The following is a 216,749-nucleotide window of genomic DNA, read 5'->3' on the forward strand; positions in this document are numbered from 1 at the left end:
TGCCTCCTGGGCTCGAGGTCTCGCATTTCAAAGACAGGATTTCCCATGACCGATCTTTCCGCCGTCCTCGACCGCGCCGACCAGAACCTTCCCGCAAGCCTCGAGCGCCTGTTCGGCCTCGTCCGCATCAAGTCGATCTCCACCGACCCCGCCTTCAAATCCGATTGCCGCCAGGCTGCCGAGTGGCTGGCGGCCGAACTAAAGGATCTCGGCTTCGAGGCGTCGGTTCGCGATACGCCCGGTCATCCGATGGTCGTTGGCCACCACCCGGGCGCCAGCGCTGATGCGCCACACGTGCTGTTCTACGGTCACTACGACGTCCAGCCGGTCGATCCGATCGATCTCTGGGAGGACGATCCCTTCGATCCCAAGGTCAAGGAACTCGGTGCCGGCCGCAAGGTGGTGACGGGCCGCGGCGTTGCCGACGACAAGGGGCAGCTGATGACTTTCGTCGAAGCCTGCCGGGCTTACAAGGATGTCCATGGCTCGCTGCCGGTGCGCGTCACCATCCTCTTCGAAGGCGAAGAAGAATCCGGCTCGCCGTCGCTCAAGCCCTTCCTCGACGCCAATGCCGCCGAGCTGAAAGCCGATTACGCGCTCGTCTGCGATACCGGCATGTGGGATGCGGATACGCCGGCGATCACGGCGTCGCTGCGCGGCCTGGTCGGCGAAGAAATCATCGTCACCGCCGCCAACCGCGACCTTCATTCCGGCATGTACGGCGGCGCTGCGGCAAACCCGATCCAGATCCTGTCGAAAATCCTCGCCGGACTGCATGACGATACCGGCCGCGTGACGCTCGAAGGCTTTTACGACGGCATCGAGGAGACACCGTCCAACATCAAGGCGGCCTGGGAAAACCTGGTCAGCGGTCGCGACGACTTTCTGGGAGAGGTGGGCTTGTCGGAGCTGGCCGGCGAAAAGGGCCGTTCGCTGCTCGAACTGCTCTGGGCGCGGCCGACCTGCGAATTCAACGGCATCAGCGGCGGTTACGAGGGCCAGGGCTTCAAGACCGTCATCGCGTCGAAGGCGTCGGCCAAAGTGTCCTGCCGTCTCGTCGGAGGCCAGGATCCGGAAAAGATTCGTGAGAGTTTTCGTGCCTATGTGCGCTCGAAGATCCCGGCTGACTGCTCGGTGGAGTTCCTGACGCATGGTGGCTCGCCGGCGATCCAGCTCGGCTACGATTCGCCGGTGCTCACCAAGGCGAAGACGGCGCTTTCCGAGGAGTGGCCGAAGCCGGCCTTGGTTGTCGGCGTCGGAGGATCGATCCCGATCGTCGGCGATTTCCAGAAGACGCTCGGCATGGAATCGCTGCTCGTCGGCTTCGGCCTCAGCGACGACCGCATCCACTCGCCGAATGAAAAATACGACCTGCGCTCCTTCCACAAGGGTATCCGCTCGTGGGCGCGTATCATCGCGGCGCTGGCTGGCTGACCTCTGAAGGCCTGAAACGGAGAAGGGCCTGACGCGTCTCCGCGTCAGGCCCTTAAAAACAAAAAGGCCGGGGCAAGCCCGACCTTTCCACTCCCATTCACTGGTGCCAGTACATCCGTGGTCACTCGAAATGGGACAAGCATTTCCGACGCGGCCGCTCTTCGACCTTTTCAGATCACTGCGGCTCTAGCGGTCATCGTCCCTCGGTTAGGTAAACATCCCGTTAACGCGGATATGAAAACTGCCTCAAGACGGCACGGTCGCCGGTATTTGCCGTAACACACATGCTCGCTCAGGTTTTTGGAGCCCCGACCATGCGGTGCGTCGGAAACGCTATTGAACCCTAGATGGGAGCTAAGGTTTCCGCTTTCAAGGGGCTAACCTTAGAATCGCTCTAAACACCGGGACAGCCCGGTCCAGAAAAGCAGAAAGGCCGGACGAGCCGGCCTTTCGCGAGTTCGACATTGAGGTCTTCAGCAGATCATGCGCCCTGGAGGCGGTCTGCGGAAACCTTGCCAGAACGCTTGTCGCTGACGAGTTCGTAGGAGATCTTCTGACCGTCCTTGAGCTGGCCTAGGCCAGCGCGCTCAACGGCGGAGATGTGAACGAAAACGTCCTGCGAACCGTCGTCAGGCTGGATGAAGCCGTAGCCCTTGGTTGCGTTGAACCACTTTACAGTACCGGTAGCCATAACGATGCCTTTCCCTTGCAAATATGACCGACTATTCCACGCTAAAGCGCTTGGAACGTTGAAGTTTCGTATTTGAAGAGAGATCGTCGCAAACGCCGCGAGGCGCATAGTGCTGGCTATCAAACAAATATCGATGGCGAACCAGATAATGGCTCCGGTCAAAAAGGTCAAGATCGGGAAAATTAAGCCGCGCTTTCAAAGGCGAAATAGCCAGCGATTTCAAGGCGCGTAAAACAGAAAACCCGGCGCGGGAGGAGGTGCGCCGGGTTTCCGAAACTGACCAACAACTGGGAGGAGGAGGTGTTGTCGGTCCCATCTGGGGCGCTGGGAGGAGGAGTGCGCCCGTCGATGAATTAAACATACAGGAGTGGAGCTTAAAAAACAGTCACGATATCGCAGTGCAGCATTGCAATCCTCGCATAGCTCCTTTGTCCTCTTGCGGCCGGCGCCATCCTGCGCCAGTTTGAGTGGCATGAGCCTCGAATCCGTCCGCGCCTTCTTCGCCGCCAACGCCCCCGATGTCCACGTCATCATTACCGAGGAAAGCTCGGCCACCGTGCCGCTTGCAGCCCTCGCCCACGGTGTGGCGCCCGAGCAGATTGCCAAGACGATCTGCGTGCGCGCCGGGGAAATCACCGTGCTCGTGGTGATGTCGGGAACCAGCCGACTGGACAACCGTAAATTCCGGGATCATTTTGGCGCTAAGCCGCGGATGCTCGGCGGTGACGAGACGGCCGATATCACCGGCCATCCCATCGGCGGCGTGTGTCCGTTCGGGTTGCCTTCCCCGATCCCGATCTATTGCGACGTGTCGCTGCGGAAATTCGCGGAAGTCGTGCCTGCGGCGGGCGCCACCAATGCCGCCGTGCGCATCAGCCCCGACCGTGTGGCGGACCTAACCGCAGCGATCTGGATCGATGTCGGTCAGGATCCTGTCTAGAAGCGGCCGCTCAAGTAACGGTCGTACCAGGCGTGCTTGCTTTCCGCCGAAGCGGTTGCAACCACATAGCCGATGGCAAAACCGATTGCGCCGATCAGGGTAAACAGCGTCGTGGTCGCAGCGGGATGTTCGCGGATGGTGCCGGCAACCGAGCTTGCTTCGTTCTGTACATAATGCGCAGCGTTGCCGGCGCGCTCAGTGACCTTGCCATAGGCGGCACCGGTCTTTTCGGCGAGCATTTCGCGCAGGTTGGAAATCTCGGAACGCAGCGTCGCAATCTCGGTCCTGACGTTTTCGCTGGGTTCGTGATCGAAAGAGGGCGTATCCGACTTCGCGGGGGTGTTCAGGTTTCTGATGGGCTCTGCCATGACGGTCTCCTTGGGTTTTTCAAGAGACCGTTCAACTGCCGAAGGACTGATAGGTTCCTCGTTTAAAGCAGGAACCTACCGGCTTTTTGCCAGCGCCTCGGCCAGCGCCGAGAGCTTTTGCTTGTCGTCCGAGCCCTTTTGAAGGGAATTCACCAGGATCAGCGCCAATGCCTCCGCATCGGGACTCGCCTTGTCGATCTGGTGTTCGGCGCAAGCCTGGTCAAAGACCTGCTGCAGCAAGCTGAGCTGGTCCGGATTGACAGGATTTCTAACCATCTGTGTAGGCATATAACCCTCCCGATCATACGGTGCCCGACCGGCGGACCATTCCCCTCGCCCTGCTCAGCAATGGCGGCTGGAGAAAATTACCAGCGGCCTTCTATTGAGACAGACTTGCGCCGGCCTTGTCGGCGCCCGAGGAACAAAAAGGTCTACAAGCCACAGGAGGAAAGATTTTGAGCCTTGGCTAATAAATTGACAATAACAATAATAGACGGGTGCAATATAAGGGTGGACCCGTACGGGTTGCTACCTATACGGGTCCAGCGAGTGTCCGCAGACGAGGCATGAAGGTCCGAGGGCGGCTTATGCCATGCCCGCCGGATCGCCGGTCGGCATCAGAGCGGGATTGAGCGTCGGATCCTGCGGGTTCTTGGTGTCGCCGGGATCCTGCGCAGGCGTCAATGGCGGCTTTTCCTGGGTTCGATCGGGAATTCCGCCTGCCGGTGTCGGTCCACGCGGCTGGGGGCTCGGAGTCGGGATAGGATCTCGATTGGGCATGATGGTCTCCTTTTTCCTGTCAGGAAACCAACGACTGGAGCGCGCCACGGTTCCGCGGGCGGCCGGTATTCCCGAAGAAAACCTCGCTCGCCTTCAGCGATACCAGCGACGGTCGCGGGAGGCGGATGACACGCCGAGCATGTAGCCTATTGCCAAGCCGAGCAGACCGACGGCAGCAATTGCCGAGCCGGTAGCGGCCGGATGGTCGACGGCGTGGGCGGCGACCATGCCCGCCTCGTCCTTGACATGATGAACGGCAGATTTGGTGCGGGCGGCAACGCCTGTCTCTTCGGCGACATCACCGGTAAAGCCGGCAGCGAGAGGTTTTTTGGCCATTGAAGTCTCCTTTTCGGAAACAACACCCAAGCGGAACGTGAGGTTCCGTCTCCAGCTTCCCATCTAACAAGCTGAAGAGAATCAAAACCCGCGCCGACAGGGCCGGCGCGGGCAAAACCATTATTCGGTGACTTTAGCCTGTCCTTCGGACTGCTTCAGCACGGCGGCTTCCTGGCGCGGGTCCACTTTCGGAGGCGCGATGCTTGCCGTAGTGACTTCCTTGTCCACCTTGGCGGAAGCCGTGACGTTGTGGCCGGCGCATTCCGCAAGGGCTGCGGTGGACGACAGGCCGAGCACGGCGGCGATGACGAGAACTGTCTTCATGCCATTCTCCTTTCGCTGTGGTTACAGGTGCCAGGGTAACCCGTAGTGCGATGAACCCGAAATCACGAATTCGCGTTTTCAGGTTGCCTCATATAGCCTGTTTTCATCGCTTGGCGGCGATTACATCAGTTTTGAAAGGGTTTCGCGATTGACGAAAATATCAGTTTTCCCGGCTTCATAAGCGGGGTGGCTGAACTCCAGCATTCCCCTTTCAGGCATTTCAAGTGCCTGCTTGACGCTGACCAGCCCCACAGGGACGCGCTGGTCGCCATTTCGGACGACTGCCTCGACGATTTTCTGCATATCCTCCCCTCCTCCAAGGTGGAATCCGCCATAACGCGGAGCGCGCATCCTTGTTCCACCAGGATTCGGATTTTTTTAGGTCGGACATGTCAGGCCCGCAGCTTTTCTCACGATCCAGCGAGCGGACTTTTGGCTTCTCAATGTAAATCCAGCGGCAGCTGAATTCCTTTGGGAATATTCGGGCGTCGCTGGTTGGCGATCTGTATCTTCTGGAACGTCTCGCGCCGACGCTGCGCTTCAGCCTCGCGCAGAGCCTTCGATGCCGCGACTGCGGCCATTGCACGTTCGATCACCTGTTCGGTTCTGCTCATCAGCACCTCCAAATGTTCTCTATTTGTTCTCATAAATGGAATGGGAAGTCAAGCGGTTCAAGACCCGGCCAAATAAGCGCGTCCTTTACGCCTCCTTAAATCGCCGCATTTAGAGTCCAGCCAAAGGCTTGGGCGATCAGACATTCGAGTAACAGCCTGTTTTGACAGGCGCGTAACGGGGGTATGCCGGCTCACCATGGCAGCCAGAGGCAAATCAGACAAACGCGTTGAACCGTCCTTCGAAGGTTCGCGGCCGAGCGGCGATTTACGTCTCGACGCGGATGAGCGGATCGTGGGCAACGGCCGGCCTGGCAGACGTCCATCGAAAGCCGAAAGCGACGAGCGTTCCGAGCGCCCGGAACGGGGCCGTCCCCCTCGCGACAGGAAAGCCTCCACCCGTCGCCAGGGCGGCGGGCTCTTCTCGCCGCTCAAGCGGCTGGTCTACTGGTGTTTCGTGCTCGGCATCTGGGCCGGCATCGCCGTCGGCGGGCTGGTGCTCTATTACGGCGCGAAAATGCCGGCCGCCAGTACCTGGTCGATCCCGGACCGCCCTGCGAACATGAAGATCACCGCGGTCGATGGCTCGGTCGTCGCCAATCGCGGCTCGACCGGTGGCGAGGCCCTGGCGCTCGAGGAGATGTCGCCCTACCTGCCGCAGGCGGTGATCGCCATCGAGGACCGGCGTTTCTATTCGCATTTCGGCGTTGATCCGCTGGGCCTGGCGCGCGCCCTCGTCAACAACCTGACGGGCCAGCCGATCCAGGGCGGCTCGACGATCACCCAGCAGCTCGCCAAAAACCTGTTCCTGTCGCCGGACCGCACGTTCGAGCGCAAGATCCAGGAGGTGCTCCTGTCCTTCTGGCTGGAGCACAAGTTCACCAAGGACCAGATCCTTGCCATGTACCTGAACCGGGTGTTCTTCGGTTCGAACGCCTATGGCGTGGAGGCCGCCTCGCGGCGCTATTTCAACAAGTCGGCCCGCGACGCGAATCTCGGCGAAGCGGCAACGCTTGCCGGCCTCCTCAAGGCACCTTCCCGCCTGTCGCCGGCCCGCGATCCGAAGGCAGCGGAAGCGCGCGCCCAGGTCGTGCTCGGCACGATGCGCGAGGAAGGTTACATCACAGACAGCGACCTCAAGAGCGCCATGTCGCAACCGCCGGCCAAGGCGAAGCGCTACTGGACCGGCGCCCAGCACTATGCCGCCGACATGGTCGTCGACGAGGTGAAGAGCCTGATCGGCGAGCCGAAAGTCGACGTGACCGTCGAGACGACGCTCGACATGCGCCTCGAAGCCGCCGCCGAAAAGTCGCTGAACGATGTGCTGAAGAAGGAAGGCGGCAAGCTCAACGCCTCGCAGGCAGCCCTCGTCTCGGTCGATGCGACCGGCGCGATCCGGGCGCTGGTGGGCGGCCGCGATTATGCCACGAGCCAGTTCAACCGCGCCGTCAAGGCAAAGCGCCAGCCGGGTTCGGCTTTCAAACCCTTCGTCTATGCCGCAGCACTCGAAGCCGGCGCCCGGCCGGACTCGATGGTCAACGATACGCCGGTCAAGATCGGCAACTGGTCGCCGGAGAATTTCGACGAGAAATACCGCGGCCCGGTGACGCTTGCCTCGGCCTTCGCGCAATCGCTGAATACGGTTGCCGCGCAGCTGGCCATGCAGGTCGGTCCCGACAAGGTGGTGAGCCTCGCCCACCGGCTCGGCATCGATTCCGACATCCAGGCAAATGCTTCGATCGCGCTCGGCACCTCGGAAGTCTCGCTGGTCGAGCTGACGTCTGCCTACGCATCCTTCATGAACGGCGGCTACAAGGCGACGCCGCATATCGTCAAGCGCATCGTCGATCCGGATGGCAAGGTGCTTTACGAGGCCGATTATGCCAACCCGCCGCGCGTGCTCAGCGAACCGGTGGCGGCGACCATGAACGGCATGATGAACCGCGTCATCAACGAGGGCACCGGCAAGGCCGCCAGGATCGACGGCTGGCAGGCAGCCGGCAAGTCGGGCACCACCCAGTCATTCCGCGACGCACTGTTCGTCGGTTATACGAGCATCATGACGACCGGCATCTGGTTCGGCAACGACGACGGCGCCTTCATGAAGAAGGTAACCGGCGGCGGTCTGCCGGCAAAAGCCTGGAAGGAATACATGACGTCCGCGATGAAGGGTTATACGCCGACGCCGCTGTTCGGCGCCGGCCGCGGCCTCGATCTGCCGCCGCCGGCCGCAGTCCAGCCGGACTCGCCGTCGACGACGATCGGCGATATCATTTCCGGCATCCTGCCCGGTGGCCGCCGAACCCAGGACGAACTCCCCGCCGACTATCCGCCGGCGCCGCGCCCTCCCGCCCAGGATTCCGCCTCGATCGAACGGGAACCCGCCCGCATACGGCCCGTCTATGGCGACAACCAGGGATACGACAACAGGGACAACGGACAGATCTACGACAACAGGCCGGTCTATGGCGACCGCGGCCGCCGTGGCGATGTAATACCGCCCGGCGACGTTCCGGTCCGTGATTATCGCCAGTATCGCGGCCCCTATGATTCGTCCGCTCCGGTGCCGCCGGGAGCCATCGGCGGCGGCCCCGTTCCGCCCGGCGACGTAGGCGTTGCGGGCTCCAGAGACCAGCCGCGGCACACAACGCTTTTCGACCTGATCATGGGGCAGTGAAGCGTATTGACAGTATTGCTCGGCAAACTGTTCTTTTTGCTAGGATCCGGGCGATTTCTCGCCTTGCAGTCCTAAAAACCCGTCCTTATATACGCCGCATGACCGCAGCCGATGCTGCGTACCATCCCAGTCGAGGAACTGTCAGTGGAATGCCTTTGAGGGGTTCCGATGGTTCGCTTAAAGGAGAGAGAAGAAAATGGCAAAAGTAATTGGCATCGACCTCGGTACCACCAACTCCTGCGTCGCCATCATGGACGGCAAAGATGCGAAGGTGATCGAGAACGCCGAAGGCGCGCGTACCACGCCCTCCATGGTCGCATTTTCCGATGACGGCGAACGCCTCGTCGGCCAGCCGGCCAAGCGCCAGGCGGTCACCAACCCCACCAATACCCTCTTCGCCGTGAAGCGCCTGATCGGCCGCCGCTACGAAGATCCGACGGTTGAAAAAGACAAGGGCCTCGTCCCCTTCGATATCGTCAAGGGTGACAATGGCGATGCGTGGGTCAAGGCCCAGGGCAAGAACTATTCCCCCGCACAGGTTTCCGCGATGATCCTTCAGAAGATGAAGGAAACCGCTGAATCCTACCTCGGTGAAAAGGTCGAAAAGGCCGTCATCACTGTTCCGGCCTACTTCAACGACGCGCAGCGCCAGGCAACCAAGGATGCCGGCCGCATTGCAGGTCTCGAAGTGCTGCGCATCATCAACGAGCCGACGGCAGCCGCTCTCGCCTATGGCCTCGACAAGAAGGACGGCAAGACGATCGCCGTCTACGACCTTGGCGGCGGCACGTTCGACATCTCGGTCCTCGAAATCGGCGATGGCGTCTTCGAAGTGAAGTCCACAAACGGCGACACCTTCCTCGGCGGTGAAGACTTCGACATGCGTCTCGTCGAATATCTTGCCAACGAGTTCAAGAAGGACCAGGGCATCGACCTGAAGAACGACAAGCTCGCTCTGCAGCGCCTCAAGGAAGCTGCCGAAAAGGCCAAGATCGAACTCTCGGCCTCGCAGCAGACCGAAATCAACCTGCCGTTCATCACGGCCGACGCTTCCGGTCCGAAGCACCTGACCCTGAAGCTGACCCGCGCCAAGTTCGAAAGCCTGGTCGACGATCTCGTCCAGCGCACCATCGCACCGTGCAAGGCAGCCCTCAAGGATGCCGGCGTTACCGCAGCCGAGATCGACGAAGTGGTTCTCGTCGGCGGCATGAGCCGCATGCCGAAGGTCCAGGAAGTCGTCAAGCAGCTGTTCGGCAAGGAGCCTCACAAGGGCGTCAACCCGGATGAAGTCGTCGCCCTCGGCGCCGCCATCCAGGCAGGCGTTCTGCAGGGTGACGTCAAGGACGTTCTGCTGCTCGACGTGACCCCGCTGTCGCTCGGCATCGAAACGCTCGGTGGCGTCTTCACCCGCCTCATCGACCGCAACACGACGATCCCGACCAAGAAGAGCCAGACCTTCTCAACCGCCGAAGACAACCAGCAGGCCGTGACGATCCGCGTGTCCCAGGGCGAGCGCGAAATGGCTGCAGACAACAAGCTGCTCGGCCAGTTCGACCTCGTCGGCCTGCCGCCGTCGCCGCGCGGCATGCCGCAGATCGAAGTCACGTTCGACATCGACGCCAACGGCATCGTCCAGGTTTCGGCCAAGGACAAGGGCACCGGCAAGGAACAGCAGATCCGCATCCAGGCTTCCGGTGGTCTCTCCGACGCCGAGATCGAAAAGATGGTCAAGGACGCCGAGGCCAATGCCGAAGCCGACAAGAAGCGCCGCGCCGGCGTCGAAGCCAAGAACCAGGCCGAAAGCCTCGTTCACTCCAGCGAGAAGTCGCTGAAGGAATATGGCGACAAGGTTTCCGAGACCGACCGCAAGGCGATCGAGGATGCGATCGCTTCGCTGAAGACCGCCATCGAAGCTCCGGAGCCGGATGCCGATGACATCCAGGCGAAGACGCAGGTCCTGATGGAAGTGTCGATGAAGCTTGGTCAGGCCATCTACGAGGCCCAGCAGGCCGAAGGTGGCGAAGGCTCCGAGGGCGGCAAGGACGATATCGTCGATGCCGACTACGAGGAAGTCAAGGACGACAAGAAGTCCGCCTGATCCGCCGGTTGCCTGATGGCCAGACCTCGACCATAGTTGACTAGAGTATCCGGCTGCCTTCGTGCAGCCGGAATCCTTTCCGGAGCCGGTTACCTCCATGGCAAAAGCAGACTTTTACGAAACGCTGGGTGTCGGCAAGACCGCCGACGAGAAGGAGCTGAAAAGCGCCTTCCGCAAGCTCGCGATGAAATATCATCCCGACAAGAATCCGGGCGACGCAGAAGCCGAAAAGAAGTTCAAGGAGCTCGGCGAAGCTTACGAGACCTTGAAGGATCCTCAGAAGCGCGCGGCCTACGACCGCTTCGGCCATGCCGCTTTCGAACAGGGCGGAATGGGCGGTGGCGGCGGCTTCTCGGGCGCGGGCGCCGGCGGTTTCTCCGACATCTTCGAAGACATCTTTGGCGAGATGATGGGCGGCGGTCGTGCCCGGCGCTCTTCCGGCGGTCGCGAGCGCGGCGCCGATCTTCGCTACAATATGGAAATCACGCTGGAAGAAGCCTTTTCCGGCAAAACCGCGCAGATCCGGGTTCCGACCTCGATCACCTGCGATGTCTGTTCCGGTTCGGGCGCCAAGCCCGGCACCCAGCCGAAGACCTGCGGCACCTGCCAGGGCTCCGGCCGCGTGCGCGCATCCCAGGGCTTCTTCTCGGTCGAGCGCACCTGCCCGACCTGCCACGGCCGCGGCCAGACGATCACCGATCCCTGCGGCAAGTGCCACGGCCAGGGCCGCGTCACCGAAGAACGTTCGCTGTCGGTCAACATCCCGGCCGGCATCGAGGACGGCACCCGCATTCGACTTCAGGGCGAAGGCGAAGCCGGCACGCGCGGCGGACCTGCGGGCGATCTCTACATCTTCCTGTCGGTGAAACCGCACCAGTTCTTCCAGCGCGACGGCGCGGACCTTTATTGCGCCGTGCCGATCTCGATGACGACTGCCGCCCTCGGCGGCACGTTCGACGTGGCCACTCTCGATGGAACCAAATCCCGCGTGACGGTGCCGGAAGGCACCCAGCCAGGCAAGCAGTTCCGCCTGAAGGGCAAGGGCATGCCGGTGCTGCGGTCCAGCCAGACGGGCGATCTCTACATCCAGATCCAGATCGAGACGCCGCAGAAGCTCACCAAGCGGCAGCGCGAGCTGCTGCAGGAATTCGAGGAACTGTCCTCGAAGGATAACAATCCGGAATCGACGGGCTTCTTCGCCCGGATGAAGGAATTCTTCGAGAGCTGAATTCTGGAGCCACCCTCTGAAGCCGCTCGCAGCACGTCGTTGCGGGCGGCTTTTTCGTTGGGCTCCTAGAAGGTGTCGCGGACACCGCTGCGCGGATCGCTCACCATATGCGGCTCATAGATGCCGGCGCGCGCCGTTCGCCTCCAGGGGCGGGCGATCTCTCCCGAGTTGTGACCGACATCGACGACCGCGAACGAGGGGTCAGGCCAGCGACTGGATCGATCCGCTGGCGAGGATCGTTGCGAAGAGGACGAGGCAGGCAGCGGCGGCGCGGCGCACGACGATCGGCTTCACCTCGAAACGCTCCGTTCGCCGCATCAGGCTGCCGAAGGCGATCCAGCCACTGGCGGCACAGATTACCAGTCCCGCAAACAGCGCGAGCCAGGGCGCGAGTTCCGGCAGGCCGCCATGCGGCATGACGACGAGCGCGATGATCAGCGCCTTGGGGTTCAGCACCGTCGTGACGAAGACCTGGCGGATGGAAATTTCCGCCGCTTCCTTCGCCCGCTTTTCGGACATCCACAGGCTATAGCCGAGATAAAGAACCCAGATACCCGCCGCGAGCTTCGCCCAGACCAGCGCCTGCGGGTAGGCATCGAAGAAAGGCGCCGCAAGCGTTGCCACCGGCACGATCACCAGCAGATAGCCGCCGAGTTCGCCGGCGATCAGGGGCAGGCCCCTCCGCCAGCCGCGCGCATACCCGCCAAGCGCCATCAGCGTATTGGTCGGTCCCGGCGTGCAGAGAAGCAGGAGGATGGCGAGGGTGAATTCCGGAAGGGTCATGCAACTTCCTGTCGAAGTGGCCGGCACGGTCCGGCTCCTTCCTCTCTATCAGCATTTTCAGCATGCCGATTGACACCCGTCAAACCAGCTTATTTTGTCGGCGAAGGCATTCGGGCCACGAACCAGCGGAGACGGTTCCAGATCGCCGGCGATGCCGTGGTTGGGCAATTTGCGCTTGGGGTCAAGGCGCCTTAGATGTTCCGAACACGCTCCGAACCACCCTCGCTTTCTGAGACAACGCCCTAGATAGTGGCGAGGGCCTCTTCCTCGTCCCGTCGGAACGAGGCGCCCGCAAGGAGCCTGATGACCGAGAGCAACCACGATTGGCTTCGAAAGGACGATGTCCAATCGACCAAGGCGAGCTTTCCGGAGCTTTTCTTCGATCTCGTCTTCGTCTTCGCGCTGATCCAGCTCTCCGAGACGCTCGCCTCCGACTTCAGCATCGGCATCGCCGCCGAGGCAATCCTCTTCATCTTCGCCCTTTGGTGGGTGTGGATCCACACGACCTGGGTCACCAATCTCCTCGATACCGAGATCGAGCCGGTCAGACTGCTGCTTTTCGTGCTGATGTTCTGCGGCATCGTGCTGGCCATCGCGCTGCCGAAGGCCTTCACGGACATGGGCCTCGCCTTCGCGCTCGCCTATTCGGCGATGCAGCTCATCCGCTCGCTGTTTGCGCTTTATGCGTTCCGGGGAAACGATGCCGCCTCCTTCATGACCTTCTTCCGAATCACCGCCTGGCTGGCCGTATCAAGCGCGTTGTGGATCGCCGGTGGGCTTGCCGAGCCGCAGATGCGGGCGACCCTTTGGATCGCCGCCCTTGCCATCGAATATGCCGGTCCGGCGATGCGCTACTGGGTGCCTTCGATCGGCGCCTCGCCGCCCGAAACGCTCGACATCAGCGGCGAGCATCTGGCCGAACGCTGCGCGCTGTTCGTCATTATCGCGCTCGGCGAGACGATCCTCACCACCGGCAAAAATGCCGCGAGCCACATGGACAATGCCGGCACGCCGCTGGTGCTATGCTGCGCGTTTCTCTCGACCATCGTCATGTGGTGGATCTATTTCCATGACGGCCAGGAAAAGGCCGCCGACAAGGCGGAAGAGACGGCCGAGCCGCAGGCGACCGCCCAGTATCTCTTCACCTACGGGCACCTGCCGATCGTCGCCGGCATCATCCTCACCGCCGTCGGTGAGGATTTCAGTCTCTCGCATCCGCAGGAAGAAGGCTCCTACGACCACGCACTGGCGCTGCTCGGCGGGCCGATCCTGTTCCTCGCCGGCACGGCTTGGATGAAGACGGTTTCGTCGCGCTTCATCCCCTATTCGCATGCCGCCGGCGTCATCCTGCTCGCTGCCTGCTTCCTGCTGGTACCCTTCATCGCCAATTTCGCGATGGAAGTCCTCGTCACCGCGATCCTGCTCTTCGTCGCTGTATGGGAATATGTCGCGCTCAAGCGGCGCATGCCCCGCGCCGCCTGAGCGGCAACAGGACGTCAATAATGCGGCGGTCTGGTGACGGCCGGCGCTTCCAGCGAGGTCTCCTCCAGCGACAGGAACCGCTCGGTCAGCCGGTCGAGCTTGGCGCGCGTCTGTTCCATCACCTTCCATTGCTCGGCGAGCTGATCGGACAATTCCTCGATCACCTTGGTTTGGTAGGCGGCAAGTTCCTCCAGCCTGATCAGTCTTTCCTCGTCACTCACCTGTCGTTTCCTTCGCTGCTTTCTGACCGGCTTTCCAGACCCGCACCTCGTCCGGCATGCCGTCATGGTCCCCGAGCGGGCGCCGGGGCGCGTCGTCCCACCAATCCGAACGGATCGCCTTCAGGTCGGGATTCTTCGGATAGAACAGCCGGTTTTCGTCCTTGTTGGCCTCCCCGATCACCAAAAGGCGCACTTCCGCATCCGTGTTGTTGATGAAGGTATGAGCAATCCCCGTACCGGCCGGGAAACCGACCGAGTCGCCCGGTTTCAGCGGATAGACCTCACCATCCAGCCAGACCTCCGGATTGCCTTCGATCACGTAGATGAATTCTTCCTCGAGTTCCTCCGCATGCGGAAAGGAGGTCCGGCGGCCGGGTGGCAGGCGATGATGGTGAATGCCGAGCCGCGTGAGGCCGAACTGCCGGGCAAGCGCGGCGCCGAAGCCCATCAGCTCGTCATCACCGCGATAGTGTTTCTCCTGGGGCTTTTCCACCTCGGTCCAGTGGCGGATATGGGAAGGGCGGTCACGGTCACGGGTCGGATCGGTCATGTCGCGGCTCCTCTGAAAGCCAAGCAACATTAGCCGACCGGAACCGCCCGGTCCATGTTTCAGGTCGAAGATCAGGCGCGCAGACGCGGACGCTCGGTGCGGGTCTCGCGCACGGCCCTTGTCTTGAAGTGACCGAGCAGCGCCGCCAGCCGGCCGCTGATGCCGACGAGGCTCCGGGTCGAGGCGTTGGTCTCCTCCATCAGCGCGGCGTTCTGCTGGGTGATCTGGTCCATGCTGCGGATCGCGGAATTGATCTCCTCGATGCCGGAAGCCTGTTCCTGGGCGGAGCGGGCGATCGACGAGATATGGTCATCGATCGACTTGACGCGATCGCCGATGCCGACCAGCGCCTGTCCCGTCTTGTTGACGAGCTCGACGCCGCGGTGGACGTCGTTCGAAGACTGGTCGATCAGTTCCTTGATCTCCTTGGCGGCCGCCGCGGATCGCTGCGCCAGTTCGCGAACCTCCTGCGCGACCACGGCAAAACCCTTGCCCTGTTCGCCCGCGCGGGCCGCTTCCACGCCTGCATTGAGCGCCAGAAGATTGGTCTGGAATGCGATCTCGTCGATCGCCCCGATGATCTGGGTCATCTTCTGCGAGGACTGCTCGATATCGCCCATCGCCGCAATCGCTTCCTCGACCACCTTGCCGGAGCGGACCGTCTCCGAGGCGGATTCACGGGCAATCACCTGCACTTCGCAGGTCCGTTGCGCGGCCTGGCCGGAGATCGTGGTGATCTCTTCAAGTGCCGCCGCCGTCTGTTCCAGCGCGGAAGCCTGCTGCTCGGCGCGGGCGGCCATGTTTTCGGAAGCCGCCGAAATGCCGCCCGCCTCGGCGCGCACCTGTTCGACGGAGGAGCTGATCTCGCACATCGCCGCGTCGAGCTCGGCAATGGAGGAATTGTAGTTCTGCCGCAGCTTGGCGAAATTCGGTGCCAGTTCCTGCCAGAGTTCGGATGTCAGATCGCCATCGGAAAGGCTCTTCAGGGCGCCATCGAGCGCCGCAAGCGCTGCCTCCTGCTCCGCCTTGGCCTTTTCCTGCCTGGCTTCGACCTCTCTGCGCTCGTCGCCCTGCGCCTCGAGATAGACTGAGATGGCGTAGTCCATGTCCAGCAGGGCGGCCTTGACGACGGAGGAAAGATGTTCGGAAAGTACCTTGGCCTTCTTCTCCTGAAAGAAGCCGCTCATCTCCCGGCTGACCACGGCGCGGATGATGCCATCGAGAACCAGCGCGTAACCGCCGATATACCAGCGCGGTTCGAGACCGAGCCGGGCATGAGTGCGGCCGATCGCGGAAACCGCCTCTACATAATTGTCATCGTATTTGCCGGATGCGATGCCTTCCCAGTGGGCAGCCTGGGGGCTCTTGGCATGGGCGATATGGGCATCGTTGGAGAAGAACTTCGCCGTCTGCGGATTACCCTTGACCTTGCGGTAGAAGGCATCCAGCGCGCCGCCGACTGTCTCCTTGATGACGGGCCGAATCTCGGCCAGAGACCCGCGCTGTTCCTGGCCAAGGCCGATGAATTCAAGGCGTTCGGCGAGATCGGCTTTGTGGTTCTGGTCTTTCATGGAGATCTCCGGAGATTGAAGGGGTCCACACGGCCATCCGGAATGAGATGCGTATGCGTGCATCGGCACTTCTAGGAGTGAAGCTTTAACGCGCTGTTAGCCATGCCTCCTAGTTTTTGAATAATTATAAATTGGAGTGCATTGAAAACGATATTCGGGGGAGGCCTCACCACCTCGCGCCGAAGGAGCGTCATGCGGAGAGACATCGGCCCCCCCAAGCAAGAGCTTGCCATCCAGGCTTCGAGCCCTTAGCTCCTGTTTCACGAAACCTTAAGATTCCCGATGGCACAGAAGACCTTCCTTTCCCGGCTGAAGCTCACCGATTTCCGCAATTATGCGGAAGCGGCGCTGCCGCTCGACGGGCGCCATGTGGTGCTGACCGGCGAGAACGGCGCGGGCAAGACCAATCTCTTGGAAGCAGTTTCCTTCCTGTCGCCCGGCCGCGGACTGCGCCGCGCCGTGCTGTCCGACGTGACGCGTGTCGGCGCCGCCGGCGGATTCACCATCTTTGCCGATGTCGACGGCATGGACGGCGAGGTCTCGATCGGCACGGGTATCGAGCCGGGCGAAGGCGAAAGCGTCGCCCGCAAGCTCAGAATCAACGGCACCCCGGCCAGATCGACCGAGGAGCTTACCGACCACCTGAGCGTCCTGTGGCTGACGCCAGCGATGGACGGGCTGTTCACCGGTGCCTCATCGGACCGCCGCCGTTTCCTAGATCGCCTCGTCCTGTCGCTCGATCCCGCCCATGGCCGGCGGGCGAGCGACTTCGAGCGCACCATGCGCAGCCGCAACAAGCTATTGTCGGAAGGCCGTTTCGACCCTTCCTGGCTATCGGCCATCGAGGCGCAGATGGCCGGGCTCGGCATCGCCATGGCGGCGGCCCGGCAGGAGATGCTCGGGCTTCTGAGGACCCTGTCTGGCAGTTCCGGTGAGACCCCGTTCCCGACGCCGGTGCTGGCACTCGAAGGTTTCATGGATGGCGCGATGGATCGCCCGTCAGCCGATCTCGAGGAAGACTATCTCGGCATGCTGCGCAACGGCCGCGGCCGTGACGCTGCCGCCGGACGCACGCTCGACGGGCCGCACCGGTCCGACCTGCTGGTGCGTCATCGGGAAAAGGACATGGAGGCTGAGCGCTGCTCGACCGGCGAGCAGAAGGCACTGCTGATCGGGCTGGTGCTCGCCCATGCAAGGCTCACCGCCGACATGACCGGATATGCGCCGATCCTGCTGCTCGACGAGATCGCCGCCCATCTCGACGAAGGCCGGCGGGCGGCGCTCTTCGATCTCGTCCACGGTCTCGGCGGCCAGTCCTTCATGACCGGCACGGACCGGGCGATGTTTTCTGCGCTGGCCGACCGGGCACAGTTCTTTACCGTTGCGCATGGCGGCATCAGCGTTTGAAATTCACCTTACGCGGCTCGGGGGCCGGTGATATGATTGCATCATGGAAAGCCTGACCCCGGAAAAATTGAGCCAAGACGAGATCGAGCGGTACCGCCGTCATATCCTGCTGCCGGAAATCGGTGGCGCGGGGCAGCAGAAGATGAAGAATGCCCGCGTGCTGGTGATCGGCGCCGGCGGGCTCGGCGCGCCGATCCTCGAATATCTGGCGGCCGCCGGCATCGGCACGCTCGGGATCATCGACGACGATCGCGTTTCCCTTTCCAACCTGCAGCGGCAAGTCATCCACGATACCGGCACGATCGGCGAGATGAAGACCAGGAGCGCCCGCGAAGCAATCGCCCGGCTCAACCCGCATGTCCGGGTCGTCGATTTCGAGGAGCGTTTTTCCGCCGAATGGGCGACCCGCAAGCTCGCCCTGTTCGACCTGCTGATCGACGGTTCCGACAATTTCGACACCCGTTATGCGGCCGCCGATGCGGCGGAAGCCGCCGGGATTCCGCTGGTGACCGGCGCGGTCGGCCGGTTCGACGGCTCGGTGACGGTGATGAAGCCCTACGAGACGGGACCGGACGGCGTTCTCAATCCCGGCTATCGCGATCTCTTTCCGGAAAAACCGCCGGCGGGACTGATCCCGTCCTGCGCCGAAACCGGCGTCGTCGGTGCACTGACGGGGGTGGTCGGCACGCTGATGGCGATGGAGGCGATCAAGCTCGTGACCGGCATCGGCGAACCGCTGGTCGGGCGGCTGATGCTCTACGATTCACTGTCGGCCCGCTTCGACATGATCAGATACAAGCGCCGCGCGGCCAAGGCTGCCGCCGAGTGAGCGAGCCGATTGAGATTATCCGGATCGGCGAGGATTTTCGCCGCTGGGACGAACTTCTGGCGCTCATCCTCTCCTCCTTCGCCTATATGGACGGCATCATCGACCCACCCTCCTCGGCGCATCGGCTGACGCTCGCCTCGCTCGCTCAGAAAGCCCGTGACGAGATCGCATTTGCAGCGATCGAAAACGGCAGGATTACCGGCTGCGTCTTCTGCAAACCGGAGCCGGGTTTCCTCTATATCGGAAAGCTCGCCGTCGCCCCGGCCAGCCAGGGCAAGGGCATGGGCCGCCGGCTGCTGTCGGTGGCGGAAGCGATTGCCCGGGAACGAGGCCTGCCGGCGCTGCGGCTCGAAACCCGTATCGAACTCACCGGCAACCACGCGGCCTTCGCAAGATGGGGTTTCGCCAGGACGGCGGAAAACTCTCATCCGGGATTTACCCGCACCACCTCGATCGAGATGCAGAAGCGGCTGACTTGAGATCAGTTGCGGCCCGGAAGCACCCGGTTCGGAGGGCGGTGGCCGTCGAAGAAGGCGCGAATGTTGATGATCACCTTGTCACCCATGTCGATCCGGCCCTCGATCGTTGCCGAGCCCATATGCGGCAGCAGCACGACCCGGCCCTGATGGGCGAGCTTGACGAGTTTCGGGTTCACCGCCGGCTCGTTCTGGTAGACGTCGAGACCGGCGCCGGCGATCTTGTTGTCGCGCAGAAGCTGGATCATCGCCGCCTCGTCGATGATGTCGCCTCGGGCGGTGTTGACGATGATCGAGCCCGGCTGCATCAACGCCAGGCGCCGCGCCGACAGGAGATGGAACGTCGCCGGTGTCGAGGGACAATTGACCGAGACGATATCGACGCGGGCGAGCATCTGGTCGAGGCTGTCCCAATAGGTCGCCTCCAGCTCTTCTTCCGTGGCAGGGCTGACGCGCTTGCGGTTATGGTAGTGGATCGACAGGCCGAAAGCCTTGGCGCGGCGGGCGACCGCGGTGCCGATGCGGCCCATGCCGACGATGCCGATACGTTTGCCCCAGATCCGCCGGCCGAGCATCCAGGTGGGGCTCCAGCCCGTCCACTCGCCCGGCTTGTCGGTCAGGATGCGCGCTCCTTCCGCGAGCCGCCGGTTGACCGCGAGGATCAGCGCCACGGTCATGTCTGCCGTGTCCTCGGTCAGCACGTTCGGCGTGTTGGTGACGGTGATGCCTTTCCTCGCGGCGGCATCGACATCGATATGGTCGAAGCCGTTGGAGAAGCTGGCGATCAACTTGAGTTGCGGCCCGGCCTCCTCGATCAGCGCCTCGTCGATACGGTCGGTCACCGTCGGCACCAGCACGTCGGCAGACTTCATGGCGGCCGCCAGCTCGTCGCGCGAACGCGGCGTGTCGTCGATATTGAGTTCGGCCTCGAACAGCTCGCGCATGCGGGTTTCCACCGCATCCGGCAGCTTACGGGTAATGTAGACCTTGGGTTTCTTCTTCGCCGTCATGAAACTCTCTGCCTGACGCCTTGAAGCACGAAACCTGAACGTATCCGGGGTTCGTGCTTCAAGCTCTGTTCGACATATGTCGTTATCCCGAAACCGGTACCCCGCTTTCGGGCGACCTGCTTTAGGAGGTCCTTAACCAAGTCGCGCGATATTCAATTCATCCAGGGCGTTTTCTACCAGACCCGTCAGCGAAGACAAACAAAACCTCGCGAGGTTCCCGAAAGCCCGAGATCGCTCAGCCGGAACCAAACATATGCGTCGCGCCATTCTTTCCTCCTTCATCGCTCTTTCCTTCGGGCTTGTCGCCTCCCTTTCCGCAACCGCCCCGAGCTATGCTCAGGGTGCCGCCAAGGGTCCGAGCGGCCTGCCGCTGCCGCGTTTCGTCAGCCTCAAGTCGAGGAAGGTCAATATCCGCATCGGCCCGAGCACCGACTATGCGGTTTCCTGGATGTATATGAAGTCCGGCACGCCGATGGAAATCATCCAGGAATACGAAAACTGGCGGCGGGTTCGCGACGCCGAGGGCACCGAGGGCTGGGTGAACCAGGCCCTGCTCTCGGGCGACCGGACCGCAGTCGCCGCCCCGTGGATGCGCGGCAAGGGCAAGGATATTTACGTCAACATGCGCCGCGACCCGCAGGCGACAGCCGCCATCCTCGCCAAGCTGGAGCCGGGCGTCGTGTTGCAGATCAAGGAATGCAACGGCGATTGGTGCCGCGCCGAAACCAACGGCGCCGAGGGCTGGATCGCCCAGGCCGAAATCTGGGGCGCCTATCCCGGCGAGGCCTTTAAATAAGCTCTTCCCTGCGAGGCCTCAAAGGAGGCCTTGCTTCTTCGCAGCTTCAATGAGCGACGCCATCGGGCGCGGGCCGATCTGCTGGATGCAGATGGCGGCCGCAAGGCAGCCGAGCTTGCCGCAATCCTCGAGCGAGCGATCCTGGGTATAGCCGAACAGGAAACCGGCAGCGAACAGATCGCCGGCGCCGGTCGTATCGACCAGCTCCCTGATCGGATAGGCGTCGATCTTCACGCGTTCATCGCCGCGAATGATGATCGCGCCTTCCTCGCTGAGTGTCACCGCCGCCAGCTTGCAATCTTGCGAAATCTTCTTCAACGCCAGTTCGAAGTCCTCTGTCTCGTAGAGCGACAGCGCTTCCTGTTTGTTGGCGAACACGATGTCGACCGTGCCGGAACGCATCAGGTCGAGGAATTCGGCACGGTAGCGGCCGACGCAGAAGGGGTCAGACAGCGTCATCGACACTTCGCGACCATGCTCATGGGCGATGCGGGCTGATTCGCGGATCGCTTCCTTGGCGCGCGGCGGATCCCAGAGGTAACCTTCGAAATAGGTGACCTTGGCTTCGGCAACGACATCCTCTTCGACATGTTCCGGGCCGAGATCGACGCAGGCGCCAAGATAGGTGTTCATCGAACGCTCGCCATCCGGCGTCACGAAGATCATCGAACGGGCGGTCGGCGGGTGGGTGCCTTCCGGCCTGGTCTGATAGTGCACGCCCTGGGCACGGATGTCGTGCTGGAAGATGTTGCCGAGCTGGTCTTCCGCAACCTTGCCGAAATAGGCGGCCTTGCCACCGAACCCTGCAATGCCGGCTGCCGTATTGCCGGCCGAACCGCCGGACGCTTCCACTGCTGGGCCCATCTTGGAATAGAGGAGTTCGGCACGCTCGGCATCGATCAGGTTCATCGCGCCCTTGGTGATCGCATTGTCGCTCAGGAAATTGTCGTCACAGCGGGCGAGAATATCCACGATGGCATTGCCGATGGTGAGCACGTCGAACTTGGGCATCCGGTCTTGATCCTCTTGGGAAGCAGTTTGTCGCGAAAACCGGTATTCGGGTTTTGGACCGATTGGAAGGGAAAATAACCGCAATGCCAGCAATCCGGGGCGTTTTGCCCCAACTCTGACTGGGCCGACCCTGGGCTGTCACTCTGCTGTCACGATCACAGGTTATCTATTTGGCGATCCGGTTGTGTTGCCGACCACGGATGAACTGGCGGCCGACCACCGGATGTCCTGGACGAGACCAGGAGGGAAAGCGGGGATTGCCCCGCTTTTTTGTTGGGCGCCGTCGCCGCGCCTTCCAGCCAAACAGCTTCTCTGCACCAAACGCATTTGTCGCAAGCCGCGACATGCGTTAGACGCATAAAAACGTCTCCACAGAAAGCCTGCCCCTTGTCCTCCGTTTTCCTGAATGTCGTGCCCCTCTTCATCCTGATCCTGATTGGCTGGACGACAGCGAAAACCGGGATATTGAAGGAGGAGACCGGCGACGCGCTCGGCGAATTCGTATTCAAGATCGCCGTCCCCATGCTGATCTTCCGGACGCTGGCGGATGCGCATTTCGAAGGGGCCTCGCCGTTCCGGCTATGGACCGTCTATTTCCTCGGGGTCGCCATGACCTGGGGGATCGGTCATATGCTCACCACCCGCGTTTTCGGCCGGGATGCGAAGATCGGCGTGATCGCCGGCATGTCCGGCTCGTTTGCCAACAACGTCTTCATCGGACTGCCGCTGGTCGCCCAAGTCGTCGGCAAGGATGGGCTGGTGGCAATCTCCATCCTGCTTGCGATCCACCTGCCGCTGATGATGGTAGCCGGCACGATCCTGATGGAGAGCGCGGCCGCCAAGGTCGACGGCGGCGAAAAGCGCGGCATCGCAGCGGTCCTCAGGCAGGTAGGCTCCAACCTCGCCCGCAACCCCCTGGTGATCGCGCTTATCGTCGGCGTCGGCTTCAATTTCCTCGGCCTACATCTCCCGTCCGCGTTCGCCATCGTCGTCGACCAGATTTCCGCCGCGGCGAGCCCAGTCGCCCTGATATCGATCGGCATGGCGCTGACCAGATATCCGATCCGGGGCGATATCGGCCTTTCAGGGGCCGCTGCGGTGCTGAAGCTGATGGTGCTGCCGGCGCTCGTCTTCCTGATGAGCTATCTTTTTGCCCTGCCGAAGGACTGGACCGCGGCGCTGGTGCTGACCGCCTCGGTGCCGACCGGCATCAATGCCTGGCTGATCGCCCAGCGTTTCCGCTCCGGCCACAGCCTTGCAGCCTCGGTGATCAGCATGACCACCGCATTCGGCGTCTTCACCGTCGGCTTCTGGGCATGGTTGCTCGGCTAAACCGACCGCATCTCGATCACGAAGTCCCAAAACAAAAATGCCCAGCCGAAGCCGGGCATTTCAATTGGAATTGCTGGAATTGCCGATCAGTTGGTTGCGGGCGCCGGAGCGGCTGCATTCGGGTCCGGAAGCGGAACCGGCGAATCAGCCAGTGTACGCAGGTAGGCAATCAGGTTGGCGCGTTCGGCATCGTTCTTCAGACCGGCGAAACCCATCGCCGTGCCCTTCACGAAAGCCTTCGGAGCGGTCAGGAAATGGTTGAGGTTGTCAAAGGTCCAGTGCTCGGCACCGCCCTTGGAAAACTCCTTCATGCCGGCCGAATAGGAAAAGCCTTCATGTCCGGCGATAGGACGGTCGACAATGCTCCAGAGATCGGGGCCGACCTTGTTCGGTCCGCCCTTCTCCCCGGAATGACAGCTCTGACACTTCTTGAATGCGGCTTCACCGGCCTTGGCGTCCGCCTTCGCCAGCAGCTGCGCGATCGGAACGGCGGCAGCAGCGGGTGCCGCGGCTTCACCGGCGGCGGGCTCTTCGGCGGCGACGATGGCAAAACCTGCCTTCTCGGGTACCTCCGAGTGGAAAATCCCTTCCGAGGCAATGGACACCGACATCAAGACGAAAACAGTAGCAAGCAGGGCGCCTGCCGCCATGTTGACATTGGGGTTCATCCGCAAAAGCTCCTTCGCAACCGCTTGTGGGAAAGCGGACCATCTTGAAATCGCGCGGAACCTATGTCTTTTGCATGGTTGTTGCAACACGATTATCGTCCCGCGCGTGAGACTTTTTGACACTGTTTACGCGGGAATAGAAGGGTCTCTCATGAAGAATTCGGCTTTTGACCGGACGCTGGTGTTGATCCCGGCGCGAATGGCATCGACCCGCCTGCCGGGGAAACCTCTGGCTGATATTGCCGGCCTGCCGATGATCGTGCAGGTAGCAAAACGCGCCGAGGAAGCGCAAGTCGGGCGAATCATCGTCGCCGTCGACCACCAGGACGTCTACGACGCGGTGGCCGCCGCGGGCTTCGACGTGGTGATGACCCGGCAGGACCATCAAAGCGGTTCGGACCGGATTTTCGAGGCCGTCCAGAAGGCCGATCCGGACGCGCAGATGGACTTCGTGATCAACGTTCAAGGCGACCTGCCGACGATCGAGCCGGAAGCGGTGCGCGCCTCGCTGCGCCCGCTCGACAATCCTTCGACCGACATCGCCACCCTCACCGTCGAGATCACCGACGAACACGAAAAGACCAATCCGAACGTGGTGAAAATCGTCGGCTCGCCGATTTCCGCAACGCGGCTGAAGGCGCTCTATTTTACCCGCGCCACCGCGCCTTACGGCAACGGGCCGCTCTACCACCATATCGGGCTCTACGCCTATCGCCGCGCTGCGCTCGAAAAGTTCGTGTCGCTCGGGCCGTCCGTGCTCGAAAAGCGCGAATCGCTCGAACAGCTGAGGGCGCTCGAAGCCGGCATGCGCATCGATGCCGAGATCGTTGACTCGGTTCCGTTAGGCGTCGATACTCCCGCCGACCTTGAAAAGGCCCGTGCGATCCTGTTTGCCCGTGCCTCCTCGTAACGGATAACCCCATGAACGCACTCACCAATCGCATCGCCTTCCAGGGCGATTTCGGCGCCAATTCCGACATGGCCTGCCGCGACATGTTCCCGACCATGGAGCCGCTTCCCTGCCCGACGTTCGAGGACGCCTTCCAGGCGCTCGAAAACGGCGATGCGGACCTGGCGATGATCCCGATCGAGAACACGATCGCCGGACGCGTCGCCGATATCCATCACCTACTGCCGGAATCGCGGCTGCATATCATCGGCGAATATTTCATGCCGATCCGCTTCCAGCTGATGGTGCTGCCGGGCGTGACTCACGGGGAAATCCGCACTGTCCACAGCCATATCCATGCACTCGGCCAGTGCCGAAAGATCATCCGCTCGAACGGCTGGAAGGCCGTCGTCGCAGGCGACACGGCCGGCTCCGCCAAGATGGTGGCGGAAAAGGGCGACCGGACGATGGCGGCCCTCGCGCCGCGGCTTGCGGCCGATCTCTATGGTCTCGAGATCCTGGCGGAGAATGTCGAGGACCGGGACGACAACGTCACCCGCTTCGTCGTACTCTCCCGCGATGAAAAATGGGTGCAGCGGAACGATCCGGACGAGGTGCTGGTCACCACCTTCGTGTTCAACGTCCGCAACATTCCCGCCGCGCTCTACAAGGCGATGGGTGGGTTTGCGACCAACGGCATCAACATGACGAAGCTCGAGAGCTACCAGCTCGGCGGCAAGTTCGTGGCGACCCAGTTCTATGCGGATATCGAAGGCCATCCGGACGACGCCCCCGTGCGCCGGGCACTGGAAGAACTGCGGTTCTTCTCGGAAAAGGTGCGGGTTCTCGGCACGTATAAGGGCCACCCGATGCGCGGAGCGCTGCAGAAGGGGTGAGGGACGACGGCCTGGGAACGGCCGTAGAAAACGGGACACGCTATGCCTTCGTGTTGAACCCGAGGATCGGCCTGGACACGTCGGGTTGCGATCTTCCCGTCAAGGGGAGATGCCCGCTGGGTAGAGCGGATGCCACACCCGCCCAACCCCCACGACTGTTTGCGTTTACTGTGCGCTCATCGCATAGACCCGCAGCCTATGACCATCCGGATCGGTGACGACGAACGTATAACCGAAATCCATCTCTACCGGCGTCTGCAGCACGCGCAGGCCGCGGTTCGTCCAGTCGGCATAGGCCTTGTCCACGCTGGCGGCATCGTTATGCCTGAAGCAGATTTCTGAGCCGCCGCCGCACTCGCCCTTCACCGACGGTTCAGCCGTGTGGCGCGACCACAGGCCGAGCTTCATGCCGGTGTTCAGCACGAAGAGCGCAAAGGTCGGTGACCTTTCCACGGGTTCGACGCCGAAGAGGGACTGGTAGAAATCGGCGCTGGCGAGCGGGTTGTCGACGAAGAGGATGGTGAAATCGGGATGGACCATGTCAGTTCTCCTTGTGACGCAATTCCCTCTGCCGGGAATTGCTCCTGGTTGGGACTGACCGGAGATTATCGCATCCTACTGTCAGATACTGGCAGCAGCGTTCATGGCTGGGCCGGAATTCCTTCAGCCTTTCGCCACTCCTTGAGCAAGACCGGCCGGCGACGCGGATACCGCGTTCCCGTCCAAGCCGCAGAGGAAATGCGGTCGGTGCGGAAATGCCGGAAGTCCTGCCTGAGCTCGCACCAGGCAACCATCACCCTGACGCTGTCGAAGAAGCCGAGGGCGAAGGGCCAGACTTTTCGATGGGTCAGCGCCCCTTTTTCGTCTTCATATGCGAGATCAAGGATATGCTCGACGCGGATCGCCCTTCGGATCAGGCCGAGATCGGCCCTGTCCTCACCTCGCCGCGGTGAAGCGACAAGCAGCGTCGAATTGTCGAGTTCCTGCTTCAGATCCGGCGGCAGGACGGCGGCAATTTTTGCCAGCGCATCGATGGCGCCGGCGGCAAGCCGCGGGTCTGCGGTTTTTGCCACCCAGCGGGAGCCGAGCACCAGCGCCTCGATCTCTTCTTCCGAAAACATCATCGGCGGCAGCATGAAACCGGGCCGCAGCACGTAGCCGAGACCCGCCTCGCCTTCGATGAAGGCCCCTTGAGCCTGGAGGCTGGCAATATCGCGATAGAGCGTTCGCAGGCTGACGCCGGTTTCGGCGGCGAGCTTGGCGCCGCTGACAGGCTGGCGGTAGCGCCGGAGCGTCTGGAGAAGAGCCAGCAGGCGCTCCGACCGCGCGACGGTCATGGTTCTACCTGCTCCACTCGATCCAGTCGCGCAGCAGGCGGTGGGCGATGGCGCCCCTGACCGGCGCGAAAACCGGAGCGTCCGGGCCGGCATCGAGCATGGCGGCGGCCTCGGCCCGCTCAAACCAGCGGACATCCGCCATTTCCTGCGGATCGACCTTGATCTCGGTCGATTTCGCCTCGGCGTAACAGCCGATCATCAGCGAATGCGGCATCGGCCAGGGCTGCGAGGCGTGATAACGAACCCGGCCGGTTTCGATGCCGGATTCCTCGAAGGTTTCGCGGCGGACCGCATCCTCGATCGTTTCACCCGGCTCCACGAAACCGGCGAGGCAGGAATACATGCCCTCCTGAAAATGGTGGCTGCGGCCGAGCAGGCAGCGGTCGCGCTCGATATCGACGGTCAGCATGATCACCACCGGGTCAGTGCGCGGGAAGGTCATGTGCTGGCACTGGGTGCAGACCCGCTTGTAGCCGCCGATCCTGGTTTCGGTCGGCGAGCCGCATTTGCCGCAGAATTTGTTGGCGGCATTCCAGTTAAGCAGTGCAACGGCTTGCGCGACCTCGCCCTGTAGCTCGCCTTCGATGAGCTGGTCGCGAAAGAGCGCCCGCGCCTCGGTCGGCTTATAGTGGCTTGCCAGTTCTTCCGCCGGGATCAGCATCGGCACAGCGATACGCGGCTCGCCGGTCTCGTGGTAACCGAGCAGGACGGCGTTGTCGAAATCCGGCTTCAGTTCCGCAAGCTCGTAGGGCGAGAACAGCGGGTCGAGGATCTGGCTGTCGTGCTTCAGGATCAGCCGGCTGCCGGTGAAGGCGAGGATATGGGCGCCCTCCACGGCAAGCGCCTTCTCGACGCAATCGTCCTCACGGTATTCGGCGCGGCGATCCAGCTTATTGCCGGAAAAAGCCGTCAGCTTGCTCGGTTCGGGATGGGGTGCGTCGGTGTCGAAAAGGTTCGCTGTCATGAAAGGGCTTCAACCAGTTTGTTGAGAAAATCTTGTTTCTGCTGCCCGCCATAGGGCACCGACTGGCCGAAACCCCAGATCGGGCCGGGCCAGTTCGGGTCGCCCTCGAACCGGGCGATGACATGGACATGCAGCTGGCGGACGATATTGCCGAGTGCGCCGACATTGATCTTGGTGGCGCCGGTCACCGTCTTCAGGGCGGCGGCTATCCTGTTGACCTCGACCGAGAGCAGCGCCTGTTCGGCTGGCGAAAGATCGAAGATCTCGGTCATGTCGGCGCGTTGCGGCACCATGACCAGCCACGGCCAGCGGCTGTCGTTCTGGATGCGCAACTGGCAGAGGCCTAGCGCCGTCACAAGATCGGAATCGCGGGCAATCCTGCCATCCAGTTCGAATTCGCTCAAACTTTCCTCCCTTGTTTTTCTGTTCGATAGCAGTTTTTTACAGGGTTGGCTTGCATTTGGAAGCGTTATTGACGATATGGGAAGCGGGAGGTTGGTGGTGGACGAGCCACTCGCCAACCGGGTCAGGTCCGGAAGGAAGCAGCCCTAACGAGCCAGGCACGGGTCGCCGTGCCAGCCTCCCACCCTTTTACTTGTACTACCATCTTGGTCAGCTTCCGGCCCGGTCAAGACCGTGCTCAGGATTGGCCCGCGCAGGCTGGCAGGACTGAATGAGCGATACCGGGCCCACATCTTCAAGCACCTCCGCCGCCAATCCCGCCGCAGGCAGCGGATACCGGGTGCTCGCCCGCAAATACCGTCCCAAGGATTTCTCGGACCTGATGGTCGGCCAGGAGCCGATGGTCCGCACCCTGACCAACGCGTTCGAGACCGGCCGCATCGCCCAGGCCTATATGCTGACCGGCGTTCGCGGGGTCGGCAAGACGACGACCGCCCGCATTCTCGCCCGCGCGCTGAATTACAAGACCTCCGATATCGACAAACCGACGATCGACCTCAGGATTCCCGGCGAACACTGCCAGGCGATCATGGAAGGCCGGCATGTCGACGTGATCGAGATGGACGCCGCCTCGCATACCGGCATCGACGATATAAGAGAGATCATCGAGCAAGTGCGCTACCGTCCGGTCTCGGCGCGTTACAAAGTCTACATCATAGACGAAGTGCACATGCTCTCGACACAGGCCTTCAACGGCCTGCTGAAGACGCTCGAAGAGCCACCGGAGCACGTGAAGTTCATCTTCGCGACGACGGAAATCCGCAAGGTTCCGATCACCGTGCTGTCGCGCTGCCAGCGGTTCGACCTGCGCCGCATCAGCGCCGCGGACCTGGTTCACCTGTTCACCTCGATCCTGGAAAAGGAAGGCATTCCGGCCGAACCGGAAGCGCTTGCCATGGTCGCACGAGCTGCGGAAGGTTCGGCGCGCGACGGCCTGTCGCTGCTCGACCAGGCGATCGCCCACGGCGGCGGCCAAGTGATCACCGAGACCGTGCGCGGCATGCTGGGTCTTGCCGACCGCGCCCGCATCGTCGACCTTTTCGAACATATCGTGCGCGGTGACGTGACGGCGGCGCTTTCGGAATTTACGGAGCAATACGAGGCCGGCGCCAATCCGGTCGTGGTTTTGACCGACCTTGCCGATTTCACCCATCTGACCACCCGTTTCAAATATATCCCGGATGCCGCAAACGATCCTTCGATCAGCGAAGTGGAGCGCGTGCGCGGCCGCGAATTTGCCGAGGGCGTCGCGGTGAGTACGCTGTCGCGGATCTGGCAGATGCTGCTGAAGGGCATTCCGGAAGTCGAGAACTCCTCGCGCCCCGCGGGGGCGGCCGAAATGGTGCTGATCCGGCTGACGCATGCGGCCCATCTTCCCTCGCCGGAAGATGCCGCCCGCAGGCTTGCAGATTTCTCGAATGGCGACGGCCAGCGTGCGCCGGTTCCGAACGGCAATGGCGGCGGGCGTCCCATTTCGCCGCCGCAATCGCCGGTCAATGCACGCGGCACCGAGATGTCGAGCCCACGGATTCCGGCCGGCGGGCCGACCGCGATGCTGCAGGCCGTGCCGAATACCGCACCGCGGGAAATACCCGTCGGCCGTGCGGAAGAACAGCCGGCCGAAAAGCCGGTGCCGAAGGTCCCGGTCAATTCGATCTCGGATATCGCCGATCTCTGCTCCAAGAACCGCGACCCGCGGCTGAAGGCGCTGCTGCGCAATTTCGTGCGGCTGGTGAAGATCGAGCCGGGCCGGCTGGAGATCAATCTTTCCGGCGATGCGCCGAAGACGATTGCCGGCGACCTGAAGGCGCGGCTGGAGGAATGGACCGGGATCACCTGGTGGGTGACGCTCAGCAACGAGGTCGGCGAGCCGACGCTGGTCGAATCCGAAAAGAGCGTGCGGGAGGCGCAGTTCACCGACGCCCGCGCCGATCCGGACGTGGCGGCGATCCTCGCCCAGTTCCCCGGCGCTCGGATCACCGACGTGCGCATCCGCGCCAGCGAAGAGGATGAGACGGAGACCGAGGACCTGCCGGCGCCGGCGACCGCGGAATCCGAAGAGGGCGACATCCTGCCCGGCGACGACATCGAGCTATAAGAGAAGAGGACAGACAGATGCGCGACATCATGGGCATGATGGGCAAGGTCAAGGAAATGCAGGCCAAGATGGAGCAGATGCAGGCGGAAATCGCCGCTCTCGACGTCGAAGGCACATCCGGCGGCGGGCTGGTGACCGTGCGGCTCAACGGCAAGGGCGACATGCTCGGCCTCAAGATCGACCCGTCGCTGTTCAAGGAAGATGATGTCGAGATCCTCGAGGACCTGATCGTCGCCGCCCACAAGGCCGCCAAGGAGCGTGCCGAGGCGATCGCCGCCGAAAAGACCAAGGAACTGACCGCCGGCCTGCCGATCCCGCCCGGCTTCAAGATGCCGTTCTGACCCTGGGTCCGATGGAATAGGGAGGTTCCGATGACGTTGACATCACTTCTGGTTTTCGCGGCGGCACTTTTCGTCGCTGCCGGTTCGCCTGGTCCCAGCATAGCCGCGCTCGTGGCGCGCGTTCTGTCCAAGGGGTACCGCGACGTATTGCCGTTCCTCGCAGCGATGTGGGTCGGCGAGGCCATATGGCTTTCGTTTGCGGTCGCAGGTCTTGCCGCCATCGCCGAGAGCTTCCATGCCGTCTTCGTGGCCATAAAGTGGATGGGCGTCGCGTATCTCCTCTATCTCGCATGGAAGATGTGGTTCACCGAACCCGCCGGCTCCGGCGAAGACCTTCCGGAAAATCGCTCAGCGCTGAAGATGTTTTTCGCCGGCCTCACCGTGACGCTCGGCAACCCGAAGATCATGATGTTCTATGTGGCGCTGCTGCCTTCGATCATCGATCTCGGCGGCGTGACGCTGACCGGCTGGCTGGAACTGGTCGCCGCGATGTTCCTGGTGCTCGTGGTCGTCGATCTCGCATGGGTGCTGCTTGCCGCCAAGGCGCGTCAGTTCCTGAGGAGCCCTCGGGCCGTGAAGATCGCCAACCGGGTTTCGGCAGGCGCCATGGCGAGTGCGGCAGCGGCGATCGCGACCCGCTAGGTCTCGAACGTCGGCCGCCAACGGTGGCCGATGGGTGCGGCCAGGAAGCGGGCTCTTTCGGTTTCCGACAGGTTCCTGCCGACAGCCGCCAGCATTTCCGCGATCATGACGCGATCGCCGGCATAGAGTTCGTGGCGGACGAGATCGCCGGGGGAGACCATGCCAGGCTTGACGACGCGGCAATAGATGCCGGGACGGCCTGCTTTGGTATAGGTCTTCAGGAATTTCGGATCGCCCATCTTCACCGCAAGCGTGTTGCAGGGAGAGCGTGCGCAGGTCGCCTCAAGCACGACTTCGCCTATATGAAAACGGTCGCCGACGGCGACGTCGCGGTTGTCGAGACCTTCGATAGTCAAGTTCTCGCCGAACGTGCCGGGCGAAAAATCACGGCCGAGCGCGACCGCCCACCAGTCCAGCGTCAGCGAGCCTTCGAGCAGGATCGCCTGATCCTCGCCGCCATGGTGTTTCGTGTTGCAGACCGCATCACCGACGAGGCCGAGGCTGTCGATCATGACGGCGGCATTGACGGCCGACTTGTAGATGCCGGTCTTGAAGCTCTTGCCCGGCAGCCTTTCCGGGCGCCCGAGGCAGACGGCGAGAAGTTTCATAAGCGGCCCTTCCGCGATTCCGTTTTTTGAGCATATGGGCTAAAGGGAGAAAATGGCAAAGCGAGTCACCGGCCCCGAAATCGAAAAACTTATCCAGCTTCTGGCAAAGGTCCCCGGTCTCGGACCGCGCTCGGCGCGCCGGGCGGCGCTGCATCTGATCAAGAAGAAGGAACAGCTGCTGGGGCCGCTTTCGAGCGCCATGGGCGAGGCCTATGACAAGGTGAAGATCTGTTCGCGCTGCGGCAATGTCGACACCGTCGATCCCTGCACGGTCTGCACCGACATTCGCCGCGACCAGACGATGCTGATCGTCGTCGAAGACGTCTCCGACCTCTGGGCGCTGGAGCGGACGGGCGCGATGAACACCGCCTATCACGTGCTCGGCGGCACGCTCTCGCCGCTCGACGGCATCGGCCCGGATGACCTCAACATCCGCGGACTGATCGACCGGGTGAACGAGGGCGTCATCCGCGAGATCATCATCGCCGTCAACGCGACGGTCGAGGGGCAGACGACGGCGCACTATATTACCGACCAGTTGTCGGGGATCGACGTGAAGATCACGCGGCTGGCGCATGGCGTGCCGGTCGGCGGAGAGCTCGATTATCTGGACGAGGGCACGCTGACGGCGGCGCTTCGGGCGCGGACGGTGATTTAGAGGAAGGCATTGAGTATGTGGAAGCGTACCCCCCTCTGCCCTGCCGGGCATCTCCCCCTCAAGGGGGGAGATCGGCCAGAGGCGCCGTTCTCCCGTATCGTTAAATGTGTCGAAAGCAGCTTCGGCAAGCTCATACTTTTAATGGAAATGGGGCTTCGCTCCTATTCGATCTCCCCCCTTGAGGGGGAGATGTCCGGCAGGACAGAGGGGGGTATCTCCAGGCGATCGGTAGCATTGGCTTTCGCTATATTCACAACCCTCCTCCCCCTCCCTGCCCTCGCCCAAAACCGTCCCGACGTCGAAAAACAGTTCCAACGGTGGATCACCAGCGATCTGGCTCCGGTGGCCAAAAAGGCCGGTATTTCCGAGAAAACGCTGAAGGCTGCCTTCCAGGGCGTGACGCTCAATTGGGACCTGCCGGACCTGGTGCCACCGGGTTCGGCGCCGCCGAAGCAGCAGGACCAGAGCCAGGCGGAGTTTTCCTCTCCCGGCGCCTATTTTTCCGAAAAGCGGCTGCAGGGGCTGGCCGCCACCGGCCGCGGGCTTGTGGCGACCTATTCGGCGACGCTGAAAAAGATCGAGGCGGCCTATGGCGTGCCGGGGGAGATCGTCGTCGCCATCTGGGGCCGTGAATCCGGCTTCGGCAAGGCGCGGATGCCCTATTCGGCCGTGCAGGTTCTGGCAACCAAGGCCTTCATGTCGACCCGCAAGGACATGTTCCGCGAAGAACTGATCGCAGCGCTGAAGATGATCGAGCGGGGCGATGTGGATGCGGCGACGATGAAGGGGTCCTGGGCGGGCGCGCTCGGCCAGCCGCAGTTCATGCCGTCGAGCTACCTGAAATATGCCGTCGACTTCGACGGCGACGGTCGTCCGGACATCTGGAACTCGGTACCGGACGCGCTTGCCTCGATCGCCCACTACCTGCAGAAGGAAGGCTGGCAACGCGGCCGCGACTGGGGGTTCGAAGTGACGATCCCCGCAAAAGTTTCCTGCGCGCAGGAAGGGCCGGATCTCGCCAAGCCGATCTCGGCCTGGGCGGCAACCGGCATCACCCGCATTTCCGGCAAGGCGTTTCCCGCGGCAGATCTCAAGGCGGACGGCATGATGCTGGTGCCGGCGGGGCGCAGCGGGCCGGAATTCGTCGTCACGCCGAATTTCTACGTGATCAAGGAATACAACAATTCCGACCTCTACGCGCTGTTCATCGGCAATCTCGCCGACCGGATCGCCTCGGGCGCAGGGCCGTTCCAGGCCCCCTGGGGGGATGTCGGCAAGATGCTGCGCTCCGACGTTCTCGCCATGCAGAAGGCGCTGGTCGCCAAGGGTTATGACGTGGGCAATGTCGACGGCCTGCCGGGCTACAAGACCCGCCGTTCGCTCGGCGACTGGCAGGCAAAAAATGGCCTTGCTCCAACGTGTTTTCCCGATCCGTCGCTCAAGGGGAAGATCAGGTAGTCAGTGGTGCAGGTCGGGCGGCGACTTGTGGAAAATGTCGTCGCTCGGCGGGATCGTCTGACGCTCGATCAATCGGTGGACGCGCGGGCCTTCTTCGCCACGATGAAGAGTGCGGATCGCGTCCCAGACCTCCGCATCCGCCTGGGTGCGGCGCTGGTTGTGGCGCACGTAGTCGGCCCAGGTGGCGGTGTGATAGGTCTCCGTCCAGATTTCCGGATGTTCTAGATCGCGCATCAGCGCCCACTGCCGCGCACCATCGCGGATACGAATACGGCGTCGCTGCGACATCAGCGTAAGGAATTCCGGCACGTCCTCGTCGGCGATGGTGTAGTCCACCAGGGAGACGATCGGTCCGCTGCGCGGCTGCAGGTCGAGGCTCAGCATCGGCACGTTGAAGCGGTTGAGCGGATCGAGATTGGCATCGCTGAACTGCGGCAGCGGCAGGCGCATGCCGACCACGGCGCCGAGCAACATGACCAGGCTCGACAGTGTCAGCGCAATCGAGACGCCGAACGTATCGGACAGGATACCCCACACCCAGCTTCCGCCGGCAATGCCCCCGAACGTCGCCGTCTGGTAGAAGGAAAGCGCGCGGGCGACCACCCATCGCGGCGTCGAAAGCTGCACCGTCGTATTGAACAGCGACAAAGCCAGCACCCAGCAGGCGCCGGGCACGAGCAGGACGATCGCGGTCAGCAGCGTGCTTGAACTCATGCCGATGATCGCGGCACTCGCGGCAAAACCCAGAAAGGACAAACGGACGATCGACTCGCTCGACAGCTTTTCGCGCAGCCGCGAATTGCCCATTGCGCCGGCGATCGCGCCGACCCCGAAGGCTCCGAGCATGATGCCGTAGGTCAACGGGCCGCCGGAGACCAGGTCGCGCGCGACGATCGGCAGAAGCGCCAGCACGGCGCTTGCCGAAAGACCGAAAACAAGACCCCGGAACAGCACGTTGAGAATGTTCGGCGACATGACGACATAGCCGAGACCGGCCGAAAGCGCCCGCAGAAGCGTCTCGCGCGGCAGCGCATTGTCGCGGCCTTCCGGCTTCCAGCGGATCAATGCATAGATCAGAGCGAAATAGCTCATGGAATTGGCAGCGAACGCGGCGGCGGCGCCCGCGGCCGCAACGATCGCCCCGCCGATCGCAGGGCCGACGCTGCGGGTGATGTTGAAACCGACGCTGTTGATCGTCACCGCCGCCGGCAGGACCTCGCGGGGGACCATGTCGCCGACCGAGGCCTGCCAGGCGGGGTTGTTGAGCGCCACACCGCAGCCGAGCAGAAAGGTGAATGCCAAGAGCAGCCAGGGCGTCAGGAGGTCGAGATAGGCAAACAGCGTCAGCGTCAACGACACGACCAGCATGAAGAACTGCGCCGTCAGCATCAGGGTGCGGCGGTTGACGTTATCGGCAAGCGCGCCGGCAATCAGCGAAAAGAGCATGATCGGCAGCGCCGTCGAAGCCTGGACAAGCGCGACCATGTCTTCGGAATCGGTGATCGAGGTCATCATCCACGCCGCGCCGACCGCCTGGATCAGGCTGCCGAAATTGGAGGCGAGGCTGGCGATCCAGATCGTTCTGAAGGTTTGGTGCCTGAAGGGAGCCAGGGTCGATATCCGATCGGGCACTTTGTCCTCGTTCTTTCTTGCGTCGTTCCAAACGGTTATAGACCCGACGGAACCAAATTCCAGTCGCCATAACCCCGGAATATGCGACTCTTGCATTCGGGGGGCTGAAAGCGTATATGCACCCCATATTCTTGATCGTCCGATGAAGAGTGGGCCCCACCGGACCCGCTCTTTTTTGTTAGGCGATCACTGTAACCCAGACATTGGGCCCAGCTATGGGGCAATGATTGCCGGAGAGCTTATGCCGCAAACCGAATACGAGCCGCGGCTCATCATCGAGACCGGGCTTGACCTGAGGGTCGCCGAAATCATCGAGCCGGTCCTGACCGCCATGGACTATCGCCTGGTGCGTGTGAGGATGCTGAACCAGAACGGCGCGACGCTGCAGATCATGGCCGAGCGCAACGACGGCACCATGGATGTCGAGGGCTGCGAAGCCGTATCCGTGGCGATTTCGCCGGTCCTGGATGTAGAAGATCCGATCGATCGGGAGTATCATCTGGAAGTGTCCTCGCCGGGCATCGACCGCCCGATGGTCCGCAAGTCGGATTTTACCCGCTGGCTGAACCATCTGGTCAAATGCGAAACGTCGATCATGATCGACAACCGCAAGCGGTTCCGCGGCAGGATCACCGAAAGCGATGCGGACGGTTTCACGATCGAGCGGGATCAGGTCGCCTATGGCGAGGAACCGCGGGTGACGATCCCGTTTTCGGCACTGGCAGAGGCAAAGCTCATTCTGACCGACGATCTGATCCGCGACGCGCTTCGGGCCGACAAGCTCGCCAAGGCGCAGGCCGCGAACCAGAACGAAGAAGCAGAAGACGAATAAACCGAACAGAGACTTGTGCCTTTCCCCAGGAAAGGCCTCATCGTTTGACCTACGGAGACCAACGACAATGGCAGTGAGTGCGAACCGGCTTGAACTTCTGCAGATCGCGGATGCAGTGGCGCGCGAAAAGGTCATCGACCGCGAGATCGTGCTGGCTGCGATGGCCGACGCCATCCAGAAGGCTGCCCGCTCCCGCTACGGCTCGGAAACCAATATCCGTGCCGACATCAATTCCAAGACCGGCGAAATCCGGCTCCAGCGCCTGCTGGAAGTTGTAGATCACGCCGAGGACTACGGCACGCAGATCCCACTGGCTCTGGCGCTCGACCGCAATGTCGATGCCAAGATCGGCGACTTCATCGCCGATCCGCTGCCGCCGATGGATTTCGGCCGCATCGCCGCCCAGTCGGCCAAGCAGGTCATCGTCCAGAAGGTGCGTGAAGCCGAGCGCGACCGCCAGTTCGACGAGTTCAAGGACCGCGTCGGCGAAATCATCAACGGCACCGTCAAGCGCGTCGAATACGGCAACGTCATCGTCGATCTCGGCCGCGGCGAAGGCATCATCCGCCGCGACGAAATGATCCCGCGCGAAAACATGCGCTACGGCGATCGCGTCCGCGCATACGTATATGATGTCCGTCGCGAACAGCGCGGCCCGCAGATCTTCCTGTCGCGTACCCATCCGCAGTTCATGGTGAAGCTGTTCACCATGGAAGTGCCCGAAATCTACGACGGCATCATCCAGATCAAGTCGGTCGCCCGCGATCCGGGCTCGCGCGCCAAGATCGCCGTGATCTCGAACGATAGTTCGATCGATCCGGTCGGCGCCTGCGTCGGTATGCGCGGTTCGCGCGTTCAGGCCGTGGTCGGCGAGTTGCAGGGCGAGAAGATCGACATCATTCCGTGGTCGCAGGATCCGGCGTCGTTCATCGTCAACGCGCTGCAGCCGGCCGAAGTCGCCAAGGTGGTTCTCGACGAGGATGCCGAGCGCATCGAAGTCGTGGTTCCGGACGAGCAGCTGTCGCTTGCCATCGGCCGTCGCGGCCAGAACGTCCGCCTCGCCTCGCAGCTGACCGGCTGGGACATCGACATCATGACGGAAGCCGAAGAGTCGGAGCGCCGCCAGAAGGAATTCAACGAGCGCACCAACCTCTTCATGGACGCCCTCGACGTCGACGAAATGGTCGGCCAGGTGCTGGCTTCGGAAGGTTTTGCCCAGGTCGAGGAACTGGCTTACGTCGATCTCGACGAAATCTCCTCGATCGACGGTTTCGACGAAGACACCGCAACCGAAATCCAGACCCGCGCCCGCGAATACCTGGAGCGGATCGAAGGCGAGATGGACGCCAAGCGCAAGGAACTCGGCGTCGAAGACGAACTGCGCCAGATCAACGGTCTGAACGGCCAGATGCTCGTCGCGCTCGGCGAAGACGGCATCAAGACGATCGAGGACTTTGCCGGCTGCGCCGCCGACGACCTCGTCGGCTGGAGCGAACGCAAGGACGGCGTGACGAAGAAGTTCGAGGGCCTGTTCTCGAAGTTCGACATTTCCCGTGTCGAAGCCGAGAACATGATCGTCCAGGCCCGCCTGTCGGCAGGCTGGATCACCGAAGAAGACCTCGCAAAGGGTGCCCCCGAGCCGGAAGCCGAAGCGGAGGAGGCGGACGCCGTTGAGCAGGAATGATCCCGCTCGGGAATGAGCCGGACGAGAACGAAGACGGACATGTCGATGATGACCTGGGCGAGATCGTCGTGAACGACCGTACCTGCATCGTCACCCGCGAGGCGGGATCGCCGGAGACGCTGATCCGCTTCGTGGCCGGCCCGAACGGCCAGGTCGTGCCCGACCTGAAGCGTCAGCTTCCGGGCCGCGGCTGCTGGATCAAGGCCGAACGGTCGCTCGTCGACCGGGCGGTCCAGAAAAAGCTTTTCGCCCGGGCCCTCAAGGCCGAGGCGAAGGCGGATGCAGATCTCGGCGCGCTGGTGGATCGCCTGCTCGCCGCCGATCTCGTCGGCATGATGAATATGGCCCGCAAGGCGAGCCAATTCGTCACCGGCGCCACGAAGGTGGATGCCGCCGTGCGCTCGGGTGCGGCACTTGCAGTGTTCCATGCGGCCGATGCGGCCGCCGACGGAGTAAGAAAAATAGACCAGGCCCGCAAGGCCTGGAAGCTCGGTTCGAATACCGGGGAAGACATTCCGTCCTTTTCGCTCTTCACGAGCGCTGAATTGGACGAAGTGATGGGCCAGAATGCTTTTATCCATGCCTGCGCGCTTGCGGGGCAGGCGGGTGAGGGTGTAGTGAAGCGCGCAAACCTACTTGAACAGTACCGCATGGGCGGTCTGTCCCAGACAAAAGGTGTCGCTGACATGCCGAAACAATGACGCGGTCACCGGCTTTAGCCGGACGCACATCGATATGTACGGATTAAACGACGGGTTCTGATGGCTTCCATCCGTTCCTGTCCGAAGGAACAGGAACGGAATGACCGACAACAAAGACGATAAGACACTCGGCGTAAAGAAGACCCTTACACTGAAGCCATCTGGGATGAGCCAGGGTACCGTCCGCCAGGACATGGGTCGCGGCCGCACCAAGGCCGTCGTCGTCGAAACAGTCAAGCGGCGGCCGACCCGGCCGCTGGACGAAAAGCCGGTAATCACGCCCGCAGCCCCGGCGCCCGCGCCGCGGGCGGTAGAGGCTGTCGCACAGCCGGCCGCTCCCCAGCGCCCAGCACCGCAGCCGGCCGCTCCGGCGGCGCGCGTCCACCAGCCGGGCTCGCAGAACGCTCGGCCGCAGCAGAACCAGCGTCCGCCGCAATCCAATCAACCGCAGCGTCCGCAGCAGCCCAACCAGCCGCAGCGTCCGCAGCAATCCAGCCAGCCGCAGCGTCCGCAGCAACGTCAGGGCGGCGCCGTCCTGCACGACCTTTCCGCCGGCGAGATGGAAGCCCGTCGCCGCGCTTTGATGGAAGCGCAGGCACGCGAGGTCATCGAAGCCAAGCAACGCGCCGAAGACGAGGCACGTCGCCTGGTCGAGGAAGAACGCCGCAAAATCGAGGAAGCCGCCGAGGCTGCCCGCCGCGCTGCCGAACCCAAGGTCGAACCGGTCGAGGCCCCGGCCGAGACAACTGCACCCGCGGCTGCCGAAAAGCCGGCCGAGCGCGCCGCTGGCGCCCCTGCCGGCCGTCCGGGCGAAACACGTCCCCAGGCTCCCCGGCCTGCAGTTCCCGGCGCCGCACCTGCGGCACTGCCGGTTGCCGGCCGCCGCAAGGGCGCTGACGAAGAAGACGAAGATCGCGGCCCGCCGCGTGGCGCACCCGGCCGTGGCCGAGTCCCCGTCGCTGCTCCCGCCAAGGTTCCGGCCCGCCCGAAGACCGAAGACGAACGCCGCCGCGGCAAGCTGACGGTGACCACGGTCAGCACCGACGACGACGGCAATGCCCGTGGCCGTTCGATGGCCGCGACCCGCCGCCGTCAGGAGAAGTTCCGCCGCAGCCAGATGCAGGAAACGCGCGAAAAGGTGATGCGCGAAGTCATCCTGCCTGAAACCATCACCATTCAGGAACTGTCGCAGCGCATGTCCGAACGCGCCGTCGACGTCATCAAGTACCTGATGAAGGAAGGCCAGATGATGAAGCCGGGCGACGTCATCGACGCCGACCTCGCCGAAATCATCGCCGGCGAATTCGGCCATACCGTCAAGCGCGTCTCGGAATCCGACGTCGAAGAAGGCATCTTCAACGTTGCCGACGACGAAGGCGAAATGGTTTCGCGCCCGCCGGTCGTCACTATCATGGGTCACGTCGACCACGGCAAGACCTCGCTGCTCGACGCCATCCGCCATGCGAACGTGGTCTCCGGCGAAGCCGGCGGCATCACCCAGCATATCGGCGCCTATCAGGTGGAGCATAACGGCCAGAAGATCACCTTCATCGACACCCCCGGCCACGCCGCCTTCACGGCCATGCGTGCCCGTGGTGCCCAGGCGACGGATATCGCCATCCTGGTGGTCGCAGCCGACGACAGCGTGATGCCGCAGACGATCGAATCGATCGCCCATGCCAAGGCAGCGGGTGTTCCGATCATCGTGGCGATCAACAAGATCGACAAGCACGAAGCCAATCCGGACAAGGTTCGCCAGCAGCTTCTGCAGCACGAAGTGTTCGTGGAATCGCTCGGCGGCGAAGTGCTCGACGTCGAAGTGTCGGCCAAGAACAAGGTCAATCTCGACAAGCTGCTCGAAGCCATCCTGCTGCAAGCCGAAATCCTCGACCTCAAGGCCGATCCGAGCCGGACGGCCGAAGGCATCGTCATCGAAGCCCAGCTCGACCGTGGCCGTGGTTCCGTGGCCACCGTTCTTGTCCAGAAGGGCACCCTGAAACCCGGCCAGATCATCGTTGCCGGCGACCAGTGGGGCCGTGTGCGCGCGCTCGTCACCGACAAGGGCGACCATGTGAAGGAAGCCGGCCCGGCCATGCCGGTCGAAGTGCTCGGCCTGTCCGCCACGCCGGCTGCCGGCGACAGGTTCGCCGTGGTCGAAAACGAAAGCCGCGCTCGCGAGATTTCCGAATATCGCCAGCGGCTTGCCCGCGACAAGGCGGCTGCCCGCCAGTCCGGACAGCGCGGTTCGCTCGAACAGATGATGTCGCAGCTCCAAAATACCGGCTTCAAGGAATTCCCGCTGGTCATCAAGGGTGACGTGCAGGGCTCGATCGAAGCGATCATCGGCGCACTGGACAAGCTCGGCACCGACGAAGTCCGTGCCCGCATCGTTCATTCGGGTGCCGGCGGCATCACCGAATCGGATATCTCGCTCGCCGAGGCATCTAACGCGGCGATCATCGGCTTCAACGTCCGCGCCAACCCGCAGGCACGTGCCTCTGCGGAACGCGAAGGCCTCGAGATCCGCTACTACAACATCATCTACGACCTGGTGGATGACGTGAAGCAGGCGATGTCGGGCCTCCTGTCTCCGGAACGCCGCGAAACCTTCATCGGCAATGCCGAGATCCTGGAAGTGTTCAACATCACCAAGGTCGGCAAGGTCGCCGGTTGCCGTGTCGTCGAGGGCAAGGTCGAGCGTGGAGCGGGCGTCCGCCTTATCCGCGACAACGTCGTCGTCCACGAAGGCAAGCTCAAGACGCTCAAGCGCTTCAAGGACGAAGTCAGCGAAGTGCCGATGGGTCAGGAATGCGGCATGGCGTTCGAGAATTACGAAGACATGCGCGCAGGCGACGTCATCGAATGCTTCCGCGTGGAGCATATCACGCGCACGCTGTGACCGGCGAACAGCCCGAACAATTACAGGAGCCGTCCGTGACATTCACGGGCGGCTCCTGGCATTTTGAGTATTCGGTTTCTCGTGAGGAACTGGCCGCGGGGACTGAATCTCTCGTCCGGTACCAGGAGAGCAAACGACCCGGCCGACCGCGCCTCGTCGGGACGCTCCTGATGTCAACCCTTCTTTTCGCGCCGTTCGTCATCTTCATTGCAATGACATATATCGATGACGTTCTCAGATGGCTCTCGGACGAGTGGGAAGGGAGCCTGATCAATGGCAGCATGCCTTCGCTTTCTGCCATCGCGGGGCTCCTCTTTCTGATCTTGCTGATGACAAAACCCCGCGGTGCGGCGCTTTTGGCGCCGACCATCCGGCAAGAGGAGCGCGACGTCTATCATGTCAGCGCCACGACTGACGCCACGGCACTTCGTTCGCATGCCGATGGCATGACCGTGGAACTCGATGCGAGGGGTCTTGAGGAAATCGTCGAGCTTGATGGCTGGCTTTTGCTTCTCCACACCGACGGAGCGGTCCTGCTGCCGCGACGCATCTTTCCCGACGACGAGACTGCAAACAAATTCATATTCTTTGTTCGCGGCTTGATCCGCCGCCCCGTGGCGGATCCGGTGGCGCCCGGCGCGTCCGGATGGACGCACAAAGGCTGGCTCTGACCGTTGAACCTGCGTCCCCACCAGTGCCGGGAGAACATGGCAAAAATTTTCAGCTTCTATCGGAGGGTTCCCGACGGTAAGCATCTACCCATATCCGCATTTTCAGTTTCCGAGGAGGACACCATGCCGATTTCATTCGACCTGACGGGTAAGACGGCGATCGTCACCGGCGCCAATACGGGCCTTGGCCAGGCAATATCCGTGGCGCTGGCGCAGGCCGGCGCGGATGTGGCGCTGGTCGGACGCTCCTCGATGGCCGAGACGGAAGCCGCGGTCAGCGCGGCGGGCGGTCGTAGCCTTGCGATCCAGGCAGACCTTTCGACGCTCGAACCGGTCGATCGGATCATCAGCGAAACGGTCGCATGGACCGGGCGTGCCGACATCCTCGTCAACAATGCCGGGATCATCCGCCGGGCCGACGCGATCGATTTCAGCGAGGCCGACTGGGATGCGGTGATGGACGTGAACCTGAAGACGGTGTTCTTTCTCTCCCAGGCGTTTGCACGCCGGCTGATTACCGAGGGCAAGGGCGGCAAGATCGTCAATATCGCCTCGCTGCTCTCCTTCCAGGGCGGCATCCGCATCCCTTCCTATACGGCCTCGAAGAGCGGTCTTGCCGGCCTGACCAGGCTGCTTGCCTGCGAATGGGCAGGCAAGGGCATCAACGTCAATGCCATTGCGCCCGGCTATTTCTCGACCAACAACACCGAGGCGTTGCGCGACGATCCGGACCGTAACGCGGCGATCCTCAGCCGTATTCCCGCCGGACACTGGGGCCAGCCGGAAGAACTCGGCGGAGCCGCCGTATTCCTCGCCTCGCTGGCATCCGACTATGTGCATGGTGTCGTGCTGCCGGTCGATGGCGGCTGGTTGGCGCGCTAATCGCGTTCGACCGCCCTGTTCTCCGGGTAACGGAACGCTTATCCCATGCGCGAACGGGGCAATTGCCCCGACACGCATAAATTTGATCGGCATCCCGCAGATTTATTAGTTGCCATTTCTACTCATGTTTATTATCCGGTAGCTGCAACATCGCGAACCCGGCGGCAGTCGCCGGCGGCGTTCCGGTGTCCCGTTTCCGTCATTGTCGACCAGCGTCCGCGGGCGCCGTCCGCGATGCCGAACAGTCCGGAGTATCGCCTGCCATGCCTGCTGCCCTGAAGCCCGCCTTTTCGATGCGCCAGCCAATCAGGAGCCGGTTCCCGATCGTTCTCGCGGCCGTGTTGCTGACGGCTTCGACGGTGATGGCACAGACGCCCGCACCGGATGCGTCGACGCAAGCACCGCCCTCGCCGCAGGCGACCTCACCTTCCGGTGCACAGCCGACCCAGGCGCCCCCCACTCCTGCCGCGCAGGCAGCGCCGACAACCTCCCGCACGGTGCCGAACGAGCCGGCAGCCTCGCCGACTGCGGTACCGCCCGCCGCGCAGCCGACCAATCCCGCTGCTCCTCAGCCGGAAGCCTCTGCTCCGCAGCCCGCCGTCCCGACGCAAGCGCCGCCGAGCAACAGCGCCCAGCCCGCGCCTACCAGCCCGGCCCAGGCGCCGACCCAATCACCCACGCAGGCACCGGGGGCACGCCAGCCGATCGACATGTTCACGCAATTCCTGGAACCTGAGCAGCGTTCGGACCTGCCGCACAACCTTTCGCCTTGGGGCATGTTCATGGCGGCCGACTGGGTCGTCAAAGGGGTGATGATCGGGCTTGCGTTTGCTTCGCTGGTTACCTGGACGGTCTGGCTCGCGAAGACGCTGGAGCTTGCCGGCGCCCGCGCCCGCGCCGCGCGAACGTTGAAGATCATTCGCACCTCCCGCACGCTTTCGGAAGCCGTCGGCGCGGCCGGTAGCCGCGGCGGTCCCGCCGCGCTGATGCTGCGGTCCGCGGCAGAAGAAATGCAGCTTTCGGAAGCAGCCCTCGACCATGCCCATGGCGACGGCGTGAAGGAACGGGTCGGATCGGCGCTATCCCGCATCGAGGCCTATGCCGGCCGGCGCATGTCGCGCGGCACCGGCGTGCTTGCGACGATCGGTTCGACGGCTCCGTTCGTCGGCCTGTTCGGCACGGTCTGGGGCATCATGAACGCCTTCATCGGCATTTCGGAATCACAGACCACCAACCTCGCCGTGGTCGCGCCCGGCATCGCCGAAGCGCTGCTGGCGACCGCGATCGGCCTCGTTGCGGCCATTCCGGCGGTCGTCATCTACAACGTCTTCGCCCGTTCGATCACCGGTTACCGGCAGCTGCTGGCGGATGCCGCGGCGGGGGTGGAACGACTGGTGAGCCGCGACCTCGATTTCCGCAAGGTTCCCCCGGGCAGCCGCAAGGCGCCGGTCTCGCTGGTGGCAGGAGGCTGACATGGCCGGCGGCATCCGCGAACAGCACGGCGACGAGCTTTCCGAAAACCACGAGATCAACGTGACGCCGTTCATCGACGTCATGCTGGTGCTGCTGATCATCTTCATGGTGGCGGCGCCGCTGGCGACCGTGGACGTCAATGTCGATCTTCCCGCCTCGACCGCAAAGCCCACGGAGCGACCGGACGAGCCGCTCTACCTGACGGTCAAGGAAGACCTGAGCCTCAATATCGGCAATGACGCGGTGGGGCGCGAGCAGCTCGCGGCGACCCTCGACCGGGTCACGGGGGGCAAGAAGGACACCCGCGTGTTCCTGCGCGCCGACAAGGCAGTCGATTACGGCCAGTTCATGGAGGTCATGAATCTGCTGCGCGATTCCGGCTACCTCAAGATCGCGCTTGTCGGACTAGAAACATTGCCGGCACCGGCCGCGCCAGCCGCTGGAAACGCTCCTGCGGCCGCACCCGCCGTTCCGGCGACCGGAGGCAATCCATGAGCCTCGTCGTCTCGCAGACAGGTCCGGGCGGACGCGTCGGCGAGCTGGCGCTGTGGGGCGCTGCCGGACTGCTGATGCTGACGGTGCATTTCGGCGCTGCGGCCTATCTGATGCGCGAACAACCGGAGGTGCTTGCCGAAAACGCACCACCGGCGGCGATCATGATCGAGCTCGCGCCGGAGCCGGAAGCCGCCAATACCGAGGAAGAGCAGATTTCTCCTGACATGCAGGAGCAGGAACAGGTGGTGAGCGATCAGACCCAGCCGGTCGAGGAACCGCAGCCGGAGCCCGTTGCCGAACCCGTCGAGCAGCCGGTCGAGCCGCCGCCGCAGGAAGTCGCCGAGCCGGTCGAGCCTGAACCGGTGCAGCCGCCCGTGGTGGAACCGCCACCGGAGCCGGAGCCCCAGGTTACCGAAACCATCCCCGAACTGCCGCCGGAACCGATCGAGGAGATCAAGCCGATCGACGAACAGATGACGGCGGCGCTGGAAAATGTCGAAGTGCCGTTGCCGGCGATGCGGCCTCTGCCGCCGCCTGTCGCGGAAAAGCCGCCGGAACAGCCGAAAAAGCCGGAGCCCAGAAAGGAGCCGGTGAAGAAGGTCCAGAAGCCGAAGCAACAGCAGCAGGCCCGTCCGGACATGGCCGAGGCGAAGATCCAGGCCAGGCAATCGGACCGCACCGCCGCCAGCCAGAATTCCACGAGCCTCTTCTCTTCGTCGGTCTCCCCGCAGCAGTGGATGACGCGTGTGCGGACAAAGATTGCTCGATATGCCCGCAAATGCCCCGGCAACGGAACTGGCGTCGTGACGGTCCGTTTCAGCTTCGACGGCGGTGGCAACATCAGCAACGTGGCGGTCGCGGGATCGTCGGGCAACTCGTCTATCGATGACTATGTCGCATCGGCAGTCCGGCGTGCTTCGCCCATCCCTGCGCCGCCTTCGGGTGTTGCAAGTTCACTCAGCCAGCCGGTAAAGTGCGAATAACCGCTTGATTTCCTCGCGGTGTTCGACACTGAACTCACCTGGATCTCCTGCATGCATATTACTCTGAATGAAGCCGAAACGCTGGTACAGAGCGTTTTTGAAGCCAATGGCGTTCTTGCCGAGACCGCCCGATCCGTCGCCCATGCGCTCGTGCATGCGGAAGCTGCCGGGCAGTACGGTCATGGCCTGCGCCGCGTTCCCGCCTATATCGGCCAGGCACGCACCGGCAAGGTCGACGGGCAGGCGAGACCCATCGCTACCCGGCCGCGCCCGGCCGTGCTTGTCGTCGATGCGGCGCTCGGTTACGCCTACCCGGCCTTCGATATCGCAGTCGCCGAGCTTCCGAAAATCGCCCGGGAACAGGGCATTGCGCTTGGCGCCATCCATCGCTCCCACCATGCGGGCGTCATGGCGCTGACCGTGGAACGGTTTGCCGAGCAGGGGCTCGTGGCGCTGATGTTTGCCAATGCGCCGGCCTCCATGGCAGCCTGGGGCGGCAGGAAGCGACTGTTCGGCACCAATCCGATCGCCTTTGCGACACCGGTCGCCGGCGAAGAGCCGCTGGTCATCGATCTCGCGCTTTCGACCGTCGCCGCCGGCAAGATCATGGCGGCGCGCCAGAAGGGCGAGAGCATTCCGGAAGGCTGGGCCTTCGACGCCGACGGCAAGCCGACCACCGATCCGCACGCGGCCCACAAGGGCCTGATGGCGCCCTCAGGCGGTGCCAAGGGTGCGGCGCTGGCGCTGATGGTGGAAATTCTCTCGGCTGGCCTCACCGGATCGAACTTCTCCTACGAGGCAAGCTCGTTCATGGACGAGAAAGGTCCGCCGCCCTCGGTCGGTCAGACGCTTATTGTCATCGATCCTTCCGCAAGCACGGCTTCGGCTGCGGAGCGGATCGCCGAACTCGCCCACGAGATGGCTTCCGAAGAAGGTGTGCGCCTGCCCGGACGGCGCGGCCAGAACGCGCGTCGGAGGGCGATCGAGCAGGGGCTCGATGTCGAGGACGAGGTGATTTCGGCGATCAAGGCGCTGGTCTAGGCCCGGAACCCGCTGCCGGCGTCTGGCCGGTCAGAAAGCCGAGGCCGCGCGCCACCAGTAGGAAGAACTCGGCGGCCGCGCAAAAAGCAATGTTTTGAAGGAGAAAGCCTGCTCCAGAAACGGGAAAAGCCTGGCGCGGGAGGAGGGTGCGCCAGGCTTTAAACTTGATCGACAACTGGGAGGAGGAGGATGTCGTCGATCCGTATCGAGCAACACTGGGAGGAGGAGTGCGTCGCTCGATGACCAAAGATATAGGCTAATCGTTTAATCACGCCAACCCATCCTGCCGCAATGCAGCAATGCGCTGAGTGCAGAGCTGAGCAAATGCCCGAGGCCGGTCCGATCGCTCAGCGAAACTTTTGGCCCCCTGCAGCGCAGCCCCCTTAAGATCACCATATCGCTCGGGAAAAACGTGGTTTATAGCGAATTCGCGGCAGACAGACGATGGAGACGGACATGGCAGAGATCAGGTATCACGAAGGCGATATTCCGGCGGCGGATGCGGCGCGTTATACGGGGGCGATCGCCATCGATACGGAAACCCTAGGCCTCGTGCCCCGCCGCGACCGGCTTTGCGTCGTGCAGCTTTCGCCCGGGGACGGTTCCGCCGACGTGATCCGCATCGCCGCCGGGCAGAACGAGGCTCCAAACCTCGTCGCCATGCTTGCTGATCCGACGCGCCAGAAGATCTTCCACTACGGCCGCTTCGATATCGCCGTTCTCTTCCATACGTTCGGTGTGACCACGACGCCAGTGTTCTGCACCAAGATCGCCTCGCGGCTGACCCGCACCTACACGGACCGGCACGGACTGAAGGACAATCTGAAGGAAATGCTGGATGTCGACGTTTCCAAGGCGCAGCAGCAATCCGACTGGGCAGCCGAGGTCCTTTCGCCGGCGCAGCTGGAGTATGCGGCCTCCGACGTGCTGCACCTGCATGCGCTCCGCGACAAGCTGACCTACCGCCTGGTGCGCGACAGGCGCGCCGAACTCGCCCAGGCCTGTTTCGAATTCCTGCCGACGCGGGCGAAGCTGGACCTGCTGGGCTGGGAAGAGGCCGATATCTTCGCCCATAGCTGACGGGCTGACGGCGGATGGATCAAGGCTATCGCGAACGTCCGGCGGCCCACGAGACGGGGCCTTATCTCGAGCCGCTGCGAATTCTTATTCGTGGGGCACTGGCGCCGCTTCCATGGTGGCTTTCAGAATTCCTCCTGTTCGGGCTGAAACAGGCCTGGGCCTGCCTGTTCGCAGCGACCATGCTAGCGCTGCTGCTCGTCACCAAAGTCATCTGGCAACCGGGCTGGCCGGTCCATCGCTACGATTTCCTCTTCCTCGCTGCCCTGACAATCCAGATCTTATTCCTGCGCTTCAGGATGGAAAGCTGGGACGAAGCCAGAGTTATTCTCGTCTACCACGTCACAGGAACCGTGATGGAAATATTCAAGGTCCGTATGGGGTCATGGGCCTATCCGGAAACATCACTTCTTCAGATCGGTGGCGTGCCGTTGTTTTCCGGCTTCATGTATGCCGCGGTCGGCTCCTTCATGGCCCGCACGATCCGCATCTTCGACATGCGCTTCAGCCACTATCCGCCAATGTGGCAGACCGGCTTTCTGGCAATCGCCATTTACGCCAATTTCTTCAGCCATCATTTTCTGCCGGACATCCGGTATCTTCTGTTTGCGGCGACCGTGATCGTGTTCTGGCGGGTGAACATCCATTTCACCACCGACAAGACAACTTTGCGGATGCCGCTAGTGCTTGCAGCGTTTCTCTCCTCGACCTTCCTGTGGCTTGCCGAGAATATCGGAACGCTGACGGGCACTTGGATCTATCCGACACAGAAGACTTGGCACGTCGTATCGTTCGGCAAGCTCGGGTCTTGGTATCTGCTTCTCTATGTGAGCTTTGTGCTGGTGACGCTGGTGGTGAAGCCGCGGCCGCCCGAATCTGAGAAAGAGCGGCATGACCTCTAGTTGTCCAGTAACCTTCCGTTAACTGTTCGAATCTAATTTTGCCCGCGGTATACCTCTCGACGAGACCGGATTTCGGGCCATGTTGCTTCCTACCCAGCAGACTTATGGGCTTGCCGCGACCAATATGATGCAGTCGATGCTCGACAGCATCGAGGAGCAACGCAAGAAGGACGAAGAGCAGCGGACCGGCAAGAAGAGCGACCCGGTTACCGAAGCCCGTATCAGCGCCAGCGAAGACGCCCGGCGCGCCCGTGACAAGATCACCTCCGCCCTTTTCGGCGTCACCAAGACAGACCCCAATGAACTGAAGATCGAACTCGTCGACCGCCTGGCTGTCAAGCTCGGCATCGATACCGACGAAGCGCGCTCGTCCTACAAGCTCGGAAGAGCGCTGGAAGACGCGCTGAAAGAGATGATGCCGGACGAGATCGGCGAACTCGTCGAAGATCTCGGCCTCGAAGACATCGGCATCTCGATGGACACGCTGCTCTCGGCGATCAAGAACCCTTACGGCGACGACAACCAGCGCCTGATGGACGGCCTCAACCGGAAGGCCAATGGCGGCAAGCTCGACACGGAAGTCCAGCGCGTCGTGCAGCGGCTCGAGGATGTCGCCGATCCGAAGACGCTCGAAGAGCTGAAGCTCGGTCCGCAGGGCTACGATCCGACCCGTGTCGAAGATGCCGAAACGCGCGCCGAGCGCCAGGCCGACATCGAGGCGGCCGAAGCCGGTAAGAAACTCGAAGACATCCAGAAAATCCAGGATGTCATCGAAAAGAAGAACGACAAGGCGAATGCCGAACCGGCTGCCGATGGCGCGACCGACACGGCATCCGTGGACGATACAGCGCTACTGGCCCTGTTTGCCGCAGCCGCTGAACAGGCCGCCGGTTCCGATACCGGCGACGCTGCCGACAGCCTCGTTTCCGACGATAGCTCCAGCAAGGACGAAGCCTCCGACGCCGTGCTGGCGGAAAACGAAGCGCCGACCAATGAAATGGCGGCGAAAGCGATCGAAGAGCTCGCAGCCGAGAACGCCGACCAATCCTATGCCGACATTGTGCCGGTGCATATGGACGAGATCGGCATCTATGAATTGTTGAAGAAGAAGTTGGCTGCGTGACAGTGCAATAACCCCCAGCCCCACCCCCATCTGCATCGGAATGGATCATTTTCGCTGAGCTGCCAGCGGAAGGCGGAGCCCGTTAGCGAGTTGTTAACCTTTTTGCCCCACAGTCATATCTGTGTATCGGCACTGGCGACGCCATGAGGCGTTCCGGTCGCAACGCCGCTCGTTGCGAAAAGACAAGAACCCGTTCAGCCGAGCTGTCCTATCGTCTCTATCAGACATTGGAGCGGACGATGCTGCCCCCGGTTCGTACCAGTTCATTCGTCGACTATCAGACACCGTCGCAACAACCGATGCTGCGCCAGCGGATCGACATGGCCAATACCGCGGCGAATAGCGGGTTGATCGGTTCCTCGCCGATGTCGGCAGGCCGGCTGGATATCCTTTCGCTTTCGGCGCAGCTCCAGCTCGCCCAGGGTTTTTCCATCTTCGCCGAAACCATCGGCAGGCTGATCAAGGTCCCACGCCGCGAAGGCGAGGCATTGTCGGATTATGCCCAACGCCTTTCCGAGGCGGTCAAGGCGATGAACCCGGCCGAAAAGGTGGCCCTCGAGCGCACGCTCAACCAGCTCGTCAAAGGCATTTCGCTGCGCCTGCTCACTGAAATCCTCAACAATCCGGCAGGTCCCGAAGCCGCCCGCGTCGCCATACAGCTGGAGACCGCGCAGCTGCTCGAGCGCGACCTCGTGGCAAAGGCCGTCGTCAGCTCCTACCGGCAGAATGCCGGGGCGGAACAGGTGCCGAGCACCTTGCCGCAGCCGGCAAATGCTGCGCCATCAGCACCCGGCCAGGCTTCGGTGCCCGCGCCCACGCCAGAGGCCAAGGGCCAAGCCGCGCAACCCGGCGCCGAAACTGCGATCGACGGAGCGTCGCCTGAGGTTATGGCCTCGAATGCGGATACCCAGGACCCGGATGTACCGCGTGTTTCGACGGCAACGTCCAGCACCACTCCAGATCCGACCATGCTTTCGGCGGAAGCCGAGGCCCTGCCGACGCCAACCGACAACAATGCATCTCAGATGAGCGTCGAGAACGATCTCGACGCGGCATCCGTGTCGGTATCCGCGCAGGGAGCGGTCGAGCTCCCGGAGAGCGAGATGCCGGAAATTGCAGCCGCTCGTGCCGACGAGACAACGGAGAACCCATCCCCGGCGCGCCCGGACGACGGCCGGCAAACCGCAAGCGCCGCCGCCGGCGATCGGCGCATGTCTCAACCCGTGTTTTACGATGGTCCGGCCCTGGCCCGGCTTTCCCAGCGCGGCCTCGAACAGCAAAACGGCGTTCGCGGGCCGAACGCTGAGAAGATGGCGAATGGGGCGACGACCGTATGGCTCGCGGAAGTGCTTGCCGAGGCCACCAGCGAACTTCTCGAGGGCCTGCCGGTTGCGGCAAGGCAATTGCCGGAACAGCAGGCGCTGCAGCAACTGACCGACAAGGAGCTTTTCGGAAAATCCGCCATGCAGGCGAACGAGGCAGCGAGTGCCGCCGCGGCGAAATCCGTGCCGCCGGCCACCGATGAGCCGGCCAGCACCGGGTTAACGGGCAGCACGACCGGTCCTTCCGCGAACGCAAGCAGCCAGGCCACGGCCGCGACGGAACTCGCCGAACAGCTCGCTCTCCCGATCGCCATGCCGCATGCCTTTCGCGAAGGTGTTGCCCTGCCCTACGTCGCCTATCCGCCGGAAGAGCGCGAGCGGGACCCCGAGGAGCGCAAGACCAAGGCGATTTCGGAGACCGACGAAGACGGCGAACAGCAGCATTCGGCCGGCGAGCAGGCGTTCGGCGAAGAACACCCGGACGACGACCCCGCCCAGGACGACGAGAGCGACGGCGCTTCGAAGGAAGCCGTCGAAGATGCAGACCGGGCCAACGACCTCTACTGGCGCATGGCCGGCTGGACGTAAATTCAATCCATAAACTGCGCATGAAAAAACCGCCGGACTTGCATCCGGCGGTTTTTGATTCTCAGAGAAGCTTCGATTACTCGTTGCTGCCGCGATTCTTCAGAGCGGCACCGAGGATGTCGCCGAGCGAAGCGCCGCTGTCGGACGAACCGAACTGAGCAACTGCTTCCTTCTCTTCTGCGATCTCGAGAGCCTTGATCGACAGCATGACCTTGCGGTCCTTCTTGGAGAAGTTGACGACGCGGGCATCGAAGACCTGGCCAACCGAGAAACGCTCCGGACGCTGATCGTCACGATCGCGTGCCAGGTCGTTGCGGCGGATGAACGAGGTGATGTCTTCGTGGTTGACGAGACGAACCTCTACACCACCGTCGTTGACGGCGATGACTTCGCACGAGACGACGGCATTCTTGCGAAGTTCGCCGGAAGCGGCGGCTTCACCGACCGAGTCCTTGCCGAGCTGCTTGATGCCGAGCGAGATGCGCTCCTTGTCGACGTCCACATCGAGAACGACAGCCTTGACGACGTCGCCCTTGTTGAACTCCTCGATGACCTGTTCGCCCGGACGGTTCCAGTCGAGGTCGGAGAGGTGGACCATGCCGTCAACATCGCCTTCGAGGCCGATGAACAGGCCGAATTCGGTCTTGTTCTTGACTTCGCCTTCGACTTCAGTGCCGGCCGGATGTGAGTAGGCAAATGCCTGCCACGGATTTTCGAGCGTCTGCTTCAGGCCAAGCGAGATACGGCGCTTGGACGGATCGACTTCGAGAACGACCACGTCAACATCCTGCGTCGTGGACAGGATCTTGCCGGGATGAACGTTCTTCTTTGTCCAGGACATTTCAGAAATGTGGATGAGGCCTTCGATGCCCGGCTCCAGCTCGACGAATGCACCGTAGTCGGTGATGTTCGTGACCGTACCGGAAATCTTCTTGCCGACCGGATACTTGGCGGCAATGCCATCCCACGGATCCGACTCGAGCTGCTTCATGCCGAGCGAGATGCGGTGGGTTTCCTGGTTGATGCGGATGATCTGTACCTTGACCTGCTGGCCGATGGACAGGATTTCCGACGGATGGTTCACACGGCGCCATGCCATGTCGGTGACGTGCAGGAGGCCGTCGATGCCGCCGAGGTCAACGAACGCACCGTAATCGGTGATGTTCTTGACGACGCCGTCAACAACCTGGCCTTCTTCGAGGTTCTGAACGATTTCAGAACGCTGCTCGGCGCGGGACTCTTCGAGAACCGTGCGGCGCGAAACAACGATGTTGCCGCGGCGCTTGTCCATCTTGAGGATTTCGAAGGGCTGCGGGTTGTGCATGAGCGGGGTGACGTCGCGGATCGGACGGATGTCGACCTGGCTGCGCGGCAGGAAGGCAACGGCGCCGTCGAGATCGACGGTGAAGCCACCCTTGACCTGGTTGAAGATGACGCCTTCAACGCGCTCGCCAGCTTCGAACTTGAGTTCGAGCTTGACCCAGCTCTCTTCGCGGCGAGCCTTCTCGCGCGACAGAACTGCTTCGCCCAGCGCGTTTTCGATGCGCTCGACGTAAACTTCGACTTCGTCGCCGACCTTCAGCGAACCGTCCTTGCCCTTGGCGCCGAATTCCTTGAGCGCGATGCGGCCTTCGACCTTGAGGCCGACGTCAACGACTGCCATGTCCTTTTCGATCGCGGTGACGCGACCCTTGGTGACGTAGCCTTCAGCCAGATCGTTGGTAGCGAAGGATTCTTCGAGGAGGGCTGCGAAGTCCTCCCGCGTGGGGTTAGATACTGCCATGAAATCTCCTGAGGTACCCGATACGGGCCCATACAGCGCCGGTGGTTCGTGTTGCACATGCCCAATGTTCAGGTCCGCCTCCCTCATCGGAATGATCCGGGGGAGGCAATCCGGCGCGGGGACCGAACCTCGGGCTATTCTATTCTAATTCGATTGTCTCTTCAGGGCGGCGTCGATGATGGTCTTCGCTGCCCGAAACGCGGCCTCTATACTCATTTCCGAGGTATCAAGCAAGTGCGCATCGTCGGCGGGCTTCAGAGGACTGTCGGACCGGCCCATGTCGCGTTCATCGCGTTTCTCCACGTCGGCGAAGATCGCACCGTAATCCGCCTCGCCGCCCTTGCCGACGATCTCGTCGTAACGGCGCCTTGCCCTCACATCCGCCGACGCGGTGACATAGAGCTTCACCGGCGCATCGGGACAGACGACTGTGCCGATATCACGGCCGTCGAGCACCGTTCCGGGCCGCCTCAGGGAAAAGGCACGCTGCGCCTCGACCAGAGCCCGGCGGACCGACGGCATGACCGCGATTTTCGAGGCCGCCTCGCCGATCGCATGGGCGGACAGTATATCGCGATCGAGCCCGGCAAGTTCGACCTCACCCGCCATCTTCCCGGCGACCTCCTCATCATCGAGCGGCAGGCCGGCATCGAGAAGCGCCTTGGCGGTGGCGCGATAGGTCAGCCCGGTGTCGAGGTGGTGAAAACCGTAGGCGTCGGCAATTTGCCGCGAGAGCGTGCCCTTGCCGGCGGCTGCGGGACCGTCGATGGCGATGACGATTGCTGGCTTGGACGTCAAACTCATGCTTCCCGAATCGCCCCGGATGTGACCAGCAGACCGAGCGGATGGGCACGGATCAGCGCATGCTGAGTTCCGAAATCCTCTTCGCGAAAATGCGGCGGCTGGTACATGTTTTTCAACCTCTTGTCATTCCCGACCGGAGAGACGGCGAGGCCGGCCCTTTGCGGCGGGAATTTCTCGTCGTGACTAACATAAAGCCTTCGACCGGTCACCGCTTTCGCTCTTATGCGGTCCATGAAAAGTTTGTCTTTGACATCAAAGAGCGCAGGCCTTATGGGGACCGGCTTAGATTTTCACCCTATAAAGCCGCGATACAAGCGGCGCGCCGAACTATTCGGCCATCCCATGAGGCTCTGACTGTGGCAAAAGCGGAACTCGGAACCAAGCGAACCGACCCCGATACCGGCAAGAAATTCTACGACCTGAACCGCGATCCGGTCGTTTCTCCCTATTCCGGCAAATCCTGGCCGCTGTCCTTCTTCGAGGAGCACAGCGCCGCCAAGAAGATGGAACAGGCCGAGGAAGAAGACGTCCAGGAAGTCGATACCGAAAATCCGGAAGTCGAACTCGTCTCGCTCGAAGAGGGCGACGAGGCAGCCAGCGGCGACGATATCCCGGATATCGGCGATGACGACGATGTCGATATCGGCGATGACGACGACGATACCTTCCTGGAAGCCGACGAAGATGAAGACGACGACGACATGTCCGGCATCATCGGCGTGACCGGCGACGACGACGAAGTCTGATCCGATACCCAAGTTAACGCCCGGCAATTCAATAAAAATTGCCGGGCGCACAAAATACGGCTTGCACTCTCCGTAAACCGGAAGTAATAAGCCGCCACTCCAACGGGGCAGCGCTCAACAAGCGTCCTGCGGGAGTTCCCAGGACCGGAAAATACCGGACCACCCTGATGGGGCTATAGCTCAGCTGGGAGAGCGCTTGCATGGCATGCAAGAGGTCAGCGGTTCGATCCCGCTTAGCTCCACCAAATCTTTTCGCAACTAAATTGCGTTTAGTTCTACGCTGGAAGCGGTCCGGTTCCCTACTCATTCGGTTTTGGTGAAATAGTGATTCACTATAGCTCAAGCTTCTGATCCACTTTAGAATACGATTCCTTGAAGATTCAGCAGCTTGCGTATATATCTTAAAATGCGCTCGGGAGCCTGACATTTATGGCGTCGAGACTACGGTCTCGCCCGGCGTCTACTTTCTTTCCAGATTCGGCCTAAAGCGCTCTCGCGGGTGATGAACAATACCGTGACCCGCCACGGATCCGTCAGACTTGGCCCGAATACGTGGCCGGATGATCTTCGCTAACTCGCTATCTTTTGTCGAGTAAGCTCGATGGATAGCGCCGGCCGCGAAGTCAGCTAGCTGGATGCCAATCGAATGGCACGAGTCCTGAAGAAAAAGACCCTCAATGAGCCGGCTATATCCAGAGACCGTGTTCCCCGGTTTTGCAATCAGCGTATCGTGGTGTGCCCGAAACAGCCTATCATCATCTCTCCCCCGGTGATCTGCGATGATAATACCCACACTCTTGTGGTCCTGAAGGAAGTATTGAAAGCGCTCAGTCAGCGGCTTGTAGGCGAAATGATAGAGTTCTCGCTGGTTGCTTACGGAAGCATACTCAAAGGCGGCACCGATGTCTGTCACGCAGGCGATAATGGTGAGCGGGCTCTTGGAGACAATATCCGCGAGCTCAAGACTCAAAGCCTTCCTCTCCTCTGCGCTTTTCCGAGCATCGGGTTTTCTGCTGAGGAGTTGTGAGGCGAGAAGTACCGCCATTTCAGTTCACCACGAAGCCTGTGCCGTGTTGAAAAGCCCCGAATTACCTTTGCGATGTTTTGCCAATCCTCGTCTCGAATGACTACCGCGCCTAGAGTAAAATACGGCTGGTTAGGATTTGGCTTGGATGGCGGAGTCCCACTTTCATCGATAAAGCAAAGGTGCATATGAGACTCTTCGCGATTTGAATCGCTATATCTTGGAGCCTCGGAAGATTCGAGTCCAGACTATTCGGTTTCATGAGAATCCCCAGTTCGCTCCAACACATCTCATCCAAACCATAGAGCTTGGCTCCCACGATTGCTCAGAATGAACATCAGAGCGACCATGAGCACCTCCTGTTCCTGCGAGACAGGCGGAAGCGGATAAAGTTCGGCAATCATAGTCCGATGACGTTCACATCGCATCACATCCCTTTGCCCGGCAGGCCTCCGCTCAAGGAGGCCTTCGCTCAGGCAGCCTTACTCAGCGCCTGGCTGCGGCGGCGGTCGAGCCAGGCTGCGCCTTGCAGCGCGGCCAGGATGATGATCACGCCGATCACCACCCTCACCTCCGGCACCTCGCCAAAGAAGACGTAGCCGGTGACGGTGACGAAAACGATCGAGAGGTAACCGACGGGCGCGAGCACGCTGGCATCGGCGATCCGATAGGCGCGCAGGAAACAATATTGCCCGAGCTGGGCGAGGAAGCCGATGCCGAGCAGCGGGATCCAGTCGAAGGGCATGACCGGCTTCCAGGTGAAGACGGCCGGCACGGCGGTGATGACCGCGAGGCCGACCGTGTAGAAGACCATCATCACGGTAGTGTTCTCGTCCTTCAACGCCCGGGTCTGGATGATCGCCAGCGAACCAAAGACGACCGAAACCAGGACCACAAGCACCTCGATATCGAAGTTCGACGTGCCGGGCGCCATGACGATCAGCACGCCGATGAAGGCAAGGCCGGCGCCGAGCCAGCGGATGCGGCTCACCGTCTCGCCGAGCATCGCGACCGCCATGGCCATGGTGATCAGCGGCCGGGAAAAACCGACCGCATTGACCATCGCGAGCGGCAGCATCGTGATGGCGAGAAAATTGCTGGTCAGCGCCACCGCATTGCAGGAAATGCGAAAAATGTTGCGCCACGGATGCTTGACCCGACGCATCTCGGCGCGATGTCGCCAGATCAGCGGCAGGATGAACAGGAGCCCGATCATCGCCCGGATGAAGACGAGCTGGAAGGCCGGATAGGTCGACCCTTGCGCCTTCACCAGCGCCGTCATGCCGCCGGAGACCAGCGTCATGTCGAGAAGCAGCCAGCCGATGCCTATGCGGGCGTTCGAAGCCCGCTCCCGGTCCGTTTCGGGGACTGCCTCCGTGCTCACGCCGGCTGTACGAGGTTCGCCATCAGCCGGAAGGCGCCGGGCACGAGCTTGTCGAGCTGGTGATGCAGCACGAGGCTGGTATGGGTGTGTCGTCCCTTGCCGATGGCAGCGGAGATCAGCGCGCCCTTGAGCGGCTGTTCGTTGGCATCGTGCATGGCGAGCAGCGGCTCATAGGCATCATCCCAGCGGGAGACGAAATAGAGGCCGCGTTCCTTGTCCCATCCCAGCCAGTCTTCCGGGCCGATGATGTTCGGTTCCTTGAGCAGAACATGGTCCGGCGCAAGCACGGTGACTTCGGCCCTCGGATCGGTCACCCGCCAGCGCAGCGACGGCGAGCCGATCTCGATGCGGCGGACCGGGGTCTCGTTCGGATCCCAGCCATCGCTCGGCCGGTGATACAGGGTCACGAGGTGGCCGCCCTCTTCGACGAAGCGGTGCAGGCGCTCGGTCGCAGCGGCGAGGTCCTTGCGGGTGCCGAAGGCGAAGATACCGACGACGATCGTGGTGAAGCGCGACAGATCATCCGACAACGCCTGGGCGTCGAGTTCGGCGACATCGAGGCCCATGCGGGAGAGCCACATGCCGACGCGGTCGGCACCGCCGCCGGCATAACCGATACGGGCGCCTTCCGGCAGTTTCAGATCGACCGACAGGATTTTTAGCGCGGCCGGGGCACGGAAACTGGTGCCGCCGATATGCCGGTAGGCGATCGACGTGACCTGGAAGGCCGGATCACCGTCGATCTGAGGCTCGAGCTCGACGAGGCCGGGTTTGACCGCATCGGTCGGAGAGGCGATCCAGCCACCATCGGTCTTCTTCATTGCCCAGCCGGCGGGCGTCTTGAAGGAGACCGGCGCATTGGGGCCGGAGAGATTGGCCTTGATCGGCCATTCCGTCTGCTTGGTACCGAGCGGCACGAGCAACGCATCCGGAAGCAGGGGCAGCGACTGGGCAGGCGTTACCGCAAAAGGCTCTTCGAGATCGAAAGCGGCGGTGGCAATCCGCCCGCCGATCTCGGCCGAAACCTCCATATGCGCATGGCCGTTGCCGCCGAGCGCCGACCATGCAGGCAGATAAAGGCTCGAAAGCGGTGCATCCGCTGCCGCGGTCAACGACAGCACGCCGTCGCCTGCAAGCGACTGAACGGAAGACGAGACACCCGCCGGCAGGACGGAGCGGATACCCACCCAATGATCCGACGCGCCTTCACCGAGCTCCACGGTGAGGGTGGCGGAACCACCGGGTGAGATGACCGAGGGATCGGCATAGGCGCGTTCGAAGATCGCAGCCGCCTCGATGATCGCGGCATCGATTTCCCGCTGCTTGCGGGCGATCCGATGACCATGCAGTTCCTGGAAACGCGGGGTCGCGGTGGTCGCAACCGTATCCAGCCAGCCGGCGACTTCGGTGAGCGCCTCGATGATCGCATCGCGGTCCGGGAAGGCTGCGACGGCCGCGGAAATGGCGGCGTCGGCGGACCGCAGAGCTTCCGCAATATTGGCGGTCAGGTCAGGCATATCGGCAAGCACTGCGAGCGATGCGGGCAGATTTTCCAGAACGGATCGCTCGGCATGTAAGCCCGTGGCGGAGAGCTTCAGGTGCAGCTGCCAGTCCTTCTCCGGACGTTTCGGCCAATGACCCATGCCCTGGGAGGCATGGTAATAACGCGACCATTCGCCGATCCGGTCATAGTCCGCGCCGGTGGCCGGATCGCGGCCCTCGGCCACAACCGTCACCGTGGTGTCCGGCGGCGGCACTTCGTCGTCATAGGTGTCGCCGCCGCCGGACCAGGCCGGCAGGTAATATTTGGCGACCTTCCAGGGTTTCAGGCCCTCGGTGAAATGTTCCGGATAGGCATTGGGGTCGGCTGCGAGCGTGATCGCCGTCTCGGCGGCGCGGGTCATGGCGCGGTGGTGGCCGTGCTGGCCGGGGACGTCGAGGAAGGTCGGGATGACGATATCCGGGCGTTCCATGCGGTAGGCGCGTACCAGGCGCTCGACCGTGCGGGCCTCGCCCCAGCGGGTGAAGGTCGCGTCGCCATCCTTGGAGAAGCCGAAATCGTGGACCGGGTCGGTGGGGCCGTGGCCGAGCCAGGAGACGTCGCCGTCGATTACGCGGGCCGCCTCTTCCAGCTCGCGGGAGCGTATCACGCCGAGCGGGCCGAGACGTTCGGGGCCGAGCGCGTTCTGGCCCCCCTCGCCGCGTGTCGAGCAGGCGATGATGACGCGCATGCCGAGGCCGAGGCGAAACCAGGCGAGCATACCGTTCTGCTCGTCGTCGGGATGGGCTCCGGTGTTCATCATCGTGACCGTCGACTTCAGCCGCGAAAGCTTCCGATGGAGCCGGACGAGCGAGGGATCGGCCATTTGCCGTTCGATGCGTTCGCGGGCGGTCAGCATGAAAACTCTCCTCAATATGTCATGCGGGAATATCGGCAAGCGCGGCAAGCGAGGTTTCAAGCTTGGGCGTCACCATGTCGAAAAGCGGAAGGGCGGCTGCGCCGAGCGCCGCCGTCAATTGCCCCGTCTGGCCGCGCAGCACGCGGGGCAGATCGCGCTGTCTGCGGCTCGCGACCGAGGTCGGCAGGTTGCCCATGCGGGCGACGATGTCCTCGATAATGGCATCCGGCAGCGCGCCGCCGAGAATGACGGTCTGCGGATCGAGGATGTTTTCCAGCATGGCGACCATTGGGCCGAGATAGGTCGCCGCCTCGTCGATCCATTCCTCGACGACCGGGTGGCGATCCGCGTGCAGCGTCTCGAGATCGGAAAACTCGGTGTCGGAAATACCGACGCAGCTCAGCTTTTCCTTCAGCACATAGGCCGACACATAACCTTCCAGGCAGCCGAGCTGGCCGCAGGAGGGGCAGGGCCTGCCCTTCGGCACGACGGTGACGTGGCCTATTTCGCCGGCATTGCCGAAGGCGCCGCGATAGGGCGCGCCGTCCTGGATGATGCCGAGGCCGATGCCGACGCCGAAATAGATCATGCAGAAATTGGAGATAGCGAGGCCCGCGCCGAACAGCCGCTCGCCAACGGCCGCCGCCGTCGCGTCGTTTTCGACGATCACCGCATGGCCGCAGGCCTCGCTGAGCGCCTGGGCGGCATCGAGTCCCGCCCAGCCCGGCAGCGTCGTCGGGCCGACCGAGGTCATGCCGTCGATCTCGAACGGACCGGGCATGACGACGCCGGTGCCGAGCAGCTTTGCGCCGACCAGTTCCGTGACCGCGGCAAGCTCGGCTGCGAAAGCGGGCAGGATATGCCCCGGAGTAGTGTCCTTCAGCGGCGTGATGCGCTTTGCCCTGAGCCCGCCGGACAGATCGAGCGCCACCGTCACCATATGGTCGGCGGCGATCTCGACGCCGATGGTGGCGCCGCCTTCGGGATTGACCGCAAACTGGATGGGCGGCTGGCCGCGGCCGGATTTCAGCCGGCCCATTTCCATCAGCAGCCCCTCGCCTGCCAGGTCGTCGACGATGTTGGCGACGGCCTGGGGCGTCAGATGGGTGAGCTTGGCGATATGGGCGCGGCCGAGCGAACCGTGGCGGCGCACCACATCCAGCACGACGCGGCGGTTGTGTTCACGGCTGCGTTCAGGGTTCTTGCCGATAGCCACCGGGTGTGTGCCGATCGTGTGTATGGTCATCTTGCCCACCTTCGGTTGGCAGAATTCATAACGCCGGGAAACCGCATCCGGCAATAGAATAATTCAAGTAAATTATCTTATTGACAAAAGACCGCACTCAGGAAACCGTAAGGGCAGGGCTGGGGCAAAGCGCCGCAGCACGTCAAAGGGAGGCTCGCCTCCCGAAAACCAATAAACGCGTCGGGCTGCGGTCGCATCCGAATGCAGGGAACAATCAGTCCCCAAGACCGGAGCACCCGGCGGGGCAAATGGAGGCTCACATGCGCAAGGCAACTTTGTTCGCCGGTCTCGTCGCCGGTTTCAGCACATTCGCATTCAATGCCGCGCAGGCGGTCGAAATCGAATACTGGCAGTATGTCTTCGAGACGCGTGTGAAGGCGATGGACCAGCTGATCACCGAGTTCCAGAAGGCCAATCCGGGCATCACGGTCAAGCAGGTCACCTTTCCCTATGCCGACTACCAGACGCGTGTGATCGCCGCCAACATGGCCGGCAACGGTCCCGACGTGATGCAGCTGTTCTACGGCTGGCTCGACAAGTTCGTCGCCGGCGGCCTCCTCGCCCCGCTGCCGAAGGATGCCTTCCCGCATGCCAAGATCGAAAGCGACTTCTTCCCGATCGTCAAGGCCATGAAGCGTGGCGACGATTATTACGGCCTGCCGACCGCCGTGCGCTCGCTCGCCCTGTTCTACAACAAGAAGCTCTTCACCGAGGCCGGCCTCGACCCGAACAGCCCGCCGAAGACGCTCGACGAATATGTCGCCGCCGCGCAGAAGATCGCCAAGCGCGACGCTTCGGGAAACCTCCTCGTCGAAGGTTCGACGCTCGACATGGGCGGCCAGGACCACCAGTGGTGGCGTGAGGTGCTGATCCGCCAGTTCGGCGGCGTTCCCTATACCGACAACGACCAGAAGGTCGCCTATAACAGCGAAGCGGGCGTCAAGGCCCTGAAGTTCTACACCAGCCTGCAGCTCGAAAAGAAGATCGGCGCGGCCGGCTTCATGGACGAAGGCCAGGCGGCGTTCCGCGGCGGCAAGGCCGGCATGACCATCGACGGCACCTTCCGCCTCGGCGCCTTCAAGAGCATCAAGGACTTCGAATGGGGCGTCACCGAGCTGCCGGCCAATGCACAAGGCGTTCGCTCCAACTATGCCAGCTATTTCGCCAACGGCATCAGCGCCAAGGCGAAGGGCGAGGAGCTCGAAGCGTCCAAGAAGTTCCTGGCCTACATCACCTCTCCGGCCGCCATGGAGATCTGGCTGAAGACCGTCGGCGAGCTGCCGGCGCTCCGCTCGGCTGCGCTGACCGAGGCCAACCTGAAGGACCCGATCTACGCACCGTTCCTGAAGGGCCTGGAATACGCGCACACCACCCTGTTCATGGATGAGCAGGCCCAACGCCAGAACGCCATCGACATGGCAAACCGCGTGCTGCTGCAGGGTCAGTCCGTCGAGGACTCGATCAAGCAGGCGGCCGCAGCCGAGCAGGAAATCATCGACGCGGCCAAGCCGTAAGGTCCGGAGCCGGTCATGGCAGCGATTGAACAGCAGGGGGCGGCGTCCGGCCGCCCCGGCGGATCCCCAGGGACATCCTTCGGCGACCGCTTTTCCATGCGGACGCGGCGCCTCGTCTGGGTCTGGAGTTTCCTTGCCCTGCCGATCCTCTTCTACGCGATCATCCGCTTTTATCCGACGTTCCAGGCCTTCTATCTGTCGTTCACCAACTGGGACCTGCTGCGGCCGGCGAAATTCATCGGGTTCGCCAACTATATCAAGCTCTTCAAGGACCCGCAGTTCTGGAAGGTGTTCAAGAACACGTTCACCTACCTGATCGTCGGCACGCCGATCAGTCTGGTTGTCGCCTTCACGATCGCCTTCTTTCTCGATCGCGTCCGCTTCATGCACAGTTTCATCCGGGCGCTGTATTTCCTGCCGTTCCTGACCACCGCCGCGGCGATGGCCTGGGTCTGGCGCTGGTTCTATCAGCCGCCGCCGATCGGCATCATCAACGACGTGTTCGGCATGCTCGGCATTCCGCAGCAGCCGTTCATCCGCTCGACCGACCAGGCGCTGTTCTCGATCATGGTGACGGCTATCTGGGCCGGCCTCGGCTTCCAGATCATCATCTTCATGGCGGGCCTGCGCGCCATTCCGGGCACGTTTTACGAAGCCGCGCGGATCGACGGGCTCGGCGAATGGGCTATCCTTCGCAAGATCACCCTACCGCTCCTCAAACCCACCACCGTCTTCCTCGTGGTGTTCTCCTCGATCGGCTTCCTGCGCATCTTCGACCAGGTCTACAACATGACCACCAACGATCCCGGCGGGCCGCTCGGATCGACCAAGCCGCTGGTTCTGATGATCTACCAGACCGCGTTCAACTCCTATGCGATGGGTTACGCGGCGGCGCAGACGGTGGTTCTCTTCACCATCCTGCTGATCGTTTCGCTGCTGCAGCTCTGGATCCTGAGGGAAAAGAAATGAGCGAAGCCACTCGCCTCAGCCACGGCAAGGTTCGCCCCGGCCTGATCGTCACCTGGACGGTGCTGTTCATCGGCGGCCTTATCATGGTCTCGCCGCTCGCCTTCATGTTCTCGACATCGCTGAAGACCGCCGACCAGATCTACGACCTGCGCCTCATTCCCGCGGCGCCGACGCTTGCGAACTATATCGCGGTGCTCGCCGACGGGCGGTTCATGCGCTGGTTCTTCAATTCGACGCTGATCGCCGTTCTCGTCACCGTGTCGAACTGCTTCTTCGACAGCCTTGTCGGCTATACGCTCGCCAAATTCGAGTTCCGCGGCCGTTATTTCATCTTCCTCGCGATCCTTTCGACCCTGATGATCCCGACCGAGATGCTGGTCATCCCGTGGTACCTGATGTCGAGCCAGCTCGGCTGGCTGGACAGCTACTGGGGCATCATGTTTCCCGGCATGATGACGGCCTTCGGCACCTTCCTGATGAAGCAGTTCTTCGAAACCGTGCCGAACGACTTCATCGAGGCGGCGCGCGTCGACGGGCTCAACGAATTCCAGATCTGGTGGAAAGTGGCGCTGCCCTTGGTGACGCCGGCGCTGTCGGCGCTCGCGATCTTCACCTTCCTCGGCAACTGGACAGCGTTCTTCTGGCCGCTGATCGTCACCACCAGCAAGGAGCTCTACACGCTGCCGGTCGGGCTTTCGAGCTTCGCGGTCGAGCAGTCCATCCAGTGGGAAATGATCATGACGGGGGCTGCGATCGCCACCCTTCCCACCCTTCTCGTCTTCCTCGTCCTGCAGCGCTACATCGTCCGCGGTGTAATGCTGGCGGGCCTAAAGGGATAATGCAAGGATAAACCCATGGCGGACATCAACCCGCGCCTTTCCGACACCAGCATCTTCCCCGATCCGGTCTACAAGGAAACCGTGCTCCGGCCGCTCTTTGACGGCGCCAAGAGCCATCATGTAGACGGGTTCCGCAGGATCGACCGCGCGCATCTCGTGATGCTGGTCGAGACCGGCATCCTTGACGCGGAAATCGCGTCCAAGATCGCCGGCGCATTGGAGGTAATCGACACGGAAATCGATCCGTCGACGCTCGTCTATACCGGTGAGGTCGAGGACTTCTTCTTCCTGATCGAGAAGGAGCTGAAGGCCCGCATCGGCGTCGATATCGCCGGGCGCCTGCATACCGCCCGCTCGCGCAACGACATCGACCACACGCTCTTCAAGCTCGGCCTGAAGGACAAGATCGACGCGCTGATGGGCAAGGCTAGGCTGCTGCTGGCCACGATGATCGATGCTGCCGAGCGCGAAAAGGCGACGCTGATCGTTGCCTATACCCACGGCCAGCCGGCCCAGCCGACCACGTTCGGACACTATCTCTCGGCTGCGATCGAAGTGCTTGTCCGCGATATCGAGCGTTTCGCCGAGGCTCGGAAAATCGTCGACCTGTCGCCGATGGGGGCTGCCGCGATCACCACGTCGGGCTTCCCGATCGACCGCGCCAGGGTCGCGGAGCTGCTCGGCTTCTCTGCGCCGCTGCGCAATTCCTATAGCTGCATCGCAGCCGTCGACTATACGACCTCCACCTATTCGGCGATCGAGCTGATGTTCCTGCATCTCGGCCGCCTGATCCAGGACTTCCAGTTCTGGACGAGCTTCGAAGTGGGGCAGATCTACGTGCCGAACGCGCTGGTGCAGATCTCCTCGATCATGCCGCAGAAGCGCAATCCGGTGCCGATCGAACACCTGCGCCATCTCGCCAGCCAGACGATGGGCCGCGCCCGCACCGTGCTCGACGTGATGCACAATACGCCCTTCACCGACATGAACGACAGCGAAGGCGAGACGCAAGGCATGGGCTACGAGGCCTTCGCCTCGGCAAGCCGCGTGCTCGACCTGCTCGCCGCCCTGATCAGCCAGATCAGCATCGACCCGGAGCGCGTCGACCAGAACATTCGCCGGTCCTGCATCACCATTACCGAGCTTGCCGACTCGCTGGTGCGCATCGAAGGCCTGTCGTTCCGGGAGGCGCACGAGATTGCCGCAGCGACGGCGAGAAGCGTCGTTGCAGCCAAGGGCGATCTGCCCAACGACGGCTACGACCCCTTCCTCAAGGCCTTCGAGCATTCGGCGGGTCGCAAGCCTTCCGTCGATCTCCAGAAGTTCAAGGAGATCGTTTCGCCCGAACATTTCGTCGCCGTGCGCGCCCGTTTCGGCGGTCCCGCGCCTGAGCCTATGCAGGCCGCAATTGCCGCCTATCGCGACAAGCTGGCCGCCTTCGAAGCCGAAGCCAAAAAGGCTGCGGACCATGAGGCGAAGGCAGCCGCCGAACTGAACCAGAAATTCACCGCCCTGACGGGAGCCCGCTGATGGCGACGATCGAACTGACAAAACTGGTGAAGCGCTACGGCAAGGTCGAGGCCGTCAAGGGCATCGACCTGCATATCGCCGACGGCGAATTCGTCGTCTTCGTCGGCCCATCCGGCTGCGGCAAATCGACGACGCTCAGGATGATCGCAGGGCTGGAGGAAATCTCCGGCGGCACGCTGAAGATCGGTTCGGAAGTGGTCAACGAGCGCGAGCCGAAGCAGCGCAACATCGCCATGGTCTTCCAAAACTATGCGATCTATCCGCATATGACCGTGCGCCAGAACATCGGTTTCGGGCTATATACCTCGAAGCTCGACAAGGTCGAGAAGGACAAGCGGATCGAGGAAGCCGGCAAGATCCTCGGCCTCGAAGCCCTGCTCGACCGCCGGCCGGCCGCGCTTTCCGGTGGCCAGCGCCAGCGTGTCGCGATCGGCCGCGCCATGGTGCGCGATCCCTCCGCCTTCCTGTTCGACGAGCCCCTTTCGAACCTCGACGCCCAGCTTCGTGCGCAGATGCGCATCGAGATCAAGCGGCTGCATCAAAAGCTGAAGACCACCACCGTCTACGTCACCCACGACCAGATCGAGGCGATGACCATGGCCGACCGTATCGTGGTGATGAAGGACGGCGTGATCCTGCAGGTCGGGACGCCATCGGAACTTTACGACAGCCCGGTCGACGTGTTCACCGCCCGCTTCATCGGCAGTCCGTCGATGAACCTCGTGCGCGGCCGTCGCACCGCTTCGGGCGCGGCCATGGCGCCGGTCGGCGATATCCTGATCGGCGTGCGCCCGCATGACCTGATCGCCCACGCCACCGTTACCGGCGGCAGCGGCTTCACGGTGACCGGAACGGTCTCCGCCGTCGAGCCGTTGGGCCCGGAAACGCTGGTGCATCTGGACGTGGCCGACACATCGATCATCGCGACCGTGCGCGAAAAATTCGTGCCTACCGTCGGAAGCACGCTCATCTGCGAAGCCGCGCCGGGCGACGTCTACCTCTTCGATGCCAGCACAGAGAGATTTCTGGGCCGTTCATGATGACGCATGCAGAGAAAAGATCCGCTGTGCTCAGCATCGGGCGGATCTATTGCGACCTGATTTTCACGGGCCTCGGCCACCTGCCGGTGCTCGGCCGTGAGATTTATGCCAGCGGCATGGAGATCGCGGCCGGCGGCGGCGCCTTCATCGCGGCCGCCCATCTTGCCCATGCGGGCCGCAAGGTGGCTCTCGCGGCGCGGCTCGGCACGGATTCGCTGTCGGCCGGGGTCGAAGAGCAAATCCGGGACAGCGGCGTCGACCTGCGTTTCATCGAACATGCGCAAGATGCCGGACCGCAGGTGACGGTCGCGGCCGTCGTCGGCCAGGACCGCGCCTTCCTCACCCGCCGCGCCGGCCCTGCCCTGCCCGCCACACTCGATGCAGCGCTCGACTGGGACGAAGCCCGCCACCTGCATATCGCCGAATATGCGACGCTGCACGAGATCCCGGACCTCGTTTTCCGCGCCAAGGAAAAGGGCCTGACCGTTTCGCTGGATCCGAGCTGGGATGCGACGCTGATCTATGACCGCGGCCTGTTGCAAGCCTGCGAGGGCGTCGATCTCTTCCTTCCCAATCTGGAAGAGGCGGAAGCGATTACCGGTTCGGCCGATCCGGAAGCCGCGCTCGCCAAGCTGTCGCCGGCCTTTCCGCTGGTCCTCCTGAAGGGTGGTGCCAAGGGCGCCTGGGCGATGTCGAACGGCCGGATGCTGCATGCGCCGGCGGAGACCGTGCCGGTGATCGACACGACCGGCGCCGGCGACGCCTTTAATGCCGGCTTCATCGATGCCTGGCTGAACGAGGCATCGGATGAAGCCTGCCTCAAGGCAGGCATCCGGTTCGGCAGCCGCGCCGTCCAGGCGGCCGGCGGTGCCAAGCTGCTCGCGAGCGGCGACTAAGCAATTCCAGGAAAAGTGCGCAGCGGTTTTCCTGGAATTGCGAATGAAATAAAGCCTTCAGACGATGGCGCGGTCGTTGACGTCGAAGCGGTGCAGGCTTGCCCTGTCCGGCGTCGCGAACACCACGTCGTCGGGAGCATAGGCATGTTCGCCGAACAGGCGGACAGTCAGAAGGCCGGTCGCTTCCGTTTCCAGGTAGACGATCGTGTCGGCGCCGAGATGTTCGACATGGATGACCTTGCCCTTCCAGTCGCCGCTTTCGCGAGAGAGGGCGATATGTTCGGGGCGAACGCCGATCGTCTTGGCGCCGGTTTGGCCGAGCTTTTCGGCAGGGATGAAATTCATCTGCGGCGAGCCGATGAAACCGGCAACGAAGACGTTAGCCGGCTTGTTATAGAGCTCCATCGGCGAGCCGATCTGCTCGATCGCGCCGGCGTTCAGTACGACGATCTTATCGGCGAGCGTCATCGCCTCGACCTGGTCGTGGGTGACGTAGATCATCGTCGCCTTCAGCCGCCGGTGCAGGCCGGCGATCTCCAGACGGGTCTGGACGCGCAAGGCGGCATCGAGGTTCGACAGCGGCTCGTCGAACAGGAAGAGTTTCGGTTCGCGGACGATGGCGCGGCCGATCGCGACGCGCTGGCGCTGGCCGCCGGAAAGCTCGGCCGGGCGGCGGGCGAGATAGGGGTCGAGCGACAGCATGCCGGACGCCTTGGCGACGCGCGTATCGATCTCGGCCTTTTCGGTGCCCGCCTGCTTGAGGCCAAGGCCCATATTGTCCTTGACAGTCAGGTGCGGATAAAGCGCGTAGGACTGGAAGACCATGGCGATGCCACGCTTGGCGGGCGGTGTGTTGACGACTTCCGCACCGTCGATCCTGACGCTGCCGCTGGTCGCATCTTCAAGGCCGGCGATGACCCTGAGCAGCGTGGACTTGCCGCAGCCGGAGGGACCGACGAAGATCACGAACTCGCCATCCTTGACCTCGAGATCGATGCCCTTCAGCACCTCGTGAGGGCCGAAGGCCTTGCGGATGGATTTCAGTTGAAGCGAACCCAAGGGCGTTTTCCTTAATAAACCGGACTTTTAGAGGCGGACGGGTGCGCCGGTGCGCACACTTTCGTCCGCCGCAAGGCAGATGCGCAGCGACTGGACGGCATCGTCCATGTGCCGGGTGAGATCGATATCTTCGCGGATCGCTTTCAGCACATAGGCCTGTTCGAGATCGCAGAGTTTTTGATGATCCGGCTCGCCGGTCATGGCGAGGTCCTCGTCACGCCGCACGAACTGGCCGTCCGGGCCGGTCTCGGCCGAATGGACCCGGATGACCGAGGTCTTGGTGTGGGTATCGATGTCGTCGGACTTCGCCTTAGCATCGACGAGAATAGACACCGACCCCTTCGGCGACATCACATCCTTCACGAAGAAGGCCATTTCCGACATCATCGGTCCCCAGCCGGCCTCGTACCAGCCGACCGAGCCGTCCTCGAACAGGACCTGCATATGGCCGTAATTGTACATGTCCGGCGCGACCTCGTCGGTCATGCGCAGGCCCATGCCGCGGACTTCGACGGCCTTCGCGTCGGTGATCTGGCACCAGACGTCCACATAATGCACGCCGCAATCGACGATCGGCGGGGTGGTCTGCATCAGCGCCTTGTGGACGTCCCACTTGGATCCCGAGGACTGTTGGTTGAGATTCATGCGGAAGACGTAGGGCGGGCCAAGCTTTCGAGCTTCCTCGATCAGCCGCATCCAGGAAGGGTGGTGGCGGAGGATATAGCCGACCACGAGTTTGCGGTCGTGCTTCTTCGCGGCCGCAACGACGCGTTCGGCATCGGCGACGGTGGTCGCCAGCGGCTTTTCAACGAAGATGTCGCAGCCGGCCTCGAACGCCATCACCGCATAGTCCGCATGGGTATCGGAATAGGTGTTGATCGAGCAGAGGTCCGGCCTGGTCTCGTTCAGCGCCTGCTCGAAATCGGAAAACATCGGATAGGCTTCGAGCCCGGCCGGCAGGTCGCGCCGCGAACGGTTGACGAGACCGACGATCTCGAAGCCCGGATTGTCGTGATAAGCGAGTGCATGGCTCCTGCCCATATTGCCGAGGCCGGCGACGAGGACACGGATGGGGCGGGTGGACGAGGTCACTTGACGGCTCCGGAAGTGATGCCGCGGATCAACTGCCGCGAGAAGATGACGTAAAGAACCATGACCGGCAGGATCGCCAGCGACAGGGCCGAGAGCACCGCATTCCAGTTGGTGACGAACTGGCCGATGAACATCTGGGCGCCCAAGGTCACCGTCTTGGTGGCCTCGCCTGGCGCCAGGATCAGCGGGAACCAGAGGTCGTTCCAGATCGGGATCATGGTGAACACCGCGACCGTCGCCATGGCGGGGCGCACCAGCGGCAGCACGAGGCGGAAGAAGATCGCGTATTCGGACAGGCCGTCGATGCGACCGGCGCTCTTCAGGTCGTCGGAGACGGTGCGCATGAATTCCGACAGGATGAAGATCGCCAGCGGCAGGCCCTGCGCCGTGTAGACCAGGATCAGCGACGTCAGCGTGTTGACGAGCCCGGCCGCGACCATGCCCTGCAGGATTGCCACCGTGCCCAACCTTATCGGGATCATGATGCCGAGCGCCAGATAGAGCCCCATCAGCATGTTGCCGCGGAACCGGTATTCGGACAGAGCGAATGCGGCCATGGCGCCGAACAGCAGGACGAGCGCGATCGAGACGACGGTGACGATCAGGCTGTTCTGGAAATAACCGACGAAATTGCCCTGGCTCAGCACGGTCTGGTAACCGATCAGGCTGAAGGTCGAGGGGGTCGGCAGGGCCATTGGCTGGCTGAAGATCGCGCTGCGGCTCTTGAACGAATTGACCAGCGTCAGGAACACCGGAAACAGCGCCACCAGCGTATAGGCGATCAGCGCCAGGTGGATGAAGGCGGCACGGACGGGGGCGGAGCGGGCTTTCGACATATCTGGCGCTCCCTTCAGAACTGGTAACGGCGCATGCGCCGCTGGATGACGAAAAGATAGAGCGCGACGCCGGCGAGGATGATCAGGAACATCACGGCCGCGATGGTGGCGCCCATGGAGCGGTCGCCCATCTGGTTCTGGAAGCCGAAGAAGGTGCGGTAAAGCAGCGTGCCGAGAATGTCGGTCGAGCCGTTGGGGCCGGCAAGCGCGCCCTGCACCGTGTAGACCAGGTCGAAGGCGTTGAAATTGCCGACGAAGGTCAGCACCGAGACGATACCGATCGAGGGCAGGATCAGCGGCAGCTTGATCTTCCAGAACTGGCTCCAGCCGGTAATGCCGTCGCATTCGGCCGCTTCCAGCACCTCGTCGGGGATGTTCAAGAGCGCCGCATAGATCAGCATCATCGGGATGCCGACATATTGCCAGACGGAGATCAGCGAGACGGCGATGAGCGCGGTTTCCGCCTTGCCGAGCCAGGGCGCAAAGGCCCATTTCAGGCCGACCAGATCCATCAGGCTCGGCGCGATGCCCCAGATCGGCGACAGGATCAGCTTCCAGATGAAACCGACGATGACGAAGGAGAGCAGCGTCGGCACGAAGATCGCCGAACGGTAGAAGGCCGCGAACCGCAGGCCGGGCAGCGACAGCATGGCGGCAATCGCGATGCCGACCGGGTTCTGCACCAGCATGTGGATGATGAAGAAGATGACGTTGTTGCGCAGCGCGTTCCAGAAATCGGCGGAAAGGCGCGGATCGCCGAACAGGGTCTTGAAATTGTTGAGGCCGACGAAGGCGAGCTGGCCCTCGACCATGTTGAAGAGCGACAGACGCAGCGTCTCGATCAGCGGCAGGATCATCACCGCCGTATAGACGAGGAAGGCCGGCGCCAGGAAAACGGCGATGTGCCAACGGGTGGGGCGCTTCACCGGAACCGTTTCGATATCGGCAATTTCGGTATCGCTCATGGGTTTGGGTTCCGGTGGGTTGTGTAGGAATTATGCTCCCGGGCGGGAGGTCTATTTAGACAAAAAGACCCCTCCCCAACCCCTCCCCACAAGGGGGAGGGACTAACCTGCCTCACCGTTTCGGCAAGGACGAGCCGGTTCAGCGAGTTTTCTCCCCCCTTGTGGGGAGATGGCCGGCAGGCCAGAGAGGGTCTTTGAGATGCTTACTTCGCCGGCTTGTACCAGCTGTCGAGGCCCTTCTGGGTTTCGGCAGCGGCCTGTTCCGGGGTTTGCGTGCCGTTGATGACGTTGGCCGAGACACGCCACATTTCGAGGTCGAGGTTCGGCTGGCCGCGGCCGACGACGGCGGCACTCGGGCGGATCGTTGCCTTGCAGTTCTGGCGCCAGGAGACGAATTCCTGAGCAAGCGCATCCTGCATCTTCACCGGTGACGAGTTCAGGCTGAAGAAGCCTGGTGCTGCGTTGGCATAAAGATCGGCAAATTCCGGCGAAGCGACCCAGGAGAGGAATTTCTTGGCAGCTTCGAGGTTCTTGCCCTTGGCGTTGAGGCCGATGCCGATGTCGTTATGGTCGGAAATGTAGCAGGTATCGCCTGCCTTCTTCACCGGCGGCGGGAAGGCGCCCATTTCGAAATCGGCCTGCGCCTTGAACGGAGCGATTTCCCAGGAACCGGCCGGATAGATGGCGGCGCGGCCGAGCGTGAAGAGGTTCTGGCTGTCCGGATAGGTCTGGGCTTCGAAACCGTCACCGAGATAGGGCTTCCACTTGGCGAGCGTCTTGTAAGGCTCGACCCAGGCGGCGTCGGTCAGCTTTTCCTTGCCTGCGATCAGCGCCTTGCGGCCGTCCTCGCCCTTCCAGTAGTTCGGGCCGATATTGTAATAGCCCATGGTCGCCGCTTCCCACTGGTCCTTGGTGCCCATGGCGAGCGGGATGTATTTGCCGTCCTTCTTGAATTTCTCGAGAACTGCGAAGAATTCATCCTCGGTCTTCGGGACCTGGACGCCCACATCCGTAAAGGCCTTCTTGTTGTAGATGAAGCCGTGGATGACCGAGGCCATCGGCACGCAGAAGGTGGTCTTGCCGTCGTCGGTGCTCCAGGCGGACTTGCCGACGTCGGAGAAATTGGAAATGCCCGGCAGGTCGTTCAGCGAGGCAAGCTGGCCCTTCTGGAACATGGCAAGCGACAGGTCGAATGGGCGGCAGGTGATGAGGTCGCCCGCGGTGCCAGCCTCGAGCTTGGCGTTGACGGCGGAATTGTATTCCGTCGGCGCCATCGGCGCGAAGGTCACCTTGATGCCGGGGTTCTTGGCTTCGAAGGCCGGGATGATCTTCTGCTGCCAGATCGGCAGGTCGTCATTGCGCCAGCTCTCGATGGTGAGCGTTGCGGTCTGCGCGGACGCGCCGGTCGCGGCAAGGCCCGCCGGTGCAAGTACGGTCGTGGCAAAAAGTATGCTTTTCAATATGCGTGTCATGATGTTCTCCCTTTTATATGCGCCTTCAGGCGCGTTTCATGGAACTCTTGGACGCCTGCAATTCGGCAAGCGCTACGCGCAGCATATCGTCCGAACGGGCAAGCAAGCTCTTGGCGGCCTCGACATCGATCGCGCCCGCAGCAAGCAGAACCGCCACCTTCACCGAACCTTCGGCGGCCTCGACCCAGATCTGGGCCGCGTCGAACCCGATGCCGGCAATATCGGCCACGATGCGGGCGGCGCGGGCGCGCAGCTTGCCATTGTCGGCGCGCAGATTGACCATGTGGCCGTCATGCACGTGGCCGAGTTTGACGGCGGTGAGTGTCGACAGCATGTTGAAGGCGATCTTCTGGGCCGTGGCGGCACCCATGCGGGTCGAGCCGGCGACGACTTCCGGCGGCGTTTCGAGGAGGATCGCCGCATCGGCGCCCTCGAACAGCTTTGCGCCGGCATTGTTGGCCATCGCCACGAGTTTCGCGCCGCGGCGTTTCGCGGTTTCGGCGACGGCGACCGTGTAAGGTGTCGAACCGCTCGCGGACACGCAGATGATGCAATCCGCCGCATCGACGATATCGGCATCTCGCTCGCCGAGCGAGGCATCGTCTTCGGGACCACCGGGCAGATCGGCAATGGTCGGAACACCGCCGGCAAACAGGATGGCGATCCGTTCGGGCGGTATGCCGTATGTGCCAGGCAGTTCCATGGCATCGGCGATCGCCACGAGGCCGGCACTGCCGGCACCCGCGTAGACCACCTTGCCGCCGGATTTCAAAGCGGCAGCTACGAGATCGGCGGCCTTGGCGATCGCGGGAATGGCATGGTCGACAACCTTGGCTGCCGCCTGCTGGCCGGAGGCGAGAAGCACGAGGATTTCGGCGGGCGCGAGCGTATCGAGCCCTTCCGCTCTCCCATGTCTTGCCTCGGTGGCAGTTCTGCTCATCCGGTTTCTCCCTCTCATCCAAAATGATGCCAAAAAAATACCAATTGTCCAGAAGGAAAATTAACTTTTATGAACGGATCGATAACTTCGGCAAAAGGTCCGCAAAATATAGCCATATAATCAACAGGATGAAACCTGCGACTTGAGATTTTTGAAATCATGCTTGGTTATTGGTACGTTTTTGGTATTATTCGGTCCGGAGGTACCCATGGCGGCCTATTTTATCGGAATCGATGGCGGCGGAACAAGCTGCCGCGCGGCACTTGCCGACGGAAACGGCATGATCCTCGGCCGCGGCAAAAGCGGCGCTTCCAATATCCTGACCGACCCCGACACGGCCCTCAGGCATATCGCCGAGGCATCCCGCCTCGCTTTTGCCGAAGCCGGGCTTGAGCCGGACCTTTCCGCCACATCCGCCGTGCTCGGCCTTGCGGGCAACAATGTCGGCGATGCGGTGAGTTATGTGCAGGCACGGCTGCCTTTCAAGCAGTCGGATATCGTGTCGGACGGCGTGATCGCGCTGCAGGGAGCAATCGGCAACGAGGCTGGGGCTATCGGGATCGTCGGCACGGGCACCGTCTATATCGCCCGGCATGAAGGCAAACTTCATTCGGTCGCCGGCTGGGGCTTCCAGGTGAGCGATCTCGGCAGCGGCGCCCGGCTCGGCCAGCTCGCGCTGCAGGAAAGCCTGCTCGCCTACGACAACATCCATCCGATGTCCGGCCTGTCGAAGGCCATTCTCGCCGAGTTCGACGGCAATCCGGAAAAGGTGGTCGATTTCGCCCGGCTGGCGAAGCCCGGCGATTTCGGGCGTCATACGCCCAAGGTCTTCGACTTCGCGCGGCAAGGCGACGAGGCGGCTATCCGCATTCTCAAGACTGGGGCAACGGGCATTGACGAGGCGCTTGACGCCGTGAACCGTATCACCAGGGGGAAAGGCCGGCTCTGCCTGCTCGGCGGGCTTGCGCCGCTTTATCCCGAATATCTGGCCGAGCGGCATCGCGCCCGGCTTTCCGAACCGCTCGCGGACGCTCTGACGGGCGCGGTGGCGCTTGCGGTCAAGACCTATGGGGCGCGGACGGAGCTTCGCGCATGAACGAGACGCTCGCCGCCATCCTGCCGCTCGACGGCCTGCAATCGGCGGGCACCGGGCCGCTTTACCGAAAGCTGCGCCAGAGCCTCGAAGAGGCGATCCGCACCGGTAAGCTCGGCCATGGCGACGCCCTGCCGGCCGAGCGCGATCTCGCCGATTATGCCAATGTCAGCCGCGTCACGGTGCGCAAGGCGGTCGACGATCTCGTCAAGGACGGGTTGCTCACCCGCAGGCACGGGTCCGGCACGTTCGTGGTCATGCCGATGTCGCGCGTCGAGCAGCCTCTGACACGGCTCACCTCGTTTACCGAGGACATGGCGCGGCGCGGCCTGGTGACGCGATCGGAATGGCTGGAGCGCGGGCTTTTCCACCCCTCGCCCGAGGAAATGATGATGCTCGGCCTTGCGCCCGGCACGAAGGTCGCACGCCTCGGCCGCCTGCGTCTCGGCAACGACATGCCGCTTGCAATCGAGCGCGCCAGCATTTCCGCCGATTTCCTGCCCGATCCTTCGGCGGTGACCAATTCGCTCTATGCGGAGCTCGGGAAAAAGGATGCGAGGCCGGTGCGCGCCATACAACGGATATCGGCCTGCAATATGAAGAACCCGGATGCCGGGCTGCTGGCCGTGCCGATCGGTTCCGCCGGGCTTTCGATCGAGCGGGTTTCCTATCTGGCGTCCGGCCGTGTGGTGGAACTCACCCGCTCGCTCTATCGCGGCGATGCCTATGATTTCGTGGCCGAGCTCTCGCTCGGCGAAAACTGATCTTCGAGGACGATGTTATGCTGACCAATATGACCAACATGCGCAAAGAGATCGACGAGATACCGGAAGCGGCGGCACGCCTGCTCGACGGCTCGGCGGCCGAGCTTGCCGCTGCCGGCCGCGCGCTGCGCGAAAAGGACCCGGCCTTCCTGATCACCATTGCACGCGGCTCCTCCGACCATGCGGCGACCTTCATCAAATATGCCGTCGAACTTACTGCCGGCCGGCCGGTCGCTTCCCTCGGTCCGTCGCTTGCCTCGATCTACGGCGCCAAGCTGAAGCTCGACGGCGGTGCGGCGATCGCCATTTCCCAGTCCGGCAAGAGCCCAGATATCGTCGCGATGACCGAGGCAGCGGCCAAGGCCGGGGCCGTCACCGTGGCGCTCACCAATACGCTCCCCTCACCGATCGCAAGCGCTTCGGCTCACGCGATCAATATCAATGCCGGGCCGGAACTGGCCGTTGCGGCGACCAAATCCTTCGTCAACTCGATCGTTGCCGGCCTTGCGCTGTTGTCGGAGTGGGTCGGCGACGAGGCACTGAAAGCCGCCATCGGCGACCTGCCGGGGCATTTCGAAAAGGCGGTCAAGCTTGACTGGAGCGAGCTTGCACACGAGCTCGGCGATGCGGAATCCCTCTATATGCTCGGCCGCGGCCCGGCACTGGCGATCGCCAGCGAGGCGGCGCTGAAGTTCAAGGAAACCTCCAACATGCATGCCGAGGCCTATTCGGCGGCGGAAGTGCTGCACGGTCCCGTAGCGCTGGTCGAAAAGCGTTTTCCGGTCGTCACCTTCGCGGCCCGCGATGCAGCGGAAGGCTCCGCCGTCGAGATCGCTGACAGCCTTTCGGCCAAGGGTGCGCTCGTTTTCGCCACATCGGATAAGGTCAAGAATACCCGCAGGCTACCCTTCGTCGCGACCGGCCACCCGATCACCGACGCGCTGACGCTGATCCTCCCCTTCTACGGCTTCGTCGAAGCATGGTCGCGCGCCAAGGGTTTTAATCCCGATGCGCCTGTCGCACTCAAGAAGGTAACCGAGACGCTATGAGCACGTCCAAAGCCATTACCGGCGCCCGCATCTTCGACGGCACCTTCTGGCACGAGGATGCAGCGCTCGTTCTTGCGGGCGGCAAGGTCGAGGCGATCCAATCCATGGCCGAGCTGCCGGAAGGCATCGAGCAGATCGATGCCGGCGGCGGGCTGATCGTGCCGGGCTTCATCGACCTGCAGGTGAATGGCGGCGGCGGTGTGTTGTTGAACGAGGAGCCGACGGTCGCCGGTCTCAGGCAGATCTGCGCCGCGCATGCGAAATTCGGCACCACCGCCCTGTTGCCGACGTTGATCACCGACACCTACGAGATCACGTCCAGGACCGTTGCGGCCGGCAAGCAGGCCAAGGCGGAAGGCGTGCCGGGTTTTCTCGGCTTGCATCTCGAAGGCCCGCATCTTTCGGTCGCGCGCAAGGGTGCGCATGACCCGAAGCTGATCCGGCCGATGGAGGAGAAGGATATCGAACTGATGCTCTCCTGCCGCGGCGTGTTCGATGCGATGATGATCACCGTCGCGCCTGAGAATGTCACGACGCAACAGGCCGAGATGCTGGCGCAGGCCGGCTTCATGGTGAGCCTCGGCCATACCGACACGACCTACGAGACCGCCAAGGCCTATGCGGAGGCCGGCGTCCGCACCGTGACCCATCTCTTCAACGCCATGAGCCCACTCGGCCACCGCCAGCCGGGCGTCGTCGGCGCTGCACTCGATATCGGCTCGCTCCATGTCGGGATCATTGCCGACGGCATCCACGTGCATCCGGCCGCGATGGGCGTCGCGCTGCGCGCCAAGAACGGACCCGGCAAGATCTTCATCGTCACCGACGCGATGTCGACCATCGGCACGGACATGAAGAGCTTTACGCTGAATGGCCGCGAGATTCTGCGCCAGGACGGGCGGCTGACGCTCGCAGACGGTACGCTCGCCGGTGCCGACATCGACATGATCTCATCGGTCCGGTTTGCGCATGAGGCGCTCGACCTGCCGGTCGAGGAAGCATTGCGCATGGCATCCACCTATCCCGCGGAAGCCGCTTACCTTGCCGACCGCAAGGGCGCGCTGAAGCGGGGATTCGATGCGGATTTCGTGCTCCTCACCAACGAGCTTAGCATGAAGAGCACCTGGATCGGCGGCACGAAGGTTCATCAGCAATAAGACTTAGCCGGCTACGGGAAACCGTATCTCGACCTTCAGACCCTTCCCCTCGCGGCCGTCCGCGAGGATCACCGTCGCTCCATGCAGGCGGGCGATCTCCTCGACGATCGGCAGGCCGAGGCCGGTGCCGAGCTTATCCGAGCGATCGCCGCGATCGAAGCGCTTGAGCACCGAGGCTCGTTTCTCCGGCGGTATGCCCGGGCCGTCGTCTTCCACTTCGAGAACCGCAATGCCGTCTCCCGACTTGACGCGAACCGTCACCTCGGCGCCGTTTCCGGCATAAAGCAGTGCATTGCCGATCAGGTTCTTCATCAGTTCGCCGATCAGCAGCGGTTCGGCGGAAACCATGATTTCCCCCTCCCCTTCGAAACCGAGGTCGATACCGGCATCGGCGCCAAGTGGCACGTTGTCGGCCGTCGCACCGCGCGCCAACGCGGTCAGGTCGACCCGCTGCATCGAGGCCGACCGGGTGGCCGCGTCGATCTTTGCCATCAGCAGCAGCTGGGCGAGGATGTGCTCGGCATCTGCCACCGCCTCGTCCGCCTTGCGGGCAGCCTCCTTGACCTCCACAAGTTCGGTGGCGCGGTCGGCGAGTGCCAGCTGAGTGCGGATGATGGTGAGCGGCGTGCGCAGCTGGTGGCTGGCATTGCCGGTGAAATGCCGTAGCGCCTCGAGCGCGCTTTCGAGCCGCACCATGAAGGAATTGACCGTATCGACGAGGCCCTGCACCTCGTTCGGCACACGCTCGCCGATCGGGTGAAGATCGTCCGGGCTGCGTTCGGCGATTGCCTCGCTGAAGCGGTAGAGCGGGCGGAGCGACAGCGTCACCGCCACCCAGACGATGATCGCGGCGCCGACGATCATGAACAGGAGGCGCAGCGCGGAGCGGATCAGGATCGTCTGCGTCAGTTGCTGGCGGGCGATGGTGGTTTCCGCGACGGTGACAGTGAAGGGCACGGAATTGATGCCGGTCGAGGCGGAGCGGGCAAGGGCGGCCACGCGGATCGGCTCGCCGCGGAACGTGGCATTCTCGAACGCGGCAGCCTGGCCTTCCCGGCGCGGGATCGACGGCAGCGTCTGATAGCCGGTGATGAATTTTCCGGGCGGCCCGTCGACGCGGTAGAAGACGCGGTCCTGCGCGGCCGATGTCAGCATTTCCAAGGCCACATAGGGGATGTCGACTTCGAGAGAACCGTCCTCGGCAACGATCACCCGCTCGGCGATCGCCAGCGCGGAGCCGGCAAGCACACGGTCGGACACGTCGTTTGCGGTATCGACCGCCTCGTCCCAGGTATCGACCATTGCGATCGTGCCGATCACCGCCGTCGAGACGAGAAGCCAAGCGAGCAGGCGGCGGCGCAGCGAATATGCAGCCAGTGGCGTCAAAGGCTGGGCGCCGTGAGAAACCGATGTCATGCCGTCGGTGCCGTGGTTTCGAGATAATAGCCGATGCCGCGGGCGGTCTTCACCGTGAGCCCGTGCGGGCCGAGACGCCGGCGCAGGCGGCTCACATATTGCTCGATGGCATTGGCGGAAAGGTCGTCGTCGAACCCGGTCAGCGACGCCATGATCGCGTCCTTGGAGACCACCTTGCCGGCCCGAAGGAAAAGCAGTTCCAGAAGCGCCACCTCACGTGCGGGCAGGTCCAGGGGCATGCCCTGGCTCGAAAAGGTCCGCGAATTCAGGTCGAAGGTGATGCCGCCATAGTTGACGATCGAGCTGCGAAGACCCGCCTGGCGGCGCAGCAGCACGCGGATGCGCGCCTCGAATTCCGGGATGTCGAACGGCTTGATCATATAGTCGTCGGCGCCGAGATCGAGCCCCTTCACCCGCTCCTCGGGCGTGCCGCGGGCGGTCAGGATCATCACCGCCGCCTTGTTCGCCCGCGCCCGCATGGCGCGCAGCACGTCGAGCCCGTCCATTTCCGGCAGGTTCAGGTCGAGAATGACGAGATCATAGGCCTCTGCGGCGGCGACAGCTTCCGCCGAAGCGCCGTCGGCGACCGCATCGACAGCGTAACCGCTGCCGCGCAGGATCGTCGACAGCCCGTCGGCCAGCGCCTGATTGTCCTCGACCAGAAGAATACGCACGAAATCTCCCCACTTCCGCAGACGATTATAAACGCGGAAGCGGCGATGTCACTGAGGCGCTGATACGGTGGTTACCGCGATAGTCATTGAGAACGGCCGATATAGTCCATCTTGCCGATCGGAACGCCCTTGTGGCGCAGGATGGCGTAGGCCGTCGTGACGTGGAAATAGAAGTTCGGCAGTGCGAAGCCGAGGACGTAGCTCTTGCCGGTGAACTTCGTCTCGCCGCTGCGGGTCTTCAGGATCACCTCGGCGTCCTCACGGTCCGCCATGCTGGCCGGGTCGACGCCGTTCAGGAAGGCCACGGTCTTTTCAATGCGGGCATGCAGATCGGCGAAGGTGACTTCGTCGTCGGCCATCGCGACGCTCTCGATCTGTCCGACGCGGACCGGCACGAATTTCGCCGTGTCGCTGGCTCGCTGGATCTGGGCGGTCAGCGGGTACATGTCGTGGACCAGCCGGGTTTCCAGCAGTTCCTTGTGGGCAATGCCCTTCTCGTCGGCGAAGGCTTCGCCTTTCTTGAGGATTTCCGTGAGGTTGCCGAAAGCGCGGATGAAAACGGGTACCGTGATATCGTAGAGCGTGAGCGACATGGTGCGAAACCTTCGTTGACGGACGGGACGCCGGGGCTTCCGGCGCGAAAGACCGCTCACAGGTAATGGCACGGCATCGGAAAACAAGCGGGCAGACGGTTGCATCAGGCCCCCCTGTGGCGGGAATGTTACGGGTCATCCGATCGGCTTGTCGCCGCCGCCGCGGTGGGGCATTGTGAGCCCATGAAAAGGCTGCTTTTCTCACTCCTCTGTCTTGCCGTCTCGCCAGGTCTCGCCGGGGCGGATACCAAGCTGTTCCAGGCGCTTTCCGGGCGGGACGACGCGCCGATGCTGACGGTCTATTCCTCGCTCGACGAGCCGCTCGCCAAGCCGATGATCGCCGGTTTCCAGACGGCCAATCCGGATGTGGCGGTGCGCTACGAGGACATGCTGACCGGCGAGATATACGACCGGATCGTCAGGGAAACGGACGCGGGCGGAAAGACCGCCGACTTCGCCTTTTCCTCCGCCATGGACCTGCAGGTGAAGCTCGCCAACGACGGCTACGCCCAGCGCAGCGACCTGCCGATGAGCGGGCAATGGCCAGGCTGGGCGAACTGGCGCAATACGGCCTACGCACTGACTTTCGAACCGGCCGTGTTCGTCTATCACAAGCCGAGTTTCAAGGATTCGTCCCCGCCCTCGACCCGGGCGGAACTGGTCGAATTCCTGCAGAAGCGGGGAGATGCGGTCTACGGCCGGATCGGCACCTACGACATCGAGCGTTCCGGGGTCGGTTTCCTGTTCATGGCGCGCGACCAGGAGCAGTTCGGCGATATCTGGTCCGTGATCCGGGCAATGGGTGCTGCAGGCGTGAAACTCTATTCGACCAGCCAGGCGATCCTGGAGCGCGTCGCCGACGGACGGTTCCTGCTCGGGTACAATATTCTCGGCTCCTATGCCGCCGACTGGGCTTCCCGTCATCCGGATGTCGGGATCGTGCTGCCGAAGGACTATACCGTGGTGATGTCGCGCATCGGCCTGGTGCCGCAGGCCGCCGCCGCTCCGGATCTCGGCAAGCGTTATCTCGAATTCTTCATGTCGAAGGAAGGCCAGACGATCATGGCCCGCGAACTGCAGATCCCGGCCGTCAGCCCGGAAGTCGCCGGCAACAACACCGCGACGACATTGCGGGAGATGCTCGGCGGACAATTGAAGCCGGTGCCGGTCAGCCTCGGGCTGATGGTCTATCTCGATCAGGTGAAGCGGGCACGGCTGATTTCCCGCTGGAATGAGGTCCTCAGGCTGCAATAGTCACAAAATTCGGCGGCGGCGGGTGGAAACCCCTTGCCAAATGGCAAGTCCAGGGAAAATGTCAGGTTAATGTCAGCTTCATATGCTGGCTTAGGGCATTCGGCCCCCATTTGGAGGTGGGGACCCGATTGACGATGGGAGGACATCGGCCAGGCGGTCCCCGCTTGCCAAACCCTCTTTCTCGTTCCGCCAACAAACATATCGCGTCGGATTACGACGCCAACGGAGGATCGACCCTTGAAACATTTCTTCCTTGCTTCCCTTCTCGCGGGCGCAATCGCACTTCCGGCCGCTGCGGCCGATTACTCGATCATGGCTCCGGCAGCGCCGGGCGGCGGCTGGGACCAGACCGCCCGCACCATGCAGACGGCTTTGCAGACCGAGAAGATCTCCGGCAAAGTTCAGGTCATGAACGTTCCGGGCGCCGGCGGCACGATCGGCATCGCCCAGTTCGCCAGCCAGCAGAAGGGCAATGCAAACGCCCTGATGGTCGGCGGTTACGTCATGGTCGGCGCCATCCTGACCAATAAGTCGCCGGTCACCCTGAAGGACGTCACCCCGATCGCTCGCCTCACCGGCGAATACGAAGTGATCGTCGTACCGGCAGCGTCCGAGATCAAGACCGTTGCCGACCTCGTCGCCAAGCTGAAGGCAAACCCGGGCGCGGTATCCTGGGGCGGCGGTTCGGCCGGCGGTACCGATCACATCACGGCCGGTCTGATCGCAAAGGCTGCCGGCGTTGACCCGACGAAGGTCAACTACATCGCGTTTTCCGGCGGCGGTGAAGCACTCGCCGCCATCCTCGGCGGCCAAGTCACGGCCGGCATCTCGTCCTACGGCGAGTTCGAATCGCAGATCAAGGCCGGCGCGTTGCGTCTGCTCGCCATCTCCTCCGAAAAGAAGCTCGAAGGCATCAATGCCCCGACGCTGAAGGAATCCGGTCTTGATGTCGTGATCCAGAACTGGCGCATGGTCGCTGCCGCTCCCGGCCTGACCCCTGAGCAGAAGAAGGCCGTGACCGCCGACGTCGAAAAGCTCGCCAAGTCCAAGACCTGGCAGGACACCCTGAAGACCAAGGGCTGGATCGACACCTATCTCTCCGGTCCGGAATTCGAAGCACAGCTTGCCAAGGACATTGCCGCGACTGAAACCATCCTGAAGGACATCGGACTGGTTAAATGAGCCTCGACAACAACAAAACGAGTACCGAACAGCGCCGCCCCGATTGGGCGGCGCTTGTTATTGCCGCCATCCTCGTCGCCGTCGCTGCCGTCATCTTCCTGGATGTCGACCGGCTGCGGGACATGGGCGGCTATAGCCAGGTCGGTCCCGCCACCGTTCCCAACTGGATCGCCTTCGCACTGATCGGCCTCGCCATCTGGACCGTATTCGCTGCGTTTCGTCGTGACTTTCCGGTCCGCGAAAAACAGGAATTCGGGCCTGTCGCCTGGGTCGTCGCCGGCCTTCTGGCGCAGATGATCCTCATTCGGATCGCCGGTTTCTCGATCGCCACGGGCACGCTGTTCGGCCTCGCTGCAGCGGGTTTCGGCGCCCGCAGGCTGTGGATCAGCATTCCGATCGGCATCGTCGTCTGTCTTGGCATCTGGTGGCTCTTTGCCGGCGTCCTGCAACTGTCGCTTCCGGCAGGCCCGCTCGAACACCTGATCCAGTGACGTGACCCTGAGAGTGAGATCATGAGCACATTCGAATTCCTTCTCCAGGGGCTCGTGTCGGCAATGGAGCCGATGAACCTCTTCTACGCGCTGATCGGCGTGACGCTCGGCACCATGGTCGGCGTGCTTCCGGGCATTGGCCCGGCAACGACGGTCGCCCTGCTCCTGCCGGTGACCTACCAGCTGGATGCGACCGGCTCGCTGATCATGTTCGCCGGTATCTATTACGGCGGCATGTATGGCGGTTCGACAACCTCGATCCTCTTGAACACGCCGGGCGAAAGCGCCTCGATCGTCACCGCGCTCGAAGGCAACAAGATGGCCCGGGCGGGACGCGGCGGCCCGGCACTGGCGACCGCGGCGATCGGTTCGTTCGTCGCCGGCCTGATCGCCACCTTGGCGCTTGCCTTCATCGCGCCCTACATCGTCAAGCTGGCACTGGTCTTCGGTCCGCGCGAGTATTTTGCGTTGATGGTTCTGGCCTTCGTCACCGTCTCCTCGGCCTTCGGCAGTTCCACGTTGCGCGGCCTCACATCGCTGTTCATCGGACTTGCCCTGTCGCTCGTCGGCATCGACCAGCTGACCGGGCAGAACCGCCTCTCCTTCGGGGTTCCGGACTTGCTTGACGGCATCGAAGTGACCACCATGGCGGTCGCGATGTTTGCGATCGGCGAAACGCTTTATATCGCCGCCCAGGGCGAAGCCGCGCCGGACAAGATCGAAGCGATCAGGGGCTCGGTGTGGATGACGGCACAGGATTGGAAGCGTTCCTGGAAAGCCTGGCTGCGCGGCACCGTGATCGGCTTCCCGATCGGCGCGATGCCGGCCGGCGGCGCCGAGATCGGCACCTTCCTCTCCTACGCAACTGAGAAACGGCTTTCCAAACACCCGGAAGAATTCGGCAACGGTGCGATCGAAGGCGTGGCCGGTCCGGAAGCCGCCAACAATGCGTCTGCCGCCGGCACGCTCGTGCCGCTCCTGACCCTCGGCCTGCCGACCTCGGCGACTGCCGCGATCATGCTCGCCGGCTTCCAGCAATACGGCCTGCAGCCCGGTCCGCTGCTGTTTGCGACCAACCCGCAGCTCGTCTGGGGTTTGATCGCCTCGCTGCTGATCGCCAACCTGATGCTGCTCGTGCTCAACCTGCCGCTGGTCGGCCTGTGGGTGAAGCTGCTGACCATTCCGAAGCCGTGGCTCTACGCGGGCATCCTGGTGTTCGCAACACTCGGCACGATCGGCGCTAACCCCTCGGTGTTCGAGCTCGGCATGCTGCTGGTCTTCGGGCTCGTCGCCTATATCATGCGCGTCTTCGATTATCCGATCGCACCTGTCATCGTCGGCCTCATCCTCGGGCCGCTTGCCGAACAGCAGCTTCGCCGGGCGCTGGCGATCAGCCAGGGTGACGTGACGGTGCTGTTCACCTCGCCGATCGCCGCCGTGCTGCTGAGCGTGGCAGCGCTTGCCCTCATCCTGCCGCTCGTCCTGCGCGCACGCGGACGCGGCGATGCTCTTTCGCAGATGGCAGCCAGCGAAGACTGATCATAACGCTGCCAGCAAACTGAAAACCCGGCTTCGGCCGGGTTTTTTTATTATTGGCCGAATACCGACCAGCCGGTTCTGGTGGCCAGCATTTCGAGCGCCAGCGAACCGAGCAGCGAATTGCCGTTATGATTGAGGCCGGGTGACCAGACGGCGACGGAGGCCTTGCCAGGTGCCACCGCCATGATGCCGCCGCCGACACCGCTCTTGCCGGGCAGGCCGACACGGTAGGCGAAATCGCCCGACCCGTCGTAATGGCCGCAGGTCAGCATCAGCGCATTGATGCGCCTTGCCCGCTGCTTCGAGACTACCGTGTGCCCGGTCAGCGGGTTGCGGCCCGATGCGGCGAGGAAGAGGGCCGATTTGGCGAGCTGGGTGCAGGTCATCGCCAGCGCGCAGTGATGGAAATAGACGCCTAGCACATGTTCGACCGGATGGTCGAGCTTGCCGAAGGAGCGCATGAAATTGGCGAGCGCGAAATTGCGGAAACCGGTCGCCTGTTCCGACTTCGCGACTTCCGGGTCGATAGCGATCGAATCGTCATCCGCCAGGTAGCGCACGAAGCGGACGATCTCTCCGATCGCCTCGCGCGGCGTGTGTCCGGCAAGCACGAGATCGCTGACGGCTATGGCGCCGGCATTGATAAAGGGATTGCGCGGCTTGCCTTCCTCGTGCTCGAGCTGGACGATCGAATTGAAGGCGGAGCCGGACGGTTCGCGGCCGACGCGGTTCCAGGTGGTCTCCCCGTGCTTGCCGAGCGCCAGCGTCAGCGTGAAGACCTTCGATACGCTCTGGATCGAGAAGGGTTCGTCGCAATCGCCGGCCTTGAAGACCTGGCCGTCGACACCGATGATCGCGATCCCGAATTTCTTCGGATCGACATGGGCGAGTTGCGGGATGTAGTCGGCCACCTTGCCTTCGCCCAGACGCGGCGTCAGCTTGTCATGGATCTCATCGACGATCGCCTGCAGGTCTGCCATCTCTTAACCCCGAATTGTTGCGCCCGGAGACGAGCCTTACTATTCGAAGGCGCTGCCGGAAAGATGGTTGCTGGCAGAAGCTTTCACCGCGCCGATCTCCGACCACAACGAGGCGATCATCGCCGGGTCCACATCGGCCATGATGTCGCGCAGCCAACCTTCGTGGGCGGCTGCCATGGCGACAAAAAGCTCGGTACCGGCGGGCGTCAGCTTGGCGACGGTGACGCGGCGGTCCCCGTCCGGCGTGACTCGCTGCACGAAACCGTCTGTCTCCAGCCGTTCCACCAGGCCGGTTACATTGCCGTTCGTCACCATGGTGCGCTTGGAAAGCTCGCCGAGCCTCAAGCCGTCCGCCTCGCGATAGAGCTGCGCCATCAAATCGAACTGGGGAAGCGTCGCGCCGAACTCGGTGCGGAGCCGGCGGCGGATTTCCGTCGTGATAAGCTTGGTGGTGGACAGCATGCGCAGCCAGAGCCGCGTCTCAGGCTTGTTCTTCCCATGCGGGCCATGGGCGATCAGTTCCAGGTCGGCACTTGCCGCTTCCGCTTCCATGACTATACCCCGAGATATCGATCCTGCAATTCCGTCGTCAGGTCCGCGGGCCTGCCACTCCAGGCGCTTGTTCCGTTTTCCAGGATGACACAGCGGTCCGCAACCGGCAAAAGCTCCGAAAGCGTCTTATCCACCACGAGGATCGACAGACCTTCGGCTTTCAGCCGCCTGATCGCCTTCCAGATATCCTGGCGGATGACCGGAGCAAGGCCTTCAGTCGCCTCGTCGAGAATGAGAAGGCGCGGATTGGTCATCAGGGCGCGGCCGATCGCCAGCATCTGCTGCTCGCCGCCCGATAGCGATCTTGCCATTTGCGCATGCCGCTCCTCAAGCCGGGGGAACAGTTCGTTGACGCGTTCCAGCGTCCACTGGCCGGGCCGCGCGGCAGCCACAAGGTTTTCATGGACCGTGAGGTTCGGAAAACAACGGCGGCCTTCCGGCACCAGGCCGATGCCGAGCTTGGCGACATGATGCGGCCGCTTGCCCTTCGTATCCGTGCCGCCGATCTTCACCGCACCGGCACGTGGCGGATTGAGGTTGCAGATGGCACGGATCGTCGTGGTCTTGCCCATGCCGTTGCGGCCCATCAGCGCGACAGCTTCGCCTTCGGCGACCGAAAGGTCAACGCCGAACAGTGCCTGGCTGGCGCCATAAAATGCTTCGATCTTCGTCACATCGAGCAGCATCAGGCGTGGTCTCCGAGATAGGCGGTGCGCACGGTCGGGTCACGGCGGATTTCCTCGACCGTCCCCGTCGCGATGATGCGGCCGTAGACGAGCACCGAAATCCGGTCGGCGAGCGCGAAGACGGCATCCATGTCGTGCTCGACCAGCAGGATCGGCGCTTCATGCCGCAGGGCATCGAGAAAGTGGGTCAGCGATTTCGAGCCTTCCGGCCCCATGCCGGCCATCGGTTCATCCAGCAGGAAGGCCTTCGAGCCGAGCGCCAGCGCCATGGCGATTTCGAGCTGCCGGCGTTCGCCATGGGAAAGCTCGGCCGCTGGAATGCGGGCGCGGGCGGTCAGACCGACACGTTCCAGCATGGCCATGGCCGTGTCGATCAGCGACTTGTCGCGCATGACCGGTTTGAAAAAACGGAAGCTCGAGCCCTGCTTTGCCTGGACGGCCAGCATGACATTGCGCAGGCCCGAAAAATCCGGCGCGATCGACGAGACCTGGAAGGTGCGGCCAAGCCCAAGGCGGGCGCGTTCGGCAACCCCGAACGAACCGATATCCTGCCCGGCAAAACGGATCGAGCCGCTATCCTGCCGGAGCGTGCCGCAGATCTGGTGGATGAGCGTCGATTTGCCGGCGCCGTTCGGGCCGATCAGGGCGTGGATTTCGCCGGGACGCAGGTCGAGCGTCACGCCGTCCGTGGCCCGGAGCGCGCCAAAATTCTTGACGAGGTTGGAGATCTGGAGAACCGGCTCAACCATGTTTGGCCTTTCCGGCAAGCAGGCCCAGAAGACCACCGCGCGCAAACAGCACGACGGCGAGCAGGATGAGGCCGAGGAAGAACTGCCAGCGCTCCGTGAGGCCGCCGAGCGCAAATTCGAAGATCACGTAAAGCGCGGCGCCTGCCAGCGGCCCGAACAGCCGACCGGTGCCGCCGAGGATGATCAGCACGATCAGTTCGCCCGACATGTGCCAGGAGAGCATGGACGGGCTGACGAAGCGGTTGAGATCGGCAAACAGCGCGCCGGCAAGGCCGGTGACTGCCGCCGAGATCGCGAAGGCGGTGAGCCGGATGCGATAGGGCTGGATGCCGACGGTGGCGACGCGTACCTCGTTCTGCCGCGCTGCCTGCAGCGCGGTGCCGAAACGCGAGGCGCGGATCAGCGCAAAAAGGCCGAGCGCCAGCAGCAGGACAATGTAGCAGATCAGGAAGAAGGTCAGCGGCCGCATGGTATTGACGCCGGGAAACTGGTTGCGGACGAGGATCGACAACCCGTCCTCACCGCCATAGGCGGGCCAGGAGATCGCGAAATAATAGACCATCTGCGCAAAGGCGAGCGTGATCATGATGAAATAGACGCCCGAGGTGCGCAGGCTGATTGCGCCGATCGCCAGGCCGACAAGGGCCGACAGGATCACTGCGACGAGCCAGATGACCCACATCTGTTTGGAGCCGGAGAGGCCGAACAGCAGCGGGTCGCCCGAAAAGGCATGGGCCGCCAGAATGCCGGCCGCATACCCGCCGATACCAAAGAAGGCTGCGTGACCGAAGGAGACGAGCCCGCCGAGGCCGAGCGCCAAGTTTAGGCCCGTCGCGGCGAGCGCGAGGATGGCGATGCGGGTCGCCAGCGTGACGTAGAAGGGCTGGCCGAACGCGTTCGCCGCAAAGGGCACGGCGAGCAGCATTGCCGCCAGAATGAGGTTGATGAGGTTTTCGCGGGTCAGGATCATCATTAAATCGGAGGCCTCACGCATGCGCCGCGGGGAAGAGGCCGCGCGGTTTGACCGCAAGAATGACCGCCATGACGATATAGATCAGCATCGAGGCCGCCGCGCCGCCGATCATGCCGGCCTGTGCCGGGGCGACGAACAGCGCCAGGATTTTTGGCAACAAGAAACGCCCCATCGTATCGGTAACTCCGACCAGCAGGGCACCGAGAAGCGCACCCTTGATCGAGCCGATGCCGCCGATGACGATGACCACGAAGGCGAGGATCAGCACCGGTTCGCCCATGCCGACCTGCACCGATTGCAGCGCGCCGACCATGGCGCCAGCGAGACCCGCCAGGGCCGCGCCGAGCGCGAAGACGACGGTATAAAGCGTGCGGATATCGACGCCCAAAGCGCCGATCATCTCGCGGTCGCTTTCGCCGGCGCGGATGCGCATGCCGAGGCGGGTCCGGGAGATCAGCAGATAGAGGCCGAAAGCGACGATCGCTCCGGCAAGGATGATCGCCAGGCGGTAGACCGGATATTCCGTGCCGCCCGGCAGCGCGACGGCGCCCTGCAGAAGCGGCGGGATGTCGAGATAGAGCGGGAAGGAGCCGAACAGCCAGCGCGTGCCTTCCGAAAAGATCAGGATCAGCGCGAAGGTGGCGAGCACCTGGTCGAGGTGATCGCGGTCGTAGAGCCTGCGGATCACCACGAGCTCGACGATCGCGCCGGCGGCGGCGGCCGCGACGAGGCTGGCGATCAATCCGATCCAGAACGATCCGGTCCACGCCGCCACGGTGGCGCAGGCGAATGCGCCGACCATGTAGAGCGAGCCGTGAGCGAGGTTGATCAGGCCCATGACGCCGAAGATCAGCGTCAGCCCGGCAGCCATGAGAAACAACATGACGCCGAGCTGCAGGCCATTGAGCAACTGCTCGAGAGCAAGTGCCAAAGTCACGGGCGGACCTTAGATCTTGCAGTCTTTGGCATAGGCATCGCCATGATCGGCGAAGATCTTCTCCACCGTCTTGTTGGTGATGACGCCGTTCTGCTTCACCACTTCCGTCAGGTAGATGTCCTGGATCGGATGCTGGTTGGTGTTGAACTTGAACTTTCCGCGCGGGGACTGGATGTCTGCCTTCTTCAGTTCGGCGCCAAAGGCATCGGCGTTCTTGACGCTTGCCTTGGAGGCGGCCGACAGGATGAGCTGGGCTGCGTCATAGGCCTGGACGGCATAGATGGAGGGCAGGCGGTTGTATTCCTTCTGGAAATCCGCCAGGAACTTCTTGCTTGCGGCGTTGTCGAAGTCCGGGGCCCACTGACCGGACGCCTTGGCGCCAACCGCCGCATCGCCGATTGCCGGCAGAACGTCCTGGCTAAAGGAGAAACCCGGGCCCATGACCGGGATTTTGACGCCCGACTGGGCGAACTGCTTCATGAAGGCGATGCCCATGCCGCCGGGCAGGAAGGTGAAGATACCATCGGCGCCGGAAGCGCGCATCTGGGCGATTTCGGCAGCGTAGTCGGTCTGGCCGACCTGGGTGTAGACTTCGGCGGCGAGCTGGCCCTTGTAATAACGCTTGAAGCCGGTCAGCGAATCCTTGCCTGCCGGATAGTTCGGGGCGAGGATGAACATCTTCTTGTAGCCCTTGTTGGCATATTCGCCCATGGCTTCATGAAGGTTGTCGTTCTGGTAGGCGGCGTTGAAATAGAGCTTGTTGCAATTGGCGCCGGCAAGCGCTGCCGGGGCGGCATTGGTCGAGACGTAGAACTTGCCCTGGGCCACCGCGCTCGGGGCAACTGCCATCAGCAGGTTCGACCAGACGATGCCGGTCAGGATGTCGACCTGATTGCTCTGGATCATCTTGTCAGCGATCTGAACGGCCAGTTCCGGCTTCTGCGCATCGTCTTCGGTAACGACGGTGATGTCCTTGTTGCCGGAATTCTTGATCGCCAGCATGAAGCCGTCGCGCGTGTCGATGCCGAGGCCGGCCCCGCCGCCCGAAAGCGTGGTGATCATGCCGATCTTCAAAGGCTCGGCGAAAGCCACGCCGGCGGTGCTCATGCTCAGCGCCAAAGTGGCTGCGGCAAGCATTTTCTTCATGTGACGAACTCCCGTTTGTTGTTGTGTCGTTCCCGATGCCTTCAACGGACTTGGAGATCCGCCGGGTCTTCTTTGTCTTCCACATTTGCGTGGAAACTTCCACTCTACATGTCAGGCGAAATTCACCCGCCAACCACCATGGTTAAGCCGAGGGCTTCTGCTTCAGGCGGAAGCGCTGGATCTTGCCGGATTCGGTTTTCGGCAGCGCATCGGTGAAGACGATCGAACGCGGATATTTGTAAGGGGCGATAACGGTCTTCACGTGATCCTGCAGGATCTTGACCATCGGTTCGCCTGGCTCGGCGCCCTTCGTCAGGACCACATGCGCCTGGACGATGGTGCCACGTGAATCGTCGGCCACGCCGATGACGGCGCATTCGAGTACCGCCTCGTGCTTGAGGAGGGCGGCTTCCACCTCGGGGCCGGCGATGTTGTATCCGGCCGAGACGATCATGTCGTCGGAGCGGGCGGCAAAGTGGAAATAACCGTCCTCGTCCTCGACGAAACTGTCGCCGGTCAGGTTCCAGCCGTCCCTGACGTAATCCTTCTGGCGGTCGTCGGCGAGGTAACGGCAGCCGATCGGCCCCTTGACCGCCAGCTTCCCGATCGTGCCGCGCGGCACCTCATTCATGTCGTCGTCGACGACGATCGCCTCGTAGCCGGTAAGCGGCTTGCCGGTGCAGGCGGGTTTGGAGTCGCCGAGCCGGTTCGAGATGAAGATATGCAGCATTTCGGTGGCGCCGATGCCATCGAGGATCGGCTTGCCGGTCTTCGCCACCCATTCGTCGAAGACAGGCGCCGGCAGCGTCTCGCCAGCGGAAACCGCAATGCGCAGCGACGACAGGTCGGCACCGGCATCCATCGCCGCCAGCATGGCGCGATAAGCGGTCGGCGCGGTGAAGCTGATCGTCGCCTTGTAGGTCTCGATGATCTCGATCATCTTCGCGGGCGTCGCCTGTTCCAGAAGGGTGGCGGCAGCGCCAAAACGCAGTGGGAAGACCGCAAGGCCGCCGAGGCCGAAGGTGAAGGCAAGCGGTGGGGACCCGACGAACACGTCGTCCGGCGTCACGTCCAGCACTTCCTTCGCGTAGGCGTCGGCGATGATCAGGATATCGCGGTGGAAATGCATGGTCGCCTTCGGCACGCCGGTGGAACCGGACGTGAAGCCGAGCAGGGCGACGTCGTCGCGGCCGGTTTTCACCGCTTCGAAACGCACCGGCTTGTTGAGCGCCGCCCGATCGAGCTCGGCGTCATGGTTGGCGGTGCCGTCGAAGCCGATCACCTGTTTCAGGAACCGGCTTTCCTTGGCGCAGGCGACCAGTTCGTCCATCAGCCGCGTATCGCAGAGCGCGATCGAGATTTCCGCCTTGTCGATGATCTTGGCGAGCTCGCCGGAGCGCAGCATCGGCATCGTATTGACGACCACCGCGCCGGCCTTGGTCGCAGCCAGCCAGCAGGCAACCATGGCCGGGTTGTTGGCGGAACGGATCAGCACCCGGTTGCCGGGTTTCAGGCCATAGTCCTCGGTCAGCGCCTGGGCGATGCGGTTCGTCCAGTCGGACAATTCCTTGTAGGTGCGCCGGCGGCCGTTGCCGATGAGCGCTGTGTTGTCGCCGAAGCCGCGCTCGACCATGCGGTCGGTCAGTTCGACGCCCGCATTCATCCATTCCGGATAATTGAAGCCATCAAGCCTGATTTCCGGCCACTGATCCGGCGGCGGAAGATTGTCGCGGGCAAACGTATCCAGATGGCCTGACGGTCCCAGCATATTTTCGTTCCCAAGCGTTTTTTATATAGCGGCTTTTTGCCTTTCGCCCAGCAAAGCACTGCTTTCCCTCGGTTGCAAGAGAGAAAGTTTAAGTTTGTAATAATTTTTCCTCCGGCCATTTTTGAAGCCGCGTCGGGCTTCCAAGCGGGCTGATGCGGTGACAGTATGACGTTCGAAATCAAGCGGATCGAAGGGAAAATGAAGATGCGTCATCGGATCAGCGACTGGGACAATGCCTATGCGAACAGCATCAACATTCCCCAGGGCGACCGCTGGCCGGCAGCATGGGTGGAGCCGGCACGACGTTATCGCGAGGCGCTCGCCGCAGCCGGCCGCGCCAGGCTCGGCCTTTCCTACGGCGAAAAGCCGCGCAACCGCTTCGACCTTTTCCTGCCTGAAACCGAGCCGGCGGGCCTCGTGGTTTTCGTCCACGGCGGCTTCTGGATCGGTCTCGACAACAGCTACTGGTCGCAGTTCGCCAAGGGTTCGGTGGAGCGCGGATATGCCGTCGCCATGCCGATGTACACGCTGGCGCCGGAAAGCCGCATTTCAGGCATCACGCTAGAAATCGGCAAGGCGATCGAGGCTGCTGCAGAGGACGTGGCGGGACCGATCCGGCTGATCGGCCATTCGGCGGGCGGCCATCTGGTGACGCGGATGATCTCGGCCACCTCCCCGCTGCCGGAGGCAGTGCGCAGCCGCATCGTCAACACGGTCTCGCTTTCCGGCGTGCATGACCTGCGGCCGATCATGAAGACCAAGATGAACGAAAAACAGCGGATCGATACCGAGGAAGCGCAAGCGGAAAGCCCTGCCCTGCTGGAGCCGCTTGCCGGCGCTCGGGTGACCTGCTGGGTGGGTGCGGGCGAGCGTGCCGAGTTCATCCGCCAGAACGCGCTGCTTGCGAGCATATGGAAGGGCCTGGGCGCCGAGACTGACGCCGTCGAGGAGCCGGACAGGCATCACTTCAACGTCCTCGACGGCATGGAGTATCCCGCCCATCCGCTGATGGATGCGCTGTTTTCCTAAAGCGAAGCCGCCGCCCGGGCGGCCTGGTCGTAATGGCCGGACAGGGCGCGCAGGCGGGCAGCCATGGCCGACAGGGTTTCCCCCGAAACCTCGGTGGCCAGCACCGATTTTACCAGCAATTCCTCGCGCACCGCCGCGTACCGCTTGCAGGCCTCGGCGCCCGCCTCCGTTACCATGACCAGCTTTTCCTTGCCGCGGCGGCCGGATTTGATCAGCTTCAGGCGCTCGAGCTTCTTCAGCGCGTAGGTCACCACATGCGTGTCCTCGATGTTGAGGACCAGCGCGATATCGGCGAGCGTCTTTGCCTTGTTGCGACTGTTGATATTATGCAGCACGAGGATATCGATCGGCGAGAGATCCGGCACGCCGGCAGCCGACATGCACCTGACCATCCAGCGGCTGAACGCGTGGTTCAGCATGATCATTCCGAATTCGATCTCGGAGAGCGCCGGCAATGCGCCGCTCGCCAGGTGCCCGGAGGATACGATCGGGCCGAATTCACTCTTTTCCGATGTCATGATTTTTCCTCCCGGGACGAGCGCGCCGCAGGCGGATACCTGCGGCGCCCCTCAAATCACATCTTCTTGTAGGCGTCCAGAATGGCGGCGCCATCAGCGCCGGCCTTCTTCGACCAATCCTCGGTCAGCTTGGCGCCGACATCGGCCAGGCCCTTCTTGAGATCGGCGCTCGGTTCGAGAACCTTCATGCCGTTCTTCTTGAGGGTTTCCATGTAGGCGGCAGTCTTTTCGGCACCGAGCGCCCAGCCGCGGGTCTCTGCGGCAGCCGCCGCATCAGTGACGGCCTTCTGGACAGCCGGATCGAGCGCCGCGAAGGCAGCCTTGTTGACGAAGATGACGTTCTTCGGGATCCAGGCCTGGGTGTCGTAATAGTGGGTCAGCGATTCCCAGATCTTACTGTCGACGCCGGTGGCGCTCGAGGTCATCAGGCCATCGATGACGCCGGTTGCCAGCGCCTGCGGCAGTTCGGCCGCCTGGACCGTGACCGGCTGGGCACCGACGAGGTCGGCGATGCGCGACGTGCCGACGTTGTAGGCGCGCCATTTCAGGCCCTTGAGATCCGCGGTGCTGTTGACATCCTTCTTGGTGAAAATGCCCTGCGGCGGCCACGGCGTCGCATAGAGGAGCTTGAGACCCTGCGCGTCGAGCGCCTTCTCGACCGCCGGCTTGGAGGCGGCATAGAGCTTCTTCGATGCGTCGAAGCTGGTCGCAAGGAACGGCACGACGTCGATGCCGAAGACCGAGTTTTCATTCTCGTGCAGCGAGATCAGCACTTCGCCGGCCTGTGCCTGTCCCGTCTGGACGGCGCGCTTGATATCCGGCGCCTTGAAGAGCGAAGCGTTCGGATGGATGGTGATCTTGAGAGCGCCCTTGCTGGCGGCGTCCACGTCGGCGGCAAACTGGCTCAGGTTCTGGACGTGGTAATTGGCCGGCGGATAGGCCGACGGAAGGACCCAGGCGGTCTGGGCGAAGGCCGCGCCGCTGGCGGCGAACAGTGCCGCGCCGGCAAGGCCGGTGCGCACGAGATTGGAAAACATCCTTTTCATATCAGTCCCCTTTTTTGTCACTCTGGTTAGCCCGGGAATGCCATTTTCGGCAGAACCATCACGATTTCCGGGAAGACCGTGATGATGGCGACAGTCGCCACAAGCAGGAAGAAGAATGGCAGCGAGGCGCGGGCAACGGTCAGGCTGTCGCGACCGCTCATCGTCTGCAGCACGAAGAGGTTGAAGCCCACCGGCGGCGAGACTTCCGCCATCTCGACGATCAGCACCAGGAAGATGCCGAACCAGACGAGGTCGAAACCGGCCTGCTGGACCATCGGCAACACCACGATGGTGGTCAGCACGATCATCGACAGCCCGTCGAGCGCTGCCCCTAGCAGGATATACATCACCGTCAGCACCGCGATAAGCGCATAGGGGCTGAGATTGAAGCTGTCGACCCAGGCGGCAAGCGCGTTCGGAATACCGGTATAACCCATGGCGATCGACATGAAGCCGGCGCCGGTCAGGATCAGCATGATCATGCAGGTGAGCCGGGTCGCCCCCATGACGCTGTCCCAGAAGGCTTTTATCGTCAGCGTCCGCGACCAGGCGGCGATGGCAAGCGAACCGAGCACGCCCCAGGCCGCGCATTCCGTCGCCGTCGCCCAGCCGAGAATGAGGGTCGCGAAGACGAGCACGATGAGCAGCGTGACGGGAATGAGGTTGGCTGATTCCTTGAGCTTCTCCATGAAGCTCATCTTCGGCGGTGCGGGCGGCTGCTTGTCCGGGTTCAGAAGCGACCAGACGATAATGTAGCCGGAATAAAGCACCATGACGATGACGCTCGGCAGGAAGCCGGCGAGAAAGATCTGGATGATCGAGACATTCGCCGCCACAGCATAAACGACCATGGTGATCGACGGCGGGATGAGGATGCCAAGCGTACCGGCGCCGGCGAGAGAACCGAGGCTGACCATCTCGTCGTAACCGCGCTTCTTCAATTCCGGCAGGGCGATCTTGGCGATCATGGCGGTGGTGGCAGCCGACGAGCCCGAGATCGAGCCGAACAGGCCGCAACCGAGCACGTTGACATGCATGAGGCGACCGGGCAGCCAGCCGAGCCAGGGGGCCAAGCCGCGGAACATCTCTTCCGAAAGCCGTGTCCTGAACAGGATCTCTCCCATCCAGACGAACAGAGGCAGGGCCGCGAGCGACCAGGAGGCGCCGCCGCTCCAGGAATTGGTGGCAAGCACGGCGCCGATGGGGATGCCCGGAACGAAGAGCATGGCGATAAAGCCGCAGATCAGCAGCGAAATGCCGATCCATACCCCGCCGGCCAGCAGCGCCAGAAGGGCGACAAGAACGACGCCGGCGATTTCAACGAGTTCGATCGTGCTCATGGATCACGCCCCGCTCTGCATGGCGCGCTCGATAACTTCCTCGGCCGTTTGCGGCTCCGGTTTCTCATAGCGCGGCGAACCGCCGAAAAGGACATGGAGGAGTTCGTCGACAAAGGCGATCGCGAGGATGATCAGACCACCGCAGAAGCCGAGCTGCGGGATCCACAAGGGGACCGCGATGACGCCCTGCGACAGGTCATTGAACTGCCAGGAGGTCTTCGTCATGTCATAGGCGAACCAGGCGAAATAAACCGCGGCGGCAGTGCCCGTGGCCAAGGCAACAATTTCGATGACCTGCCGCAGGCGGCCCTTGAAACGCTCGATCAGCAATCCGACACGGATCATCTCGCCTGAGCGGAACGTGTGGGCGAGGCCGAGGAAAGCGCTTGCGGCCATGCACCAGGAGGCGAAGTCGTCACCGGACGGCACGTCGATATCGAGCGGACGCCCGGCCGAGAGCCCCAGCATGATCAAGAAAATGGCGACCAGAAAAAGCCCGGCGAGATAACCGGAAAACAGGTAAAGTCCATCCAGCACCTTCCGGAGCCAATCCGGGAATATGCTGTGGCGGGGATCAACGGAGGACATGGATGGCCCTCCCGTTACAGGATCTCGAAAACGGCATGGTCGGCTCCCCTCGGTTGCCGGTTATCCGGGTGGAGCTCTTGGCGGCTTCCTGCCCGTTCGGCAAGCATGATGCTTCAATGTGCATTTTCCTGTCAACTAATCATTGACGTTTTATCGACGAAATGTTTTCGTTAAGGCACGCAATTTGATTTGAGGGGCGGAACATGACCGAGGCTAAGTGGGATTTCTGGATCGATCGCGGCGGCACGTTTACCGACATCGTCGGCCGAAAGCCGGACGGATCGCTCGTCGCCCATAAGGTCCTGTCCGAAAATCCGGAAGCCTACCGCGACGCCGCCGTGCAGGGGATTCGCGAGCTTCTCGGCGTGCCCGCCGGCGCCGCTATCCCTGCCGATGCGATCGGCGCTGTGAAGATGGGTACGACGGTCGCCACCAATGCGCTGCTGGAGCGCAAGGGCGAGCGCACGCTGCTCGTGACGACACGCGGCTTCCGGGACGCGCTGGCGATCGGTTATCAGGCCCGCGCCGACATCTTTGCCAAGAAGATCATCAAGCCGGAGCTGCTCTACAAGCACGTTGTCGAGGTGGACGAACGGGTCCGAGCCGACGGCACGATCGAGGCCGCGCCGGACGAAAATACGATCCGCGGTCAGTTGCAAGAGCAGTATGATGCGGGCTTCCGCGCCGTCGCGATCGTCCTGATGCATGCCTATCGCTTCCCGACGCATGAGCAGCTGATTGCGCATATCGCACGCGACATCGGCTTTACCCAGGTTTCTGTCAGCCATGAGGTCTCGCCGCTGATCAAGCTGGTCGGTCGCGGCGACACGACTGTGGTCGACGCCTATCTGTCGCCGATCCTGCGCCGCTACGTGGAGCAGGTTGCCGGCGAGCTCGGGACCGGGCTCGACGTCGCCGACAGTCAGGGCGCGCAGCTGATGTTCATGCAGTCCTCGGGCGGATTGACTGCGGCGCGGCTGTTCCAGGGCAAGGATGCTATCCTCTCGGGGCCTGCCGGCGGCGTGGTCGGGGCGGTCGAGACTTCGCGCTTGGCGGGCTTCAATCGGATGATCGGCTTCGACATGGGCGGCACGTCGACCGACGTTTCCCATTATGACGGCGAGCTGGAACGCTCGTTCGAAACCGAAGTGGCGGGCGTGCGCATGCGCGCGCCGATGATGTCGATCCACACGGTTGCCGCCGGCGGCGGTTCGATCCTGCATTTCGAGAATGGCCGTTTTCGCGTCGGCCCGGATTCGGCTGGCGCCAATCCCGGTCCGAAGGCCTATCGCCGCGGCGGGCCGTTGACCGTTACAGACGCCAACGTCATGCTCGGCAAGCTGTCGCCAAAACTCTTCCCGGCGATCTTCGGACCCAACCGCGACCAGCCGCTCGATGCGGATGCGGTGCGCGCCGCCTTCGAGGACATGGCCAAGGTGATCGGCGACGGCCGTTCGCCGGAAGAGGTGGCTGACGGCTTCCTGGCGATCGCCGTCGAGAACATGGCGAATGCGGTCAAGAAGATCAGCGTCCAGCGCGGCTACGACGTCACCCATTACGTGCTGACCTGCTTCGGCGGCGCCGGCGGCCAGCATGCCTGCCTGACGGCCGACGCGCTCGGCATCTCGACGGTCATGATCCACCCGTTCTCCGGCATCCTTTCCGCCTATGGCATGGGTCTTGCCGACATCCGCGCCAGCCGCCAGCGCACGGTATCGCAGGAGCTTGCGGCCGCGCTGGAAACTCTTCAACCGATCCGTGACGACCTGACCGCCAGCGTGCTGGAAGAGATGGCGTCGCAGGGCGTGACCGCATCCGGAACCGAGGTGCTGCACCGCGCTCATCTGCGTTATCAGGGCACCGATACGACCCTGCCCGTAACTCTCGCCGATGCGGCAGAAATGACGCTTGCCTTCGAGACGGCCCACAAGAAGCAGTTCGGCTTCATCTTCGAAAACCGCGAGATCATTTTCGAAGCCTATGAGGTCGAGGCCATCGGCGGCGGCGCCGATTCCGACGAGCCGGAATTCGAGATCGACGGCGCCAAGCCTTTCGCGGCGGAAGAAACGAAATTCTTCTCCGGCGGGGCATGGCGGGAGGCGCCGGTCTACCGCCGCGCCGACATCATGCCGGGCTCGCGCGCCAACGGTCCGTGCCTGATCGTCGAGCCGCACCAGACGATCGTCGTCGAAGACGGCTGGGCGTTCGAGATCACCAGGCTGAACCATGTCGTGCTGAAGCGCGTCGCCGAGCTTTCGCGCGCCAAGCCGATCGGCACGCAGGCCGATCCGGTGCTGCTCGAAGTGTTCAACAATCTTTTCATGTCGATCGCCGAACAGATGGGCGTGACGCTGCAGAACACCGCGTCGTCCGTCAACATCAAGGAACGGCTGGACTTCTCCTGCGCCGTCTTCGATGCGGATGGCGCGCTGGTAGCCAACGCCCCGCATATGCCGGTGCATCTCGGCTCCATGGACCGGTCGGTCGAGAGCGTCATCGCTCAGAACCAGGGCAAGATCCGCCCCGGCGACGTATTTGCGCTGAACGCCCCCTATAACGGCGGCACGCACCTGCCGGATATCACCGTCGTCACGCCGGTCTTTGATGCCGAGGGCCAGAATATCCTGTTCTACGTCGCCTCGCGCGGCCATCATGCCGATGTCGGCGGTACGGCGCCGGGTTCGATGACGCCGCTTGCGACGACCGTCGATGAAGAGGGCGTGCTGTTCGACAACGTGCTGCTCGTCGATCGCGGCCGGTTCGACGAGGCCGGGATCACCGATCTCCTCTCCAACCACCCCTACCCCGCCCGCAACGTCGCCCAGAACGTCGCGGACCTTCGCGCCCAGATCGCCGCCAACGAAAAGGGCGTGCACGAGATGCGCAAGATGATCGCGCAGTTCGGGCTGGACGTGGTCCAGGCCTATATGGGCCATGTGCAGGACAATGCGGAAGAGAGCGTCCGCCGGGTCCTCGAGAAGCTCGGAAATTCCGAGTTCTCCTATCCGACCGACCAGGGCAGCGTCATCAATGTGAAAATCACCGTCGACAAGGCCAAGCGCGAGGCGACGGTCAATTTCACCGGAACGAGCCCGCAAAAGAAGAACAACTTCAACGCGCCGGAGCCGGTAACCCGTGCGGCGGTGCTCTATGTCTTCCGAGTCATGGTCGAAAGCTCCATCCCGATGAATGCGGGATGCCTGCGGCCGATCCGGATCATCGTCCCGGAAGGGTCGATGCTGAAGCCGCAATATCCGGCGGCAGTCGTTGCCGGCAATGTCGAGACCAGCCAGCACGTGACCAACGCCTTGTTCGGCGCGCTCGGCGCCATGGCGGCGAGCCAGGGCTCGATGAACAACCTCACCTTCGGCAATGCGACCTACCAGTATTACGAGACACTGTGCTCCGGTTCGCCGGCCGGCGTATTCAACGACGGGACCGGTTTCGAAGGCACGGATGCGGTGCACGTGCACATGACCAATTCCCGTCTCACCGACCCGGAAATCCTGGAAACCCGTTATCCGGTGCTGCTCGAAGATTTCCACATCCGCGACAATTCCGGCGGCAGGGGCAGGTTCTCGGCCGGCAACGGCACAAAGCGCACCATCCGTTTCCTCGAAAAAATGGATTGCGCCATCCTTTCCTCGCACCGGACGATCAGGCCGCATGGGCTTGAGGGCGGCGAAACCGGCGAGCTTGGCAAGACCACGGTGCGGCGCCTCGACGGCACGCTCGAAGAGCTTGGCGGCTGCGCCCAGACGATCATCGAGGCGGGCGAAGCGGTGACCGTCCAGACGCCGACAGCCGGAGGCTATGGCAAAGCGGAGTGATCTGCCGTAACCGGGAGGCATGACAAAGCAGATCGCGATCATCGGTGGCGGCCCGGCAGGGCTGATGGCGGCGGAGGTTCTCTCCGCTGCCGGCCATTCCGTGACCGTCCACGAGGCGATGCCGACCTTCGGGCGGAAATTCCTGCTCGCCGGCAAATCCGGGCTGAACATCACCCATTCGGAAGATTTTTCGAGTTTCGCGGAGCGATTCGGGAGTGCCTCCGCGCGCCTGCGCCCTGCCCTCAAGGCATTCACGCCGAACGACGTACGGGCCTGGGCGGCGGGTCTCGGCACGGAAACTTTCGTCGGGACGTCCGGACGCGTGTTTCCGAAAGCCATGAAGGCCTCGCCGCTCTTGCGCGCCTGGCTGCGGCAGCTGGAGGCGCAGGGCGTGGCGCTCAGGACGCGGCATCGCTGGGTGGGGTTTGCCGAAAACGGTTACCGGTTCGAAACGCCGGAAGGGCCGGTCACCGTCCGGCCCGATGCCGCTCTTGTGGCACTGGGCGGCGCCAGCTGGCCGCGGCTCGGCTCGGATGCGGCCTGGGTGCCGTGGTTGAGCGCCAAGGGCGTTGAAGTCGCCGGCCTGCAGCCGGCCAATTGCGGTTTCGATGTCGCCTGGAGCGAGGCGTTTCGCGAGCGCTTCGCCGGCGAGCCACTGAAATCTGTTTCGACCACTTCCGACGCCGGAACGTTCCAGGGCGAATTCGTGGTCTCGAAACACGGGATCGAGGGCAGCCTGGTCTATGCCCACGCCGCAGCGCTTCGGGACCGGCTTTTCTCGCAAGGCCAAGCGGCATTGACCGTCGACCTCGCACCCGGCCGCACGCTGGAGCGACTTAGCCGCGACCTTGCCCGGCAGGATGCCAAGGCGAGCTTCTCCAACCGGCTTCGCAAGGGCGCCGGGCTGGAGGGCGTGAAGGCCGCATTGCTTCGCGAGCTCGTTCAAGATGCCAACCGCATGTCCCCTGAGGAACTGGCGCGCCTGATCAAGTCTCTGCCGATCCCGATTGTCCGCCCGCGACCGATCGCGGAAGCGATCTCGTCCGCCGGCGGCGTCGCCTGGAGCGATCTCGACGAAAACTACATGCTGAAGCCGCTTCCCGGCCTGTTTGCTGCCGGGGAAATGCTCGATTGGGAGGCGCCGACGGGCGGCTACCTGCTGACGGCCTGCCTTGCGACGGGCCGCTCTGCCGCCCTGGGCGTCGAGGCATGGCTTGGCTCGCAATAGGACTCGCTTCGACGCTCGATTTGCGATTTCTTTCCTAGTTATCCGACATTGTCCTGGATCAACGCCTCAAGGCGTGATTCGCGCAGATTTACGCGGAGGAAAGGACCTCCATGACGAGGGAAAGACGAAGACGCATCATCCGCAGGCGGCGGACCGTGACAGGTCTTGCGCTCGTTGCCGCCATTTCCTTCGTGGCGGGCATGACGGATGCCGTGGGCCTGCTTCTGTCGGGCGACTTCGTCTCCTTCATGACCGGCAACACGACCCGCGCGGCAATCTCCTTTGCCGATGGCGACTATAGCCATGCGATCATCCTCTTCATCGCGCTCTGGGTCTTCATCCTCGGCAACGCGCTCGGCATCGTGTTTGCCTATACGGTTTCGGCGCGGCGAACCTTCGTCGTGCTATCGGGCGTTTCACTCCTGCTGGCCGCGGCTTCCATCGTTCCCACGGCCGGTTATCCGCGGCTTCAATTCTATCTGATCGTGCTGTCGATGGGCATGATCAACGCGACGGTCGAACATATCGAAGGGCTGCCGATCGGCCTCACCTATGTGACCGGCGCGCTTTCCCGTTTCGGCCGGGGCATCGGCCGCTGGCTGATCGGCGACCGCAACCCGACCGGTTGGCTGATCCAGACGGTTCCCTGGACCGGAATGGCGTGCGGCGCCGTCACCGGCGCTTTTTTGACGAAATATGCTGGCAGCCATGCGCTCTGGATTGTTTCGGTTCTGGCCCTTGCGGTGGCATTGGCGACGGCGCTTCTGCCGCGCCCGCTGCACCTGCACTTCCAGCAGCCGATCGTCTCCGCCCGCCGCCGCGCCTGATCGTTCCGAAAGTTTTCGATGTTCCTGCTTTCCAAGCTCTTCTGGGTGTTTGCCCAGCCTCTCTCGATTGCCTTCCTGCTCGCAGCTCTCGCCACATTTCTGGTCTTCGTTGGCTGGCGCAGGCTCGGCGGGTTAGCCGCATTCCTAACCGCGCTGGTGCTGTTCCTGACGCTTTTTACCACGACAGGCACGGTGGCGCTGCAGGTGCTGGAAGATCGCTTTCCGAAGCCTTCCCAGGAGCCACAGGCGGTTTCCTGCATGATCGTGCTCGGCGGCGTGCTGGAAAACGAGGTGACGACCGTGCGCGGCGGCATCGAGCTCAACCAGGCGGCCGACCGGTTCTCCGAGGCTCTGCGGCTCACCCGCAATCATCCGCAAGCACCCATTCTGATTTCCGGCGGCGACGGTTCGATCAGCGGCGCCTACGAAGGTGAAGCGCAGGCTTCGGAACGGTTCTTCTCCGCCTTCGGCATTCCGGCCGATCGGCTCGTGAAGGAAAACGCGTCCCGCACGACCTATGAGAACACGTTGAACACGGCCGGGCTTCTCAAGGCTCAGGGGCTCGAGAACTGCCTGTTGATCACGTCGGCCTTCCACATGCCGCGCTCGATGGGCCTGTTCCGGGCGGCCGGGACCACGGTCACGCCGTGGCCGGTCGATTACCGCACCAGCGGCATCGTTCGCCTGTCGCTGGATTTCACCCAGCCGGCGCTGAATGCGCAGCTGACGACGACTGCCGCCCGCGAATGGATGAGCCTGACCGCCTATTACCTCACCGGACGGATCGGCGGGATCTTTCCGGGATGAGCCATCTCCCGGCCCTTCTATTTCTTCGACAGGATATTGAAATCAAGGCCGCGCACCCTGACGCGCATTTCGCAGGGCGCGGCGTCGTTTCGACCGCAGAAGCGGGGATGCATCGTCAATTCAAAGACCATGTTGCCGAAATACTGAACGAAGTCGTATTTATAAAGCTGGGCGGTGGCGACCATGACGTAGCCACCTTCCTTGATCTGGACATAAAAATTGTAGCGGCAGCCTTCACTGGCGCAACGCGGTCCCTTGACCCCGTCACAGGTGACCTCGGATTGGTTGGAAACGAGGTCGATCATGCCGTCATTGTTGATGTCGAAGCGCTTGATGAAGGCCGGTCCGAAATCGATGGTCTTGCATTCCTTGCGGAAGTAATCCCTCTCGTAGATTTCCGGATCGCTGAAACGCTGCGGCTGCTGAGCAAAAGCAAGTGTTGGCGCAAACGCCAGGACGAGCGCCTGCACGACGATGATCAAGAGCTTTTTCACAGGCCTACCTCTGCAAATTCATCTGTTCACGGCACGCGCGGAAGGGTGACGCGCGCAACGATCGGCGGTTATGCTAACGGCCTGCACTTGCGCGACGCTGGATCACAAGGTCTGACATGTCACTGCTGATGATCCTCGACTATGCCGGCATAGCGCTTTTTGCCGCGACCGGCGCGCTGGCGGCTTCGCGAAAACAACTCGACCTCGTCGGCTTCCTGTTTTTCGCGGCGGTCACCGGGCTCGGCGGCGGCACCCTCAGAGACATCATCCTCGGACGAATGCCGGTCTTCTGGGTGCTCGATCCGACCTATATCCTGATCTGCGTGATTGCCGGTGCTTTCGTCTTCTGCACGGCCCATCGGGTTGAATGGCGCTATCGCCTGCTGATCTGGTTCGATGCGGTGGGGCTTGCCGCCTATAGCGTGCTCGGCGCGGCAAAAGGGCTTGCCGCCACGGGATCACCGACGATCGCGATCGTCACCGGGGCGCTGACGGCGGCCTTCGGGGGCATCCTGCGCGATCTTCTCGCCAACGAGCCCTCGGTGCTGCTGAGGCCGGAAATCTACATCACCGCCGCACTGGCGGGCGCCTGCGGGTTTACCGCGGCAAATGCGCTCGGCCTGCCGCTCTACGCGAGTTCGGGCCTCGGCGCGGCGCTGGCCTTCGGCCTGCGCGGCGGCGCGATCCACTACGGATGGACATTGCCGCGCTACAGGCCACGGCCCGGCCGGGAGCAAGACGAGGCTATGAGGGGAAACAAAGGAAAAGAGTAGAAGCGTCAGCTTTTCTTTTCGCGCAGGCGGATGATCACATCCACATGGGCAATTTCCATGCCTTCCGGCGGTTCCGGAAGGTTGTCGATGTGAAGATTGCTGACCGGAATGTCGAGCACCTCGTTGCGGCCCTCGACGAAGAAATGATGATGGTCGGAAATGTTCGTGTCGAAATAGGTCCTGGCGCTTTCCACCGCCAGCACCCGGATAAGGCCGGCCTCGGTGAACTGGTGCAGCGTGTTGTAGACGGTCGCGAGCGAAACCGGAACGCCGGCAAAGGTGGCTTCCTCGTGCAGTTCCTCGACGGTCAGGTGGCGGTCACCCTTGGCGAACAGCAGGTCGGCAAGCGCAACGCGCTGCCTCGTCGGACGCAGGCCGCAATGGCGCAGTCTCGTCTCGATGTCCGTCATGGCTTCTGCCATATTGCCCGTCAGCTCCTGCCGTTTCACGCTCATATCAGGTATCTTGACTTTCCGATATAACTTTTACGGCGAGGACTTTCAACAGTTTCCGCAGGATACCTGCCGCGAGAGCGCCAAAAACGCGCAATTTCGCTACAAGCCTCTGGTTTGCGCCTGTAGCTTCCTATATGCGGACCAGAACAAACGCATGTTCCAGTGGCTCGGCTGCCATCCCCAGGCGGAGCGCAAGTTCATCGTTACGCTTCAATTCCGACCGATCTTGCACTAAAGCTGCTGAAACAAAAGGTCTAAGGTTCAACGGGGGGAACGGAAATTTATGGCACCCAGGCAGTCCAGCTTCTCTTACGAAGAACTTCTCTCTTGCGCCCATGGCGAGCTGTTCGGACCCGGCAATGCGCAGCTTCCGCTGCCGCCGATGCTGATGGTCCACCGCATCACCGACATTTCGGAAACAGGCGGGGCGTTCGACAAGGGTTATCTTCGCGCCGAATACGACGTTAAGCCCGACGACTGGTATTTCCCCTGCCATTTCGAAGGCAATCCCATCATGCCGGGCTGCCTTGGCCTCGACGGCATGTGGCAATTGACCGGGTTTTTCCTCGGCTGGCTCGGCGAGCCTGGACGCGGCATGGCGTTGTCGACCGGCGAAGTGAAGTTCAAGGGCATGATCCGCCCCGACACCAAGCTGCTCGAGTATGGCATCGACTTCAAGCGCGTCATGCGCGGTCGTCTGGTGCTCGGCACCGCAGATGGCTGGCTCAAGGCGGATGGCGAAACCATTTACCAGGCAACAGACCTTCGTGTAGGCCTGTCGAAGGAAAAGGCCGCCTGATCCTGCTTCGCGGCCAGAGAAGAACAAGCAGAAAAGGTTTTGATGAGATGAGACGGGTAGTTGTAACGGGTCTCGGTATCGTATCCTCGATCGGGAGCGACGCCGCCGAAGTCACAGAGTCCTTGCGTCAGGCAAAGTCCGGCATTTCCTTCTCTCCCGATTTCGCCGAGCACGGCTTCAAGTGCCAGGTCTGGGGCAGGCCGACGCTCGATCCGACGGAATTGGTGGACCGCCGCGCCATGCGCTTCCTCAGCCAGGGCGGCGCCTGGAACCATGTCGCCATGAAACAGGCGATCGCCGATTCCGGCCTTGAAGACAAGGATATCGGCGATAACGAACGCACCGGCATCATCATGGGCTCGGGTGGTCCCTCCACCCGCACGCTGATCGAAGCCGCCGAGATCACCATCAAGAACAACAGCCCGAAGCGGATCGGCCCGTTCGCCGTGCCGAAGGCGATGTCGTCCACAGCATCCGCGACGCTTGCCACCTGGTTCAAGATCCACGGCGTCAACTACTCGATCTCGTCCGCCTGCTCGACATCGGCGCATTGCATCGGCAATGCGGCGGAGATGATCCAGTGGGGCAAGCAGGACGTGATGTTCGCCGGGGGCCATGAGGACCTCGACTGGACCATGTCGAACCTGTTCGACGCCATGGGCGCGATGTCCACCAAGTACAACAACGACCCCGACAGGGCCTCGCGCGCCTATGACGTCGACCGCGACGGTTTCGTCATCGCCGGCGGTGCCGGCGTGCTGGTTCTAGAAGAACTCGAGCATGCGAAAGCTCGTGGCGCCAAGATCTATGCCGAAATCGTCGGCTATGGTGCAACCTCGGACGGCTACGACATGGTCGCCCCATCGGGCGAAGGCGCGATGCGCTGCATGCGCCAGGCGCTGGCGACGGTGAAAGGCGATGTCGACTACATCAACACCCACGGCACCTCGACGCCGGTCGGGGACAGCAAGGAGATCGGCGCGATCCGCCAGGTCTTCGGGGACAAGATCCCGCATATCCAGTCGACCAAGTCGCTGACCGGCCATTCGCTCGGCGGTGCCGGCGTGCAGGAATCGATCTACGGCCTTCTGATGATGCAGGAACGCTTCATCGGCGAGAGCGCCCATATCGAAAACCTGGACCCGGAATTCGAGGGCGTTCCGATCGTGCGCAAGCGCATCGACGACGCCAAGATCGACACGGTCCTTTCCAATTCCTTCGGGTTCGGCGGCACCAATGCCACGCTCGTCTTCCAGCGCTTTAACGGGTAATTCCATGACCGGAATCATGCAGGGTAAACGCGGCCTGATCATGGGGGTCGCCAACAATCACTCTATTGCCTGGGGGATTTCGAAAGCTGTCGCCGCGCAGGGCGCGGAACTCGCCTTCACCTACCAGGGCGACGCGCTCGGCAAGCGGGTAAAGCCGCTCGCAGCCGAGGTCAATTCGGATTTCGTCGTGCCTTGCGATGTCGAGGATATCGCCTCGGTGGACGCGACCTTCGCGGCGATCAAGGAGCGCTGGGGCAAGCTTGACTTCCTGGTGCACGCCATCGGCTTTTCCGACAAGAACGAGCTGAAAGGCCTCTACGCCGACACCACGCGCGAGAATTTCAGCCGCACCATGGTGATCTCCTGTTTCTCCTTCACGGAAATCGCCAAACGGGCGGCGGACCTGATGATCGATGGCGGCGCGATCCTGACGCTGACCTATGGCGGCTCGATGCGGGTCATCCCCAACTACAACGTCATGGGCGTTGCCAAGGCCGCGCTGGAAAGCTCGGTGCGCTATCTCGCTGCCGATTACGGTCCGCGCGATATCCGCGTCAACGCGATCTCGGCAGGCCCCGTGCGCACGCTTGCGGGTGCGGGCATTTCCGATGCGCGGGCGATCTATTCCTGGAACCAGAAGAACGCGCCGCTGCGTCGGACCGCGACCATCGAGGATATCGGCGGCTCGGCCCTCTACCTGCTTTCGGACCTCTCGCGCGGCGTCACCGGGGAAATCCACTACGTGGACGCCGGCTACAACATCACCTCGCTGCCGAGCCTCGATCGGCTGCGGAACGCCGATTCGGAATAAGCGCTATTTAGGGAAAACTTCTGAAGGCCCGCTGTTCGCATCGATGACGGTGCGTATTGCGGGCTTCAGATTGTATGGAACCGCTTCAAGCGCCTGAACGGCATCGAGATTGTAGCCACGCGCTTCGATTTCCCTGACGAAGGCGCGCGTCGTCAAAAGCGTCATCGGAACCGTTGCTGCTGCCATCAAGTTCGGAACGGCGCCGTCCTCATAAAGAACCAATGCCTCATCCGTATCCTGCGGGTCCATTGTTTCGATATATTCTCGAATGGCCCGTTCGCCACTGTTCCTCAATGCCCGCTTGAGTTTGTCCTGCGCTTCCGGCGTTGTCGCACGATCGCGCAATGCTGTGATCGCGATTCCCTCCAACGTCTCTGCGTGCTCGATCGCCCCATTCATGGACGTCATCCAAGCCTCGATCTCCGGCGCATAAGGTTTGGATAAATCGCCGCAGACCTCTTCCTCTATCCGGTCGACGATAACGATCCTACGATTGGTGAGCCGCATGGAATCCAGAAGCCCCGCCGCTGCGAGGCGGATCAACGGCCCTGCGTCAGCGATGACAATCGGATCTCGATCGAGCATTTCGGTCCTTGCGAGGCTACTTCTTCGCCCATAGAACCTTAAAGCGGGCGTTGCGGCAAGTCTCGCCGCTTTCGCGGAAGCCTTCGGCCAGGACAGGCTCATAGGTCAGGCCGCGATTGGCGACCAGCATCAGGCGGCCGCCGTTCTTGAGCGCCGCGGCGGCGGTGCGGATCATCGTCTTGCCGAGTTCCGGATCCGTCGCCTGCGTCTCGTGGAACGGCGGGTTCATGATGACGAGGTCGTATTTTTCCTTGGGCGGCTCGGCGCCGAGATCCTGCCAATAGAAACGGGCGTTGAGATCCGGGCAGTTGCGGGCGATGTTGCGCTTGGCAAATTCCAGCGCCTGGTAATCGGCTTCGAAAAGATCGATGCGGTTTACGCGCTTCGACTTTTCCGCAAGCATCACCGAGAGATAGCCCCAACCGGCGCCGAAGTCGGCGGCGTTGCCGTCGAAATCGGTCGGCAGACGGCCTGCGAGCAGTTCAGAGCCCGCATCCACGCGCTCGTGGGAGAACATGCCGGGTGCTGCCTCGAACCGAGCGTCGATCACCACGGTCGACTTCTTCAACGCCTTGATCGCAGCATCCGCATTGGCGGGCCTGGCGAACCATATCGCGACGCCGTGATATTTCGGGGTGTAGTCGAGTTCGACGCCCAGCTTCAGGAGCGTGTTGCGGAGCGGCTGGATGCCGTCTTCCTTACCGCCGGCCACGATGATGACGCCGCCCGTTCTGACGCGCTCCAGGGCCTCGGCGACGCGGTTCTCGTTCTCGCCGCGATGCTTGCCGCAAAGGACCAGCCCGACGTCATAGCTATCGCCCTCGGCCTCGGGAAAGGCGCCTTCGCTCAGGGCCCGGAACAAAGGCCGGAACGACTGTACCGCGGTGATCTCGGCAGCAAACCCCTCGGGTAGGGCGTTGCCTGCCTCGGCGCCCAGGAAGAGCACGCGCTCGCCTTCGCCGGGCATCGGAACAGCCTCGGTGTCGAAGGGATGGAACAGGGTTTTCAGGGCGTCTCGGCTCATGGCTAGTCTCGTCGGTTCGTCTCGTGACAGCAGATAAACAAAAGGCGCGGAAGAGCTTCCGCGCCTCGATGTCTCGGAAGGAAGAAGGCCTTATTCGGCGGCTTCGCCTTCAGCCTTCTTGACTTCCTGGCCGGTGGCCTGGTCGACGACCTTCATCGACAGGCGGACCTTGCCGCGCTCGTCGAAGCCCATCAGCTTGACCCAGACCTTGTCGCCTTCCTTGACGATGTCCTGGGTCTTGGCAACACGCTCGGAAGCGAGCTGCGAGATGTGCACGAGGCCATCGCGTGCGCCGAAGAAGTTCACGAAAGCACCGAAGTCGGCGGTCTTGACGACCGTGCCTTCGTAGATAGCGCCAACTTCCGGCTCGGCAACGATCGAGTGGATCCACTTGCGGGCCGCTTCGATTTCCTTGCCGGAAGACGAAGCGATCTTGACGGTGCCGTCGTCCTCGATGTTGATCTTGGCGCCGGTCTTTTCGACGATTTCGCGGATGACCTTGCCGCCCGAGCCGATGACTTCACGGATCTTGTCGACCGGGATGTTCATGACTTCGATGCGCGGTGCGAATTCGCCGAGCTGGCCGCGGCTCTCGGTGATGGCATTGGCCATTTCGCCGAGGATGTGCTTGCGGCCGCCCTGTGCCTGGTTGAGCGCGACCTTCATGATCTCTTCGGTGATACCGGCGATCTTGATGTCCATCTGCAGCGAGGTGATGCCGTCGGCAGTACCCGCGACCTTGAAGTCCATGTCGCCGAGGTGGTCTTCGTCGCCGAGAATGTCGGAGAGAACCGCGAAACGTTCACCTTCGAGGATGAGGCCCATGGCGATGCCGGCAACCGGCTTGGCCAGCGGTACGCCGGCGTCCATCAGTGCGAGCGAAGTGCCGCAGACGGTCGCCATCGAAGACGAGCCGTTGGACTCGGTGATCTCGGAGACGACGCGCAGCGTGTAGGGGAACTGCTCGACAGTCGGCAGCATCGGACGGATGGCGCGCCATGCGAGCTTGCCATGGCCGATCTCGCGGCGGCCCGGGGAGCCCATGCGGCCGGTTTCACCGACCGAGTAGGGAGGGAAGTTGTAATGGAGCAGGAAGCGCTCCTTGTACATGCCGGTCAGGCTGTCGACGTACTGCTCGTCTTCGCCAGTGCCGAGCGTGGCGACAACGATCGCCTGGGTCTCGCCGCGGGTGAAGAGGGCAGAACCGTGGGTGCGCGGCAGGATGCCCACTTCCGAGACGATCGGACGGACGGTCTCGAGATCACGGCCGTCGATGCGGCTCTTGGTGTCGAGGATGTTCCAGCGGACGATCTTGGCCTGCAGGTGCTTGAAGACGGCGCCGATGACTTCGGCGCTGTATTTCGGCTCGACGCCCTCGGGGAAGAAGTGGGCCTTCACCTTCGCCTTGACGGCGTCGACGGCCGCGTAACGGTCAGCCTTCTGGGTGATCTTGTAGCCTTCGCGAAGCTCGGCTTCGAAATGCTTGAGCATTTCGGCTTCGAGCTCGGAATGATCTTCCGGTTCGAATTCGCGGGGTTCCTTGGCGGCGACTTCAGCGAGCTTGATGATCGCGTCAATGACCGGCTGGAAACCACGATGGCCGAACATGACGGCGCCAAGCATGATGTCTTCGTTGAGTTCCTTGGCTTCCGATTCAACCATCAGAACGGCATCGCCGGTGCCGGCGACGATGAGGTCGAGGGTGGACTCGTCCATCTCGTCGAGATGCGGGTTCAGGACGTATTCGCCGTTGATGTAACCAACGCGGGCGCCGCCGACCGGGCCCATGAAGGGAACGCCGGAGAGCGTCAGCGCAGCCGAAGCCGCAACCATCGACAGAACGTCCGGATCGTTCTCAAGGTCGTGCTGCACGACGGTAACGACGACCTGGGTGTCGTTCTTGTAGCCTTCCGGGAAGAGCGGGCGGATCGGGCGGTCGATCAGGCGGGAAACCAGCGTTTCCTTTTCCGAGGGACGGCCTTCGCGCTTGAAATAGCCGCCCGGGATCTTGCCGGCGGCGTAGGTCTTTTCCTGGTAGTTGACGGTGAGCGGGAAGAAGTCCTGGCCCGGCTTCGGAGCCTTGGCGGAAACAACGGTCGCGAGAACGACGGTTTCGCCGTAGGTCGCGAGAACCGCGCCGTCAGCCTGGCGGGCGATCTTGCCCGTTTCCAGCCTCAGCGGGCGGCCTGCCCATTCGATTTCGACGGAATGAGTATTGAACATATGTCTTGTCCTTCAATGCGGGAGCACACGCATCGCCGATATCGGGCGCAGCGCACAGTCGACCGCAATCAATGTGACACATCATGGGCAAGACAACGGGAGGCTTTGCATCACCGGCATCCTGGAAAAGGAGCCGCGGCTAAAGCCCCGAGGGCTTTGGCCGAAAGCATCCGGCAATCCTGCCCCATGACAGGTCAACGGTTTGTTTGGCAGATCCGGCCCATCCGGGTCTGCGGGCAGTCACCACGCGAACTAGGGCGTAGCGCAAACATTTCATCGGACCTTGGCCCGAATAAAGAACCGGCAGGCGCCCCAGGAGCGCCCGCCGGAAATTTTTAGCGGCGAATACCCAGAGCAGCAATGATCTTGCTGTAACGGGCCTCGTCCTTCTTCTTGAGATAATCAAGAAGCGAGCGACGGGTGGAAACCATGGTCAGAAGGCCACGACGCGAGTGGTTGTCCTTCTTGTGATCCTTGAAGTGACCCGTCAGGTTGTTGATGCGTTCCGTCAGGATTGCGACCTGAATTTCCGGAGAACCGGTGTCGCCTTCGACGGTTGCATATTCCTTGATCAGCGCAGTCTTGCGCTCGGCAGTGATCGACATCTTACGATCCTTTCGTAAAGAGGAGAACGAGACGCCAGAAGCCGAGATGTCGTTCAGCTTCGGCCATGAACGCAGTAGGATGCCTATAGGCTCCTGATGCTGGCGCTGCCTATAGACCATTCACGTTGCAATTGGAAGAGGCGTCCGCCGATCAGCCGAACACCCGCTTCGGCCGGAATTCGCCTTGGCCGATCTCGCCGATGGCGATCAGCTTGCCACGTACCGTCGCATAGGCCTCAGCCTCCGCAAGCGGCGCATCGCGGCCACGCAGGATGACCGGATTGCCCATTTTCAGCCGATGCGCCTGATCCTCGGTGACCGGCAGGTGCGGCAGGCTGGACAGCGCCTCGGCAGTATCGATCAGGAACTCGTCGAGCGCCGCCAGGCGTTCATCGCGGTCCTCGATCTCCTCGAGCGCCACGAGATCGGCGAGCGGCACCATCTTTTCCTCGGCGAACGGTGCGACGAAGGTGCGGCGCAGTTCGGAAATATGGCCATAGCAGCCGAGATCGCGGCCGAAATCGCGGGCGAGAGCGCGTACATAAGTGCCCTTGCCGCATTCCACCTCGAAATGCGCGTTGTCCGCCGTGACGCCGAGCAGCGTCAGCCTGAAGATCTCCACTTCGCGGGAAGGTATATCGACCGTCTCGCCATCGCGAGCGAGGTCATAGGCCCGTTCGCCGGCGATCTTGATCGCCGAGAACTGCGGCGGAATCTGGCTGATCCTGCCGGTGTATTTCGGCAGCAGATCGCGGATGGACTGTTCGTCGGGACGCATATCCGAAGCGGCCGTGACTTCGCCTTCGAGGTCGTCGGTCGAACGCTCTTCGCCCCAGCTGACGGCGAATTCATAGATCTTGCGGCCATCCATGACGTAAGGCACGGTCTTGGTCGCATCGCCGAGCGCGATCGGCAGCATGCCGGAAGCGAGCGGATCAAGCGTGCCTGCGTGTCCGGCCTTCTGGGCGTTGAACAGCCATTTGATCTTGGAGACGGCTTCGGTGGAGCCGAAATCGACCGGCTTGTCGAGGATCAGCCAGCCGGAAACCGGGCGGCCCTTTGGTTTGCGGGGTTTGGACATGCGTTCTCTTGACTATTCTTTGTCTTCGCTGCCGCCATCGAGATCCCGCTGGACCTCCGGTGAGCGCAGCAGCTCATCGATCTTCTTGTAGTTATCGAAGCTGGTATCGTCGCGGAAGCGGACTTCCGGCATGTATTTCATCTGCCGGAGCTGGCCGCCGATACGGCCGCGAATGTATTTCGCGTTGCGGTTCAGCGCCTCGACGACTGCCGCGTGTTCCGGCACGCCGAGCGGTGTCACATAGGCCGTGGCGACCTTGAGGTCCGTCGACATGCGCACTTCGGACACGGAGATTACGGTCTTCTCGATCAGGTCGTCGCGCACTTCGCCGCGCTGGAGGACCTGGGTTATGGCGGCGCGGACCTGTTCGCCAACGCGAAGCATGCGCTGGGAGGGCGCCGAGGATGTTGGCTTGCTCATTGTGTTTCTCTTCTAGAGCACTGGCGGGGTTCGTCCCGTATTCCAAGCGCTGCGTCAGCAAAGGCGGTCACATGACCCAGGCGCGCCCAAAGGTCAAGGCGCGGCCTTCGCTTTATCTTAACAGGACAGGCTGCCGGATGCAGCCCCCAAACCCGGCTCCCGCAGGTGCCGGCCTCTCAGAACAGGGCGTCGTCGATATCGTCGTCGGACATGGTGGTAGTGACGGCAGCGGCTTCCACCGGCGCTTGGGTGCCGAGCAGTGCGGCATGCAGCTCGCGTTCGCTCACCATGGTATAAAGGCGGGCAATGCGGCCGCCGACATCGGAAAGCGCCTCTTCGAGACCCGGCGCTTCGAAGACGTCCTCACCGAGTTCCATCTCATTGGCGCAGGAACGCAGCACCTCGCCGAGTTCGGCGTTGAAGTTCAGCCGGGCGAGCGAGATATCCATCTCGCCGACCGCCGTCCTGCTCTGATCGCCGAGCGCCAACATCTGGGCATCCATCCGGTCTCCGACCGAGCGGATGTTTTCAAGCGCGTTTTCCAAACGCTGGTCGAGGCTTTGTTCGCTCTCTTCACCGTGGACGCTGGTCAGCTTGTTGGCAGCGATTTCAAGCGTCTGGAGTTCGATCAGGATCTTTTCGGCCGTCTCGTCGAGCACCGCGGCGAAGTTGCGCAGTTCGGCGGTCACGACATTGATCGCCCTGCCTTCCTCACCGATCTTGCCGCAACGGAGGTTGGTGTTGAGCGCCATATAATGAATGTCGGTGCGCACGACCTTGACGATGCCGATGCCGTCGAGAAGTTCCCGGACGGTATCGCTGGTCGACCGGCTGAGTTCACCGGCGTGGTGGGCAACTTCCTCGATTTCGCGCACGGCACCGCGAGCTGCGGCCACGCCGCTTTCGAGCTGCCGGATCGCATTGTCGTTGTCGCCGCTGTCGGCGTCGGTCATCGTCGCGCGCAGGGCCTCGATCTGCGACAGATCGGACCGGAAGCTTGCGACGATGGCAACGATCTTTGCGGTATCGCGATCAAAGTCGGAGATGGATTGATTGAGCTGCAGCGATACCAGCTTGCGGATGATCAGCGAAAGGCTTTCGCGCTGGTCGCCGGTCAGCCTGGCGGCCGCAGGCGACTCCAGATAATCGGAAAGGATGCGCAGGGCCGACTGGCAGTGTTCGATGCGCTGGCGGGTGATATCACCGACCTGCATGGCCGACAGCGTCGAGGCGAGCTTCGACTGAATGCCGCTTGCGACGGTACGCACCCTCGCGGCGCGTTCGACCAGCAGCTTGCGGTGCTTGCCAATCTCCACCGCGCCGTTGGAGAGGCCGACAACGATCTGCGGCACCGTTTGGTCGTAGCTTGCCAGGATCGCCTTTCCCTTGACCATCACCGGTCCAAGACCGTGGCCGAGGCTGCTCAGCTTGCCGGCCAGATCGTTGACCTGACGCGAGCCCTCCTGGATCCTTGCGAGAATTTCCTCTGCGAAGCCGGCGAAATCGGCAATCCCGGCACCGGTGATCTTTGCGGTCACCGCGAAGGTGCGCAGATAACGCAGCGTTTCTTGCATCTCTTCGATCTGGGGCCGGAGCTTACGCTCGGCACAGGCGATTTCCTGGAAGCCGATCTGGCGTCCGGATTCGAGTCTGGTCAGGTGCGACAGGCGCTCGACCGTGCTCTTCAGTTCGGCCATCGTGGCGTTTGCGGTTCCTTCATCCAGCGAACCGGTCAATTGGTCGAGGGAGCTGATCAGCTTGTTCAGCACGTCGAGGATCGACAGAAGTGCAGCCCCGCCGTCGAGAAAGCGTTCCTCGATACGTGACCGTGCCGTTTCCATCCGGTCGACAAAGACCAGAACGCCCGTCGAATTGTCTGCGACGTCAAAAATGGGTGCCCTGACAGCCACTTTGCCTCACCTTTCGGGTCCCGCGGGACCTCTGCCTGCTGACGATAACGACGATGAACTCGTCTGTATTGTTTTGGGACGGCCCGCGCCGGCAAGTCGCCGATACGGTTTGTCCCGTGCAGAGGTACTTTGAGCGCCCAGGGGTTAATTCTCGCAGAATCCGCAGCCTCATTTGCGACTTGTGGTTAATTTTTCCGCCCTCTGGGCAGGCCAAAATACAACCTATAAGTATTGTTTCGCGAAAAGTCGCCATAAGCGATTAACTCCCCATTAACGATGCAAGTCCAAATTCGGCCAGCTATTTCAGCTCTTTCGGAATTACGTTGAGGTAAAAATGCCTGCTTCCGATGTTAAAGAAGATTGCCTTCGCCTGCCGCAGAACCTGACGGTTCGCGCGATCACCATCGTCCAGCAGGAAATGCTGCAGTTTCTCGATAAGACCACCTCTGCAACCGTCGACCTCGACGATGACTGCCAGGTGGACATCAGCTTCATTCAGCTCATGGAAGCGGCACGCATTTATGCCGATACAGCCGGAAAGCGCATCGCGTTGGCTCGTCCCGCCAGCGGCTCGACGCTCGATGTTTTGAAGCGCAGCGGCTTCCTCGAAGGGATGTCCGCTGAAGACCTGAAATTCTGGCTTCATCAAGGGGGTATTCAATGAGCGCCAGCATCCTAACAGTCGACGATTCCGCCAGCATCCGGCTGACGACGCGCGTCGCCCTCAGCAACGCCGGATATCAGATCACCGAGGCAGTCGATGGACTGGACGGCATCGCTAAGCTCAAGGCCGGCCAGTTCGACCTGATCGTCACCGATCTCAACATGCCGAACATGGACGGCCTGACGATGATCCGGGAACTGCGAAAGATGCCGGCCCATATGGGCGTTCCGGTCATCTTCCTGACGACGGAATCCGACAGCGACATCAAGCAGGAAGCCAAGGCCGCCGGCGCCACCGGCTGGCTCACCAAGCCATTCGACCCGGAAAGCCTGGTCAAAATCGTCCGGAAGGTACTTGGCAGATGAGCTTTCCCGATCCTATCGCGGTGTTCAGGACAGAAGCGGCCGAGCTTCTGGAACTGATCGAAGCAGGGCTTCTCGACCTGAACGTAAACCTCGGCGACAAGGATCAGGTGGACGCGGTCTTCCGCGGCCTCCACACGCTGAAGGGATCGGGCGCCATGTTCGGCTTCGATGCCCTTGCCGCCTTCACGCACCACTGCGAGACGGCCTTCGACCGCGTCCGCAAGGGCGAAGTTCCGGCAACCCAGGAACTGGTCACCGCAGTTCTGGAAGCCAAGGACCACATGCGTGCCCTGGTCGACACGCCGAATGGCGACCATGAGGCAACGGGCGAAGCGCTTCTTGCCAATCTACGCGCCGCCGTCGATGGCGCCAACAGCCCGGGCGCGGCCAGCCTCGCCAAGGCTGCGCCGGGCCGCAATCATTTCAAGATCCGTTTCAGCCTGCCGCAGAACGCGATGGCAAACGGCACCAATCCGCTGCCGCTTCTCGACGAACTGCGCGAGCTCGGCGAGTGCGAGATCGTGGCAGAGCGGTCCGCGATCCCATCGCTCGAACTTCTCGCCCCGACCGATCTCTATGTCTCCTGGCAAGTCGAGCTTGTGACCACCCAACCGCGTTCGGCGATCGACGACGTGTTCATCTTCGTCATGGACGAAATGCAGCTCGACGTCGTCACGGTGGAGCCTCCGCTTGCCGCCAGGACACCGGCCAAGAGCGAAGCCCCGGTTGCGGAAGCCCTGCGTGCCGCTGCACCCCCGGCCGTTGCAGCTCCTGCACCGACCGCTCCGGCACTCGTCGATGCAAAACAGAAAAAGACCTCCGAAAACGTCCGCGTGCCCGCCGAAAGGCTCGACGAGCTGATGGATCGGGTCGGCGAGCTCGTGATCGCCCAGTCGCGCCTCAGCCAGCTTGCGGGCGGCAGCGGCGATCTGCAGCTGCGGGCCGTCTCGGAAGACGTGGAACGCCTGTCCGGCGAGCTGCGGGATACGATGATGGTGCTGCGCATGGTGCCGGTCACCCAGCTCTTCGGCCGCTTCCGCCGGCTGGTACACGATCTGGCGCATGAAACCGGCAAGACGATCGAGCTGCAGACCGAAGGCGAAACCACCGAAGTCGACAAGAGCGTAATCGAACGCCTTGCCGACCCTCTGGTGCATCTCGTGCGCAACTCCTGCGACCACGGTCTCGAGACGCCCGAGGAACGACGTGCCGCCGGCAAGCCGGAGGCCGGCCACATCCTGCTTTCCGCCCGCCAGCAGGCCGGCGAAGTCATCATCACCATCAAGGACGATGGCCGCGGCATCAACAAGGAGCGGGTGCGGGCCAAGGCGGAATCCTCCGGTCTCATCGCATCCAACGCCCACCTCACCGACCAGGAACTCTACCAGCTGATCTTCCAGCCCGGCTTCTCGACGGCCCAGACAGTCACCAACCTCTCCGGCCGCGGCGTCGGCATGGATGTGGTCAAGCGGACGGTCGACGCGCTGCGCGGCACGATCAACGTCACAAGCCAGGTTGGCAAGGGTTCCGAAATCTCGCTCGCCATCCCGCTGACGCTCGCGATCATCGACGGACTGCTCGTGCGGGTCGGCGACGGCCGCTATGTCATTCCGCTTTCGGCGGTAGAGGAATGCCTCGAGCTTCCGATCGAAGAAGACATGCGCTCGCGCGGCCGCAGCTTCATTTCGCTCCGGGACAGCCTGGTACCGTTCCTCAGGCTTCGCGACCTCTTCCGCACCGGCACCAAGCCGGATCCCTTCCAGAAGGTGGTGGTGATCTCGACGGGTTCCGAACGGGTGGGCCTGGTCGTCGACCAGATCATCGGCGACCACCAGACGGTCATCAAGGGAATGTCGAAGCTGCACCATGACGTCGCCACCTTCTCGGGGGCGACAATCCTCGGCGACGGGGGCGTGGCGCTGATCCTCGACGTCAGCCATCTCGTGGCCGAAGGACAACAACAGGAGGCGCATCTGCGCGCGGCCGGATGAACGAAGCAGTCAGAAAAATCTCCGAAAACCTCTGGGGCGGCCGCGACGAGCTGGAAGTCCTGACATTCGACATCGCCGGCGAGATGTTTGCGCTGGAAGCCGTGAGCGTACAGGAAATCCTCGATCTCCTGCCCGAGACCATGGTTCCCGGCGCAAAAGCCTTTGTCGGCAGCGTCATCAACTTCCGCGGCAAGGTCATTCCGCTTGCCGACATCCGGCTCGCATTCGGCATGGAAGCGACGAAGCCGACGATCGACAGCCGGATCATCGTCATCGCGATCAACATCGGCGGCGAACCGGTTCTTGCAGGCATCCGTACAGACAAAGTGCATGAGGTCACCACCCTGCTCCGCGCCGCCGGCGAACCGCCGCCGAGCGTGGGCATGCGCTGGCGGCCGGATTTCATCGATTGCCTCGTCAAGCGGGGGGCGGAGTTCATCATCCTCCCCAATCTCCAGGCGATCTTCTCCGCCCAGCATGACCATTCCGCGACCGGGGCTTCCCACGGTTGATCACCCTTTCGATGGATTCAAAAAATGCACGCTTCAATCAAGCTTAAGCTGGCTTCAGCATTCGGTTTCATCATCATCATGCTTCTGGCGACGGCCGCCTACGGCATCCTCAGCCTCGGCAACCTGAACGACACGCTCGAAAGTGTGCTGCAGGGGCCAGCCCTGCGCCTGAAACTGGCCCAGAACCTGAACAACGAGCAACTCCAGCAGATCCGGCAGCAGAAGAACCTGCTCCTGGCTGCAAACCCCGGAGAAATGCAGGCATATATCGCAAAGGGTGATGAGGCTCGACGCACGTTCGACGAGACGCTCAAGGCGGTTGAAGCCCGTGCCACCGAACAGGGCAAGGTACTGTGGGCGAAGCTTGGCGGCTTCACGGCCGAGTTCCGCAAGCAGGACGACCGGATCCGCAACTCCGTGCTCGGCGGGGACGTAGCCTCCGCGCTGCACATTTCCAACAATGAGGCCCGCGCTGTCACCAACGACATCGACGCACTCCTCTCGGACGTGGTCAAGCTCGAGGAGAGCCGCCTCAGCGATGCCGACAAACAAACCGATCTGGACTACGCCCAGACCCGCCTGATCATGATCTCGGTCGCCAGCGCCGCTTTCCTGATCGCCGTGCTGGCCGCCCTCTGGATCGCGCTTTCGATCAACAGGGGCCTGCGCAATGCCGTGACGGCTGTGCAGGACGTCGCCGATGGCGACCTGACCAAGTTTGCCTCGATCACCAGCAAGGACGAGATCGGCGAGCTGCTTGGCTACGTCAACACGATGATCGAGCGTCTGCGCGGTGTCGTCGGCGATGCGCTCGCCGCATCCGACAACGTCTCCTCGGGCAGCCAGCAGCTTTCTGCAAGCTCGGAGCAGCTGAGCCAGGGCGCCACCGAACAGGCGTCTTCGGCCGAAGAAGCCTCCGCCTCGATGGAGCAGATGGCGGCGAACATCAAGCAGAATGCCGACAACGCTGCCCAGACCGAGAAAATCGCCCGCCAGTCGTCGCGGGATGCCGAAGCCTCCGGCCAGGCCGTCGGCCGTGCCGTGGGCGCGATGCGCACGATCGCCGAGAAGATCTCGATCGTCCAGGAGATCGCCCGCCAGACCGACCTGCTCGCCCTGAACGCCGCGGTGGAAGCCGCCCGTGCCGGCGAACATGGCAAGGGTTTTGCGGTCGTCGCCTCGGAAGTCCGCAAGCTCGCCGAACGGTCCCAGGCTGCCGCCGCCGAAATCAGCGCCCTCTCCGGCCAAACGGTGCAGGTGGCGACCGACGCCGGCGAGATGCTGAACAAGCTGGTGCCGGACATCCAGAAGACTGCGGAACTGGTGTCGGAAATCTCCGCCGCCTGCCGCGAGCAGGATATCGGTGCCAGCCAGATCAACGAAGCGATCCAGCAGCTCGACAAGGTGACCCAGCAGAATGCCGGCGCCTCCGAAGAGATGTCGGCGACTTCGGAAGAACTCGCCTCGCAGGCCGAAGAACTGCAGGCATCGATCGCCTTCTTCCGGGTCGATCAGGCCGGCGGCAAAAAGCCGACCAAGCGAGCTCCGGCTACGGTCGCGGCCCACAAGCCGATCGGCAAGCCGGCTCCGATGCGCCGCGCTGCTGGCCAGCCATCTCACAAGGCCGACCATTCGGTGCTCAGCCAGCAAGCCCGCGCCAAGGGTTTTGCCCTCGACATGTCGATGGGCGGACCGGATGCCGACGATGCGGACTTCCGCGAAAGCGCCTGAAGGAATTGAAACGGTACCGGATCAACAGAGATCCGGGATCGCCTCTCGCATGTAAGCGGGAGAATGTCCGGACTGCCGGACCATCGCAGAAGGGTGAATGTATCGGTCTTCTCGTTCCAACCGCTTCCTCCGCCGGAGGAAGCACTGACTGATGCACTTCACCGCCTCGAGGGGATAGGGCTATGCGATTTACGATCAAGGCCAAGCTGGGACTGGCTTTTGGCTTTCTTGTCAGCCTGCTGATTGGTACGGCCGGCTATGGGATATATAGCTTGGGCGCCGCGCACGATTCCATGACCTACGTGACAGAGGTCGCGGCAAAGCGCCTCGATAGGGTCCAGCAGATGAACATCCTGTCGCTAAATCGCATCCGCGCGCAGAAGAACATGCTGCTCGCCACGTCGCCGCAGGAGATCGAAAAGTTCTACGTCGACGGCGACAAGCTGGAGCTGCAGTTCAGCGCGTTGCTGGACCAGCTGGCTTCGACCGCTTCGGCAGACCAAAAGCAGTTCTGGGATGAGACGCGAGCGCTCTCGATGACCAATCACGCTGCGAACGAAAAGGTCGATGTCGCCGTCAAGCGCGGCGACATGCAGGAAGCAGTCGCCCTCTCGGCCGGAGAAAGCCGCAAGGCGATCATGGAACTTTCCGCGCAACTGGATGAGGCCGTACAGATCAACCGCGACCGTATGCAGAAGGCGAACGACGAAGCGGAAGCCAGCTACTGGACGACGCGCAGCCTGATGATCGCGATCGCGTTGGTGGCCGTCGTCACGGCAGCGGCCACCGCGTTTTGGATCGCCCTCGGCATCGGCAGAGGCCTCACCAAGATCATGGGCGTCGCCAAGGCGGTGTCGATCGGAGATCTCGACCAGAATATCGAGATCAAGACAAACGACGAGATCAAGGATCTGGTCGACACGATCAATACGATGACGGCGAACCTGCGCAATACGGCGACGATCGCCAGCCAGATTTCCAACGGTGACCTGACCGTCTCGCCGAAACCGCTCTCCGACAAGGATACGCTCGGCCTGGCGCTCGAAAGCATGGTGGAACGCCTGCGCGGCGTGATCAGTGATGCGCTCGCCGCATCCGACAACGTCTCCTCGGGCAGCCAGCAGCTTTCCGCAAGCTCGGAGCAACTGAGCCAGGGTGCCACCGAACAGGCCTCTTCGGCCGAAGAAGCCTCCGCCTCGATGGAACAGATGGCGGCCAACATCAAGCAGAACGCCGACAACGCCGCGCAGACGGAAAAGATCGCCCGCCAGTCGTCGCGTGATGCCGAAGCCTCCGGCCAGGCCGTCGGCCGTGCCGTCGGCGCCATGCGCACGATCGCCGAGAAAATCTCGATCGTCCAGGAAATCGCCCGCCAGACCGACCTTCTCGCCCTGAACGCCGCGGTGGAAGCCGCTCGTGCCGGCGAACACGGCAAGGGGTTTGCAGTCGTCGCATCGGAAGTGCGCAAGCTCGCCGAACGCAGCCAGGCTGCCGCTGCCGAAATCAGCGCCCTCTCCGGCCAAACGGTACAGGTCGCCACGGAAGCCGGCGAGATGCTGAACAAGCTGGTGCCGGACATCCAGAAGACTGCGGAACTGGTGTCGGAAATCTCCGCCGCCTGCCGCGAGCAGGATATCGGTGCTTCGCAGATCAACGAGGCGATCCAGCAGCTCGACAAGGTGACCCAGCAGAATGCCGGAGCCTCCGAAGAGATGTCGGCGACCTCGGAAGAACTCGCCGCGCAGGCGGAAGAACTGCAGGCATCGATCGCGTTCTTCAAGGTCGAGCGGGCTACCGCAAAGGCTCGGACCCAACCCGGGACCAAAGCCCACGCACCGGCAAAACCCGGCGCGAAACAGATGTCGAAGTTCGCCGCTTCCCGGCCAGCCGAGCATTCCGTCAAGGCGCAGCAGTCCCGCGCCAAGGGATTTGCCCTCGATCTTTCGATGGGTGGTCCGGACCAGGATGACGATGATTTCAGGGAAAGCGCCTGAACGGCTTTCAGACACATGAGCGGGGCCACTGGGCCTCGTCAATGACCAGCGTAACTGCGTTAATGCGAGCCATGAAAAGTCCCGGCGGTCGGCCTACCGGCCTTTCAGCCAGACTTTTCCCGGTCGCATCTGAGGATAGGGCGGCTCTGCCGGTTTTTTTGAGAAATTCGGGGATTTAAAGATGCGGTTTACAATCAAACTGAAATTGGGATTGGCTTTCGCCCTGTTGACGCTGCTGCTGGTCGGCATTGCAGTCTACGGCAGCCTGAGCCTTGGCGGCCTCAACGACGCCAGCGTCAAGATGGTCGACGGGCCGGTTCGTCGACTGGAACTTGCGCTCACCGCCAATGTGAACGAGGTCGATGCGGTGCGCGCCCAGAAAAACGCGCTGCTTGCGACCAACCTCGCGGATGCTGCGAAATTTCACAAGGAAGCGGACGACAACACGGAACTGATGTTCAAGGCCGTTCAGGAAGGGCTTTCGATCGCCTCTCCGGAAGGCAGGCCTTACTGGGAAAAACTGCTGACGATCGGCAAGCAGTTCCAGCAGAAGTCCAACGACTTGCAGGCCGTTCAGGCACGCGGTGATCAGGCCGGCGCTCTGGCGCTCTCCATGGGCGATCTGCGCACCATGACTGCCGATATGGGCGAGGCCATCAAGGTTCTCCTCGATGTCCAGCGCAAGGGAATGGCAAATACCGAAAAAGCGAACCAGGATCTGTTCGCCTCGACGATGATGGTCCTGAGCGTCGCCTCGATTGCGGCCGTGCTGATCGCCATCGGCGCCGCCTTCTGGATCACGCTCGGCATCAACAACGGTCTCAAGAAGATAGCGTCCGTTGCCAATGCTGTGGCAATCGGCGATCTCAACCAGAAAGTCGAGGTCAAGACGAATGACGAGGTCAAGGATCTGATTGACACCGTCAACGTGATGACGGGCAACCTGCGCAATACGGCGGCAATCGCCGAGCGCATCTCGGAGGGTGACCTTGCCGTCGACGTCAAGCCGCTTTCCGACAGGGATACGCTTGGGCTCGCCATGCAGAGCATGGTCACCAACCTGCGCACCACGGCGCATGTCGCCGACCAGATCGCCAACGGCGACCTGACCGTCTCGCCGAAACCGCTTTCCGACAAGGACACGCTCGGGCTTGCGCTGCAGAGCATGGGTGAACGCCTTCGCGGCGTCGTCGCCGACGCCCTTGCCGCATCGAGCAACGTCTCCTCCGGCAGCCAGGAGCTTTCGGCAAGCTCGGAGCAGCTGAGCCAGGGTGCCACCGAACAGGCGTCTTCGGCCGAAGAAGCCTCTGCCTCGATGGAACAGATGGCGGCGAACATCAAACAGAACGCCGACAACGCCGCGCAGACGGAAAAGATCGCCCGCCAGTCGTCGCGTGACGCCGAAGCATCCGGCCAGGCCGTCGGTCGCGCCGTCGGCGCGATGCGGACAATTGCGGAAAAAATCTCGATCGTCCAGGAAATCGCTCGCCAGACCGATCTTCTCGCCTTGAACGCCGCAGTGGAAGCCGCCCGTGCCGGCGAACACGGCAAGGGTTTTGCGGTCGTCGCATCGGAAGTGCGCAAGCTCGCCGAACGCAGCCAGGCTGCCGCTGCCGAAATCAGCGCGCTTTCGGGCGAAACTGTACAGGTCGCGACCGACGCCGGCGAGATGCTGAACAAGCTTGTACCCGCGATCCACAAGACCGCGGAGCTCGTCTCGGAAATCTCCGCTGCCTGCCGCGAGCAGGATATCGGTGCTTCGCAGATCAACGAAGCGATCCAGCAGCTCGACAAGGTGACGCAGCAGAATGCCGGCGCCTCCGAACAGATGTCGGCGACCTCGGAAGAACTCGCCGCCCAAGCTGAAGAACTGCAGGCATCGATCGCGTTCTTCAAGGTCGATCGGGCTGGATCCAAGCAGCGGAGCCAGCCGATCCCGGCCGCCAAGCCCGTATCGGCCAAGTCCAGACCCCAGCCGGCGCCCAAGGCTTATTCGGCCGGTCATTCAGTCAACGCACAACAGGCCCGCGTGAAAGGTTTTGCCCTCGATCTGTCGATGGGCGGCCCGGACGCGGACGATGACGATTTCAGGGAGAGCGCGTAATGGCAGGCATATCCTCCGAATCCCAGTTCGTAACCTTCAGCCTCGGCGATGAGATTTTCGCGGTCCCCGTCGAGGTGGTCCGCGAGATCCTCGACCATGAGGAACCGTTCAAGATCCCGCACGGCCCGGAATATCTGCTCGGCCTGCGCGATGTGCGCGGACAGGGCGTGCCGGTGATCGACCTCCGTCTTCGCCTCGGCCTGACGAGGACGGTCAAGACGCCGCATACGCGCATCCTGGTGCTCGACGTGCCGGTCGCCGATCGCGTCCTGGTGCTCGGCCTCGTCGCGGACCGGGTCTTCGAAGTGGTGCCGTTCCGCAAGGAACAGATCGAGACGGCGCCGGATATCGGGGTGCGCTGGCGCTCCGATTATATCGCCGGCGTGGTGCGCCGGGAGAGCGGCTTCGTTGTCGTTGTCGACCTTGCACGGCTGTTTTCGGATTCCGGGTCGGCACTCGCCGATGTCGGGCCGCAGTCCCAGGTCGCATGATGGAATTCGCATAACCGAATAGGTTCTTGTACGGGGGCATGCGCGTGAGTGCAGCAATGAGGAGCCAGCCGCTCGACGACCGGCTGAGCAAGCGCAACTTCGATGTGCTTTCGAAGTACATCTACGACTATAGCGGCATCAAGATGCCGCACAGCAAGATGACCATGCTCGAAGGACGGCTTCGCCGGCGCCTGCGCGTCACGGCCATGCCGACTTTCGACAGTTATTGCGATTACCTCTTCAAGCACGGCGGTATCGAGGCCGAATCGATCTTCCTTATCGATGCGGTGACCACCAACAAGACGGACTTCTTCCGAGAGCCGAAGCATTTCGACTACATGACGCAGGCGGCGTTGCCGGACATCCTGAAAACCTACGCCGACCGGCGCATCCGCACCTGGAGTTCGGCCTGCTCGACGGGCGCCGAACCCTATACGATGGCCATGGTGCTTTCGGAATTTCTGAGCTCGTCGACGCCGGAACGCGACTATTTCGTGCTTGCTACCGATCTTTCGACCGACGTGCTGCAGAAGGCCCAGCGCGGCATCTACCAGAGCGATCTCCTTGCGCCCGTCCCGGCCGACATGATGAGCAAATATGTCATGCGTTCGTCCGACAGCCGGCGGCAGGAAGTGCGGATTTCACCGAAACTGCGCTCCCGCGTCGGTTTCGCCCGGCTGAACCTGATGGACGAGGCCTATCCCGTCGGCGACCTGATGCACATGATCTTCTGCCGCAACGTGCTGATCTATTTCGACAAGCCGACGCAGCAGCATGTGCTGTCCCGCCTTTGCCAGGCCCTGCTTCCCGGAGGCTATCTGTTCATCGGTCATTCGGAAACCGTGACCGGCTTCGACCTGCCGATCCGTCAGGTGGCAAATACTGTGTTCAAGCGAGTATGAACCATGAGCGGCAAAATTCGCGTTCTGATCATTGATGACTCCGCCAGCGTCCGCCAGATCCTGACAGCCGTCCTGTCGGCGGATCCGGATATCGAAGTCATAGGCGCGGCCAGCGATCCCTTCATGGCGGCACGAAAGCTGCGCGAGGAAATCCCCGACGTCATCACGCTCGATGTGGAAATGCCGCAGATGGACGGCATCACCTTTCTGCGCAAGCTGATGTCCCAGCATCCCATTCCGGTGGTGATGTGCTCGTCTTTGACCGAAAGCGGCTCGGAAACGCTGATGCAGGCGCTCGAGGCGGGCGCAGTCGATATCATCCTGAAGCCGAAGATCGGCGCGGCCGACCACCTTGCCGAATCCGCCGAAAGGATCCGCACCGCGGTCAAGGGAGCCGCGCGCGCCCGCGTCGGCCGGCTGCGCCCGTCACGCATTTCCGAAGGCGGAACGACCGCCAGGCTGACGGCCGATGCGGTGCTTCCGCCTCCCAAGGCCGGAGCCATGGCGAAGACCACCGAAATGGTCGTCTGCGTCGGCGCCTCGACTGGCGGAACCGAGGCTCTACGCGAGCTTCTCGAAGCCCTACCGGCCAATTCTCCGGGCATGGTCATCGTCCAGCACATGCCGGAAAAATTCACCGCCGCCTTCGCCAAACGGCTCAACAGCCTCTGCGAAGTCGAGGTCAAGGAGGCGGCCGACGGCGATCCCGTTCTGCGTGGCCATGTGCTGATCGCTCCCGGCGACAAGCATATGCTGCTCGAACGGCGCGGCGCGCGTTACGAGGTTTCGATCCGCTCCGGCCCGCTGGTCAGCCGCCATCGCCCTTCCGTCGACGTGCTGTTCCGGTCCGCTGCACGCTCGGCCGGCGGCAATGCGATGGGCGTGATCATGACCGGCATGGGCGACGACGGCGCCCGCGGCATGAACGAGATGCATCAGGCGGGAGCCTATACGGTTGCCCAGGACGAAGCGTCGTCCGTGGTGTTCGGCATGCCCAAGGAAGCCATCGCCCATGGCGGCGTCGACAAGGTCGTGTCGCTCGACCAGATCGCCCGGGAAATCCTCGCCGCCGATCGTCGGCGGTAAGATCTGGCAACGGATTTTTCACGGGTCGTTAACCATGTTTGGCAAGAATGGGGCAACGCATCATGAGGGTGCGGTGAGAGAGCAATCTTACGCTCGTAGCCGGACAGGGACCGAAGATGCCAGTCATTACCTTTGCCAACACCAAGGGCGGAGCGGGCAAGACCACCGCTGTACTTCTTCTTGCAACCGAACTCGTTGAGCAAGGCTACCGCGTCACGATCCTGGATGCCGATCCGCAATACTGGATCACCCGCTGGCACATGCTCTCCCCGCGCGATGACAAGCTCAACGTCATTTCCTACGTGACGCAGGCTTCGATCGACCGGCATATTTCCGAGAACCGCCACAAGACCGATTATTTCGTGCTCGACCTGCCGGGCGCCCAGAGCCCGTTGCTCGCCAAGGCGATCGGCCTTTCCGACCACGTGCTGATCCCGATCCAGGGCTGCGCCATGGATGCCCAGGGCGGTGCAAACGTTCTCGAACTGCTGCGCTATCTCGAGGAAAAGGCCAATTTGCGCGTGCCGCACTCGGTCGTTCTGACCCGCGTCAACTCGATGGTCACCACCCGTGCCCTGCTTGCGGTGAAGATGCTGCTGGCAGAACGCAAGGTCGAAGTGCTGGACACGCCGATCATCGAACGCGCCGCCTTCCGCGACATCTTCGATCTCGGCGGCACACTTTACACGATGGACGAAAACCGGATCAGCAATCTCGACAAGGCCCGGCAGAACGCCCGCCTGTTCGCGCTCGAAATGCTCCGCCGCGTGCCGCTCCACAAGCCGGCCTCGCTTTCGAAGCGCTTCGTCCGCGCTGCCTGATCACGCCTTGCCGTTCATCAGGATCTGCAGCTTGACGTCGGACGGATGTCCGGCGGCGGCCCGCTCGAAGGCCCTGATCGAATCCTTGAAATCGAAGACGCCGGTGATCAGCGGCTTCAGGTCAACCTTGCCGGATGCGATCAGTTCCAGCGCCCTGTCGAAGATGTTGGCGTAGCGGAACACGGTCTCAAAGCGAACTTCCTTGGAGATGGCGCTCGAGACGTCCAACGGCACCGGCTCGACCGGCAGGCCGACCAGCACGAAGGCGCCGCCCGGCCGTACCAGGTCCAACATGCCGGCATAGGCCCTCGGGCTGCCGCTCGCCTCGAATACGACATCCGCACCCCAGCCGCCGGTCGCTTCGGCGATGACTTCCGCGAACGGCCGTTCGGTGATGTTGACGGGGATGATGCCCGGGTACTGGCCGGCGATCTTCAGCTTGTCGGGGCTCAGATCCGAGATGAAGACGCGGGCGCAACCGCCCGCGAGTGCCGCCAACGCCACCATGATGCCGATCGGGCCGGCCCCGATCACCGCACCAACATCGCCGGGCTGGATGCGGGCGCGGCTGGCGGCCTGCATGCCGATCGCGAACGGCTCCACCATGGCGCCTTCGGCGAAGGAAACATTGTCCGGCAACTTGTAGGTGAAGGCCGCAGGATGGATGACTTCCGGCGTCAGCACCCCGTGGACCGGTGGTGTCGCCCAGAAACGGACGTCCGGATCGACGTTGTAGAGACCGAGCTTGGAGGCGCGTGACGACAGGTTCGGTACGCCCGGCTCCATGCAGACGCGATCACCGACCTTCAAGGTCTTCACCTCGCTGCCGACCTCGATGACGATGCCGGCCGCCTCGTGGCCGAGCACCATCGGCTCGCGCAGAACAAAGGGGCCGATTGCGCCGTGGGTGTAATAATGGACGTCGCTGCCGCAGACACCGACCGTATCGATGGCGATCTTCACGTCGCCCGGCCCGACCTCGGTCGGAAGATCGATCTCCCTCAGCACGAGAACGCCTTTTTTCTCGAGCACCAGTGCCTGCTGCATGCGATGTTTCCTTCCGATTATTTTCTGACGCTGGCCGAGCTTGCGGGCGAGATCAAGGCAGCCATCTGCCGCTTTCAGCCACGGCCGGCATAAGGCATGCCGTTTGCCATCACCGTCATGAACAGGACATTAGCCTCCAGCGGCAATCCATCCATGTAGAGCACCGCATCAGCCACGTGCTTTGTGTCCATGACCGGCTCCACAGCAGTCGTAAGGTCCGCCTGCAGCGCCCCTTCCTTCATCCGCACAGTCATCGGCGTGTCGGCATTGCCGATATCCACCTGGCCGCAGACGATGTTCAGCGGCCGCCCATCGAGCGCGATCTGGCGCGTCAGGCCCGTAATGGCGTGTTTGGTGGCGGTATAGGCAGCCTGGTACGGGCGCGGCACATGCGCCGAGATCGAACCGTTGTTGATGATCCGCCCGCCGCCGGGGTTTTGCCGCCGCATCATCCCGAAGGCCGCCCGGGCGCAATAGAAGGCGCCGTTGAGGTTGAGGTCGATGACAGCCCGCCAGGTTTCAAGCGGCAATTCGTCGATCGGAACGGCCGGGGTGCCGCGTCCGGCGTTGTTGAACAGAAGATCAAGGCGGCCATAGGCCTCTTGCGTCGCGGCAAACAAGGCGTCGACGGCTGCCGGATCGGTGACGTCCGTCGGCACGACGAGCGATTCTCCGCCGGCCAGTTCCGCCGTACCCCGCAACTCGCTCTCGCGCCGGCCGGCAAGCACGGTCCGATAACCTGCGTTCAGAAGCCCGATGGCGACGGCCCTGCCAACGCCCGAGCCCGCGCCGGTTACGATCGCTACTTTCGACATGTCCACTCCTCCTTGTCCGTTTCGCCGCATCTTATAGTCGGCGATCGGCATGGCCGTCGAGTGGGCAGGCCTGAGAGAGCGAACATCGCTTTCAGGATTTCTTGGTGACGGTCACCGTGCCGGCATCGGCATCGACCACGACCCAATCCCCGGTCTCGATCACATCGAGCGGATCCTGATCCAGCTCGGTGATCGCCGGAACGCGGGTGACGACGGCTCCGAGCGCGATCTTGGTGGTCATCCGGGTAAAGATCATCGCCGCCGGCTGGACGCCGTTCAGCCGGGTCATATGAAAATAGGCCGACCAGCCGGACGAGCCTTTCGCGCCGGGGAAAACGAGAATCTTGCCGGCGAAGGAGACGCCGCGCATTTCGTGCCGGCGCTCGATGACCGTGCCGGTGCGCTCGTTGATGCCGCCCCAGCCGGAGATTGTCTCGGTCGTGACAAGCGCCTCGCCCTCGGCACGGCCGGCAACCACCTTGCGGCCCTTGAGCTCGATCGTGTCGGGTTTTGCTTCAGTCGCGATATCCATCAGGCTCTCCCGTTCCACTCGCCCGTCAAGGCGGCATCGACGCAATCGCTGACCGAGCCGAACCAGCCCTGCACGCCGGTGATCGCCGGCAGGTAGTGCGCCTGCTTGGCCGAATCCGTGGCGATGACCTTGGTCCCCGCCGGCAGCCGTCGGGAAATGGCAGGACAGGTGTCGCTCATGACGACCCCGCCGGCTTCGCGAATGACGTCGATATAGCCGTTGCGCTCGGCGACCTGCTTGATTGCACGCGGCGTGTGCACCCAGAGCTGCACGTCCGAATGGATCTTCTTATTCTCCAGCATGTGGGCGATCAGGGCCATCTGGTCGATGGAATTGTGCGGACAGCCGAGCATGATGAAATCGACCTTTTTCTCGGTCGAGCTCTGCAGCTTCTCGTAGGTCTCTCGGCGTTCCTTCGCGCCGTAGCGGAATGTGCCTTTCACCTGGCGGCCGCCAAAGGCTTCCTCGATCGAATCCGCCTCCGGCGTGATGCCGGGGATATGGTACATCTCCACCCCGCCGGAGGACGCGGCGGCTGCGCCGAAATGCTTGAGCTTGATGAGATCGGGCTGGCGGCCGGTGCCCTTCAGCACCGGGATCTCCTCACCTATCACCTCACCGATATAATAACCGAGCAGGCCCCAATCCATCATGTCGTCGACCTCGATATCGAGCTCGACCAGGTGGGTGCCGCGGCGGTTTTCGGTGATGTGGAACCCCCAATAGGGAATGCGGCCGGTGAGCGCCGCAGCGCCCGTACTTTCCTTGCCCTCGACATTGGTGCGCGCGCCGAGAACCGAGTTGCAGTAGATGACGGCCGATGATTCCATCCAGGCGCAGTGTTCGCCCTTCACCGGCACGTTGCCCACCTGATAGGGCGTGCAGGTGGCGAACATGTTGACGCCGCGCCGCCCCAGATACTTCTCATTGGCGCGCTGCATGTCGACGAGCGCCTTGTCCACGCCCTGCAGTTCCCAGTTGTCGTTGTCGATGCCGGTGATCAGCTGGCAAGTATGCGCCACCATATGCGGCACCTCGACGACCTCGTCGCTATCGAGGTTGAGCTCGGAATAGACGTGCTCCATGCCCTTTTCGGCAATCGCCTGCACCGAGGGCGTCGAGGCGTTGAAGGCGCCGGCGACGTTGTTGGTTTCGACCAGCCGCTCGGCGCCGAGCGCCTCGCCGTAACGAACCAGCAGGTCCATGGCGCGCGCCTTGGCGCGGCCGTGCTCGCCGTCATACATCGCCTTTTCGTGATCCGTCAGGTTCATCGCATCCTCCTCACGATGCGGCGCGCGTTTCCGCACCCGTCCACCGATAATGCTTCTTTTCGACATTGTCGGAAACCCGTTCCCGCAGCGCATCGCGATCGATCTGGTGTACGCTGCCGGTGCCGGCAAGGTCGAGCGCGTTAGCGGCTGCCATGCCCATGGCGATGCACGGCCCCATGACGCGGATGCTCGAAAGTGCTGCCGAATCCGCATCGACGCAGCGACCGGCGGCGGCGATATTGTCGCATTCGTCCGGCGTCAGGCTGCCGAGCGGGATGTAATGGGCGTGCTCTTCGTCGAAAGTGATCCAGTGGTGGCCGTCGCCATGGTCATGCAGCTCGATCGGCCAGGCGGTGCGGGCAACCGCGTCGTCGAATTTGGTGCCGGCCTTGATCTCGTCGACCGTCAGGTGATGGCTGCCGGCGATCCAGCGGGTCTGGCGGATGCCCGGTAGGCCGAAGGAGCGGATGCGGGCATTGCCGAAGCATTCCGGAAATTCCGTTTTCAGGAATTCCACGGCGCGGGCCGCCTGGTCCTTGCCTTCCAGCGCCTTTTTCGAGGCCTCGACGGGATCAAGCGGGGTTTCCACATGCGTCATGTTCATGGCGGCGATGCCGCGGCCGGGAATGGTGAAGCCGAGGCCTTCCCGGCGCAGCAGGCCGTAGCTGGCCGCCTTTTCCTTCATCCGGTCGCCGATCTCGTAGCGGGTCGGCTGTTTGGCTTCGTCGATGTTTTCCAGCACCACCATCTGGGTGCCGAAGACGCCGCCCTTTTCCGGCTGGCGGCAGGCGAAACCGGCCTGCCAGACGAGCGCCGCATCACCGCTCGCCTCCACCCAGCCGGCAGCATCGATCGACACGCCGCCGTAACGGGTCATGAAATCGGTCTGGGCGACACGGCGGCCTTCGACATGCACGTCGAGAATCTGCGCACCGAGCACGACCTCGATGCCGGCGTCCAGAATACTCTGTTCCATCCAGCGGCCGAGGACGACCTCGTCGTAATAGACGACCGTGGTGTTCGGCCCGTGGCGGTAATAGATCGACCGGTCCTGGCTTTCGAGATGGGCGAGCAGCCTGTCGGCGATGCCATAGGTGAACTGGTAGCCGTGCGTGCCGTTCGAAAACAGGCCGCAGAACGTGGCGATGATCGAGTTGACCGCCTGCCCGCCGAGCGCTGCCTGGCCATCGACGATCACCACCTTGCGACCGAGCTTCGCGGCTTCGAGGGCGGCGGAAATGCCGGCGATGCCGGCGCCGACGACGCAGATATCCGCCTTGAGCCTGCGGAACGGCGCCGACTTCTCGCGCCGGACAACCCGCGTTTCCCTGCTCAGCGTCTCCGCCATCGAACCCTCCCGTACAGCCTGCGCCCTCCCGGCGCTTTGGCTATGATCGTAACTCAAGCCGCCTCGCCTTGAACCCGGCAAGTGATGCGATCAGCTTTCTTGTTTCGAGAAAGGTCCCGCCGGATTTCAGCGGTTTTGGCGTCAGTGAACGGCGCGCTTGAGGCAGGTCCGGATTTCTTTTCAGAACATCGGAATGACCTGATCCGGCACCCCTTCCGAAAACCGCTTCTGCACGTAGGATATGAACTCGGACACTACGAGCTTGTTCATCTTGATCCTGGGCACGGACGCCTTCACCCAGAGCGGCTCGACCGGAAATTCCGGCATCACCTCTTCGAGCGTGCCGCTATCGACATCCGATCGAGCGAGGAACCTCGGCAGGATCGCCAGTCCCAATCCCTGCCGGGCAGCGGCGAGCAGGACCCGGCTATCGTTGGCCGTGAAATTCGAGGTGATCTCCACGTTGAGCGTGCTCGTCTCCATCTGGAAGGTCCAGGTCGTGCCGATCGTGTGGAAGGTGATGCATTCGTGGCCGACGAGTTCGGTGGGCGTCTTCGGCCGTTTGCGCCCCGCCAGATAACCTCGCGATGCGCACAGCACCCGCGGATAGGGACAAAGCGGATGATCGATCACATAGGCGTAGGATTGTGGCAGGGCGCCGATGGCCACATCGAACCCCTCTTCCAGCGGATTGACCGAACGGTCGATCAGCACGATCTCCATCTTCACCCGCGGATTGGCGGCCTGGAACGCGGCGCAGATATCTCCGAAGAACATCGAGGTCAGCGTCGTCGGCGCCTTGATGCGCAGCGAACCGGTCAGGCCCAGTTCGTGGGTGTTGGGCGTCGCCAGCGTCTCCTCGATCTCGCCGACCAGGAGCTGCAGACGGGGCCGCAGCCGCTCGCCGTCGAGCGTCAGGGCCAATCGTCTTGTGGTGCGCACGAAAAGCTGGGTATTGAGGTGCTCTTCGAGCCGCTTGACCCGCTTGGTGATGACCGAGGTCGCGACGCCCAAGTCACGGCCGGCGGCGGAAAAACTGCCGGCGCGGGCGGTCGCCAGGAACGCACCGATATCGAGAAGTATGTTCACTGTCTTTCTCGTTTCGAGAAAAAATCCGAGCCGGTATCACGCGCATATTTTCCGGGGTTTCGCAACTCGCGCCGCGTTCCATAGCCGGCGTCCTATTTGCTTGATCGCCCTCGATGGATCAGCCGCAGCGTGCGCAGTGAAAATCGAACTCCGCAGCCAGTTTCCCGACCGCACCAGTTTCCGAGATGCGTAATGCCATCCATATGGACACCGCCGACCAGGCGGCCCGCATATAGCTGTCGGCGCGGTAGAGGGCGGCATCCGGATCGCTCTGAAGCGCCGTCATCCGCCCGCTCAAGCGCTCGAACCCATCCAAGACCATGAGAGCACGTTCCGATTCCGCCGGGTGTTCGGCGATGTAGGCGTCGATCTCGTCGCGCGCCTTCTCGAGGAAAAGCGCCAGCCCCCGCCCCTCGTCCCGCCAGAGGCGGCGGGTCAGGAAATCCAGCGCCTGCATGCCCGTCGTGCCCTCATAGATGGTCATGATGCGGGCATCGCGAAGATATTGTTCGAGCGGCCAATCCCGCGTATAGCCGACGCCGCCGAGCACCTGGATCGCCGCATTCGCCACCTCGAATCCGGCCGCCGCGCCAAAATTCTTGATCAGCGGCAGCATCCAGCCGGTAAAATCCTCGAGCCCGGACTCTGGCTCCAGCCGAGCGATATCCATCGTCGTCGCGAGTTCCAGAATGGCGGCGCGCAGGATTTCCGTGGAGCTGCGGATCTCATGCAGCTGGCGCTGCACATCGGGATGGCTCGATATCGGCACCGGCGGCTGGTCCGGCCGTCCGCCCTGGCGGCGCTCCCTGGCATAGTCCTCGGCAATATCGGCCGCGGCAGAGGCGATGCCCAGCCCCTGGCAACCGGTGAGCAGCCGCATCAGCTCGATCATGGTGAAAAGCTGCGGCAGGCCGCGGCCTTCGCGGCCGAGCATGATGCCCCGGGCGTTGTCGAAGCGCATGGCGCAGGTGGGAGAGCCGTGCAGGCCCATCTTCTCCTCGATCCGATCGACCGAAACGCCGTTCGGCTGGCCACCGGCGAGGTTGGGCACGAGAAAGAGGCTGATGCCGCGCGTGCCGGGCTGGTCGTTGGTACGGGCGAGCAGGCAGTGGCCGATGCGGTCCGCCATGTCGTGGTCGCCGAAGGAGATCCAGATCTTCTGGCCGGTGATCAGCCATTCGCCATCACTGAGTTCGGCCTTCGTGCGCAGCCGGCCGACGTCGGAACCCGCTTCAGGTTCGGAAATGCAGATCGTCGCCGCCCATTCACCGGTGCTAAGTTTTGGCACCCATTCGTCTGCGGTCGCCTCGTCGGCGGCTTCCGCCAGAAGATGGGCCGCCGCACGGGTCGAGCCGGCCGCCATCATCAGCGCTATGCAGCCGCGCTCGAACAGCGGCGCGCAGGCCGCATGCAAGGTCAGCGGAACGGCCTGGCCGCCGAATTTCTCGGCAACGTCCATGCCGAGCCAGCCGGCCTCGGCATATTGCCGGAACGCGCCGGCAAAACCGTCTGGTGTCTTCACCCGGCCGTCGATCACCTTCGCGCCGATCCGGTCGCCGACCGCATTCAGCGGCGCCAGCACGCCCTCGGCAAAACTCGCCGCCTCCCCGATAATCGCGGCAACCGTCTCGTCGTCGCAATCTTCACGGAGCTCCTTGAGCCGGTGCCAGCCCGGCGTCAGAGCCAGGATGTCCAGCGTTCGGTCGGCCTGATCCGCAAACGACATCGGCGGTTACCGCGGCTGCATGCGCAGTGCGCCGTCGAGCCGGATCACTTCACCGTTGACATACTGGTTCTCGATCACGAACCGCACCGCATCGGCAAACTCGCCGGGATCGCCGAGCCGGGACGGATAGGGGATCGCACTGGCAAGGCTGTCCTGCGCCTCCTGCGGCAGTTCATGAAGCAGCGGCGTCAGGAAGATGCCGGGAGCAACCGTGTTGACGCGAATGCCGAAGCGGGAGAATTCGCGCGCCGCCGGCAAAGCCAGGGAAACGATGCCGCCCTTGGAGGCCGCATAGGCCGCCTGACCGATCTGTCCCTCGAAAGCGGCGACCGACGCCGTGTTGACGATCACGCCGCGCGCCTTGTCGTCGCGCTCGGGCAGGCCAGACATGCGATCGGCCGCAAGCCGCATCATGTTGAACGTGCCGATCAGGTTGACGCGGATGACCCGCTCGAAATCGGCAAGCGGCATCGGGCCATTTTTGCCGACGATGCGCCCCGCCGTGCCGATACCGGCGCAGTTGACGAGGATACGCAAGCCGTCACCGGCCTTCGCCGCAACGTCGAGCGCCTTGGATGCATCGTCCTCGCTGGTCACGTCGCCCGAGAGCGCCACGCCGCCGATCTCGGTCGCGACCTTTTCGGCTGCGGCCTGGTTGCGGTCGAAGACATGCACCACGGCCCCGAGTTTCGCGAGCAGCCGTGCCGTCGCCTCGCCGAGCCCGGATCCGCCGCCGGTGACGACAGCGCTTGTTCCTTCGATCCTCATGCCGCCAGCTCCTTGCCGACCCGGATGACGCCCGGCGCATCCGCATACAGGTCCTCGACGAGATCGCCGCGATGGGCGAGCACGGCGCGCTGATTGATCGAGCCCTTGTCGGTCACCTCGCCCTTCTCGAAACGCAACGGCTGGGTCATCAGCATCATGCGCATGACGCGCGTCGCCGAACCGCTCGACTGGCGCTGATGTTCCTTCAGCCGCTCGATGATCGCCGCCCTCACCTTCGGATGGGCAACCACCGCCTCGTCGGAAAGGGCAGTGTCGCCGCCGATCAGTTCGCGCAGTGCCGGCATGAAGGGCACCGCCAGCGCCCCGAGCTCGGCCCGGTTCTCGCCAGTGATGACGGCATCGCGGATCAACCCGCCGAACTGATTGACAAGCTGTGCCCGCAGCACGCCGACCGCCACCCAGGTGCCGGTCTGCAGCTTGAAGTTTTCGGCCGTGCGGCCGTCGAAATAGAACCCCTGGCGCGGATCGCCCGGCACGGCAAATTTCACCGCGTCGCCGATCCGGTAGAAACCTTCCTCGTCGAAGGCTTCCCTGGTCAGCTTCTCGTTGCGCCAGTAACCGGGGGTGACGTTCGGGCCCTTGAGGCGAAGCTCGTATTTGTCGTCGATCGGCACCAGCTTCATGGTGACACCCTGGCCGGGCACGCCGATATTGCCGGGCTTTTCCTGCGGGTCGGTGCAGAAGATCGCGAATGGCGCAGTCTCCGTCGAGCCTATGCCGGTGCCGAGCGGCACCTGTTCGCCGATCGTCATCTCCGAAAGCTCGATCAGCGCGTCCCAGGTGTGCTGCGCCATGCCTGCGCCGGCATACATCAGGAGCTTCAGGTCCTTGAAGAAGGTCTTGCGAAGCCCCTCGTCCTCGCGCATCGCCTGGATCAGCATTTCATAGCCGGCAGGCACGTTGAAATACCAGGTCGGCGAGATTTCCTTCAGGTTGGCGATCGTCTGGGCCATCAGTGCCGGGCTCGGCTTGCCGCGGTCGATGTAATAGGTGCCGCCGTTATAGATGGCGATGTTGAACACCTTGTTGCCGCTGGCGGTGTGGTTCCAGGGCGCCCAGTCGACCAGAACCGGCGGTTCGTCGCGGAAATAGGAATAGCAGTCGGTCACCATCTCCTGGTTGGAGCAGAGCATGCGCTGCGTCTGGATGACCGCCTTGGGCGAACCGGTGGTGCCCGAGGTGAACAGGAATTTCGCGACCGTATCTGGCCCGACCGCGTCAAAAGCCTTGTCCACGGCCTCGGTCGGCTCGGTCTTGAGAATGTCGTCGAGAAGATAGGTGCCGGATCGGTCCTCGGGCAGGTTGCGCATCCCGGCAAAGGGTATGTTTGCCCCGAAAGCCGTATCGACGGCGTTGCGGAAAGCAGCCGCGTCGTCGGCGAAGATCAGGCCGGGGGTGATCTGTTTGGCGATGTCATGCAGCTTGGAAAAGTCGGAGGAGATGGTCGCATAGGCCGGCGCAATCGCCGCCGACGGGATGCCGACATGCTGGGCGCCAAGCGCCATCAGCGCATGTTCGATCGAGTTTTCCGAAACGATGACGAGCGGATTTTCGGCCGAGAGCTTCATGTCCAGCAGGAACTGGCCGATGCGGCGCACCTGATCCAGCGCCTCGGCAAAACTCACCCTGCGCCACTCGGCCGTCCCTTCGCGATCCGCCATCCAGGTGCGGTCGGGTGCGGTTTTTGCCCAATGGACCAGCCGCTCGTTGAGCTTGTCGGGATACGGTCCGAGCGGATCCTCACGCCAGACCACGAACTCGCCGTTCGGCCGTTCTTCCCAGCCGACCACAGGCGACCACAGCTTCACGTCACGCACAGGTTTTCCGCTCATGACTTCTCCTCCCAGACGTCAATGCTCCCTATCGGGCTCCCAAAATTTGTTTACAAAGAAACAATCTCCCTGTAAACGATCAAAAACTGATGACGGGCTGGGGAGCGTCCGTTGCTGGAGGAGAATGCATAAAATGGCCGATCAGACGGCAACCAGCTTCGTGACCTATGAGCTCAAGGGCAATGTTGCCCATATAGGTCTCAATCGTCCGGAAAAGCGCAATGCGATCAGCGACCGTTTCGTCGAAACGATCGCCGAGACCGTGGCGCGTGCCGAAAGCGAGGCGAAAGCCGTCGTGCTGTTCGGCCATGGCGATCACTTCTGCGCCGGGCTTGACCTTGCCGAACATGTGAAGAAGACGCCGATCGAAGGCGTGCGCGGTTCGCGCCGCTGGCATGCGGTGTTTGCCGGCATCGAACATGGGACGATCCCGTGGATCTCCGCCCTGCATGGCGCGGTGGTCGGCGGTGGCCTCGAACTGGCTTCCTCCACCCATATCCGCGTTGCCGACAAGTCCGCCTTTTTCGCGCTGCCGGAAGGCCAGCGCGGCATCTTCGTCGGCGGCGGCGGCTCGGTGCGGGCCGCACGGCTGATGGGCGTCGCCCGCATGACCGACATGATGCTGACCGGCCGCGTCGCTTCTGCGGAAGAGGCCGAGCGCTGGAACCTGGCGCAATACGTCGTCGAAAAGGGCATGGCCCGGCAGAAGGCGCATGAGCTTGCGGAAGCCGCCGCCAGCAACGCCGAAATCTCCAACTACGCGGTGCTCAACGCATTGCCGCGGATCCAGGACATGGCGAAGGAGGACGGGCTTTTCGTCGAATCCTTCATCGCCTCCTTCACCGCCACCAGTCCGGAGGCCGAAGAGCGTCTGCGCGCCTTCCTGGAAAAACGCGCCGCACGGCTGAAGGCGCCGGGTTCGGCATAAGGGGAAACGCCTATGGATATGCCGATCCGCACGGCGGACCAGGTCGATCTCGACCGGCTCAATTCGGCGCTCGGCTTCCTGATGCGGCTGGCGCAGCTCAAGATCTACGAGCGGTTTTTCGAAGAGGTCGGGGAGCACAATCTGAAGCCCGGGGAATTCTCCGTGCTTTGGGTCATTCTCCACAATCCCGGTATCCGCCAGAGCGTGCTCGGCCAACGGCTGATGATCAAGCGGGCTCATATGACCAAGCTGATCCGGGCGCTGGAGGACCAGAACCTCGTTTCGCGGAAGGTGCCGGATGGAGATCGCCGCGCCGTGGAGATCACGCTGACGCCGGAAGCGGTGACAAGGGTGAAGCAGGCGAGCCAATGGTTCTTCACCTACGAAGAGTCGGTCGGCGCCAACCTTACCGGTGACGAGCGCCAACAACTGACAGCCCTGCTGCGGAAATTCGTAGGCCTGGGCTGAATTTAAGGATCGGGAGGAGCGAACCTTGAACATCGACGAGCTGATCGCCATCGACGTCCACACCCATGCGGAAGAACCCTGCTGCGGCCCGCGCGACGACGGCTATGACCAATTCCAGGCCGGCATGGCCAAATATTTCAAGAACCCGGCCGGCCACAAGGGCATGCTGCCGACGGTGAACGAAACCGCCGTCTATTACCGCGAGCGCAAGATCGGCTGCGTGATCTTTCCGGTCGATGCAGAGCGCGAGACCGGCTTCCGGCGCTACAACAACGAAGAAGTGGCGATGATCGCTGCCGAAAACAGCGACATCATGATCCCGTTCGCGTCGATCGACCCCGCCAAGGGCAAGATGGGCGCCCGCGAGGCGCGCCGGCTGGTGCGGGAATTCGGCGTCAAGGGTTTCAAGTTCCACCCGACCATGCAGGCCTTCTATCCGAACGACCGGATGGCCTATCCGCTCTACGAGGCGATTGCCGAAGAGGGTGCGATCACGCTGTTCCATACGGGCCAGACCGGCGTCGGGGCCGGGATGCGCGGCGGCATGAACATGCGGCTCAAATATTCCAACCCGATCTATCTGGACGACGTGGCGGCGGACTTTCCCGACATGCCGATCATCCTCGCGCACCCCTCCTTTCCCTGGCAGGAAGAGGCGCTATCCGTCGCGACCCACAAGCCGAACGTCTATATCGACATGTCCGGCTGGTCGCCGAAATATTTTCCGGCGATCCTGGTGCAGTACGCCAACTCGATCCTGAAGCACAAAATGCTGTTCGGCTCGGACTGGCCGGCGATCACACCGGACCGCTGGATGGCGGATTTTGCCGCGATCTCGATCAAGGACGAAGTGCGGCCGCTGATCCTCAAGGAAAACGCCCGCAAGCTGCTGAAGCTTTAGGCGGGAACGAAGCTCTTTCGCACCACCAGTTCGGGGATGACCCGCTCGTAACCCGGCGAAGCGTCCGGGTTTTCGAGGCGCCGTTCCAGAAGCTCGACGGCGCGAAGCGCCATGGTGATCGGGTCCTGGCGGAAGGTGGTGAGGCCATAGCTTAGCCATGCCGCTTCCGGCACGTCGTCGAAGCCGATCACCGCCACATCCTCCGGGATGCGCAGCTTCGCCTCGATGCGGATGAAATCCATCAACCCGAAAGCGATCTGGTCGTTGGCGCAGAACACGGCGTCCGGGTGTTCCCCGCCGGCGAAAAGTTCGCGGGCGGCTGTTATGCCGCTGTCGTAGTCGGAATCCGGCCCCCTGGCGGACTGAACCTCGACGCCGGCCGCTCGCGCTGCCGACATGAACGCGTTTTCGCGCTCGACGATGCTCGGCGTCTCCGACTGCGAGCCGACGACGGCGAGGCGCCGACGGCCGGCATCGAAAAAGGCATTGGCGGCCTTGCGCGAGGCTTCGGAATTGCCGGCGCGGACATGATCGGCATCCGGTTCCGAACGGCCGATCACCACCAGCGGCTGGCCGTTGCGCTGGGCGAGTTCGAAGAAGCTTGCGGGGGGCGATCCGGAAAGGATGATCGTCGCCTCGGCACGGTGGCCGATCAGCATTTTCTGGGCCGCCAGCAATTCCTCTTCCGCCTGTCCTGTATTGATGAGGATCGGGATGCTGCCGCGCTGGATCAGCGCCTTGGCGAGTGCCGCGGTCAGATGGGCACGGAAACCGACTTCCGGCTTGGTCGCGACGATGCCGACAAGCCGGCTCTGGTTGGCAAGCACGCCGCGAGCAAGGTCGTTGACGTGGTAGCCGAGCTCTTCCGCCGCCCGCAGCACCTTTTCGCGCGTCGCCGGCGCAACGCTGGCGCCTGGCGTAAACGTGCGGGAAACGGCCGAGCGGGAGACGCCGGCAAGGCGGGCGACCTGTTCGGCGCTGACAAAGCGCATCCGTTTTTCGTCCTTCATGCTTTCCTCAATGCCCCACCCGCGAAAGGACGTCCGCCTTCAGGAATCGCTCCACGATCAACATGAACACCAGAGATGGAACGAGCAGCAAGAGGGCCGTGATCGATGCGATCTGATAATTGCCGCCGGCAGCGGTCGTATAGAGCAGCAGCGGCAGCATGTTCACATCGGGCGCGCCGACGAAATAGCTGCCCGTGAATTCGTCGAGCGACTCCAGGAAAACGAAGATGGCGCTTGCCATCAGACCCGGTGCCGCCAACGGCAGCGTCACGTCGAAGAAGGCCCGGAAGGCGCCGGCGCCGATATTGCGCGCCGCCTGCTCGAGTTCCGCGTCGATCGCCGAAAAGGCGGCCGTCGCGATCCAGACCGCGTAGACGAGGCCATGCGAGACATGCACCAGCACGACGCCGGGAATCGTGCCGTTGAGCCTGATCTCGTAGAATATCCGGGCCACGTTGACGTAGACCGTCAGGTTCGGAAAGGCCTGCGGAATGAGGAAGGCGAGCAGGATGAGGCCGCGAAACGGCAGTTTCAGCCGGGCCAGCGCATAACCGGCCGGAATCGCTAGCAAGAGCGAGACGACAACGGTCAGCAGCGCCACGATCAGCGAGTTGGTCAGCGATTCCATAGCCCCGCCGCGCGGTGCAAACACCCGCGCCCAAGAGCTGAAGCCATATTCCAGCGGCAGGCTGTGGGGGAAATACCACTTCTCAGCCACCGTCCAGAGCAGCAGGTTGAAGAGCGGCCCGAAGATGAAGAAGGCCATCAACCCGAAGATGATGCCGCGCGGCACCCACCAGAGGGCCGCGAGAGGATTGCGGGCAGCGGGATTATGGGCGGCTGTCATGCGCGCTCCTTGAGGCTGGCGCGCAGGTAGATCCACGCGACGGACGCGGCGAGCGCAAGCGAGATCAGGCCGAGCGCATTGGCGACGCCGTAATCCCCGTAGGAATTGACCCGGAAGGCGATATCGGCGGTCAGCATGGTCGGTGACTGGGCGTTGATCATCAGCGGCACCGACAGAACAGACATCATGGTGACGAAGGAGAGGATGAGGCCGACCGTCAGCGTCATCGCCACCTGCGGCACGACGATTTCCAAGAGCAGCCGCAGCCGCGATGCGCCGAGATTGCGGGCCGCCTCGATGGTGTCGCGGTTGATGGAGGCCATGGCGCCGGCGACGAGCAGCGCCACGAACGGCGTCTGCTTCCAGACGAAGGCGATGACGATGCCGCGCCAATCGAGGAAACTCACCGCATCGAGCGGCGTCAGGAGTCCAAGGTTGATGAAAGTATTGTTCATCATGCCGTTCTTGGACAGGAACGTGCGGAGAATCTGGCCGACAACGATGAAGGGAATGAACATCGGCCAACGATACAGCCAGCGCAGGATCGCTACCGCGACCGGATGTTCGCCGAGTGTCAGATAACCGCCGATCGCGATCGAGGCGATGCCGATCAGCACCGTCGACAGGCTGACGATCACGACGGTGAAGATGATGTCCTTGGTGTAGAGGTCGAAAGTCTTGGTGAAATTGCCCCAGCCGAACGCCCCCTCCACCTGGAAGGCACCGACCGCCGACATGATCAGCGGCAGGATGAAGAGGAAGGCGATCACCGCGAGTGCCGGCAGCACAAGGAGGAGACCGAGAAGGCGTTTTGGCATGGTTCGACCGCTCTAGAAGGAAAAAATACTCCCCGCGCTGAACTGCGGGGAGCAAGGTTCGTCGAGTGCGATTACTTCACGGACTTCTCATAAGCTTCGAGGATCGCGGTATTGTAGGGCGCGATCGGGAAGGGCTTGCCCTTGGCGGCAAGGTCGGCCGGCGAGATGTCGACGAACAGCTTGTTCCAGGTGGCGTCGTCCAGTTCCTTCTTGACGTTTTCGGCGTCGATGCCCGGATACCAGTTGAAGCGCTTGACGATGCCTTCGGCCTGGACTTTCGGGCTGGTGGCGAGAGCGATGAACTTCTCGGCCAACGCCTTGTGGGCAGCCTTTTCCGGCATGACGTAATGCATCGGCTGGCCCGGCATGCCCGGAGCCGGCAGGACGAGTTTCATGGTCGGCGGCAGCTGGCCGTTGGCCTGCCAGGAGTAGAACATGTCGACCCAGACCGGGCCCATGGCGATCTCGCCGCGCGACAGGAGGTCGAGCGTGCCGGCATTGCCGGGCGTCAGCGTGGCGTTAGTGGTGAAGTCGGCGAGGCTCTTGAAGGCTGCATCCCACTTCCTGGTTTCGTCGTCCTTGAACGGACCGTTCATCAGGGTGTTGGCATCGCCGCCGCCGAAGGCGTAGATCCAGCCCATGACGAACGAAACGCCCGAAGCGCCGCCCTTGATGCCGTTATAGCCGAACTGCTTCGGATGGGCCTTGGCCCAGTCTGCGAGTTCCGCATAGGACTTCGGCGGGTTCGGAACGAGCGCAGGGTTGTAGGCGATCGCGGTCTGGCTGTTGAACATCGGCATGACATAGCCGTCCACATTGGTGCCGAGCGCCATCTTGGCGTTGGCACGGGTGACGAGCTTGCCGGTTTCGATGTCGCTGCGGTACTTGTCGAGATAGTTCTTGGTCACCATCGGGCCGACGAATTTTTCATGGACGACCGCGACGTCGACGTCCCACTTGTCGGACTTCGCCGCGGCCTGGGCGTCGAAGCGCTCGAGGATCTTCTGCGAACCGGCATCGCCGGGACCGGTGCCCACGGCGCGAACCGTATTGCCGGGATAGGTCTTTTCGAACAGCGGTCCGAGATACTGGTTGACGTAGTCGACCATGTTCTGGTCTCCGGCGGTCGCAACCGTCAGCTCTTCGGCATGAACCGGAAGGGCTGCGAAAACGACGGCGAAGGCTGCGTAGGACATCTTGTTCATGAGTGCTTCTCCGTGAGTTGAAAAGGCAGAGGTATCGAAAGGTCAGGCGTGGACTTTCCCGGATGGCGCCCGGGAAATGGGGGAGGCCGAAGCAGCCTCCGGCGAACCGAACAGAAAGAGCGCCTCGGCCGGCACGAACACGGCGACGCGGGCGCCGGGCTCGAAGGCACGGTCGGCATCGGCCATGATCTCGTGATCGCTGAGTTTGACGACATGGCGCCAATGGCCGCCGGGATAGCTGACGGCGGCGACCTCGCCCCGAAAGGTGATGCCGGGGCCGATCACGGCGACATCATCCGCCGGGAAAAGGCGTGCGGCCTCCGGGCGGAAGCGAGCCTCGACCGGACCGGCGGCCAGCGGACGGTCGAAGAACGGTACGGAACCGGCCGCATTGGCCGGGCCGGCGGCAATCGCGAACTGGTTGTCCTGCGGCGCGCCGTTCAGGAAAAGCACATTTTCCGCACCCATGAAGGCGGCGACGAACGCCGAGGCGGGACGATTGTAAACATCTTCCGGCGTGCCCTGTTGGGCGATCCTGCCGGCATTGAGGATGACGATCCGGTCGGCCATGACCATGGCCTCCTCGCGGTCATGGGTGACGTGGATGGCGGTGATGCCCAGCCGCTTCTGCAGCGCCCGCAACTCGTGGCGCACCGTCAGGCGTATGCGCGCATCAAGGTTCGACAGCGGTTCGTCGAGCAGCAGGATTTCCGGATCGATGGCGAGCGCCCGACCGAGCGCGACACGCTGGCGCTGGCCGCCCGACAGCGCCTGCGGCTTGCGCGCCTCCAGCCCGTCGAGGCCGAGCAGTGACTGCATGGCGGCGACGCGGGCCGCGACCTCGGTTCGAGAAATACCCTTCAGCTTCAGGCCGTAGCCGATGTTCTGCGCGACCGTCATATGCGGCCAGAGCGCGTAGGACTGGAAAACCAGCGCCATGCCGCGCTTGTCGGGCGGCAGGTAAGTCACATCGCGATGGCGCACCTTCACTTCACCAGCCGACGGGCTGATGAAACCGGCCAGCAGGCGCAGAAGCGTGGTCTTGCCGCAGCCGGACGAACCGAGCAGCGCCACGAATTCGCCCTTGGCAATCGACAGATCGATATCGGTCAGAACCTGCGTGGCGCCATAACGGCTGGCGACACCGCGCAATTCCAGAAAACCGTCCCGTTCCATCTAACCCCCTTTTGCACAGCCGTGCAATCTTGCTGGGCGTTTCTTAGAACCGGAGTTTTACAGGGGGATGACACCTTGGATTTTTAATGTCGGATGCGCGTGAGGTGGCCGCTCAGGCTTCCACGGAGAGCGAGGTTTCGAGCCGGGCGAGCGCTTCTGCAAGCTCGTCGGCACCGGTTGCCACGAAAACGGCTCCGGCCTCCGCCAGGATTTTCGCGCGGCCGGGCCGCGGGTCTGCCGGATTGACAAAACCGATCGCCATCATGCCCGCCGCCCTTGCGCCGGTAATCCCGTGGGCGCTGTCGTCGATCACGACGCAGCGGGCCGGATCGGCGGCAAGCGTTTCGGCGCAGAGATGAAAGAGATCCGGCGCCGGTTTCGGCAGCGCCACCATGTCAGCGCTGAAGATCGACGGCGCGAAAGCGTGCCAGAGGGGCAGAAGGCCGAGGCTTTTCGACAGCCGGTCCGTCGAGCTGTTGGAGGCGACGCATTTGCGATGCGGCAGTGCGCGGACGAGGCTTTCGATGCCGGGCATGGGCTCCAGCGAGCGGGCGAATTCCGGATAGATATCGAGATGCCAGGCCTCGAAGGCCGCATCCAGATCGGTTATTCCGAGCTCTTCGGTGCAGATGCGGCGGATGGCGCTGGCCGAATTGCCGGTAAAGCGGACCAGCACCTCGTCTGCCGTGATGGCGGCGCCTGCATCCTGCAGGGCCTTGGCCAGCGTGCGGCTGGCGATCGGCTCGCTGTTGATCAGGACGCCGTCACAATCGAAAATCAAAAGATCTATCTGCATGAAAGTCCAATTTGAATGAGGCGTCAAAGCCGATTGACGCCGGCCGCACCGTCGGCGACGGCAAAGCTCTGGAAAACGGCAGCAGGGGAACTCTGCTGCTTGCGGTCGGTGATCCCGATGAAATCCACCTCGGCCGATCGCTCGCTCAAGCGCATGATCGCATAACCATGCTTGTCCGAGGCAAACTTGAGATGCGGGTTTTCGGCAAGCGCCGTCGCAAGGCTTGTGGCGGACGGGGCGTCCGAGGTGATCGAGCCGCAGACGAATTCGCTGGCGATGACCTGAGCCTTCTCCTCCGTAAAGTCGCGCTTCACGTCGGCCGCATAGAAGGCGTGCAGATCGCCGCCGATGATTAGGGGGTTCTCGACCCCCGAGGTCTGCACCGCCTCCAGCAGACGACCGCGGGCGGCGCGATAGCCGTCCCAGCCGTCGAGATTGTACGCGGTGGCCGGCCCGACCTTGGTGTCGCGCTCGGCAAGCAGCGTCTGCTGGGCGATGATGTTCCACTTCGCCCGGCTGTCACCGAGCGTCTTGCCGAGCCATTGTTCCTGTGTGGGACCGAGCATGGTTCGTTCCGGGTGGTCGTCGCCTGCAGACCCCTGGAGTTCCGGCGAACGATATTGCCGGGTGTCGAGCAGCGTCACGCCGGCCAGATTGCCGAACCGATAGTGGTCGTAGATGCGCAGCGCATCGAAGCCGGCGACGAGGCTTGGATGCACCGGCATGTGCTCGAACCAGGCCTGGTACGCGGCGCGGCGGCGGGCGAGGAATTCGTCACGGTTCGGTGCGTCGGGAGCGCGGTCAGCGGCGTAATTGTTGGTGACTTCATGGTCGTCCCAGACGGCGAGCCAGGGAAAGGCGGCATGGGCGGCCTGCAGTTGCGGGTCGGATTTGTAGAGCGCGTAACGATCCCGGAATTCGTAGAGCATCGACGGCACCCCGGTCTCGTGCTTGCGCACCAGCTGCGCGCCGTAACTGCGCTCGTAGATATAGTCGCCGAGATGGACGACGAGGTCGAGGTCACGGCCGGCCATGTCGGCATAGGCGCTGTAGAAACCCTGTTCGTATTGCTGGCAGGAGGCGAAGGCGAGGCGAAGCGTATCGATGCTGTCCGCCGGTGCGGTGCGGGTGCGGCCGACCGGGCTTTCCGCATTGCCGGCCCGGAAACGGTAGAAATACCAGCGGCCGGGCAGAAGACCCGTCACTTCCACATGCACCGAGTGGGCGAATTCCGGGACCGCGCGGAACAGGCCCGACTGGACCGGCTTTGAAAAAGCTTCGTCCTCGGCGATCATCCATTCTACGTCGATCGGATCGAGGTTCGGCTTCGGCGCCGGGGCGAAAGGATCGGCGGAGGTGGCGGCCGATGCGTCTTTGAGGATCAGCCGGGTCCAGAGGACGACACTGTCGGCCCTCGGCGCGCCGGAGGCGACACCGAGAGCGAAGGGATCGGTCTTGAAGCTCGCCGCACGCGCGGACCCGAGCGGCCGCCAAATGGCAGCCGCCGCCAGTCCGCCCACCAGCAGGCTTCGACGATCAATGAGCGGCATCGAACAGCCCTTCGCGCGCCTTGACGGCGAGGTCCGGCCGATCGGTGGTGATCTGGCGGAGCGGGCGCTTCAGCCAGAGGGTCAGGTCTTCCAGCTCGTTCGGAACCCAGACGCCGAGCTTCTCGGCCGGGACGAGCGCGGAAAGCAGTTCCCATTCCTCCAGAAGCAGCGCCTTTTCGATCGCCAGCACGTCGGAGACCCGCAGCATGGCTTCGACGGACTGGCGCAGGCCGAGAGCCTGGACGGATTTGTGATTGAGCGATGAGAGCCGGCGGATATGCGGCGCGACCTGCCCGATCGTCTTCAGGACGTCGCCGCTGAAACTGGTCAGGAAGGAATTGTCCGCAACGCCGAAACGGTCGATCATCGCCGCAGCCCTGGCTTCAAGGCCTTCATAGGGCTTGCCGTCGGCATCGGCCTTCAGTTCCACGTGCAATTCGAGGCCGGTCGGCGCGAAGATTTCGAGCACGTCCTCGAGCGTCGGGATGTGCTCATCGGTGCCCTTGAGGATCACCGAGCGGTATTCGCCGGCGGCGAGATCCGCCACCCGGCCGGAGCGCTCGGTGGTGCGGTCGAGCGTCGCGTCATGGATGACGAGGAGCTCGCCGGTGGCGCTCAGATGCAAGTCGAATTCGACCGATTCGACGGAGAGGTCGAGCAGGTTGCGAAAGCCGATCAGGCTGTTCTCCGCCCAGAGATTGCGGGCGCCGCGATGGCCGACGATGATGGGATTGGTCATTGGAAATACCTCATTTCTATTTGCTGGAATCCACAAGGCCCTTGGTGAACCAGCGTTGCATCAGAAGGATGACGAGAGCCGGCGGCGCCATCACAAAAAAGGAGGCGGCCATGGCGATATTCCAGGCCGGCTGGGCGTCGGCGACCGGGATCAGGTCCTTGAGCCCGATCATTGCGGTGCTCATAGCCTTTTCGGTGGTGAAGAGGAGCGGCCAGAGATACTGGTTCCAGCCGTAGAGGAAGAGAATGATCGACAGCGCCGCGATATTGGCGCGCGACAGCGGAAGCAGCACGTCCCAGAAGAATTTCAACGGCCCGGCGCCGTCGAGCTTGGCCGCCTCGCAGAGTTCGTCCGGCACGGTGAGGAAAAACTGCCGGAACAGGAAGGTCGCCGACGCCGAGGCGATCAGCGGCAGGATGAGCCCGCCGTAACTGTTGATCATGTTCCATTGCAGCGCCGCGTCGAGCTGATAACCGGTCCTATCGGCAATGAAGCCGGTCAGGCCGATCGCCTCGAACAACGCCCGTAGCGGGCCGGCGGCATCGGCCACCGCCTCGTAGGTCGGGATGATGCGTACTTCCACCGGCAGCATCAGCGAGATGAAGATCAGCCAGAAAGCGGTCATGCGGAAGGGAAACCGGAAATAGGTGACCGCGAAGCCGGCTATCAGCGAGACCGTCAGCTTGCCGACGACGATGCCGATGGTGACGATGAGGGAGTTGACGTAGAGACGGCTGAACTGGCCTTCGTTCCAGGCGAGGACGGTATTCTCGACGAAATGGCCGCCCGGGACCAGCGGAAACGGCACCTGCTGCACCTCGCCGACCGTCAGCGAGCCGGCGACGAAAGCGAAATAGAGCGGCATGCAGACGACTGCCGCACCGATCAGCAGGACGACGTGGCAGAAGATCGAGAGGCCCGTGTGACGTTCGACCATGGTCACACCTGATAATTGACTTTGCGCTCGACGGCGCGGAATTGCAGGAAGGTGAAGAGCACGGCGATCGCCATCAGGATCACCGACTGGGCGGCCGACGAGCCTAGATCGAGCTGGCGAAAACCGTCCTGATAGACCTTGTAGACCAGCGTGTTGGTGCTGCCGGCGGGTCCGCCGTGGGTCACCGTGTCGATGATGCCGAAGGTCTCGAACAGGCCGTAGACGAAGTTCATGACGATCAGGAAGAAAATCGTCGGCGCCGCCATGGGCAGCGTCACCGTGAAAAAGCGGCGGACCGGACGGGCGCCGTCGATCGCGGCCGCCTCCATCACCGACGCCGGCACCGCCAGAAACGCGGCGACGAGGAAGATGTAATCGTAGCAGACATGTTTCCAGACCGCCGCGACCGAGACCAGCAGCAGCGCGTCGAACGGCCGGCGGTTCGGGTCCCAGGCGAAACCGATCTCATGCAGCATCTGGGCGAGCGGGCCGACGGTCGGGTTGAACAGGAAGGCCCAGAGCACGCCCGATATCGCCGGGGCGATGGCGTAGGGCAGAAGGATGACGCCCTTGTAGATCGCCCTGCCGCGCATGACGTTTTCGGTTGCGAAAGCCAATAACCCGGCGATGACGAGCGCGGCGACGCATTGCACCACCGTGAACCACAGCGTGAGGATGGCGCTGTCGCGGTATTCGGGGCTTGAAAACAGGGTGGTGAAATTCTCAAAGCCGACGAAGATCATCGTGCCGCCGAACGGATCCACCTGCACGAAGGCAAGCGACAGCGCCTTCCAGGTGGGGATGAAAAAGAAGAAGAGCAGGATCAGCAGCTGCGGCGCGAGCAGGCCCGCCGCCAGCCAGGGCCGCCGGAAGTGCGAGGCCTTGAGCCCCGCCTCCGACGTCCCAGCCAGGGAGCTCAGGCTCCGCCGCAAGAGTAACCGAGGGCGTGTCGCCACGCCCTCGTTCCTCATCATGATGGCATCACTTGCCCGCATGGAGCTTCTCGTACTGGCGCAGGATTTCGTTGCCGCGCTTGACGGAACTATCCAGTGCTTCCTGCGGGGTCTTCTTGCCGGTCCAGACGGCCTGGATTTCCTCGATCAGGATGGCGGTCGACTGGTTGTGGTTGCCGAAACGGAAGCCGCGGGAATTATCCGTCGGCTCGCCACGTGACAGCTGCTCGATGGCGATTTCGCGGGTCGGATGATCCTTGAAATAGCCATCGGTCTTCATCTTCTCGTAGGCGGCATTGGTGACCGGAACGTAGCCGGTCGCCTTGCTCCACCATTCCTGGGTTGCCGGCTGGGCGACGAAGTTGAAGAAGGCGGCGACGCCGGCCTGAACCTCTTCCGACTTGCCCTTGACCGCCCAGAGCGATGCGCCACCGATCGTACCGTTCTTGACGTCCGCACCTTCCTCGTGCGGCATGACCGCGGCGCTCCACTTGAACTTCGCGTCCGCTTCGACGCCGGAATGGCTGGCGGTAGAGTTGATGATCGTGGCGCAGGTGCCTGACGTGAAGAGGCTGATCGGAGCGACGCCCTGGCCGGCGATCTTCAGCACGCTGTCATCGACCCACTTCTTGAGACGGGTAACCTGGCCGACGACGCCGGTCTTGTTGTAGACGAATTCGGTATCGAGGCCGGCATAACCGTTAGCCTTGGTGGCGAAGGGGTAGTTGTTGATCGCTGAATAGTTCTCGATCAGGCTCCACTGGAAATCGCCCGGCAGCGCCATCGGGCAATCGGTGATCTTCTTTTCATTCAGCGCATAAAGCTGCTTTTCGAGACCTTGCCAGGTGTCGGAGGGCGCATCGAAGCCGGCGGCCTTGAAGGCATCGGCATTGTACCAGAGAATCGGCGTCGACGAGTTGAAGGGAAGCGCCGCCGGCTTGCCGTTGACGATATAGAAGCCGGCGACCGGCTTGACGAAATCGTTCCAGTCGATCTTGTAGCCTTGCTTCGCCATCAGCTGGTCGACAGGGATGACCGCACCGGAGTTCAGCATGGTCATGAAGCCGCGCTCGGCAGACTGAAGGATAGCCGGCTGCTGATTGACGCGGTATGCGGCGACCATGGCCGCCATGGTCTCTTCGTAATTGCCCTTGAACGTGCCGACGACCTCGTACTTGTCCTGGGACTTGTTGAAGTCGGAGATCAGCTGCTGGACGGTATCGCCGAGCTTGCCGGAGATCGCATACCACCATTCGATCTTGACCCGGTCGGCAGCAGTTGCTCCGGTCGCGCCCATCAAAAGTGCGCTTGCGGCAAGAAGGCCGGTGATCGATTTCATATATGTCGAAGCCATGTTTCGATCCCTGATAATCCGGTCTTTCGCACGACCCGCCCTGTTTCGGTTCTGGCCATCTCCATCAGTCTGGGTTAGCCATGACATGGATGGGTAAGTTACATGTGTTACGCGCATGTGACATATGATACTTCAAAGGGCAGGGACAATGGAATATCGTGAGCTGATGGTGCGGGCCGCGTGGCTCTATCACGTGGAAAGCCTTACCCAGCAGCAGATCGCCGAGCGGATGAATATCACCCGCCGGCGCGTCAACGAGATCCTCTCGGAGGCGCTGGAAGCAGGCGTCGTCAGGATCAGCTTCGATTCCGTGCTGGCGGAAAGCGTCGAGCTGGAGGCGAAATTGCGCAAGCGATTCGGCCTGCAGGATGCGGTCGTGGTGCCGACACCGACGGATCCGGCGCTTCTGCATTCGGTGCTCGGACGCGGGGCCGCCGGCTTTCTCGGCCGGCTGATCCAGACGCAGAAACCCGCATCGATCGGCGTCGGCTGGGGCTCGACGCTGCGCGAGACGATCCAGCACATCCCCTCGCTCAACGAGCCGCAGATCAAGGTGCGGTCGATGATGGGGGGGCTGACGCAGGGCTCCGAGATCAATACGTTCGAGATCGTCCGCGGCTTCGCGCAGGTGCTGAACGCCCAGTCCCGCTATTTCGTGGCGCCGATCTATGCCGAGAGCCCGGAATCGCGCGATGCGATCATCTCCCAGGCGGTGTTCCAGAGGACGTTCAAGCAGATCTGCGAGGTGGACGTTGCTTACCTCAGCGTCGGCGACGTGTCGCAGCAGTCGCTGCAGGTGCGCTACGGCCTGCCGGAAGGCATGACCGAGCAGATCCTCAGAAAAGCCGGGGCGGTGGGCGACCTGATGGGCCGTTATCTCGACGCCTCCGGCAAGGAAATCGATCATCCGTTGAACCGCCAGGTGCTGGCCCCCGAAATGGAAGATTTTCGCCGCATCGGCTGCCGCATCGTTGCATCAGGCGGACCGCACAAGCACAAGATCCTGCAGGCTGTGGCGCAGAACGGGCTGATCAACGTGCTGATCACAGATGCCGACAGCGCCAAGGCGATGCTGGCGGCGAAATAACCGTCAGATATTGCGGCGCTTGCCCTCCAGGAGGTCGATGATCGAGTTTGCGGCATCGAGGACGTTGGTGCCGGGGCCGAAGACGGCGGCGACGCCGTGGTCCATCAGGTAGTCGTAATCCTGCCGAGGCACGACGCCGCCGACCACGACGATGACGTTTTCGGCGCCTTTTGCCTTCAACGCTTCGACGAGCTGGGGCGCAAGCGTCCGGTGACCGGCGGCGAGCGACGACATGCCAACCACCTGGACGTTTTGCCTGACCGCGAGGTCGGCCGCCTCCTCCGGCGTCTGGAACAGCGGGCCGGCGAGAACCTCGAAACCAATGTCGCCAAAGGCCGAGGCGATCACCTTGGCACCGCGGTCATGGCCGTCCTGGCCGAGCTTGGCGACCATGATCTTCGGCCTGCTGCCAAGCGTTTGAGCATAGCTGCCAAGCCGCGAGACGATCGTCTTGTATTCCGGGTCGTCCTCGTAGGCGGGCCCGTAGATATCGCTGACCACTTCCGGCACGGCGGTGTGGTCGCCGAAGGCTTGGCGCATCGCGTCAGAGATTTCACCGACGGTGGCGCGGGCGCGGGCCGCCTCGATCGCCACTTCCAGCAGGTTTCCCTCGCCGCTTTCCGCGGCCTCCTCCAGGACCGCGAGCGCCGCCGCCACGCGCTTCGGATCGCGCTGCCGGCGCACTTCCTCCAGGCGCTTGATCTGGCCTTTGCGGACCGCGGTATTGTCGATCGCCAGGATGTCGATCTCGTCCTCGTTTTCCAGCCGGTATTTATTGACGCCGACGATGATTTCTTCGCCGCGGTCGACGGCGGCCTGGCGGCGGGTGGCGGCTTCCTCGATCAGCCTCTTCGGCAGGCCGTCGGCGACCGCCTTGGTCATCCCACCCATCGCCTCGACCTCCTCGATCAGCGCCCAGGCCTTTTCCGCCAGCTCGTTGGTGAGGCTCTCGACATAATAGGAGCCGGCCAGCGGATCGACGACCTTCGTCACGCCGGTTTCGTGGCTGAGGATCAGCTGGGTGTTGCGGGCGATGCGGGCGGAAAAATCGGTCGGCAGGGCCATCGCTTCGTCGAGAGCGTTGGTGTGCAGCGACTGGGTGCCGCCAAGCACCGCCGACAGCGCTTCATAGGCGGTGCGGATGACGTTATTGTAGGGATCCTGTTCCTGAAGCGACACTCCTGACGTCTGGCAGTGGGTGCGCAGCATCAGCGACGACGCCTTCTGCGGCTTGAACTCCTCCATGATCCGCGACCACAGAAGCCGGGCGGCGCGCAGCTTGGCCGCCTCCATGAAGAAGTTCATGCCGATCGCGAAGAAGAAGGAAAGACGGCCGGCGAACTCGTCGACGCTGAGGCCCTTGGCAAGTGCTGCGCGGACATATTCGCGCCCGTCAGCCAGCGTGAAGGCGAGCTCCTGGACGAGCGTCGCGCCCGCTTCCTGCATATGGTAGCCGGATATCGAAATCGAATTGAACTTCGGCATTTCCTTTGCCGTATATTCGATGATGTCGGCGACGATCCGCATCGAGGGCTCGGGCGGATAGATATAGGTGTTGCGGACCATGAACTCCTTCAAAATGTCGTTCTGGATCGTCCCGGAAAGTTCGGCCCGCGAACAGCCCTGCTCCTCGCCGGCGACGATGAAGGAGGCGAGGATCGGGATGACCGCGCCGTTCATGGTCATGGAAACGGACATATCCTTCAAGGGAATGCCGTCGAACAGAATCTTCATGTCCTCGACGCTGTCGATCGCCACGCCCGCCTTGCCGACATCGCTCTCGACCCGCGGGTGGTCGCTGTCGTAGCCGCGGTGGGTGGCGAGGTCGAAGGCGACGGACAGGCCTTTCTGCCCGCCGGCGAGATTGCGGCGGTAGAAGGCGTTCGATGCTTCGGCGGTCGAAAAACCGGCATATTGGCGGATCGTCCAGGGCCGGCCGGCATACATGGTGGCGCGCGGGCCGCGTACGAACGGCTTCATGCCCGGCAGCGAATCGAGATGCTCGATGCCGGCCAGGTCGTCGGCCGTATAGAGCGGCTTGATGTCTATTCCTTCGGGCGTATGCCAGACAAGGGTTTCCGGCGAAGCCTTCAGCTCCTTTTCGGCCAGAGATTCCCAATCCTTGACGGTCTTTGCGGCTTTCACGGTCTTCTCGGCCATCACTCGAACTCCATGATCAACTCGTCGACCGCCAGGCTTTGGCCCTGGCTCGCGGCAACGTGCTTGACGATGCCCCTGCGCTCGGCTTTCAGCACGTTTTCCATCTTCATCGCCTCGACGGTCGCGAGCGTCTGGCCGGCTTCGACTGCGTCGCCGGCTTTCACCGACACGGAGGTGATGACGCCGGGCATGGGGCAGAGCAGCATCTTCGAGGTGTCCGGCGGCAGTTTTTTCGGCATCAGGCGGGCAAGTTCGGCGACGCGGGGCGAACGGACGCGGGCGGTGACGTCCATGCCGCGCCAGCGCAACCGCACTGCGGAGCCGATGAGGTTGACCTTGACCCCCATCGTCTCGCCGCCGACATGGAAGCGGGCATGGCTCTGGCCCGGCAGCCAGCCGCTGGCGACGGAAAGCTGCGTTCCATCGGCAAAGCGGACGCTGGCGCCGTCAGGCCCGGTCTCGAGCGTCACGGCCTCTTCGAAGCCGGCCAGCGTCACCACCCAGTCCTTGCCGATCACCCGACGATGATTGCCGATCGTGCCGGAAATCTGGACCGCCCGCTCCTGCAGGACCTGATGAACCAGGACGGCGATGGCGGCGAGCTTCCTCGCGGCCGCCTCGTCGGGATGCACGCCTGAAAAACCTTCCGGGAACTCCTCGGCGATGAAGGCCGTGGTGATCTTTCCGGAGCGAAAACGGTCGTGATCCATAACGGCCGAGAGGAAGGGCAGATTGTGGCCGATGCCGTCAACCTCGAAATCGTCGAGCGCCTTGCCCATCGCGTCGATCGCCGTCAGACGATCAGGCGCCCAGGTGCAGAGTTTTGCGATCATCGGGTCGTAATACATGGAGATCTCGCCGCCCTCGAAGACGCCGGTGTCGTTGCGGACCACGGTGCCGTCGCCCTGCCGGCCTTCCGCCGGCGGACGGTAGCGGCTCAGCCGACCGATCGACGGCAGGAAGTTGCGGTAGGGATCCTCGGCATAAAGCCGGCTTTCGATCGCCCAGCCATTCAGCTCGACGTCGTCCTGACCGAACGACAGCTTTTCGCCTGACGCAACGCGGATCATCTGTTCGACAAGATCGATGCCGGTGACGAGCTCGGTGACCGGGTGCTCCACCTGCAAGCGGGTGTTCATCTCGAGGAAATAGAAATTTCTGGCGCCGTCGACGATGAACTCCACCGTACCGGCCGAGAAATAACCGACCGCTTTCGCGAGGGCGACCGCCTGCTCGCCCATGGCCCGCCGGGTTTCGGCGTCGAGGAAGGGCGACGGGGCCTCCTCGATGACCTTCTGGTTGCGGCGTTGGATCGAGCATTCGCGCTCGCCGAGATAGAGCGTGGTGCCGTTTTGATCGCCGAGCACCTGGATTTCGATGTGGCGCGGCTGGTCGACGAACTTTTCGATGAAGATGCGGTCGTCGCCGAAGGAATTCTTCGCCTCGTTGCGGGAGGACTGGAAACCTTCGCGCGCCTCGGCATCATTCCAGGCAATCCGCATGCCCTTGCCGCCGCCGCCGGCGGACGCCTTGATCATTACCGGGTAACCGATCGAGGCGGAAATCCTCACCGCCTCCTCGGCATCCTCGATCAGGCCCATATGGCCGGGAACGGTGGAGACGCCGGCTTCTGCCGCGATCTTCTTGGAGGTAATCTTGTCGCCCATCGCCTGGATGGCTTTCACCGGCGGACCGATGAAAACGACGCCCGCCTTTTCCAGCGCCTGCGCGAAAGCGGCATTTTCCGAAAGGAAGCCATAACCCGGATGCACCGCATCCGCGCCGGTCGCCCGGATCGCCTCCAGGATCTTGTCGATGACGATATAGGACTGGGAAGACGGTGCCGGGCCGATATGAACACCCTCGTCCGCCATCCGTACATGCAGCGCTTCGGCATCCGCGTCCGAATAGACCGCCACCGTCTTTATGCCCATCTTGCGGGCCGTCCTGATGACCCGGCAGGCGATCTCGCCGCGATTGGCGACGAGGATTTTCTTGAGCGCCGGCATCAGACCTCCATGACGTCGTCGAAGGATTCGGGGAACGTTCTGCGGGCGACCTTTTCGTCGATCCTGAGAAGCGCGTCGTAGGAGGTCGGGTCGAAGTCGCTCTCGGCCGGAACGACCTCGCGGCCGAACAGAAGGTTGAGCCGGCCGGCATCGAGATTGCCCCGCTCGAACGGCTCAGAACCGAAATGGTGCCACAGCGCATGCAGGAAGGCGGCATCCACCTTGTGTTCGATCGTGCCCGGACGGGCGAGGCGCTGCAGCTGCTTCAGCGGCGTCGCCCCCTTTTCGTTTGACCGCCGGATCGTGAAATGATGCCCGTGGCCCGGCATGCCGGAAGGGAAACCCCTGTGTTTCGTCATGTCGGGCGGTCTGGGCATGCTGCTCTCCTTGCGGTCGTTCTTCAAGCCTTGGCGAGCTTGTCCTGCGTCTTCGTCTCGAAATCGGAAGCGTCGTGGCGTTCGTGAAGCTGTTCGGACGGATCGCCGTTCACCCGGTTCACCATGCGGCCACGCTTGACGGCCGGCCGTTCGGCGATCTCGGCTGTCCAGCGCTGGACGTTCTTGTAGCTCTGGACGTCAAGGAAGGTGCCGGCCTCACCATAGGCCTTGCCTTGCGCCAGGTTGCCGTACCAGGGCCAGATGGCGATATCGGCGATCGAATATTCGGAGCCTGCCATATACCGGTTCTCGGCAAGATGCCGGTCCAGAACATCGAGCTGGCGCTTCACCTCCATCGAGAATCGGTCGATGGCATATTTGATATAGACCGGCGCATAGGCATAGAAATGGCCGAAGCCGCCGCCGAGATAGGGCGCCGAGGCCATCTGCCAGAACAGCCAGTTCATCGTTTCGGTGCGTGCCTTGTGGTCCTTGGGCAGGAAGGCGTCGTCAAACTTGTTTGCGAGATAGAGAAGGATCGCGCCGCTTTCGAAAACGCGGGTCGGCTCGGGAGTGGAACGGTCCAGCAGGGCCGGGATCTTCGAATTCGGATTGACGTCGACGAAACCGGAACCGAACTGGTCGCCGTCGCCGATCTTGATGAGCCAGGCATCGTATTCGGCGCCCTTGTGGCCGGCGGCCAGCAATTCTTCCAGCATGATGCCGATCTTCACGCCGTTCGGCGTCGCCAGCGAATAGAGCTGCAGGGGATGCTTGCCTACCGGCAGCTCCCTCTCATGTGTCGGACCGGCGATCGGCCGGTTGATATTGGCGAACTGGCCGCCGTTTCCCTGTTCCCAGGTCCAGATCTTCGGGAGCTCGTAGCCCGCTGGAAAATTCTCGGCGGGGGATTTGTCGGTCATGAAATCTTCCTTCCATTCAGGTGGCGCGCCCAAGGGTTTTAGCGGGGCGACACCTATATAGAGAGCGGCCAGCCGAATTTCCGCTGGTCACAGCGGGATCGTGTCGTGTTTCTTCCAATGCGTCGTCACCTGCTTGTGGCGCAGAGAGGCGAAGGCGCGAGCGATGCGGCGGCGCGACGAATGCGGCATGATCACCTCGTCGATGAAACCGCGCTCGGCCGCCACGAACGGATTGGCGAAACGCTCTTCGTATTCCTTCGTCCGCGCCGCGATCTTCTCCGGGTCGCCGAGTTCCGAGCGGTAGAGGATCTCGGTCGCTCCCTTGGCGCCCATCACGGCGATTTCGGCCGTCGGCCAGGCATAGTTGAAGTCGGCGCCGATATGTTTCGAGGCCATGACGTCATAGGCGCCGCCATAGGCCTTTCGCGTGATCAGCGTGACCATGGGGACGGTCGCTTCAGAATAGGCGAACAGCAGTTTTGCACCGTGCTTGATGACGCCGCCATATTCCTGGGCCACGCCCGGAAGGAAACCCGGCACGTCCACCAGGGTCAGGATCGGGATCGAGAAAGCGTCGCAGAAACGCACGAAACGGGCGGCCTTGCGGGAACTGTCGATATCGAGGCAGCCGGCCAGCACCATCGGCTGGTTGGCGACGACGCCGACCGTCTGGCCTTCGAGACGGATGAAGCCGGTGATGATGTTTCTCGCATAGGCTTCCTGGATCTCGAAGAAATCGCCCTCGTCGGCGATCGCATAGATCAGCTCCTTCATGTCGTAGGGTTTTGCGGCGCTGTCCGGAATCAGGCTGTCGAGGCGGTTCTCGACGCGGGCCGGATCGTCATGGAAGGGGCGGACGGGCGGCTTTTCGCGGTTGTTGAGCGGCAGGAAATCAAAGAGCTGGCGGACGGCTTCGAGCGCCTCGATGTCATTCTCGAAGGCGGCATCGGCGACCGAGGATTTTTTCGTGTGGGTGCCGGCGCCGCCGAGTTCCTCGGCCGTGACGATCTCGTTGGTCACGGTCTTGACCACGTCGGGACCGGTGACGAACATGTAGGAACTGTCGCGCACCATGAAGATGAAGTCGGTCATGGCCGGCGAATAGACCGCACCGCCGGCGCAGGGCCCCATGATGACGGAGATCTGCGGTACGACGCCGGAGGCCTCCGCATTGCGGCGAAAAACCTCCGCGTAGCCGGCGAGCGAGGCGACGCCTTCCTGGATGCGGGCGCCGCCGGAATCGTTCAGGCCGATCACCGGGGCACCGACGCGCACGGCCATATCCATGATCTTGCAGATTTTTTGCGCATGCGTTTCCGACAGCGAGCCGCCGAGAACCGTAAAGTCCTGGGAGAAGACATAGACCTGCCGGCCGTTGATCGTGCCCCAGCCGGTGACGACGCCGTCGCCCGCGACCTTCTGCTCGGCCATGCCGAAATCCACCGCGCGGTGGGTGACGTACATGTCGAACTCCTCGAAGGAGCCCTCGTCCAGCAGCACCTCGATGCGCTCGCGGGCCGTCAGCTTGCCCTTGGCATGCTGTGCCTCGATACGCTTCTTGCCACCGCCGAGCCTTGCCTCCGCCCGGCGTTTCTCGACCTCACCCAGAACTGCTCGCATGTTTGCTCCCGGTATTCCCTTGGGCATTACTTAGCGTCTCGCGGGCCTACGGGAAACCGTGGAACGCGCATCTATACGAATTGATAAGAGCGCCGGCCGGAAAATGCAAAACGGCCTGAAACCACATGACCGCGCCTAGAGCGTGGTTTCTCCCGAATCCGCCTTGATGATGTTGATGAATGCCTCGGCCGTCCAGGACAGCGGCGCGCCGGGCATCGAGATTATCCCGTATTCGGAGACCTTGTCGGGCAGGAAAGGCCGCATGGCGATCGCATCGCTGCGGAAGAACTCGGCTATCAGCGAGGGCACGATGGCGATGCCGAGCCCTTGGGCTGCGCAAGCGCAGGCGGTCTCGACCGAATGGACTTCCAGGCTGCAGCGGTAGCTCGGCACCATGCGGCGCAGTTCGTGCTCCAGTTCGTTGCGGTTGACGCGCTGCCGGCCGAGCAGGATCAGGTCGTTGCGGGCAAGATCGTTGACGTCGATGGCCTGCTTGGCGGCCAGCGGGTGGCCGACCGGCATGACGCAGGTGGTGCCGCTGGTGAAAAGCGGGCGGGTGTCGAAGGAATGTTCCTCCGGCGGCAGGCGGACGAAACCGAGATCGGCGACGCGGCCGCGCACCATGCGTTCGATCGCATCATAGGGACCGCTCAGGATCTCCACCGTCACCCGCGGATGATCGGCCTTGAAGCGGGCGAGGATCGGCGGCAGCATCGTGGTCGCGAGGCTGTGCGGGAAGGCGACGCGGATCAGCGCCTCACCGAAGGCACCCGAACGGACGTCGCTGACCTTGACGCGCAGCCGGGCGACGCTCTGGGCGACGTCATCCACCTCGTCGACCAGGAGATGCGCTTCCGGCCGCGGGATGAGGCGCCCCTTGTCGCGCAGGAAAAGCTCGCGGCCGATCTCTTCCTCCAGCGATGCGAGCTGACGGCTGATCGCCGACTGCGACAGGCCGAGCTGGGCCGCCGCCGCTATGGTGGAGCCGGTATCCATGATCGTCTTGAAGATTTCGAGCTGCTTGAAATTCATGCCGCGATCCTACGGAAGGCGGCGGCGAACACAAGCAAAGACATCGAACAGGGTTCCGCGCACAAAACGCATAGGACCATGCATTCCGCGCATAATATTGCGCATCCCGCGCCGCCCGCTATCGTCGACCCCAACAACGAGAAAAAAGGGAACGTCTTCATGAGAATTCTCTGTCCCTTCGGGACGAAGGGTAAGCAGGAGCGCACGCTATGACGGTTTTCGTCATCCGCCGCTTCCTGCAAAGCATCGCCGTCCTCTGCGTCACCGCGGTTATCGTCTTCATCGGTATCTATGCGATCGGCGATCCGGCTGAAATGCTGATCTCGCCGGATGCAAGCCCGGCGGAACGCGCTCAGGTCGTCGCCTCGCTCGGGCTCGACAAGCCACTCTGGGAACAGTTCTTCACTTTCGCGTGGAACGCGCTGCACGGCGACCTCGGCCGCTCCTTCGTCTTCAACCGTCCGTCCATCAGCCTGATCTTCGAACGCCTGCCGGCGACGCTGGAGCTGACGCTGACCGGCCTCGTCTTCGCGCTCCTGCTCGGCATCCCGCTCGGCCTCCTGTCCGGCTTGAAGCCGAACACCGCCACCGACGAAGTGATCATGACCGGCTCGATCTTCGGCTTCTCGCTGCCGAGCTTCTGGCAGGGCATGATGCTGATCATGATCTTTTCCGTCTGGCTCGGCTGGCTGCCGTCCACCGGGCGCGGCCAGATGGGCGAATTTCTGGGGCTCCGTTCCAGCCTGTTCACGCTCGACGGCCTCACTCACCTGATCCTGCCGGCGATCAACCTGTCGCTGTTCAAGCTTTCGCTGGTGATCCGCCTCACCCGCACCGGCGTGCGCGAGACGATGCCGCTCGATTTCGTGAAATTCGCGCGCGCCAAGGGCATTTCCGAGCGTCGCATCGTCTTCGTGCACGTGTTCAAGAACATCCTGATCCCGCTGATCACCGTGATCGGCCTGGAGCTCGGCAGCATGCTCGCCTTCGCGGTGGTGACGGAGACGATCTTCGCCTGGCCAGGGATTGGCAAGCTGCTGATCGACAGCATCATGCGGCTCGACCGGCCTGTCGTGGTCGCCTACCTGCTGGTCATTGTCAGCCTGTTCATCTTCATCAATTTCGTCGTCGACGTGCTCTATTCGCTGGTCGATCCCCGCGTCCGGCTCGGAGGCGCCCAATGACCGCCCGCGCTCTTTTCGCCGAAGACATGCTGCTCGGCCGCCTGGTCACCGGCATCGGCCGCAGCCCCAAGGCGGTCGTTGCCGCCGTCGTCTGCATCATCCTGCTGTTTGCCGCGGTCATCGGCCCCTATCTGACACCCCAGAACCCGTTCGATCTCGCGGTGCTGGACATCCTCGATTCCAAGCTGCCGCCCGGCTCGCAGAGCATGGACGGCATGAACTACTGGCTCGGCACCGACGGCCAGGGCCGCGACATGTTTTCGGCGATGATCTACGGCCTGCGCACCAGCCTCGGCGTCGGCGTATTCTCCGGCATCGTCGCGCTTCTGGTCGGCACGGTGCTCGGCCTGATCGCCGCCTATTTCGGCGGGCGTATCGACACGCTGATCATGCGCGTCGTCGACCTGATGCTCGGCTTTCCGACCATCCTCGTGGCGCTGATGCTGCTGGCGCTGCTGGGCCAGGGGCTCTGGAAGGTGATCTTCGCGCTGATCCTGGTGCAATGGGCCACATTTGCCCGCGCCGTCAGAAGTGCTGCGCTTGTCGAGAAGAACAAGGACTATGTCGAGGCCGCGGTGACGCTCGGCATCGGCACGCCGCGTATCCTGATCGGCCATATCCTGCCGAACTGTCTGCCGCCGCTGATCGTCATCGGCATGCTGCAGGTGGCTAACGCCATTTCGGCGGAGGCGACGCTCTCCTTCCTCGGCATCGGCCTGCCGATCACCGAACCGTCGCTCGGGCTGCTGATCGCCAATGGCTACCAGCTGCTGATGTCCGGCGAATACTGGATCAGCGTCTATCCGGGCGTGCTGCTGCTCGTGCTGGTGTTTTCGATCAACATCGTCGGAGACCGGCTGCGCGAAGTCCTCAATCCCCGACTTGGTGAAAGGTGAGCGCGATGACACCGGTCCTCGAAGTCAAAAACCTTTCCACCCATTTCATGACTCGCCGCGGGATCTTGAAGGCCGTCGACGACGTGAGCTTCACGGTCGGTGAGCGCGAGATCGTCGGGCTGGTCGGCGAATCCGGCTCCGGCAAGTCGATCACCGGGTTTTCGATTCTCGGCCTCGTCGATCCGCCTGGGCGGGTGGTCAGCGGCCAGATCCTGTTCAACGGCGATGACCTCCTGAAGATGTCGCCGGGCGCCATGCGGACGATCCGGGGCAAGCGCATCGCGATGATCTTCCAGGACCCGATGATGACGCTGAACCCGGTTCTCTCGGTCGCTACCCAGATGATCGAAACGGTGCAGGCGCATGACAGGGTTTCCCGCACGGAAGCCCGCGCCCGGGCTCGCGATGCACTCGGCCTCGTCGGCATTCCTTCGCCGGAGGAGCGGCTGGATTCCTATCCGCACCAGTTTTCCGGCGGCATGCGCCAGCGCGTAGCGATCGCGATCGCACTCCTGCACCGGCCGGATCTGATCATCGCCGACGAACCAACGACGGCGCTCGACGTGACGATCCAGTCGCAGATCCTGTTCGAGATCAAGCGGCTGGCCGCCGAATTCGGCATGGCGCTGATCTGGATCAGCCACGATCTCGGCGTCGTGGCAGCGCTCGCGGACCGGATCATGGTCATGTATGCGGGCCGCATCGTCGAGGCAGGGCAGGTCGATGGGGTGCTCACCGCGCCGCGCCATCCCTATACGTCCGGCCTGCTCAGCGCCGTGCCTGCGGCGGTGCCGCGCGGCGAACCGCTTCGGCCGATCCCCGGTTTCGCGCCCTCGCCGCTGTCGCGCCCTTCCGGCTGCGCCTTCCGCGACCGCTGCGCCCGGGCCACCGATATCTGCGCCACTGAGCCAATACAGTCGATCGCCGCCGACCGCGAGTTCCGCTGTTTCCACCCTCACCTCTGGAGCGCCGCATGACGAACCCGCTCATGGAAGCCGTGCCCCTCGTGGAAGCCGTGGATGTCAGCCGGCGGTTTTCCCGCAAGCTCGACTATGCGGAAAAGATCGCCAATCTCTTCGGAGCCGGCCTCGAGGAGAAAACCGTACATGCGGTCGACGAGGTCAATCTCGCGGTCTATCCGGGCGAGGTGGTCGGCCTCGTCGGCGAATCGGGCTGCGGGAAGTCGACGCTCGGCCGGGTGATGGCCGGCATCATGCCCGCGAGCGGCGGCGAGGTACGCTGGAAGGGGCGGCCGCTGACTTCGCTGCAGGGCGATGAAAAGCGCGCCATGCGGCTTTCGGCCCAGATGATCTTCCAGGACCCGATGTCGACGCTCAATCCGCGCAAGCGAGTACTCGATATCATCGGCGAGGCACCCAAGGTGCACGGCATCGTCAAGGGCCGCGAGATGCGGGACTATGTTGCCGCGCTCGCCGAACGCGTCGGCCTCGATGCCTCTTATCTCGACCGATACCCGCACCAGTTCTCCGGCGGTCAGAGGCAGCGCATCGGCATTGCCCGCGCCTTGGCTGTGAAGCCGAAACTGCTGGTCTGCGACGAATCCGTCGCTGCCCTCGACGTGTCGATCCAGGCGCAGATCCTCAACCTGTTCATGGACCTGAGACAGGAATTCGGGCTGACCTATCTGTTCATCAGCCACGATCTCGGCGTTGTGAAGCATATCTGCGATCGGGTGGTGGTCATGTATCTCGGCCGCGTGGTGGAAAGCGCCACGCCGGACGAGCTCTTCGACAATCCGAAACATCCCTATACCCAGGCGCTGATCCGCGAACTGCCGTCCGTCACCGATCGCCGCCGGGTGTTCACGCCGATCAAGGGCGAGATCCCCTCGCCGCTCCATCCACCGGCGGGATGCCATTTCCATCCCCGCTGTCCCAAGGCTTTCGACCGCTGCCGCGTGGAACGGCCGGTCTTGAAGGAAAACGCGGCCAAGGTCGCTGGTCGTCATGTCAGCGCCTGCCACCTCAACGATCTTGCCGCCCATCAGGCAACAAATGCGACGGCCGAACCGGCCATCTAAAAAGGAAGGGAACAGACATAATGAAACCGATGAAATTTCTCCTGGCCGGGGTTGCGGCCTCGGTCATCGCGATGAGCTCGGCTCAGGCCGCCGACCTGATACTCGGCAGCGCCACCGAACCGTCGGCAATCGATCCGCAGTTTTCGCGCACCGGCAACAACCAGAACATCGCCATGCAGGTCTTCGACCGCCTGGTGCAGACCGACCCGGCAATCAATGTCGAGCCGGCGCTTGCCGTCTCCTGGACAAATGTCGACCCGCTGACCTGGCAGATCAAACTGCGCGACGGCGTCAAGTTCCACGACGGCAACCCGCTGACATCTGAGGACGTGATCTTCTCGCTCGCCCGCGCCAAGGACATCCCCAACAGCCCGGCGCCGTTCTCCGGCAATGTCGGGGCGATCGACAGCATGAAGGCGATCGACAAGCTGACCGTCGAAATCAAGACCAAGAAGCCGACGCCCGATTTCATCGAACAGGTCGGCTTCGTCTACATCGTCGAAAAGAAGGTCGCGGAAGGCGCTTCGATCGAGGACTTCAACAGCGGCAAGGCGGCGATCGGCACCGGCGCCTACAAGTTTAAGTCCTGGACGCCGGGCGACAACCTGCAGCTCACCCGCAACGATGCCTTCTGGGGCAAGAAACAGGATTTCGACAACGTCACCATCAAGTTCATCTCGAACGACGCCTCGCGCGTCGCGGCCCTCCGCTCCGGCTCGGTCGATCTGATCGACGCCGTGCCGCCAGGCGACGTGAAGACGCTCCAGGGGATCTCCGGCCTCAAGGTCTTTTCGATCGCCTCCGCCCGCATGATCTACCTCGCGCTCGACAGTGCCCGCGACAAGTCTCCCTTCGTCACCGACAAGGAAGGCAAGCCGCTCGACAAGAACCCGCTGAAGGACGTCAAGGTTCGCCAGGCGCTCTCCGAGCTGGTCAACCGACAGCTGATCATCGACCGGATTCTCGACGGTTCGGCGGAAGCGGCCGGCCAGTTGGTGCCGAACGGCGTTGCCGGCAATGATCCGTCGATCGCGGCACCCGCCATGAACGCCGAGAACGCCAAGAAGCTGCTGGCGGAAGCCGGCTACAAGGACGGTTTCGGCATCACCATCCACACCTCCAACGACCGCTTCCCGGGCGATGCGGAAGTGGCGCAGGCGCTCGGCCAGATGTTCGCGCGCGGCGGCCTGAAAGTGAACGGCGTCGTCGCCCAGCCCTATAACGTCTACACCAAGGGCGCCGGGGCCGGCGAGTTCTCAGCCTTCATCTTCTCGCTCGGCAACTCTACGCCGACCTCCGCCACGGGTCTTCGCAACCTGCTGATGACAGCCAACAAGGATGCGGGCACCGGCTCGTTCAACCGGACGAAATATTCGAACCCGGCCTTCGACGACGCGATGCGTGCCGCCACCGCCGAATTCGACGTCAAGAAGCGCGTGGAACTGTTGCAGAAGGCGACCAAGCTGGTCTTTTCCGACATTCCAGTCATCCCGCTCTACTGGCAGAAGGTTCACTGGGCCGGCAAGGCGAACCTCTCCTATGTCGCCAACATGACGGAAGACACCGCCGCGACGCTTGCCGGCATCGCCAAGTAAGTCTTTCCGCTCTCAACATTTTGCTGCGGCCCTCTCTCCTGGAGCCGCGGCATATCCCGGGCCGGCCTGACGTGTGGTGGGGCTGGCCCGGAATTGATTTGCAAATTCGAGGATATGGACATGGATACTCTGACGCCATCGCGCTTCGAGGTGATTGCCGACGACGTGGTCGTCGAACGGGATGTGATGGTGACGATGCGCGACGGCGTGAGGCTGGCGACCGACGTCTACCGGCCGGCCAAGGACGGCAAGGCGATCGAAGGCCGGCTTCCGGCGATCATGGAACGCACGCCCTACGGCAAGGCGGAGCGCTCACGTTCCGAGATCGAAGTGGGCATGGCGGAGCCGATGAAGCGCCATGAGGTGGCCAGTTATTTCGTCCGGGCGGGATATGCCGTGATCTACCAGGATTGCCGCGGCCGCCACAATTCCGAGGGCGAATTCAGCAAATACATTTCGGAAGCCGCCGACGGTTACGATACCGCCCACTGGCTGGTGGAACAGGCCTGGTCGAACGGCCAGTTCGGGACGATGGGCCTTTCCTATGCGGCCCATACTCAAGCGGCGCTCGCCTGCCTCAACCCGCCGGGGCTGGCCTGCATGGTGATGGATTCGGGCGGGTTCTCGAACGCCTATCAGTGCGGCATCCGCCAGGGCGGCGCATTCGAGCTGAAGCAGGCGACCTGGGCCTACAACCAGGCGATCGGCGAGGGCAACGAGTTTGCCCGTGCGGCGATCGAAGCGGAGGACCTTCACGCATGGTTCAACGTCATGCCCTGGAGCGAAGGCAATTCTCCGGTGCGCTGGATGCCGGAATATGAAAGCTACCTGCTCGACCAGTGGCGCAGCGGCACGTTCGACGAAAGCTGGCGCCGGGTCGGGCTTTACATGGAGGGTTTCTACGAGACTTTTCCGGAAGTGCCTGTCGTGCTGATGTCGAGCTGGTACGACGCCTATGTGAAATCGACGCTCGACAATTATCGCGGACTTTCTGGCAAGGACAGCCGGCCGCTGCAGCTGATCATGGGGCCTTGGCTGCACGGCAACCGCAATGCGACGCTTGCCGGCGACACCTCTTTCGGACCGGCCGCGCCGCTTGGCGGCAATGTGATGGAAAGCTGGCTATCCTTCCGCCGCAACTGGTTCGACCACTGGCTGAAGGGCAAGGACAACACGGTTGCGCAGGAGCCGGTGGTTCGGGCCTTCGTGATGGGTGGCGGGTCGGGCACGCGCAACGCGGACGGCCGGCTGGATCACGGCGGGCACTGGATCGAGGCGGCCGACTGGCCGCTGCCGGGAACGGAATTCCGAAATTACTATATCCATGAAAACGGCGCGCTTTCGACCGACAGGCCGACGGCCGAGGCTTCCCCCTTCACCTACGATTTCGACCCGAAGAACCCGGTGCCGACCATCGGCGGATCGCTGACGAGCGGCCAGCCGATCTTCGAAGGCGGCGGCTTCGACCAACGCGAGGGCGACAAATTCTACGGCTCGAAACATCCGGGCCTGCCGCTTTCGGCGCGTGCCGACGTGCTCTCCTTCGAGACCGAACCGCTCGCCGAAGATGTCGCCGTGGTCGGGCCGATCACGGTCGAACTTTATGTCTCGTCGGATGCGCCGGACACGGACTTCACCGCGAAACTCGTCGATGTCTATCCGCCGAGCAAGGATTACCCCACCGGCTACGCGCTCAACATCACCGACGGGATCATCCGCTGCCGCTATCGCAACTCGTTCGAAAAGCCGGAGCCGATCGTCAAGGGCGAGGTGTTCAAGGTGACGATCGAGCCGTTCGCGACCGCCAACCTGTTCGCCAAGGGCCATCGCATCCGGGTTGATATCTCATCATCCAATTTCCCGAAGTACGATATAAATCCAAATAGCTATGCGCCGGAGGGCCGGGGACGCACAAGCCAAGTGGCCCGCAACACGGTTTTCTGCGATGGTATGCGTGCATCTGCCATCCGCCTGCCGATCGTCGGTAGAGTGGCAATGGCGGCGCTGAAGCCCATCGCGAAATGAACGAGGCCATGCTCACCGTCGCCGTTACCGGCCAAATCCTGATCCACGGCCCCCTCGACCTCCATGGCGAGGGGCAGGCCGAGGTCCAGGATTTCCTCGAGGCGGATGTGGTCTTCGGCAATCTCGAGGCGACGGTGGAGACGGCAGGGGCATGGCCCACCAAGACGAAGACGCTGCATCTGGCTTCCCCGGATGCGCTGGTTTCCATTCGGGAACTCGGTTTTCACGCGGTAACGCATGCCAACAACCATGCCTTCGATCTCGGCCCGCCGGGCATCGCCTCGACGCGCGCCGCGGTGGAAATGGCCGGGCTGAAGCTCGCAGGCAGCGGCTTGGATATCGAGCAGGCCGCCGCGCCGGTCATCGTGCCTGGACCTGAGCAATCACTGGCCATCTTCTCCGTCGATCTCGGGCCGCAGCCGGACATCAACTATGCCTCGACCGAGCGCGGCGGCATTGCGCCGTTGCGGGTGAAGCGGACGGTGAGCGTGCCGGCCGAAGAATTCGAGACGCTGAAGAGGATCGTCGAGACCCTCGGCGACGACAAACGCGGCGCGGCACGTGCCGCCGTGGGTTATGATGTGGGCGAACGCCCAGAACTGGAAGTCTTCGGCACGCCCGTCGCTGCCGGCGACGCCATTGGTGCACGCTGGACGGCGAACGAGGTGGACATGCAGCGGCTCGTCGACGGCATCGATGCCGCAAAGGCGATAGGGGATCTGGTGGCGGTGGCGCTCCACGGCCATCACTGGGATTCGAACTGGAAAACGACGCCCGACTGGCTGCTCGATCTCTGTCGCGGCCTGATCGACTGCGGCGCGGACCTGGTGCTTGGTACCGGCGCGCCGGTCATGCAGCCGCTCATCCTTTATCGCGGGCGGGTGATCATCGCCGGTCTCGGCAATTTCGTCTTCCACACCGGGCGGCCGGCGACCTATGACGAAAAGCATGTCGATGTCTGGCGCAGTGCCGCGATCCGCTTGACGCTTGCCGATGATGGTAGGTGCAAAAGGCTTGAATTGCTGCCGATTTCGGTTGGCAGGCCCGTGGACCACGACCTGCCTTTGGGGCCGGTTCCGCTGCAGGGCTCCGATGCGGACGATATCAGGGAAAGAGCTTTCGCCGGGCTTTCCGCGGCGGACAGGCAGGTCGTTTTTTGATCAGCCGAGCTTGCCGGTGAAAATGTAACCGACGCCGCGAACAGCCTTGATGAGCTGGGGATGTTTGGCATCCGCCTCAATCTTGCGGCGCAGCCGGACAATCTGGGCATCGATCGTGCGGTCGAAGGCGTCAAGCTGCCGTCCCCTCGTCGCATCCATCAGGAAATCGCGTGTCAGTACCCGCCCCGCATGCTGCACGAAGGCCGCCAGCATGTCGAATTCGCCTGTCGTCAGTTCGACTTCGCCATCTTCGACAGACAGCAGCTGGCGCCTGGAAAGGTTGAGCGTCCATCCTTCGAAACGGACGATCTTTTCCTCGTTCACCTCCTGTTTCGGCTGAGCCGGCTGGCGCCGCCGGAGGATCGATTTCAGCCGCGCATGCACTTCACGCAGGTGAAACGGCTTGGCGATGTAATCATCCGCGCCGATCTCGATGCCGATAATCCGGTCGACCACGTCGTCGCGGCCGGTCAGCATCATGATCGGAATGTCCGATTGCATCCGGATTTCACGCGCAAGATCAAAACCGTCCTGGCCGCCGGGCAACGACAGGTCGAGAAGGATGATGTCGATCTCCTGCCGCTTCAGCTGAGCGCGCATCTCCTGCCCGTCGGATACCGCGCTGACGGCATATCCTTCGCCCTCAAAATACCGTGTCAGCATCTGGCGGATTCGAGGGTCGTCGTCGACGACGAGGATGTTGGCGGAGCTGGCGGGGGATGACATCAACAGGAAACCGGCGTGTTACAGATTGTTACCAATTAAAACCGTCTTTCACACGGCTAGCATTCGCGCGTTACCGGGATTCGGTCAACTGCCTCAACCAAACGGATAGGGGCAGTTTCATGTTTCTCACGGATTATGCGAAGACCTTCAACGCGGCAGCAGCAAGACCGCTCGACGAACCGGATTGTCTCCATTCGCTGTTCGCCAAGCAGCCTGTGGAATATCTGTCGGCCGGCCAGGCCCTGTTTTTCGAGGGCGACGAGGCCAGGCATATCTTCGAGGTGATGGAGGGGACGCTGCGCGTTTTCCGGATCATTTCGGACGGACGTCGGGTCATCACCGGGTTTCTGCATGCCGGCGATATGATCGGCGTGTCGTTCCGGGACAATTATATCTACACCGCGGAGGCCATCACGACGGCAAAGGTCCGCCGGCTGGCGCGCCGGCAATTCGAGACTGCCGTCATCAACTCCGAGAGCCTGAGGCCGAAGGTTTTTGCCCGCGTCTGCGACGAAATGGCCGCAGCCCAGGACCAGATGGTGCTCCTGTCGAGCAAAAGCGCGGAAGAGCGGCTCTGCACCTTCCTTCTGAGATACCTGAAACGCGCGATGGCCGAACGCAATCCGCAGCCGGTCGTCGAACTCTCCATGAGCCGCCAGGACATGGCCGACTATCTCGGGCTGACGATCGAGACCGTTTCGCGTACTATCACCAGGCTTATCGGCAAAGGCGTGCTGAATGTTCTGGACCCGGGCGCCCGTCATTCCATAAGAATCGAACGACCGGGGATGCTTGCGCAGCTCGCCGGAGACGACGATGACTGTGGGGACATGCGGCGCGACCTGATCGCTCTCGGCGAGCGACGGCGCCATTAGACGGATTGGACATGATCGGCAAGACAGGACCCGGGGCCACGACGGAAAGCCAACTCGATGCCGTCACTCTTCTTCTCGACGATGCCAACCTCATTGTCCACGGCGTGGACGGCATCATCAGCCGCTGGACCAGCGGCTGCGAGCAGCTTTACGGCTGGCGTCGGGAGGAGGCTCTCGGAAGGGTCGTCCACGAGCTGCTGGCGACGCAGTTTCCCGAGCCGCTCGATGAGATTCGCCGTCACGTCCAGACCTATCATACCTGGCAGGGAGAGGTCGTCCATCGCCACAGGCACGGTCACCCCGTCGTCGTGGCGAGCCGCTGGGTGGCCGTCAATCCGTCGAGCGACGGACCTTCGATCATCATCCAAACGAACAACGATATTACCGAGATGAAAAGGGTGCAGAACGATCTTGCCGAACGCGAAGCGCATCTGCGCTCCATTCTGGATACGGTTCCGGAATCGATGATCGTCATCGACGAAGTCGGCTGCATTTCCTCCTTCAGCACCGCGGCCGAACAGCTGTTCGGCTACTCGTCCGACGAAGTCTGCGGGCAGAATGTGAAGATGCTGATGCCATCGCCCGACCGCGAAGCCCATGACGGATATATCTCGCGCTACCTCACCACCGGCGAACGCCGGATCATCGGCTACGGCCGCGTCGTGACCGGGCAGCGCAAGGACAAGAGCACGTTTCCGATGGAGCTTTCGGTCGGCGAGGCCGTCACCAACGGAAAACGCATTTTTACCGGCTTCGTCCGCGACCTCACCAGCCGTCACAAGATCGAAGAAGAACTTCGCCAGGCCCAGAAGATGGAGGCGATCGGCCAGCTGACCGGCGGCCTGGCGCACGATTTCAACAATCTTCTCACCGTCATCAGCGGCAATCTGGAGATGATCGAGAACAAGGTCGCGGATGCAGGCCTGCTGGAACTGCTGCATGAAGCCCAGGGCGCCGCGGAAGACGGCGCCAAACTGACAGGCCAGCTTTTGGCCTTCGGACGGCGCCAGCCGCTCAACCCGAAGCTCGCGGATGTCGGCAATCTTGTCTCCGGCTTCTCGGAGCTTCTGCGGCGAACCCTCGGCGAAACGATTGAGCTTCGCACCACCGTGACCGGCGTTTCCAACGAAGCACTGGTCGATGCATCGCAGCTCCAGAACGCGCTTCTCAACCTGACGCTCAATGCCCGGGACGCGATGCCGCGTGGCGGCAAGCTGACGATCGAGATCTCCCGCGTCAGGCTGGATGTCGACTATGCGCAGATGTATCCCGATGTCCGCACCGGCGAATTCGTGCTGATCTCCGTCACCGACACGGGCATCGGCATGTCTCCCGACGTCAAGGACAAGGCCTTCGAGCCCTTCTTCACCACCAAGGGCCTGGGTGCCGGAACAGGCCTCGGCCTCAGCATGGTCTACGGTTTCGCCAAGCAGTCCGGGGGGCATATCCAGCTATACAGCGAACCGGGACAGGGCACGAGCGTGCGGATTTTCCTGCCGGTGGCGCACAAGACGCAGGCTACGGGTCCGCTTGCCGTCGAGGCCGGCCCGAAACAGGCCTCCATTCCCGGCGGCACCGAAAAGATCCTCGTCGTCGAGGACGACCCGCGGGTCCGGCGCATTGCCGTGTCCCGGCTGACGCAACTCGGCTACGGCGTCATCGAGGCCTCGAACGGCCAGGAGGCGCTGGACCAGCTCGGCCAGCACGATGGCATCCACCTTCTTTTCACCGATATCGTGATGCCAGGCGGAATGACGGGCGACGAACTGGCGGCCGAAGTGCGCGCCAGACGGCCCGGCATGAAGGTATTGTTCACCTCCGGCTATGCGGAACCTGCCATTGCCGGGCGCGAGCTCGCCCAATCCGGTAGCTGGCTAAAGAAGCCGTATACCGCAAGGGAGCTCGCGGTGCGGCTCCGGGAGCTGCTGGACTGAGCAGGGTTTCAAAAGGGCTGCATCTGCGGCCCTTTTTTTGACAATCGTCCGAGAAATGCCTGAGTGGCTGGCGGCACCCGCATCGGGGCCTGCGCTTGTCCAAGATTCCTGGTTCATTCCGGCGGATCGTCCCGAAGCACGCGCCAGGAGGCGCCTTCGAGGTCGTCGTACTGGCCGCTCTTCAGCGACCACAGAAAGGCGAAGAGGCCGAGACCGCCGAGGAACAGCGCAATCGGGATGAGATAGATCAGCATGTTCATGCGACGCGGGCCTCACCGGGAGGGATTTTTGCTTGGCCGTGGCTCTCCGCCGCCCCGGCCTCGACGGCGCTTCGCGATCCGCTGAGCCGGAGCGCGTTGGCGACGACGATGATCGACGACGTGGACATGGCAACGGCGGCAATCAGCGGCGTCGCATAACCAGCAAGCGCGATCGGCACGGCGATGACATTGTAGCCGATGGCGAGCGCGAAATTCTCGCGGATCAACCGGCCGGCGCGGCGCGAAATATCGATCGCCAGCGGCACCGCTTCGAGGCTGTCGCGCATGAACACGAAGTCGGCGGCCTGACGGCCGACGTCCGCCGCTGTCGCCGGCGCGATCGAGACATGGGCTGCGGCGAGCGCCGGCGCGTCGTTGATGCCGTCACCGACCATCAGCACCTTGCGGCCGCTTGCCTCGAGCGAGGTGCAGAACTCCGCCTTCTGTTTCGGCGAAAGCTCCGCCTGCCAATGTTCGAGATTGAGGCGGATGGCGAGATCGGCAACCACCCGGCGCCGGTCGCCCGACAGGATACCCGTCTCGAAACCGCTTGCCGCGAGGGATGCCGTAGCGGTCAGGGCGCCGGGGCGGAGCGAATCATCGAACCGGAAGGTGGCGATTTCCTTGGCGTCGAGCGAGAGAACCGTCTCGGTCACGCTATTGCCCGGGCTTCCGTCGTCCGGCACTGACAGAGCGAAGCGGCGGTTGCCGAGACGGTAGACGCCTGCCGGCGTCGCCGCTTCGAGGCCCCGGCCCGGGATTTCGGTGACCGTCTCGAAGACCGCAACCGGGCCGGATACCGCCATCGCGAGCGCCTGGGAGAGAGGGTGACGTGAATGGGCGGCGAGGCCGGCGGCCAAAGCGAGCTGCTTCCTGTCGAACCGCTCGACATCCAGCAGCCGGGGACGGCCCAGGGTCAGCGTGCCGGTCTTGTCAAAGAGCACCGTGTCGATTTCGGCGAGCCGCTCCATGGCCGAACCGTCCTTGACCATGATGCCGTTCCGGAACAGCCGGCCGGCCGCGACCACCTGCACCACCGGAACGGCCAGGCCGAGCGCACAGGGGCAGGTGATGATCAGCACGGCGATTGCCACCAGCATCGCATGTTTCCAGTCACCGCCGATGAAACCCCAGGCGAGAAAGGCGGCGAGCGCCAGAAAATGGACGGCCGGAGAATAATATTGCGCCGCGCGGTCGGCGATCCGGCGATAGCGCGCCCGTCCACCCTCTGCCGCCTCCATCAGCGAAATGACTTCGGACAGGAAGGAATCCTTCGCCGCAGCGGTTGCCTTCAGTACCAGCGAACCGGTGAGGTTGAGCGTTCCTGCCTGTATCATGTCTCCGGCACGGACCGACCTCGGCGCGCTTTCGCCGTTGACGATCGAGACATCAATATCGCTTGCGCCGCTCTCGACGAGCCCATCGACCGGCACCCGCTCACCGGCCGCAATCGCCACCCGGTCGCTCGGCCGTATTTCGTCCACCGGGCGATAGTCGCGCGACCCGTCCGCACCGATAATTGTGGCGCCGCGGGGCGATAGGCGGGCAAGACCGCTGATCGCGGCCCGCGCCCGGTCGCGCATGACATGGTCGAGCGTCCGGCCGATCAGCAGGAAGAACAACAGCGACACCGTCGCGTCGAACCAGGCATGTTCGCCATGATGCATGGTTTCCCAGAGCGACACCGCATAGGAAAGCGTGATGGCGAGCGCGATCGGCACGTCCATGTTGGTGCGGCGGCGGCTGAGCGCGTTCCAGGCCGACTGATAGAAGAAACGGCCGCCATAGATCAGCGCCGGCGCGGCGATCAGCGCCGATATCCAATGGAACATGTCGCGTGTCGAGGCATCGGCGCCTGACCAGACCGAGACCGAGAGCAGCATGATGTTTGCCGCCGCGAAGCCGCAGAGCGCGACGGCGCGGATGAGGTCGCGCTGCAGCTTCTCGCCGACCTCCTCGGCATTCGAGAAAAGATGCGCATCGTAGCCGGTGGCGGCGACGATCGCCCTGACTAGATCGACCGGGTCCGTGTCGACATCTCCGGCCTTTTCCCGCCAGACGATCGAAACGCGTTTGGTGGAGAGATTGACCCGTGCCCGCTCTACCGACGGCAGCGCGTTGAGTGCCTTTTCGATCGTCGCGATGCAGGTGCCGCAATGGACCTGCGGAACGCTGAGATCGGTCTGACGCAGCCCCGGCGAAATTGTCCGGCTGGACAGCGTCAGCTCCTCGGAGGACGGCAGCGAATGGTCCGAATAGCCTCCGGCTCCGGGCGCGCAGCAGCTCATTCCGCCCTCCTCGAAACCGAGATGCGTTCGGCCTGATGCAGGATGCGCTTGCCGTTCCGGATGGCGCTCGCATCGACGATCCAGTGGCCGGGCAGGATTTCATGGGTGGCTACGAATGTCCCCTGGCCAACGGGAACGAGGTCGAGTTCGAAATCCTGATGTTCGCCGACCGGCCGCTTGAATTTCAGGGTCAGCGCATCAACCGCCACCGGTCCGTTCTTCGGGTGAAAGACCTCATAGCGGACATCAGAGCCGTTGACGGTGATGCGGCCGGTGACGCCGGTCGCCGTCAGCGTCCGCGCCTCTGCCGCCTTGCCATTGAACTGCTGGCTGGCGACATAGGTGTTTTCCGCCACCAGTCCGCTCCAGCTGGTGACCGCGTTATAGGCCATGTAGAAATTGACCGAGATGATGGTGCCGAAAAAGAGCACCAGTACGCCGACCATGTGCCAGCCGGTGAAGACGAAGGATTTTGCAGGGATCGCGTTCATTTTCGTCGGGCTCATTTTCTGGCTCCCGGGGTGTTGAAGACGGCTGAATAGCTGTCCTTTTCGTGGCTCGACCGGTCCTCGGCGATGAAGTGGAAATCGACGGCCTCGGAGGAAACGGCATCCTTGGGAAGGGTCACGAAGACCTTCAAGGCAAGCGTCTTGTCGGGCTCCACCTGCACCGCGAAGAGGCGGCCCGGTACGTCCGTGACGCCGGATATCTTCATCGTCGCTTCTGGCAGACCTTCCATCGAGACCATGATCGTGCGCGGCTCCGGGATCATGTTGAGCAGCCGGATCGTGTAGCCGTTGCGGATGGAACCGTCCGATTCCAGCACAAATTGCGGATTGCGATCATGGAGCACGTTGACCTCCAGCCGGTCGCGCGACAGGAGCGCGAAGACGAGGCCGAAACCGACGGCCGACCAGACGCCGAAATAGATCAGCGTGCGGAGCCTGAAGATCACCCTCCAGTCGAAGTGGCGGACCTTGTCGATGAAGGAGCTGTCCGGATTGCGCACCCGTGCCGGTTCGATCGCCGTAGTGCCGCCGTTTGTCGCGAGCGCCATGTTCGTCTCGTATTCGTCGAGCGTCGCGTAGGCGATAAGGCCGCGCGGCTTGCCGATCTTGTCCATCACGCCGTCGCAGGCATCGATACAGAGCGCGCAGGTGATGCAGGCCATCTGCTGGCCTTCGCGGATGTCGATGCCCATGGGACAGACCGCCACGCAGGCATTGCAATCGACGCAATCGCCGATGGGCTGTCCGGCCGCCGCCGCCTTCTTGGCATGGCGGCTGCGCGGTTCGCCGCGCCAGTCGTTGTAGGTGACGACCAGCGAACTCTCGTCCAGCATGGCGGCCTGGATGCGCGGCCAGGGGCACATGTAGATGCAGACCTGCTCGCGCAGCAGTCCGCCGAGGACATAGGTGGTGGCCGTCAGGGTGGCGACGGTGGAATAGGCGACCAGCGCCGCCTGGCCGGTGACGAAATCGAAGGCGAGCGAGGGCGCGTCGGCGAAATAGAAGATCCAGGCGCCGCCGGTCGCCACCGCGATGGCCAGCCAGGTGGCGTGTTTGGCGACGCGCTTCCAGAGCTTGTCGAGGCTCCAGGGCGCAGCATCGAGCTTGATGCGGGCATTGCGGTCGCCCTCGAAGAAGCGCTCGACGACAAGGAAGAGATCGACCCACACCGTCTGCGGACAGGCATAACCGCACCAGGCGCGACCGACGGCCGAAGTCACGAGGAAAAGACCGAAACCCGCCATGACCAGAAGCCCGGCGACGTAGAAGAATTCCTGCGGCCAGATCTCGATGAAGAAGAAATAGAAACGGCGGCTGGCAAGATCGACGAGCACCGCCTGATCGGGAGCAAAGGGGCCACGGTCCCAGCGGATCCAGGGGGTGAGGTAATAGATGCCGAGGGTTATCAGCATCACCAGCCATTTGAAGCGACGGAAGCGCCCTTCGGCCCTTTTGGGGAATATCTTCTTGCGCTTCTCGTAAAGCGGCCTGCCCGGCGAATGCACGGGCTGGACATCGATGCGCTCAACGGAAGCGTCGCTGGGGCCAAGCGCGGGAGACGTGTAGAGATTCATGGGACCAGTTCCTTTGGTCCATGTTTTCTCATCCCGGCGACGGTCACTCCTTGACACAAGTCAATCGAACCGGTGTGACAAAACGGCCGCCTGCTGATGACGCACAGGCGGCCGCTCGTCAGATCGAGTGGATTGCGGTTTTTCTCACTCCCCGCCGCCGAGCGAGTGAATGTAGACGGCGAGCTGCTTGACGGCGACGTCTCCGAGGCGGGCTTCCCAGGCCGGCATGACGCCGTGTTTCGGGGCCTGGATCTGCCTGGCAATCTCCGCCTCGCCCCGAGCTTTCAGCCAGATCGCGTCGGCAAGGCTCGGCCCACCAAGGTCGCGGTTGCCCTCGGCCTTCTCGCCATGACACGAGACACAATTGTCGGTGAAAAGCTGCTTTCCGGGCTCGACCATCGCTGGATCGCGCGGGGTTCCAGTGAGGCTCACCACGTAGGCGGCGACCTGGCGCACCTCGTCCGGCTTCAGCACATCCCTAAAGGCCGGCATTTCCGAAATGCGGGTCTCGCCGTCGGCGGGATCGCGGATGCCATGGGCGATCGTCTGATAAAGGGCGTTGACATCGCCGCCCCACAGCCAATCGTTGTCGTTGAGATTGGGGTAACCCTGCCCGCCGGCGGCACCCGTGCCGTGGCACGGGGTGCAGTTGACGCGGAAGGCGGCCGCGCCCCCTGCGATTGCGAACTGGCTAAGATGGGGGTCGGCGACAATCTCTTCCATCGACGAACTGGAGATTTTCTCCAGGATCCCGCCTTGGGCGATCTTGGCACCATCGAGATCTGCCGCAAGCTCGGCACGGCTCGAATATCCGAGCAGGCCTTTCGTCGCGTCGGTCAGGAGCGGAATGGAAGGGTAGGCGATCGCATAACCGACCGACCACAGGATGCAGGCATAGAAGGTCCAGAGCCACCAGCGCGGCAGCGGATTGTTGAGCTCGCGAATGCCGTCCCACTCGTGGCCGGTGGTCTCAACGCCGCTCAATTGGTCGATATGTTTTTCCGCCATATGTTTTTCTGGCATGTTCAATCCTCCTTCAGAGGGATCCGCGCGGCCTCGTCTGCAGAGGCTTTCGCGCCGGGGCGCAAGGTGAAGACGAGAACGCCGAGGAAGAACAGGGTCATGGCAAGCAGACCCCAGCTATCGGCGAAGTGGCGCATGGCCGTGTAGAATTCCATGAGCTTGTTCCTTCAGCGGTAGCCGGCAGCGTCGTCATAAGTGGAGAAATCGACCAGCGTGCCGAGCATCTGCAGATAGGCGACCAGCGCATCCATCTCCGTGAGGCTCTGGGCATTGCCGTCGAAATCGCCGACCTTGGCCTTGGGATAGCGGGCGAGCAGGCCGGACGTGTCGGCGTTCGGATCGGCCTGGGCCGAAAGGTCCGCCTTGGCGCTCGCTATCATTTCGTCCGAATAGGGGACGCCGACCGTGCGGTTCGCCTTCAGCTCCATGGAAACGTCGGTGATCTTGAGCGGCGTCTCCTTGAGGAAGGCGTAGCTCGGCATCACCGATTCCGGCACGACGTCGCGTGGTTCGATCAGGTGCTGGACGTGCCATTCGTTCGAGTAGCGGTCGCCGACGCGGGCGAGATCGGGGCCCGTGCGCTTCGATCCCCACTGGAACGGATGGTCGTACATGGATTCGGCCGCCAAGCTGTAGTGACCGTAGCGCTCCACCTCGTCGCGGAAGGGGCGGATCATCTGGCTATGGCAGACATAACAGCCTTCGCGGATGTAGATGTCGCGCCCGGCAAGCTCGAGCGGGGAATAGGGCCGCATGCCTTCCACCTTCTCGATGGTGTTTTCGAGATAGAAGAGCGGCGCGATTTCGACGATGCCGCCGATCGAGACGACGAGCAGCGAGCCGACCAGGAGCAGGGTCGCGTTGCGTTCGATGTAGTGATGTTTGTCGAGAATGGACATGGATATCCCTCCTTATTCGGCCGGCTGGAGAGCGGCGGGGGAAGCACCGCCCCGAACCCGCTCCTGCCGCTGGTAACCGAGGATGGTCATGGTGACGTTGAAGGCCATGATGAGCCCGCCGACGAGGTACATGGCACCGCCCACCGCACGCAGCAGGTAGTAGGGGAACATGGCCGCGACCGTTTCGGCGAAGGAATAGACCAGGAAGCCCTGGTTGTCGTATTCGCGCCACATCAGGCCCTGCTGCACGCCGGCGACCCACATGACGGCGGCGTAGACGACGATGCCGAGAGTGGCGAGCCAGAAGTGCCAGTTGACGAGGTCGAGACTGTAGAGGCGCTCGCGGTTCCAGAGCTTGGGCGTCATGTAATAGACCGCGCCGAAGGTGATCATGCCGACCCAGCCGAGCGCGCCGGAATGCACGTGGCCGATCGTCCAGTCGGTATAGTGGCTGAGCGAGTTGACCGCCTTGATCGACATCATCGGGCCTTCGAAAGTCGACATGCCGTAGAAGGCGATGGCGATGATCATCATGCGGACGATCGGATCGGTGCGGATCTTGTCCCAGGCGCCCGAGAGCGTCATCAGACCGTTGATCATGCCACCCCAGGAGGGCATCCAGAGCATGATGGAGAAGACCATGCCGAGCGTCTGGGCCCAGTCAGGCAGCGCCGTATAGTGCAGGTGATGCGGGCCGGCCCAGATATAGAGGAAGATCAGCGCCCAGAAGTGGATGATCGACAGCCGGTAGGAATAGACCGGGCGATTGACCTGCTTCGGCACGAAATAATACATCATGCCGAGGAAGCCTGCGGTCAGGAAGAAACCGACGGCGTTATGCCCGTACCACCACTGGGTCAGCGCATCCTGGACGCCCGAGAAGGCCGAGTAGCTCTTCACGCCGAGGAAGGAGACCGGAACCGCCAGGTTGTTCACCACGTGCAGCATGGCGATGGTCACGATGAAGGCGAGATAGAACCAGTTCGCCACATAGATATGCGGCTCCTTGCGCTTCAGGATCGTACCGAGGAAAACGGCGAGATAGGCGACCCAGACGACGGTCAGGAAAAGGTCCACATACCATTCCGGCTCGGCATATTCGCGCGACTGCGTGATGCCGAGCAGATAGCCGGTCGCCGCCATGACGATGAAAAGCTGATAACCCCAGAACACGAACCAGGCGAGGTTGCCGCCGAAAAGGCGGGCACGACAGGTGCGCTGGACCACATACAAGGATGTGGCGATCAACGCATTGCCGCCGAAGGCGAAGACGACGCCCGACGTGTGCAGCGGCCGCAGGCGGCCGAAATTGAACCAGGGCTCGATGTTCAGGTCCGGAAAGGCAAGCTGGAGGGCGATGACGACGCCGACGAGGAAGCCGACGACGCCCCAGAAGACCGTGGCGACGGTGCCGTATTTGACGACCTCGTCGAAATATTCGGATTTTAACGGCAGGCTTATCGCGGACGACTGCGGCGCGAAGGAAATCCTGCCCATCAAGACGACCGTGCTGATCAGCAGCACGAAGAACAAGATCCACATGTGGGCTGCGAACAGGCTGTCATGGGCGTAAGCGGCCGCGAGCAACGCCAGGAAGGTGCCGATCGCGAGCCAGAGTGTTTCTGAGACGTAATTCATGGTCTTTGGCCTCACAGCGCAAATACGCTGCCGGTTGAAGGATTGTGACCATGATGTGCTGACATACGGGCCGCTTCGGGGGTTTGACCTGCGTCAACGCCCCCGGCAAACGGCCGGTTTGTATTCTATTTCGGGTTCAGTTTTCCGGAGCGAGGATGCAGCACTGCTCCGGCAGCGGCGTGAGCACCGCCCGGGCGCCGGCATCCAACGGGTCGGAAAGCGGGCCGTTGGCGGTGATTTCGCCCGCGGCCGTTTCGCATTTGTATTGGTAGGCTCGACCGAGATAGGTACGCGTCCCGAGGACTGCCGGGATGCCTTCGCCCTCGCGGCGGACCGCAAGCCCGTCAGCGCGGCAAGCCAGGACGAAATCGTCCTTGATCGGCCCGAACAGATCCTGGGAAAGGTGAAGCCGCGTGCCGCCGGTCGCCTCGGCGGTGATGATTGCCGACTGGCGCTCGACGACCTTCATGCGGATCAGGTTCTCGAAGCCCACGAAGCGGGCAACGAAGGCGTTGGCCGGCTTCTGATAGAGCACCTCAGGCGTATCGAGCTGCAGGATGCGGCCGGCATTCATGATCGCGACGCGGTCGGAAATCGAAAACGCTTCTTCCTGATCGTGGGTGACGTAGAGTGATGTGGTGCCGTTGGCGCGCTGCAACTGGCGGATCTCGACGCGCATGTCGATCCTGAGCTTGGCATCGAGGTTGGAGAGCGGCTCGTCGAACATCAGGAGCGGCGGCTCGATGACGAGAGCGCGGGCGAGCGCGACGCGTTGTTTCTGGCCGCCGGACAGCGCTGCCGGCAGGCGGTCGGCGAGCGGCGCAAGGCCGACACGTTCCAGCATCGCCATCGCCCGCTTCGTGCGGTCCGGCTTGGCGAGGCCACGCTGTCTCAGGCCGAACGCGACATTGTCGAGCACGCTCAGGTGCGGGAAAAGCGCATAACTCTGAAAGACGAGACCGATATTGCGGGCATGGGCGGGCAGCGTCGTCAGATCGCGGTCGCCGAGGCGAATCCGGCCGCTGGTCGGCTGCAGGAAGCCCGCCACCAGGCGCAGCGTCGTCGTCTTGCCGCAGCCGCTGGAGCCGAGCAGCGAGACGAGTTCGCCTGCTGCGACGGAGATCGACAGGTCTTTCAGAACCTGGGTGGTTCCGTAGTGAGCCGAGAGGTTTTCGATGGTGAGGGATACGGTCACGGGAACCTACTTGGTGAGGAATGTGAGGCCGAGCGTCGCTTCGACGATCGCCATAACGCCGACGGTTACCAGCATCAGAAGTACGGAGACGGAAGCGATCGTCGGGTCGAAGAACTGCTCCATATGCGCAAGAATCTGGATCGGCAGCGTCGAAATGCCGGGCCCGGTCAGGAAGACCGAGACCGAGACGTCGTTGATGGAGGTAATGAAGGCGAGGATGAAGGCGGCGATGACCCCGGCACGGATGTTCGGCAGCACCACGGTCATGAAGGTCTTGAGCGGCGGGCAGCCGAGGCTCCGCGCTGCTTCCTCGATAGAGAAATCGAAAGAGGCGAGGCTGGCGCCGACGACGCGCACCGAATACGGCAGGATCAGCAGCGCATGCCCGACGACGAGGCTGATGAAGACCGGCAGGCCGAGGCCTATCGTGATCGACTTCAGAAGCGCGAAGCCGAAGACGATTTCCGGCACCAGAATCGGCAGCACGAACAGCGTCGAGAGCCAGCGGGGCAGCTCGACCCGATAGCGATTGAGCGCGTAAGCGGCCGGAATGCCGATCAACAGAGACAGGCCGGTGCCGAGAAGCGCCACCTGCAGGCTGGTGATCGCCGTGCGGCGGAAGGCCTCCATCTGGAAGATGTTGGCGAACCAGCGCAGCGTCAACCCCTGCGGCGGGAAGGTGAGGAATGTCGTGTCGCTGAGGGCCGAGCCGACGATGATCACCAGCGGCGCGAGCAGGAAGAAGAAGACGAGAATGGCGAAAGCGCCGAGAAGGGGGTGAATACGCGTCGCCATCAGACCGCCATCGGGTTGAGCCGGCGTGCCATGCGGCTCATGATCAGCACGACGCCGATAGTTATGACCACCATGATGGCGGCGATCGTCGAGGCGCCGACCCAGTCGAAGGTCACCATGGCGCGCTGGTAGAGGAAGGTGCCCATCATCATCTGCTTTTCGCCGCCGAGGAGCTGGGGTGTTGCATAGGAGGTGAAACTGCCGGTAAAGACCAGCACCGCGCCGACGATGAGGCCGGGGGCTGCAAGCGGCAGGATGACCTGCAGGAAGGTCGGGATCGGCCTTGCGCCGAGCGAGGCGGCCGCCTCGATCAGGTCACGCGGGATTCCCTCGAGCACCCCGACCAGCGTCAGGATCATCAGCGGCACAAAGAGATAAACCATCGCGACGATGACGGAACCTTGGGTGTAGAGCATCGACAGGGGCTCACCGATCAACCCGACCGACATCAGGGCATTGTTGATGATGCCGTTCTTGCCGAGGATGATCAGCCAGGCGAAGGAGCGGACGACGACGCCGGTCAGCAACGGAAAGACCGCAGCGACGATCATGATGCTCTTCAGGCGTCCCGGCATCTGGGCGATGACATATGCGGTGATGAAGCCGACCACGAGCGCGATGCCCGTGGTGATCAGGGCGACCTGAAGGGTTCGATAGAGGACGGCCATGCGGAAGCCGCTCTTGAAGAAGGCCGTATAGGTGGAAAACGGACCGGCCGCCTCGCCGAACGTGGTGGCGATCGTCAGCACGACGGGGATGACCAGAAGCAGGACGACGGTGATTGTCGCGGGCATCGTCAAACCCCATCTGGCAAGCTTGTTCATCGACAGTCTTTCTCAAAGGCAGGAGCGCCGCGTTGATGGCGGCGCTCCGTTCTCAATGCAAACATATCGCCACCCAGGCGACGTCCGGGACTACTTGCCGAAAACCTCGTTCCAGCGGTCGATCCAGTCGGTCTTGACCGCGTTCATCTTGGCGTAGTCGATGCGGGTCAGGCTGGAAACCTGATCGGCGCCATAGGTCCAGATCTTCGCCTGGTCCGGGGTGAGCTGGACCTTGGTGGAAATCGGCGCATCGACGCCCTGCTCGGCTTCCTTCTGCTGCACGTCCTTCGACAGGATGAAGTTGATGAACTGGTGGGCCAGTTCGGCGTTTGTCGAACCCTTCGGGATGTTGACCGTGTTCAGCGTGGCGATATCGCCGTCCTTGAGCTTCGCCCAGGTCATGGTCTTCACCGCGGCCTGCATCGAGGCGAGCGTGAAGTCCTGGCCGATTGCGACGCGCACTTCGCCGGTCGAGATCAGGTTCACCAGTTCGGAACCGGTATTGTAGTTCTTGACGACGTTCGGCTTCAGGGCTTCGACGGCTTCGAACGCCTTGTCGGTGCCGGTATAGGGATCGACGCCGGCATGTTTGCCGGCCTGCACCACGACCATCGGGCCGGCCGTGGTGGTGATGCCCGGCAGCGAAACCGAGCCCTTCAGGTCCGGACGCCACAGATCGCTCCAGGAGGTGATCGGAGGGGTGACCTTGGCCGAGTCGTAAACGAGGCCGATGCGGCCGATCGTATAGGCCGGGCCGTATTTGCCCTGCGGCGCGCGGCCGAGTTCGTAGATCTCGGAGAGGTTCGGGATCTTCGCCGGATCGACCGGCTGGAACAGGCCCTGCTCGATGCCGAGCTGCGAGAAGCTGTCGGTCAGGTAGATGACATCGACGCCCTTGCCGTCACGCAGCTTCAGCTTGTTGAGGCGGTCGGCATTGTTGCCGGTTTCGAAAACGATGTCGCAGCCGCAGATCTTCTTGAACGGATCGATGATGTTTGCGGTCATCTTCTCGCCGTTGTAACCCCACCAGGAGATGGTGAGCGTCTTCGACTGGGCGCTTGCCGTTGCCGTGCCGCCGAGCGTCGCCAGGAGAGCAAGGGTTGCCAATTGGGTGAAACGAATGGCCTTCATGAGGCGTGTCCTTTGCGAAAGCGGCGTTGATGCTCCCCTGGGGCACCCCCGGGAATTGGGGGTGATACTATTTTTTGAACGGTCCCGCCGCAAGCCCAATTATTAGGCATAGACCGCTAGGAGCCAAATTTCTTTAGGCTTGAACCATCCTATACCGGAGGTTGATTTCCAGCCTCAGGCGATAGCCGATGCACGGTTTGCGATGGTTTACACGTCCGGGCATCGTCTTTAGGGTCCGGCGATCAGAACCGACAGGCATTCCTCCGATGACAGTTTCCGCGCGCCTCCCCGACGACCTGCTGATCAACGCGGCCGACGAAGTCCGCATCCGCCAGGACCTGGTGCTGACCGCGCTCGGCAAACGGCCCGCGGACCGGCTGCTGAGGGTTGGCAGACTGCTCGACGTCCACAGCAGGACATGGCTTGAGGACCAGGAGATCGTCATCAAGGGCCGGCGGATTGCCTATGTGGGACCGGCCGGCAGTTTTGCGGGCGAGGTGGCGGAACGTAGCCACGAGCCCGATCTCTCGGCTGTTCCGGGTTTCGGCGAGGCGCACAAGCATATCGAGAGCTCGCACCTGACGCCGGAATGGGAAGCAGCCCTCGTCATGCCGCACGGGGTCACCTGGACCTGCGAAGCGAGCCACGAATTCTCGAATGTCAACGGCGCCCGCAACCTGGAATTCTGGCTGGAGGCCCGCCGCCGCGGGTCGCCGATGAAGATCTTTCCGCTGCCGGGCTCGGCCGTGCCGCCGACGGCCTATGAATGGGGCGGCGGCTATTTCGGTTATGACGAGCAGAAGCAGTTCATGAGCGAAAGCCTGATGGTCGCCGGCCTCGACGAGGTCATGGACTGGCCATCGATCTCCGATCCCTCAAACCCCTCCTACGACCGGCTCTGGGGCATGATCGGCGCGACCTTCGAGCAGCGGGGCGTGGTCGAGGGCCACGGCGCGGGCCTGCGCGATCTGCCGTCGATCAACGCGTTTGCCGCCGCGGGCCTTGCCTCCGATCACGAGGGGTGGTTCCTGGAGGAAATCTGGCAGAAGCTGCAGCACGGGCTGTTCATCGAGCTTCGGCCGCATTCGCTGCCGGAGGTCATCCGGGGGCTCATCGAGAAGAAGCTCGCCGACTGGTCGCAGGTGGCTTTCGTCACCGACGACCGCAGCGCCTCCGACACGCTGAAGATGGGCGCGACGGACTACAATGTCCGCCTTGCGATCGAGAACGGCCTTTCGCCGGAAATCGCCATCCAGTGCGTGACGCTCAACCCGGCGCGGCACATGCGGCTGACGCCTTGGGTCGGGTCGATCGCGCCTGGCCGTTTCGCGGATATCGTGCTGCTGGACGACGTCGAAAAGCTGTCGATCGCCAAGGTCTGGGCGGATGGCGGGCCGGTGTCGGAAGGCAAGACGTTTACCGGCGCGCGGCCAGAGATCGATTGGCCGGAATGGGCGACGAGAACGGTGAAGATCGACCGCCAGGTGACCGCCGCCGATTTCCGCATCGAGGCGCCGGCGGATCGCGCCACGGCGAATGCCGCCCTGCTGCGGCCCTTCCACTGGTCGGACGAATTCATCACCATGGAACTGCCGGTCAGGGATGGCGCGGTGCAACGCGACCACGACCGCAACATCACGAAATTCTCGATCGTCGACCGGTTCTCCGGCGAGGCCAAGGTCTCAAAAATGTTCTGGCTCGGCACCGGGCCGCGCACGCCGGATACCGCGCTCGGCTCGACGCTCGGGCATGACAAGCACAATATCTGGGTGGTCGGCTCCTCGGACGAGGCGATGGCGATGGTCGCCAATGCGCTCGCCGAACAGCAGGGCGGCTGGGTTCTGGTCTCCGGCGGCAAGGTGATCGCCCGCGTCCACTACGAGGTCGGCGGGCTGATGACTGCGCGCTCGGCGGAAGAACTGGATGCAGAAATGCAGGCGCTCTACAAAGCCGGCGAAACGATCGACTGGATGTACGAGCCGACCTTCTCGCCGCGCTGGTGGCCGGGTTTCCCGGAGCGGCTGTCGTTTGCAACGCTGACCTGTTCGCCCTGGCGCTGGGTGCTGGTGGCGCCATCGGAGCGGGCGCAGCAAGGGTTCGTCAACGTGCTGACCGGCGAAACGCACCCGGTCGTCTGGTAGTAGGCCGCTCTCGTCAGCGTGACTTGATGAGGCCCGGTTGATTTGCCAAAAACGCTGGGATCGATTTCAGGCGCCACCTATCCTCCCGCCTCGGCGCCATCGATCGCGCAAAGGAACTTACTCATGGCCCAGCCTGCTCTCTTTTCTCCGATCCGCGTCCGCAATCTCGAACTCTCGAACCGCATCGTCATCGCGCCCATGTGCCAATATTCGGCCGAGGACGGCTGCATGACCGACTGGCACCTCATCCATCTCGGCCAGCTCGCGCTTTCCGGCGCAGCGCTTCTGACGATCGAGGCGACCGGGGTCACGCCGGAAGGGCGCATCACCTATGCGGATGTCGGGCTCTATGACGACGCGACCGAGAAGGCGATGGGCCGCACGATCGACAGCATCCGCAAATGGTCGGACATGCCGATCTCCGTGCAGCTCGCGCACGCCGGCCGCAAGGCCTCGACCGACAAGCCCTGGTTCGGCGGCAGCCAGATCGCGCCGGATCAGCCGAACGGCTGGCAGACCGAGTCTGCCTCGGCGATCCCGTTCAATCCGAAATACGTGGCCCCCGTCGCGCTCGACAAAGATGGAATGAAAAAGGTGCGCGACGCCTTTGCGGCTTCCGCGGTCCGGGCAGCAAGGATCGGCCTCGATGCGATCCAGATCCATGCCGCGCATGGCTATCTGCTGCACCAGTTCCTGTCGCCGCTTTCCAACCAGCGGACCGACGAATATGGCGGGTCGCAGGAAAACCGCATGCGTTTTCCGCTCGAAGTCCTCGATGCCGTGCGCCAGGCCTTCCCCTCCGACAAGGCGGTGACGGTGCGCGTTTCGGCGACCGACTGGGTCGACGGCGGACTCGACATCGACCAGACCATCGCGTTTGCCCAGATGCTGGACGAAAAGGGGTGCGACGCCATCCATGTGTCGAGCGGCGGGCTGCATATCGAACAGAAAATCCCGCTCGGCCCGAACTATCAGGTGGCCTTGGCGCGCGCCGTCAAGGCTGCGGTGAAGATGCCGGTCGTGGCCGTCGGGCTGATCACCGAACCGACCCAGGCCGAAGCGATCGTTTCGACCGGCGACGCGGATATCGTCGCGATCGCCCGCGCCGCCCTCTATGACCCGCGCTGGCCGTGGCATGCGGCAGCGGAACTCGGTGCCCAGGTGAAACCGGCACCGCAATATCTCCGCTGCCAGCCGTCGCAGTTCAGGAACCTGTTTACCGCCTGAGGAGGCTCATGCCTCTTCGTAAACGGCTTCGGCCGGCGCCAGGAGCAGCCGGTCGGCCATCTCCTGCTTCAGCCAAACCAGGCGTTCCTCTTCGGCCGGCGTCCGGTCCGGTTTGCGGCTGACGATGATGAATTCCTCGCGGACATGGCCTTCCTTGAGCTGCAGCGTCACCGTTTTGCCGCGATAGCTGAGTTCGAAGACGTAGCGTTCGAGAATATTGCCGCGCTCGGGCTTTTCGAGCCCGTGATCGACCGTATAGCGGCCTTCGGTCAGGCCGCGCGTCACCATTTCGAAGGCGTCGCGGCCGCCCGGACCGCGGAACGCGGTGCGGATGACGATCTCGCGGCGCTCCGGCGGGCCGTCGGGGCTCAAGAGCGGCATGGCCCGCTGCATCACCTTGAAGGCATGGGCGACACCGCCCGGATAGCCGAAGCCGTGGAAATGCATCGTGTCCGCATAGGTGTAGGAAAGCGGCTTGCCGTCTTCGAGAACGTCGATTTTGTCGGTCATTTTGTCCTTGCTCCGTCCAGCTCTTGGCGCATCCAGGGCAGGAAACCGTCCAGGAAACGCGTCGTCGCCGGCATGAAATGAGACCCGTGATGGAAACACGGGTCGAGGCTGGTGATGATCATGCGGCCGGGCGTCGTCACCTCGTCCACATAGAGTATGGGCTTTCCCTCGCCATTAACGGCGAGCACGTCGACACCATCAGGCGGATCGAACCAGCCATGCAGGTGCCACGTGAGATCGTCTTGTCCAAGTCTGTTGAACAGCGCCTGGCCGGGCGCGGCAATGCGCACGCCGAGATCGGCACCGGGCGTCAGCCACCACCACCAGTTCGTGGGTTGCGGTGTAAAGGCGATGCCGGGCAGGAAGACGTCCCAGTTCGTCTCGCCGGTCGAGACGATCGTGCCGCCCTGGTCGAGATAGGCGCGAAGCTGCGCGGCATGCGGCGCCAGGCGATCGGCCGGCGTGCGGCAGGGAATGAAGACGACAGCGTGTTCGGCAAGATCCACGGAGGCCAGGTCTTCCGGCCGCACGAGCAAGTCGAAATGGTGGGCGTAACGTGGCGCTTCGAGCGTCTCGATATGGTAATAGGCGCCGGGATGGATCGCGAGAATGCTCATCGGTTCAGCTCTCCGGCAAGCCAGGCGACGGCGCGGCTCGCCAACTGCTTCTTGATTTCGGGATCGTCGCCGCACCCCCAGAATTCGTTGCCGGCATGTGAGAGGATTTCCCCACCCTGCGGCCTCGCCCATACCCAATCGACCGGGGTTTTTGCCGGACCGAGCGCATTGATGACAACGGCTCCTTCGGGCGGAGGGTTGTGGCCGCGGCCGTAGAAGCCGGCGACGCCATGGTTGGTTTCCAGCATCTTCTGGTCGATGCCGGCGAAGATCGGGTGCTCGTAAAGCCGGGACTGGACGAAATCCACGCGCCTGGGATTGGGGATTGGCTGGTAGGTGCCGAGTTCGGCCAGGATCGGGCGGAGGATATGCCCGTGATAGATCCAGCGGCCGCCGCGGTCGAGGAACGCGGCGACATCGGTTGAGAACCGCTGGAAGCCGATCTGGTCGAGATGGGTGGTGGTGATCAGCCCGCGCGCCGTGGCGAAATCCTCGCCGGTCAGTTCCATCTCGCGCACGACCTTCATGAGGCCGGAGGCGATGGCATCGCCGAACAGCGGCGCGGTCATCGAGAACGGCTCCTGGTAATGCGGCTGGATCATCAGGATGGTCATGCGGCACGAATTCCTGCAAAGGCGGGCAGAACTGCCCGATGGGTTTCGCCGGAGGGGCCGGCCAGCTCGACGACGCGCATCGGCACGCCATAGAGGTTTTCCAGGTGCTCCGGCGTGATCGTCTCGGCGACCGGGCCGAACAGCGGCGGCTGGCCGCCCGGCATCATCAGCAGCGCATCATCGGCGGACGAAAGCGCGTGGTTCGGGTCGTGGGTGGTGAAGACGATCGCCTTGTCGCGCGGCTGACGCAGCGTGTTGAGCAGCGCCAGCAGCCGTTCCTGGTTATGCAGATCGAGGGCTGCCGCCGGTTCGTCCAGAACCAGCACCTGCGACCCCGTGGCGATCGCACGGGCAAGCAGCACGAGCTGACGCTCGCCGCCGGAAAGGCGGTCGAAATAGTGATCGGTGAAACGCGCGGCGCCGGCCCGGTCCAGCGCCGAACGGGCGACCCTGAAATCCTCCGGCCCCGGCTGGCCGAAGATGCCAAGATGCGCGGCGCGGCCCATGACCACGACGTCAAGCGCGCGGTAACGCTGGTTGCTGGTACCGGTCTGCGGCACATAACCGACGATATCGGGCGCGACCCTGCGGCCGGCATCGAGCTGCTGGAAACCGAGCATCGCCTTCAGTGTCGTGGTCTTGCCGCGTCCGTTCGGGCCGAGGACGGCGAGCGTGCGGCCGACTGGAACCGAGAAGCTGAAGGCTTCGATGATGGTGCGCGAACCAAAGCGGACGGTGGCGTCTTCGAGGCCGATCATGAGCCGTTCCTTTCGCGGTAGTGATTGCGCAGGAGCATCGCGAAAATCGGCGCGCCGACCAGGGCGGTGATGACGCCTAGCGGGATTTCGGCGGCGGTCGCGGTGCGGGCCAGCGTATCGATAATCACCATGAAGCCGGCGCCGAGCACGACCGAGGCTGGCAACAGCGCGCGATGGTCGTGGCCGACCAGCAGTCGGGAGGCATGCGGAATGACGATGCCGATCCAGCCGATGATGCCGGAGACAGCCACCTGGCTGCCGACGATGACGGCGATCAGCCCGAAGACCAGCCAGCGCTCGCGGTTCGTCCTGGCGCCAAGGCTTTGGGCTTCCGCTTCGTCCAGCGACAGGATGTTGAGCCGGAAACGCAGCATCCAGAGGAGCACGCCGCCGATGATGAGGCCGGGTGCTGCGATCAGCGTGCGCTCCCAGGTGGCGGTCGCGAAGGATCCCATCAGCCAGTAGACGATCGCCGGAAGCGAGGTATTGGGGTCGGCGACGAATTGCAGCAGCGAGACGACGGCGGAAAACATCGAGCTGACCACGAGGCCGGAAAGGATCACGGTGATCGTTTCGCTGCGGCCGTTGATGCGCGCAATCAGGCCGACAAGGATGACGGCCACCATGCCGGAGATGAAGACCATGGCGATCAGCGGGAAACCCCAGATGCCGAGCATGATGCCGAGGGCGCCGCCGAAGGCCGCTCCCTGCGAGATGCCGAGGATATCCGGCGAGACCAGCGGGTTGCGGAAAACGCCCTGCAGGGCCGCACCCGACAGGGCGAGCCCGGCGCCGGCGAGTGCGGCCAGCACGACGCGCGGCGCCCGGACCAGAAGAACGATGCGCTCCTCGATCGTGGTCAGTTCCCGCCATGGATCGGTCGCGCCAAGCCAGATCAGCTCCAGCGCCCGACTTGCCGGAACCGAGAAACGGCCGACGCAGAGACTGACGACGAAGGCGACCGCAAACAGCGCCAGCAACGCTGCGAAAACCAGCGTCTGCCGGGCCAGATGCGAGCGAACTATCGGAGCCGCCTCGTCTTCAGTCAGCGCCGCCATGACCTACTTCGCCTTGAACTGAGCGTAGTTGGCCGAGCCGCTCTGTTCCTTGATCCACAGGATGCCGTCGATATCGGCATCGGTGATCTCGTAGTTGTAGAGCGTCTTGTAGGCGGTCTTCATCTCGGCACGCAGATCGTATTTGAAGACGTCCGGCTGGGTCAGGTTGGCAGTCCACATCCACGCCAGCGGCGATTCCTGGTTCGGCGGATCCCAGCGATAGCCGCCGAGCGGCATCTTGTAGACGCGCTTGTTCCTGGCCGCCTTGGTCAGCGACAGGATCGGGTCGTTATAGACCCAATCGACGTTGAGCCTGGCTTCGAAGGCGTTGAGGAAGATGACTTCCGGATCCCATTGGGCAATCTGCTCCTTGTTGATGGTCACCGTGCCATTGAGTTCGGCGGAGGCGTTCCTGCCGCCGACGAGCTCCATGTACCAGGCGTTGTAGCTGCCCTTGGTTCCGGTCGTTGCAATCTCCGTCAGAGCGCGGGCGATATAAAGCGTGGTCGGCTTCTTGTCCTCCGGGATCGCCTTGGCCTTGGCTTCGATGTCCTTCTGGACCCGGTCGCGCCACTCGACCAGTTCCTTGATGCGCTCCGGCTTGCCGATCGCCCGGGAGGTCATGGTCATGTAGTCGCGGGTCAACTGCTCGGTGCCGTAGAGGATCAGCATGGCGTTGAGGCCGGCATTGGTGATCGGCGCGACGATATCGTTGCCGCGGCCGCCCCACTGGATGACGAGATCGGGATTGGTCGCCGTCAGCGCCTCGATATTCGGCACGAAATTCGGAGCGGTCACGTCGGACGGAATGTCCTTGGTTTCCGGAAAGATCTTGCTCAGGATGCCTTCGAGCACGGCACTCTTGGCGGTCGGGTTCATGCCGACGAGCCTCTTCGTCCCGCCGTCGAGTGCGATCACCGTGGAAGCCATCGGGATGACGATCGAAACGATGCGCTCGGCCGCCTTGGCGAGCTTTATCTCCCGGTTTTCCTGGTCTTTGAAGACGACCTCCTGCGCCGCGGCGCCATGCGCCAGCAGGCCGGAAAATGCGGCGGCCAGAAGGCCGCGCGAAGCGAAACGAGTGAGCGAAACCATGATCTATCCCCTGCCGGTAACGTCGTCGGGGAGCATTCCTAATGCGCGTGATTATACTTGTCTACAAATCTCCACTTTTAAAACGCGCTTTCGCCCAACCTGGCGCAAAGAGATGAACTGAACAGCTTCTCGGCGGCTCAAGCCGGTCGGCCGGCGCATTCATGCTCGCAATGCACTGGACAGGACGCTATGGAACAATGGTGCTGACCGATTCATCAAAGGATTTTCATGCCGACCATCTATCTCGCCGGCCCCGAAGTATTTTTGCCCGACGCCCAGATCGTGATGGGCGAGAAACGCCGGCTCGCCCGCAGCTTCGGCTTCGAGCCGACAGGTCCCGGCAGCGACGAGAACCAGGCGCCCGTAGGCCAGCTGACGGCAGCCGCGATCTACCAGCGCAACGACGGCGCGATGCGGCGGGCGGATGTCTGCCTCGCCAATATCACGCCGTTTCGCGGCATCAGTGCCGATCCCGGCACCGTCTACGAAATCGGCTTCATGATCGCGCTCGGCAAACGGGTGTGGGCCTATACCAACCATCCCGACGACTATGGCACGCGGGTGCGGTCGATCTGGTATTCCGGGCTCGAAATCGATGAGAGCAGCGGGAGACCTCGCGGCCCGGACGGCTTGTCGATCGAGAACCACGGCAAGGCCGACAATCTGATGATCGACCTCGGCATCGAGGAAGGTGGCGGCCGGGTCATTCGCCCCGCCGCACTGCCGGCCGACCCGGAACGGGACCTGGCCGCCTATACCGAGGCCTTGCGGCACTTGCGGGGTTAGGCGAGCGACAGGGCGTCCTTGAGACCCGAGCCCTGCTTCAACTGAAGATCGAGATCCGCTTCGATATGGTCGATGTGGTGGATCATAAGCTTGGCGGCGCGCTCGCCGTCGCCCTTTTCCAGGGCATCGAGAACGGCGGTATGTTCCGAATGCCCGCAGCTCGATACGCCGGAACGGCCATAGAGCGCGATCACCAGCGATGAACGCGCAACCAGCTCGTCCATGAAGCGCTGCAGGATGACATTGCCGGCAACGGAGGCCAGCATGAGGTGGAAATCGCCGGACGCCTTGATCTCGGCGCGGCGGGCGGCGGGGCCGCGCTCGTTCAGGTAACGCTGCTCCTCGTCGAGCTGGCGACGGAACCTCGCAATGTCCTCGGGCGTGATGCGCTCGACCGCGGCCGCGACGATGCCGGGCTCGATCAGCCGGCGGGACGCAAAAATCTGCCGGGCCTCTTCCGGCGACGGATTGGAGACGAAGGCGCCACGGTTACGCTCGGTCTTCACCAAGCCTTCGAAGGCGAGCATCTGCAAGGCGGCGCGGGCAACCGTGCGGCTGACGTCGAACAGGGAGCCGACTTCGCTTTCGGAAAGCTTGGTACCTGGCGCCAAGCGTCGGTCGATGATCGCATTCCGCAGGGATTCCCGAATCGCCATGGAGCGGTCTTCTTGGGAGCGATCCTCTGGCGCGGTATCCGTGAAATTGATTTTTTCGCTGATATTCATTGCTGCGGTCCAATGTACGGCCTTTGTAACCCGAGTGTCTACAGGATGCCAAGCAACTTGTTTTTGATCCAATGCCAAGATTGCATACAATTTGCCCAATGAATCGAAAACGATCGCCTGATTTTTGCGCACCGGCAAAACCCGGCCACTGACTCTTTCAGGTAAATTCAAGTCTTTCTGGACGTTTAATCGAGTTGGCATGGCTGATGCATAGGCATATCAGACGCAAGGGAGCGCCTGATGAGCAAAGCCGCCGAAATCGACATCGCTTCAGTCTCAAAGATCTACGGAACAACCACGGCCGTTCATGCGATCAGCCTGAAGATTCCGGCCGGAACCTATTGCTGCCTGCTCGGTCCGTCCGGCTGCGGCAAGACCTCGACGCTCAGGATGATCGCCGGGCACGAGAGCATTTCCTCGGGCGACGTCCGCCTCGGCAATACCGTCGTCACCGACCTGCCGCCGGCAAAACGCGGCACGGCGATGATGTTCCAGTCCTACGCCCTGTTCCCGCATCTCGACCTCGTCGACAACATCGCCTTCAGCCTGAAGATGAAGGGCGTCGACAAGGACGAGCGGCGCGCCAAGGCGATGGACATGCTGCGGCTGATGCAGCTCGAAGCCTATGCGACCCGCCGCCCGGCCCAGCTTTCCGGCGGCCAGCAGCAGCGCGTGGCGCTTGCCCGCGCGCTGATCACCGATCCGGAAGCGCTGCTTCTCGACGAACCGCTTTCGGCGCTTGATCCCTTCCTGAAGATCCGCATGCGCGCGGAATTGAAGAAGCTGCAGACGTCGCTCGGCATCACCTTCGTGCATGTGACGCACAGCCAGGAAGAGGCGATGGCGCTCGCCGACCTGATCGTCGTGATGAACGACGGCCGCATCGAACAGGCCGCCCATCCGCGCGTGGTATTCGAAAAACCGGCGACCGCCTTCGTCGCCAAGTTCATGGGTGATCACAACGTCATCTCCGGCCGGGTGACGCAGAGTTCCAGCGACAAGCTGATGTTGTCGGTGCTTGCGGGCGGAGATTTCCTCGCCACCGACGACGGCGCTGCCGGGCTGACCGACACGGCCGACATCGCCATCCGCACCGACCATGTCCGCATCGGCCAGCCTTCGGAAAAAGGCCTCGGCTTCACCGGCTCGGTCTCGAACGTCGAATATCGCGGTTCGTCGGTGAAGCTCTCGGTCAACGGCGCAGGCATCGACGATTTCACCGCGATCCTGACCGACGCCGAATTTTTCGCCAATCCGGTCAAGGTCGGAGAAGCGATCCCCCTTTCCTGGGGCCGCGAGGACGCCATCGTCCTCGGCCGCCTCAAGAACTGATGCCAAACACAAAAACTCAACAGAGGAGAACAAGGCAATGACTGAGACCAAGAAACCAACCAAGGGCATTTCGCGCCGCACGCTTCTGAAGACGGCGTCCGCGGCCGCCGGTCTTGCCGCCGGCTCCGGCGCCATCACCGGCTTCCCGACCATCTGGGCGCAGAACCCGATCACGCTGCGCCAGTTCGGCACTGGCGTTTCGAACCTCAATGCAATCGCCGAGAAGTGCAAGGCCGACCTCGGCATCACGCTCGAAATGACCGCGACTGACTCTGACGCGGCCGCCCAGCGCGCCGTCACCCAGCCGAACTCCTACGACATCGCCGATATCGAGTACTGGATCTTGAAGAAGGTCTACCCGGCCGGCGTCATCCAGCCGATGGATACGACCAAGCTCAAATATTACGACAAGATCGTGCCGCTGTTCAAAAACGGCAAGCTGAAGCCGGACAGCGTGATCGCCCAAGGCACTGCGCCGCACACGGTCGGTTATGTCGCAAAGCCTGGCGACAAGACCTTCGCCAAGGAAGAAACCAAGTGGTTCACGATGGTTCCGACCATCTACAACGCCGACACGCTCGGCATCCGCCCGGACCTGGTCGGCCGCGAGATCTCGACCTGGGCCGATATCATGGACCCGAAGTTCAAGGGCAAGGCCTCGATCCTCAACATCCCGTCGATCGGCATCATGGACGCCGCGATGATCATGGAAGCCATGGGCAACATCAAGTATGCTGACAAGGGCAACATGACCAAGGCGGAAATCGACAAGACGATCGACTTCCTGATCAAGGCCAAGCAGGCCGGCCAGTTCCGCGCCTTCTGGAAGTCGTTCGACGAGAGTGTCAACCTGATGGCCTCAGGCGAGGTCGTCATCCAGTCCATGTGGTCGCCGGCCGTCGCCGCCGTCCGCTCCAAGGGCATCGCCTGCAAATACCAGCCGCTCAAGGAAGGTTACCGCTCGTGGGGCGGCGGTCTGGGACTTGCTGCGCACCTCTCCGGCGCCAAGCTCGACGCTGCCTATGAGTATATCAACTGGTACACGTCCGGCTGGGTCGGCGCCTATCTCAATCGCCAGGGCTACTATTCGGCCGCCATGGAAACCGCCAAGGCACACATGTCCGCCGACGAATGGGGCTACTGGATCGAAGGCAAGGCTGCCAAGGGCGATATCGTCGCTCCGGACGGCAAGGTCATGGAAAAGGCCGGCGCAATCCGTGACGGCGGCTCCTTCGAGGAACGCATGGGCCACGTGGCCTGCTGGAACTCGGTGATGGACGAGGACCGCTACATGGTCCGCCGCTGGAACGAGTTCATCGCGGCATAAGGCGTTCTCCGACCTGTCCCCTCCCCCTTGTGGGGAGGGTTGGGGAGGCCGGCCACCCTCCCCACAAGGGGGAGGGGAACCCGCTGCACCGCTGAAGCCTCCAACAACAGGGAGACAAGACATGGCGACGATTGCATCATCCGAGCCGGAAACGGCCGAAGAGAACACGAAGCCCAGGAGTTTTCGCCTGTCGCCGGCGCTGGTTTCCTATCTTCAAGCGACGCCGCTGGCGCTGATCCTCGGCGCTTTCCTGCTGCTGCCGATCCTGATGATTACAGTCGTCAGCTTCTGGGACTACGACTTCGCCCAGATGTATCCGGATTTCCTGTCGATGAACTATGCCGAGACGCTCGGCTCGTGGGTGACCTGGAAGACCTATCTGAACACGCTGAAATTTGCCTTCCTGGTCTGGGCGATCACGCTGTTCGTCGGTTTCTGGGTCGCCTATTTTCTGGCCTTTCACATCCGCACTACCGCCATGCAGATGGTACTCTTCCTCGTCTGCACCGTGCCGTTCCTGACGTCGAACATCATCCGCATGATCTCGTGGATCCCGGTGCTCGGGCGCAACGGTCTCGTCAACACGACGCTGATCAATGCGGGTATCGTCCCAGAACCGATCGAATGGCTGCTCTATTCGGACTTCGCGGTGGTGCTGGCGATGGTGCATCTCTACACACTGTTCATGGTGACGCCGATCTTCAACACGCTGATGCGCATCGACAAGTCTCTGGTCGAAGCCGCGCGCGATGCCGGTGCCACGAGCACCCAGATCCTCACCAATGTCATCATTCCGCTTGCCAAGCCCGGCATGGCGATCGGCACCATCTTCGTCGTGACGCTGGTCATGGCCGACTTTTCGACGGTTCAGGTGATGTCAGGCGGCCAGAGCGCTTCGGTGGCGCTGATGATGAAGAACCAGATGTCGCTGCTTCAATACCCGGCAGCCGCCGCCAACGCGGTCGTGCTGCTGGTCCTCGTTCTCCTGATGGTCGCGGGCATCCTCCGCATCGTCGACATACGCAAAGAACTTTAGGGAAAAGGGGAGCTCTGAGATGCACAGCGACAAGCGCGGCCGCGAATTCTACCTTCTCGCCATCTTCTTCATCGTCTTCGTGCTGTTCCTTTACGGCCCGCTTTCGGCGATCCTGATCCTCTCCTTCCAGGGGCCGAACGGCGGCCTCACCTTCCCGCTGAACGGCGTGTCGCTGCGCTGGTTCGCCAACCTGTTCGAGACCCAGGCGGTCGGCGATTTCGGCGGTTCGTTCCGGCGCTCCGCCATGCTCGGCATCATGGTGATGCTCGTCACCGTTGTCGTTTCGCTGCTCGCGGGCCTGGCCTTCCGCCGCCGCTTCATCGGCTCCACCGCGCTGTTCTATCTCGCCGTCGCGAGCCTCGTCGTGCCGTCGATCATCATCTCGCTCGGCATCGGCGTCGTCTTCCAGCAGCTCGGTTTCCAGCCGTCCTGGTATACGTCCGCCTTCGGTGCGCACCTCACCTGGACGCTGCCCTTCGGCGTCCTGATCATGTTCGCCGTCTTCAACCGCTTTTCGCCCGCCTACGAGGAAGCCGCGCGCGATCTCGGCGCTTCTTCCTGGCAGACCTTCCGCCATGTCGTGCTGCCGATGATCGCGCCGAGCCTCATCGGCGTCGGCCTGTTCGGCTTCACGCTGTCCTATGACGAATTCGCCCGTACGCTGATGACGGCAGGTTCGTTCAACACGTTGCCGCTCGAAATCTACGGCATGACGACCAATGTCACGACGCCGGTGCTCTACGCGCTCGGTACCGTGACGACGGTGTTCTCCTTCCTCGTCATCGCCGGCACGCTCGGCCTGATCGTCCACCTCAATCGCCGCCGCCTGCGGTCGTGAACAGAATGCGCATTCTTGTCGTAAACCCGAATACCACCGCCAGCATGACGGCGACGATCGCCGACTCCGCCATGCGCGTCGCCAATGCCGGCACCGAAATCCTTGCTGTCACCTCCTCCATGGGGCCGGTCTCGATCGAGGGCTATTATGACGAGGTCTTCGCGGTACCCGGCCTGCTGATCGAGATCGCCAAGGGTGAGAAGGCCGGCGCCGATGCGGCGATCGTCGCCTGTTTCGACGACACGGGGCTCGACGCCGCACGGGCACTGGCCAACATTCCTGTGGTCGGCATCTGCGAAGCGGCACTCGCCACCACCGCCTTCATCGCTCAGCGCTTCACCATCGTCACCACCATGGAACGTTCGCGCCTGCCGCTCGAACACCTGGTTCATCGCTACGGCATGGCCGGACGATGCAAGGTGCGGGCCGCCGATATTCCGGTCCTGTCACTGGAAGATCCGGCCTCCAACGCCCGTGACCGGCTGCGCAAAGAAATCTCGGCCGCACTCAGCGAGGATAGGGCGGAGGCGATCGTGCTCGGCTGCGCCGGCATGGCCGATCTCACGGCCGAACTGCGCCGCGAATTCGGCGTGCCTGTGGTCGACGGCGTCGCGGCGGCGGTGAAACAGGCCGAAGCGCTGGTGACATTGGGCTTGTCGACGGCCAAACGAGGAGCCTATGCTTCTCCGGTCCGCAAACCCTATAAAGGTCTGCTCGAGGATTTCGGGCCCGGGAAACTCGCCGCCAAATGAAAACGCACTCGACCATTCGCGCGCTCACCTCCTCCGAGGTCGAACAGCTTGTCGACTGGGCGCGGATCGAGGGTTGGAATCCTGGCCTTGCCGATGCACCGGCTCTTCATGCCGCCGATCCTCAAGGTTTCATCGGTTGTTTTGTGAATGGCGAACTGGCGGCCGGCATATCCGCGGTCCGCTACGGTTCCGGTTTCGGTTTTATCGGCCTGTACATCACCCAACCAGATTTTCGCGGCAAAGGTTTTGGCAGAAAGGTCTGGGATGCCGGCATGGCGCATCTCGGCGGCCGGACGATCGGCCTCGACGGCGTGCCGGAACAGCAGGCGAACTATCGCAGCATGGGCTTCGAGCCGGCCTACGAGACGTTTCGCTGGAGCGGCAGCCTTGCCGGGAGCCGCGGTGGCAATGTAGCCGCGATTAGCGACGATCTCGTGCCCGCCATTCTTGGCTATGACCAGGCTTTCTTCCCTGCGGAGCGCGACGCTTTCCTGACCGCCTGGCTGAAGCCGCCGCGGGCTGCCAAGGTCATCATCCGTGACGGCAATGTCTGCGGCTATGCGGTCTGCCGCAAATGCCATGACGGCTACAAGATCGGCCCGTTGTTTGCGCAGACCGCCGACGACGCGCAAAAGCTGCTGAACGCCTGCGCCGCGGAGATCGGCAACGAAACCATGCATGTCGACGTCCCGGCCCTGCAGACGGAGTTTTCAGCCTATCTCGAGGCCCATCGTTTCGTGAAAGGCTTCACGACCGCGCGGATGTATCGCGGGCCAGTGCCGGCGGTGCGGATGCCGGGCGTGTTCGGGATTACCACCCTCGAACTCGGCTGATGGCGGCGTCCCGATGAGGACGCCGCTCGCGCTCGTCAAGCAGCGACTACCACAGTTCGGTGTGGCGGTTGACGTCCTTGTAGAGCAGGTAACGGAAGCGGCCGGGGCCGCCGGCATAACAGGCTTGCGGGCAAAAGGCGCGCAGCCACATGTAGTCGCCCGCTTCGACCTCGACCCAATCCTGATTGAGCCGGTAGACCGCCTTGCCTTCAAGAACGTAGAGGCCATGCTCCATCACATGCGTCTCCATGAAGGGGATGGTCGCGCCCGGCTCCAGGGTGACGATATTGAGATGCATGTCGTAGCGGACGTCGGAAGTGTCGACGAAACGGGTTGTCCCCCAACGGTCGCCGGTGTCCGGCATCCATGAAATCGGATGTTCGTCTTCATGGGTAAAGACCGCCGGCGGAGCCTCCAGCCCCTCGACCGCCTGAAAGGCCTTGCGAACCCAGTGGAACTTGACCGGCGCCGTGCCACGATTGCGCAGCTTCCACGGCGATCCGGCCGGGATATATGCAAAGGAGCCGGCCCTCAGCGCATGATCGTTTCCGGCGAACTCGATCGACATCTCACCCTCGACGACGAAGATCGCCGCCTCGGCGCGCGCGTTGGGTTCCGGCCGGTCGCTTCCGCCGCCAGGCTGAACTTCCACGATGTATTGCGAGAACGTCTCCGAAAACCCCGTCATCGGACGGGAGATGATCCATGCCCGGGTTCCCTGCCAATGGGGAAGCAGGCTGGCCACGATGTCCGACATGACGGTTCGAGGAATGACCGCATAGGATGTCGTGAAAACAGCCTTACTGGAAAGAAGATCGGTCTGCGGAGGCAACCCCCCGAGGTTCGAATAATAATCTCTGTTGGTCATGGGTCTGTTTTGCAGTCCAATTTCGCGGCGTCTGATACGCATATGCTTTAAGCGCCGCGCGCCTCTAAGCAACCAATAAATTCGTGCCAATAGACCGTGGCTCCAAGATTTCCGCCACACATCGGCCCGCTGCGGCTACCGGCGCGGCATTTTTCGGCAGACGCCTTGCATTCTCGCCATAGAATTCGGCACGAGCCGTCCGTGTCTCGAAATAGAGCTCATCTATCTGCGCTAATCCTTTTGGAGACGAGTGAAATCCTGGTTTCACAGAAAATGGCATGAAATCTGCTTCTCCCTTGATGACTGGCTCAAAGTCCAGCGACTTCAATAAAAAGGGAACAGCATGACCAACACATCATCGAGTAGCCGGCACGGCCTCGGCGTTTTCCGGAACCTGCGGATGACGACGGTATTTGGCGCGACCGCGGCAGCACTCCTTGCAGCCGCCGCGACCCCCGCACTGGCGGCTGGAACGCTACGCATCGGCATGACCGCTTCCGATATCCCACTCACCACCGGCCAGACCGACCAGGGCGGCGAAGGCCAGCGCTTCATGGGTTATACTGTCTACAATTCTCTGATCGAATGGGACCTTTCGAAAGCCGACAAGCCATCCGCCCTCATTCCAAGCCTTGCGACATCCTGGCAAGTCGATCCGGCCGACAAGACCAAATGGGCCTTCAAGCTTCGCGACGGCGTCAAATTCCATGACGGCAGCGCCTTCGACGCGAATGCAGTCGTCTGGAACCTTGACAAGCTTCTGAAGGCGGATGCGCCGCAGTTCGACAAGCGCCAGGCGGCCCAGGGCAAGTCGCGCATTCCGGCGGTCGTTTCCTACAAGGTCGTGGATCCCCTGACCGTCGAAATCACCACCAACACGCCGGATGCGACGCTTCCCTACCAGCTGAGCTGGATCCTGATTTCCTCGCCGGCGAACTGGGAAAAGCAGGGCAAGAACTGGGATACGGTTGCCCAGAAGCCTTCCGGCACCGGCCCATGGAAGATGGAAGGCGGCTTTACGCCGCGCGAACGGGCCGAACTGACGCCCAACAAGGACTACTGGGACAAGGCGCGCGTTCCCAAGCTCGACAAGCTCGTCCTGATCCCGCTGCCGGAACCCAATACCCGTGTCGCGGCGCTTCGCTCCGGCCAGGTCGACTGGATCGAGGCTCCCGCACCGGATTCGGTGAAATCACTGAAGGAAGCCGGTCTCAAGATCATCACCAATTCCTATCCGCATAACTGGACCTGGCACCTGTCGCGCATCGACGGTTCCCCGTGGAACGATATCCGCGTCCGGAAGGCCGCAAACCTTGCCGTTGATCGCGATGGCCTCAACGAGCTTCTCGGCGGCCTTTCCGTTCCCGCGCAAGGCTACATGCCGCCCGGCCACCAGTGGTTCGGCAAGCCGACCTTCAAGGTGGAATACAATGTCGAGGAAGCCAAGAAGCTGATGAAGGAAGCCGGTTACGGCCCCGACAAGCCGCTCAAGACCAAGGTGATCATTTCCTCGTCCGGCTCTGGCCAGATGCTGCCGTTGCAGATGAACGAATATATCCAGCAGACGCTTGCCGAAGTCGGCATCAATATCGAATACGAGGTCGCCGACTGGAACACCGTCATCAACATCTGGCGGGCGGGTGCCAAGGATCCGAGCGCCAAAGGCGCCACCGCGGTCAACTACAGCTATTTCATCCAGGATCCCTTCACCGCGATGATCCGCCAGTCGCAGTGCAAGCTCGCCCCGCCGACCGGCACCAACTGGGGTTATTATTGCGACAAGGATATGGACGCGCTGTTCGACAAGGTGCGCAACACCTTCGATCCCGTGGAGCAGGACAAGGTGATGCAGCAGGTGCACGAGAAATACGTGAACGATGCGCTGTTCCTGATGGTGACGCACGACGTCAACCCCCGCGCCATGACCGCCAAGGTCAAGGGCTTCGTCCAGGCACAGAACTGGTTCCAGGATTTTTCGACGATTACCATGGAGTAATCCGAGCAGGCGGCGCGCCGAGCAATCGGCGCGCCGCCTTTCATGATGCCCGATCAACCTCCCCGGTGAGGACACCATGCTGCTCTATGCCCTGAAACGGCTTCTGCACGTCATTCCCGTCACGATCGGCGTGAGCATCGTATGCTTCATGCTGATCCATATCGCGCCGGGCGATCCGCTCGCAGCGATCCTGCCTTCGGATGCCTCCGCCGAGCTGCAGACACAGATGCGCAGCTTCTACGGCCTCGACCGGCCGCTTCCCGTCCAATATGCCCTTTGGGCATGGCATGCGCTGCAGGGCGATCTCGGTACCTCGATCGCCAGCGGCCGGCCGGTGCTGAACGAGATCCTGGATGCATCCGTCAATTCCATCATCCTTGCCCTGGCGGCCGCCGTTATCGGCTTCGTGGCAGGTTCTTCACTGGGTTTCCTTGCCGGCGTCTTCCGCGGAGGCTGGGTGGATCGCCTGGCATCGGCGGTTTCGATGCTCGGCGTCAGCGTGCCTCATTATTGGCTCGGCATGGTGCTGGTCATCGCCTTTTCCGTCACCCTCGGCTGGCTGCCGGCCATGGGCGGCGGACCGGAGGGATCGTCGGGCCGAAACCTAAGCTGGGCTTATCTGCAGTTCCTCATCCTGCCTGCGGTCACCATGTCGGTCATCCCGATGGGCATCATCGCCCGCACCATCCGATCGCTGGTCGCCGATATCCTCTCCCAGGATTTTACCCAGGCACTTGCCGCCAAGGGGCTAATGACACCGCAGATCCTGCGCCACGTGGTGCGCAACGCCGCCCCGACCGCGCTCTCGGTCATGGGACTGCAGCTCGGTTACCTGCTCGGCGGCTCGATCCTGATCGAGACCGTTTTCTCCTGGCCCGGAACGGGCTTCCTGCTGAACGGCGCGATCTTCACCCGCGACCTGCCCATCCTGCAGGGTACGATCCTGGTGCTCGCCATGTTCTTCGTTTTCCTCAACCTCGTTGTCGACGTGCTGCAGAGCGCGATCGATCCCCGCATCCAGAGGAGCTGACACATGGCTGTCGTCACCGCAGACATCGCGGCCCCTTCCCCTGCCGCTATTGCCAAATCCCCGGGCTTCTGGAGCGGCGTGCTGCGCCGCATCTGCCGCGACCCGGTCGCCATGACGGCCCTCGCTATTCTTCTGATCCTGGTGCTGATCGCGATTTTCGCGCCCTATATCGCGCCTTACGATCCCTCCAAGGGCAGCGTCATCCGTCGCCTCAAGCCGATCGGCACGCCAGGCTATATCTTCGGCACCGACGAACTCGGCCGCGACATGCTCTCCCGGCTGATCTATGGCGCGCGGCTTTCGCTGATCATGGGCGTCATCCCGGTACCGATCGCCTTCATCATCGGCTCGACGATCGGGATCGTCGCCGGTTATGCGGGCGGCATCGTCAACACGCTGATCATGCGCACGGTCGACGTCTTCTACGCCTTTCCGTCGGTCCTTCTGGCCGTGGCGCTGTCGGGCGCGCTCGGCTCGGGGCTCACCAACGCGCTCGTTTCGCTGACAGTCGTCTTCATCCCGCAGATCGCCCGCGTCGCCGAAAGCGTCACCACCCAGGTCCGCAAGCTGGACTACGTGGACGCGGCGCGGGCCTCCGGCGCCCCGCCGATGACGATCATCCGCGTCCATATCCTCGGCAATGTGCTCGGCCCGATCTTCGTCTTTGCCACGAGCCTGATATCCGTCTCGATGATCCTCGCCTCGGGCCTCTCCTTCCTCGGCCTCGGCGTGCGGCCGCCGGATGCCGAATGGGGACTCATGCTGAACACGCTTCGCACGGCGATCTACAACAACCCGTTCGTGGCGGCCCTGCCCGGCCTGATGATCTTCATCACCTCGATTTGCTTCAATCTTTTCTCAGACGGGCTGCGCACAGCCATGGATGTGAAGTCATGATCAGCGTCGTCCAAGAACCCGCCTACGATCTTCCCGTCGGCGAAAGGGGCGGACCCGCTCAGCCGCTGATCTCCGCGCGCGACCTCATCAAGCATTTCCCGGTCAAGGGTAGCGGTTTCATGAAGCCGAAAAAGGTCGTCCGCGCCGTCGACGGCGTGGATTTCGATATCTTCAAGGGCGAGACGCTCGGGGTCGTCGGAGAAAGCGGCTGCGGCAAGTCCACCACCGCGCGGCTGCTGATGCAGCTCATCTTGCCCGACCGAGGCGAGGTCCTGTTCGACGGTGAGACGGTTGGCGGCGCGCTGCCGCTTTCCGACTACCGCCGCCAGGTCCAGATGGTCTTCCAGGACAGCTACGCCTCCCTCAACCCCAGGCTGACGATTGAAGAATCCATCGCCTTTGCGCCGCGCGTGCATGGCATTGCCGCGGGCAGGGCGATCGCCAGGGCCCACGACCTGCTGCATCGGGTCGGGCTGGAGCCCTCGCGCTTTGCCGGCCGTTACCCGCACGAACTGTCGGGCGGACAGCGGCAGCGCGTCAACATCGCCCGCGCGCTCGCGCTCGAACCGCGGCTCATCATCCTCGACGAAGCTGTGTCGGCACTCGACAAGTCGGTAGAGGCCCAGGTCCTGAACCTGCTCCTCGACCTGAAGCGGGATTTCGGTCTGACTTACCTGTTCATCTCCCACGACCTCAACGTCGTGCGCTTCATGTGCGACCGGGTGATGGTCATGTATCTCGGCAAGGTGGCCGAGATCGGCAGCCGCGATGCGATCTTCGAGAACACCCGCCATCCCTATTCGGCGGCGCTGCTGGCCTCGATGCCAAAGATGGACCCTTCCGAAAGAACCTCCGAGCCGCCGCTCTCGGGCGACCCGCCGAACCCGATCGATCCGCCGCCAGGCTGTCGGTTCCATACCCGCTGTTCGTTCGCCGAGAGCATCTGCAGCGAGAATTTGCCGCCGCTCGCCAGCGTTTCCGAGAGCCAGTCCGCAGCCTGCCTGATGTCCGTACCGGGCTCACGCCACAGCCGTGCGCCGGCATTGATGGAGGCATGACCATGCAAACCGACGCGATGATCGATATTCGCAATCTTTCGGTGACGTTCAACCGCGGCCGAAAGCCCGTCAAAGCCGTCAACGGCGTCAGCCTTTCGGTACAGCCGGGCGAGGTTGTCGCGCTGCTCGGCGAATCCGGGTCCGGCAAGAGCGTCACCATGCGCTCACTGCTGCGCCTGCACCCAAAAGGCACGACGATCGAAGGCTCCATGACCGTCGCCGGCCGCGATGTGACGGGATTGTCGGCCAAGGATCTCGGTGCCTTTCGCGGCGCCGTCGCCTCGATGGTCTTCCAGGAGCCGCGGCTGGCACTCGACCCGGTCTACACGCTTGGCCGCCAGATAGAAGAAACCATCATGCGTCATGAGGGCATCCCGCGCTCGCAAGCGGCGGCGCGCGCGCTTGCTCTGTTCCAGAAGGTCAAGATCCCCTCCCCGGAGCGCCGGCTGCAAAACTATCCGCATGAAATGTCCGGCGGCATGCTGCAGCGATCAATGATTGCCATGGCGCTCGCCTGCAATCCGAAGGTCCTGCTCGCCGACGAACCGACCACGGCTCTCGACGCAACGGTACAGATCCAGATCCTCCTGCTGATCCGCGATTTGCAAAAGGAATACGGGCTCTCGGTCATCTTCGTCACGCATGATATCGGCGTTGCGGCGGAAGTCGCGGACCGGATCGCGGTGATGTATGCCGGGCGGATCGTCGAGGAAGGTAATGTAGCGGATATCATCCACTCACCGAGGCATCCTTATACCAAGGGGCTGCTCGGCGCCCGCGTCGAACTGGCCCACGGACGCGACCGCCTGATCACCATTCCCGGGGCACCGCCGGACCAGGCCGCCATGCCGCCCGGTTGCGCCTTCGCGCCGCGTTGCGCCCAGGTTTCCGATCTCTGCCGCGCGGAAGTACCGGCCTTGATGCCGGTCGGCGGGGCCGGCAGCGTCGCCTGCGTGCAATGTGCCTGAACACCAGAGATGATGAGGGACGATGACAAGGCGGGGAGGGCGTCCGTGCAATCGCGCGCGGAACGAGGCATGACGCGTATCACATTGATCAATCCGAACACCTCCCGGGCGACGACGGTCATGATGACCGAGATCGCCCGGAAATACCTGCCGGAAAATGTCTCCGTGGAGGGCGTCACGGCCACGCGCGGCGTGCCGATGATCCTGAATGGCGAGGAGCTTGCCGCAGCGGCCGGCGGCGTCGTCGAAATGGGATTGGCCGCGGAAGAATTTAGCGATGGGCTGATCGTCAGTGCATTCGGCGATCCGGGCCTCGATCGCCTGAAAGCCCTGTCCAGCCTGCCGGTCGTCGGCATTTGCGAAGCGAGCATGTACGAAGCCTCCGCCGGAGGCCGGCGGTTCGGCATCGCGACTGTCACCCCAGACCTCGTGGCGAGCTTCGCCGCCAAGGCTGAAACGCTTGGCCTTGCCCACCTCTTTACCGGGACACGGCTGACCAGCGGCGATCCGCTGGTGCTTGCCTCCGACCCCGCGCGTCTGCACGCGGCCCTTGAAATCGCGGTTCGCGAATGTCTCGAACGGGATGGCGCTGAAGCCGTCATCATCGGTGGCGGCCCGCTGGGCCAGGCGGCGGACGATCTTCAGCGGGCTCTCTCGTCGCCGGTGATTGCGCCTATCCGCTCTGCTGTCGAACTCTTGCTTTCCCGGATCGCCCGTCCTCCTGAAGCCGGACCGAGGGCGAACTGATGGGGACATCTCCCAGGCAATGCCATGGAGGGATCGTTTTTTCTGTTGCAAGTCGCGGCATCCCACCGGAAAGTCCGCGCGCTGATGTCTTGGCGGAGCTTCCCGTGCCGAAGGATAAATCGTTCCTGTATCGCGTAAGGCAGGCAATTCCCCACCTGCACCCTGCCGAGAAGCGTCTGGGGGAATTCGTCTGCGACTTTCCCGGCGAACTCGCCAGCTATTCGGCGCAGGAGCTTGCCGCGCTTGCGCATGTCTCCAAGGCCACGGTGACCCGCTTTATCCAGCGCCTCGGCTACGAAAACTACGAGGAAGCCCGTCGCCATGCCCGGGCCGAAAAGCAGACCGGCTCCCGGCTCTTCCTGACGGCGGCTGCCGACGCCGCGGCCGCTCAATCGATGCAGGCACATGTCGCCCAGGGGGTCGCCAATCTTGAAGCAACGTTCCTTTCCATTTCCGAGGGCCAGATCGAGGCCGTGACGGAAGCGATGATTGCGGCCCGGAAGGTCTGGGTGCTCGGTTTCCGGAGCAGCCATCCCTTTGCCTCCTACCTGCAATGGCAGTTGACCCAGGTCATCGAGGATATCGTCGCAATCCCCGGCGCGGGGCAGACGCTTGGAGAACATCTTGTCAGCCTGCGGGAAGACGACGTGGTGGTATTCTTCGCCATGCGCCGGAGGATCGCTCAGGTGGACGCCATCCTTGCCCAGCTCCGGAAGTCAAAAGCGAAGCTCCTCTACATCACCGACGAGGGTGCCGCGTTCGAGGCGTCGGCAACCTGGCATTTCCAATGCCAGACCCTGGCGCCCGGCCCCCTCTTCAACCACACGGCGGTCATGGCCCTCTGCCATCTGCTGATCACCCGATGCCTGGAGAAGGCAGGCGTCGAGGGGAGAAAGCGGCTACGCCACATCGAGACGCTGAATGAAGGCCTCGACGAACTGTGATGCGGTCGGCGCCGATGGCGAGAGACCCCGGCACTCAATCCGGCTGCTCGTCAATGCTGACCGATATCGCCACGGGCTTCAAACGGATCGGAATGAAATCCGACGTCCACGATCACAGCAGCGAGATAGCAACCTCGCACAGCGAGCAGGAAAAAGAAGGCCACTGACGTACACAGCACGATATAGTGCCTGAGTTGCGACCTCCTTGGCAGTCTTGACGCAAACTGGATCGCGGCATGCCGCACAAGCCGGCCCACTGCCACGATCAAAAACAGAGCTACTATGATGTACCCGCTCAACGAGGCGGCGCTTATCAACCAGTGAACCAAAAGACATATCCCGAAAAAAGCCTGCTCCTGCCGTGGAACTGCAATCCGCCAGAGCTCCATCGCCCAAGGCTCCTGTCCGGCTGCGGTTATTCTTTTTCTGTTGGTGCTTCCATCTATCGCCGGACTGAAGCCGGGCGCGACCGCTGTAAGCCTCTCAGGATCGAACATCCTTCAATCCTTCTCGCCGACGCAGCAAACCAAAGACGGACTTCAACGCCACCCGCCATCGGGGCGCCCTCGGTTCTCCCATCCCTTCATTCTTTGTCTGCTCGATGCCAGCGTGTTCAACTCTCGTTGCCAGAGGCTGAACAAGGAACTCGATCCGTTTCATGAATGCGCTGCTGTCGAACCGTTTCGACGTTATCAACGGGCCATCGCCGGAAGGCTCCGTGTGGAAGAAAACCTCGAGATTGACCACCGGGATGGAGCGGATATTGCGCACGAGATCGATCTCGGGTCGGGTCGTTATGGCGAAGGAATAATTGTCCGAACGGAGTGCAGTAAAAGCCTCCGGAAACGTCGACACCGCAACGGACTCCTATCCATGGGCGGCCAGCATCGCGACGATCGCATTGGCCGCCGCCACGGGCAGAAACACAAGAATTCTCTTGGGGTGAGTGGTTTCGATAGACATGGCGAGTTCCTCATACGGAGATGAGAAAATCTAGCTTTTGCCGGTGCAAGAGTGTGTTTGGTTTTGTTTGATTTTGTTGCAGCCGCCGTCTGCGGGTCAGCGGTATCGACCGGGACAACATTTCTTAACATCACAAAACCCAAGTTAACGGCGTCGTCTGGGACAGTGCGCTCCGCAAGAGGCCGGCGCGTCGGGCTTACACCTGCACGCCGAAAATTCTCTACCGGATCCCAGGAGCCAATTCGAATGTCATTGACCAAGTCCTTCTTAAGCCATCCGCGGCGTGTCGCCATCGCTGCGGGGCTCGCGGTTGTCGCTTGCCCCCTTACCCAGGCACGCGCTGCCGACCCTTACGAAGGTGAAGAGGCTGCTATCCCCGCGACAGCGAATTTCGACAAGGGGCGGTTTGGCGGGATACGCCAGAAGCTTTCCGACTGGAACGTTATGGTCGGCGCCGGAGCCATGTATGCACCCAAATTCGAAGGATCGGACGAGTTCGAGCTGGTCCCCATTCCCATGATTTCCGCCACCTTCGGTGATCGCGTCACGATCGATCCGGGCGGGCTGGAAATCGATGTGCTGAAGTCCAACGGCGTCAAGCTCACGGTGAAAGGCGGTTACGACATGGGGGGCGGGCGCGATGAAGATGATTCCGATCACCTGAAGGGACTGGGCGACATCGACGCCGGCGCCGTCGTCGGAGCGACGCTTTCGTATGAAATGGGTCCGCTGGAATTTTATGCGTCTGTCGACAAGACAATCGGGGGCAGCGACGGCTTGATCGGTCAGGTCGGTGCGAATGTCTCGCATCACTATGATCGCTTTATTCTTTCCGCGGGCGCTTCCGCGACGTTCGCCGACGATAACCACATGGAAAGCTATTTTGGGGTAACCGCGGCCCAGTCTGCGAGATCGGGATTACGGCAATATGAGGCAGGCGCTGGCCTGAAACGCTTCGATATCGAGGCGTCCGTCACATATATGGCGACCGAACACTGGATCATTCGTGGCCAGGCGGCGGTCGGTTTCCTGACCGGCGACGCGAAGGATAGTCCCATCGTTCAGAACGATGTTCAACCATCTGCGATGCTGATGGTCGGGTACAAGTTCTAGGGTCCCGGCAGGGCGCGGCAAAGCCGACGACATCCTCCCCGCTCGCCGGTCTCTTATCCTCGACTTCTCGCAGTCAACTCCACATCGCGGTCATTATCTCCCGGCGAGCAGGCATTCCAGCTGGCCGGGTCTGGAGCCGCAGGCCGGCCCAACTGGTCGGACATGAAATCGCGGCTGACGACTATGGGCAGTAAGCGCGATGCCAGAAAAGCAGATTCAACCGATGCGACCAACTCTTCTTCTCGCCCTCTTCGTGAGCGCAAACCTTGCTTCCGCGGCGGAGCCTGTGCTTGCGCAACAGAACAAGGCGGCAGCGCTTACCGTCGCCGTGGCAAGTCCCGCAGAACGCCGATGGCCTGAAACGGTGCCGGCCAGCGGCTGGCTCAAGCCCCGGCATGAAGCGGTCATCGCCGCGGAAATCGATGGCCTGCGCGTGACCGCCGTCCTTGTCGATGTCGGATCGGTCGTTTCGAAGGGCCAGCCCCTCGTCCGGCTTGCCGACGAAGCCGTGCGTGGAACTGCGTAACCAGGAGGCCGCCTTGGCAAGCGCCAGGGCGGACCTCGCCAAGGCGACGGCGAATGCCGACCGGGCGCGCAAGGTGCAGGGAAGCGGCGTGCTGTCGGATGAAAAGATCAACGAATACCTGATCGCCGAACAGACGGCGATGGCAGGGGTGGAATCCGCCGAAGCCTTGCTGGAAAGCCAGAAGATCAAGCTCGCCAAGACGACTATCCTGGCCGTGGACGATGGACTGATTGCGTCCCGCTCGGCCCAGCTCGGCGCCGTCGTCTCCTCCGGTACTGAGCTGTTCCGGATGATCCGCCAGCAACGCGTCGAATGGCAGGCGGAAGTGTCCGCACACTATTTGCCTCGCATCAGGCAAGGCCTCACAGCCACGATCGTCGGTCCTGGCGATCGACGAGTCAAGGGAACCGTTCGCCTTGTCGCACCGACGGTCAGCACCGATACCGGCCGGGCGCTCGCCTACGTGGCGCTGCCGGCGGCGGCGCGCCCGCCCATCGGTCTGTACGTCACCGGCCAGATCGAGCTTGAAACCACGACGGCGCTCACCGTGCCCGAGACGGCGCTCGTCCTGCGTGACGGTATCGCTTACGTCTTCACCGTGGATGCAGACAGCCGCGCGTCACGCATTCGTGTGGAAACCGGCCGCCGCAATGGCAGCGAGGTGGAAATCCTCTCTGGCCTCGACCGCTCGTTCGACGTCGTGACGACGGGTGGCACCTTCCTTTCGGACAAGGCCTTCGTCCGGGTGGCTGGAGAGGCGCTCGTCAAGCTCGAAAAGGGCGAATCACGATGAACTTCTCCACCTGGTCGATCCGCAATCCGGTTCCCGCCATCCTGCTGTTCATCCTGCTGACCGTCGGCGGCCTGATCGCGTTCGATCGGCTCGCGGTACAGAACTTTCCCGACATGGACCTGCCGACGATCAAGATCAGCGCCTCGCTTGAAGGCGCCGCGCCGGCACAACTCGAGACGGAAGTCGCGCGCAAGATCGAAGACAGGCTCGCATCGCTGAGCCTCCTCGGCCACATCACGACGACGGTCACGGACGGATCGGTCATCATCAATGTCTCGTTCCAGTTGGGAAAGGACAGCGAGGAAGCACTGAACGAGGTGCGCAATGCCGTCGACAGTGCGAGCGGTGACCTGCCTTCCGAGATGCAGGCGCCGGGCGTGACCAAGGTGACGGTGCAGGGCTCCACCCTCCTCACCTACGCGGTGCGTTCCGCCCGCCTCAACGAGACGGAACTCTCCTGGTTCGTCGACAACGACATGACGAAGACCCTGCTTTCCGTACCCGGCGTCGGCGAGGTCAGCCGGATCGGTGGCATCGAGCGCGAAGTGCACATCGACCTCAACCCCCAGATCATGAGCGCACTCGGCCTCAGCGCTGCTACCGTTTCCTCGCAGCTCAAGTCCGTGCAGTCGGACACATCGGGCGGCCGGGCTGAGATCGGCGGCGGCAAGCAGGGGATCCGCACGCTTGGGGCGGTTTCCTCGGTCGAGGAACTGAAGGCGCTCGCAATCCCGCTTCCGAGCGGAGAGCTGGTGCAGCTGGCCGAGATTGGCGCGGTGACGGACAGCTTTGCCGACCGCTCGTCGATCGCCTATCTCGATGGCGAACCCGTGATCGCTGTCGAGGTGAAGCGATCCAACGGCTTTTCGGATACGGGCGTCGCGGCCGCCATCGAAGCGGCCATGCAGGACTTTGGCGCAGCCAACCCCGACGTCGAGATCGTCCAGGCCTACAGCACGGTCGGGCCGATCGTCGAAAACTACGACGGCTCCATGAACATGCTCTATGAAGGTGACCTGCCACTGAACTTTCATCCGACTGCGATTAGAGCCTCGGCGGCTTTGAATACGCCAAATGGCGCGGTGGGAGCAACCGGCGGAAACGCGAAGCTTTCATCTTGCGCAGCGTTGGAGCCGGTT

General features: G+C 62.7%; 204 protein-coding genes, 1 tRNA gene, 1 other RNA gene and 3 pseudogenes. 101 read left to right on the plus strand and 108 right to left on the minus strand.

Going from position 1 to position 216,749, the window contains the following annotated elements:
- Positions 1–45: 45 nt before the first annotated feature.
- A complete protein-coding gene (locus C5L10_RS05360) occupies positions 46–1,434 on the plus strand; it encodes a M20/M25/M40 family metallo-hydrolase (protein ID WP_105428808.1) in 1,389 nt (462 codons plus the stop codon).
- Positions 1,435–1,915: 481 nt separating this feature from the next.
- Here C5L10_RS05360 and C5L10_RS05365 read toward each other — a convergent pair whose 3' ends face one another.
- The gene (locus C5L10_RS05365; protein ID WP_007754264.1) at positions 1,916–2,125 is read right to left on the minus strand and encodes a cold-shock protein; all 210 of its coding nucleotides are present in this window, start codon (positions 2,123–2,125) and stop codon (positions 1,916–1,918) included.
- 472 nt (positions 2,126–2,597) lie between these two features.
- Here C5L10_RS05365 and C5L10_RS05370 point away from each other — a divergent pair, with 472 nt between their 5' ends.
- Positions 2,598–3,065, plus strand: coding sequence for a YbaK/EbsC family protein (locus tag C5L10_RS05370; RefSeq protein WP_105428809.1), 468 nt, complete (start codon positions 2,598–2,600; stop codon positions 3,063–3,065).
- Here C5L10_RS05370 and C5L10_RS05375 read toward each other — a convergent pair.
- The 7 genes from C5L10_RS05375 to C5L10_RS05405 all read right to left on the minus strand — a co-directional run bounded on the left by C5L10_RS05375 (position 3,062) and on the right by C5L10_RS05405 (position 5,487).
- Positions 3,062–3,433, minus strand: a complete 372-nt coding sequence (locus C5L10_RS05375; protein WP_105428810.1) for a hypothetical protein — start codon at positions 3,431–3,433, stop codon at positions 3,062–3,064. The two genes, C5L10_RS05370 and C5L10_RS05375, sit on opposite strands and share 4 nt — an antisense overlap.
- Before the next feature lie 75 nt (positions 3,434–3,508).
- Positions 3,509–3,721: a hypothetical protein gene (locus tag C5L10_RS05380; RefSeq protein ID WP_172716915.1), complete on the minus strand. Its 213-nt coding sequence runs from the start codon at positions 3,719–3,721 to the stop codon at positions 3,509–3,511.
- A gap of 297 nt (positions 3,722–4,018) precedes the next feature.
- Entirely contained in the window at positions 4,019–4,213 is a 195-nt protein-coding gene (locus C5L10_RS05385; RefSeq protein ID WP_046638098.1) for a hypothetical protein, read from the minus strand.
- 93 nt (positions 4,214–4,306) lie between these two features.
- Positions 4,307–4,549 (minus strand): hypothetical protein, encoded by a 243-nt coding sequence (locus C5L10_RS05390; RefSeq protein ID WP_105428811.1) that lies wholly within the window; start codon positions 4,547–4,549, stop codon positions 4,307–4,309.
- Between the two features lie 120 nt (positions 4,550–4,669).
- Positions 4,670–4,873 carry a hypothetical protein gene (locus C5L10_RS05395; protein WP_105428812.1) on the minus strand — a complete coding sequence of 68 codons (204 nt, stop codon included), beginning with the start codon at positions 4,871–4,873 and terminating at the stop codon, positions 4,670–4,672.
- Between the two features lie 120 nt (positions 4,874–4,993).
- Positions 4,994–5,176, minus strand: a complete 183-nt coding sequence (locus tag C5L10_RS05400; protein WP_046638101.1) for a hypothetical protein — start codon at positions 5,174–5,176, stop codon at positions 4,994–4,996.
- Between the two features lie 137 nt (positions 5,177–5,313).
- Complete coding sequence (locus tag C5L10_RS05405; RefSeq protein ID WP_172716916.1) at positions 5,314–5,487, minus strand: hypothetical protein; 174 nt, start codon at positions 5,485–5,487, stop codon at positions 5,314–5,316.
- A 196-nt stretch (positions 5,488–5,683) separates the two neighbouring features.
- Between C5L10_RS05405 and C5L10_RS05410 the strand changes: the two genes are divergently transcribed.
- The 3 genes from C5L10_RS05410 (at position 5,684) to dnaJ (ending at position 11,487) form a co-directional block, all read left to right on the plus strand.
- Entirely contained in the window at positions 5,684–8,161 is a 2,478-nt protein-coding gene (locus C5L10_RS05410; protein ID WP_105428813.1) for a transglycosylase domain-containing protein, read from the plus strand.
- Between the two features lie 196 nt (positions 8,162–8,357).
- Entirely contained in the window at positions 8,358–10,259 is a 1,902-nt protein-coding gene (gene dnaK / locus C5L10_RS05415) for a molecular chaperone DnaK (RefSeq protein ID WP_105428814.1), read from the plus strand.
- A gap of 97 nt (positions 10,260–10,356) precedes the next feature.
- Positions 10,357–11,487 carry a molecular chaperone DnaJ gene (gene dnaJ / locus C5L10_RS05420; protein WP_046667207.1) on the plus strand — a complete coding sequence of 377 codons (1,131 nt, stop codon included), beginning with the start codon at positions 10,357–10,359 and terminating at the stop codon, positions 11,485–11,487.
- A 201-nt stretch (positions 11,488–11,688) separates the two neighbouring features.
- On the opposite strand, the gene C5L10_RS05430 is transcribed toward dnaJ, so the two are convergent.
- On the minus strand, positions 11,689–12,270 hold the full coding sequence (locus tag C5L10_RS05430) for a LysE family translocator (RefSeq protein ID WP_205837022.1): 582 nt from the start codon (positions 12,268–12,270) through the stop codon (positions 11,689–11,691).
- A 303-nt stretch (positions 12,271–12,573) separates the two neighbouring features.
- Between C5L10_RS05430 and C5L10_RS05435 the strand changes: the two genes are divergently transcribed.
- Positions 12,574–13,752 (plus strand): low temperature requirement protein A, encoded by a 1,179-nt coding sequence (locus tag C5L10_RS05435; protein WP_105428816.1) that lies wholly within the window; start codon positions 12,574–12,576, stop codon positions 13,750–13,752.
- Between the two features lie 14 nt (positions 13,753–13,766).
- Here the strand turns inward: C5L10_RS05435 and C5L10_RS05440 are convergent, their stop codons facing one another.
- From C5L10_RS05440 to C5L10_RS05450, 3 genes are all read right to left on the minus strand, one after another.
- On the minus strand, positions 13,767–13,973 hold the full coding sequence (locus tag C5L10_RS05440) for a SlyX family protein (RefSeq protein ID WP_038547960.1): 207 nt from the start codon (positions 13,971–13,973) through the stop codon (positions 13,767–13,769).
- On the minus strand, positions 13,966–14,523 hold the full coding sequence (locus C5L10_RS05445; protein WP_105428963.1) for a cupin domain-containing protein: 558 nt from the start codon (positions 14,521–14,523) through the stop codon (positions 13,966–13,968). Before C5L10_RS05445 ends, C5L10_RS05440 begins: the two co-directional genes overlap by 8 nt.
- Before the next feature lie 71 nt (positions 14,524–14,594).
- The gene (locus C5L10_RS05450) at positions 14,595–16,094 is read right to left on the minus strand and encodes a globin-coupled sensor protein (protein ID WP_105428818.1); all 1,500 of its coding nucleotides are present in this window, start codon (positions 16,092–16,094) and stop codon (positions 14,595–14,597) included.
- A gap of 282 nt (positions 16,095–16,376) precedes the next feature.
- Here C5L10_RS05450 and recF point away from each other — a divergent pair, with 282 nt between their 5' ends.
- Genes recF through C5L10_RS05465 form a run of 3 tightly spaced genes read left to right on the plus strand, consistent with a single transcriptional unit; the run spans position 16,377 to position 18,809 of the window.
- Positions 16,377–17,501: a DNA replication/repair protein RecF gene (gene recF, locus C5L10_RS05455; RefSeq protein WP_105428819.1), complete on the plus strand. Its 1,125-nt coding sequence runs from the start codon at positions 16,377–16,379 to the stop codon at positions 17,499–17,501.
- Between the two features lie 43 nt (positions 17,502–17,544).
- Entirely contained in the window at positions 17,545–18,330 is a 786-nt protein-coding gene (gene moeB, locus C5L10_RS05460; protein ID WP_105428820.1) for a molybdopterin-synthase adenylyltransferase MoeB, read from the plus strand.
- An 8-nt stretch (positions 18,331–18,338) separates the two neighbouring features.
- Positions 18,339–18,809: a GNAT family N-acetyltransferase gene (locus tag C5L10_RS05465; RefSeq protein WP_245447936.1), complete on the plus strand. Its 471-nt coding sequence runs from the start codon at positions 18,339–18,341 to the stop codon at positions 18,807–18,809.
- A 2-nt stretch (positions 18,810–18,811) separates the two neighbouring features.
- On the opposite strand, the gene C5L10_RS05470 is transcribed toward C5L10_RS05465, so the two are convergent.
- A complete protein-coding gene (locus C5L10_RS05470; protein WP_105428821.1) occupies positions 18,812–19,816 on the minus strand; it encodes a D-glycerate dehydrogenase in 1,005 nt (334 codons plus the stop codon).
- 253 nt (positions 19,817–20,069) lie between these two features.
- On the opposite strand from C5L10_RS05470, the gene C5L10_RS05475 reads away from it, so the two are divergent.
- On the plus strand, positions 20,070–20,612 hold the full coding sequence (locus C5L10_RS05475; protein WP_046667197.1) for an SH3 domain-containing protein: 543 nt from the start codon (positions 20,070–20,072) through the stop codon (positions 20,610–20,612).
- 18 nt (positions 20,613–20,630) lie between these two features.
- Here C5L10_RS05475 and C5L10_RS05480 read toward each other — a convergent pair whose 3' ends face one another.
- Positions 20,631–21,623, minus strand: coding sequence for an adenosine kinase (locus tag C5L10_RS05480; protein ID WP_105428822.1), 993 nt, complete (start codon positions 21,621–21,623; stop codon positions 20,631–20,633).
- Between the two features lie 387 nt (positions 21,624–22,010).
- On the opposite strand from C5L10_RS05480, the gene C5L10_RS05485 reads away from it, so the two are divergent.
- Positions 22,011–22,955, plus strand: coding sequence for an AEC family transporter (locus C5L10_RS05485; RefSeq protein WP_172716917.1), 945 nt, complete (start codon positions 22,011–22,013; stop codon positions 22,953–22,955).
- Positions 22,956–23,041: 86 nt separating this feature from the next.
- Here C5L10_RS05485 and C5L10_RS05490 read toward each other — a convergent pair whose 3' ends face one another.
- Positions 23,042–23,623, minus strand: coding sequence for a cytochrome c family protein (locus tag C5L10_RS05490; RefSeq protein ID WP_046667194.1), 582 nt, complete (start codon positions 23,621–23,623; stop codon positions 23,042–23,044).
- 151 nt (positions 23,624–23,774) lie between these two features.
- Here C5L10_RS05490 and C5L10_RS05495 point away from each other — a divergent pair, with 151 nt between their 5' ends.
- Positions 23,775–24,533: a 3-deoxy-manno-octulosonate cytidylyltransferase gene (locus tag C5L10_RS05495; protein ID WP_046667193.1), complete on the plus strand. Its 759-nt coding sequence runs from the start codon at positions 23,775–23,777 to the stop codon at positions 24,531–24,533.
- A gap of 11 nt (positions 24,534–24,544) precedes the next feature.
- Positions 24,545–25,408 carry a prephenate dehydratase gene (locus C5L10_RS05500; protein ID WP_105428823.1) on the plus strand — a complete coding sequence of 288 codons (864 nt, stop codon included), beginning with the start codon at positions 24,545–24,547 and terminating at the stop codon, positions 25,406–25,408.
- A 165-nt stretch (positions 25,409–25,573) separates the two neighbouring features.
- On the opposite strand, the gene C5L10_RS05505 is transcribed toward C5L10_RS05500, so the two are convergent.
- The 4 genes from C5L10_RS05505 to C5L10_RS05520 form a co-directional block, all read right to left on the minus strand.
- Positions 25,574–25,948, minus strand: coding sequence for a VOC family protein (locus C5L10_RS05505; protein WP_105428824.1), 375 nt, complete (start codon positions 25,946–25,948; stop codon positions 25,574–25,576).
- A 101-nt stretch (positions 25,949–26,049) separates the two neighbouring features.
- The gene (locus C5L10_RS05510) at positions 26,050–26,745 is read right to left on the minus strand and encodes a YafY family protein (RefSeq protein ID WP_105428825.1); all 696 of its coding nucleotides are present in this window, start codon (positions 26,743–26,745) and stop codon (positions 26,050–26,052) included.
- 4 nt (positions 26,746–26,749) lie between these two features.
- The gene (gene nudC / locus C5L10_RS05515) at positions 26,750–27,709 is read right to left on the minus strand and encodes an NAD(+) diphosphatase (RefSeq protein ID WP_105428826.1); all 960 of its coding nucleotides are present in this window, start codon (positions 27,707–27,709) and stop codon (positions 26,750–26,752) included.
- Complete coding sequence (locus C5L10_RS05520) at positions 27,706–28,113, minus strand: HIT domain-containing protein (RefSeq protein ID WP_105428827.1); 408 nt, start codon at positions 28,111–28,113, stop codon at positions 27,706–27,708. Before C5L10_RS05520 ends, nudC begins: the two co-directional genes overlap by 4 nt.
- A gap of 86 nt (positions 28,114–28,199) precedes the next feature.
- On the opposite strand from C5L10_RS05520, the gene ffs reads away from it, so the two are divergent.
- The 4 genes from ffs to C5L10_RS05540 all read left to right on the plus strand — a co-directional run bounded on the left by ffs (position 28,200) and on the right by C5L10_RS05540 (position 31,252).
- Positions 28,200–28,296: signal recognition particle sRNA small type (gene ffs, locus C5L10_RS05525), an RNA gene on the plus strand.
- An 86-nt stretch (positions 28,297–28,382) separates the two neighbouring features.
- Positions 28,383–30,269 carry a DNA polymerase III subunit gamma/tau gene (locus C5L10_RS05530; RefSeq protein WP_105428828.1) on the plus strand — a complete coding sequence of 629 codons (1,887 nt, stop codon included), beginning with the start codon at positions 28,383–28,385 and terminating at the stop codon, positions 30,267–30,269.
- A gap of 17 nt (positions 30,270–30,286) precedes the next feature.
- Complete coding sequence (locus C5L10_RS05535) at positions 30,287–30,610, plus strand: YbaB/EbfC family nucleoid-associated protein (protein WP_038547916.1); 324 nt, start codon at positions 30,287–30,289, stop codon at positions 30,608–30,610.
- A 30-nt stretch (positions 30,611–30,640) separates the two neighbouring features.
- Entirely contained in the window at positions 30,641–31,252 is a 612-nt protein-coding gene (locus C5L10_RS05540; protein ID WP_105428829.1) for a LysE family translocator, read from the plus strand.
- On the opposite strand, the gene C5L10_RS05545 is transcribed toward C5L10_RS05540, so the two are convergent.
- Complete coding sequence (locus C5L10_RS05545; protein WP_105428830.1) at positions 31,249–31,860, minus strand: MOSC domain-containing protein; 612 nt, start codon at positions 31,858–31,860, stop codon at positions 31,249–31,251. The genes C5L10_RS05540 and C5L10_RS05545 overlap by 4 nt on opposite strands.
- A 52-nt stretch (positions 31,861–31,912) precedes the next feature.
- On the opposite strand from C5L10_RS05545, the gene recR reads away from it, so the two are divergent.
- Together recR and C5L10_RS05555 are read left to right on the plus strand one after the other, a co-directional pair.
- Positions 31,913–32,518 (plus strand): recombination mediator RecR, encoded by a 606-nt coding sequence (gene recR / locus C5L10_RS05550; RefSeq protein WP_046638126.1) that lies wholly within the window; start codon positions 31,913–31,915, stop codon positions 32,516–32,518.
- A gap of 189 nt (positions 32,519–32,707) precedes the next feature.
- On the plus strand, positions 32,708–33,976 hold the full coding sequence (locus C5L10_RS05555) for a lytic murein transglycosylase (RefSeq protein ID WP_205837023.1): 1,269 nt from the start codon (positions 32,708–32,710) through the stop codon (positions 33,974–33,976).
- On the opposite strand, the gene C5L10_RS05560 is transcribed toward C5L10_RS05555, so the two are convergent.
- Positions 33,977–35,608 carry an MFS transporter gene (locus C5L10_RS05560; protein ID WP_046667183.1) on the minus strand — a complete coding sequence of 544 codons (1,632 nt, stop codon included), beginning with the start codon at positions 35,606–35,608 and terminating at the stop codon, positions 33,977–33,979.
- A 241-nt stretch (positions 35,609–35,849) separates the two neighbouring features.
- Here C5L10_RS05560 and rimP point away from each other — a divergent pair, with 241 nt between their 5' ends.
- The 14 genes from rimP (at position 35,850) to C5L10_RS05630 (ending at position 52,281) form a co-directional block, all read left to right on the plus strand.
- Entirely contained in the window at positions 35,850–36,440 is a 591-nt protein-coding gene (gene rimP / locus C5L10_RS05565) for a ribosome maturation factor RimP (protein WP_038592094.1), read from the plus strand.
- Between the two features lie 67 nt (positions 36,441–36,507).
- Positions 36,508–38,124, plus strand: a complete 1,617-nt coding sequence (nusA, locus tag C5L10_RS05570; protein ID WP_046625423.1) for a transcription termination factor NusA — start codon at positions 36,508–36,510, stop codon at positions 38,122–38,124.
- The gene (locus C5L10_RS05575) at positions 38,121–38,825 is read left to right on the plus strand and encodes an RNA-binding protein (RefSeq protein ID WP_046638130.1); all 705 of its coding nucleotides are present in this window, start codon (positions 38,121–38,123) and stop codon (positions 38,823–38,825) included. Before nusA ends, C5L10_RS05575 begins: the two co-directional genes overlap by 4 nt.
- Before the next feature lie 100 nt (positions 38,826–38,925).
- The gene (gene infB, locus C5L10_RS05580) at positions 38,926–41,724 is read left to right on the plus strand and encodes a translation initiation factor IF-2 (RefSeq protein ID WP_105428832.1); all 2,799 of its coding nucleotides are present in this window, start codon (positions 38,926–38,928) and stop codon (positions 41,722–41,724) included.
- Positions 41,725–41,759: 35 nt separating this feature from the next.
- On the plus strand, positions 41,760–42,395 hold the full coding sequence (locus C5L10_RS05585; RefSeq protein WP_172716918.1) for a hypothetical protein: 636 nt from the start codon (positions 41,760–41,762) through the stop codon (positions 42,393–42,395).
- Between the two features lie 123 nt (positions 42,396–42,518).
- Entirely contained in the window at positions 42,519–43,277 is a 759-nt protein-coding gene (gene kduD, locus C5L10_RS05590) for a 2-dehydro-3-deoxy-D-gluconate 5-dehydrogenase KduD (RefSeq protein ID WP_105428834.1), read from the plus strand.
- Between the two features lie 362 nt (positions 43,278–43,639).
- On the plus strand, positions 43,640–44,749 hold the full coding sequence (gene exbB / locus C5L10_RS05595) for a tonB-system energizer ExbB (RefSeq protein WP_105428966.1): 1,110 nt from the start codon (positions 43,640–43,642) through the stop codon (positions 44,747–44,749).
- A 1-nt stretch (position 44,750) separates the two neighbouring features.
- Positions 44,751–45,245: a TonB system transport protein ExbD gene (gene exbD / locus C5L10_RS05600; protein WP_105428835.1), complete on the plus strand. Its 495-nt coding sequence runs from the start codon at positions 44,751–44,753 to the stop codon at positions 45,243–45,245.
- Positions 45,242–46,228 (plus strand): energy transducer TonB, encoded by a 987-nt coding sequence (locus tag C5L10_RS05605; protein ID WP_105428836.1) that lies wholly within the window; start codon positions 45,242–45,244, stop codon positions 46,226–46,228. Before exbD ends, C5L10_RS05605 begins: the two co-directional genes overlap by 4 nt.
- A 51-nt stretch (positions 46,229–46,279) precedes the next feature.
- Complete coding sequence (locus C5L10_RS05610; RefSeq protein WP_105428967.1) at positions 46,280–47,269, plus strand: Ldh family oxidoreductase; 990 nt, start codon at positions 46,280–46,282, stop codon at positions 47,267–47,269.
- A gap of 456 nt (positions 47,270–47,725) precedes the next feature.
- A complete protein-coding gene (locus tag C5L10_RS05615; protein WP_046669081.1) occupies positions 47,726–48,349 on the plus strand; it encodes a ribonuclease D in 624 nt (207 codons plus the stop codon).
- A 14-nt stretch (positions 48,350–48,363) separates the two neighbouring features.
- A complete protein-coding gene (locus tag C5L10_RS05620) occupies positions 48,364–49,248 on the plus strand; it encodes a DUF817 domain-containing protein (RefSeq protein WP_105428837.1) in 885 nt (294 codons plus the stop codon).
- Positions 49,249–49,327: 79 nt separating this feature from the next.
- Positions 49,328–50,371, plus strand: coding sequence for a hypothetical protein (locus C5L10_RS05625; protein ID WP_105428838.1), 1,044 nt, complete (start codon positions 49,328–49,330; stop codon positions 50,369–50,371).
- A 239-nt stretch (positions 50,372–50,610) separates the two neighbouring features.
- Positions 50,611–52,281, plus strand: coding sequence for a hypothetical protein (locus C5L10_RS05630; protein ID WP_172716919.1), 1,671 nt, complete (start codon positions 50,611–50,613; stop codon positions 52,279–52,281).
- A 76-nt stretch (positions 52,282–52,357) separates the two neighbouring features.
- Here the strand turns inward: C5L10_RS05630 and rpsA are convergent, their stop codons facing one another.
- The 3 genes and pseudogenes from rpsA to C5L10_RS05645 all read right to left on the minus strand — a co-directional run.
- Positions 52,358–54,064 (minus strand): 30S ribosomal protein S1, encoded by a 1,707-nt coding sequence (gene rpsA / locus C5L10_RS05635; RefSeq protein ID WP_046602871.1) that lies wholly within the window; start codon positions 54,062–54,064, stop codon positions 52,358–52,360.
- A 144-nt stretch (positions 54,065–54,208) separates the two neighbouring features.
- A complete protein-coding gene (gene cmk / locus C5L10_RS05640) occupies positions 54,209–54,868 on the minus strand; it encodes a (d)CMP kinase (RefSeq protein WP_105428840.1) in 660 nt (219 codons plus the stop codon).
- A gap of 11 nt (positions 54,869–54,879) precedes the next feature.
- A pseudogene (locus tag C5L10_RS05645) lies at positions 54,880–54,975 on the minus strand (FMN-binding negative transcriptional regulator); the annotation flags it as partial.
- 249 nt (positions 54,976–55,224) lie between these two features.
- Between C5L10_RS05645 and C5L10_RS05650 the strand changes: the two are divergent.
- Together C5L10_RS05650 and C5L10_RS05655 are read left to right on the plus strand one after the other, a co-directional pair.
- Positions 55,225–55,614, plus strand: a complete 390-nt coding sequence (locus tag C5L10_RS05650) for a TIGR02300 family protein (protein ID WP_037080075.1) — start codon at positions 55,225–55,227, stop codon at positions 55,612–55,614.
- 169 nt (positions 55,615–55,783) lie between these two features.
- Positions 55,784–55,859 (plus strand) — tRNA-Ala (locus C5L10_RS05655).
- 215 nt (positions 55,860–56,074) lie between these two features.
- Here C5L10_RS05655 and C5L10_RS05660 read toward each other — a convergent pair.
- The 5 genes from C5L10_RS05660 to C5L10_RS05680 all read right to left on the minus strand — a co-directional run bounded on the left by C5L10_RS05660 (position 56,075) and on the right by C5L10_RS05680 (position 61,667).
- A complete protein-coding gene (locus C5L10_RS05660; protein ID WP_105428841.1) occupies positions 56,075–56,659 on the minus strand; it encodes a DUF3800 domain-containing protein in 585 nt (194 codons plus the stop codon).
- Positions 56,581–56,826: a DUF3800 domain-containing protein gene (locus C5L10_RS34870; RefSeq protein WP_105428842.1), complete on the minus strand. Its 246-nt coding sequence runs from the start codon at positions 56,824–56,826 to the stop codon at positions 56,581–56,583. Before C5L10_RS34870 ends, C5L10_RS05660 begins: the two co-directional genes overlap by 79 nt.
- A 284-nt stretch (positions 56,827–57,110) precedes the next feature.
- Positions 57,111–58,022 (minus strand): DMT family transporter, encoded by a 912-nt coding sequence (locus C5L10_RS05670; protein ID WP_105428843.1) that lies wholly within the window; start codon positions 58,020–58,022, stop codon positions 57,111–57,113.
- The gene (locus C5L10_RS05675) at positions 58,019–60,421 is read right to left on the minus strand and encodes a PIG-L family deacetylase (RefSeq protein ID WP_105428844.1); all 2,403 of its coding nucleotides are present in this window, start codon (positions 60,419–60,421) and stop codon (positions 58,019–58,021) included. Before C5L10_RS05675 ends, C5L10_RS05670 begins: the two co-directional genes overlap by 4 nt.
- 19 nt (positions 60,422–60,440) lie before the next feature.
- Positions 60,441–61,667, minus strand: a complete 1,227-nt coding sequence (locus tag C5L10_RS05680; RefSeq protein WP_046637945.1) for an ROK family protein — start codon at positions 61,665–61,667, stop codon at positions 60,441–60,443.
- A gap of 248 nt (positions 61,668–61,915) precedes the next feature.
- Here C5L10_RS05680 and C5L10_RS05685 point away from each other — a divergent pair, with 248 nt between their 5' ends.
- The 6 genes from C5L10_RS05685 to C5L10_RS05710 are packed head-to-tail and all read left to right on the plus strand — an operon-like array spanning position 61,916 to position 68,455.
- Positions 61,916–63,181, plus strand: a complete 1,266-nt coding sequence (locus tag C5L10_RS05685) for an extracellular solute-binding protein (RefSeq protein ID WP_105428845.1) — start codon at positions 61,916–61,918, stop codon at positions 63,179–63,181.
- 15 nt (positions 63,182–63,196) lie between these two features.
- Positions 63,197–64,150 carry a carbohydrate ABC transporter permease gene (locus tag C5L10_RS05690; protein ID WP_105416957.1) on the plus strand — a complete coding sequence of 318 codons (954 nt, stop codon included), beginning with the start codon at positions 63,197–63,199 and terminating at the stop codon, positions 64,148–64,150.
- On the plus strand, positions 64,147–64,989 hold the full coding sequence (locus C5L10_RS05695; protein WP_046637871.1) for a carbohydrate ABC transporter permease: 843 nt from the start codon (positions 64,147–64,149) through the stop codon (positions 64,987–64,989). The genes C5L10_RS05690 and C5L10_RS05695 overlap by 4 nt, the downstream gene beginning before the upstream one ends.
- A gap of 15 nt (positions 64,990–65,004) precedes the next feature.
- Positions 65,005–66,519, plus strand: coding sequence for an argininosuccinate lyase (gene argH / locus C5L10_RS05700; protein WP_105428846.1), 1,515 nt, complete (start codon positions 65,005–65,007; stop codon positions 66,517–66,519).
- A complete protein-coding gene (locus C5L10_RS05705) occupies positions 66,519–67,559 on the plus strand; it encodes an ABC transporter ATP-binding protein (RefSeq protein WP_105428847.1) in 1,041 nt (346 codons plus the stop codon). Before argH ends, C5L10_RS05705 begins: the two co-directional genes overlap by 1 nt.
- Positions 67,556–68,455 (plus strand): carbohydrate kinase family protein, encoded by a 900-nt coding sequence (locus tag C5L10_RS05710; protein ID WP_105428848.1) that lies wholly within the window; start codon positions 67,556–67,558, stop codon positions 68,453–68,455. The genes C5L10_RS05705 and C5L10_RS05710 overlap by 4 nt, the downstream gene beginning before the upstream one ends.
- A 57-nt stretch (positions 68,456–68,512) precedes the next feature.
- Here the strand turns inward: C5L10_RS05710 and C5L10_RS05715 are convergent, their stop codons facing one another.
- The 6 genes from C5L10_RS05715 to C5L10_RS05740 form a co-directional block, all read right to left on the minus strand.
- Positions 68,513–69,514: an ABC transporter ATP-binding protein gene (locus C5L10_RS05715; RefSeq protein ID WP_105428849.1), complete on the minus strand. Its 1,002-nt coding sequence runs from the start codon at positions 69,512–69,514 to the stop codon at positions 68,513–68,515.
- Positions 69,515–69,541: 27 nt separating this feature from the next.
- Complete coding sequence (locus C5L10_RS05720; protein WP_105428850.1) at positions 69,542–70,606, minus strand: Gfo/Idh/MocA family protein; 1,065 nt, start codon at positions 70,604–70,606, stop codon at positions 69,542–69,544.
- Positions 70,603–71,442 (minus strand): carbohydrate ABC transporter permease, encoded by an 840-nt coding sequence (locus C5L10_RS05725; protein WP_105428851.1) that lies wholly within the window; start codon positions 71,440–71,442, stop codon positions 70,603–70,605. The genes C5L10_RS05720 and C5L10_RS05725 overlap by 4 nt, the downstream gene beginning before the upstream one ends.
- 14 nt (positions 71,443–71,456) lie before the next feature.
- Positions 71,457–72,407: a carbohydrate ABC transporter permease gene (locus C5L10_RS05730; RefSeq protein WP_105428852.1), complete on the minus strand. Its 951-nt coding sequence runs from the start codon at positions 72,405–72,407 to the stop codon at positions 71,457–71,459.
- A 203-nt stretch (positions 72,408–72,610) separates the two neighbouring features.
- Positions 72,611–73,879 (minus strand): ABC transporter substrate-binding protein, encoded by a 1,269-nt coding sequence (locus C5L10_RS05735; RefSeq protein WP_105428853.1) that lies wholly within the window; start codon positions 73,877–73,879, stop codon positions 72,611–72,613.
- Between the two features lie 25 nt (positions 73,880–73,904).
- Entirely contained in the window at positions 73,905–74,819 is a 915-nt protein-coding gene (locus C5L10_RS05740; RefSeq protein ID WP_105428854.1) for an N-acetylmuramic acid 6-phosphate etherase, read from the minus strand.
- 208 nt (positions 74,820–75,027) lie between these two features.
- Here C5L10_RS05740 and C5L10_RS05745 point away from each other — a divergent pair, with 208 nt between their 5' ends.
- The 4 genes from C5L10_RS05745 to nagA are packed head-to-tail and all read left to right on the plus strand — an operon-like array spanning position 75,028 to position 78,882.
- Entirely contained in the window at positions 75,028–75,915 is an 888-nt protein-coding gene (locus C5L10_RS05745) for an N-acetylglucosamine kinase (RefSeq protein ID WP_105428855.1), read from the plus strand.
- Positions 75,912–76,676, plus strand: a complete 765-nt coding sequence (locus C5L10_RS05750) for a GntR family transcriptional regulator (RefSeq protein WP_105428856.1) — start codon at positions 75,912–75,914, stop codon at positions 76,674–76,676. Before C5L10_RS05745 ends, C5L10_RS05750 begins: the two co-directional genes overlap by 4 nt.
- A gap of 17 nt (positions 76,677–76,693) precedes the next feature.
- Positions 76,694–77,725, plus strand: coding sequence for an SIS domain-containing protein (locus tag C5L10_RS05755; RefSeq protein ID WP_172716921.1), 1,032 nt, complete (start codon positions 76,694–76,696; stop codon positions 77,723–77,725).
- Complete coding sequence (nagA, locus tag C5L10_RS05760) at positions 77,722–78,882, plus strand: N-acetylglucosamine-6-phosphate deacetylase (RefSeq protein ID WP_105428857.1); 1,161 nt, start codon at positions 77,722–77,724, stop codon at positions 78,880–78,882. Before C5L10_RS05755 ends, nagA begins: the two co-directional genes overlap by 4 nt.
- 3 nt (positions 78,883–78,885) lie before the next feature.
- On the opposite strand, the gene C5L10_RS05765 is transcribed toward nagA, so the two are convergent.
- The 3 genes from C5L10_RS05765 to C5L10_RS05775 form a co-directional block, all read right to left on the minus strand.
- On the minus strand, positions 78,886–80,298 hold the full coding sequence (locus C5L10_RS05765; protein ID WP_105428858.1) for a sensor histidine kinase: 1,413 nt from the start codon (positions 80,296–80,298) through the stop codon (positions 78,886–78,888).
- Entirely contained in the window at positions 80,295–80,972 is a 678-nt protein-coding gene (locus tag C5L10_RS05770) for a response regulator transcription factor (protein WP_105428859.1), read from the minus strand. The genes C5L10_RS05765 and C5L10_RS05770 overlap by 4 nt, the downstream gene beginning before the upstream one ends.
- Before the next feature lie 83 nt (positions 80,973–81,055).
- Positions 81,056–81,565 (minus strand): DUF1993 family protein, encoded by a 510-nt coding sequence (locus C5L10_RS05775; RefSeq protein WP_046669044.1) that lies wholly within the window; start codon positions 81,563–81,565, stop codon positions 81,056–81,058.
- A gap of 183 nt (positions 81,566–81,748) precedes the next feature.
- Between C5L10_RS05775 and C5L10_RS05780 the strand changes: the two genes are divergently transcribed.
- From C5L10_RS05780 to C5L10_RS05795, 4 genes are all read left to right on the plus strand, one after another.
- The gene (locus C5L10_RS05780) at positions 81,749–82,819 is read left to right on the plus strand and encodes an ABC transporter substrate-binding protein (protein ID WP_105428860.1); all 1,071 of its coding nucleotides are present in this window, start codon (positions 81,749–81,751) and stop codon (positions 82,817–82,819) included.
- Between the two features lie 237 nt (positions 82,820–83,056).
- Positions 83,057–84,001 (plus strand): tripartite tricarboxylate transporter substrate binding protein, encoded by a 945-nt coding sequence (locus tag C5L10_RS05785; protein WP_105402261.1) that lies wholly within the window; start codon positions 83,057–83,059, stop codon positions 83,999–84,001.
- Positions 83,998–84,492, plus strand: a complete 495-nt coding sequence (locus tag C5L10_RS05790; RefSeq protein WP_105428861.1) for a tripartite tricarboxylate transporter TctB family protein — start codon at positions 83,998–84,000, stop codon at positions 84,490–84,492. The genes C5L10_RS05785 and C5L10_RS05790 overlap by 4 nt, the downstream gene beginning before the upstream one ends.
- Before the next feature lie 21 nt (positions 84,493–84,513).
- A complete protein-coding gene (locus C5L10_RS05795) occupies positions 84,514–86,031 on the plus strand; it encodes a tripartite tricarboxylate transporter permease (protein ID WP_105428862.1) in 1,518 nt (505 codons plus the stop codon).
- Between the two features lie 50 nt (positions 86,032–86,081).
- Here C5L10_RS05795 and C5L10_RS05800 read toward each other — a convergent pair whose 3' ends face one another.
- From C5L10_RS05800 to C5L10_RS05835, 8 genes are all read right to left on the minus strand, one after another.
- The gene (locus C5L10_RS05800) at positions 86,082–87,011 is read right to left on the minus strand and encodes a glutaminase (protein ID WP_105428863.1); all 930 of its coding nucleotides are present in this window, start codon (positions 87,009–87,011) and stop codon (positions 86,082–86,084) included.
- Positions 87,012–87,050: 39 nt separating this feature from the next.
- Positions 87,051–87,563, minus strand: a complete 513-nt coding sequence (locus C5L10_RS05805; RefSeq protein WP_037080105.1) for a MarR family winged helix-turn-helix transcriptional regulator — start codon at positions 87,561–87,563, stop codon at positions 87,051–87,053.
- 2 nt (positions 87,564–87,565) lie between these two features.
- The gene (locus C5L10_RS05810; RefSeq protein ID WP_105428864.1) at positions 87,566–88,249 is read right to left on the minus strand and encodes an ABC transporter ATP-binding protein; all 684 of its coding nucleotides are present in this window, start codon (positions 88,247–88,249) and stop codon (positions 87,566–87,568) included.
- Positions 88,249–88,998, minus strand: coding sequence for an ABC transporter ATP-binding protein (locus tag C5L10_RS05815; RefSeq protein ID WP_105428865.1), 750 nt, complete (start codon positions 88,996–88,998; stop codon positions 88,249–88,251). The genes C5L10_RS05810 and C5L10_RS05815 overlap by 1 nt, the downstream gene beginning before the upstream one ends.
- The gene (locus C5L10_RS05820; protein ID WP_245447925.1) at positions 88,991–89,971 is read right to left on the minus strand and encodes a branched-chain amino acid ABC transporter permease; all 981 of its coding nucleotides are present in this window, start codon (positions 89,969–89,971) and stop codon (positions 88,991–88,993) included. Before C5L10_RS05820 ends, C5L10_RS05815 begins: the two co-directional genes overlap by 8 nt.
- A 13-nt stretch (positions 89,972–89,984) precedes the next feature.
- The gene (locus tag C5L10_RS05825; protein ID WP_046669033.1) at positions 89,985–90,908 is read right to left on the minus strand and encodes a branched-chain amino acid ABC transporter permease; all 924 of its coding nucleotides are present in this window, start codon (positions 90,906–90,908) and stop codon (positions 89,985–89,987) included.
- 9 nt (positions 90,909–90,917) lie between these two features.
- Positions 90,918–92,054: an ABC transporter substrate-binding protein gene (locus C5L10_RS05830; protein ID WP_105428867.1), complete on the minus strand. Its 1,137-nt coding sequence runs from the start codon at positions 92,052–92,054 to the stop codon at positions 90,918–90,920.
- A gap of 142 nt (positions 92,055–92,196) precedes the next feature.
- Positions 92,197–93,822, minus strand: a complete 1,626-nt coding sequence (locus C5L10_RS05835; RefSeq protein ID WP_105428868.1) for an AMP-binding protein — start codon at positions 93,820–93,822, stop codon at positions 92,197–92,199.
- Positions 93,823–93,987: 165 nt separating this feature from the next.
- Between C5L10_RS05835 and C5L10_RS05840 the strand changes: the two genes are divergently transcribed.
- Positions 93,988–94,851, plus strand: a complete 864-nt coding sequence (locus tag C5L10_RS05840; protein WP_245447926.1) for an alpha/beta hydrolase — start codon at positions 93,988–93,990, stop codon at positions 94,849–94,851.
- Here the strand turns inward: C5L10_RS05840 and C5L10_RS05845 are convergent.
- The 4 genes from C5L10_RS05845 to C5L10_RS05860 are packed head-to-tail and all read right to left on the minus strand — an operon-like array spanning position 94,848 to position 98,343.
- The gene (locus C5L10_RS05845) at positions 94,848–95,369 is read right to left on the minus strand and encodes a winged helix DNA-binding protein (RefSeq protein WP_105428869.1); all 522 of its coding nucleotides are present in this window, start codon (positions 95,367–95,369) and stop codon (positions 94,848–94,850) included. The genes C5L10_RS05840 and C5L10_RS05845 overlap by 4 nt on opposite strands.
- Positions 95,370–95,425: 56 nt before the next feature.
- A complete protein-coding gene (locus tag C5L10_RS05850; protein WP_105428870.1) occupies positions 95,426–96,406 on the minus strand; it encodes a TRAP transporter substrate-binding protein in 981 nt (326 codons plus the stop codon).
- Between the two features lie 35 nt (positions 96,407–96,441).
- Complete coding sequence (locus C5L10_RS05855) at positions 96,442–97,755, minus strand: TRAP transporter large permease (protein ID WP_105428871.1); 1,314 nt, start codon at positions 97,753–97,755, stop codon at positions 96,442–96,444.
- Between the two features lie 3 nt (positions 97,756–97,758).
- Complete coding sequence (locus C5L10_RS05860) at positions 97,759–98,343, minus strand: TRAP transporter small permease (protein WP_046602831.1); 585 nt, start codon at positions 98,341–98,343, stop codon at positions 97,759–97,761.
- A 203-nt stretch (positions 98,344–98,546) separates the two neighbouring features.
- Here C5L10_RS05860 and C5L10_RS05865 point away from each other — a divergent pair, with 203 nt between their 5' ends.
- The 4 genes from C5L10_RS05865 to C5L10_RS05880 all read left to right on the plus strand — a co-directional run bounded on the left by C5L10_RS05865 (position 98,547) and on the right by C5L10_RS05880 (position 105,035).
- Positions 98,547–102,173, plus strand: a complete 3,627-nt coding sequence (locus C5L10_RS05865; RefSeq protein WP_105428872.1) for a hydantoinase B/oxoprolinase family protein — start codon at positions 98,547–98,549, stop codon at positions 102,171–102,173.
- 19 nt (positions 102,174–102,192) lie between these two features.
- Positions 102,193–103,401 carry a TIGR03862 family flavoprotein gene (locus C5L10_RS05870; protein WP_105428873.1) on the plus strand — a complete coding sequence of 403 codons (1,209 nt, stop codon included), beginning with the start codon at positions 102,193–102,195 and terminating at the stop codon, positions 103,399–103,401.
- A gap of 110 nt (positions 103,402–103,511) precedes the next feature.
- Complete coding sequence (locus C5L10_RS05875; protein WP_105428874.1) at positions 103,512–104,228, plus strand: YoaK family protein; 717 nt, start codon at positions 103,512–103,514, stop codon at positions 104,226–104,228.
- Positions 104,229–104,246: 18 nt separating this feature from the next.
- Positions 104,247–105,035 (plus strand): YdcF family protein, encoded by a 789-nt coding sequence (locus tag C5L10_RS05880; protein WP_105428875.1) that lies wholly within the window; start codon positions 104,247–104,249, stop codon positions 105,033–105,035.
- Positions 105,036–105,052: 17 nt separating this feature from the next.
- Here C5L10_RS05880 and C5L10_RS05885 read toward each other — a convergent pair whose 3' ends face one another.
- Positions 105,053–105,529 carry a hypothetical protein gene (locus C5L10_RS05885; protein WP_105424763.1) on the minus strand — a complete coding sequence of 159 codons (477 nt, stop codon included), beginning with the start codon at positions 105,527–105,529 and terminating at the stop codon, positions 105,053–105,055.
- 116 nt (positions 105,530–105,645) lie between these two features.
- Here C5L10_RS05885 and C5L10_RS05890 point away from each other — a divergent pair, with 116 nt between their 5' ends.
- Complete coding sequence (locus C5L10_RS05890) at positions 105,646–106,302, plus strand: trimeric intracellular cation channel family protein (protein ID WP_046637907.1); 657 nt, start codon at positions 105,646–105,648, stop codon at positions 106,300–106,302.
- Between the two features lie 5 nt (positions 106,303–106,307).
- On the opposite strand, the gene irrA is transcribed toward C5L10_RS05890, so the two are convergent.
- Positions 106,308–106,724: an iron response transcriptional regulator IrrA gene (irrA, locus tag C5L10_RS05895; protein WP_046603479.1), complete on the minus strand. Its 417-nt coding sequence runs from the start codon at positions 106,722–106,724 to the stop codon at positions 106,308–106,310.
- Positions 106,725–107,040: 316 nt separating this feature from the next.
- On the opposite strand from irrA, the gene fabA reads away from it, so the two are divergent.
- The 3 genes from fabA to fabI are packed head-to-tail and all read left to right on the plus strand — an operon-like array spanning position 107,041 to position 109,638.
- Complete coding sequence (fabA, locus tag C5L10_RS05905; protein ID WP_037080143.1) at positions 107,041–107,556, plus strand: 3-hydroxyacyl-[acyl-carrier-protein] dehydratase FabA; 516 nt, start codon at positions 107,041–107,043, stop codon at positions 107,554–107,556.
- Positions 107,557–107,603: 47 nt separating this feature from the next.
- A complete protein-coding gene (fabB, locus tag C5L10_RS05910; protein ID WP_105428877.1) occupies positions 107,604–108,827 on the plus strand; it encodes a beta-ketoacyl-ACP synthase I in 1,224 nt (407 codons plus the stop codon).
- A gap of 4 nt (positions 108,828–108,831) precedes the next feature.
- Positions 108,832–109,638 (plus strand): enoyl-ACP reductase FabI, encoded by an 807-nt coding sequence (fabI, locus tag C5L10_RS05915; RefSeq protein WP_046669022.1) that lies wholly within the window; start codon positions 108,832–108,834, stop codon positions 109,636–109,638.
- 3 nt (positions 109,639–109,641) lie between these two features.
- Here fabI and C5L10_RS05920 read toward each other — a convergent pair whose 3' ends face one another.
- The 7 genes from C5L10_RS05920 to C5L10_RS05950 all read right to left on the minus strand — a co-directional run bounded on the left by C5L10_RS05920 (position 109,642) and on the right by C5L10_RS05950 (position 117,486).
- Positions 109,642–110,223 (minus strand): hypothetical protein, encoded by a 582-nt coding sequence (locus tag C5L10_RS05920; RefSeq protein WP_105428878.1) that lies wholly within the window; start codon positions 110,221–110,223, stop codon positions 109,642–109,644.
- A gap of 16 nt (positions 110,224–110,239) precedes the next feature.
- Entirely contained in the window at positions 110,240–111,247 is a 1,008-nt protein-coding gene (locus C5L10_RS05925; protein WP_105428879.1) for a class I SAM-dependent methyltransferase, read from the minus strand.
- A gap of 90 nt (positions 111,248–111,337) precedes the next feature.
- Positions 111,338–113,470, minus strand: coding sequence for a polyribonucleotide nucleotidyltransferase (gene pnp, locus C5L10_RS05930; RefSeq protein WP_105428880.1), 2,133 nt, complete (start codon positions 113,468–113,470; stop codon positions 111,338–111,340).
- 335 nt (positions 113,471–113,805) lie between these two features.
- Positions 113,806–114,075 carry a 30S ribosomal protein S15 gene (gene rpsO / locus C5L10_RS05935; RefSeq protein ID WP_038547700.1) on the minus strand — a complete coding sequence of 90 codons (270 nt, stop codon included), beginning with the start codon at positions 114,073–114,075 and terminating at the stop codon, positions 113,806–113,808.
- A 151-nt stretch (positions 114,076–114,226) separates the two neighbouring features.
- Complete coding sequence (gene truB / locus C5L10_RS05940; RefSeq protein ID WP_105428881.1) at positions 114,227–115,156, minus strand: tRNA pseudouridine(55) synthase TruB; 930 nt, start codon at positions 115,154–115,156, stop codon at positions 114,227–114,229.
- Positions 115,157–115,168: 12 nt separating this feature from the next.
- Positions 115,169–115,576, minus strand: a complete 408-nt coding sequence (gene rbfA, locus C5L10_RS05945) for a 30S ribosome-binding factor RbfA (protein ID WP_105428882.1) — start codon at positions 115,574–115,576, stop codon at positions 115,169–115,171.
- A 176-nt stretch (positions 115,577–115,752) separates the two neighbouring features.
- Positions 115,753–117,486: a hypothetical protein gene (locus C5L10_RS05950; protein ID WP_105428883.1), complete on the minus strand. Its 1,734-nt coding sequence runs from the start codon at positions 117,484–117,486 to the stop codon at positions 115,753–115,755.
- Between the two features lie 334 nt (positions 117,487–117,820).
- Between C5L10_RS05950 and C5L10_RS05955 the strand changes: the two genes are divergently transcribed.
- The 11 genes from C5L10_RS05955 to C5L10_RS06005 all read left to right on the plus strand — a co-directional run bounded on the left by C5L10_RS05955 (position 117,821) and on the right by C5L10_RS06005 (position 130,147).
- Positions 117,821–118,150 carry a hypothetical protein gene (locus tag C5L10_RS05955; protein WP_105428884.1) on the plus strand — a complete coding sequence of 110 codons (330 nt, stop codon included), beginning with the start codon at positions 117,821–117,823 and terminating at the stop codon, positions 118,148–118,150.
- On the plus strand, positions 118,147–118,515 hold the full coding sequence (locus C5L10_RS05960) for a response regulator (protein WP_046637913.1): 369 nt from the start codon (positions 118,147–118,149) through the stop codon (positions 118,513–118,515). The genes C5L10_RS05955 and C5L10_RS05960 overlap by 4 nt, the downstream gene beginning before the upstream one ends.
- Positions 118,512–120,506 carry a chemotaxis protein CheA gene (locus tag C5L10_RS05965; RefSeq protein ID WP_105428885.1) on the plus strand — a complete coding sequence of 665 codons (1,995 nt, stop codon included), beginning with the start codon at positions 118,512–118,514 and terminating at the stop codon, positions 120,504–120,506. The genes C5L10_RS05960 and C5L10_RS05965 overlap by 4 nt, the downstream gene beginning before the upstream one ends.
- Positions 120,503–121,018 (plus strand): chemotaxis protein CheW, encoded by a 516-nt coding sequence (locus C5L10_RS05970; protein WP_037080182.1) that lies wholly within the window; start codon positions 120,503–120,505, stop codon positions 121,016–121,018. Before C5L10_RS05965 ends, C5L10_RS05970 begins: the two co-directional genes overlap by 4 nt.
- A gap of 24 nt (positions 121,019–121,042) precedes the next feature.
- Positions 121,043–122,749, plus strand: coding sequence for a methyl-accepting chemotaxis protein (locus C5L10_RS05975; RefSeq protein WP_105428886.1), 1,707 nt, complete (start codon positions 121,043–121,045; stop codon positions 122,747–122,749).
- Positions 122,750–122,931: 182 nt separating this feature from the next.
- The gene (locus C5L10_RS05980) at positions 122,932–124,743 is read left to right on the plus strand and encodes a methyl-accepting chemotaxis protein (protein ID WP_105428887.1); all 1,812 of its coding nucleotides are present in this window, start codon (positions 122,932–122,934) and stop codon (positions 124,741–124,743) included.
- Between the two features lie 181 nt (positions 124,744–124,924).
- A complete protein-coding gene (locus tag C5L10_RS05985) occupies positions 124,925–126,847 on the plus strand; it encodes a methyl-accepting chemotaxis protein (protein WP_105428888.1) in 1,923 nt (640 codons plus the stop codon).
- The gene (locus C5L10_RS05990; protein WP_046602812.1) at positions 126,847–127,338 is read left to right on the plus strand and encodes a chemotaxis protein CheW; all 492 of its coding nucleotides are present in this window, start codon (positions 126,847–126,849) and stop codon (positions 127,336–127,338) included. Before C5L10_RS05985 ends, C5L10_RS05990 begins: the two co-directional genes overlap by 1 nt.
- Before the next feature lie 38 nt (positions 127,339–127,376).
- Positions 127,377–128,240 carry a protein-glutamate O-methyltransferase CheR gene (locus C5L10_RS05995; protein ID WP_105428889.1) on the plus strand — a complete coding sequence of 288 codons (864 nt, stop codon included), beginning with the start codon at positions 127,377–127,379 and terminating at the stop codon, positions 128,238–128,240.
- Between the two features lie 3 nt (positions 128,241–128,243).
- Positions 128,244–129,326, plus strand: coding sequence for a chemotaxis response regulator protein-glutamate methylesterase (locus C5L10_RS06000; protein ID WP_105428890.1), 1,083 nt, complete (start codon positions 128,244–128,246; stop codon positions 129,324–129,326).
- A gap of 116 nt (positions 129,327–129,442) precedes the next feature.
- Positions 129,443–130,147: a ParA family protein gene (locus tag C5L10_RS06005; RefSeq protein ID WP_046669009.1), complete on the plus strand. Its 705-nt coding sequence runs from the start codon at positions 129,443–129,445 to the stop codon at positions 130,145–130,147.
- Here the strand turns inward: C5L10_RS06005 and C5L10_RS06010 are convergent, their stop codons facing one another.
- The 9 genes from C5L10_RS06010 to C5L10_RS06050 all read right to left on the minus strand — a co-directional run bounded on the left by C5L10_RS06010 (position 130,148) and on the right by C5L10_RS06050 (position 140,596).
- Positions 130,148–131,194 (minus strand): NAD(P)-dependent alcohol dehydrogenase, encoded by a 1,047-nt coding sequence (locus C5L10_RS06010; protein ID WP_105428891.1) that lies wholly within the window; start codon positions 131,192–131,194, stop codon positions 130,148–130,150.
- A 74-nt stretch (positions 131,195–131,268) separates the two neighbouring features.
- Positions 131,269–132,009 (minus strand): SDR family oxidoreductase, encoded by a 741-nt coding sequence (locus C5L10_RS06015; RefSeq protein ID WP_105428892.1) that lies wholly within the window; start codon positions 132,007–132,009, stop codon positions 131,269–131,271.
- A 91-nt stretch (positions 132,010–132,100) separates the two neighbouring features.
- A complete protein-coding gene (locus tag C5L10_RS06020; RefSeq protein WP_105428893.1) occupies positions 132,101–132,541 on the minus strand; it encodes an aconitase X swivel domain-containing protein in 441 nt (146 codons plus the stop codon).
- Positions 132,541–133,812 carry an aconitase X catalytic domain-containing protein gene (locus C5L10_RS06025; protein WP_105428894.1) on the minus strand — a complete coding sequence of 424 codons (1,272 nt, stop codon included), beginning with the start codon at positions 133,810–133,812 and terminating at the stop codon, positions 132,541–132,543. Before C5L10_RS06025 ends, C5L10_RS06020 begins: the two co-directional genes overlap by 1 nt.
- Positions 133,813–133,822: 10 nt before the next feature.
- The gene (locus C5L10_RS06030; RefSeq protein WP_105428895.1) at positions 133,823–135,160 is read right to left on the minus strand and encodes an FAD-dependent oxidoreductase; all 1,338 of its coding nucleotides are present in this window, start codon (positions 135,158–135,160) and stop codon (positions 133,823–133,825) included.
- Between the two features lie 180 nt (positions 135,161–135,340).
- Complete coding sequence (locus C5L10_RS06035) at positions 135,341–136,249, minus strand: LysR family transcriptional regulator (RefSeq protein WP_105428896.1); 909 nt, start codon at positions 136,247–136,249, stop codon at positions 135,341–135,343.
- Between the two features lie 118 nt (positions 136,250–136,367).
- Positions 136,368–137,975 (minus strand): acyl-CoA dehydrogenase family protein, encoded by a 1,608-nt coding sequence (locus C5L10_RS06040; protein ID WP_172716922.1) that lies wholly within the window; start codon positions 137,973–137,975, stop codon positions 136,368–136,370.
- A gap of 6 nt (positions 137,976–137,981) precedes the next feature.
- Positions 137,982–138,743 (minus strand): SDR family NAD(P)-dependent oxidoreductase, encoded by a 762-nt coding sequence (locus tag C5L10_RS06045; protein WP_105428897.1) that lies wholly within the window; start codon positions 138,741–138,743, stop codon positions 137,982–137,984.
- Entirely contained in the window at positions 138,740–140,596 is a 1,857-nt protein-coding gene (locus tag C5L10_RS06050) for a feruloyl-CoA synthase (RefSeq protein WP_105428898.1), read from the minus strand. The genes C5L10_RS06045 and C5L10_RS06050 overlap by 4 nt, the downstream gene beginning before the upstream one ends.
- Positions 140,597–140,729: 133 nt before the next feature.
- On the opposite strand from C5L10_RS06050, the gene C5L10_RS06055 reads away from it, so the two are divergent.
- Genes C5L10_RS06055 through C5L10_RS06065 form a run of 3 tightly spaced genes read left to right on the plus strand, consistent with a single transcriptional unit; the run spans position 140,730 to position 142,893 of the window.
- Positions 140,730–141,524 carry a crotonase/enoyl-CoA hydratase family protein gene (locus C5L10_RS06055; protein WP_046600458.1) on the plus strand — a complete coding sequence of 265 codons (795 nt, stop codon included), beginning with the start codon at positions 140,730–140,732 and terminating at the stop codon, positions 141,522–141,524.
- A 12-nt stretch (positions 141,525–141,536) separates the two neighbouring features.
- A complete protein-coding gene (locus C5L10_RS06060) occupies positions 141,537–141,992 on the plus strand; it encodes a MarR family winged helix-turn-helix transcriptional regulator (RefSeq protein WP_046668994.1) in 456 nt (151 codons plus the stop codon).
- A gap of 25 nt (positions 141,993–142,017) precedes the next feature.
- Positions 142,018–142,893: an amidohydrolase family protein gene (locus C5L10_RS06065; protein ID WP_038547636.1), complete on the plus strand. Its 876-nt coding sequence runs from the start codon at positions 142,018–142,020 to the stop codon at positions 142,891–142,893.
- Here the strand turns inward: C5L10_RS06065 and C5L10_RS06070 are convergent.
- From C5L10_RS06070 to C5L10_RS06120, 11 genes are all read right to left on the minus strand, one after another.
- Entirely contained in the window at positions 142,890–143,903 is a 1,014-nt protein-coding gene (locus C5L10_RS06070; RefSeq protein WP_105428899.1) for a LacI family DNA-binding transcriptional regulator, read from the minus strand. The two genes, C5L10_RS06065 and C5L10_RS06070, sit on opposite strands and share 4 nt — an antisense overlap.
- Before the next feature lie 7 nt (positions 143,904–143,910).
- Positions 143,911–144,750, minus strand: a complete 840-nt coding sequence (locus C5L10_RS06075; protein ID WP_080951288.1) for an ABC transporter permease — start codon at positions 144,748–144,750, stop codon at positions 143,911–143,913.
- Positions 144,747–145,568 (minus strand): ABC transporter permease, encoded by an 822-nt coding sequence (locus C5L10_RS06080; protein ID WP_105428900.1) that lies wholly within the window; start codon positions 145,566–145,568, stop codon positions 144,747–144,749. Before C5L10_RS06080 ends, C5L10_RS06075 begins: the two co-directional genes overlap by 4 nt.
- A gap of 71 nt (positions 145,569–145,639) precedes the next feature.
- The gene (locus C5L10_RS06085) at positions 145,640–146,773 is read right to left on the minus strand and encodes an extracellular solute-binding protein (RefSeq protein WP_105428901.1); all 1,134 of its coding nucleotides are present in this window, start codon (positions 146,771–146,773) and stop codon (positions 145,640–145,642) included.
- Positions 146,774–146,815: 42 nt separating this feature from the next.
- The gene (locus C5L10_RS06090) at positions 146,816–147,949 is read right to left on the minus strand and encodes an ABC transporter ATP-binding protein (protein ID WP_105428902.1); all 1,134 of its coding nucleotides are present in this window, start codon (positions 147,947–147,949) and stop codon (positions 146,816–146,818) included.
- 112 nt (positions 147,950–148,061) lie between these two features.
- Positions 148,062–148,745, minus strand: coding sequence for an HAD family phosphatase (locus C5L10_RS06095; RefSeq protein ID WP_105428903.1), 684 nt, complete (start codon positions 148,743–148,745; stop codon positions 148,062–148,064).
- A gap of 23 nt (positions 148,746–148,768) precedes the next feature.
- Positions 148,769–150,295, minus strand: coding sequence for an alkaline phosphatase (locus tag C5L10_RS06100; protein ID WP_105428904.1), 1,527 nt, complete (start codon positions 150,293–150,295; stop codon positions 148,769–148,771).
- Positions 150,282–151,034: a glycerophosphodiester phosphodiesterase family protein gene (locus C5L10_RS06105; protein WP_105428905.1), complete on the minus strand. Its 753-nt coding sequence runs from the start codon at positions 151,032–151,034 to the stop codon at positions 150,282–150,284. Before C5L10_RS06105 ends, C5L10_RS06100 begins: the two co-directional genes overlap by 14 nt.
- 16 nt (positions 151,035–151,050) lie before the next feature.
- Positions 151,051–151,971, minus strand: coding sequence for an ABC transporter permease subunit (locus tag C5L10_RS06110; protein ID WP_105428906.1), 921 nt, complete (start codon positions 151,969–151,971; stop codon positions 151,051–151,053).
- Positions 151,972–151,973: 2 nt separating this feature from the next.
- Positions 151,974–152,945: an ABC transporter permease subunit gene (locus tag C5L10_RS06115; protein ID WP_172716928.1), complete on the minus strand. Its 972-nt coding sequence runs from the start codon at positions 152,943–152,945 to the stop codon at positions 151,974–151,976.
- 7 nt (positions 152,946–152,952) lie between these two features.
- A complete protein-coding gene (locus C5L10_RS06120; RefSeq protein ID WP_245447940.1) occupies positions 152,953–154,263 on the minus strand; it encodes an extracellular solute-binding protein in 1,311 nt (436 codons plus the stop codon).
- A gap of 163 nt (positions 154,264–154,426) precedes the next feature.
- Between C5L10_RS06120 and C5L10_RS06125 the strand changes: the two genes are divergently transcribed.
- The gene (locus tag C5L10_RS06125; RefSeq protein ID WP_105428909.1) at positions 154,427–155,365 is read left to right on the plus strand and encodes a sugar-binding transcriptional regulator; all 939 of its coding nucleotides are present in this window, start codon (positions 154,427–154,429) and stop codon (positions 155,363–155,365) included.
- A 3-nt stretch (positions 155,366–155,368) separates the two neighbouring features.
- On the opposite strand, the gene scpA is transcribed toward C5L10_RS06125, so the two are convergent.
- The 6 genes from scpA to C5L10_RS06155 form a co-directional block, all read right to left on the minus strand.
- Positions 155,369–157,510, minus strand: coding sequence for a methylmalonyl-CoA mutase (gene scpA, locus C5L10_RS06130; RefSeq protein WP_105428971.1), 2,142 nt, complete (start codon positions 157,508–157,510; stop codon positions 155,369–155,371).
- Between the two features lie 14 nt (positions 157,511–157,524).
- Positions 157,525–159,534, minus strand: coding sequence for an acetyl/propionyl/methylcrotonyl-CoA carboxylase subunit alpha (locus tag C5L10_RS06135; RefSeq protein WP_105428910.1), 2,010 nt, complete (start codon positions 159,532–159,534; stop codon positions 157,525–157,527).
- On the minus strand, positions 159,534–159,911 hold the full coding sequence (locus tag C5L10_RS06140) for a hypothetical protein (protein ID WP_046669440.1): 378 nt from the start codon (positions 159,909–159,911) through the stop codon (positions 159,534–159,536). The genes C5L10_RS06135 and C5L10_RS06140 overlap by 1 nt, the downstream gene beginning before the upstream one ends.
- 23 nt (positions 159,912–159,934) lie before the next feature.
- Complete coding sequence (yghU, locus tag C5L10_RS06145; RefSeq protein WP_046641217.1) at positions 159,935–160,834, minus strand: glutathione-dependent disulfide-bond oxidoreductase; 900 nt, start codon at positions 160,832–160,834, stop codon at positions 159,935–159,937.
- 87 nt (positions 160,835–160,921) lie between these two features.
- The gene (locus C5L10_RS06150) at positions 160,922–162,454 is read right to left on the minus strand and encodes an acyl-CoA carboxylase subunit beta (RefSeq protein WP_105428911.1); all 1,533 of its coding nucleotides are present in this window, start codon (positions 162,452–162,454) and stop codon (positions 160,922–160,924) included.
- A gap of 135 nt (positions 162,455–162,589) precedes the next feature.
- Positions 162,590–163,486 (minus strand): LysR family transcriptional regulator, encoded by an 897-nt coding sequence (locus C5L10_RS06155; protein ID WP_105428912.1) that lies wholly within the window; start codon positions 163,484–163,486, stop codon positions 162,590–162,592.
- A 209-nt stretch (positions 163,487–163,695) separates the two neighbouring features.
- Here C5L10_RS06155 and C5L10_RS06160 point away from each other — a divergent pair, with 209 nt between their 5' ends.
- From C5L10_RS06160 to C5L10_RS06190, 7 genes are all read left to right on the plus strand, one after another.
- Positions 163,696–164,670, plus strand: a complete 975-nt coding sequence (locus C5L10_RS06160) for an ABC transporter permease (protein ID WP_046638255.1) — start codon at positions 163,696–163,698, stop codon at positions 164,668–164,670.
- Positions 164,667–165,566, plus strand: coding sequence for an ABC transporter permease (locus C5L10_RS06165; protein WP_037086447.1), 900 nt, complete (start codon positions 164,667–164,669; stop codon positions 165,564–165,566). The genes C5L10_RS06160 and C5L10_RS06165 overlap by 4 nt, the downstream gene beginning before the upstream one ends.
- A gap of 5 nt (positions 165,567–165,571) precedes the next feature.
- On the plus strand, positions 165,572–166,543 hold the full coding sequence (locus tag C5L10_RS06170) for an ABC transporter ATP-binding protein (protein WP_105428913.1): 972 nt from the start codon (positions 165,572–165,574) through the stop codon (positions 166,541–166,543).
- Complete coding sequence (locus C5L10_RS06175; protein WP_105428914.1) at positions 166,540–167,607, plus strand: ABC transporter ATP-binding protein; 1,068 nt, start codon at positions 166,540–166,542, stop codon at positions 167,605–167,607. The genes C5L10_RS06170 and C5L10_RS06175 overlap by 4 nt, the downstream gene beginning before the upstream one ends.
- Positions 167,608–167,627: 20 nt before the next feature.
- The gene (locus C5L10_RS06180) at positions 167,628–169,202 is read left to right on the plus strand and encodes an ABC transporter substrate-binding protein (RefSeq protein WP_105428915.1); all 1,575 of its coding nucleotides are present in this window, start codon (positions 167,628–167,630) and stop codon (positions 169,200–169,202) included.
- A 120-nt stretch (positions 169,203–169,322) separates the two neighbouring features.
- A complete protein-coding gene (locus C5L10_RS06185; protein ID WP_245447928.1) occupies positions 169,323–171,227 on the plus strand; it encodes a CocE/NonD family hydrolase in 1,905 nt (634 codons plus the stop codon).
- A complete protein-coding gene (locus C5L10_RS06190) occupies positions 171,224–172,387 on the plus strand; it encodes a CapA family protein (RefSeq protein ID WP_105428916.1) in 1,164 nt (387 codons plus the stop codon). The genes C5L10_RS06185 and C5L10_RS06190 overlap by 4 nt, the downstream gene beginning before the upstream one ends.
- On the opposite strand, the gene C5L10_RS06195 is transcribed toward C5L10_RS06190, so the two are convergent.
- Positions 172,388–173,113, minus strand: a complete 726-nt coding sequence (locus C5L10_RS06195) for a response regulator (protein WP_105428917.1) — start codon at positions 173,111–173,113, stop codon at positions 172,388–172,390.
- A 119-nt stretch (positions 173,114–173,232) separates the two neighbouring features.
- Here C5L10_RS06195 and C5L10_RS06200 point away from each other — a divergent pair, with 119 nt between their 5' ends.
- Positions 173,233–173,988: a helix-turn-helix domain-containing protein gene (locus C5L10_RS06200; protein WP_105428918.1), complete on the plus strand. Its 756-nt coding sequence runs from the start codon at positions 173,233–173,235 to the stop codon at positions 173,986–173,988.
- Positions 173,989–173,999: 11 nt separating this feature from the next.
- Positions 174,000–175,922, plus strand: a complete 1,923-nt coding sequence (locus C5L10_RS06205; protein ID WP_105428919.1) for a PAS domain-containing sensor histidine kinase — start codon at positions 174,000–174,002, stop codon at positions 175,920–175,922.
- 113 nt (positions 175,923–176,035) lie between these two features.
- On the opposite strand, the gene ccoS is transcribed toward C5L10_RS06205, so the two are convergent.
- The 12 genes from ccoS to C5L10_RS06265 form a co-directional block, all read right to left on the minus strand.
- Positions 176,036–176,182, minus strand: coding sequence for a cbb3-type cytochrome oxidase assembly protein CcoS (ccoS, locus tag C5L10_RS06210; protein WP_046633456.1), 147 nt, complete (start codon positions 176,180–176,182; stop codon positions 176,036–176,038).
- Positions 176,179–178,470 (minus strand): cation-translocating P-type ATPase, encoded by a 2,292-nt coding sequence (locus tag C5L10_RS06215; RefSeq protein ID WP_105428920.1) that lies wholly within the window; start codon positions 178,468–178,470, stop codon positions 176,179–176,181. Before C5L10_RS06215 ends, ccoS begins: the two co-directional genes overlap by 4 nt.
- Complete coding sequence (locus C5L10_RS06220) at positions 178,467–178,976, minus strand: FixH family protein (protein WP_245447929.1); 510 nt, start codon at positions 178,974–178,976, stop codon at positions 178,467–178,469. Before C5L10_RS06220 ends, C5L10_RS06215 begins: the two co-directional genes overlap by 4 nt.
- On the minus strand, positions 178,973–180,553 hold the full coding sequence (gene ccoG, locus C5L10_RS06225; RefSeq protein ID WP_105428921.1) for a cytochrome c oxidase accessory protein CcoG: 1,581 nt from the start codon (positions 180,551–180,553) through the stop codon (positions 178,973–178,975). The genes C5L10_RS06220 and ccoG overlap by 4 nt, the downstream gene beginning before the upstream one ends.
- Positions 180,554–180,697: 144 nt before the next feature.
- Positions 180,698–181,561, minus strand: coding sequence for a cytochrome-c oxidase, cbb3-type subunit III (ccoP, locus tag C5L10_RS06230; RefSeq protein WP_105428974.1), 864 nt, complete (start codon positions 181,559–181,561; stop codon positions 180,698–180,700).
- A 17-nt stretch (positions 181,562–181,578) separates the two neighbouring features.
- Positions 181,579–181,731: a CcoQ/FixQ family Cbb3-type cytochrome c oxidase assembly chaperone gene (locus tag C5L10_RS06235; protein ID WP_007762698.1), complete on the minus strand. Its 153-nt coding sequence runs from the start codon at positions 181,729–181,731 to the stop codon at positions 181,579–181,581.
- Positions 181,732–181,743: 12 nt separating this feature from the next.
- Positions 181,744–182,475, minus strand: a complete 732-nt coding sequence (ccoO, locus tag C5L10_RS06240; protein ID WP_105428922.1) for a cytochrome-c oxidase, cbb3-type subunit II — start codon at positions 182,473–182,475, stop codon at positions 181,744–181,746.
- Positions 182,476–182,487: 12 nt separating this feature from the next.
- Positions 182,488–184,113, minus strand: coding sequence for a cytochrome-c oxidase, cbb3-type subunit I (gene ccoN / locus C5L10_RS06245; protein ID WP_105428923.1), 1,626 nt, complete (start codon positions 184,111–184,113; stop codon positions 182,488–182,490).
- Positions 184,114–184,249: 136 nt separating this feature from the next.
- Positions 184,250–185,308 (minus strand): ABC transporter ATP-binding protein, encoded by a 1,059-nt coding sequence (locus tag C5L10_RS06250; RefSeq protein ID WP_105428924.1) that lies wholly within the window; start codon positions 185,306–185,308, stop codon positions 184,250–184,252.
- Positions 185,309–185,314: 6 nt separating this feature from the next.
- Complete coding sequence (locus C5L10_RS06255; RefSeq protein WP_037086550.1) at positions 185,315–186,106, minus strand: ABC transporter permease; 792 nt, start codon at positions 186,104–186,106, stop codon at positions 185,315–185,317.
- The gene (locus tag C5L10_RS06260; RefSeq protein ID WP_105428925.1) at positions 186,103–186,927 is read right to left on the minus strand and encodes an ABC transporter permease; all 825 of its coding nucleotides are present in this window, start codon (positions 186,925–186,927) and stop codon (positions 186,103–186,105) included. The genes C5L10_RS06255 and C5L10_RS06260 overlap by 4 nt, the downstream gene beginning before the upstream one ends.
- Before the next feature lie 90 nt (positions 186,928–187,017).
- Complete coding sequence (locus C5L10_RS06265; RefSeq protein ID WP_105428926.1) at positions 187,018–188,058, minus strand: ABC transporter substrate-binding protein; 1,041 nt, start codon at positions 188,056–188,058, stop codon at positions 187,018–187,020.
- 266 nt (positions 188,059–188,324) lie between these two features.
- On the opposite strand from C5L10_RS06265, the gene C5L10_RS06270 reads away from it, so the two are divergent.
- Both C5L10_RS06270 and C5L10_RS06275 read left to right on the plus strand, forming a co-directional pair.
- A complete protein-coding gene (locus C5L10_RS06270) occupies positions 188,325–190,199 on the plus strand; it encodes an adenine deaminase (protein ID WP_371411916.1) in 1,875 nt (624 codons plus the stop codon).
- Between the two features lie 123 nt (positions 190,200–190,322).
- Positions 190,323–191,426 (plus strand): NADH:flavin oxidoreductase/NADH oxidase, encoded by a 1,104-nt coding sequence (locus C5L10_RS06275; RefSeq protein WP_105428928.1) that lies wholly within the window; start codon positions 190,323–190,325, stop codon positions 191,424–191,426.
- 6 nt (positions 191,427–191,432) lie between these two features.
- Here C5L10_RS06275 and C5L10_RS06280 read toward each other — a convergent pair whose 3' ends face one another.
- Genes C5L10_RS06280 through C5L10_RS06305 form a run of 6 tightly spaced genes read right to left on the minus strand, consistent with a single transcriptional unit; the run spans position 191,433 to position 196,078 of the window.
- On the minus strand, positions 191,433–191,936 hold the full coding sequence (locus tag C5L10_RS06280) for a hypothetical protein (protein WP_105428929.1): 504 nt from the start codon (positions 191,934–191,936) through the stop codon (positions 191,433–191,435).
- Positions 191,933–192,553: a hypothetical protein gene (locus C5L10_RS06285; RefSeq protein ID WP_105428930.1), complete on the minus strand. Its 621-nt coding sequence runs from the start codon at positions 192,551–192,553 to the stop codon at positions 191,933–191,935. The genes C5L10_RS06280 and C5L10_RS06285 overlap by 4 nt, the downstream gene beginning before the upstream one ends.
- A complete protein-coding gene (locus C5L10_RS06290; protein ID WP_105428931.1) occupies positions 192,550–193,167 on the minus strand; it encodes a hypothetical protein in 618 nt (205 codons plus the stop codon). The genes C5L10_RS06285 and C5L10_RS06290 overlap by 4 nt, the downstream gene beginning before the upstream one ends.
- Positions 193,164–193,925 (minus strand): ABC transporter ATP-binding protein, encoded by a 762-nt coding sequence (locus tag C5L10_RS06295; protein ID WP_105428932.1) that lies wholly within the window; start codon positions 193,923–193,925, stop codon positions 193,164–193,166. The genes C5L10_RS06290 and C5L10_RS06295 overlap by 4 nt, the downstream gene beginning before the upstream one ends.
- Positions 193,922–194,983 carry an iron ABC transporter permease gene (locus C5L10_RS06300; protein ID WP_046669406.1) on the minus strand — a complete coding sequence of 354 codons (1,062 nt, stop codon included), beginning with the start codon at positions 194,981–194,983 and terminating at the stop codon, positions 193,922–193,924. Before C5L10_RS06300 ends, C5L10_RS06295 begins: the two co-directional genes overlap by 4 nt.
- A gap of 3 nt (positions 194,984–194,986) precedes the next feature.
- Positions 194,987–196,078, minus strand: coding sequence for an ABC transporter substrate-binding protein (locus C5L10_RS06305; RefSeq protein ID WP_105428933.1), 1,092 nt, complete (start codon positions 196,076–196,078; stop codon positions 194,987–194,989).
- Between the two features lie 228 nt (positions 196,079–196,306).
- Here C5L10_RS06305 and C5L10_RS06310 point away from each other — a divergent pair, with 228 nt between their 5' ends.
- Positions 196,307–196,864, plus strand: a complete 558-nt coding sequence (locus C5L10_RS06310; RefSeq protein ID WP_105428934.1) for a nucleoside 2-deoxyribosyltransferase — start codon at positions 196,307–196,309, stop codon at positions 196,862–196,864.
- On the opposite strand, the gene C5L10_RS06315 is transcribed toward C5L10_RS06310, so the two are convergent.
- Positions 196,861–197,589, minus strand: a complete 729-nt coding sequence (locus C5L10_RS06315; RefSeq protein ID WP_105428935.1) for a GntR family transcriptional regulator — start codon at positions 197,587–197,589, stop codon at positions 196,861–196,863. The genes C5L10_RS06310 and C5L10_RS06315 overlap by 4 nt on opposite strands.
- 240 nt (positions 197,590–197,829) lie before the next feature.
- On the opposite strand from C5L10_RS06315, the gene C5L10_RS06320 reads away from it, so the two are divergent.
- The 6 genes from C5L10_RS06320 to C5L10_RS06345 all read left to right on the plus strand — a co-directional run bounded on the left by C5L10_RS06320 (position 197,830) and on the right by C5L10_RS06345 (position 203,707).
- Positions 197,830–198,921 carry an ABC transporter ATP-binding protein gene (locus C5L10_RS06320; protein ID WP_105428936.1) on the plus strand — a complete coding sequence of 364 codons (1,092 nt, stop codon included), beginning with the start codon at positions 197,830–197,832 and terminating at the stop codon, positions 198,919–198,921.
- Between the two features lie 37 nt (positions 198,922–198,958).
- Entirely contained in the window at positions 198,959–200,248 is a 1,290-nt protein-coding gene (locus C5L10_RS06325; RefSeq protein ID WP_046669401.1) for a PotD/PotF family extracellular solute-binding protein, read from the plus strand.
- A 121-nt stretch (positions 200,249–200,369) separates the two neighbouring features.
- Entirely contained in the window at positions 200,370–201,284 is a 915-nt protein-coding gene (locus C5L10_RS06330; RefSeq protein WP_105428937.1) for an ABC transporter permease, read from the plus strand.
- 19 nt (positions 201,285–201,303) lie between these two features.
- Positions 201,304–202,122, plus strand: coding sequence for an ABC transporter permease (locus tag C5L10_RS06335; protein WP_105428938.1), 819 nt, complete (start codon positions 201,304–201,306; stop codon positions 202,120–202,122).
- Between the two features lie 5 nt (positions 202,123–202,127).
- The gene (locus tag C5L10_RS06340) at positions 202,128–202,874 is read left to right on the plus strand and encodes an aspartate/glutamate racemase family protein (protein ID WP_105428939.1); all 747 of its coding nucleotides are present in this window, start codon (positions 202,128–202,130) and stop codon (positions 202,872–202,874) included.
- Complete coding sequence (locus tag C5L10_RS06345) at positions 202,871–203,707, plus strand: GNAT family N-acetyltransferase (RefSeq protein ID WP_105428940.1); 837 nt, start codon at positions 202,871–202,873, stop codon at positions 203,705–203,707. The genes C5L10_RS06340 and C5L10_RS06345 overlap by 4 nt, the downstream gene beginning before the upstream one ends.
- Positions 203,708–203,753: 46 nt before the next feature.
- Here C5L10_RS06345 and C5L10_RS06350 read toward each other — a convergent pair whose 3' ends face one another.
- Positions 203,754–204,575: a bifunctional allantoicase/(S)-ureidoglycine aminohydrolase gene (locus C5L10_RS06350; protein WP_037086505.1), complete on the minus strand. Its 822-nt coding sequence runs from the start codon at positions 204,573–204,575 to the stop codon at positions 203,754–203,756.
- Between the two features lie 400 nt (positions 204,576–204,975).
- Here C5L10_RS06350 and C5L10_RS06355 point away from each other — a divergent pair, with 400 nt between their 5' ends.
- From C5L10_RS06355 to C5L10_RS06385, 7 genes are all read left to right on the plus strand, one after another.
- Positions 204,976–206,571, plus strand: a complete 1,596-nt coding sequence (locus C5L10_RS06355; protein WP_046669395.1) for an ABC transporter substrate-binding protein — start codon at positions 204,976–204,978, stop codon at positions 206,569–206,571.
- A 76-nt stretch (positions 206,572–206,647) separates the two neighbouring features.
- Positions 206,648–207,601: an ABC transporter permease gene (locus tag C5L10_RS06360; protein ID WP_046607771.1), complete on the plus strand. Its 954-nt coding sequence runs from the start codon at positions 206,648–206,650 to the stop codon at positions 207,599–207,601.
- A gap of 3 nt (positions 207,602–207,604) precedes the next feature.
- Complete coding sequence (locus C5L10_RS06365) at positions 207,605–208,498, plus strand: ABC transporter permease (RefSeq protein WP_105428941.1); 894 nt, start codon at positions 207,605–207,607, stop codon at positions 208,496–208,498.
- On the plus strand, positions 208,495–209,556 hold the full coding sequence (locus C5L10_RS06370; protein WP_105428942.1) for an ABC transporter ATP-binding protein: 1,062 nt from the start codon (positions 208,495–208,497) through the stop codon (positions 209,554–209,556). The genes C5L10_RS06365 and C5L10_RS06370 overlap by 4 nt, the downstream gene beginning before the upstream one ends.
- 2 nt (positions 209,557–209,558) lie before the next feature.
- Positions 209,559–210,524, plus strand: a complete 966-nt coding sequence (locus C5L10_RS06375; protein WP_371411917.1) for an ABC transporter ATP-binding protein — start codon at positions 209,559–209,561, stop codon at positions 210,522–210,524.
- 69 nt (positions 210,525–210,593) lie between these two features.
- Entirely contained in the window at positions 210,594–211,271 is a 678-nt protein-coding gene (locus C5L10_RS06380; RefSeq protein ID WP_105428944.1) for an aspartate/glutamate racemase family protein, read from the plus strand.
- A gap of 104 nt (positions 211,272–211,375) precedes the next feature.
- A complete protein-coding gene (locus tag C5L10_RS06385) occupies positions 211,376–212,215 on the plus strand; it encodes a MurR/RpiR family transcriptional regulator (protein ID WP_105428975.1) in 840 nt (279 codons plus the stop codon).
- Between the two features lie 50 nt (positions 212,216–212,265).
- Here the strand turns inward: C5L10_RS06385 and C5L10_RS34255 are convergent, their stop codons facing one another.
- A complete protein-coding gene (locus C5L10_RS34255) occupies positions 212,266–212,712 on the minus strand; it encodes a hypothetical protein (RefSeq protein WP_245447930.1) in 447 nt (148 codons plus the stop codon).
- On the minus strand, positions 212,699–213,070 hold the full coding sequence (locus C5L10_RS06395) for a hypothetical protein (RefSeq protein ID WP_245447931.1): 372 nt from the start codon (positions 213,068–213,070) through the stop codon (positions 212,699–212,701). The genes C5L10_RS34255 and C5L10_RS06395 overlap by 14 nt, the downstream gene beginning before the upstream one ends.
- Positions 213,071–213,424: 354 nt before the next feature.
- Here C5L10_RS06395 and C5L10_RS34260 point away from each other — a divergent pair, with 354 nt between their 5' ends.
- The 3 genes and pseudogenes from C5L10_RS34260 to C5L10_RS06410 form a co-directional block, all read left to right on the plus strand.
- A complete protein-coding gene (locus C5L10_RS34260) occupies positions 213,425–214,291 on the plus strand; it encodes a MipA/OmpV family protein (protein WP_371411918.1) in 867 nt (288 codons plus the stop codon).
- A gap of 223 nt (positions 214,292–214,514) precedes the next feature.
- A pseudogene (locus C5L10_RS06405) lies at positions 214,515–215,610 on the plus strand (efflux RND transporter periplasmic adaptor subunit).
- A pseudogene (locus tag C5L10_RS06410) lies at positions 215,607–216,623 on the plus strand (efflux RND transporter permease subunit); the annotation flags it as partial. The pseudogenes C5L10_RS06405 and C5L10_RS06410, both read left to right, overlap by 4 nt.
- Positions 216,624–216,749 lie beyond the last annotated feature (126 nt).

It is taken from the genome of Neorhizobium sp. T6_25, assembly GCF_002968555.1.
In the GTDB taxonomy this organism is placed as follows: Bacteria; Pseudomonadota; Alphaproteobacteria; order Rhizobiales; family Rhizobiaceae; genus Neorhizobium.

Excerpts from the sequence above, each read along its gene's own strand:
- C5L10_RS06375 (WP_371411917.1), top strand. The coding sequence starts at position 209,559 with ATGCAAACCGACGCGATGATCGATATTCGCAATCTTTCGGTGACGTTC.
- ccoO (WP_105428922.1), bottom strand. The coding sequence starts at position 182,475 with ATGTCCATTCTCGACAAACATCACTACATCGAACGCAACGCGACCCTG.
- fabA (WP_037080143.1), top strand. The coding sequence starts at position 107,041 with ATGGCACCCAGGCAGTCCAGCTTCTCTTACGAAGAACTTCTCTCTTGC.
- rpsO (WP_038547700.1), bottom strand. The coding sequence starts at position 114,075 with ATGTCGATCACTGCCGAGCGCAAGACTGCGCTGATCAAGGAATATGCA.
- C5L10_RS05685 (WP_105428845.1), top strand. The coding sequence starts at position 61,916 with ATGGAGGCTCACATGCGCAAGGCAACTTTGTTCGCCGGTCTCGTCGCC.
- C5L10_RS05530 (WP_105428828.1), top strand. The coding sequence starts at position 28,383 with ATGAGCGATACCGGGCCCACATCTTCAAGCACCTCCGCCGCCAATCCC.
- C5L10_RS06010 (WP_105428891.1), bottom strand. The coding sequence starts at position 131,194 with ATGCAGCAGGCACTGGTGCTCGAGAAAAAAGGCGTTCTCGTGCTGAGG.
- C5L10_RS05510 (WP_105428825.1), bottom strand. The coding sequence starts at position 26,745 with ATGACCGTCGCGCGGTCGGAGCGCCTGCTGGCTCTTCTCCAGACGCTC.
- ccoN (WP_105428923.1), bottom strand. The coding sequence starts at position 184,113 with ATGAATTACGTCTCAGAAACACTCTGGCTCGCGATCGGCACCTTCCTG.
- C5L10_RS05450 (WP_105428818.1), bottom strand. The coding sequence starts at position 16,094 with ATGAAAGACCAGAACCACAAAGCCGATCTCGCCGAACGCCTTGAATTC.
- exbD (WP_105428835.1), top strand. The coding sequence starts at position 44,751 with ATGGCCGGCGGCATCCGCGAACAGCACGGCGACGAGCTTTCCGAAAAC.
- nagA (WP_105428857.1), top strand. The coding sequence starts at position 77,722 with ATGAGCACGTCCAAAGCCATTACCGGCGCCCGCATCTTCGACGGCACC.
- C5L10_RS06305 (WP_105428933.1), bottom strand. The coding sequence starts at position 196,078 with ATGGTTTCGCTCACTCGTTTCGCTTCGCGCGGCCTTCTGGCCGCCGCA.
- C5L10_RS06270 (WP_371411916.1), top strand. The coding sequence starts at position 188,325 with ATGACAGTTTCCGCGCGCCTCCCCGACGACCTGCTGATCAACGCGGCC.
- C5L10_RS06015 (WP_105428892.1), bottom strand. The coding sequence starts at position 132,009 with ATGTCGAAAGTAGCGATCGTAACCGGCGCGGGCTCGGGCGTTGGCAGG.
- recR (WP_046638126.1), top strand. The coding sequence starts at position 31,913 with ATGGCAAAGCGAGTCACCGGCCCCGAAATCGAAAAACTTATCCAGCTT.
- pnp (WP_105428880.1), bottom strand. The coding sequence starts at position 113,470 with ATGTTCAATACTCATTCCGTCGAAATCGAATGGGCAGGCCGCCCGCTG.
- C5L10_RS06115 (WP_172716928.1), bottom strand. The coding sequence starts at position 152,945 with ATGATGAGGAACGAGGGCGTGGCGACACGCCCTCGGTTACTCTTGCGG.
- C5L10_RS06260 (WP_105428925.1), bottom strand. The coding sequence starts at position 186,927 with ATGAACAAGCTTGCCAGATGGGGTTTGACGATGCCCGCGACAATCACC.
- C5L10_RS05710 (WP_105428848.1), top strand. The coding sequence starts at position 67,556 with ATGATGACGCATGCAGAGAAAAGATCCGCTGTGCTCAGCATCGGGCGG.
- C5L10_RS05675 (WP_105428844.1), bottom strand. The coding sequence starts at position 60,421 with ATGCTGACCGCCCGCGAACGCATCGAACGGCAAATGGCCGATCCCTCG.
- C5L10_RS05690 (WP_105416957.1), top strand. The coding sequence starts at position 63,197 with ATGGCAGCGATTGAACAGCAGGGGGCGGCGTCCGGCCGCCCCGGCGGA.
- C5L10_RS06325 (WP_046669401.1), top strand. The coding sequence starts at position 198,959 with ATGACTGAGACCAAGAAACCAACCAAGGGCATTTCGCGCCGCACGCTT.
- C5L10_RS06045 (WP_105428897.1), bottom strand. The coding sequence starts at position 138,743 with ATGAGGATCGAAGGAACAAGCGCTGTCGTCACCGGCGGCGGATCCGGG.
- C5L10_RS06110 (WP_105428906.1), bottom strand. The coding sequence starts at position 151,971 with ATGGTCGAACGTCACACGGGCCTCTCGATCTTCTGCCACGTCGTCCTG.
- C5L10_RS05740 (WP_105428854.1), bottom strand. The coding sequence starts at position 74,819 with ATGAGCAGAACTGCCACCGAGGCAAGACATGGGAGAGCGGAAGGGCTC.
- C5L10_RS06275 (WP_105428928.1), top strand. The coding sequence starts at position 190,323 with ATGGCCCAGCCTGCTCTCTTTTCTCCGATCCGCGTCCGCAATCTCGAA.
- C5L10_RS05555 (WP_205837023.1), top strand. The coding sequence starts at position 32,708 with ATGTCCGGCAGGACAGAGGGGGGTATCTCCAGGCGATCGGTAGCATTG.
- C5L10_RS05470 (WP_105428821.1), bottom strand. The coding sequence starts at position 19,816 with ATGACGGCGAAGAAGAAACCCAAGGTCTACATTACCCGTAAGCTGCCG.
- C5L10_RS05970 (WP_037080182.1), top strand. The coding sequence starts at position 120,503 with ATGAACGAAGCAGTCAGAAAAATCTCCGAAAACCTCTGGGGCGGCCGC.
- C5L10_RS05980 (WP_105428887.1), top strand. The coding sequence starts at position 122,932 with ATGCGATTTACGATCAAGGCCAAGCTGGGACTGGCTTTTGGCTTTCTT.
- C5L10_RS06335 (WP_105428938.1), top strand. The coding sequence starts at position 201,304 with ATGCACAGCGACAAGCGCGGCCGCGAATTCTACCTTCTCGCCATCTTC.
- C5L10_RS06100 (WP_105428904.1), bottom strand. The coding sequence starts at position 150,295 with ATGCCGCTCATTGATCGTCGAAGCCTGCTGGTGGGCGGACTGGCGGCG.
- C5L10_RS05385 (WP_046638098.1), bottom strand. The coding sequence starts at position 4,213 with ATGCCCAATCGAGATCCTATCCCGACTCCGAGCCCCCAGCCGCGTGGA.
- ccoG (WP_105428921.1), bottom strand. The coding sequence starts at position 180,553 with ATGAATCTCTACACGTCTCCCGCGCTTGGCCCCAGCGACGCTTCCGTT.
- C5L10_RS06135 (WP_105428910.1), bottom strand. The coding sequence starts at position 159,534 with ATGCCGGCGCTCAAGAAAATCCTCGTCGCCAATCGCGGCGAGATCGCC.
- ccoS (WP_046633456.1), bottom strand. The coding sequence starts at position 176,182 with ATGAACATGCTGATCTATCTCATCCCGATTGCGCTGTTCCTCGGCGGT.
- C5L10_RS05870 (WP_105428873.1), top strand. The coding sequence starts at position 102,193 with ATGACAAAGCAGATCGCGATCATCGGTGGCGGCCCGGCAGGGCTGATG.
- C5L10_RS06340 (WP_105428939.1), top strand. The coding sequence starts at position 202,128 with ATGCGCATTCTTGTCGTAAACCCGAATACCACCGCCAGCATGACGGCG.
- irrA (WP_046603479.1), bottom strand. The coding sequence starts at position 106,724 with ATGGCAGAAGCCATGACGGACATCGAGACGAGACTGCGCCATTGCGGC.
- C5L10_RS05625 (WP_105428838.1), top strand. The coding sequence starts at position 49,328 with ATGTTGCTTCCTACCCAGCAGACTTATGGGCTTGCCGCGACCAATATG.
- C5L10_RS06155 (WP_105428912.1), bottom strand. The coding sequence starts at position 163,486 with ATGAATTTCAAGCAGCTCGAAATCTTCAAGACGATCATGGATACCGGC.
- C5L10_RS06120 (WP_245447940.1), bottom strand. The coding sequence starts at position 154,263 with ATGAAATCGATCACCGGCCTTCTTGCCGCAAGCGCACTTTTGATGGGC.
- C5L10_RS05575 (WP_046638130.1), top strand. The coding sequence starts at position 38,121 with ATGATCCCGCTCGGGAATGAGCCGGACGAGAACGAAGACGGACATGTC.
- C5L10_RS05620 (WP_105428837.1), top strand. The coding sequence starts at position 48,364 with ATGGATCAAGGCTATCGCGAACGTCCGGCGGCCCACGAGACGGGGCCT.
- C5L10_RS05925 (WP_105428879.1), bottom strand. The coding sequence starts at position 111,247 with ATGAGCCGAGACGCCCTGAAAACCCTGTTCCATCCCTTCGACACCGAG.
- C5L10_RS05845 (WP_105428869.1), bottom strand. The coding sequence starts at position 95,369 with ATGACATCGGAAAAGAGTGAATTCGGCCCGATCGTATCCTCCGGGCAC.
- C5L10_RS06050 (WP_105428898.1), bottom strand. The coding sequence starts at position 140,596 with ATGAGCGGAAAACCTGTGCGTGACGTGAAGCTGTGGTCGCCTGTGGTC.
- C5L10_RS06165 (WP_037086447.1), top strand. The coding sequence starts at position 164,667 with ATGACCGCCCGCGCTCTTTTCGCCGAAGACATGCTGCTCGGCCGCCTG.
- C5L10_RS06370 (WP_105428942.1), top strand. The coding sequence starts at position 208,495 with ATGATCAGCGTCGTCCAAGAACCCGCCTACGATCTTCCCGTCGGCGAA.
- C5L10_RS06220 (WP_245447929.1), bottom strand. The coding sequence starts at position 178,976 with ATGAGCCCGACGAAAATGAACGCGATCCCTGCAAAATCCTTCGTCTTC.
- truB (WP_105428881.1), bottom strand. The coding sequence starts at position 115,156 with ATGTCCAAACCCCGCAAACCAAAGGGCCGCCCGGTTTCCGGCTGGCTG.
- C5L10_RS06090 (WP_105428902.1), bottom strand. The coding sequence starts at position 147,949 with ATGGAACGGGACGGTTTTCTGGAATTGCGCGGTGTCGCCAGCCGTTAT.
- C5L10_RS06170 (WP_105428913.1), top strand. The coding sequence starts at position 165,572 with ATGACACCGGTCCTCGAAGTCAAAAACCTTTCCACCCATTTCATGACT.
- C5L10_RS05495 (WP_046667193.1), top strand. The coding sequence starts at position 23,775 with ATGAAGAATTCGGCTTTTGACCGGACGCTGGTGTTGATCCCGGCGCGA.
- C5L10_RS05630 (WP_172716919.1), top strand. The coding sequence starts at position 50,611 with ATGCTGCCCCCGGTTCGTACCAGTTCATTCGTCGACTATCAGACACCG.
- C5L10_RS05795 (WP_105428862.1), top strand. The coding sequence starts at position 84,514 with ATGAGCACATTCGAATTCCTTCTCCAGGGGCTCGTGTCGGCAATGGAG.
- argH (WP_105428846.1), top strand. The coding sequence starts at position 65,005 with ATGGCGGACATCAACCCGCGCCTTTCCGACACCAGCATCTTCCCCGAT.
- C5L10_RS06360 (WP_046607771.1), top strand. The coding sequence starts at position 206,648 with ATGCTGCTCTATGCCCTGAAACGGCTTCTGCACGTCATTCCCGTCACG.
- C5L10_RS05920 (WP_105428878.1), bottom strand. The coding sequence starts at position 110,223 with ATGCTCGATCGAGATCCGATTGTCATCGCTGACGCAGGGCCGTTGATC.
- C5L10_RS05730 (WP_105428852.1), bottom strand. The coding sequence starts at position 72,407 with ATGAGCGATACCGAAATTGCCGATATCGAAACGGTTCCGGTGAAGCGC.
- C5L10_RS05875 (WP_105428874.1), top strand. The coding sequence starts at position 103,512 with ATGACGAGGGAAAGACGAAGACGCATCATCCGCAGGCGGCGGACCGTG.
- C5L10_RS05365 (WP_007754264.1), bottom strand. The coding sequence starts at position 2,125 with ATGGCTACCGGTACTGTAAAGTGGTTCAACGCAACCAAGGGCTACGGC.
- C5L10_RS05890 (WP_046637907.1), top strand. The coding sequence starts at position 105,646 with ATGTCACTGCTGATGATCCTCGACTATGCCGGCATAGCGCTTTTTGCC.
- C5L10_RS06315 (WP_105428935.1), bottom strand. The coding sequence starts at position 197,589 with ATGAATATCAGCGAAAAAATCAATTTCACGGATACCGCGCCAGAGGAT.
- C5L10_RS05790 (WP_105428861.1), top strand. The coding sequence starts at position 83,998 with ATGAGCCTCGACAACAACAAAACGAGTACCGAACAGCGCCGCCCCGAT.
- C5L10_RS05370 (WP_105428809.1), top strand. The coding sequence starts at position 2,598 with ATGAGCCTCGAATCCGTCCGCGCCTTCTTCGCCGCCAACGCCCCCGAT.
- C5L10_RS34255 (WP_245447930.1), bottom strand. The coding sequence starts at position 212,712 with ATGTTCGATCCTGAGAGGCTTACAGCGGTCGCGCCCGGCTTCAGTCCG.
- C5L10_RS05490 (WP_046667194.1), bottom strand. The coding sequence starts at position 23,623 with ATGAACCCCAATGTCAACATGGCGGCAGGCGCCCTGCTTGCTACTGTT.
- C5L10_RS05375 (WP_105428810.1), bottom strand. The coding sequence starts at position 3,433 with ATGGCAGAGCCCATCAGAAACCTGAACACCCCCGCGAAGTCGGATACG.
- C5L10_RS06345 (WP_105428940.1), top strand. The coding sequence starts at position 202,871 with ATGAAAACGCACTCGACCATTCGCGCGCTCACCTCCTCCGAGGTCGAA.
- C5L10_RS05680 (WP_046637945.1), bottom strand. The coding sequence starts at position 61,667 with ATGACCATACACACGATCGGCACACACCCGGTGGCTATCGGCAAGAAC.
- C5L10_RS06320 (WP_105428936.1), top strand. The coding sequence starts at position 197,830 with ATGAGCAAAGCCGCCGAAATCGACATCGCTTCAGTCTCAAAGATCTAC.
- C5L10_RS06200 (WP_105428918.1), top strand. The coding sequence starts at position 173,233 with ATGTTTCTCACGGATTATGCGAAGACCTTCAACGCGGCAGCAGCAAGA.
- C5L10_RS05750 (WP_105428856.1), top strand. The coding sequence starts at position 75,912 with ATGAACGAGACGCTCGCCGCCATCCTGCCGCTCGACGGCCTGCAATCG.
- C5L10_RS05960 (WP_046637913.1), top strand. The coding sequence starts at position 118,147 with ATGAGCGCCAGCATCCTAACAGTCGACGATTCCGCCAGCATCCGGCTG.
- C5L10_RS05395 (WP_105428812.1), bottom strand. The coding sequence starts at position 4,873 with ATGAAGACAGTTCTCGTCATCGCCGCCGTGCTCGGCCTGTCGTCCACC.
- C5L10_RS06070 (WP_105428899.1), bottom strand. The coding sequence starts at position 143,903 with ATGAAGGACGAAAAACGGATGCGCTTTGTCAGCGCCGAACAGGTCGCC.
- C5L10_RS05860 (WP_046602831.1), bottom strand. The coding sequence starts at position 98,343 with ATGTCCTCCGTTGATCCCCGCCACAGCATATTCCCGGATTGGCTCCGG.
- yghU (WP_046641217.1), bottom strand. The coding sequence starts at position 160,834 with ATGACCGACAAATCCCCCGCCGAGAATTTTCCAGCGGGCTACGAGCTC.
- C5L10_RS06330 (WP_105428937.1), top strand. The coding sequence starts at position 200,370 with ATGGCGACGATTGCATCATCCGAGCCGGAAACGGCCGAAGAGAACACG.
- C5L10_RS05445 (WP_105428963.1), bottom strand. The coding sequence starts at position 14,523 with ATGACCGATCCGACCCGTGACCGTGACCGCCCTTCCCATATCCGCCAC.
- C5L10_RS05755 (WP_172716921.1), top strand. The coding sequence starts at position 76,694 with ATGCTGACCAATATGACCAACATGCGCAAAGAGATCGACGAGATACCG.
- C5L10_RS06075 (WP_080951288.1), bottom strand. The coding sequence starts at position 144,750 with ATGACAGCCGCCCATAATCCCGCTGCCCGCAATCCTCTCGCGGCCCTC.
- C5L10_RS05605 (WP_105428836.1), top strand. The coding sequence starts at position 45,242 with ATGAGCCTCGTCGTCTCGCAGACAGGTCCGGGCGGACGCGTCGGCGAG.
- C5L10_RS05610 (WP_105428967.1), top strand. The coding sequence starts at position 46,280 with ATGCATATTACTCTGAATGAAGCCGAAACGCTGGTACAGAGCGTTTTT.
- C5L10_RS06140 (WP_046669440.1), bottom strand. The coding sequence starts at position 159,911 with ATGCCCAGACCGCCCGACATGACGAAACACAGGGGTTTCCCTTCCGGC.
- rbfA (WP_105428882.1), bottom strand. The coding sequence starts at position 115,576 with ATGAGCAAGCCAACATCCTCGGCGCCCTCCCAGCGCATGCTTCGCGTT.
- C5L10_RS06295 (WP_105428932.1), bottom strand. The coding sequence starts at position 193,925 with ATGATCGGCCTCGAAGACGCCACCGTCCGCTTTGGTTCGCGCACCATC.
- C5L10_RS06040 (WP_172716922.1), bottom strand. The coding sequence starts at position 137,975 with ATGTCGTTTGCGGATCAGGCCGACCGAACGCTGGACATCCTGGCTCTG.
- C5L10_RS05390 (WP_105428811.1), bottom strand. The coding sequence starts at position 4,549 with ATGGCCAAAAAACCTCTCGCTGCCGGCTTTACCGGTGATGTCGCCGAA.
- C5L10_RS05800 (WP_105428863.1), bottom strand. The coding sequence starts at position 87,011 with ATGGCAGACCTGCAGGCGATCGTCGATGAGATCCATGACAAGCTGACG.
- moeB (WP_105428820.1), top strand. The coding sequence starts at position 17,545 with ATGGAAAGCCTGACCCCGGAAAAATTGAGCCAAGACGAGATCGAGCGG.
- infB (WP_105428832.1), top strand. The coding sequence starts at position 38,926 with ATGACCGACAACAAAGACGATAAGACACTCGGCGTAAAGAAGACCCTT.
- C5L10_RS05855 (WP_105428871.1), bottom strand. The coding sequence starts at position 97,755 with ATGAGCACGATCGAACTCGTTGAAATCGCCGGCGTCGTTCTTGTCGCC.
- C5L10_RS06125 (WP_105428909.1), top strand. The coding sequence starts at position 154,427 with ATGGAATATCGTGAGCTGATGGTGCGGGCCGCGTGGCTCTATCACGTG.
- C5L10_RS06095 (WP_105428903.1), bottom strand. The coding sequence starts at position 148,745 with ATGCAGATAGATCTTTTGATTTTCGATTGTGACGGCGTCCTGATCAAC.
- C5L10_RS05840 (WP_245447926.1), top strand. The coding sequence starts at position 93,988 with ATGACGTTCGAAATCAAGCGGATCGAAGGGAAAATGAAGATGCGTCAT.
- C5L10_RS06290 (WP_105428931.1), bottom strand. The coding sequence starts at position 193,167 with ATGACCATCCTGATGATCCAGCCGCATTACCAGGAGCCGTTCTCGATG.
- C5L10_RS05400 (WP_046638101.1), bottom strand. The coding sequence starts at position 5,176 with ATGCAGAAAATCGTCGAGGCAGTCGTCCGAAATGGCGACCAGCGCGTC.
- C5L10_RS06185 (WP_245447928.1), top strand. The coding sequence starts at position 169,323 with ATGGATACTCTGACGCCATCGCGCTTCGAGGTGATTGCCGACGACGTG.
- C5L10_RS05475 (WP_046667197.1), top strand. The coding sequence starts at position 20,070 with ATGCGTCGCGCCATTCTTTCCTCCTTCATCGCTCTTTCCTTCGGGCTT.
- C5L10_RS05695 (WP_046637871.1), top strand. The coding sequence starts at position 64,147 with ATGAGCGAAGCCACTCGCCTCAGCCACGGCAAGGTTCGCCCCGGCCTG.
- C5L10_RS05735 (WP_105428853.1), bottom strand. The coding sequence starts at position 73,879 with ATGACACGCATATTGAAAAGCATACTTTTTGCCACGACCGTACTTGCA.
- C5L10_RS06380 (WP_105428944.1), top strand. The coding sequence starts at position 210,594 with ATGACGCGTATCACATTGATCAATCCGAACACCTCCCGGGCGACGACG.
- C5L10_RS06355 (WP_046669395.1), top strand. The coding sequence starts at position 204,976 with ATGACGACGGTATTTGGCGCGACCGCGGCAGCACTCCTTGCAGCCGCC.
- C5L10_RS05835 (WP_105428868.1), bottom strand. The coding sequence starts at position 93,822 with ATGCTGGGACCGTCAGGCCATCTGGATACGTTTGCCCGCGACAATCTT.
- kduD (WP_105428834.1), top strand. The coding sequence starts at position 42,519 with ATGCCGATTTCATTCGACCTGACGGGTAAGACGGCGATCGTCACCGGC.
- C5L10_RS05995 (WP_105428889.1), top strand. The coding sequence starts at position 127,377 with ATGCGCGTGAGTGCAGCAATGAGGAGCCAGCCGCTCGACGACCGGCTG.
- C5L10_RS06300 (WP_046669406.1), bottom strand. The coding sequence starts at position 194,983 with ATGGCGGCGCTGACTGAAGACGAGGCGGCTCCGATAGTTCGCTCGCAT.
- C5L10_RS05985 (WP_105428888.1), top strand. The coding sequence starts at position 124,925 with ATGCGGTTTACAATCAAACTGAAATTGGGATTGGCTTTCGCCCTGTTG.
- C5L10_RS05865 (WP_105428872.1), top strand. The coding sequence starts at position 98,547 with ATGACCGAGGCTAAGTGGGATTTCTGGATCGATCGCGGCGGCACGTTT.
- C5L10_RS06195 (WP_105428917.1), bottom strand. The coding sequence starts at position 173,113 with ATGTCATCCCCCGCCAGCTCCGCCAACATCCTCGTCGTCGACGACGAC.
- C5L10_RS06105 (WP_105428905.1), bottom strand. The coding sequence starts at position 151,034 with ATGACCAATCCCATCATCGTCGGCCATCGCGGCGCCCGCAATCTCTGG.
- C5L10_RS06060 (WP_046668994.1), top strand. The coding sequence starts at position 141,537 with ATGGATATGCCGATCCGCACGGCGGACCAGGTCGATCTCGACCGGCTC.
- dnaJ (WP_046667207.1), top strand. The coding sequence starts at position 10,357 with ATGGCAAAAGCAGACTTTTACGAAACGCTGGGTGTCGGCAAGACCGCC.
- cmk (WP_105428840.1), bottom strand. The coding sequence starts at position 54,868 with ATGAGTTTGACGTCCAAGCCAGCAATCGTCATCGCCATCGACGGTCCC.
- C5L10_RS05850 (WP_105428870.1), bottom strand. The coding sequence starts at position 96,406 with ATGTTTTCCAATCTCGTGCGCACCGGCCTTGCCGGCGCGGCACTGTTC.
- C5L10_RS06180 (WP_105428915.1), top strand. The coding sequence starts at position 167,628 with ATGAAACCGATGAAATTTCTCCTGGCCGGGGTTGCGGCCTCGGTCATC.
- recF (WP_105428819.1), top strand. The coding sequence starts at position 16,377 with ATGGCACAGAAGACCTTCCTTTCCCGGCTGAAGCTCACCGATTTCCGC.
- nudC (WP_105428826.1), bottom strand. The coding sequence starts at position 27,709 with ATGACAGCGAACCTTTTCGACACCGACGCACCCCATCCCGAACCGAGC.
- C5L10_RS06280 (WP_105428929.1), bottom strand. The coding sequence starts at position 191,936 with ATGACCGACAAAATCGACGTTCTCGAAGACGGCAAGCCGCTTTCCTAC.
- C5L10_RS05540 (WP_105428829.1), top strand. The coding sequence starts at position 30,641 with ATGACGTTGACATCACTTCTGGTTTTCGCGGCGGCACTTTTCGTCGCT.
- C5L10_RS05405 (WP_172716916.1), bottom strand. The coding sequence starts at position 5,487 with ATGAGCAGAACCGAACAGGTGATCGAACGTGCAATGGCCGCAGTCGCG.
- C5L10_RS06190 (WP_105428916.1), top strand. The coding sequence starts at position 171,224 with ATGAACGAGGCCATGCTCACCGTCGCCGTTACCGGCCAAATCCTGATC.
- C5L10_RS06025 (WP_105428894.1), bottom strand. The coding sequence starts at position 133,812 with ATGAACCTGACGGATCACGAAAAGGCGATGTATGACGGCGAGCACGGC.
- C5L10_RS05430 (WP_205837022.1), bottom strand. The coding sequence starts at position 12,270 with ATGACCCTTCCGGAATTCACCCTCGCCATCCTCCTGCTTCTCTGCACG.
- C5L10_RS06000 (WP_105428890.1), top strand. The coding sequence starts at position 128,244 with ATGAGCGGCAAAATTCGCGTTCTGATCATTGATGACTCCGCCAGCGTC.
- C5L10_RS06020 (WP_105428893.1), bottom strand. The coding sequence starts at position 132,541 with ATGGATATCGCGACTGAAGCAAAACCCGACACGATCGAGCTCAAGGGC.
- C5L10_RS05820 (WP_245447925.1), bottom strand. The coding sequence starts at position 89,971 with ATGATGATCCTGACCCGCGAAAACCTCATCAACCTCATTCTGGCGGCA.
- C5L10_RS05830 (WP_105428867.1), bottom strand. The coding sequence starts at position 92,054 with ATGAAGAAAATGCTTGCCGCAGCCACTTTGGCGCTGAGCATGAGCACC.
- C5L10_RS05965 (WP_105428885.1), top strand. The coding sequence starts at position 118,512 with ATGAGCTTTCCCGATCCTATCGCGGTGTTCAGGACAGAAGCGGCCGAG.
- C5L10_RS05880 (WP_105428875.1), top strand. The coding sequence starts at position 104,247 with ATGTTCCTGCTTTCCAAGCTCTTCTGGGTGTTTGCCCAGCCTCTCTCG.
- C5L10_RS06215 (WP_105428920.1), bottom strand. The coding sequence starts at position 178,470 with ATGAGCTGCTGCGCGCCCGGAGCCGGAGGCTATTCGGACCATTCGCTG.
- C5L10_RS06365 (WP_105428941.1), top strand. The coding sequence starts at position 207,605 with ATGGCTGTCGTCACCGCAGACATCGCGGCCCCTTCCCCTGCCGCTATT.
- C5L10_RS06150 (WP_105428911.1), bottom strand. The coding sequence starts at position 162,454 with ATGCGAGCAGTTCTGGGTGAGGTCGAGAAACGCCGGGCGGAGGCAAGG.
- C5L10_RS05810 (WP_105428864.1), bottom strand. The coding sequence starts at position 88,249 with ATGCTGCTCGATGTGACGAAGATCGAAGCATTTTATGGCGCCAGCCAG.
- C5L10_RS05975 (WP_105428886.1), top strand. The coding sequence starts at position 121,043 with ATGCACGCTTCAATCAAGCTTAAGCTGGCTTCAGCATTCGGTTTCATC.
- C5L10_RS05725 (WP_105428851.1), bottom strand. The coding sequence starts at position 71,442 with ATGTCGAAAGCCCGCTCCGCCCCCGTCCGTGCCGCCTTCATCCACCTG.
- C5L10_RS05435 (WP_105428816.1), top strand. The coding sequence starts at position 12,574 with ATGACCGAGAGCAACCACGATTGGCTTCGAAAGGACGATGTCCAATCG.
- C5L10_RS06085 (WP_105428901.1), bottom strand. The coding sequence starts at position 146,773 with ATGAACAAGATGTCCTACGCAGCCTTCGCCGTCGTTTTCGCAGCCCTT.
- C5L10_RS06205 (WP_105428919.1), top strand. The coding sequence starts at position 174,000 with ATGATCGGCAAGACAGGACCCGGGGCCACGACGGAAAGCCAACTCGAT.
- fabB (WP_105428877.1), top strand. The coding sequence starts at position 107,604 with ATGAGACGGGTAGTTGTAACGGGTCTCGGTATCGTATCCTCGATCGGG.
- C5L10_RS05705 (WP_105428847.1), top strand. The coding sequence starts at position 66,519 with ATGGCGACGATCGAACTGACAAAACTGGTGAAGCGCTACGGCAAGGTC.
- C5L10_RS05410 (WP_105428813.1), top strand. The coding sequence starts at position 5,684 with ATGGCAGCCAGAGGCAAATCAGACAAACGCGTTGAACCGTCCTTCGAA.
- C5L10_RS06080 (WP_105428900.1), bottom strand. The coding sequence starts at position 145,568 with ATGCCAAAACGCCTTCTCGGTCTCCTCCTTGTGCTGCCGGCACTCGCG.
- C5L10_RS05660 (WP_105428841.1), bottom strand. The coding sequence starts at position 56,659 with ATGGCGGTACTTCTCGCCTCACAACTCCTCAGCAGAAAACCCGATGCT.
- C5L10_RS05380 (WP_172716915.1), bottom strand. The coding sequence starts at position 3,721 with ATGCCTACACAGATGGTTAGAAATCCTGTCAATCCGGACCAGCTCAGC.
- C5L10_RS34870 (WP_105428842.1), bottom strand. The coding sequence starts at position 56,826 with ATGCACCTTTGCTTTATCGATGAAAGTGGGACTCCGCCATCCAAGCCA.
- C5L10_RS06310 (WP_105428934.1), top strand. The coding sequence starts at position 196,307 with ATGCCGACCATCTATCTCGCCGGCCCCGAAGTATTTTTGCCCGACGCC.
- C5L10_RS05775 (WP_046669044.1), bottom strand. The coding sequence starts at position 81,565 with ATGTCGCTCACGCTCTACGATATCACGGTACCCGTTTTCATCCGCGCT.
- C5L10_RS34260 (WP_371411918.1), top strand. The coding sequence starts at position 213,425 with ATGTCATTGACCAAGTCCTTCTTAAGCCATCCGCGGCGTGTCGCCATC.
- C5L10_RS06350 (WP_037086505.1), bottom strand. The coding sequence starts at position 204,575 with ATGACCAACAGAGATTATTATTCGAACCTCGGGGGGTTGCCTCCGCAG.
- rimP (WP_038592094.1), top strand. The coding sequence starts at position 35,850 with ATGCCGCAAACCGAATACGAGCCGCGGCTCATCATCGAGACCGGGCTT.
- C5L10_RS06055 (WP_046600458.1), top strand. The coding sequence starts at position 140,730 with ATGGCCGATCAGACGGCAACCAGCTTCGTGACCTATGAGCTCAAGGGC.
- C5L10_RS05745 (WP_105428855.1), top strand. The coding sequence starts at position 75,028 with ATGGCGGCCTATTTTATCGGAATCGATGGCGGCGGAACAAGCTGCCGC.
- C5L10_RS05815 (WP_105428865.1), bottom strand. The coding sequence starts at position 88,998 with ATGGTTGAGCCGGTTCTCCAGATCTCCAACCTCGTCAAGAATTTTGGC.
- C5L10_RS06160 (WP_046638255.1), top strand. The coding sequence starts at position 163,696 with ATGACGGTTTTCGTCATCCGCCGCTTCCTGCAAAGCATCGCCGTCCTC.
- C5L10_RS05500 (WP_105428823.1), top strand. The coding sequence starts at position 24,545 with ATGAACGCACTCACCAATCGCATCGCCTTCCAGGGCGATTTCGGCGCC.
- C5L10_RS05480 (WP_105428822.1), bottom strand. The coding sequence starts at position 21,623 with ATGCCCAAGTTCGACGTGCTCACCATCGGCAATGCCATCGTGGATATT.
- C5L10_RS05545 (WP_105428830.1), bottom strand. The coding sequence starts at position 31,860 with ATGAAACTTCTCGCCGTCTGCCTCGGGCGCCCGGAAAGGCTGCCGGGC.
- C5L10_RS05805 (WP_037080105.1), bottom strand. The coding sequence starts at position 87,563 with ATGGAAGCGGAAGCGGCAAGTGCCGACCTGGAACTGATCGCCCATGGC.
- C5L10_RS05505 (WP_105428824.1), bottom strand. The coding sequence starts at position 25,948 with ATGGTCCATCCCGATTTCACCATCCTCTTCGTCGACAACCCGCTCGCC.
- dnaK (WP_105428814.1), top strand. The coding sequence starts at position 8,358 with ATGGCAAAAGTAATTGGCATCGACCTCGGTACCACCAACTCCTGCGTC.
- fabI (WP_046669022.1), top strand. The coding sequence starts at position 108,832 with ATGACCGGAATCATGCAGGGTAAACGCGGCCTGATCATGGGGGTCGCC.
- C5L10_RS05955 (WP_105428884.1), top strand. The coding sequence starts at position 117,821 with ATGCCTGCTTCCGATGTTAAAGAAGATTGCCTTCGCCTGCCGCAGAAC.
- C5L10_RS06285 (WP_105428930.1), bottom strand. The coding sequence starts at position 192,553 with ATGAGCATTCTCGCGATCCATCCCGGCGCCTATTACCATATCGAGACG.
- C5L10_RS05990 (WP_046602812.1), top strand. The coding sequence starts at position 126,847 with ATGGCAGGCATATCCTCCGAATCCCAGTTCGTAACCTTCAGCCTCGGC.
- C5L10_RS05780 (WP_105428860.1), top strand. The coding sequence starts at position 81,749 with ATGAAAAGGCTGCTTTTCTCACTCCTCTGTCTTGCCGTCTCGCCAGGT.
- rpsA (WP_046602871.1), bottom strand. The coding sequence starts at position 54,064 with ATGGCAGTATCTAACCCCACGCGGGAGGACTTCGCAGCCCTCCTCGAA.
- exbB (WP_105428966.1), top strand. The coding sequence starts at position 43,640 with ATGGCACAGACGCCCGCACCGGATGCGTCGACGCAAGCACCGCCCTCG.
- C5L10_RS06175 (WP_105428914.1), top strand. The coding sequence starts at position 166,540 with ATGACGAACCCGCTCATGGAAGCCGTGCCCCTCGTGGAAGCCGTGGAT.
- C5L10_RS05615 (WP_046669081.1), top strand. The coding sequence starts at position 47,726 with ATGGCAGAGATCAGGTATCACGAAGGCGATATTCCGGCGGCGGATGCG.
- ccoP (WP_105428974.1), bottom strand. The coding sequence starts at position 181,561 with ATGGCGGAAAAACATATCGACCAATTGAGCGGCGTTGAGACCACCGGC.
- C5L10_RS06005 (WP_046669009.1), top strand. The coding sequence starts at position 129,443 with ATGCCAGTCATTACCTTTGCCAACACCAAGGGCGGAGCGGGCAAGACC.
- C5L10_RS05535 (WP_038547916.1), top strand. The coding sequence starts at position 30,287 with ATGCGCGACATCATGGGCATGATGGGCAAGGTCAAGGAAATGCAGGCC.
- C5L10_RS05765 (WP_105428858.1), bottom strand. The coding sequence starts at position 80,298 with ATGACATCGGTTTCTCACGGCGCCCAGCCTTTGACGCCACTGGCTGCA.
- C5L10_RS06030 (WP_105428895.1), bottom strand. The coding sequence starts at position 135,160 with ATGGCGGAGACGCTGAGCAGGGAAACGCGGGTTGTCCGGCGCGAGAAG.
- C5L10_RS06235 (WP_007762698.1), bottom strand. The coding sequence starts at position 181,731 with ATGGAATTCTACACGGCCATGCGCCACTTCGCCGATAGCTGGGGTCTG.
- C5L10_RS05360 (WP_105428808.1), top strand. The coding sequence starts at position 46 with ATGACCGATCTTTCCGCCGTCCTCGACCGCGCCGACCAGAACCTTCCC.
- C5L10_RS06265 (WP_105428926.1), bottom strand. The coding sequence starts at position 188,058 with ATGAAGGCCATTCGTTTCACCCAATTGGCAACCCTTGCTCTCCTGGCG.
- nusA (WP_046625423.1), top strand. The coding sequence starts at position 36,508 with ATGGCAGTGAGTGCGAACCGGCTTGAACTTCTGCAGATCGCGGATGCA.